The organism is Colwellia aquaemaris (genome assembly GCF_057548755.1).
The window spans coordinates 230,686-461,371 of the sequence record NZ_BAAJLV010000003.1; the positions used below are offsets into that span (position 1 = coordinate 230,686).

Below are 230,686 nucleotides of genomic sequence, written 5' to 3' on the forward strand. Positions count from 1 at the left end.
TTGGATGTGTCGACGGGATCGGTTGAAAAATCAATCATTGATGTTGAAAGCTATTCAGGTGTTGGCCGTGCAGGTGTCGACGGACGTCCAGCTGCTGCTCGCTCTTGGCAGATGACGTCAACAGGTGTTATGTATAGTGCTCACCCAACACTAGACGGTGTTGACTATACTGATGAAAACCTAATGCGCTTAGCTGGCCCACAAGCTTGGGGTGCGCCCATTATTGGTAGCGACGCGCAAGATGGTTTTATAAACCGACCAGAATTTGAAGAAGACTTAGACAGTGTTCGATTACAAGTAGAAGGCTTGTTGGAATACGGTATCGTGTCTGGTATTGAAGCTGGCGTACATTATTCTGATCGTACTAAAGAAAAAATTAACGAAGGTGACTACCTAACAGCTCCTGAATACCCTGGTGATGGCCCAATTCCTAATGTATTAGGTGTTGCTGACCTTGGCTTTATTGGCATTAATGGTGTTTTAGCATATGACAGTATTGGTTTGTATAATAGCGGTTACTATACCGCAACAGCAGCTTCTTTAGTACAAACAGATCGTTTAGGTGATACCTATACCGTTGAAGAAGAGCAATTATCTGCTTATGTTAAATTAAATTTAGAAGCTGAATTTGGTGATGTATTGATGAGCGGTAATATTGGCTTACAAGCGGTCAATATCGATCAAAAATCATCGGGTTACTCAGTGGTCGATAACGCAAGTGGTCGTGTTGATGCAACAGCTGTTACTGGTGGCGATTCATACACTGATATACTTCCAACATTAAATTTAAGTTTTGAGGTTGCAGAAAACCAGTTTATTCGTACGTCAATGGGCAAAGTGTTAAGTCGCCCTCGTATGGATGATATGAAGCCGAATAATCGTGTCACTTTTGCCTTTAATGATCAGCAAATTGGTAGTTCTGATGTTCAAAATGGCCCGTGGTCTGGAAGTTCAGGTAACCCAACACTTAAGCCGCTAGAGGCTAATCAGTTTGATTTAGCATATGAAAACTACTTTGCTGATGACGGTTATTTTGCTGCAACGTTTTTCTACAAAGATTTAAAAAACTGGCATAGAAGCGGAGACACAGTCACTGATTTATCAGAGTTTTATATTGAAGGTTATCATCAGTCGCAAGGTTGTTACATCAATGGTGTAATTTCACCCGATAACTTAGTTGATAATGATGATGCTTGTAGTAATGGTGGTGAACATATAGCGCCGGTTGCTTTTAATGGCTTAGTTGATTCAACTGCAGACGGTTTAGAAGGCTTTGTTCGAGGCTATGAATTGCAAGCGAGTGTGCCATTTAGGTTAATTCATGAAAATCTTGATGGTTTTGGTATTGCCGTTAGTGCAACATTCCTTGATGGTGAGTTAGAAGATGGAGAAAGAATTCCTGGCCTTTCAGAAGAAAGCTACTCATTAACCGCTTACTATGAGTACAAAGGTTTTGAATTCCGTATCGCTGGTACGAAACGAGATGAATTTTTAACGGAAACTCGTGGCTTAAGTCTAGCACTTGTTCCTGTGGAAGACTTAGGTTCAGAAATCTGGGATGCGCAAATTAGTTATGACTTTAAAGAGTCGGGTATTGCATCACTTGAAGGCTTACGTATTACACTACAAGCGCAAAACTTAACTGATGAAGATACCTTGCAAGCTGAAGCGAGTGATTCTCGTCAAATTAGGTCGTATCAATCGTTTGGTGCTAATTACTCGTTAGGGATTAACTACAAGTTTTAGTCATTGAACGATTTTAATTAGAAGTTTGTCACTTTAAAACCTGCTAGGCTGCTAGCAGGTTTTATTATTTTCAACGCTTAAAAAGTAATTGAATTAAACGAAAAGAGAATAAGATATGGCTAATGCGATTAAGAAAATTGTTGTTTTAGGTGGCGGCACTGCAGGTTGGATGTCGGCCGCATTAATTAAAAAGTTAATGGGCGCAAATATTGATGTTGAACTGGTTGAATCTGATGATATAGCTAGTGTTGGCGTTGGTGAAGCGACTATTCCGCCAATTCGTTTATTTAATAGTGCATTAGGAATTAATGAAGCTGAATTTTTACGAGAAACTAAAGCGACGATAAAGCTTGGTATAAAGTTTGAACATTGGAAAAATACTAAGGAAAGTTATTTTCACACTTTTGGCGCAGCAGGCAAAAGTTCACCATTTTGCCATTTTCATCATTATTTAAAACGCGCACAAGATGCGGGTTTAGATAATCACTTATGGGATTATGACCTGAATTACTTATGTGCCACACAAGGTAAGTTTGCGCAAATTAAATCTAAAGATCCTATTATTGATATTCCGTATGCATTTCATTTTGATGCCGGTTTATATGCACAGTTTTTAAGGCGATTTAGTGAAAGAATTGGCGTTATACGTACTGAAGGTACTGTAGCTAATGTGAAGCAATGTAATAGCTCAGGTGATGTTAGAAAGTTGGTTCTTGAAAATGGTAAAGAAATTACTGGCGATTTATTTATTGATTGCTCAGGTTTTCGTGGCTTACTTATTCAGCAAACACTTAATACTGGTTATGAGAACTGGGGGCATTGGCTACCTTGTGATCGTGCTATTGCTGTACCATCTAAAAGATTTGATGAAACCTTGCCTTACACGCGCTCGATTGCTCATGCAGGTGGATGGCAATGGCGCATACCTTTGCAACACCGTAATGGTAATGGTTTGGTTTATAGCAGCAAGCATTACAGTGACGAACAAGCAAAAGAACTATTATTAGAAAACATTGAATCAGAGCCTTTAGCAGAGCCTAAGGTAATAAAATTTACTACTGGCCGGCGACGTAAACAATGGCATAAAAATGTTATTGCAATAGGGCTGTCGAGTGGCTTTTTGGAGCCATTGGAGTCAACGAGTATTCACTTAATTCAGTCTGCAATTGTTCGTCTGATTCATATGTTTCCACAAAATGGTATTAGTGAAGCACAGGTAAATGAATACAATAAACAATCAAAAATAGAATTTGAACAAATTCGAGACTTTATCATTTTGCATTACCATGTTAACCAAAGAGATGATAGCCAGTTATGGCGCGATTTACGTGCGATGGAAGTACCGGAATCATTGAAGGAAAAAATTAAATTATTTAAAGAAAGTGGCAAAATCTTTCGTGAACAAAATGATTTATTTAATGAAGGTTCATGGTTGCAAGTCATGCTAGGGCAAGGCATAGAACCGCAAGATTATCATCCGATGGCCAATGAAATGCCAATTGAGCAACTTTATTCCATGCTGGAAAAAATTAGAAATATTAAGCTTGAGCCTTTATCTAAATTGCCGACTCATGACGATTATATTAATAATTTTTGTAGGTTGTAATATATGAGTAATAAGCCTTTACACATTGTGATTGTAGGTGGTGGTACTGCGGGTTGGATGGCCGCGAACTTATTGATAAAAAAATGGCAGAAAATTTCTATCCAAGTTACTTTGGTTGAGTCTCCTAATGTAGCAACAGTTGGCGTTGGTGAAGGCTCTACACCTACTTTGAAACGTTTTTTTGAATCAATCGATGTTGCGGAAAGTCAATGGATGCCGCAATGTAATGCGACTTATAAACTTAATATAAAGTTTAAAAACTGGAGTCCGAAATCGGGAATTACCGAGTATTCGCACCCATTTACAAGCCAAGTTGATGTATTCACTTCCCGTGCCTTTCATGTCAACTGTAGAACTCGTCGGCTCGGTTTAGATACCACTATCACGCCAGAAAAGTTTTTACTTAATGGCGTTTTATCAAGTGAGAATAAATCTCCAATTACACCAGAAAACTTTCCATTTAAAGTGGAGTATGGCTATCACTTTGATTCTCACCTATTAGGAGAGTTTCTTGCAAGTCATGCAATAAAACAGAATGTGAAGCATGTTAAAGCACATATATCACATGTTGAACAAAATGAAGATGGCACAATAAAAGCGTTATTAAACAAAGAAGGAGAGCGAATTTTTGGTGATTTTTTTATTGACTGTACAGGCTTTTCTTCATTTTTGATGGAAAAAACCTTGGGTAGAAAGTTTAAAAGCTTTGATGAAAATTTGTTTAATGATTCTGCTGTTGTTGTGCAAACCCCTGTTGAAAATAAATACGCAAAAGAAACTGTATCAACAGCACTTTCTAGCGGATGGTGCTGGAATATCCCACTACAAAATAGGCAAGGAAATGGTTATGTTTTTAGCTCTGACTTCATTACGAAAGACAAAGCTGAAATAGAACTTCGCCAGCACTTGAGTATTTTAGATCATGACATTGAGTGCCGTCATCTAAAAATGAGAGTAGGGCAGCTAGATAAACATTGGGATAAAAATTGTCTTGCAGTTGGACTTTCTCAAGGTTTCATTGAACCGCTAGAGGCTACAGCATTACATTTAGTACAAATTTCCATTGAACATTTTATTTATCAATATGAGTCTGGTGGTTTCAGCAATAAAAATATTGATAGCTATAATCAAAATATCAGCGAACGATTTGAGCGAGTACGTGATTATATTGTTGCACATTACAAACTTAATACTCGAGAAGATAGTGATTACTGGCAAGCAAATAGGAATAATAACGTATTATCTGATTCCTTAATACGATTGTTAGATACCTGGTATAAATGCGACGATTTATCTGAAGAAATAGTACGACAGAAATTAACTACGCACTTTGATACAACGTCATGGCATTGTCTATTTGCTGGATACGGCGTATTTCCGCCACTAAAACCAAATCAGCCTGGTAAAGGTGATTTATACTTAGAACAAAATATTGCACAATTTCTTCATGGTTGTAGTCTGAATTTTGATCGGTAGTTAATATTAAAATAATTGAACAGGACTAAAATTGAAAAACATATTAATTGGTAACTCAACAATAGAATCCTCACGCTTTGTTTACGGTTGTATGCGTATTGCTGGCAACAATACTTCTGATGATCGAAATAAAGGCAAGCGTGCGGTGATGACGGCTGTCGACGAAGGTTACAATCACTTTGATCACGCTGATATATATGGTGGTGGTGCATGTGAAAGTCTTTTTGGTGAAATTCTAAAAGAGCAACCGCATTTGCGTGAGCAACTTGTTATTACCTCGAAAGCCGGTATTCGGCCGCGAAATAACGAAATAGATCCTTACGCACCAACACGGTATGACTTTAGCCGTGATTATATTATCAAAAGCGTTGAAGGCTCATTACAGCGATTAAATACTGATCATCTTGATATGTTTCTATTGCACCGGCCTGATTATTTGTTTGATGCGAGTGAAGTAGCTGAAACATTTGCCTTGTTAAAAGCAAGTGGCAAAGTTAAGCATTTTGGTGTGAGTAACTTTAAGCCCTCGCAAGTTGACTTATTGCGTGCAGCGCTTTCTATGCCACTGTTAGTGAATCAAGTAGAGATTAACATTCATAATATCGATACCTTACTTGATGGTACGTTAGATCAATGTCAGCAACACGGCATAACGCCTATTGCTTGGTGTCCATTGGGTGGTGTGGCGTATTCTGCATGGGGTAATACCTTTTCAGTTGAAGATGAGCAACGAGTTGAAAATGAGTTAGCCAAGCAAAGTGAAAAGTATGGTTGTTCGCCATGGCAAGTTATTCTTGCATGGCTGTTGAGGCATCCTGCTAATATTTGCCCAATTGTTGGCTCAACAACGCCAGAGCGTATTATTGCTGCTAAGCAAGCTTTTAAATTGAACTATTCTCGTGAAGATTGGTATCGATTACTTGAAGCAAGAAATGGTCAAGCTGTACCTTAGTTTTTACTGTCTGGGATTTATTTATTATCGATAAACGATAATAAGTTGTTGTTTTTATTTTGTTGTATGTTAGTTTAATGTAAAACCACTACATTGAGCTAACATATAAATGTCTAAAATTTCTCGTTTAAGTCAGTACATTAGGTATATGATTTTTTTCCTTGCCTTTTTGCAAATACTTGCATTTGGCTTGGTTGCTACATTGGGTCAACCTACAGAGTTTGGACAAGAAGCTAGCGTTAATTTTGCCCTATTTAGTAGTGGATTTAGCATTGAATTTAATCATGCTTGGCAAGATATTGCGCAATACCTGAAAGCAGAGAATTTTAACACCACATTAATTTTAGGCTTACCTGAACTGTTACCTTACTTACTCATTTATTATTTTCTATTACGTTTATTTTCATATTACCAGCAGGGTGAAATCTTCACTACCAATACAATTTATTGTTTAAAAATGTTAGGCAAGACTTTGTGGTTTTGGGCTTGTTTAAAATTATTTTATCCAATAGTTGTGACACTCTTTATCCGATTCTTTGACTTTAGCGATGTACTACCTTTAGTTATTAATTTTGGCTCTACAGAATTAAAGTATTTGCTAATTGGCAGCATTATTTACGTTATCGCCTGGATTATGCAAGAAGGCGTTTTAATCAAAGAGCAACAAGAGTTGGTGATTTAATGGCTATTATAATTGAGCTGGATGTCATGTTAGCAAAGCGCAAAATGAAGTCGAATGATTTAGCTAAAATCATAGGTATAACGCCACAAAATTTATCAGTTCTTAAAAGCGGTCGAGCCAAAGCTATTCGCTTTTCAACACTTGATGCTATTTGTCAGGCATTAGCATGTGAACCAGGCGATATTCTTATTTATCAGCAAGACAGTTAGTCAGAAAACACTAGGTAAGTCACCATATTTAAAAAGGACAAAATATGAAGAACATCACACAGACCATTTCACTATTGCTACCTTTATGCTATTGCGGTGTTGCAACAGCAGATGAATTGTCGTTTATATCTGATAGTAACAAAGCGCAATTTCAGCCTTACTTTTCATTGGCTGTAATGAACAATAAAACTTTTGAATTAGCTGATATTCACATGCAAAAGCAAGACCTAACCACGGCGTTTGGAGTGGGTTTAGTTAAAACTACAGCTTTAGATGATGGCTGGTTATTAAGTCAAAGTATTGAGCTTAATTATGCCACTACGCAATTTTCGGGTAATTATTACGCCGACGAAAATTTTGCTATAAACGGCCGTTATCAAGAAATTGCTGTTTTTGGCATCATTAATGTTAAAAAGGTCGATATTTTTGAAAATGTTGCACCGTATGTTGAAGCGAGTATTGGGGTAATTAATGCGAATAGTCGATTTAACTCACCGTTTGAAGAACAAAATGATCGGCAATGGCAGCTAGGCTATAAATTATCTACTGGCTTGGCGTTTGATATTGGCGCTGGTAATAGTATTTCTTTTGGTGTTGGCTTTACCGACGATAGTGATATTTAGACCGCATGATAAACACTACAGGTAATGGCGCTATAAGACCTTTTATCGTCATGTCGGGCTTTGTTTTTTGATAAATAATATTTGCAGTATTCAATGAATTAATAAGCTAGGTTAAAACGATGCTGTTATGTTTTCAATGCCATGTAGTTAATTTAAAACTAGATAATAAGTTAAAAAACTTTATGTTAAGGGAATAAAAAATGAAATGTAAGATCATCATTTTAGTGTTGCTGTTAAATGTTGTGGCATGTAGTGCAAAGCTAACTGAAAAAGGCTTTATTGCTCAAGGAACAGCCGTTGTTCCCTATAGTACTGAACAATGGCAAATGTGGCAGCAGCAATATACATCATATAAATTAAGCGCTATTTCAATAACAATTAAGGAAATTGGCAACGAAGTTGTTAAACTCAATGGCATTTATTTTGACCAGCCAGATTCAAATGAACTGATTTATTTTCTGCAAGGAAACGGCATGACAGTTGAAAATTCTATGAAGTCGGTTATGCCATCTTTAGCAAAGTTAGACAAAGATCTTGTGATTTTTGATCGCCGAGGTAGTGGAGCGAGTAACGGTACAGCAGGTATTAGTAACTTAATAGCAGATGCCAACCGTCAGTATGATTACATTGCCCAGCAGTTATCTCCCGATAAAATTATTATTCATGGTTTTTCTTTAGGCAGTTTTATTGCCGGACAAGTTGCTAAAGATAAAGAACCAGATGCGTTAGTATTGCAAGGCTCAGCTACTAATGTAGATGAATGGATAGATACAAGAATGCCGTGGTACAGCAAACTTTTTGTTACTATTGAAGTTGAACCAGCGTTTTATCAAGTAGACAATAAATTGGTCGTAGAAGAAAGCTATAAAAACCCACTATTGATTATTGCGGGAGAAAAGGATTTGCAAGCGCCAGCAGTTCTTTCTCGTCGATTGTTTGCAGCGAGTCAATCTAAGCTTAAGCAGTTAATGGTTGTTGATGATGCTGGCCATGGCAATATGTTAAATAATAGTCAGGAGATTAGTCAGTATAGAAAGTTTTTAGCAAGTTTATAATGCCTTAGTATTGATGATAATAACGAGTGATTTGATTAATACGTATTGAATTGGAGGCAATTAGAAACAGCGAATTCGAGCTTTACTCAGATCACTCGACTAAAAATAGGCAAATTAACCATAGATTCTTTGTTGAAAAGCAATCAAAGCGAGCAATGTTGATACGTGTGATAGAAGCTCAATAGTGACTTTTGTACTGATAAACATTACTTTGTTCACCATATAGTTGCATGGTGCCAATAAAACTGAAGTTTATTTTTTTCAATAAATTATGAGAACTTTGGTTAGTGAGTGAAGTAACGGCCAACACAGTTTTTAGCGAGTGCGTTATAACTTCATTTTTTAATACGGCCTGTGCAGCTTCAACCGCATAACCTTTACCACAAAACTCGGGTAAAAAAGCGTAACCTAAGTCGGGATAATCTAGTTCAGGTCTTTTTAAAAGGCCACACATGCCTATTAGTTTATCATCTGATGTTTCAGCGCTAAATATATCGTTATTTTCTAACAATACGGCATATAAACCGTAGCCATAATTTTTATAGCTTGCCATTGGGCCATTTTTTAAATATTTTTTTGCGTCAGAGATAGTTCTAACTTGCTTATCAGTAATATTTTCTATAAAAGACTTTTCATTGAGCAGTCGAATAATAAACTCGACGTCATCAAAACTAAATGGTCGAATGCTTAACCTTGCGGTTTGACAAATTGGCGGCATTAAATTCCCTCTTTATTTAATTAAAAACAAAAGCTGGCTGGGTGTTAGTATTACCTTAACCAGCTTTTGTACTCGTTGCTTGTTAGCTCTAAATCAGTTTGTTACTGGCGCTGAGCTTACTTAATAACAAAAATATTGCTGGTGGCGTTAAGGTCAAGCACACCAATACAGCTATCACTTTCATCGGTTACCATCATACGGTCACCAACAGCCCAGAAGGTTTCAGTGTAAATTTCACCTTCGGCTAAGGTAGCGTAAACACTACTTAATAGTGGTTCACCGGTATTGTTATTGATCCAATATAGTTTCACAGGTGATGTTAGTGTATTCGCTACTTGTAAGTCTGGCGCATTACCCGATTCTCGCGAATATGGTACCGCTAAATCACAGCTACCAACTTCTGCCGTTGGCTCTGGGATCTCAACCGGTGGCGCTTCATCCATGGCATTTTCAACCATAGCTTCAGTAACTGTAAAGCTATTATTTTCATCATTTAATAGTGCAACCCCTAAACAGTTATCAGCGCCGTCGGTTAGCATAATGCGATGACCAATATCCCAATCGTCAGCGGTGTAGCTTTCATCTTTTGCTAAGGTAGCATACGAACTGCCTGATTTATCGCCTGAACTGCGGCTTAACCAGTAAACTTTTACTAGCTTGTCTGTTGGGTTAGTAATAGATAAATCAAGCGCTGGCTTAGCTGAGTCATAATAAGTTTCTGCAAGGCTACAGGTACCAATAGTGCCTTTTTCTGGCCAATGTGGTAAGTATGGCTCTGTCGCTGACACCAAAGGCAATTGCTCTGGTAATGTTACGGCACAACCGGTGCCTGCACAGGCACTAAAGTATAGATCTATAATATCTGAACCGATAAAGTCAGAGGAAACGGCAATATAATACTTACCTGATTCTGGCGTTGTTATTGTACAAGTTTCTTCATTGCTATCGTCGGTTATTGATTGACAAGTAAATTCGCTATCAATAGCAGGGTGCACTGCTGCACCTTTTTTAACCCATAAATCAACATTACCTGAGCCGCCATTGGTAGCAAATGATACTGACTCTAATCCTGCTGGTACGTCGACGGAAAATAACCAACCGCCTCGGCCGTTAATATGCTTGTAGTCGCCTAAAGGTAATACTTCTGCGCTATTATTATACTGCTCTGTTAACGTGGTTGTTGACCAAGTCTCAAACTCGCTTTGTGTGTCTGTAGCAATACTGGCAAGCAAAGTATCAAACTCTGTCCATTCACCGGCACGCATATGAATCAGCATTTGGTTAACTAATTCAGGGTGGCTTTCAATTAAAAACGCAACGGCTAATTGCCCCCAAGAATAGTAGTTAGCTTCTCCAGCAAAAATTTCTGCCAATGTATAAGGGTTTTCACTTTGCGCGGTTGTTACACGTGGGTACGGCTGCAAATAAAAAGTACTTAGGTACTCGGCAAGGCCTTCACTCCACCAGCCTAGGTTGCTTTTGTAACCACCTTCTTTATTGTATCGGCCATCTAAAGCATGGATGTATTCATGATTAAGTGAACGAATAACTGAGCGGCCTTCACTCCATTCTAAGGCGTCAAATGTCCAGATGTCTGAACTATGCCACCAGTTAGTTGGACTTGTTTCAAAGTAAATTCCGCTAGTATTGCTGGTATCGTATAAATGTTCAGCCCATGAGGCATGATTAGATAGGCTTTCAAATATATGAATGTTTGTTATTTCATTAAGATCATTTTCCACCGGCTGTTGAAATTCTGGTGTAATGTCAGAGCTTAGTACTTGATCGAATATACGTTTTGTTTTGCTGATCACCGCACAAGCTTCTTCAAGCTGTTCGTTGCTCATGTTTTGCGCACGAATTCGCACCGGTTCATCACATAACATATTACCGCTAAATAACTCGGTGGTGGCAAACATAGATGCATCTACAGCATCGCCGCCTTCATATGCGTCAATATATATGTGATAACGACCAGCTTTAGGTTTATCAATAATACAAGACTCATTGTAGTTTGAGCCATTATAAGAAACACAATCAAAGACACCATTTTCACCAGGGCTGGCGGCTTCTTCAAATTTTACGTAAACGTCGGGGTCGCCCAAATCTTTATTTTCTGTACCGCTAAAAAGGCTGACAACAAGTGTTTCTGCGTCTTCTGCAACATCAACATAGTAGGAAATACCTTGACCTTCGGTGGTGTTGATATGAGTTTTTACGACGCCGAGTTTCAACGCTTCAACATCAGCGCTGGTGAAATCTACTTCAGGTGTTGGCGTTACAACTGGCGGTGGTGGTACTTCTACTTCTTCAGTTTTTGAATTGCTACCGCCACAACCCGTTAGTGCAATAAGCACGGCACTGGCGAGTGTTAATTTAGTAAAAGACATTTTATTTCCCTCTAACTTTTTGATTTTATTTTTATGATTTTTTAATTTTGCGTTAATAAAACAGCGCAACATTTGACTTTTTGGCAATTAAAAAAACAGCATTTAATTAAAGCGGTAACATTTGTAACATAAGTTTTATTATATTGTAAATTGTATGCAATATAATATTTCGAGATAATATAATGTCTATTAGCAATAAACGAGAGAGTTTGTGCGGTAGCTGGCAATGTTCATAACGCACCTTGATGGTGAAACGTCTAGATAAAAAAAAGCCCATACTTAATTGTTAAGTATGGGCCTTACTAGCCAGAGAGATAGCCTAATAAAAATACTAAATGCTTACTTTTAGTTAACCTGTTGATAAATCGCGAAACTAAGAGCTGGCATTTCAATGTTGATATTGCTTTTATCGGTTTGTGAAGGTTTGCCTTCACCAGCAACTAAGCGATAATTTTCATCGTGTAATTTAATATTGGCGCTGGCTGTTTTATCACTGGTATTAAAAGCAACTAACATTTTCTCCTTTTTGCCATTGGCTGCATTAATTGTGCGAGTAACGGCAAAAATACTATTGTTGTCTGCTTGGAATACGGTTGCTTGTTCACCGCGGCGTAGGGCAGGATATTGATAAAAAATATCAGCGTATTGTGCGAAACTTTGATAAATAGGATGTGTGCTATCGAAGTTATCGTCAGCGGTCGTGGCGTCAGTTGCTAGTAAATCGTCGTCATTGTAGCTAGCAACAAGTGATGGCATCATATCTTGGCGAGATGCTTGATCACCGCCATCACCAACAAAGCCTTGCTCGTCACCATAATAAATAATTGGTACACCACGCATAAAGTAGATCATGGCGTGAGCAAGTAAATTGCGTTTGATTATTTGTGCTTCATTATAGTTAAAGTCGCTTTGTTTTAGCATATATGCAAAGCGGCCCATGTCATGATTACCGGTGAAGTTCATCAACTGATTGGCGTTACTGTCATGGTCGAGGTAATCAACATCATTAGCAAATAATTTCGCTAATGCTTTGGTACCTTTTTGATGTACTAAAACATCTGCTAAAGTACCTTGAAAAGCAAAGTCGAGTACCGATTGCATATTTCCGACAGTGGTATATTCACTTAGCTCTTTGCTGGTAAAACTATACACTTCACCAAACATAAAGAAGTTTTTAATACCTTCAGCTTGTGCATGTGTTACCAGCGCAGGTGCAAACTCGGCCCAAAATTCGGTATTAACATGCTTAACGGTGTCAATGCGAAAGCCATCAGGTTTAAACTCTGTGATCAGGTTTTTGAAGATATCAATCATACCTTTAACCACTTCTGGGTCATTGGTATTAATGTCGTCAAGGCCTGCAAAGTCACCACGTTTTGAACTTTCACCTTGCCAGAATGAATCACCTTGGTTGTGATAATATTTAGTATCGTTTAACCAGGCTGGGATTTTAAGTTGTTCCTGGCCTTTTGGAATAACGGTTGTGTATTTATCACCATTGGCTAATTGCTCTGCAGATTTGAAAGGACAGCCTTTATCTGTTTTTACTAGCCATTGTAGGCCGTCTTCACCGTGACATTCAGTGTACTTGATAACGTCGGCTGTGTGGTTGGTAATAATATCGAAGTAAATTTTTATGTTTTCTTTATGAGCACTGGCAATTAGCGCTTTTAAATCATCATTGCTGCCTAAGTGCGGGTCAATTTCAGTAAAGTCTAATACCCAGTAACCGTGATAACCAGAGCTGTCAGCTTGCATGGCTTGGTTACGTAAAATAGGGGTTAGCCAAATAGCTGAAATGCCCAGCTCTTTTAAATAAGGTAGCTTATCTTTTAAGCCTTGAATGTCACCGCCGTGGTACATACCTTTATTGGTTTTATCTAAACCACCGGCGGAAATAGGCTGAGTTTTTGAGCCTAAATCGTTATCGGTATTACCATTATGGAATCGGTCTGGCATTACAAAGTAAAATACTTCATCTTGCACATCACGTTCTAAATAATGTGGTAAATCAGCCGCTGTTTTGTAGGGCTTTTTAGCTGTACTTGTTTGTGTTGATTCAGTGTTAGACGCAACAACGTTTGCTTGTTGGTTATCATTGCTTTTTTCGGCACCACAACCAGCGAGCGTCAACGCTGCTGCTGATAGCAAAAGTGCGGATATTTTATTCTTTTTAAACATATTTTTATTATCCTATATTATCAAATTTGTTCTGGCTATTTACGTGGTCGAGCCGTGCGCATAGCTGCTGCTAAATCTGAAACTGAGTCGCTTTTATCGAAGTCTTCGATGCTTACTGGTAGTTTTTGTAACCAATTTGGATGTTCATCTATGGTGCCTGGAATATTAACTTGCTCGACAACCTCTAATGCATCTTCAAGTGGAATAAGTTGTATGTGGCTTGGTGCTTGTGCCATATATTTTTGTACGGCCAAAGACAATTCCCTGTTCATTTGGGCTGGCGCTTGATTTGGCGCCTTACTCATATCCATCACATTCAAGTCTTCTAAGGCAGCAACGAGTAATTGTCTGTCTTCAATACGACTATTGCGCTCGTTTTGCCCCATTTTCTCATTAGGGTACAAATTAAGTTCTTGGCGCCATTCTAAGTCTTTACCTGTCCACCAACCGGCAAGAGTAGGTAAGTCATGGGTAGATACCGTCACCATAGATTGTGCTGGGTATAATTCTGGACGCATGAAAAAGCCAGAGTCCCAACGTTCAAAAAATAGTACCTTGTATGATAACAAACCAGCACGGGCCATGATTTCGCCAAAACCGTCTGGTACTGTGCCTAAATCTTCACCGATAACAACACAATTGTTGCGGCGAGACTCTAGGGCAATAATGCGTAATATATCTTCTAATGGGAAAGTAATATAAACACCTTCATCGGCTTTCATACCAGGAGCAACCCAATATTGACGCATTAAACCGAGAATATGGTCAATACGTAAAGCACCAGCATATTGCATATTGCTGCGTAGCGCTTTTACTAGCGGTTGGTAACCTTGTTTTTGCAGTGCCACTGGGTTGATAGGCGTTAAGCCCCAGTCCTGACCTAAAGTATTCATGGCATCTGGTGGTGCACCTACGGCAGCGCCCGCAACATAAACATCTTTGTCTGACCAAACATCAACTCCTGAGCCATCACAGCCAACAGCTAAATCTAAATATAAGCCAACCGGCATGCCAAGCTCAGTTGCTTGCTTCGCAATGGATTTTAATTGACGATGAGCTAACCATTGTACAAAGCAGAAATAGTCAATACGTTCAGCATGTTGCTGTTGAAATTCTTTGACTTCGTTGCTTGCAGGAGATTGAAATTCTGCTGGCCAATTTGGCCAGCCGTAAGCATTAAAATCAGTTTTTCTAAAATGCTCATATAAGGCTTCAAAGGTTGCTAATTGTAATAAGTCATTACCTTGATTCTCTTTAAAGTCAGTAAATTCAGCCAATTCTATCGGTGCTGTTGACATGAAGTCTTTGAAAAGTATCTCTAAAAGGTCAAATTTAATATCTGCAACAGCAGGGTAGTCAATAAGCTCTGTTTGGCGCGCATAGGCAATTTTATTTTGCACTTCTTCACTGTTAAAACGCAATTGTGCTGCTTCACAGTGAGCAAAATTAGGTACTTGCTTAATATCAATGTAAAGAGTATTTAAAAAACAACGGCTTGTTGGTGAATACGGGCTACGGTGTGCTGGGTTATTTTGATATAACGGGTGCAATGGATTCAAGCCAATAGCAGCAGCTTGTTGGTGGGCTGATTTTTCAACAAGTTTTGCTAGGTCGCCAAAATCCCCCATACCTAAGTTGTCGTCACTTTTAAGTGAATATAGTTGTGCGGCGTAGCCCCACATTTTTTCACTTGCTGCTTCTTGCGGGCTATAGCAGGTTTGCGGTGCGTAAATTAACGGACATTGTGCGCTTGTTTTACCGTAATTTAATGTAAGTTGGTGATAGCCTTGCGCCAATGTTGGTAAGGTTAATACGTATTTAGTGTAGGTTTGACCATCAAATGTTGCTGAATCAAGGCTTACTAATGAGCTAACTGACACCTCGTTATCGAGGGTTTCACCTGATTCAAGCGTAATATGCCAATTAATAACCTTGTCTGAAGAAATAGCAAGGCTGACTATAATTTGGTGTTCGTCAGCTTCAAGTTTGGCGATGTGCGCAGGTGGTAACATGTTTAGCCAAGGCTTTTGTTCTAACTCGGTAATGCTGTTATTGATCGTTTCATCAGATGAAAGATCATATCCCATAGCGTTAAGTAATGAATGTCTCGCTTCATCTTTAGCATAAACCTGCTCACCAAAGGAGTTGGTATAGGTTGCGTGAAAGCCTACGAGTTCTGCAAGTTTCTCAATTAAATTCATTCTATATTTCTCTTTGCTTATTGCTACGCAGATTTGCGCTAGCATTACTAATTTTTAAATTGGTTGTTGATGACACTGGGTCAATATTTGGTAATTGTTCGGGAGCGAAAAAACTTAAAACAAGGCAACTATGTGCCGAGATGTTGATGGCCGACTCGGTAATGTTTTTTTGCTCAACAGGTTTTTCTTCTGCGGTATTGATAAGTTGTTGCCAATATCCTTGTAGCGCAGGTAGTTGGTAATTTATTTCGCAGGGGTGGGCGTTAAATATAATGAGTAAAGCATCGTCTTGTGCTACTTGTTCGCACAACTCAATTTCTTGTTCATCTGTTTGTGCCAACAGCATGGCAAAGCACTTTATTTCTCGGTCTTGCCAATCATGTGCTTGCATATATTCGCCGCGACAATTTAACCAGTCGATATCTTTTAAGCCGGTTTTTTTAGATACTTGCAGACCATGATGGTAGTGGCTGCGATTTAGTAAAGGGTGCTGTTTTCTGAGCTTGATCAGCTGTTGTACAAAAGTTAAGTGCATACTTTCGCTTGAGCTCTGCTCTTTTAATACAGCCCAATCTAACCAAGATATTTCGTTATCTTGACAGTATGCATTGTTATTGCCTTGTTGGCTGTTACCTATTTCGTCTCCAGCAAGTAACATAGGTGTGCCTTGTGCAATAAAAAGTGTGGTTAGCAGGTTACGTTTTTGACGAGCTCTTAGGCGGTTAATGGTGGCATTGTCTGATGCACCTTCATGACCGAAATTACAGCTGAAATTACTACCGTGACCATCTCGATTGTTCTCACCATTGGCCAAGTTATTTGGCGTTTGGTAACTGACCAGGTCTTGTAAGGTAAAGCCATCGTGCGAGGTGATAAAATTTACACTGGCACTTGGTCGTCTGCTGGCTTGTTCGAAAATATCACTTGAACCATGCAGGCGTGCGGCAAACTCTGGCACTATGCCTTCATCGCCACGCCAAAAGCGTCGGCAAGTATCACGAAATCTATCGTTCCACTCTAGCCAGCTTTTATCAAAACGGCCTAATTGATAACCGTCGTGACCAATATCCCAAGGCTCAGCAATGAGTTTGCTTTGGGCGAGGATTGGGTCTTGTTTTAAGGCGGTAAAAAATGCATTTTTGCCATTAAAATGTGGTTCTTCGCGGCCCAAAATTGTTGCTAAGTCGAAGCGAAATCCATCAACGCCCATTGTTTCAACCCAGTAACGTAAACTGTCTGTCACTAACTGTAATACGCGAGGATGAGCAATATTTAATGTATTGCCACAGCCTGAATAGTTTTCGTAAAAGCGTTTGTCTTGTGGCTGTAAACGATAATAACTTGCGTTGTCTATGCCTTTGAAACTCAGCGTTGGGCCAAGTTCATTGCCTTCAGCACTGTGGTTATAAACAACATCAAGGATGACTTCAATGCCATGTTGATGAAAATGTTCAACCATATCACGAAATTCAGTGATGTCATTTGATGCACAGTAACTTGCATGAGGAATAAAAAACGAGACACTGTTGTAACCCCAGTAATTGCTGAGTTTTTTTTGTTCAATAAATGCTTCATTTAAAAACTGATGAACGGGCATTAATTCTATACTGGTAACACCTAATGCCAACAAGTGTTCTGTTACGCACTGCTCTTTTAACGCAGAAAATGTTCCTTTAAATTGTACTGGGACATTCGGGTTTAGTGCAGTAAACCCTTTAACGTGCATTTCATAAATAATGCTGTCGCGTTGACGAACTTTAGGGTGTGACTGACAAGGCGATATTTGACTGTGGTCAATCACCACACATTTAGGCATATCGCAGGCGTTGTCTTGTGTGTCTATGGTTAAATCTAGTTGCGGGCATCGTTGCTCAACGCTTGTGGTTTGTTGCGAGTCTTGTAATTGTGAACTGGCGTCGTAAGCATAATGTAATGATGAATTTTTTACTTCACCATGTAGGGCTTTTGCATAGGGGTCGAGCAGGAGTTTTGCTGGATTAAAGCGATGACCGTTATGAGGCTCAAACGGGCCGTAAACGCGATATCCGTATAAGCTACCCGGGTTAATATTTTCAATAAAACCATGAAATACATCGTCGGTATATTCAGGTAAAACTATACGTTGAATTTCATTTTCACCTGTTTCGTCAAAAAGGCATAGCTCAACTTTCTCGGCATGTGCTGAAAAAATAGCGAAGTTTGTTCCCGCTTTATTGCCCAAATTGCTGGCAGGAATAAAGGTTGCTCCTAAAGGAAAACATCGACCCGATTTGACGTTAAAGAGGCTCACAGGATTAACAGACTCCTTGTAAGCTTAATATAACTGTTGCCATGGGAGGCACGGTTATATTGATGCGATGTGCTTGTCCTTGCCAAGGTATATTTTCACTTTCAATATCAGTGAAATTACCTTGGTTGGAACCAGCATAAATGGCTAAATCAGTATTAATAAGCTCTTTATAATAACCCGCAACAGGCACGCCAACGGCAAAGTTATGATGCACTTCGCTAGTGAAGTTACAAATCACAATTATAGGTTGTTGAGAATTTCCGCCGAAGCGAATAAAGCTATAAATGGACTGTTGAGCGTTTTCGTGATCTAACCAAGCAAAACCTTCTTGTTGGCAATCTTTTTCATAAAGTGCGGGTGTTGAGGTGTAAACGTTATTGAGGTCTTTAACCAAACGTTGCACGCCGCTGTGCCAATTAATGTCAAGTTGGTGCCAGTCGAGTGCTTGATCATGGTTCCATTCTCGTCCTTGGGCAAATTCACAGCCCATGAATAATAATTTTTTACCCGGATGGGCCCACATAAAGCCATAATATGCGCGTAGGTTTGCAAATTGTTGCCAAGCATCGCCAGGCATTCGCGCAATAAGTGAGCCTTTGCCGTGTACAACTTCGTCGTGACTTAGGGGTAAAACAAAGTTTTCATCAAAGGCGTAAACTAGGCCAAAGCTTAATTCGTTATGATGATGCTGGCGATGGATTGGATCTCGCTTCATGTATTCTAGACTGTCATTCATCCAGCCCATATTCCATTTGTAGCCAAATCCCAAACCTCCGTGCTCGGTTGGGCGAGATACGCCTGGCCAAGATGTAGACTCTTCGGCAACAGAAAAAGTCCCTGGGTAAAGTGAATAAAGTTCTTCGTTAAAGCGTTGTAAAAACTCTACTGCTTCTAAGTTTTCACGGCCACCATGTTTGTTAGGGATCCATTCACCTTCTTTACGGCTGTAATCTAAGTACAGCATAGAGGCAACAGCATCAACACGAATACCGTCAACGTGGTACGTGTCTAACCAGTGCAGGGCACTTGCGCGTAAAAAATTGGCAACTTCAACACGGCCATAATTATAAATTAGTGTATTCCAATCAGGGTGGTAGCCTTGGCGAGGGTCAGCATGTTCATATAAATGACTACCATCAAATTTTGCAAGACCATGGGCGTCACTTGGAAAATGCCCTGGCACCCAGTCAATGAGTAACCCTAGATTGGCTTGATGACATTGGTCGACAAAATATTGAAAGTCAGCCTGATCGCCAAAACGTGAGCTTGGAGAAAATAAACCTACTGGTTGATAACCCCATGAGCCATCAAACGGAAACTCACTAACCGGCATAAGCTGAATATGAGTAAAACCCATTTCCAAAGTATACGGAATTAATTTATCTGCTAAGGTGCGGTAATTTAAATATTGGTTATTTTCATCACGTTGCCATGAGCCTAAATGCACTTCGTAGATTGAAATTGCAGCATTGCGAGCATTGCGTTTTTTACGCTCTTTTAACCATTTCTCATCTTGCCAAGGATAAGGGGGTTCTGCGGCAATAATAGACGCTGTATCAGGTCGGTATTGAGCTTGTACACCAAAGGGGTCAGCCTTTGGTGGTAATAAGTTACCCGCATTGTCTTTGATTTCAAATTTGTATAAATTGCCGGCTTGTAGCTCGGGAATAAATAGTGTCCAGTAACCACTTTTTTCGCCATAATGCATCGTGTTTGTCATTGGGTGGCAGCGACCATCCCAGTGGTTAAAATCACCGACAACACTGACATGGCTGGCGTTTGGTGCCCACACGGCAAAACTACAGCCTGAGACTTTTCGGCCATGCAGGTTAGTTACATTCGTTAAATGAGCACCAAGTTTTTTATAGCTATTTTGATGATTTCCTTCACGCAATAAATGCAGATCAACAGCACCTAAAACTTGCTGTGATGAAAAGGCAAAAGCGTCATCATAAATAACGCTTTGTTGTTCCCCATTAATACTTTGATTAATACGTAGTTGATAATCAAAGTGTTTTTTTCTTCTTAACTTAAGTGCATATAGCCCATCGTCGGTTACTGGCTTTAGTTTGCCCAGCGACTTTTGTGATTTAGCATCGAGTATCTCAATGGTAAAGTCATCAGCCAAGGTTAAACCATTAGGTTTAAAAACCGTGATCACTAAGTAGCCTGTGTTGCAATCTGGTTGCAAACCCAATACCTGATGCGGTGCTGGATGACTAGCAGTTTGCAGACTGGATAGATCACGGTTGGTAATTGCCATTATTCTTCCTTAAATATTTGCTATTGCTTACTTGGCGTTAACTGCCAAATATTTTTTACGTAATCTTCAATAGAGCGATCAGAATTAAATTTACCCATTAGCGCGGTATTTAAAATAGCCATTTTCGCCCATTGCTTTTTGTTTTTATACGCGTTATCTAATGCCTGGTGAGCGTTAGAATAGGTTTGGAAGTCAGCAAGAACCTTGTATGGATCGCCACCCTCTAAGAAGCTACGTTTCACCGCAGATAATTCACCTGGGTTTCCTGGCGTAAAGTAGTCAGTGTCTAACCAATCTAAACAAGCGCGAATTTCGGCATTATTTTCATAGTATTCGTACGAGTTATAACCTTTTGCGTCTAAGGCTTTTACTTCATCAACGGTTAAGCCAAAGATAAAGATATTGTCGTTGCCAACTTCTTCGGCAATTTCAATGTTGGCTCCATCAAGCGTACCTATGGTAACTGCACCATTTAATGCCAATTTCATATTACCCGTACCTGAGGCTTCTTTGCCGGCCGTTGAAATTTGCTCGGAAACATCCGCGGCTGGAATAATCTTTTCCGCTAAACTGACGCGATAATTTGGTAAAAACACGACTTTTAGCTTGTCTTGAATGCGAACATCATTATTAATTTTGTCGGCAATTTTATTGGTTGCGTAGATGATCTCTTTAGCTAATTGATAACCAGGTGCTGCTTTTGCACCAAAAATAAAGACCCTAGGTTGCATGTCTAGTTCAGGGTTTGCTAACAATCTACGGTACAGGGCAATGATGTGTAACAAGTTTAAATGCTGGCGTTTGTATTCGTGTAAACGTTTAATTTGAACATCGAAAATTGCATCTGGGCTAACGGTAACGCCAGTAAGTGTTTTGATTTCTTTGGTTAAGGCTATTTTGTTTTCATGCTTAATAGCCATAAACTTTTGCTGAAATGCGCTATTGTCTGCAAATTTTTCCAGTTCACTTAAGCTGTTGAGATCTTTTGCCCAGTCACCGTCAATAGTTTTGTCGAGTAAATTCGCTAATAAAGGGTTACACGCTTTTAACCAGCGGCGCGGTGTTATACCGTTAGTAACATTGGTTAGTTTTTCAGGCCAAAGTTGATCAAACTCTGGGAATAAGTCTTTTTTAACTAAATCTGAATGAATTTGTGCAACGCCATTAACTTTATGCGATGCCACAACACAAAGATGAGCCATACGTACTTTTCTATCATGACCTTCTTCAATCAGAGATAAGCGAGCTCGCATATCGTCATTGTTTGGCCAAAGCGCATTTACTTGTTTATTTAAAAACTCTTCGTTAATGCGATATAAAATGGTTAAATGACGCGGTAGCACTCGTTCAAATAAGGATACTGACCATTTTTCTAAAGCTTCAGGCAATAGTGTATGGTTGGTATAAGCGAATACTTTTTGGCAAATTCCCCAGGCGTTATCCCAATCGATATTGTGAACGTCAATTAAGGTGCGCATTAGCTCTAAAATGGCAATTGTCGGGTGAGTGTCGTTTAACTGAATAGCAACTTTATCACAAAAACTTGGCCAGTTTTTGCTCTCGCTTATTAAGCCGTGTTGGCTTTCAAAACGGGCAATAATGTCTTGTACTGAACATGCACAGAAGAAGTATTGCTGTACAAAGCGTAGCTCTTTACCGGCGTCATGTTCATCATTTGGGTAAAGTACTTTTGATACGGTTTCGGCGGCAACTTGTTGTTGGTGTGCATTTAGGTAGTCACCATTGTTAAACTGTTGCCAGTCAAAAGCGCTGTCAGCACGACATTCCCATAAACGTAATGCATTGACGGTTTGTGAGTTGTAGCCAACAATTGGAACGTCCCAAGGTACCCCTTTTAGCATTTTTCCTGCATGCCAAACGGATTTAGTGGTGCCATCAGCTTGGGCAATTGCTTCAACATAACCATATAAAGGAATGGTTTGACTTGATTCCTGACGACAAACTTCCCATGGGCTGCCAAATTCGCGCCACATGTCTGGCGTTTCAATTTGCTGGCCATCGACAAAGCTTTGCTTAAATAAGCCATGTTGGTAATGAACGCCGTAACCCATAGCGTTGTAATCAAGTGTGGCTAAAGAGTCTAAGAAACAAGCAGCTAATCGTCCTAATCCGCCATTCCCTAAGGCTAAATCAGCACCTTCTTCACATAAGTCAGCAAGATCAAAGCCTAGTTTTTTTAGTGCTTTTTCGGTATTGGTATACAAGCCTAAATTATGTAAGTTGTTTGAAAGTAAACGTCCCATCAAATATTCAAGTGATAGGTAGTTTACTGATTTTACGCCACTTTTTTCTTGGTGTACTTTAGTACTTTGTAATTTTTCAATGATGATATCATTTAGTGCCAGCGAGGTTGCTCGCCAGTACGCTGGTTTTTGGTTAGCATGACTTTGCTCGCTGAGTGTAAATTGCAAGTGATGCTCAATACGTTGGCTAATATCAGCTACGGTAATTGATTGATTTTTTACTGCTGATTTTGCTTTAGTCGGTGCTTTTGTTTTGGTAACCATATAACTACAAACTCTTCTATCGGACATTCAAATGTCGGTAAATCTTCATTTTTTACTCAAGATAAAATGAAGGTACGGCATGTTTGTTCTTAATCCCTTATTGAGACAACATGTAATTGATGGAGCTACCATCGCGTTATAAATATGTTTTTTGTTTTCTTAGCCAGCAATCTATTTAATAGCGTGTGGCAAGAGAACGGTTAATTTAGTTGATGAATTAATTATGCCGATGTCTGCCATTAGAGCAATGAACTACATACGTATGCACAGCAGATATTTTTCATATTACACATGCATACGTATGTATTTTTATGCAAAATGAAGTGGAAAATTGTTTTTAGCGGTCAATTGGTATGTTGCTGGCAATTTTTGCTCTAGAAGGCTGATAAAACGGACGTGTTAAGTGTTTATGCTTGCAGTAATTCTTGACAAGTATTGCGACAGTGATTTGGTAAGAATTAGATGTTAAATCTTGGTATTTGCGCTGCAGCGCTAGCGATTACAGCTATTATTAAGTTGCATTATAAATGCATGCTAAAAGAGTAAAGTGGGTTAGGGCATCACCAATTAAATTATGTACTTAGCTCAAGCGCTCGGTTAAGATGAATTAAGAACTTTTACTTATGGGTTTGCTGTGAAATCAAAACAAACATCATTTGATATTGCTTATCGAGCTGGCGTGTCACAATCGACAGTTTCAAGAGCATTACGTAATAGTCCTTTGGTGAATGAAGAAACGCGTAAGCGCGTACAAGAAATTGCCAAAGAGCTTAATTATAAAGTAGATAAAAATGCTAGCAGTTTACGTACGCAACAAAGTGGTACTATTGCTTTGTTGTTATTTGAAGATCCAACCAACGATGACTCATTAATTAATCCATTTTTCTTATCTATGTTAGGCAGTATTACTCGTGCTAGCGCAAAGAAAGGTTATGATCTATTAGTTTCATTTCAGCAAATGAGTAACGACTGGCATGCCGATTTTGAAGATACCCGTAAAGCTGACGGTATTATTTTATTAGGCTATGGAGACTATACTGATTATGAGGAAAAGCTAGTACAACTGATCAAACAAGAAACACACTTTGTACGTTGGGGCGCTGACGTTAAAGGCTTATCTGTTGTTTCTGTTGGTTGTGACAATTTTCATGGCGGTTATCAAGTTACTGAGCATGTCATCAAGCAAGGGCGTAAAAACTTTGCTTTTTTAGGTGGCGTAACGAGTGGCTCACCTGAATTTTTAGATCGTTACAATGGCCATTGCCAAGCGCTTAATGATAATAATCTTACCGTTGATAAGCGGTTGCAAATTGATGCCATATCAACCGATGAGTCAGGTTATCAAGCAGCAAAGTCGTTAATTGCCACAGGTGCTAAGTTTGATGCAGTTTGTGCCGCCAGTGATTTAATTGCAATAGGTGCTATGCGAGCTTTGCAAGAAGCGGGCTTTAATGTTCCAGAAAATATTGCTGTAGTTGGCTTTGATGATATAGCTACTGCAAGTTTTACTTTCCCACCAATGACAACAGCAAAACAAGATACGGTTTTAGCGGGCGAGTTACTAGTTGATAAATTACTGCAACTAGTTAATGGCGAAGAAGCACAAACCCAGCTTATGCCTACAACATTGGTGGTGCGTAAGTCGTGTGGTAGTTAAGATAAGATAATTGTTATTGGTAATACCTCAAGAAAAAGGCTGTTAATTAACAGCTTTTTTTGTTTTTAAATATAAGGTTATTAGCTTGCTAGAGCAAAAATTACGGCAATTATCATTAATATCGCAAAGCTAACCCTAACTAACCTTGCTTGCTTTGGCTTAGCAAAAATGGGTCGCAAAATGCTACCAAACAACAACCAGATAATATCAACAAGGGCTGCAACCATTAGGCAGGCAAGTGCGGTTGCTAAATAGCTATAAACTGGTGTTGCCATAGGTAAGAGGAATTGCGAAAAAATAGCTAAAAATGCTGCATATGCTTTCGGGTTTAAGAGGTTTAAAATAAAACCATCTTTAAAATTTGGTGGGTTTATTGGTTTATTTACTTGATTGGTGGCTGCATTGGCAATTTTATAGGCAACAAACAGCATATAAGCTGCACCTAAAAGTTGGCAGATAAATTTTATCGCGGGAAATGTGCTGAATAAGTTTGCCAAACCTATGCTGGCACAAAGAATGGCGACTGAAAGCCCTGTAAGTATGCCGAGTAAAAAGGGCACGCCATTGCGAGTACCAAAGGTTGCCCCTGTTGCGGCTAGCGCCAAAGGAGCAGGGCCAGGAGAGCCCAATAATAATGCGGTTGTGCTGAGTAAGGTAAGCAAGGCCTCCGTCATAAATATTTCCTGTTAATCATTCTTTCGCGACAGCATAAATTCCGTATCAACTTACCCTTGGTAAAGCTTTTCAGTTGCTTGCTTTAAGCCTGCGTTTGGCAAGAATTGTTCAGAAATAGTCAAAATCGCGTGCAGATTATTTCGCAATTTATCTAATTCAAGATCGTCAGGTTTTAATGCCGTTTGTAGTAAATGCAAGGCCATGTCTGCGAGTAATAAGCGTTGCTTTTCAAGCCAGTCGTCATCGCCAGCTTTAGCCAAATTATTTAAGTAATTTGTTTCAACTATGCTGTGCAGCTGCCAGCTTGTATCAATAATGTTTTGTTTATCGTCGTTAGTCATTTTAATCACAGCGTGTTGTTGATGTTCTTGTTGTGGTTTTTTGCATGTTTTTATCGAAGCAAAGAAGAAGGCTCAAAATCTTTTATCGAGCACTCATCACACTTCTTGCAGTTTAGTTGATGGCCAAGCATCTTCTCTCGGCTTATTTTATTTAATACCCATGGGCGATTAATAAATGGTGGCTGATGACGAACATGCTGATTGTGACCGCATTGTAATTTTGCAACCCAATGGTTTTCTTCGTCAGTATCAAAACCGATAATTGCTTGTAACATATCTACGAAAAAAACTTCATTATTGTTGTTAAGCTTGCCAGTGCATGCCTTCGCATTCTGGGCGACTCAGCACAAAACCAAACTTCTTATATAGCTGAGGAACGTCGGCAAGTAAGGTTATATAGGCACCTTTTGGCGCTGTGTCATTTAAATAAGCCATGATACTGGTCATAATTTTGCTGCCTAAACCTTGCCCTTGAAATTTAGGATCAACTGCAACATCAACAACTTCAAAATTTAATGCCCCGTCACCAACAATCCGGCCCATAGCAACTACCGTATTGTCGATAACAATGTGCACGCCAAAAAGGCTATTGGGCAATGCTTTTTTAGCGGCCTCTCTAGGGCGAGGTGTTAACCCAGAAATTATTCTTAAACGTAGAAAGTCATCAAGGGGGGCAACATTATTAATAACTATTATTGCCATAGCGTTAATCCTCTATTTATTAATTAAAGTAGGGCAGCCGAAAGCACTAGAATCGATAACTTGCTTCGACACTGACACCACTAATGTTAATGTCGCTACCTAAGTTAATTACATCATAACCAACTTTTAATCCTAACCCCATGTCATACTGATGTTTCCAACCTATAGAGTATCCAAAATCAGAGCCATCATCACTAAAAACGGATTTATTGTCATCAATAATATCAAAATCATATTGCAAAGCGTTTAATTGCACATAGAAACTATTGCGTTTTGAAAACAAGTATTGTGCTTTAACGCTAAGCATAAAAGCGCTGTAATCGAGTTTTGAGTCTGTGAAAATATCAACAATGCTGGTAAATGAATTACTGTCACCATTTAAATAACCTGCACCAAAAGCAAAATATTCATTGATATGGTATTGGTAGGACAAGGTATAATGTGCGGTGGTAATATCATTTAACTCACGAGTATTGTCATTGTTTTCGGTATCGATGGCACTAAAATCAAATTGAGCACCAATTACATGGGGAGATTCTTCTGCAAATAATGAGCTTGAAGTTAATGAGCTTGAAGTTAATGAGATGGCAAGCAGAGAGAGTTTTAATAAACGAGTCATTATATTTCCTTATATTAAGTTAATATAATGTTAACTTGGTTTTCGGTTTGATGCTATGTTTTTGTATAGCTTGAATATTATCATTTAATTCAGGGCGATATTTTGTGCTAATAGCAGCCTGTTTTTCAGGTGTGCCACGGGTTGATTCAGGAAATATGCTAAGGCCAAACCTATGCATTTTAAAGGTTATATAAATTGGGTATTCATCTCATGTTGAAACGTTTGGGTTTGCTGAGCAGTTTGTGTTTAGCTGTTGGGTTGACTTTTCCGACAACAGCGGAAGAGCCTTTAAAAGAGCTAACACTGGCAACCACAACTTGGTGTCCTTATACCTGTTTTGACTCTGGCGATGTATCAGATGGTGAATTTGGTGTTGTAGGCCAGTATGTTGAAAAGTTGCTTTCTACACATAATATCAAGTTGAAGGCGAGTGTTTATCCTTGGTCGAGAGCCATTCATTTAGCAAATAGCAATAAAGTTGATGGTTTATTAACAGCAGCACACTCGGAAGCGCCAGCGCTAATTTTTAGCAGTAATGCAATTGCCAGTTACCAAATGTGCTTTTATACCTTAAAAACTAATCAATGGCAGTTTAAAGAAAGCTTAAATTTTGCTGGTAATAAATTAGCGGTTATTCAAGACTATTCATATGATAAGTTACTAGATACTTATATTGAAAATAATACAGATGTAATTGCTATTTTTGGCTCGGATGTAACTGAACGCTTGCTCCAACTATTATTTTCTAAGCGCGCAGATATTATCGTGGTAGACAAGCTAGTGCTGGCCTATATTAGTAAACATAATCATATTGATATTAGCCAAGTAAAAAATGCTGGTTGTCTGGCTGAAAATGATTTTTACTTAGCATTAACACCAACAAAAGGGCATCAGGCATTACTAAATAAGCTCGAAAGAGAGTTGGCTTTACCAGAAAATAAATCGTTTTATCAGGGGCTTATTAAAAAATTTTTATAGCCATTAAAATGTACGTTAATGGCTATATTGTTAGTGTGTCATTTTCTCAATTAGGATAAAAAATGGCGCAGTTAAAATTATGCTTCAACCGCGTTGGTGCTACTTTCGACCTCACTATCGCTATCTTTAACAAAATAAACCGACACAGCGCCTAATAACATGGAAGCACCAGCTAACATGATTATATAAATTGCTTGGTTGTCAAAAACACTGCTTAGTATCCAGCCAGCAAATAGACCTGATACAATTTGTGGCGCTGCGATAGTAAAATTAAAAATACCCATGTAGACGCCAGTTTTACTTGCAGGCAATGAACCTGCTAAAATCGCATAAGGCATTGCTAATATTGCTGCCCACGCCATACCAATACCTATCATAGGAATGAATAAGTCAACAGCGCCTTGTGGCACTTCAACGGTCGTAATCATCAAATTAACTACCGTCGGCTCTGAATTGGTAATAAAGTAAAAGCTCAAATAGCCAAGACCACCAGCCAATAAAGATAATGAATAGACCAATTTGCGGCCAAATTTATTGGCAAGTTTCGTTAGGAATAGTGAAAAGATAGCGGCAAATAAAGAATAACCAGCGAATAAAATACCAACCCAGTCACCTGCAGCACCTTTTGCCGCTGCAATGTGTTCAGGAATGCCGCCGACACTGTCAATAAAGTCAGGGTCGAACCACTTAGCGTCAATGCCCCAAACATTTTGTGCAATGGCTGGCATGGTGTACACCCACATAATAAATAAGGTAAACCAAGAGAAGAACTGCACAACTGCTAGTTTTTTCATGGTTTCAGGCATAGTGGTTAATAGCTGCCAAAATGCAGAGAGTTTTTCCGTTATCGTGGTAACTTGTGCTTGTTCTTTGGCGACGGCTTCTGCATCCATGCCTTTGTATGCATAGTAAAGTTCAGGCGGGTGCTCTTTGGTTCTAAACACTGTCCAAAGAACACAAATCATTAGTACTGATGCACCAATATAAAATGCCCAAGTGACTGACGGCGCGACTTTGCCAGCTTCTGCTGTATTTTCTAGACCTATAACGTTGGTTAAAACAAAAGGTAAAATAGAACCGATAACCGCACCAACATTTATTAAAAATGCTTGTATGGAGTAGCCAAGATTACGTTGATTCGACGGCACCATATCTGAAACAATGGCGCGAAAAGGTTGAAAAGCGACATTAAAGGCGGCATCCATTAACGCTAGCATTAATGCCCCAAATAACATAGGTGTGATTAACTCGGTAAATAATGGCGCGTTGGGCATTAATGACATACCAAAAGCTGCGACCACGGCACCCGCTAAAATATATGGACTGCGTCGACCAAAGCGATTCCAAGTACGGTCAGAGGCAGAGCCAACTAAAGGCTGAATAATTAGCCCCATAATTGGTGCAACAAGCCAAAAAAGTGACAAAGAGTGCAGATCTGCACCTAAATCAGATAAAATCCTACTAACATTAGCATTTTGTAATGCAAAACCAAATTGCACCCCCAAAAAGCCAAAACTTAATGTCCAAATTTGCCAGAAACTTAGCTGTGGTTTTGTGCTCATAAATACACTCTTATTGTTGTAATTTCTGCATTAATCACTGTGCTATTTGATACGTTTTTATCGTATAAGCGAACTAATGCCACGTAAATTATCTAGCATCTTAGCAATAGTCTTAACTATGCAACATGAGTTGCATACGTATTCACCGTGTTGTTATTTGCTTGTTTGATTTAAAACGCCGTGTCTTATACCTACACATTTGCAGTTTGTTCAAGCCACTGTTGTTCAGATATCGCATCAGATTCATTGTTAAGCCGTTCAATAAAGGTAATACCGTCAAGGTGATCAAGTTCATGCTGAAATATCCGCGCTACAAAACCGCTCAGGTTTTGCTGATATTCTTGGCCTAGCTCATCAAAGTAATTTACTGAAATGTCTGTGTATCTAGGTACAAGGGCGCGTTTATCTTTTACACTTAAACAGCCTTCCCAGCCTAAGGCTTGCTGATTATTAGTGGCAGTTATTTTTGGATTAATGACTACCGTTAACGGTAATAATGGCGCATTAGGATAACGCTCGCTAGGCGCAGAACACATTAAGAAAATACGTAAACTTTTCCCTACTTGTGGCGCAGCAATACCAACGCCGTTAGCGTTTTTCATTGTTATTTTTAGAGCCCTGATTAGTTGCTGTATTTCCTCAGCTTTTATATTTTCAACTGTCTGCGCAACTTGGTTTAATATCGGCGCACCACGTTGCACAATAGGTAATATATTCATGGCTTTGCCTCCTTTAGCGGCTGTTCAGTATTAATGTTCTCTAGCTTGGTGTTTTTTCGATAATAAAACCAACTCACAACAAATAATATAACAATGAAGGGTAAACTCGTTATAACAACAAAATGCCAACCAGCTTTGAAAAGTACCCAACCGGCCAGTAATGATGCCGTCGCTTGAAAGCCAAAAATGATAAAGTCATTAATGGCTTGAACTTTATGTCGCTCAGAGGGGCGGTAGCTTTGTGGTAGTAGTGATGTTCCGGTTAAAAACAGAAAGTTCCAACCGACACCGAGCAAAATAAGCGCCCACCAGTAATGCATAACCTGTTCGCCAGAAAAAGCGACTAAGGTCACTAAGGTGTAAATAATAGTACCTAATAGTAATAAGGCCTTTAGGCCGACTTTTTTGACCAGCCAAGCGGTAAATAGTGACGGAATAAACATCGCAGCAATGTGACTTTGTATGACCCATTTCGTATCACTTAAACTATGGCCGTGAATATGGTGCATACTTAGCGGCGTCGCGGTCATTAAATAACTCATTAACGCAAAACCAATCGCAGCGGCTAGAATGGCGATTATAAAAATAGGTTGTTTAACAATTTCAGTTAATGGCCGAGCGACACCTTGATTTTCGTTGTGTTGAATTTCTGGGTTTTTAAAGTTAGCCATAAGCACCATGGCCAGTACGAATAAGCCAGCAAGAAAGAGAAAAGAACCCGCATAACCATGGGGTGAGTTTATCCAGTCTTTCGCGGTTACCGCAATTTCTGGCCCTAAAAAGGCAGAAAAAATGCCGCTGAGCATTAATATTGATAACACTGTTGGTACGTCTTTGCTGTTGTTAACACTTTCAATAGCGGCAAAGCGAAGCTGTTGGATAAATGCAGTGCTAGCGCCAAAGAGTAAACTTGCGAGAACAAACACTTCAAAACTTGCGTTAAGTGCCGAAAACATTGCCAGAAGTGTGCCCAGCAAACCTATGCTAAATCCGGTATAGGTGGCAAATCGTCTACCTTTGGCTTTGGCTAAAAGTGCCGCGGGAATTGCTGCACTGGCTACACCCAGGATCATCACAGTTACCGGTAAAGTTACTAAAGCGGGATCAGCGCCCATACTGGTTGATAATATACCGCCAATAAAAACAATAACGGGCGAGGCTGCCATTACCAGTGGTTGTATTAAAAACAATAGCCATATATTGCTAGGCAGTTTAAACATCCGTTGTAAAACAACAAAGGTGCAGAGCAATAACGCAAGCGTTATAAAGATGTTTAATAGCATTAAATTCCCTTAGTAAGAAAGTTAAACTCGAAAGTGATGTTTAGTACTTTAATTGTTAACCATGATACTGAATTTTTACTGGTTTAGGTGAATTTAGAGACCCGAAAGATAAAGAAAATCTTTTTAATTAAAGATTATAAATTTTTAAATCCAGTGCTAAACTGCCACTCTTCAGTGTTAGGCCGTTAGCAACAACGAACTAAGTAATAAATTAAACAAGGTTGTTGATGATAAAAGCCTGGTTTAAGTTGATAACCGTTAAAAAGAGTTGTAATGAAATTTAGTCCATTAGTTCAAGAGCTTATTGATTCACTAAAATGTTTACCGGGTGTTGGTGCAAAATCAGCACAACGTATGGCATTTCATTTACTGGAAAGAAACCGCAAAGGTGGTAGTAAGCTATCTCAAACCTTAGCTAGAGCCATGGAAAATATTGGTCATTGCCAGCAATGTCGAAATTTTACCGAAGAAGCCTTATGCGATATCTGTCAAAGCCCGAAACGAAAAATAGCCACGCAACTTTGTATTGTTGAAACGCCCGCTGATGTTATTGCTATTGAGCAAACCGGTGAATTTCAAGGCCGTTATTTTGTTTTGATGGGGCATTTATCACCGCTTGATGGTATTGGCCCAGATGATCTCGGCCTAGATGTTTTAGAAAAGCAATTGGCGACAGGGCAGTTTAGCGAGGTTATTCTTGCCACCAATCCAACTGTTGAAGGTGAAGCAACAGCTCATTTTATTGCTGAGCTTAGTCAAAGTTGCGATGTGAATATCTCCCGTATCGCTCATGGCGTGCCAGTAGGTGGCGAATTAGAGTATGTTGACGGTAATACTTTGTCTCACGCACTGTCTGGGCGGAAGAACTATAACCTCTAAGCCCTGACGCAATAACTGCATTAACCATAGTGATAATGGCATTTTATAGCCATTTTGTTATGGTGATTGGATGAAAAAATAAGGAAATATAAGTTCGATGAATTTTTGGCAACAAAGTATTGTTTTTATTAGTATTCTTTTGCTCGTAAGCTGTAGTACCAAAAATCAGGTTACTCGAATTGAACAGCCGGATTCAGTAATTAACTATAAAAAAAATGCTGCTAAATCCTCGCGCTTTTCCAACCTTTATCCGGAAAAATACGATTATCCAGTTTCCTGTCAGGAAAACTGTTATCAAGCATCACCATTACTTGAATGTGAATCTCCCGCAGAAAATTGTCATTATATTGGTGAAAATTTGCCAATTAAGTTAAATACTGAACTCACTATTCGCTGGCTTGGTCACGCTAGTTTTTCCATTGTGAGCTCAAATGGTACTCGTCTTTTACTTGACCCAGTCAGTAAACAATTTGATTGGCCGGTTGATTTAGCGTTTAAGCTCGCCATAGGTTTTTATCGTAATGAACCACAATGGCTAAGCCATGATGAATTAACCAATGTAGACGCGGTTCTTTATTCTCATATTCATTATGATCATTTCAGTAAAAGCGATATTGAAACCCTAGGTAATAATACCGAATACTTTACCCCGCTGGGCTTTGGAGAACATTTTCCTGATGGTGGTTATCGTATAAATGAAATGTCATGGTATTCGAAAAAGACACTAGCAGATTTTCAATTAAATTTTGTGCCAGCACACCACTTTAGTAACCGCATTTGGGTGCCATTTTTATATGAAGACAATGACGCAACACTATGGGGCGGTTGGGTGATCGAGCATAAAGATAAAAAAATATTCTTTGCTGGTGATACCGGTTACTCAGAGCACTTTAAAAATATACAGCAACGCTACGGTGACATGGACGTGTGTTTATTACCCATCGCCTCATACTTTCACCCTGAAGATGGTGAATGGTATCGTTATGTTCACACCACTCCCGAAGATGCACTACTTGCCGCACAAGACTTAAATTGTAAAGTAATGATCCCTTGGGGCTATGGAAACAATAGTTGGAAAATGGGTGATCGCAGCTCGCACTCACCATTACTTCGACTATTAAATATGCACAAACAACTTAACTCAACAATCCCTCTGCATATTTTAAATGAAGGGGAAGAAGTGCGTTTTTAGCAAAAGCTAAGTGCTTTGATGCTGATAAATAAAAGTAGCGCATAAAAATTGCCGTTATTTAAGCTCAGTTTCTACAATAATAATTTCACCATCACCAATGTTCTTAACGTTATGTGTGGTGGCGGGTAAAAATAAGGTTTGTCCGTCGCTAGCTTGTAACTTTTTAGTCGCTTTTGTGCTGTCTTGAGGGATTAAGGCTAGTGTACCGCCTTTAACAAAATATACGACGCGATGAGCATAGCTATGAGTATGCATGCCTGATTCAGTACCTACTGGATAGGTTAAACGCACCACTTGTACTTGCTCATTTTCTAATACTATTTCTTTTTTTGGCTTTACCTCTGTGGCTAAAGCATGGTGAGTAAATGTTATGGTGGAAATAAATGTCAGCATGATTAAAGTAATTTTTTTCATACACGTGCCTTGTGTTAAGGGGTTCAAGTAAAGTTAACCTGCTACAAAGATGTAGCGATTTGGTTGTGGTTAGTTAAATTATTTTTTGCATATTTTAAAAGCAAAATACCACAACAAACAATAAAAGCAGTTAAATAAAGGGCGGCGTTATAATTACCAAAATATTCTATCAAGGCAACGCAATATAAGGGGGCTGTTACTTGCCCAACACCATAAGCCGCGGTAATCACTCCCATAGCAAACACGGGGTTTTTACCTGCTAGTTGGCCGCCAAAATTCATAAATAATGCAACTAAGCCAATAAAGGTACCGCCGTATAAAATACCACTAAGTAAATTTAAATAAATATTGGCTGAAAATATTGGAATTAGCATTGCGATAACTTGTAGCGCCATCGCCACCATCATAATATCAATACTGTTAAATTTATGTGCCAAGCGCATCCAAATAATACAAGATGGAATTCCCGCAATACCAACAGCCAACCATGCATAACCACCATAACCTGATAAACCAGGTAGCGAGTTAACAATGTCGGGTAAAAAGGTTGCCTGTACAACCATACCAACGCCTTCTGTGAAATAGGCAATTGCCAACACAATGATCAGCGGATTAAACAAAGAGCGTTCAAACTTGTGTTGAGTAGGGGGCTTAACTGGGTGTTTATCAAAAGTTAAAATATAGCCACAATAGCAAGACAATAAAGCGCCTACGCCAGCAAGAACAAACCACGCAGTTTGCCAACTTCCGGCATATTGAAAAACTAATCGCATCACTAAATCTGACACTAATATAGAAAAACCTAAGCCACTAAAATGTATGCCCATAGCTTTAGTTTTGTTGGTGTTTTGTAATTTTGACATAACAATAGCAGAGCCAACAACCAATGCCATGGCTGCGCCAAAACCAGCTAATAGTCGTGCAATAAACCACAGCGTATTGTTTTCAGAGTGAGCGAGGATTATTGAGGTGATAACACACAACACGAGGCCTAGTCGGAAAAACTTTACTTTGGCATGAATATTTTTAATAAAAATAGAAAATATTGAACCAGATAAATAACCAAGATAATTAACGGAGGCTAACAAGCCAGCAAAGGAAATATTAAGATAATCATCCAGCATTGCTGGTAATAGCGAGGTAAAAGCGAATCTAGCCACGCCCACTCCAACAATTAATGCACAAATTCCGGCAAGCAAGATAGCGGCATTGTTGTTTCTATCTAATAGCATTGTCATCCTTGTTCAACAGAAATTTGAAATCAGCGCTACTTTACGAGCCAAGCAAGGTGATAGCAAATCATTTACGGTTATAAATGATATCTAGCCAAGTGATATAAATGAGTTATTTGTGAAAAGAGCACTGAAAAAGTAAATTAAACGGTAAAATTTAAAGTTATTTGTGATTTTTTCTTGAAAATATTTTCGCTACCCCCACATGTTAACTATCGAGTGAGTAGTGATATTTATAACTCACCATAACCAAATGTTTTATGTTAGTTAAGTAGGAAGTTTTTCAGATGTCTGAGACACAAAAAGAAGTTCATGGTTTTCAAACCGAAGTAAAACAACTATTACAGTTGATGATTCATTCACTATATTCAAATAAAGAAATTTTCTTACGTGAGTTAGTGTCTAATGCTGCTGATGCATCAGATAAGTTACGCTTTAAAGCGTTATCAAATGCTGAACTTTTTGAAGGTGATGGCGAATTACGCGTACGTGTAAGTGCTGATAAAGAAGCAAATACCGTAACTATTTCTGACAACGGTATTGGTATGACACACGACCAAATCGTTGAGCACTTAGGTACTATTGCAAAATCTGGTACTGCTGAGTTTTTCTCACAACTTTCTGGCGACCAAGCGGCTGATTCACAATTAATTGGTCAATTCGGTGTTGGTTTCTACTCAGCATTTATTGTTGCTGACAAAGTGACTGTTCGTTCACGTGCCGCGGGTGTTGCAACATCTGAAGGTGTTGAGTGGACATCAGAAGGTGAAGGTGAATTCACCACGGCTAAAATTGAAAAAGCTGGCCGTGGTACTGATATCATCTTACATTTGAAAGAAGATGAAACTGAATTTGCTGATGACTGGCGTTTAAAGTCAATTGTGACTAAATACTCAGATCATATTTCTGTTTCTGTTGAAATGCTAACGCCAGAAGTTCCGGCTGTTGAAGCTGTTGCGGAAGTGAAAGATGATGAAGGTAATGTTACTACCCCTGCAATTGAAGCGCGTGATGCCGTACCCGCAAAATGGGAAGCTGTAAACAAAGCAACGGCGCTTTGGACACGTGAGAAAGCTGACGTTACTGAAGAAGAATACAAAGAATTCTATAAGCATGTATCTCATGACTTTGCTGATCCTATGCTTTGGGAGCATAATAAAGTTGAAGGTAAAACTGAATATACTTCATTGCTTTATATTCCATCTAAAGCGCCATTTGACATGTACAACCGTGAAAAGCAGCATGGCCTTAAATTATACGTACAACGTGTATTTATTATGGATGATGCTGAACAGTTCATGCCAACTTACTTACGTTTTGTCAAAGGTTTGCTCGACTCAAATGACCTACCATTAAACGTTTCTCGTGAAATTCTACAAGACAGTAAGATTACGCAAGCAATTCGTAAAGGTTGTACTAAACGTGTATTGAAGATGCTTGAGAAATTAGGCAAGAAAGACGCTGAACAATACCAATTATTCTGGAATGAATTTGGTCAAGTGTTAAAAGAAGGCCCAGCAGAAGACATGGGCAATAAAGAAGCCATTGCTAAGTTATTGCGTTTTGCCTCAACTCATGAAGACAATAGCATTCAAAGCGCTTCATTAGCACAATACATTGAACGCATGAAAGAAGGCCAAGATAAGATTTACTATGTTGTTGCTGACAGCTTTGAAGCGGCTAAAAACAGCCCGCATTTAGAAGTATTCCGCAAAAAAGGCATTGAAGTATTATTAATGTCTGACCGCATTGATGAGTGGTTAGTGAGCCATTTAACTGAGTTTGATGGCAAGCAATTACAGTCTGTGACGCGTGGCGGCTTAGACCTTGGTGATATGGATGATGCAGAAACGAAAGAAGCACAAGAAAAACTTGAGCAAGAATTCGACTCAGTGGTTACTCGCATTAAAACGGCTCTTGAAGGTAAAGCAAAAGACGTTAAAATTTCACAACGTTTAACGGATTCTCCAGCTTGTATTGTTGCCGATGAGCATGATATGAGTAGCCAAATGATGAAGTTAATGCAGTCTGTTGGTCAAGAAGTACCTGAGTCATTACCGATTTTCGAAATCAATGCTGAGCATGACTTAATTAAGCACGTTGCTGATGAACAAGACGATGAGCAGTTTAAGCAATGGTCAGAAGTATTGTTCGAACAAGCTATGTTAGCAGAGCGTGGCAGCTTGAAAGATCCTGCAACTTTTGTTGCTCGATTGAACAAACTTATGATGAGCTTAACTAAATAGTGACTTAGGTCATATTGTCGTTAGACTTTAGTCAAAAAAAGAGGCTTTTTAGCCTCTTTTTTGTTTTTTTGCACAGCTAGCTACTTGTTTGCAACCCTTTGAATATGTATAGTGTCAGCTTTTACGCAAAACCAATTCATTAATTAAATAGGGTTATACTAAATGCGCATTATTTTATTAGGTGCACCGGGTGCAGGTAAGGGTACTCAGGCACAATTTTTAATGGCTAAATTTGGCATTCCACAAATATCAACGGGTGACATGCTACGTGCTGCAATTAAAGCGGGAACTGAACTTGGTAAAAAAGCCAAAGAAGTAATGGACGCAGGTCAGCTCGTTTCTGATGAATTAATTATTGGTTTAGTTAAAGAACGTATTGCTCAAGACGACTGTAAAGCAGGCTTCTTACTTGATGGTTTTCCACGCACCATTCCTCAAGCTGATGCCATGAAAGAAAATGGTGTTGCCGTTGATAATGTTATTGAATTTGACGTTCCTGATGAAGTGATTGTTGAACGTATGGGCGGGCGCCGTGTTCATGCTGGCTCAGGTCGTGTTTATCATATTGTTTACAACCCACCTAAGGTTGAAGGTAAAGATGATGAAACAGGTGATGATTTGTCTATTCGTCCAGATGATGAAGAAGCAACAGTACGTAAGCGTCTAGGTATTTACCACGAACAAACTAAACCTTTGGTTGAATACTACCAAGCTGAAGCGAAAGCGGGCGCTTGTGCATACTTAACCATTGATGGTACGCAACCTGTAGAGCAAGTTAGTGCATTACTTAACGAAAAATTAGCATAAGTTAATTCGTTATCACAGTTTTAAATAAAAGCTCGCTTATGCGAGCTTTTTTATGTTCAGGCCTTTCTCAGGCATCCTGCCTTTCTAGGCATTAGTACATCCGTGTACGTCGAAGAACGGTATGACGCGATTGCATGGACGCAAGTCAGGCCTTTCTCAGGCATCCTGTATTTCAACGCTTTAGCGCATCTTGATAAACTTTCTGGTTAATAACTTTATTTCATATTTTGTGTCTGACCTATCTGCACTTCATTTTTACGTAAATGCCGCTGTTATTTACATTTTTGCCTAGGTATTATTTATAACAATAAGAAAAACAAATGATTATACACAATTTATAGTGAGGAAAAATGATGATGACATTGTCGATAACTGGGTTTTATGCCAGCCTGCTAGGCTTTTTATATATTGGCTTAGCCATCAATATTATTAGATTGCGAAAAAAGTTTAAAGTTGGCATTAATGATGGCGGCAATAAAGATTTAGCAAAAGCTATCAGAGTACACGGTAATTTCGCAGAATATGTGCCCGTTGCGTTGATTTTATTGGCTTGCTATGAATTAAATAATGCCTCTGTAATTATGTTGCACGCGTTAGGCGCTGCGTTACTTGCTGGTCGTGCTTTGCATGTTATAGGTTTAAGTAAAACTATTGGTATTTCAATGCAACGCCAAGTTGGTATGCTTGCGACATTTTTTGTTATTTTAATTTTAGCCATAGAAAACATACGCATGTTCGTTTTTGGTTAATATTTAACAACAAACATGAGTTGACTTTTGGGTATTGTGTTAATGGCAATGCCCAAAAGTTTACATTACTTATATTACCTTGTTTTTAACATGGCAATGTGTGGAATATCATCTTCTAAATACATTTCACTTACCCGCACAAAACCGTGCTGATTGTAGTATTTTTCTAAATGTTCTTGTGCTGATATTTTTAACTTTTCATCGGGAAATGCTTGTTCACATTCTGTTAATGCTTGCTGCATTAATTTATGTCCTAAACCAGTACCACGTGCGCAAGGCGCGATAACAACACGGCCAATACTAATATAGTCTTGATAAGTTAAACCGGTTGGTAAAATTCTAAGGTACGCTGTCATAACCTCATTTTGATAGCAAAACAAATGTAAGGTGTCAGCGTGACGGTCGTGATCGTCTAAATCAGGGTAGTAGCAAGTTTGTTCAACAACAAAAACATCAATACGCAATTTCAATAAATCGTAAAGTTCAGTGGTATTGAGGGCCGAGAACTTTTTGCATTGCCAGGCAATTTGAGCAGCATTACTAGTCATAATAAAAAGCATGAGAAAATAGGTAAAACTATTTTTTCATGCTTGTGCTGTTTTGTATAGTAATTAGCACTTTATGCTAATTTTTTTAAATAGCCGCTGTACTGTTTACGGCTTAAATATTCAACAATCTCTTGTTTATATTGGTTAATATTCAGTTCAGGGTATTCAAGATAAAGTACATTTTTTAGTGCATTTTGGTCGAGAAATAATAAATAAGCCAAAGGTAAATATTTCGGATTAAAGTTGTGCTGATATACCGTAGCCCTAACTTCTGAAGCAGAATAATACTGTTTATTACCGTAACGTTTTTCTAGTGCTGGTAATAATTTTTTACCGTATTTTTTTATCGAATAATATTTAAACATAAGCTAATCCTTAGCGTTGTTTACATGTCCTAAGTGAAGGCGCACATTATAATGCTGAGCACTTTTGTTCGTCAACTTTAAAATGCTGAAAGTGTTGCTACTACTGGCTTTCAAGGGAATTGTTGTACATTTTTTACGGGCAATGTCTTACAATTTTTATAACAGTTACCAGCTAAGTTGGTTACGTTTTTTGGTAAATGTCGGCTGTTCAAGGATTTTAGTGTCATTTGGTCGCCTAATCACGTTATTTATCGCGATTAATGATTTTTAATTTAGATTTGTCTTGGAAAAAGCCAGCTTGTTGATAAGCTCTTGAAATGGCCTTAGTTGAGCGGAGTTTAGCTAATCCTCTATTGATTGCATTAAAAGCAGCCTTGCCAAATGGGTGATTTTTACTGATGACAAAATGGCGACTATCATTGAGCTCAATGGCAATGCCTTTAACAGGAACTAAGTGAATTTTATCCATGGTAAAACTAAGATCTTTGCTTGAGTGAAACGGCATTAAGAGAAAATCTACCCACTGCAAATGAACCATTCTTGCCATACTTAACCATTCATCTTCACGTATAAGTTGCTTTAAAGGCAAGTTTTGCAGTGTTTGCCAGTCAGTTTTCCATTTAGGTGTTGATACTGCTGTCAATGTAGTTAGGTCATTTAGGCTATCAATAGCTAATACTTGCTTATTTTGGGCACTGGTATAAATGCCGGCAACGTATTCACCTTTTCTTATTACTGGCGCTGAAATATAGATATACTTGGCAAGCTCATTAGCGTCAGCTAGCCAGTAGGAGTCAAAACTTAGTAATAATTTTCCTTGCTGGAGCATTTTTGTATTTCGAAAATTTAATTTGCCAGGCATATATACAAATTTATGTTTAAATCCTCCTAAGATAAGTGCCTGTTGCACAATGATCATATCAACAACATCTCGGCGAATGGCGTTGCCGGAAAAGTTATTAATGTCAGCAATGTTTTTACCATCAATAAAAGCTAAGTAGTCTACGTATACATCGTCACGAATGTAGATAATTATTTCATCGGCTTTTGCGAAAGAAACCATATGAACAGTTAACAGGAAAATGAAGAATTTTATTTTTTGTTGGATAAGTTTTCGGAGCATGGCTACCTCATTTTTCAACTCGTCCTTGCAATCTATTAAGTTTAGCTGAATTATATTCTTTGAGGTTAAAAAGCTGGCGAATATGTTTATATAGACCAGCTTGATGGGGTAAGAGGAAAGTTACGGCTGTTGTTTCATGTGTCTACTTTGCAAAACCGCCATCACTTCACTGAGCTCAATATTTTTATCTTGTAGCAATACTAAGGTGTGGTAAAACAAATCGGCACATTCTCCTAATAAGTCTGCTTTAGTTTCAGCTACTGCCGCTAATGCGACTTCAACGCCTTCTTCTCCGACTTTTTGCGCAATTTTGGTGGTGCCGCGTGAAAAGAGGTGAGCAGTGTAGCTATCTTCTGGCGCATCATTCTTACGACTGGCAATTACTTGCTCAAGTTGGCTAAGAAAATTTTGTTGACTAAGTTTTTGCTCAGGAAAGCAAGACTCAGTGCCTAAATGACAAGTAGGACCTACAGGACGACAAGCAATCAACAAACTGTCTTGATCACAATCGGTCAGCACTTGGCTAACCTTTAAGTAATTGCCGCTGGTTTCGCCTTTACACCACAGCGCTTGTTTCGCGCGACTATAAAACGTCGCTAAGCCTGAGCTTAGTGTTTGCTGCAAAGCTTCAATGTTCATAAAGCCTTGCATTAACACCGCACCGGTATCTTGGTGTTGAATAATGGCGGGAATAAGGCCATTCATTTTGTTCCATGCCAATTGGCTGATGTTTTCATTGGTAATTAGCATAGTCGAATCTCTATTTGGTTATCTTTAAGGTTTTGTTTTAACTGGCTCATAGCGATAATGCCTTTGTGGAAAACGCTGGCTGCAAGTGCGCCGTCAACATCAGCTTGTTGAAAAACATCAACAAAGTGCGATATTTCACCGGCGCCGCCTGAGGCGATAAGTGGGACATTACACTGAGCACGCACTTGGCTAAGTTGCTTGATGTCGTATCCTTGGCGAACGCCATCTTGGTTCATGCAGTTAAGCACTATTTCACCAGCGCCTAGTTTTTGTACTTCTTGTATCCAATCAAGCGTGCGCCATTTGGTTTTTTGTGTGCGAGTTTCATCACCGGTAAATTGATAAACTTGATACTCTCCTTGGCCATTGTTCGTCTCTTGATTGAAAAAACTGTCAATGCCAACAACAATACATTGTTGGCCAAAAACATCGGCAAGGCGAGATATTAAACTTGGATCTCGCAAAGCAGGGGAGTTAATGGATATTTTGTCTGCGCCCATCATAAGAATCTGTTTAGCATCAGCTTCTGTTTTTATACCGCCAGCGACACAAAAAGGAATGTCGATAACTTGTGCAATACGACTTACCCAGCTTTTGTCGACTACACGGTCATCTGAACTTGCAGTAATATCATAAAATACTAATTCGTCAGCACCGGCTTCAGCATATTTTTGTGCTAGTGGTACTATGTCACCAATAATTTCGTGGTTACGAAACTGAACACCTTTAACCACTTTGCCGTCTCTAACATCGAGACAAGGAATGATACGTTTGGCTAACATAAAAATAGCTCCCTAATTTCTAATTTACCCAATTGCGTTGCATCGTTTTCTTTTACGACTTTTCCATCACGAACATCAAGACATGGGCTGATACCCTTAACAAAAAAAACTACGCGTTTGGCCAACATGCAATAGCCTCCTCAAGAGTAAATTTTCCTTCTAATAGTGAACGCCCTAAAATGACGCCATCAACACCGGTGGGGATCAGTGCTTTAATGTCGTCCAATGAACCAATGCCACCAGAAGCTTGCCATTTTATTTGCCGATATTGCTGACAAAGTTCGCTATACATTGCAACATTGCTACCGGTTAAGGTGCCATCTTTGCTGATGTCAGTGCACAGTACGTGAATTAAGCCGGCGGCAATATAATCATCTAATAATGACTCTAAATTTACACCGCTGTCTTTTATCCAGCCATGGGTTGGTAGGGTTTTATTGCCTGCGGCATCAATTTTCACATCAAGTGCTAATACAATACGTTCACCGCCAAATTCACTGAGCCAAGTACTTACTAAATTTGGCTCTTTAATGGCGAGTGAGCCAATAACCACACGGTCAGCACCTAAGTCGAGTAATTGCTGTACGTCTTCTTTACAACGTACTCCGCCGCCAACTTGAATGATCATACTGTCGTGATTAACTAAGGTTTTTAGTAGGCTTAATTGGCGTTTATCACTGTCTTTTGCACCGTCTAAGTCAACAAAGTGCATAACCGTAGCGCCAGCGCTAGCATAAGCATTTTGGCGATCTTTTGCTGTGTATTGATAGTTGGTTTTCTGTTGGTAATCACCTTGAAATAATCGTACGACTTCACCGTTGATTAAATCGATTGCTGGGATCATCATGGCTTACATCTCCAAGAAATTTTTAATAATTCTGCTGCCAAGCTCGCTTGAGCGTTCGGGATGAAATTGACAACCAATAAAATTGTCTTTGGCAATAGCAGCAGAAAATTCACTGCCATATTGACAGCGAGCAATGGTGTATTGAGATATAGGTGCAGCAAAACTATGCACAAAGTAGAAATAGTCGCCTGCTTTAATGCCCTTAAAAATGGCATGATTTTCAACACTTGTTAGGGTATTCCAGCCCATATGAGGCATACGCAAATTGTGTGCGTCTAGTGGGCGAATGTCTGTTGGAATTAAGCCTAAACATTGCACCGCCTCATGGCTATCAACGCCTTCAGCAGAGGTTTGCGCCATTAATTGCATGCCTAAGCAAAAACCTAATACCGGTTGCTTAAGTTGTTGTAGTGTCGTAACTAAACCTTTAGCGACAATATTTTCCATGGCATGACGCGCGCTGCCAACACCAGGTAAAATAACTTTATCTGCGGCTTTTATTTCCTCTATGTTATCGGAAATATTGATAGCAAAACCTAAGCGTTCAACGGCAAATTTTACCGAAGCAAGGTTAGCGCAGCCGGTATCAACAATCACAAAATTAGTCTGTTGCTTTGTTGTCATCTTACAAACACCCTTTCGAACTCGGTAAATCATCACCTGATATGGTAATGGCTTGGCGTAAGGCGCGGCCAAAAACTTTAAACAAGCTTTCTACTTGATGATGACAATTACCTTCGGTAGTAGAAAGGTGCAAGGTGATCGCCATCGCATCAGCCAATGAGCGGAAAAAATGCGACACCATCTGAGTCGACATTTGCCCCACATTATTGTCGGTAAATGTTGCATCAAACTCTAGCCAAGGCCGGCCTGATAAATCAATAGAACATTCCGCTCGGCATTCATCCATAGGCAGTACAAAGCCAAAACGACCAATGCCACGCTTGTCGCCAAGCGCCTGTTTTAATGCTTGTCCTAATGCTAATGCCGTGTCTTCCACGCTGTGGTGTTCGTCAATGTGGTAATCGCCATCAACATTTACATTCATGCTAAAGCCACCGTGAGTGGCGATTTGTTCAAGCATATGGTCGAAAAAACCTAAGCCAGTTTTGATATTAATATCGCCAACTTTATCTAAGTTTATTGTCACATTAATATCGGTTTCTTTGGTGGTGCGAACAACATTCGCTTGTCGAGACTGAGTGAGCAGTTGCTCAGCAATATCACTCCAATTTAATGATTGGCGATCATATTTAATGCCTTTTATACCCATATTCGCGGCAAGTTGAATATCTGTTTCACGGTCGCCGATAACATAAGAGTTGGCAAAATTAACTTTTCCTTGTTGCAGATAATCACTCACTAAACCTAATTTGGGTTTACGACAGCTGCAATTGTCAGCGTCAAAATGAGGGCAAAGCAGTACCTCATCAAAGCTAATACCTTGTGATGAAAACATCGCCATCATTTTATCGTGCGGTAAGTCGAAATCCGCTTGTGGGTAACTTGCGGTGCCTAAGCCGTCTTGATTTGACACCATCACCAAGCGAAAGCCTTTCTTTTGCAGGGCAATAAGCACAGGGATCACATTAGGCTCAAAAACTAATTTTTCTAGGCTATCAACTTGCTTATCAGTTACCGGCTCTTCAATCAGGGTGCCGTCTCGGTCGATAAATAAAATATTCTGCTGGCTCATACTAATTCTCTTTTATTTGCTGTTATGGCGTTCGTTATTACTTGTTTTAATTGTGATAATTCACTCTCGTTGCCGATACTTATTCGTAAGCAGTTTGCTAAACTTTGTTGTTTAGATTGGTCGCGAATTAAAATGTTGTGGGTAACAAGTTGGTCAAAAATAAAGTTTTTGCTGGCGTTATTTCCACAGCGAAATAAAACAAAATTGGCATCGCTGGCAAATACTTGCTGACACCAGCTTTGCTCTGCTAGCCAGCTCGTAAGTTCGCTGCGTAAGGTTTTTGTTTCTTGCACTCTTGCATTCATTTGCACTAAACCCGCCTCATCAAGCGCAGCACTGGCAATGTCTGCAACCGGCGCTGAAATCGGGTAAGGGGCAATAACCTTGCTCAACATGGAAATAATGTCTTGATTGGCTAACGTGAAGCCACAGCGTAAACCCGCTAAAGCAAACGCTTTTGATAAAGTGCGCAGTACCACTAATTGTGGGTAGTCTTTTAGCCAATCGACAACCGATTGTTCTGGGCTAAATTCAATATAGGCTTCATCGACCACAACAATGGCAGTATCGGAAAATAATGCTAGTGCGGCTTTAATTTCAGCTTGTGATAGTAAATTGCCAGTTGGGTTTCCGGGAGAACATAAAAACACTACTTTTGCTTGACCAACTTGAGCTTTTAACGCTTCAAGGTCAAGCGATAGCTCAGCCGTTAATGGTACTTTAATGGTATCAACGCCATGGTTTTCAGCACTGATGGCATACATGCCATAAGTGGGCGGACAAATTAATATTTTGTCTTGGTAGGCTTGGCAAAATGTTCTGATCAGTAATTCAATGCCTTCATCGGCACCGCGAGTCGCCAAGATATTATTTGCATTTATGTTATCCATGCTCGAGCCACAATAATCACGGTAAGCATTGATTAAGTTTTCCGGTTGAAAATCAGGGTAGCGATTAATATTATCGCTAATGACTTGATAGCGACCTGAGCCCGATGCTTCATTGGCATTTAACCAAATTTTACTGTCCATTTCGCCGTTACTTGAATGGAGTCGACGTGCCGACTGGTAAGGCACCATATCTAATAATTCTTTACGAGCAAGTTTGTTGGCAATGGTCATTTATGCTTCTCCCGTTTCATCAGCAGTTTGCTCTTCCAAGCGAATAGTTACCGCACGTTTGTGACCATCTAAGCCTTCAGCATCGGTAAGTTCACAAATACAATCGGCTAAATTACTCAAACCTTGGCGGGTAATTTCTTGCACGGTAAAGCGTCTTGAAAAGTCTGCTAATGACAAGCTGCTAACGACTTTAGAATAGCCATAAGTTGGTAGCACGTGGTTGGTGCCACTAGCATAATCACCAGCAGATTCCGGTGTATAAGCCCCGACAAAAATAGAGCCAGCATTGCGTAACTGTGTTAATAATGCTTGCGCGTTATCGGTTTGAATAATTAAGTGCTCTGGGCCATATTCATTCGATACTTCAACCGCTTGCGCTAAATCGTTAGTTAATATTAAACGGCTTTGTTTTAAGGCTTGCTTAGCGATATTTGCTCTTGAAAGCTCAGCTAATTGCGCGGTTAATGCTGACTGTACGTTAGTTATTAAGGTTTCACTGTCAGATAGCAGCATAACTTGGCTGTCAGGTCCGTGCTCTGCTTGTGACAATAAATCCGCGGCAACGTACCCAGCATTGGCATTTTTATCAGCGATAACTAGCACTTCCGATGGGCCAGCTGGCATATCAATAGCAAAGCCATTAACTTGTTGTGATAGTTGCTTTTTGGCTTCAGTAACATACTTATTACCTGGGCCAAATATTTTATTTACTGCTTTTATCGTTTGGGTACCATAAGCGAGTGCCCCACAAGCCTGTGCACCGCCAATATTATAAATTTCATCAATTTGACAAAGTGATGCCGCAACCAATATTTCATCGGCTAATTGACCATTTTTATCGGGTGGGCAAACTAGCACTTTTCGTGGGCATTTTGCCAATTGCGCCGGAACGCCTAACATCAGCACAGTTGATGGCAATGGTGCACTGCCTGCCGGAATATATAAACCAACACTGGCAATAGCTTCAGTTTTTAATGTACAGATCACCCCAGGTGTAGTTTCAACACGAACATCTTCAGTGCTTTGTGCTTGGTGAAAACGTTTTATATTTGCATAAGCACTTTCAATGGCGCTAAGTCGCTTGCTTGTTAAACGCGTTTTAGCCGCGTTAACCTGTGCTTGACTAACTTGTAGGCTTTCAAGTTTTACGCCGTCAAATTTCTCGGTTAAATCAAAGAGTGCGGCGTCACCATTTTTTCGTACATTGGTTAAAATATTTTCTACTTGTTGCGACAATAATGCACTTTCTGCAATGGCTGGGCGCGATAGTGCAAACTTGCGCTCAGCGTTGGATAAGTTCTGCCAATTGATTATTTCATTTTTCATATCATTCAACTTCTAATAATTTTCTTTAGTGGGTTATTGTTCAGTGCAAATGTTGTCGAGATAATTCGCACTGAATCTTTTCCTATCCCATCATTTTTTCAATTGGCATCACTAAAATAGAGTTACAACCTAAGGCATTAAGTTGCTCCATGGTTTCCCAAAAGAAGGTTTCAGTTGCAACAACATGCACGGCAACAATATCGTCTCGACCTGCTAATGGCAGTATGGTTGGTGTTTCTTTGCCCGGCATTAGCGCGCTAACTTGATTAATTTTTTCTTTCGGTGCGTGCAACATAATGTACTTACTTTCTTTGGCTTTCATTACTCCTTGAATACGTGGCAATAAGGTATCGAGAATGGCTTGTTTTTCCGGCGCCAAAGCATCAGCGGTTTGAATAAGTGAGGCTTTTGAGCGAAAAATTTCCTCAACTTCAACAAGACCATTGGCTTCTAGTGTTGCACCAGTAGAGACTAAGTCACATATGCCATCTGATAGGCCAACCCGAGGCGCCACTTCAACTGAGCCTTTTAGTAAGCAAAACTCAACATTTATGCCATTGGCTTTTGCGTAGCGGTTTAGTAACTGTGGGTAAGTGGTGGCAAATCTCAGGCCGTTGAGACTTTGCACTCCTTGATAGTCAAAGCCTTCTGGCATAGCGATGGATAATCGACAGCCACCAAAGTTTAAGCCTGAGGTGCGAATGTATAGTGATTTTTGCCCCATTAATTCGCGCTCCAACGCTGTTTCTTCTAAGGTGTTGTCGCCGACAATGCCTAAATCACATACGCCGTCCATCACCAAACCTGGAATATCACTGCTGCGTACTCGCATAATATCGATAGGCATATTAGTGACGTGGGCGAGTAAGCGGCGATCTGATACATTGAGTTTTAAGCCGCAGCGTTTTAATAAGGCTTGGGTGTCTTCACTTAAGCGACCTGATTTTTGCATTGCGATGCGTAAACGTGGTTCTGTTGTCATGTTCTTTCCTAGTAAATTTTAAATTCTGTCTTCATTTAGTCGCTTTTTATGTTGTTAAAATTGCTCAAAAAATATCATGTATATACAATTTCAAGGCCATAAAAATGCGAAAACCCCCGAGAGAGGTGAACTCTTTCGGGGGTTTAGAAATTAATTTTTATTTATCTTACACCGCTGAAAGGTTCATAGCCCCTCAGCGAATAAACCTGAGCAGCTAATCCGTATGATGGTGATGAAGATGGATGGCAATCAGGTTTAATATCATTTGTTGTCTACTCTATTAGTATTTCATTAATTTGCTGTAAGTTTAAAATGGCTTTGCTTAATGTATGTTAAACAAAAGCTCATAGATAAATTAAAGTAGATACTTTAATTTATGTTTTTACATTACGTTGATTTTATCACGAGAGCAAGTGTTTAATTTTGCATCGATATTATATTTTGAACTAAGTTAGTTTGCTTTCGATCTAAGAACTAGTATGCGGGATTATTAAAGCTTTCTTTTTGATTGTCGATAAAAGAAGCAAGACTATGCAATAATCTCAATGCATATTTTAAACTTACTCAATAGAGCGTTCTTAATAACGGGGGCAGGCATGGATATATTTACTACGGCATTAACACGTGTTGTTCCCGTGCCGATTAAACGTGCAAATTTAAAAGTGAAAGCGTTAGCTAAGGAAGCTGCCGCATCGGGAGTTTCAGATGATGTTCAAGGGTTAGAAGATCATGAGTATTATTATAAAAAACCGTCATACAGTGAAAGTGAGCAAGAGCAAGCGGTAGAGGCAAAACCTGATAGCATCATTGAACCTTCTCCTGTGCCTTCTGATAATACTGGTCAGAATATAGATATCTTTGATGATAATGATGTTGAGAGTAAAACCAGCAAAGATGACAAACCCCATTTAGATATTTTTGTTTAACATTTTTTAGCGAATTAATCGTTTTATCTCGCTAACTTTCCAAGCAGTTAAGCTTTATATTTCGATAAATATCAACTCGCATCTTAAAGCGGCTTGGGTATAATGAGCGCAAATTCCTTTATACCTTTTCTTAATGAGTGCTGTAGAACACGCGTTTTCACATCAAGGAGCCTTAGCTAAAGCGATTAATGGCTTTTCTCCTCGTCAAGCTCAACTTGATATGGCACTCGAAGTGGCTAAGGCTATCGAACAAAAAAGTTCGTTAGTGGTGGAGGCCGGAACAGGTACAGGCAAAACTTTTGCCTATTTAATTCCTGCATTGTTGGCGAATAAAGCCGATGCTGAACGTGATCAAGGGCAGAAAAAAATTATTGTCTCTACAGGGACAAAAAACCTACAAGAACAACTATTTCATAAAGACCTACCGCTAATTCGCAAAGCACTGGCCAGTAACGCACAAGTCGCGTTATTAAAGGGGCGGGCTAATTATCTTTGTCTATATCGCTTAGAACAATATCAGCAATCGCGAGGCCAGCTCGACGCACAAACTTTGGCAGATTTTGTTAAAGTTCGGGCCTGGGCTAATGGCACGCAAAGTGGTGATATTGGTGAAGTGGTTAATGTAACTGAAGGCTCGCCGGTTTTTCCGTTTGTGACCAGTACGGTTGATAATTGTTTGGCAAAAGATTGCCCAAATATTGATGATTGTTACTTAATCAAAGCTCGTGAAAAAGCCATTGATGCCGATTTAGTGGTGGTTAACCATCACTTGTTTTTTGCCGATATGGCTTTAAAAGATACCGGGTTTGGAGAGTTGATCCCAAAGGCTGACGTGATGATATTTGATGAAGCCCATCAAATTGCTGATATTGCCAGTGAATATTTTGGTGAAGCGTTTTCAACACGGCAATTACTCGACTTATGTACGGATGTTTTGCAGGTTTATCGCAGTGAATTAACTGATGTCAAACAGCTGGGTAGAGCAGCAGAGAAGCTATTGAAAACCAGTCAAGAATTTCGCTTATTATTTAACTATGATCCCGAGCGAGGAAACTGGCGAGAAAAACATCAGCAACAACGATTTTCACACGCCTTTGCCTTACTTAAAACTGATTTAGACTTTCTTTATCAAGTTATTAAGCTCTGCGTTTCTCGTAATGAAGCGATAGATAATTGTTTTGATCGTGCGGTTAACTTATTAACTCAGTATGAAATAATGGCCGATGTTGATGCCATGGGCATGAGTTTTTGGTACGAAACCACTCCTCGTCATGTAGTGTTGCATAAAACGCCATTATCGGTTGCCGATAAATTTGGCAACTATGTTAAAGAGTCGGGAGCGGGTTGGATTTTTACCTCAGCAACCTTGGCAGTTGATGGTGAATTTAAACATTTTTCACGTCACTTAGGCATAGAGAATTCTGCAAGTTTGTTATTGGATAGCCCGTTCGATTATGGCAAACAATCTCAACTGATAATCCCGCGTTATTTACCGGCTGCTAATGATAGAAATAGAGCGAAAGCGTTAAGTGAGTTAGCAAAACCATTAATTGCAGCCAGTGCGGGGGCATGTTTTATGCTGTTTACCAGCTACCGAGTGATGCATCAAGTGGCTGAATTATTGGCTGAAGAAATTGAAAACCCCTTGTTAGTACAAGGGCAAATGGGCAAACGCAAGTTACTGGAAGAGTTTGTTGAGCAGCGAGATGCGGTATTGCTTGCCACGGCAAGTTTTTGGGAAGGTGTTGATGTGCGTGGTGATAAACTTACCTGTGTCATTATCGACAAATTACCTTTTGCTTCGCCTGATGACCCGTTATTACAGGCACGCAGCGAAGACGTTAAGCGCCAAGGCAAAGACCCATTTGCGCAAATTCAATTACCGCAAGCCGTTATCGCGTTAAAACAGGGCGTTGGTCGGCTAATTCGTGATGTTAGTGACAATGGTGTACTGGTTATATGTGATGATAGGTTGGTTAATCGTCCTTATGGTGAAGTATTTTTGAAAAGCTTACCGGAAATGAAACGTAGCCGAGATATTGGTCAAGCTGCTGATTTTTTATCAAAACTAAGTTAATGCTGATATACCAAGATATTATTTATTAATTAGCATAATAATTAACACTTAATGTAAAGACTGCTCAAACATCAGTAAAAATAGTGATAAACTCGCCCGCAAGAAATAATACAAACTTTAAAAGGTTTTTTTGACGTGAATTTTTTGGCCATCGACGCCTCAACTGAAGCATGTTCAGTTGCGATAACATTTAATGATAAGCAGTTCAGTGAATATGAGCTCTGTCCTCAGTCCCACAGCTTACGTTTATTACCTATGGTTGACAGTGCATTAAAGCAAGCCAACTGCAAGTTAGCTGAGCTTGATGGTATTATTTTTGGACAAGGGCCGGGCAGCTTTACCGGTGTACGTATAGGCATTGGCGTAACACAAGGTTTAGCTTTTTCAGCACAACTACCAGCTCGTGGCGTTTCAACATTACAAGCCATGGCACAACAAGCGTATATCGATAAAGGCGAACGTCGCGTTATTGCGGCAATAGATGCCCGTATGTCGGAAGTTTATACTTGCTATTTTGAAGTCGATGACCAAGGCATAATGCAAGGTAGAACTGAAGAAACTGTTTTAAAACCTGAGTTAGTCGCACAATATTATAGTGAATTATCGACACCTGCCTATGGTGTTGGTACGGGCTGGGATGCGTATACAGAGTTAGCTGAATTGAAGTCAAACACGGGCTCACCTGAAATATTATTTCCAACGGCAAAGGCGATGTTAGCTATAGGCAAAGTTGACTTTGCTCAGTATAGTGTTGACGCAGAGCATGCTCAGCCTAAATATGTTCGCGATACTGTGTCATGGAAAAAACTTCCGGGCCGTGAATAACTATTTTGTTCTACGCTATTAAGTGAACATTAATAAATCTATTTTCAGTTTGAGTAAAATTTGTTAGATTAGCGGTTATGCAAGTAAATAATTCGTCAAATATAGCAAACAGCGCCAACTTAGCTGTTCGCGAAACTAATCGAGTATCAGCGCAAGAACAAGGTGTGCGCGCAGTTACGCGTGAAGAAAATCAAGCGCAGCGCTCTCAAACTGAAGCGAATGCGCAGCAACGTTTTGATGTTGACGAGCAAGCGATTGCCTTAATCGAGCGAGAGCAATTACAGCCTTTTAATAACCGCGAGCAACAATCTCAAAATACTAGCAGCAATAATAGTGGTTACGATGCGCCTTCGAATCAAAATCAATCGGCGGTAGCTGCCTACCAAAGGGTTGATTCAATTGCTCAGCGCGACAATATCCAACAAGTTTTCGGCGTCGATTTGTTTGCCTGATTTACCAAAAAATCATTTATCTGCAGCAATAAAGTTGAGTTTTCAAGCAAAATATCAATTTTGGTTGTTATTTGCCTTTGCACTTATCATCTTACAAATTCCCATTGTTTCAATTCCTTTTAAGTGGTTAGAAAGTTATTTTCATGAAATTAGTCATGGTTTAGCGGCGGTAATTACCGGTGGTACGATCGTACAAATACAGTTGTTTCCTAATGGGGCAGGTTTATGTACGACTCGTGGCGGTTCATCAATACTAATCAGCTTAATGGGATATGGTGGCGCAATTTTGTGGGGAGGATTATTATTTTCCTTGGCATCAATGCATAGAAATATCGCTCGAATTTTCTCGGTAATTTTACTTTGCTTGCTTAGTGCTAGCGTTGTTTTATGGGTTCGAGATTTATTAACCTTGTTGATTATTTTGGTGCTTATTGCTCTCGTCGCTGCGCAATTAAAGTATTCATCACATGAAATTTTGCAGAAACTATTGCAAGTTACTGGCTTGTTAGTGTTAATAAATAGCTTGATGAGCCCTTTATATCTGCTCGACGGACAAGCCCGAGGCGACGGTGCTGCTTTGGCGGATATTACCTTAATACCGGAAGTTGTCTGGGTTATTATTTGGTTTGTATCTGCACTTTTTATGACCTATCGACTGAGTAAAGTAAAATTCGCTCGTTAGTCGATAATAGAAGCTACTGCTCTTTGGACTTATTCAAACGCGCATTACTCAGTGTTGTTCATTTTTGTACATAGAATAACCTTGCAACAATTCTAATGCCTTGTTAAAAACAGGCTGAATTTGAACACAATTTATAATCTAAAGGTCAACAACTTTAAGATAAGGTCAATATATTGCTCTTAAATGATATTAAAGAAATTGAATTTACTCTCGGCCAGCAAAAAATTGCTGCTTTAACCAATAACAATAATGGTGCGCCAATACTATTGTGTTTACATGGTTGGTTAGATAATGCCGCAAGTTTTTTGCCTTTATTGCCATATCTTGGAGATTATCATGTAATTGCTATTGATTGGCCCGGACATGGCATGTCAAGCCACCGTAGTGCTGATGCTCATTATCACTTTATTGATTGGGTTTATGATTTAGTTCAACTATTTGACAAACAGCAGTGGTCAAATATAGATATTGTTGCCCATTCGATGGGCGGTATGGTGGCTTCAGCTTTTGCTGCGGCATTTCCAGAGCATGTGAAAACCCTTACTTTAATTGACTCTATTGGTTTTTTAACCTTAACAAGTGAAAAAACAACTGGGCAGCTGCGTCAAGGCATGCTCAGTCGATTATCACGCGGTGATAGCAAAAATCGTTTTCATCCAACACTTTCATCAGCTGTAACGGCCAGAACTATGGTTTCTGATTTAAACAAACAGTGTGCTGAATTAATTGTTAAGCGTGGTATCGTGCAAGTAGAACACGGGATTAAATGGCGTTCAGATGGCCGTTTAAGAGCTGTTTCACCATACCGTTTGACTATTGAACAAGCACAGCAATTAATTAGTGATGTTACAGTGCCTTCGCAACTGTTATATGGTGATAAAGGAATGGAAATGGTAAATTTAGGTCTAAAAACTTTTGCTGGTTTATTTGACTCGCTACTAACACATGAATTAGTTGGCGGCCATCATGTTCATATGGAGCAACCGAAAAAAACGGCACAATTAATTACAGATTTTACTAAGGCGCATTGATCATTGGCCTTGATTAAATCACTCTTAGCTTGAGAAAAATGTATATTGCAAAGTGCAACAGTCCCTTAATAACAAAAAGATAATAGTTACTTTTAGCTAGCTAAACTATACTGAATTCAATAATTCTGCAGTAAATTTAAACAAGTGTTTAAATTTACTGGATCGACCAGTGAAAATTTGATAAAACGTATCACTAAAATTAAAAATAAGAAATAAAAGAGGAAAGGCACTGTGGAAAAAATTTGGCTTGAAAAGAGTTATCCTCCCGGCGTTCCATATGAAATTGACCCAGATAAATATGCATCAATCGTTGATATGTTTCATAAGTACACTGAAAAGTATGCCGATAGAACTGCTTTTATCAATATGGGCGCGGAGATAAATTATCGTGAACTTGCTCAACAAGCCACTGCCTTTGCTGCATATTTACAAAATGATTTAGGGCTAGTTAAAGGTGATAAATTCGCTATTATGGTGCCGAATTGTTTGCAATATCCTATCGCGTTGTTTGGTGCCTTGTTGGCAGGTTTAACGGTTGTTAATGTCAATCCTTTATATACTGCCCGTGAACTAGAGCACCAATTAAAAGATTCGAATACTAAAGCGATTCTCATTATTCAAAACTTTGCCAGTATTTTAGAAAAAGTTATTGATAAAACGCCAGTTGAGAAGGTTATTTTAACCTCCCTTGGTGATCGTTTAGGTAAGGTAAAAGGCGCTATTGTTAACGGTGTGGTTAAATACGTTAAGAAAATGGTACCAGCTTTTACGCTTGCTAACGCAGAAAGCTTTAACAAAGCATTAGCCAAAGGCTATAAGTTGTCATTTAAAGCGGTTGAGCTTAAAGGTGATGATCTTGCATTTTTGCAATACACTGGCGGTACAACCGGTGTATCAAAGGGCGCCATGCTAACGCATCGCAATATGGTGTCAAATTTAGAGCAAGCTAAAGCTGCCATTAAGCCGCAATTAGAAGATGGTGCTGAACTAGTTGTGACGGCGTTACCGCTTTATCATATTTTTGCCTTAACCGCGAATTGCTTAACTTTTATCACTCTTGGCGGCACTAACTTATTGATCACTAACCCAAGAGATATGCCAGGTTTTGTAAAAGAATTAGCTAAGTATCCGTTTACGGCTATTACTGGTGTTAATACCTTATTTAATGGCTTATTGAACACTCCGGGTTTTAGCGAGCTTAGTTTTGCTAACTTAAAGTTATCGCTTGGTGGTGGTATGGCGGTGCAACGTCCTGTTGCTGAAAAGTGGGAAAGTGTTACCAAAACACGTTTACTTGAAGGCTATGGTTTAACGGAATGTGCGCCGTTAGTAACACTTTGTCCTTATAACCAAACACATTATAGTGGCAGTATCGGTTTGCCAGCATCATCAACAGATATTCGTATTGTTCGTGAAGATGGCAGTGAAGCCGATGTTGGTGAAGCAGGTGAAATGTGGGTGAAAGGGCCGCAAGTTATGAAGGGCTATTATAATCGTCAAGAAGCAACCGATGAGATATTAAAAGATGGTTGGTTGGCAACGGGCGATGTAGCTTGTATGGACGAAAATGGCTTTTTCAAGATTGTAGATCGCAAAAAGGATATGATTATAGTATCTGGCTTTAACGTTTTTCCAAATGAAATTGAAGAAGTTGTCGCTAGTAATGATGGCGTATTAGAAGCTGCGGCAATAGGTATTCCACACGATGTTTGTGGCGAGGTGGTGAAAATATTTGTTGTTCGTAAAGAGCCAAGCTTAACTGAGGAACAGCTTATTAAGCATTGTCGTGAAAACCTGACAAATTACAAAGTGCCAAAAATTGTTGAGTTTCGTGACGAACTGCCAAAAACCAATGTTGGTAAAATATTACGTCGAGAATTGCGTTAATTTTATTGTTATTTATGCTACGAAAAAGGCCAACATTTGTTGGCCTTTTTTATTAGATAGGAATGACTTAATACAATTACTGAGCGTTTAGTCGTTGTCCGTTCACCGCTTTACTATCATCTGCCATTAAGTAAACATAAAGTGGCATAATGTCTTTTGCTGTTGCAATGCTGTCTTTATCTTCTGCTGGGTAGGCGCTATTGCGCATATTGGTATTTGTCGCACCAGGGTTGATAGCATTAGTTCTTAATGATGTATTTTCATATTCATCGGCAATAACTTGCATCATACCTTCTGTGGCGAATTTAGAGACACTGTAAGCACCCCAATACGCTCGACCTTTATTGCCAACGCCAGAGGATGTAAAAATTAATGACGAATTTTCAGCTTTTAATAATGCCGGTAATAACGCCTGCGCCAATAAAAATTGCGCATTAACATTAACCTGCATAACGTCATTCCAAATTTGTTGGTGAATTTGGTTAAAAGGGGTTAACTCACCTAGCATAGAAGCATTGAGCAAGGCGCCATCTAGTTTACCAAATTGACCTTCAATGGTAGCCGTTAAATCAATATAGTTTTGCTTAGTTGCGCCTTTCATATCAAGCGGTACAATTGCTGGCTCTGGGTGTCCATTTGCCATAATTTCATCATAAACAGCTTCGAGTTTAGCTACGGTTTTTCCTAACAAAATGACAGTTGCACCTAATTCTGCATAGGTTAGTGCTGCTTGGCGACCTATGCCTGCGCCAGCGCCGGTAATAAGAATGGTTTTATTCGCTAAAATTTGTGGGGTAATCGAGTAGTCAAACATCTAAATTAATTGCTGATAGAATTTGATCATAATTCTACTACTTTCATGGCTATGCTGACGAGTGTTTTTGACCGCAAACTACATTTCATTAACAAAAACTAACAATAATTCAAAAAATCACTAGCACTTGATCTATTCTTGAGTTAAGTTTAACTGGTCTAACAAGTTGAATTAAATGCTAGGATAGCTATCAAAATCAACAGAACTATAGAAAAATAAAAACATATTCTTAAAATAGTTAAGTTTATAAAAATAAAAGACTAGTCCGTGGGGAGATAAAATGAATAAGCTAGTACTCGGTCTCGCAATTGCAAGCACATTAGGTTTAAGTGCTTGTGATGATGAAACCATAAAAGATGTTGAAAAAGAAGTTGTCGATAATGGCACTGCTGTTACACCCACAGCCCGTGTTAAGTTTGACCCAAGTGCTGGCGCTGCCGGTCTCTCTATTCCAAATGATCTAATTTTTTCCGGTACGGTTGACGGCACTTTAGAAATACCAGTTGATGACCCTTTAGATGGTTCAGACCCATTTGTTGCTATTAGTGCGCTTGACGGCTGGTCAATTTCTCAACCTTTTTCCTTAGCTATCGATTTTCCAGCAGGCACTTCATTAGACGCAACGAGTGTAGATCCGTCTGCTGTTCGTATTTTTGAAGCGGTAATGGGGGGAGACGCAAATGACAGCGACTGTACTTCTGTTACTCGTGGTTTAGCGTGTAAAATTGTTGGTGAGTTAACCTTTGGCCAAGATTTTGTAACACAAGCATCAGGTAATAACATTAGTGTTATTCCAATGCAGCCATTAAAGGCTGAAACAACATATATCATGGCAATGACAAATAGTTTGCGTGACAACAACGGCAAGGCCGTTGCTGGTTCATCAACTTATGAATTAGTACGTCAAGATATCAACACTTTACCACTGGGTAATGCATCTCAACTTGCCCTACAGGGGACTGTTAATAGCTATGAAGCAGCACTAGTTGCTGCCGGCGTTGACAGCGATACGATTATCTATAGTGCCGCGATGACAACGCAATCAACAACACGTGTACTTAGTACAGTTAAATCGTTACTAGCCGCGGGCGTGCCGCAAATGCTGGCTAATGCCCAGCAAGGTATTCCAACTATAGGCATTCAAGAAACCGGTCTGTCAGTGGCAAATGTTTTAGATGGTTTAATTCCTGCTGATTTAGTGCCATTATATTCTTCTGCTAACTATTTCCGTGGTTCAATTACCCTACCGTATTATTCTGGTATTCCATCGGAAGAAAATCTATTAGCTCCAACTAACACATGGTGGCGCGCCCGTTGTGATTCAGGCGCTACGTTAGCAGGTTTAGCTGCAACAAACCCAAGTGCAATTCCAGCTGGACCATTAGATGAAAATGACGGCTTTTGTATGAACTTTGGTTTACGTGATTTAAGCTCTGTTGTTGCAATTGATACTGAACGTAACTTAACTAAGTTTAACCCAATTCCAGCTACTACTGCCATGTTGCCAATTGATGTGCAAATGACAACACCTGATCTAGCATGGGCTAACCCGGTTCGTGCAAGTATGGGCTTACCGGCACTAGAAACACCAGAAAATGGCTGGCCAGTTGCAATATTGGTACACGGTATTACTTCGACTAAAGAGCAAATGCTACCAATTACAGGATTGTTGTCTGCATTTGGAATTGCAACAATTGCTATTGACCAGCCATTACATGGTAGCCGTGGTTTTGATATTGACCCTACAAGTCCTGGTGATGAAATTAATACTACTACAGTATCGACCTTGCACTATGTAAACCTAGCAAGTATGTTGACGATGCGTGATAACACACGTCAAAGTACCGCTGATTTACTAGGTTTACGTTTAGGTATTAACTTTTTAGGTGGTGTTGACGGAGACGGCAATCCAATTAAAGTCGATAGCTCTAAAGTTCACCTTTTAGGTCATTCATTAGGCGGCATTTACGGTATGAATACTGTTGGGTTAGCAAATACAAGTTTAGACCCTCAAGTTGACGGCTTATTCAAAATTGCCAGTACATCACTGGCTATGCCAGGTTTAATGTTGGCAAATTTTGGTATCGAGTCACCAGCATTTGAAGCGTTAGCTAAGTCTAATTTAACTTACTCTCTTAGTGAAGATTTTAAGGCGCTAGTTGATTCAATGCATCCTTTGGATGAAAATGGTCGCTCGACAGCAACGCAAGCTGAATTGGAAGCACTTTATGCGGCATTTTATGACGCTTTAGATGCAACACAAAAAGCGACTCTAGATGCGGGTTTTGCTCAGTTTACTTTTGCAGCACAAACCGTGACAGATTCAGGCGACCCAATTGCTTATGTGCAGGCATTAGCTGCGACTAACACGCCAACTCATTTAATTGAAGTGGTAGGTAATGGTGTTGATAACCTATCTGACCAAACTGTCACTAATACAGCTCCATTTACGCCTATGGGTGGTACTGAGCCAGCAATCGCGTTTTTAGGCCTGCAAGGTGTTAGTGAAGATACAAATGGCTCAGGTGCGGTTAGATTTGTGAATGGTCATCACAGCTCAATTCTTGATCCTCGCCCGAATGCTGCGTCTCCTGACCCTGAATTAAGCGGCCGAGCAACTCAGGAGATGCAAACTCAAGTCGCAACATTCTTTGCATCAATGGGACAGCTAATTAAAGTCACTGATGCGGCTGTTGTTAAACAATAGACGTTGATGTTGCTGTGTAATCTAAAGCCCTCATTTTGAGGGCTTTTTTTTACTTATAGAAAGCTTCTTAGATTACTTATCGCGATAAAAAAACTAATTGCTACTTTTATTTGCTGACTTGCCCCCCATATAGTTATCATTAAAGCAAAGAAAGCATCGAGCTAGTGTTATTAAGTCGATGTTAAAGTTATAGAAATATTTTTTCTTAGGAGAAACGTGTTGGAATTTTTGTATGAATACGGATTGTTTTTAGCTAAAGCCGTTACTTTTGTCGTTGCGGTTATTGCTATCATAGTCGCGATAGCGTCGTCTGCGATGAAGCAGGGTGGTAAAAAAGGCGAGTTAGAAATAACGGATTTATCTGAACAATATAAAGATGTAGAAGAAGATATTACACATCACTTGTTATCAAAAGAAGAGCTAAAAGAAAAAGAGAAGAAAGACAAGAAGGCAGGGAAAGAAAAAGCTAAAGCTGAGAAAGCAGCAGCTAAAAATGACTCTGCTGAAGAAAAAGAAGTTGAACCAAGGATATTCGTTATTGATTTTAATGGCAGTATTGATGCCAAAGAAGTCAGCTCTTTACGTGAAGAAATATCTGCTATTTTAACCGTTGCTAAACCAAGTGATGAAGTCTTTGTGCGATTAGAAAGTGGCGGTGGTATGGTGCATGGCTATGGTTTAGCATCTTCACAATTAGATCGTATTCGTCAGCGCAATATCCCATTAACAGCTTCTGTTGATAAAGTGGCAGCAAGTGGTGGCTACATGATGGCTTGTGTCGCTAATAAAATTATTTCAGCGCCATTTGCTATTATTGGCTCCATTGGCGTGATCGCGCAAGTACCAAACTTTAATAAGTTATTGAAGAAAAATGATGTTGATTTTGAGCAGTTTACTGCCGGAGAATTTAAACGTACCGTGACTATGTTCGGTGAAAATACTGATAAAGGTCGTGAAAAGTTTGTTGAAGAGCTAGAAGAAACACATGTTTTATTTAAAAACTTTGTAAATGAGCATCGTCCTGAGTTAGATATCGCTAAAGTAGCAACCGGTGAACATTGGTTCGGTACGAAAGCGAAAGAATTAGGCTTAGTTGATGAATTACAAACCAGTGATGATTATTTGCAAGCACGTTGTAAGTCTCACAAGTTAGTGCAAATTAAATATGCCACTAAAAAAGGCTTAGCTGAGAAGTTCTCAAAAGCGGCATCATTATCTTTTGACGCGATTATTAGCAAAGTTTGGCAAAATAATCGTATATTCCCAGGTTAACTCTACATAATGGCAGCATAGTTTCGGCTATGCTGCTACATTTTAAGGTTGCTAAATTGGAAAATGACTTTTGGCATAAGTGCTGGCAGCAAAACACCATCGGCTTTCATCAACCGCAAGTACACCCTTTTCTAACGAATCACTTTAAATCTAGAAGCTTGCCGAGCGATAATCATATATTTGTACCTCTGTGTGGAAAAACACTTGATATGGCTTATTTAGCGCGATTTATGCGTGTTACAGGCAATGAGTTAAGTGCTGTTGCCTGCCAAGACTTCTTTATTGAAAATAATATTAAATACGTTCAAAAAAATATTGATGTTTTTCAACAATACGCTTGCCCGCAGTTGACTTTATTTCAAGGAGATTACTTTCAGTTATCTGCAAATTTAGTTGGGCAAGTTGATTGGATATATGATCGTGCCGCTTTAATTGCGCTTCCGCCAACTATGCAACAGCAATATGTAAATCACTTAAAAAGCTTCTTTTCCCCTAATACGCGGTTATTTTTAATTACCCTAGAGTTTCCTATAGCGCAACTGTCTGGGCCGCCATTTGCAATTACAGGTGATGATGTGGCGCAACTATTTTCAGGTTTTAATATTGAATGTGTAGCAGATAATGTCTTACAAGATAAACAGTTTGCACAAAGAAGGTTTAATGTTGATTATCTAATTGAAAAGCTTTATATCATTAGCTTAGCTAATTAAGGTTGTGTATTTCAGGTTTTTAATTACAAAAAAGGTGCCATAAGGCACCTTGATTGTTGCGAGCATTAATTCTAGAGAAATTAATTTTTCGCTGAACTTTATTATTCAGCTAGTGATGCAGATTTTACGCTTGCATCTGTGCGTTTTTCAATTTTGCTATTGGTCATCGCTATTTGTGTGCGAGCCATTTTTTCAATTGGGCTGATTTCTACCGTATTTAACTTGATAGATTGTGCTAAATTAACCTTAGCAATGGCTACTAAGTCAATAGCGTTAGTTGGTTGAACTTTTACTAATTCTGTTGCTTGGCTGTTGTTAGCTACGAAAGCTAATGCAGCAATGGCTGCTATTTTTAAAATGTTGTTCATAAGTCACCTGTAATAAAACGTCAATAGTCCTTATAGATGTTTTGGGACCTTTCTTTTCACATACAAATAAGGGTTGGGAGCTTATTTGTTTTCTACCCGTTCATTACGGGGCAAAGATGAAGTCCTTCATCTATGGCGAGTATATTACGGTAATGCTGGTAACTTTTAAAATGACAATTTATAATGTTATTCATTAGAAAATCTAATCCGACTTAATATGTGGCAAAAATGATGATTTATGCATTTTGAAATTATTGTTTTTGAAATTTTATAGGTGTAACTTGGCTAACAGACTCCCACCATTAAACGCTTTGCGCGCTTTTGAAGCATCAGCTAGACAGTTGAGTTTTACTCGCGCAGCAGAAGAATTATTCGTCACTCAAGCGGCAATAAGCCACCAAATAAAAGCACTAGAAGATAATTTAGGCATAAAGTTATTTATGCGTAAGAATCGTGCTTTGTTATTAACAGAAGAAGGGCAGTCATACTATCTAGATATTAAAGATGTATTCAATTCCTTGCATGACGCAACAGAACGCCTGTTGGCACGTGGCGCTAAAGGGGCAATTACGGTAAGTTTACAGCCAAGTTTTGCTATTCAATGGCTAGTGCCGCGCCTTAATACCTTTAACTTGTTGCATCCTGACATTGATGTGCGGATAAAGGCGGTTGATCAACCTGAAAACTCGCTAACCGAAGATGTTGATGTAGCAGTTTATTATGGTCGAGGGCGTTGGAATGGTATTCATGCCGACCAATTACATACTGAATATTTAATTCCTGTTTGCTCACCGATTTTAATGTCTGGTAAAAAGCCATTACATAAAATTGAAGATCTTGAAAAACATACTCTTTTACATGACACCTCGCGTCGAGACTGGAAAAGGTGGTTTAAGCATGTTGGTGTTCGAGGCAGCAATGTTAATCATGGCCCGATATTTAGTCACTCGGCCATGGTTGTTCAAGCGGCGATTCATGGACAAGGTGTTGCGCTTGCTCATAGTGTCTTGGCAAAGCCTGATATAGATGCTGGTCGATTGGTATGTCCGTTTAATGACGTATTGGTTAGCAAAAACTCTTATTATATTGTTTGTCGTGAGCAACAGTTAGAGTTAGGAAAAATATCGGCTTTTCGTGAGTGGGTGTTGAAAACGGTAGCTGATGAACAAGCACTTTTAGATGAAGGGCAAATAGTGTAATGGGCAGTAGTAAAATATTAACTATTGATGAGGAAACCTTATTAGTTAGTCATCAATATGATTGTGTTGAAAATGCGAAAGCATTAGTTATTTTAGCCCACGGTGCCGGTGCTGATATGGATCATGATTACATAGTTGATCTTGTTAAATTAATGAATGCTCAGCAACTCAATGTAATACGATTTAATTTTCCATACATGGATAAGCGTAGGCTTGATGATAAGCGTAGGCCACCTGATAAAATGCCAAAGCTTATCGCATGTTACGAGTCGATATTAGCAAGCACTGATTGTTCTTTACCTACTTTTATTGCTGGTAAGTCTATGGGGGGACGAGTTGCTGCAACAATTGCCCGCGACAAAATGTTAATGACCACACATAACGTGAAAGGTGTTATTTGTGTGGGGTATCCATTTCACCCAGCGAAAAAGCCAGAAAATCTGCGCTTAATGCCATTACAAGAAACACAGCGGCCGGTATTGATATTACAAGGCGATCGTGATGCCTTGGGAAATAAAGACGAAATCAAAAGTTATAAAGTTTCTGAACTTTGCCAAGTATACTTCTTTACTGACGGTGATCATGACTTAAAGCCTAGAGTTAAATCTGGTTATACGCTTGCAGAGCATAAGCGCTTAGCTGTAACAAAAATGCAGGAGTTTATTAATGCCTACAGCTAAAATAATGACAGTATTGGCTTTATTTGTTGGTATCAGTGGTTGTTTTTCGGTATTATTCGGCGCTTGGTTGGCGCATGGCGGACAAGTATTGCCAATTGCGTTACAAGAGCGACTATCGACAGCACTTCAATATCAATTTATTCATACACTTGCATTAATGTTAACTATTTTATTGTATAAAGTTCATCGTCATCTAGTGTTAGTTTTTACGGCAATTTTTTATACTTTTGGCGTGCTGTTATTTAGTGGTAGTTTGTATATTAAAACTTTTTTCGATATGGCTGTGATCGGAAAATTTGCTCCAATTGGTGGGCTTTCATTTGCACTTGCTTGGTTATTATTAGGTTTTGCAAGTTCAAAAATGTTTCAACATAAGTTAGGTAAGTAATTAAAATGACTGCAATAGTTTTATATTGTCGCCCTGGATTTGAAAAAGAGTGTGGCGCAGAAATTCAAGAAAAAGCGGCATGGAACGAGGTGTATGGTTATTTACAGCTATCAAAAAATCAAGGTGTGGTGTATTTCCATTTAAATAATCCTGAAGAAGGTGAGGCATTAATGAATAAAATGCCTTTACGTCGTCTTATTTTTGCTCGCCAATGGTTTATGACGGTAACTGAAAAGATAGATCTTCCTGACTATAATCGTGTTGAGGCAATTTCTGAAGCATTAGGAACTGAATGGCAATATGCGGATTTACGCATGGAAACACCTGATACCAATGACGGCAAAGAGTTATCTAAATTTTGCCGAAAACTTGCCGTTCCATTACGTCAAGCCTTAAGAAAAAATAAGGTACTAACTGAAAAGGGTAATAAAGATGGTGCGATTCTGCACGCGTTATTCTTGTCTGGTAAAGAAGTTATTTTGGGCTTTTCTTTAGCACATAACACATCACAACATGTGATGGGAATTCCACGTTTGAAGTTCCCAAATGCATCGCCTAGCCGTTCAACTTTGAAATTAGATGAAGCATTTTTACATTTTATCCCAAGAGATGAGTGGGAAACTCGGCTAACTTCAGGAATGAACGCTGTTGATTTAGGTGCGGCGCCTGGTGGCTGGACTTACCAATTAGTTCGACGCGGCATGATGGTAACATCTATTGATAACGGCCCTATGGCCGAGTCATTAATGGAAACAGGCCAAGTTAAGCATCGTATGATGGATGGTTTTAAGTATGTGCCACAAAAACAAAATGTGTATTGGTTAGTGTGTGACATGATTGAGAAACCACAACGTGTTGCTAAATTAATGAGCGAGTGGTTATTAAAAGGGCAATGCCAAGAAGCAATATTTAACTTGAAGTTGCCAATGAAGGGGCGTTATCAGCAAGTTAATGAAGACTTACAAAGTATTAAAGACGCATTTTCTGAGCATAAAGTGAAATATGAAATGTATGCCAAACACTTATATTATGATCGTGAAGAAGTGACTGTTCATGCGCGATTGTTATCGCCAGCACCCTTAGCGCAGTAACAATAACCAAGGAATAATGCCATAAAATTAATATTAGGTTTTATGGCGTTTTATGTTTTAGCGTGAAAGTTTTACAATGGCTAAACCAAAGGCAATCACGCATAACATTAGCGAGCTTGGCTCTTGTACATTAATGGAATTAGCCTGCGCCTTTAAATTAACATTTTGAAAGGCTACTACTTCATTTGCACCGTTGAATTTAGCATTTAATGTAAGGGTTAATACTTTGCCATTGCCAACTAGTGGTGATGAGAAGTGCTGGAATTTATTGTTGAGTAAACGTGAATTTATTATTAGCGGATCATTAAGCGATACAAGGGTGTTGTTTTCTAGTTGATAATTTTCAGCACTATCCTCATCTGTTGAGCTTTCAAATATCTTGGTAAATGGATTTGCATCAATACTATATTGCCACCAGAATTGATCACTAGTTTCAAAATCACCCATGGCAGCTATGTCGGTTACAAATAATAACGACGTTAAATTGCTAATATCAATTTGCCAGCTTGCAGAGGCATAATTTGCTAGGTTATCAGGATTTACCGTATCAACAATGCCAAAGAAGTTTTTTTGATTTGAGCTGTTGATCACGCCTAAGCGATCAGAAGTATCTGCTAAACTATCGTCTAAAAAGCTTGTTGCAATGTTATTGCTCGTGCTTCTGTTATAAATCTGAAAGCCATCATCATAACTGGAAAATGTATTCTTGAAAGGGTTATGATAATTAACGCGTGATGATGTTGAAGGCGATAATAAATCTAAAGTAATTAACGATGCTGATACACAGCTTGTAACGCTATATATTGCGAATACAATTAAACTCTTAAAAGTAATACGTTTCATAGAAAAATCCCTTTAATTGATATAATTCTCAAAAACTGTTTGCAAGTTCAAGGTAATTAACTACAAATGAATACCACACCTAATTCCTTGGCGTTGTGTAATAACACATATCTCGTCAGCGAATATAGCGTTGAGAAAATTAAAGCAAGTATAGTCGTGCTTTTGGGATTTGCTAATAATTGTACTAAATTTATGCACTATAATGTGCATCATAATTTACTTAGCAATGGCAATAAAAAAGCCAAGCGATATGCTTGGCTTCATACGAAGTATTTTGTACCTTATAAGCGCTCTAATACCGCGTCGGTAAAGTCTGTAGTGCCGTGTGTACCACCTAAATCGCGTGTGGTACGGTCGCCCGATTCAATAACATCAGTAATTGCTTTACGAATGTTATTTGCTTTGTCGCCCATGCCTAAATATTCCAACATTTGAATAGCTGCAAGTATAACTGATGTTGGGTTTGCCAAGTTCTTACCAGCAATATCTGGTGCGCTGCCATGAACAGCTTCAAAGATAGCGCAGTCATTGCCAATATTGGCACCAGGTGCCATACCTAAACCACCGACTAAACCTGCACATAAATCAGATAGAATATCGCCGAATAGGTTAGTGGTAACAATAACGTCAAATTGCTCAGGATTCATAACTAACTGCATACAACAATTGTCAACAATCATTTCTGTTGACTCTATTTGTGGATAGCGCTCTGCTACTTCACGGGCAACTTTTAAAAATAGTCCTGAAGTAGACTTTAAGATATTTGCTTTGTGAACAGCAGTCACTTTTTTGCGGCCTTCTTTAATGGCGGTTTCATAAGCGAAAGTAACAATACGTTCTGCGCCTTCACGAGTGATTAAACTCATAGCTTCAGCTTGCTGGCCATCTTCTGATACGGTTTGCCCTAAACCAGAGTACATACCTTCGGTATTTTCACGAATAGTTATGATATCAATATCATCATAACGTGCTTTTGTCCCTTTAAATGAAAGTACCGGGCGAACATTAGCGTACAGTTGAAATTGTTTACGTAATGTAACATTAATAGAAGTAAACCCTTCACCTACTGGCGTTGTTAAAGGGCCTTTTAAGGTGATTTTATTCTTTTTGATTAGCTCTAATGTTGATTCAGGTACAAGATCACCATGATTTTCAAGTGCCGTTAAACCGGCATCGGCATATTCATATTCAAAATCACAACCAGCTTTATCTAGTACTTTAATCGTTGCATCAATAATGTCCGGACCGATACCATCGCCAGGGATCACCGTGATTGTTTGTTTAGCCATTGTTTAATTACCTTTTTGAATATTACTTTCTAAAATTGAGAAAATTTTGCTTTATAGATTAAATATACAGCAATGAAAGCCAAGTATATTTGATCTAAGCCTATTTTCAGGGTGTTAACTTCTATTGTGGAGGCAATTATAGCAACTAATCGGAGCAGTTAGGGAAATTTACCGTTAAACTTTAGTCTTAGGAAAATATATTTGCCGTGCAAGTTGCTAATTTATTGAAAAATTGGGCTTTATAATGAGGCAGCCAATATTCGTTCTAATTGGGGGAGTAAATTAAGGTGATGAAAAAGTAAACAGTGCAATAAACACAGTTTACTTTTTGTAACATAGAAAGGTTATAGCTCTTGAAATTGCTGGTAAGCTGTTTTACCTATCGCCGTTAATATGCCATTTGAAAACAGCAAGGCAGTGCATTCATCTTGTGTGGTAATTCCGTCAGATTTTACGTGCTGAGTTCTGTAAAAACTTACTTGATAACGTATGTTATCGACAATTTTTGCTTCTGTAATATCTGGGCTGCCTAATTGTTCTATGGCAGTATCAAAACTAAACTCCTCTAAAGCAAGTTTAGCAATAAATTGTCGGTTATAAGCTTCGCGATCCTCCCATTGCATTTTTGCAGGGCTGTCGTCATAGAAATTGACCACTAAACCTACGAAAACGCCATAGGCTGCTAATGCGAACAATATTCTGATAATGACTTTTTTATTCACGTTTTTTCCTTTAATCTTGATACAACAGAAATTACTTACTTCTGTTGATTAACTATAAATTATATTTTTATAGTTTGATGCGCTTTTATCGCATTTATTTGGGAGTTAGTCGTAATTGACTCAGATATGGCAAATGTTACCAGATTGTTATTTAACGGCAAGTGCATTTTCACACGGCAACCTAATATCTTTTAAGTTAAAGCCAAGCGGGATATCTAGCTTTAAGGTTAGCAGTTTACGGCTTAATGCTATCTGTTCTTGGTGTTTATTGAGTTTGTCTTTTACGCTGCTTCTTAAATCATCAGCACTTAAAACACCTTTAATTGAACCATATTGATTTAAAAGTTGTGACGCAGTTACTTGACCAATACCAGCAACACCCGGAATTTTGTTGGTACTGTCGCCAGTTAATGTCCATAGGTCCATTAATTTATCGGGCTTAACGTTAAATTTATTCATGACATATTCGTCATCTAAATATCGTCGATTAAAGTAGTCATACACTTTGATATTTGGGCTTAATAATGACAAGAAGCATTTGTCAGTTGAAACTATGGTGACATTTTGTCCGCGTAAGGCCACTTTAATCGCTAATGTGGCGATTAAGTCGTCGGCTTCATCTTCTTCAGAAACAAGAGAATCAACAAAGTGACGCATAAATGAGTCCTGAATATTTGGCAATTCGTTGGCCAAATGTTCAGGCATTTTTTTCCGGCCTTTTTTATAGTCAGGGTAAATGTCATAACGCCAACAAGGTGCTTGAGAGTCAAAAACAGCCAAGGCGTGGCTAGGTGTCAGTTGCTCAATAATCTTGCATAGGGCTTGCTCGCAAGCTTTAGCTGTATTGTATAAAACTTGTTTTTTGGTATTTTCGGCCAATTCATTGTTCATTAAAAATGGCCGCTCTTGTACTGCATATATACGCCGGATCAAATTTAATGCGTCAACTAAGACTAAGTGAACAGCCATATAACTTAACCTTCAATAACCTTATAACAAGGAATATACTCGCTACCTGGCAACTTCATCCGTTGTTGTTTAACAAAAGAGCCAAGTAAGGTATCCATGAGTGTCATCATTTTCTTGTCACCGCTAATTTCAAATGGCCCATGTTGACGAATCGCCTTGATACCATTTGCTTTGACATTCCCCGCAACAACACCAGAAAAGGCACGTCGTAAGTTTGCTGCTAATGAGGCAATATCTTGCTGGTAATGTAAGTTTAATGACGCCATATTTTCATGGTTTGGCTCAAATGGCTGTTGAAAGTCAGGTTCAATAACAAGCGACCAATTGAAATGATAGGAGTCACCGGTATGTTTGCGATGAGCAACAACTTCTTCCGTGGTAGACTTAAAGGTTTTAGCGACTAACTCTGGGTTGTCAACAATAATAGTATAAAGTGCTTGAGCTGACTCACCCAGGGTTGCAGCAATGAATTTATCTATTTGCCTAAAATATTCAGCGCTTTCACTTGGCCCTGTTAAAATAATCGGTAATTTTTGTGATTGGTTTTGTGGGTTTAGCATAATCCCTAAAATATATAGCAACTCTTCTGCTGTACCTGCGCCACCTGGAAAAATAATAATACCGTGTGACATACGAACAAAGGCTTCCAAGCGCTTTTCTATGTCTGGCATTATTACTAATTCATTTACTATCGGGTTAGGTGGCTCTGCGGCAATAATACTTGGCTCAGTTAAGCCAATGTAGCGTCCTGCAGTAATTCGTTGTTTAGCATGGCCAAAGGTTGCACCTTTCATTGGGCCTTTCATTGCACCAGGACCACAGCCAGTACAAATATTAAAACCACGTAAGCCCAGCTGATAACCAACCTCTTTAGTATATTTGTATTCGGTATTATTAATTGAATGGCCACCCCAGCAGGTGATTAAATTGGGTGAGCTATCGGGAATAATTGCATTGGCATTACGCAATATATCAAAAGTTATATCTGTCGCACTGTCTTTGCATTCTAATTTATCGTCATAGCGGTTATTAATAAATAAAATATCACGTAGAACAGCAGATAAATGTTCTTGAATACCTTTAATGATGCTGCCATCAACAAAGGCATGCTCTGGAGGGTTGTTTAAAGCTAGCTTTACGCCGCGCTCTCGACGAAGTACTTGAATTTGAAAGTCTAAAAACTGCTGGTAAATGTCTTCCGCGTTATCGGTATGGCTGCCGGCATTTAATACAGCTAACGAACAATTTCGATAAAGATTATATAATTTACTTGTTGCAGATTGTTGTAAATGATCGACTTCAGCTTGCGATAATAAGTTCATATTACCAACAGGATTTATTTGGGTATGCATAGCTCGACCTCCTCGATAATTATTTTTATCCGTAAATAACTCTATTTTTTCCGCTTTTCTTGGCCTGATATAAAGCGTCATCGGCACGTTCAAATGCTGAATGGACGTTGTCGTCTTGCTGAACTAATGAGACTCCAATTGATAAGGTGATGCTGACGCGATTATTCTTAAAGGTAAACGGTAGGCTTGCTACTTTTTTACGCAATATGTTGAGTTTGTTGACAACAGTGACTTTATCCATATCACTAAATACTAGTACAAACTCTTCACCGCCATAGCGGCCAATAAAAGCGTCATCGCCGATAATTTTCTTTAATGTATTTGCGATAACTTGCAGTGTTTTATCACCTGCAGTGTGACCATAAGTATCATTAATGCGTTTGAAGTCATCTAAGTCAACGACCGAAATAGCTAGATTAAATTTCTTATGGTGAAACCTTACAATTTCTTTGGCAAAATGTTCGTCAAATGCTGCTCGGTTACCGAGTTTTGTTAAAGCATCTTGTAAACTTTTCGCTTGCTGTTCTTGGATACGTTTCTCAAAGCTCTGACTTTGTAATTCAAGCTGCTGAACCTGTGAAGACATTTGGGTTAATTTCTTCTCAAGCTTTTTACGTTGTTCTTCTTCTAACTTAGTTTTCTTCTCAAGTGTTTTGGCAATATTAAGTAATTTATCGTTAACGTCAACTTTCATATCAGTTAACGAGTTAGCATCTTTAATGCCGACACTCATTTCATTGATTTTGTCGTGTAACTCTTTATTAATTTTATCGTGCTTGGCATTTGAGGTTGAATTAATTTCAATTGTAGAACTTACCGATGCTTGCACTGTTGCTAACGTTTCACTAAGCGTTGATAAAAATATTTTAGCTGTACTGCGCTCTTGCTTTACATCTTCAATAATAAGATCAAATACATTTAGACATTTAGTCATTAATAATTGATTAGAAATTTTATCGTTTAAACTCGCTTTTATTTTTTTTATATCAGGTTTGTGTTTTTCAGATACCAGCAAAGAGTTAAGAATTGAACTAAAACGCTCTAATAATTCTTTAGGTACGCGTTGTTCAGCAACATTTTGTGTACTTTCATCAGATGCAATATCTACTTTATTTATTTTATCGACTGAAATTGCCGAATTTACATTCAGTAAACCAACACTTGATGCTTTATCTTTGGCTTTTAATGCTATGTCGTAAAAAGTAATAAATTCGCTCATAAGCGGTACATACTGGACGAGTGAGTCCCTGCTTTCTTTTGTACTACTGATGAGCTTTTTAAGTTGCTGTTGTGTTGCTTTTGGTAAATTTTCAGCTTTTTGTAAACTAGTGCTAGATGCTTGTAATTGTGCCTGCATTTTTGCAAGGTTTTTGTCATTCTGTACAGAGTGTTGTTGCAACAAGGCAGAAATGGTTTTGATTTCTTTTTCTAAGTCAGCAAAACTTGTTGATTTTTTTAGAGACGATCGCAGGTTAGCGAGTTTATTATCAAGTAATTTATCAATGCCTTTACAAGCTTGTGAAAGTTTACCAATAAAATTGGTTAATAACGCAGACTGAGCACTAAATTCTTCTTCTAATTCACTGCGAGCACTAATAGCGGTATCAAGCTTTGATTTCAAGTGGCTGATTTTTTTTTCCGCAATATTACTTTCGCCCATAAAAAATTCTTCCCTAAAAAGGTCTTTAATTGAAATGCGATAGATTTTCTAAATCAAAATAAGGTTTTAGCACAAATATTAAAACCAGATATCTATACGCTAATAATAAACATAACCGCATAAAAAGCCAGCAGAAGTCGCTAAACTTGTGCTGGTTGCTGAAAATCTGTGCAGTTATTTTCTGCTATTGGCGAATTGTTCGTAAATTTGGCGCTTTTAATGACGATGAAGAGCGAAATGGGTTAATGTCTAAACCACCTCGCCTTGTGTAACGTGCATATACGGTTAATTCATTTACTTGACAGTATTTTTGAATATCGCAATAAATTCGTTCAACACATTGCTCATGAAATTCATTATGTTGGCGAAATGAAACTAAGTAGCGCAGTAAACTTTCATGGCATATTTTTTTACCGTGATAATCAATATAAACACTGGCCCAATCAGGTTGGTTGGTAATTAAACAGTTCGATTTTAGTAAGTGACAAACCAGTTGCTCTGAAACAGATGATTCGCTTGTGTTTTCAACTGTGGTAAGTATTTCTGGGTTTAACGAGAACGCATCTACTTCTATATCTAAATCATCAATACAAATTGCAGTGCTACTTTTTATTGCTAGTGCAGGGCATTCATCGACAGGGTATAGTGTAACAGAGGCATTCGCGCAGGCTACTGCCGATAAATCGTTTACGAGTGTTGACTCGACACTTTGCCAAGAAGCGAATTTTGTTTGGTTAAAACTATTTAAATATAATTTAAATGATTTGGATTCGATTATATTGGTACTAGTACAAGGAAATCGAAATTCAGCGACAGCAACAATGGGCTTTCCTTTACTGTTTAACCATGATAATTCATATCCGTACCAAACATCTTCACCATTAAAAGGTAAATTGTTAGCCGTTAGCGATAAGCTATCTCTATTTAAGCTCCTAGGTACCCCTTGAAGCAAATCTGCGTTATATTGGCTAATATAATCTGTTGTTTTTCCGAGCGTTAGATTGCTTAATTCTTTTGCGTTTTGATAAGTGCTCATGGCTTTAGCTAGTATCTTCTTTGGTTGCGACAGTAGAAATCTGTATTTTCTTTATTTTATAGGAATTCGTGTTTAGATGAAAATATCAAATGAAAAACTTGCTGAACAAATTTGGCATTTCTCCCAGAAATATCTACAAGCTTACCAAGATAAATTTCAACATTTACCAATTTTAGAACAAGATAAGAATTGGTTATCACCATGCGAGCAAGGTATCCATCAAGAAAACTATTCACTATGGGCGCCAATAAAAATAACAGACGACTTAAATTTTGAAAATGTTGAATCAGCACTCGAGCTGACATTACATGATGATATTAAGACGTACTTTACCAGTATATTTTGTGACTCATTAGATGCAAGCTGTGATGAAGGGGATTTATCGTTGTTATTCGCCTGGAATAGCGATGATTTTTCGCGCTTGCAAGAAAATATTATTGGCCATATATTGATGAAGAGTAAGCTAAAACAGAAGTTAACCGTATTTATTGCTGTTACAGATAATGAAGATCATATTATCTCTGTTGACAACAATTCAGGTGAAGTTTGGGTAGAAAAGGTGGGTTGCGAGCCACACAAAAAGTTAGCCGACTCAATCGCTGAATTTATATTACAGCTTTCGCCAAAACTGCCTCCAAACGAAGCCTATGAATAATTAGGGTGTTTTGCTTTATTTAGTTTAACTCGCTAAATAAAGCAACTTCATTACTTTTCATTCAATAGTTGCTTTAATAACGTTTTAACTTCCTGTAACTCTTGCTGTAAGGGTAATAATGCTTGTGATATCAAGGTTTTTAATTCTTCATTAGTTGAAGGTAAATCAGTATTTTCTGCGACTACATTTTCCTCCTCGTGGCTTGAAGTAAAGTTTGGATCGTGCTGCCAAGTTTTTAATACTGCAATAATGGTTGGTAGTGGTGTAGGTTGCCTTAATTTACTTTTTATTAAAGCAACGCTTGGCACTTTTCCTTGATTGGCTAATTGATTGGCAATGATGGATATTTCATCAGATATCGTCATAAAGGTTAACTCAAATGTTAAAGTTGCAATATTTTAGCGAAAAATACTAACCAAGTCTCGCCTTATTTTAAATGATTTTGACTTATTTTATTTTAATTCAATGGGTTAGCGAGTTGGTTTGGCATTTGCTATTACTTTTAGTAAAAATAATCCTTTTTTATACTGAGAGAAAAATAAAATGAAAAAATCATTATTAGCTTTAGTAGTTGTCGCACCACTTTCAATGGCTTTAACAGGCTGTGTTATTGCGGTTGGCGGTGAAGATGGTCACTCAATTAGTTCAAACTTTGAAGACAGAGAATATGAAAATAGAAAAAAAATTGCACGTATTCAGTTAAACAGTGCATTTTCGGACGTGTCGCGTGAAATGGGCGTTGCAGATTTTAATGAAACTTATTTAGATGATGGTAAAACCATTAATATTGTATACTACCGTACCCATCGTTTGCATAAAGATGGCTTAACAACTAAAGATGAATGTACAAAATTAGTTTTTACAAACAACGTATTAACTTCGATAGAACAAGGCCGTTAATTTAGTATTATTTGCTAATAATTAAAAAAAGGGCAATACCTTAATGCTTTGGTATTGCCCTTTTTACCTCCCCTGAACTGCTCTAAATTCTATTAACCATGATTAATGACGCTTCTTTTGGTGACTTCGATTCGAACCCGCACTGCTTCTGGGTTTGTGTGTAACTTTAGTCACTGAGCGTTTATTACTATGTTGATAACCTCTGTGTTGGCTTGGTTTGTTTTTTACATAATGTTTCTGGTGTTGGTTTTTGCTATAACCGCTATTGTTTTTCTGCTTATGTGCCGTTGATACGTATTTAGTGGTTTGCTTACTTTTATATACTGTTTTGCTGCGGTTGTTGGCTCCTTCACTATTACGTTGATTGTAGGTTGGTTTTTGTACTTTCGTATTACGCCATTTAGGGTCTTGATAAGGCTGCGTTTTATTTAATGAATTTTTAGTTCTAGCGTGTTTGTCAATTTTTACTGCTTGATTAACTTTCAATTGACGCTTAACGTTTTTATGCACTGCACTTGAGTGTTTTACTGCTCGCTTATTTTGTTTAGCAGTATGTACTTGCTTGGAACGTACAATTTTATGTTTTTGTACACTTGGCGTATAACTGCGATATTTTTGCTGTATATTATTGGTTCTATAAGCGACCCCTTTTCTATGGCGAGGGTTGTGTTGCCATTTTTTTCCTTGGTAACTTGTTGAAACACGACTTTTACTGTGCTGTTTGTAATAGCGCGACTTATGATGATGAACCACGACATGATGGTTGTGCCAATGAACACTGCCAAAAAATAACCCTAATGTAAGGTGGACAGGGTTATGCCAATAATACGGACCATGATGATAAGCGTAGTGACTTGGTGAGTGCCAGTAAACTGGTGGATAGTGTGACCAACGCCAGTGACCATAAACAATACGAGTATCATAATAGGGAACATATATAACTTCTGGTTGCGCTGGTTTAATAATTATCGTTTTGGTTTCACGAACTACGTTGACATTGTTCATATTGTCTAAATTTCCAGCGCGATCTGCTTGCTGCCTTAATGACTGAATACTTGCCAGTACTTGTGCTTGATCTTGTAAAAAAGCATCACCTAAGTTGCGCATCCAATGTAAATCACTACTTAGCTTTTTCAGGATATTAGGAAACGGCAATAAGGCTTTAACGCTGGCATCCCAATCTTTTTTTTCTGCTGCATCAGCACGAGCTTGAATCGTTAACTTGTCGTTTTTCTCTAACCAACGTTCTGCATCTACTACTTCAATTGGGTATGTTGCAGCAATAAGAATATGGCTTAGTAGAGAATCAGGGTAAAGTGCAATGGGCGCTAACATTTGTTCTAGCTCAGCTTCAGTAAAGTTAGTAATGTTTACAACTGGTTCGACGCTGGTATTTGAAGAGCTTTCAATTGCTAAACTCTGCGATGCCGTGAACGACAATATGAAAGCACTTGTAATTGAAACAATTACTTTAGTCATATTAGATTTTAATTTAGAGACTTGCATTTAATCACTCCTTATTACGACCAAATTGAAAGGTAAAATAAATATCGATAACGTTGTGTCAATTGATATTCAATTACTTTCCAAGGTATGGGGCTAATAATAAAGCGTGTAAACTGAACCTTACCTGAACAAGAGATTAGTTTTAATTGTTGAACTTTACAAAATGTTATCGAGGGAAGTTGATGGTGAATTTAGCGCCAGATAATTTGCTCGATAAGGCGATGATTATTTCGCCTTGGTAACTATCGACTAAATCTCGAACAATAGCTAAGCCAATGCCGTGCCCATGTTGATATGTATCAGCGCGAGTGCCTCGTTCCAATATATCTTTACGTAGAGACTCTTCAATGCCACAGCCATCGTCTTCAATAACGAAAGTTAACTGCTTGCCTTTATTTAGTACCTGCAACGAAACATGGTGACTTGCCGCTTTACAAGCGTTATCAAGTATATTCCCTAGTATCTCAAGTAAATCTGATTCATCGCCTCGAAAAACGCTATTCGTCGCGATATCAAGGTTGAAGTTAATATTTTTATCTTGATATATTTTACTTAAACTTGTCAGCAATTTTTCAGCAATGGGCGCAACTTGAGTACCTAAATACCAAGACGATTGGCCGGCACTTTGCGCTTTTCTAAGCTGGTGTTCAACCATGGCGTTAATAATTGTTAGTTGCTCTAATGTTAATTGCGAAAGCTGTGGTTGGCTTTGGATCACAGCTAATGGTGTTTTTAAACTATGAGCAAGATCGGATAGGGCATTTCGATAGCGTTGACGCTGCTTTTGTTCGGCATTTAATAATAAATTCAATTGTTCGGTTACTTGAGTCAATTCGGTAGGGTAGGTTTCGACTAAACGTTCACTTTTGCCTTGCTCAACATGCTGAAGCTCTGAACGTAATACTTTTAATGGTTTCAGTGTCCACATAGACCATAAATATTGAAACATAAGGAGAATTGTCATTAAGCCGGCTAAGCCTAATAGTAATTTATGATGAAACTCTGTCATCATATTCGCTAAATCACCTTGTTGTTTTATGATGTGCAGTGTCATGGGGTATGGCTGTTTTTCACTGCCATAACTTACACTTAAGCTATAGACGTAGTGAGCAGTGTCGTCTATTTGCGTTTGGTAAAATACGCTTTGTCCTAAGCTAGGCTGTTTGAACTGCTTAGGCTGCCATTTTGATAATAATGACTGTGAACTCCAAAGTTTCTCAGCTGTCGAAGACTGTATTGGCGTATTTTTAGATGATATTTTGTTGGTGTTGTTTGGCAAATTATCATTGACGGGCAATGAAGTTAAAACAGCATATAGGCCTGATTGGCTGACATTAAACTGGGTTTCTAATAATTGCTCAGGCATAAGAAGTTGATTATTTTCAACTTCTACAATGGCTAGAATTGAAAAAGAATAGGCAGAAAGTTCATTGTTAATACCTGCGATCATATGTTTTTCATAAGCATTGCTAATGATCAAGCCAACAAGCGGTAAGAGCACAAAAATCATCAAAAGGGCACTAAATAGCACTCTATTTTTTAGGGAATTAAATGTTTTCTTAAATGGCGCTAGCAATGAAACTTACTCAAAATATTAGTCAAACTTCTTCAATACGTAACCCTGGCCGCGTAAAGTTTCAATAAACTTCAATTGATTTTCAGGATCAAGTTTTTTACGTAAACGTCTGATAAACACTTCAATCACGTTTGAATCTAAATCAAAGTCTTGGTCGTATATGTGCTCTGTTAGTACCGTTTTGGACTTTACTTCGCCTAAATGATGCATCAAGTACTCAAATAATTTGTACTCATAGCTACTGAGCGATACTGGTTGGCCACTAACATGAACCTGCATACTTGAGGTATTGATTGAAAAAGGGCCGTTTTCTATTACAGGACTTGCTTGACCCACACTGCGTCTGATCAAAGCATTTAGCCTAGCGAGCAATTCTTCAATATGAAAGGGTTTGGTAAGGTAGTCGTCAGCACCAGCGTCCAGCCCCGATACTTTATCTTGCCAACTTCCCCTTGCGGTAAGTATTAAAATTGGAAAATCGAAATTTTGCTCTCTCAGCGCTTTAATGATGCTAACACCGTCAAGTTTGGGTAAGCCTAAATCAACAATTGCGGCGTCATAAGGATATTCTTGCCCTTGAAATAAGCCTGATTCACCATCACTTGCTACATCAACACTGTATTTAGCCGTTGTTAGATGGTCTTTGATTTGCTGTTGCAAGTTTTCGTCGTCTTCGATCAATAATATGCGCATGCACTAGTTTCCTGATACTCGGCCAGATCTGGCATCTACGTTAACAGAAATTACATGACCATTTTTTTTAAGTAATTTCACACGATAACTAGGATTATTCTTTGAACCGCTATTATTTACTTTTAACACTTTGCCACCATATTTACTTTTAACTATTCGAGCGGCTTGTTGAGCACTAATGGGCTTTGACTGTTTAGACTTTGCATATTTGCTAGGCACAATTCTTAATGTATCACTAGTTGACTCAAGCGAAGCTAATGACGGAGCTGTCGTGAGTAAACTTATGACACTTATTATAAGTAATTGTTTTTTCATTGTTGCACCTGATAAAACGATATTATTACCCAGTGTAAAATATTGGCTAAGGTAATCCAAGTCAGCACTAATTTAAAATAACAAAGCTGAACCCTGACTGAACATCATTTAAGTTTAAATCTATCAAAAAACTCTCTATTTTGTTCAGCTAATGTTCATGCTAACTGCGCTTAAATGATCATATTCCAGAAAAAGAGATGAAAGATATGATTAATAAAAACTTTAAATTTGGCGCAGTAATTATGTTGTTTATAGCTAGCCCATTAGCTTTAGCACAAACATCAAACTTAGGTGATGAAACAGAAGCAAAAGTAAGCCGCTCGTATGCGGAGTATAAACAAGCACTTTCCGATAATGGTGCAAAATCAACCGCTGAAATAAAACAAGTTGAAGCAACAAAGAGAACATTAAAATATCAGGGAATGACGAGAGATACAGTTAAAAATAGCCGAGAAAAAGCGGCAAATGCAGCTATGTTAGTAAAAAATAAGCAAGCAAATATAACGAATAAGACAAACTTTCATCATAGTTTTTCTATTTACAATGCCTATAGTGAATTATTAACAGATATAGATGCCGATGGTTATTACCAAACTTTTAGTGTTAGCTTTGATGCTGATATTTTATCACCTAATATTAATGAGCAAGCAATTGTTTATGCCGACTTGTATTTGAGTCGCAATGGCGGCCCTTGGCTATTATATTTCTCTACCGATAATTTTGTAATTAATGGCGAGAGCACCGAGGATGAGTTTGAAGTTATTACTAATTTAGAATCTGGTTATGTTCCAGATAATTACGATGTACTAATTGACCTTTATGAAGTTGGTTACAGTGATGTTGTTGCTACTTATAGTTCGGACGATACAAATGCACTTTATGCGTTACCATTAGAAAGTAGCGATTACGACCCTGAATATATTGAAGTAGAGCAATTCCATGAACACGGTGGTAGTTTAGGGCTCGTTGGCTTATCGCTACTTTTACTTAGTGTAAGCCGTCGTAAGTAAATTAGTCGATTTACATTGCCAATACTATTTATATAACACTTGTTAGTTTTTATTTTGTGCGCTTCGGGCACAAGATAAAAGCTAACCTGTTAGGCGAAATAACGTAGAAAATTAAAGAAATTAGCGCCTTTTTGTTGATAGATGACTACTGTTATCGAGAATATATTTGACCTGATTTCTACAATGCTGATATGGTGAAGCGATAAAAATAATAAAAAGTCGAATCATTTATGAGGGAATTTAGATGTCATCAGCAGTCATTGACGAAACAAGTGTCGATATAAAAGCCAGCTATTTATCAGCAGAAGACTTGCGATTAGCAGCGTCGTTATTGTACCAAGCTTATCATGATGATCCTGTCTTTTTAGAAATTTTCTCCGCTGAAAAAAACGACTATGAGCAACGGCTACGGGCATCAATCCGTGAAGAACTAAATGCATTTTGGCATGCAAAACAACCGATGATTGGCCTTTATTTAGGTGAAACTATGGTCGGGGTGGCATGTTTAAATAACCCTGAAGAGGGAGTTGGCTCAGAGCGCTTTTGGCATTGGCGCTTGAAGATGTTACTGGGTGCAGGCTACTTTAGCACTAAGCAAATGATTGAAAAAGAAAAGGTAGTGCTTGCTGCGGTACCATTAGAAAAGTTTCATATGTTGTCTTTTATTGCGATTCACCCTTTGCATCAACACCATGGCTTTGGCCATTATTTAATGGCAGCGGTAAATAGCATTTTGACTGAACATAAAGATAGTCAAGGTGTTGCGGTTTATGCAACTAGCAAAAAATACAAAGCATTTTTTAATGATGTTAATTATCAATTTATAAAAGAAGTGGAAGTTGGCAATGTTTCAGGTTCGTTGATGGTTTATTATCGTGAGAAAGAAAATATTTAAACTAATGTAAGTAAAAGTACAGTAAAAATAAGGGAGCAAGTGCTCCCTTATTTATTTGTTGTATTTAAAGGCGTTATTTTCAAAGTGGAAAGTCTGTATATTTTAGTATCCCGCTATTGTTAGTATAGTTTTATTCATTTTTTCAACTAAGTGTTTGATAGCCTTCATTTTCGAATGTTTGTTTGGGTTTGCTAAAGGATGTAACAATAAATGCATGATTACTGTGCGACTGAATCTGACAATTCGATGTAGGAGATGTCTCACATTGCTGTAGGATATAATGTTTGTTTTCAGTGATAATTTATTACGTTTTTTTGTAACTGATTGATTTTTAATTGATTACATAAAATAACGTAATATTTCATTTTGATTACAATAAATTTATTTGAAAAAAGTAACTTTGAAAAATTAGTGGTTGTTCTAATATTACAACTGTCAGGACGACATGGGATTTACCCAACTGGTAGTTCTCTACCAAAAGGACGCTTAGTATAGCGAAGAGATAGGATATCTCGCAAGGATAGATGGAAAGTTGTCACGGAATAAATCGTCAGGAAGATGAAATAAGGACAACAGATGTAACTTGGATAGTTACTGTTAAGGATAACAAGGACAGCAAATGATTTGCTAGGATATGCTAAGGATAGCTATTTATGGATGAAGCGGGATCATATTTATTATGCAGGATGCATAAAAGCTAGTTTAAGAAATGCGGTTCATTGAACCGCATTTTTTTGCTTAAAATTCAGTGACATTTCGTCGAGTTTTAATTTTCTTGTTATCGTTAATTTCTATTCCGCTAGTATTTCGGCATAGAAATCTTTCTTACCTAATGTTGCTTGGCTGCCTTTTAAAGAGAAATTGTAACCACAAAGCGAAAATCGTCCTTTCATCGCAAGACTCTTAACTAAAGTTTTGGTGTCTAAAGGTGAGAAATAAGCAAAATATTCATCGCCATTTTCTACCGTCACTTTATTACTTCTTATTGATTCACCTTTATGAAAAGTAATTTTTTGACAATTTGCATCACCAACGGCTGTTGCTATATCCCATAACTTATTTTCATTTGTTGAGTCGGCTTGCCAGTTAATGACAAGGCCGTTATGTGCAGAAACTAATAAATCAAAGTTATCAGGTAACGTAATACGATGCGTTAATTGCAGAGTATTATTTTTAGCTTGCGACATCTTTGGCTGAATTGGCTCACTAACAGCTGTGGAGTCTGTAAATATATATGAAATAGCAATGGCCACTATTAATAATGTTGCAATAGCTGACAAGGTTAATTGGGCATTCCTATTGCTAAATAGTATTAGCCTAATTGACTCTCCTAAGTCATTCTCTGTCTTTGATATATGAGTTGCAGCATTATTGCCAGATGTATGCTGATGGCTATTTGGATAATCGTTAGATGAAATTTCAGCGCTCATTGTTGGCTCGATCCGTTGAGCTTTTGTGGTTGCGCTTCTCGCGTTTGATTGATATTCAGCTAGGCTCACTGGCCCATTGTAACCAAATATATATTGCCTTTGCTTTTTACTTGGGTAGGTAAGTAGCAATAAGCATAATAGTAAAGGTAATAACAGTAACCAATATATACTGCTATGGCCGATAAAAATAATAATGAGTCCTGTTGCTAAAAATGTGCCTGCTGGTGCGAAAAGCCAATTTCGATAGAGTTGCGCGTCACGCAGACGCCGCTGAGTGGTTGCTAACATTAGTGCTAATAAAGTTAACAACCCAAAGATTGCTAACAATGGATTATTGATAAAGCTTTCATTAATAATGATAAAACAAATGAGGCTTAAAAAACTTATTGAAATAAAACGAATACGATTGTCAAAACCATGCCAGCAAAATAATGACTTTATAAATTGCACAAAACCTCCGGTGATGATCTAGAAAATACTGGGATAAAATCTAGAAAATAGTGCTGAAAAGAATCAAGGTAAGGGTACCTAATTTTCTATCAGATGTCAGTGTTGTTGAGAGGTTTGATTGTTAATTCCTGTTACTTCGCAGGCTTAATTTTAGCTAGTTGCTAAATGTAAATAAAAAGTCAAAAGTTGTAATTGTGCCGATTCTTTGTAAGAGATGTCTGCAACTGGCATCTGATATTATAGCTTTTTTATCATCGTCAATTTTTTATTTCTCTCTATATTTTTGTTTTATATGTATTTTTGTTTGTTTTTATCTTTGGCGGAAGTTTTTGTCACGAAAAAAATGAAATTAGATACTATTTTACAATCAGTAAAAATCTATACTTAATCATGTCAAGGAGGCAAGCGGTTAAGGAAAATCGTTAAGATACAAACATGGAAAGTATTGTATCTAACTTGTCAAAGGATAGACTACAAATACGGACGTTAGATTATTAAATCAAGGTAAATAAGGATGTTGTGCTGGATGCATAAGTTATTCACGGACTGAACTGACCAATACGGAAGATTAGCTAAGGAATAGCAAGCCAAGGAATTGGTTAATAATCAAAAAGAAAAAGCGACATTGTTGTCGCTTTTTCTTTGTCTGAAATTTAATAAGTTATAATTTTCGCCTAACTACACTCTGTATGCGGGTGTATCTATATTATCTAGTTTATAGCCGCGTAAGGTCATAGTGCCATGATATTTTGACTCACCATCACCACTAAACTCTAAATCAAACTGGCTTATCCAGTGAGGGCCATAACGTTTTGAAAATCTAAACTTGCTTGAAAGACGAGCAATTGCTAAAAATTGTAAATTTTCTTGTTTGCAATACTTATTAGCGTGTGAGCGGGCGTACTCTGAAACACGACGCAAGTATACGAAGTACCAAAATATTAAAGCAACAAACAGTAAGTAATAAATATTTTCCACGAGTTCCCTTATTGCTGAAACAGTTTTCCGATAGCCGTTGCCAAGGAATTGCTTCTATTAGGTGAGCGAATTGCCTGCAATAGTAATGGGCGCATGCTTGGAATTGCAACTAAATCTTTAAAAATATCCATAAATAACGTTAAATCATCGCTCTTTACTAAGTGTTCTAAATAGTTAAAAAGCACAGATTCATTTGCTAGCGCAGGCCATAAACGCCCAGCAATAATAATTAGGATTTCTTCACTTAGCGTTTCATTTTTAATTAAGCCAACAATAAACTTTTCACTAAATGGATGCTCAGTACTTGATGCCAAAGCACGCAAAATCGACAAGGCGAGGGCATTGTTGCCTTCTTTATTAGCTTGTTGATAAAGAGTAACAATTTTTTCAATTAATTCTGCTGATAAGGTTACGTTTTCTAACGCTAAACATAACGGTGATAATACTTGCTCTGGCAGATGTTTAATTGCGTTAATTAGTAGGTCTTCATTATTATTTTCAGCTAATCGAACTGCAAAATCCGACAAGCCTTGTACGCCAATATCTTGCCATGCTTGCCAGTTAGTATTACCTGATAAGTATTGTAATGCCGGTTGGTAGAATTTACTGGCATCTTGTTTTAGTGCAACAGAGACAATACTATTTATCGCGGCTAGTTTATATTGCGCGGGCGTAAAGTGATATGGATTCTTTTTAAGTAAAGCTTCTTGCTGTTCTGTCGGATTTACTGATAAGTCGCCACCAAGTGCTTCAATTATAATGGCAATAAAATGGTTGCGAGCGCCTTGGTTTAACAAACCTCGTTCATCAAGTGGCAATTTAACAAACCATAAATATGGTGTAGTTGACTGTTTCTGCCAAAATGCGATGGCTAAAAAGGCATGTCCTTGTGAGGGATAAGGGTACGGCAACTGGGCAGACTCAATTTTTTCAAATTGCGCTTTAGATATCTTATCAACACGCCTTCCCATGTCGTAAATACGGTATTGAGAGTTGGATAAGCTAAGTAACTCTGATATTGAAGAAATGGTGCCTGTTGTATTGCTCATAGTAAAAAACGGTCGCTATAAATTAAGGAGACAAGTTGTTATAGCGCGCCATTATAGAGATAATAGTCTTTTAACTCCACCGCTAATCTAGCAAATCGGGCACATGTTATGACTGACGAATATCAGGTCTCACAATTACTTTTATTATTAGATAAACTTCAAGCTGAACTTAAAGCGTTAGGGCTTTGGAGTAATGAAATACCCAGTGCAGATGCACTTGAAAGTACAGAGCCTTTTTGTTGCGATACACTCACTTTTACGCAATGGCTGCAATTTGTTTTTATTCCTCGTTTGCATTCGATGGTATTTCATAAGCAACAACTACCAAAAAATATTCTGGTTAGTCCGATCGCAGAAGAAAGCTTTCAATGCCAAAGTCAGTTAGCAATTATTGATATTATTGCGGATATAGATGAGTTACTTAGTGGGGTAGAAGTAGGCCGACCTTGGCAGAAAAAGATCATGGGTAGTGCAAAATAATATGATAGTTGAGAACGCCGGCGATGTGATTTTAGAAAAACCTATTTTAAAAATCTTATATCAAGATGAATACCTTGTAGCGATTGTTAAACCTGCTGGCTTGTTTGTTCACCGTAGCTTTATGGATAAAGATGAAGTTTATTTTGCGCTGCAATTAATTCGTGATCAAATTGGTCAATACGTTTATCCATTACACCGTTTGGATAGGCCAACTTCTGGTGTTTTGTTATTTGCTTTAACGCAAGATGTTGCTCGCATCATGGGGCAAAAATTTACAGATAGAGAAATCGAAAAAACCTATTACGCATTAACTCGAGGTCATTTATTAGGTGAAGCACTTATTGATTATGCATTAAAAGAAAAGCTAGATGATTTAGGTGATAAAAATGTCAACCGAGATAAAGAGCCGCAAAGCGCACAAACTTACTATCGGTCAATCGCGACAGCAACATTGCCTGTGCCTTTAGGAAGGTATCCGAGCGTTCGTTATTCTCTAATTAAATGTCAGCCCCGTACAGGACGCCGTCATCAAATTCGACGACATTTAGCACATTTACGCTATCCTATCATTGGCGATATAAATTATGGCGATAATAAGCAAAATCCTTTTTTTGCTCAGCAATTTGGCTTTAAACGATTGATGTTAATAGCAAAAGAGTTAGCTTTTATTCACCCTGTCACTGAGCAGAAAATAATAATTAGTGCAGAGTTCGATAGCCAGTGGCAACAGGTTTTTAATAAACTAGGCTGGCAAGAGAAGTTGTAATATAGTTTTTGAGAGCTTAATTGATAATTTTTATTTAGGGCCACTAATACGAACAGAGTTAAAGTCTTGTGCTATTAAGTTACTGTATGGAGTTGTGGTTCTATTTCGACTGCTTTGCTCTTCTTTTGCTCCTCTAATTTCTACTGCATTAACGAAATATGGATTTTGATAATTTTCACGTTGCTCGGCGAATGCCAACATCATTTGTTGATCTTGCGTCATTGGACGATTAAGCAGGCTTAGCATTAGTTGATGATCAGAGGTTAATGGTTTTTTCTCGACAGCAATCTTTGAGGTAGAGCTACAGGCTGATAAGAAAGTAACTAAAGTAACTAAAGTAACAACAAGGATCAAAGGTAGTGTTTTCATAATGCTAATAGTGTCTAAAATAACTTAATAAACACTATCGCAAGGGGTGTGCCAACTAAAAAATTGACACATTGATTTGGACTATTGAAATAGACCAATATTGATTATGTTTTTAATTATAAAGAGAATTTTAGCTAGAAAAAAATCACTTAATAGGTACGATTTTCGTTACAGAAGTATAATTTTGTTAGCGAGAAAATGTTAATAAAATTTGCGGAATAAAGCGTCAAAAAATCAACGTTGGCTGTTTTTTCATAAATTTACCGATGTAGATATTAAAATATTACACCGGCAATTTACTCTTAAGTTATTACGGGCAAATGCTATTCTTCAGAAACTGAACGAAGCAGGGCGTTGATGCCTACTTTAGCGCGCGTTTTTGCATCGACTTTTTTCACTATAATCGCAGCATATAGGCTATAACCGCCGCATTTTGATGGTAAGTTGCCAGGTACCACAACAGAGCCTGCGGGTACACGGCCATAATGAGTTTCACCGGTTTCACGATCAAAAATACGTGTGCTTTGCCCGATATAAACGCCCATTGAAATTACCGCACCTTCTTCAACGACAACACCTTCAACAATTTCTGAGCGCGCGCCAATAAAACAGTTATCTTCTATAATGGTTGGCCCTGCTTGTAATGGCTCTAGTACACCACCAATGCCAACACCACCAGACAGGTGTACGTTTTTACCAATTTGTGCACATGAGCCAACGGTTGCCCAACCATCAACCATACAACCTTCATCAACATAAGCGCCAATATTAACGAAACTAGGCATTACCACAACGTTTTTGCCGATATAAGTACCCGTGCGTACAGAGGCTCCCGGTACAACTCTTACTCCATCGGCTTCAAAATCTGCCTGGCTGTAATCGCTATATTTCATCGGCACTTTATCGAAAAACTTACTTTCTGCACCGTCAATAACTTCGTTATCCCAAATTCGAAATGAAAGTAGTACCGCTTTTTTTAACCATTGATGTACCACCCATTCACCGGCGATTTTTTCAGCCACACGTGCACTACCATTATTTAAAGCTGCTAAAGCGTCGAGTACGGCTTGTTTAATTTCAGGTGTTACACTTGCTGGTGTAATATTCATGCGCTGTTCAAACGCTTGTTCAATAACTGATTGTAATTCTGACATGTGAGCTTTCCTAATGGTTCTTGGCTTATTTATTGTGGACTATCGGCGTAAAGCATAACTTCTAATGCTCGCTCTTGCTCTTTAGTTAGCGCCTGATTGTCACTATTTGAAATGGTGAAGACGTCTTCAGCTTTTTCACCAAAAGTGGTTATTTTGGCTGAATGTAGTTGTAACTTATTTTTCTGAAAAACCGCTGCAATATTCGCAAGTAGACCAGGGTGGTCAAGTGCAACAATTTCTACCATAGTGCTATTTTTTGTGGTGCTTTCAATAAAGCTAACTTGTGTTTTTACTTTAAATTGTTTAAAGCGTTTTGCCAATGGTTTTGCTTTAATACGACTTTTTTCTGATGCTAAATTAGCGCCTAGAGATCGTGCTAATGCATCAGCACGTGCGCTGTCATTAATTGCACGATTATGGTTATCAAGTACGACAAATGTATTGGCAGTGTAACCGGTTTTGCTTGTAGTTACTTTAGCGTCATGTATTGAGAGCTTTTTCGCACCCAATAGCGAAACCATATTAAAGAAGATGTACGGCTTGTCTTTGGTATAAACAAAAACTTCTGTACCACCACGATAGGGTTTAGGGCTGATCAATACTAGCGGCTTGTTTTTGTCATGTGGAACTATATGCCGAAAATGCCAAGCAATTTGCTCTGGGGCGTAACGCAAAAAGTAATCCGCTTTAAACTCTTTCCACAGTTGTTGTAACTGCTCATGGTCGATATCTTGCTGTTGTAAAATCTCTAAAGCTAATTGTTGGTTCTCTCGTATTTTTGCCCGTAAATCAACCGGTTTTTCTAGGCCACGTCTAAAGGCGCGTTTGGTGCTAAAATACAAATCTTCTAGTAAATTGGCTTTCCAGCTGTTCCAAAGGCTTTCATTGGTTGCCCGCATATCGGCGACGGTTAAACAATATAAATAGTCGAGATGGGCTTCATCTCGAACAATTTCGGCAAAGGTTTTAATGACTTCAGGATCAGATATGTCGCGGCGCTGTGCGGTTACAGACATTAATAAATGCTGCTCAACCAGCCATGAAATCATACGGCCATCATGGTCGTTAAGGTTATGTAACTTAGCGAAATCTAATGCATCAACAGCGCCTAATTTTGCATGATCACCACCGCGACCTTTAGCGATATCGTGAAATATCCCGGCAAAATATAACAATTCAGGTTTACGTACGCGTTGCACAATTTTACTACATAAAGGGTATTCTTCGTTGTGCTCAGGTTGGCTAAAGCGATAAAGATTTTTCAGTAATCGAAAGCTATGCTCATCTACAGAATATGCATGAAATAAATCAAATTGCATTTGGCCAACAATATTACGCCATTGCGGTAAATACGCACCAATAATTGAATGACGATGCATTAACGTAAAGGCCAGCCCTAGGCCCTTTGGGTGTTTTACTAATTCAACAAATATTTCGCGACAGCGAGCGTAATCTATCATGCCAGAAACTAAGCGTCTGCGGGCATTTCGCATTAAACGTAATGTTTCAGGATGTAAGTCGGTAATTTCATCGTGTTGCGCGATTAGCAGAAATAATTCCATTATCATAGTTGAACGCGTAAATACGCGTTTGTTACGGGCTTTAATTTGCCCGTTAATAACAACGAAATCATCATTTAATACGATTTCAGTGCTTACTTTATTTTTGTTTAAAATGGCGTATTCAAAGTGCTGCAATAGCATTCTATTAAGCTCTGAAATACGGGAAATAATGCGGAAGAAACGTTTCATCATACGTTCTATGGCCAGTTTACCACCATCACCAAAGCCCATAAGTTCAGCAACATCCGCTTGATAATCAAATAGCAATCTATTTTCATTACGGCCAGCAATAAAGTGCAGAGCACAGCGCATTCGCCACAAGTAATCCTGACATTCTAACAATTCGAAAAATTCATTTTTAGTTAGGTATTTATGCTCCACAAGTTGTTCTAACGTATCGGCCTTAAAATGACGCTTTGCCACCCAGCCTATGGTTTGAATATCGCGCAGACCACCAGGATTTGCTTTTAAATTTGGCTCTAACGTATATGAGGCGCCATGGTATTGTTGGTGGCGCTTATGCTGCTCATTTTGTTTTGCTAGAAAGAATTTTTCTGAGGTCCAAAAAACATCTTCATTTAACAAAGGTTGTAATTGTGCAACTAATGCATCGTTACCACAAATTTGTCGCATTTCCATTAAATTTGTCGCTATGGTGACATCATCTACAGCTTGTTTTAAACACTCTTTAATGCTGCGAACGCTGTGGCCAATGTCGAGCTTTACATCCCAAAGTTGGGTAATAAATGCTGAAATGCTTTCAGCAAGTTCATTTTCTACCTCGTCTTGAGTCAATAACAAAATATCAACATCAGAGTATGGGTGCAGTTCACGGCGACCATAGCCGCCAACGGCAACCAAACTAATTTGGTACTCGTCAAGGTGATGCTGGCACCAAAGCTTGGTAAGTATTAAGTCAACATAATAGGCTCTAGCAGCGACAAGTGAGGTGATTTCATTAATAGGAAACTCTTCTTTTAGCCATTGTAGAAAGTCACGGCTTAATAAACAAAGTTCTTGGCTAGAGATAGCAGGGGCGCTGATCGCTAATGGTTGGCTAAAATTTTCAGGAATAATGTGGGTTGTGTTCAAAGATAAACTCTCTTATTTGCATTTGAAAGGGGTTGTACTTGTCACAAACCCCACATTTTTAATGATTACATATTTTATATGATAATAATTAGTTATGTAGCATTCTTGGTATGGTATCGTCTTTACGTAAGGTAAGTACTTCACAGCCGGTTTTGGTTACTACCACAGTATGCTCCCACTGTGCTGACTTTTTGCCATCAAGTGTGTATACCGTCCAATTGTCTTCTTTATCAAGTAATGTATTGGCACGCCCTAAGTTGATCATTGGCTCAACCGTAAAACACATGCCTTCTTGCATTTTTTCTTTATCGTTATTTTTATAATGAACAATTTGTGGTTCTTCATGAAATTCTTTACCGATGCCATGACCACAATATTCTTTTACGATTGAGTAGCGACCTGATTTTTTTATAAATTTTTGAATCGCTGTGCCTATTTCGCCAAAGGTATTACCCGGTTTTACTTTTTTTAGGCCTAAATATAACGCTTCTTGTGTAATTCGACATAAACGATTGTCTTCAGCTGTTGTTTCGCCAATTAAAAACATTTTACTGGTATCGCCGTGGTAACCATCTTTAATCACTGTAATATCGATATTAATAATATCACCATCGTTCAGAGGTACATCATTGGGAATTCCGTGACAAACAACATGGTTAACAGATGTACATATAGACTTTGGAAAACCGTGGTAGTTTAATGGGGCTGAAATGGCATTTTGAACTTTTTCTGTATATTCGGCACAAAGTGTATTCAATTCATCTGTTGTTACACCGGCTTTTACATGGGGCTCAATCATTTCTAATACTTCTGCAGCAAGTTTTCCTGCAATTCTCATTTTTTCAATTTCTTGCTGATTTTTAATCGTAATTGTCATAAAGCCTCAAAGTACCTGTATTTTAATGTCGCTAAAAGCAAACTTATCACTATTTAATAGGTAAATTTAGTCGTAAGTCTTAGCGTAAATAATTATTGTTGGTGATTTTACATGTTTTTTGAATTTTTCCCAATCGTAATACTAAAGATAGCGGGGAGAATTTAGATAACTAGGAAGGTTAATTTGAACTGCAAAGCATAAACAAAAAGGCCGTACTGCTAGGTAAAGCCTGTTTGATACAACTTATCTTTTTCTGAAATGTGTGATGATAGTTATTTGACTAGGATAAATTTTCAAGTTCTAGTTTTACGGCATCAACAATTGCACTTGGCTTTTCTAAGTATAGGTTGTGGTTTAATAAAACTAAATTGTCATTATGCGCTAATAGCAAAGCGGGAATGGCTTGTGTACCAATGAATTCCTGAATTTCAATGATATCATGAATGGCAAATTCAGCATCTTTAGTTAGCTTATTCGCTTGCAAGCTCTTTGCAGGAGGCGAAAGTTTAAGTTCTTCAATAACATCAATAACGCTTTCTTTATCGAGTAATTCGTTTCCCAGCACAAAATGTTGGTGTTGCAGTTTTCTCAACAATTCAAAAGCAGATTTTGCTGACTTGTTTTGTACCCAAGACATTAAATTAGCAACTAGTGTTGAGTCTTTCGGGTAATTTAATGTGTCTTTATAATTAGCGCCAAATTTTACCTTACTGTATTCGCCAACAGCGGTAATAGTGGTTGGTGACACTTTATTTTCACCGTCGTAATAGCTGATATGCATAGCTCTGAATGTGATGGCCGGAAAAGCAGTAAGGATTTTTTCCACCAATGTTGTCGATGCATAGCTCCAAGGGCAATGACTATCGTAAATAAAGAAAAGTTCAGCATTTGATGTTTGTGATGACATGAGGTGATTTTATTTAATAAAAATTTGCGTTAATTTTAACGTGCTCGTTTAAATTATCCTACCCCTGATTCGATAATTTCGTTTTAAACATCTAAATAAGTCGGTAATACTGGCTAAATATCTCTCTTTATGGTATAAAATGCGCCGCTAAATAATTTGTCAAATGCTATGCATGATTTTTCAAAGGTATTTAGCATAAACTGATGTTGAATTAACATTAATTAATTCAACATATTAAAACTAAACTCACATACATCTAGCAAAGGTATACCGGGGTGCTCAGCGAAGTTGCTTTTCAAGCAAAACGCAAAAAGGGTCGTGTATATTGGATGTATGAACGCTTAACCCCATAAAGGAAAAAACATGCCAAACGTTTCTATGCGCGATATGCTTAAAGCCGGTGTTCACTTCGGTCATAAAACCCGTTACTGGAACCCAAAAATGAAATCATACATTTTTGGCTCTCGCGATAAAGTTCATATCATTAACCTTGAGCAAACTGTACCAATGTTTAACGAAGCACTTGCTGTATTAAGCAATGTTTCTTCAAAGAAAGGTAAAGTTTTATTCGTAGGTACTAAACGCGCAGCAAGCGATGCTGTAAAAGATGCAGCAATTAAATGTGATCAATTCTACGTAAATCACCGCTGGTTAGGTGGTATGTTGACTAACTGGAAAACAGTTCGTCAATCAATCAAACGTCTTAAAGATCTTGAAGCTCAAAGCTCAGACGGTACTTTTGAAGCGCTTACTAAAAAAGAAGCGTTAATGCGTACTCGTGAAATGGAAAAACTTGAGAAAAGCCTTGGTGGTATTAAAAACATGGGTGGTTTACCTGACGTTTTATTCATCATTGATGCTGATCACGAGCATATTTCTATTAAAGAAGCTAACAACTTAGGCATTCCAGTAATTTCTGTAGTTGATACAAACTCAAATCCAGATGGCGTTGACTACATCGTTCCAGGTAACGATGATGCGATTCGCGCGGTGACACTATACTTAGATTCAGCTGCTAACGCTGTGATTGAAGGTCGTGAGCAAAACATCGCAGTACAAGCTGAAAAAGACGGTTTTGTTGAAGCTGAATAATTTCAGTATTTAATACGTTTTATTTTGCTATTGCCACAACAGTATTTGCGTTGTGGCAATTACTGATATTTTTATATATTGAGGAATAAACTCATGGCAATTACTGCTGCACAAGTTAAAGAATTACGTGAACGCACAGCTGCGGGCATGATGGATTGTAAAAAAGCTTTACAAGAAGCTAACGGCGACATGGAACTTGCAATTGAAAACATGCGTAAGTCTGGCCAAGCTAAAGCTGCTAAAAAAGCAGGTAACATCGCTGCTGAAGGTCAAATCATCATTAAAGATGGCGCATTAGTTGAAGTTAACTGTCAAACTGACTTCGTAGCAAAAGATGACAACTTCTTAGCGTTTGCTAACAAAGTTGCTGATGTTGCTGCAGCTGAAAAGCTTGCTATCGAAGACTTACAAGCTAAGTTTGAAGAAGAGCGTATTGCACTAGTAACTAAAATCGGTGAAAACATCAATGTTCGTCGTGTAGCTTATGTAGAAGGTACTACGTTAGCTTCTTACAAGCACGGTGCTACTATTGGTGTTGTTGTTGCCGGTGAAGGTGATGCAGAAGCACTTAAGCACATTGCAATGCACGTTGCTGCAAGCAAGCCAGAATTCTTAACTCCTGAAGATGTTCCAGCTGATGTTGTTGCTAATGAAAAGCGCATCCAAATCGAAATGGCGATGAACGAAGGCAAGCCTGAAGAAATCGCTGAGAAGATGGTTACCGGTCGTATGAAGAAATTTACTGGTGAAGTTTCTTTAACTGGTCAAGCATTTATCATGGAACCTAAGAAAACTGTTGGTGCTATCTTACAAGAGAAAGGTATCACAGTTACTAACTTCGTACGTTTAGAAGTTGGTGAAGGTATCGAGAAGAAAGAAGAAGATTTTGCTGCTGAAGTAGAAGCACAAATCGCTGCAGCTAAAGGCTAATTCATTTGATGAATTATTGCTCTATGCAACTTTCTTAAAAAAAGCGCCTAAATGGCGCTTTTTTTATAGTTCTCAGTTTACTAAAGCTGACGATACGACAAAACATTTGATGTGATGAGCCAGTATCATGCTACATAGGTGTTAATCTTAAAATATGTACGCACTATCATAGACTTTTTTCATATTAGGCTTTCGATACGGTGCTAAACGTATTAAAATAGTGGCGGTCGATCAGACCTTGGCTATTTTAATTAAAAAATTCTGAAGGAATGTTTATTACATGAGCATCAATCCCAAACCAACTTATCGTCGAATCCTTTTAAAGCTTAGTGGTGAAGCCCTAATGGGTGAGGAAGGCTTTGGCATAGATCCAAAAATATTGGATCGTATGGCGCAAGAAATAAAAGAATTAATAGAAATGGGCATTCAAGTCGGCCTTGTTATTGGTGGTGGTAACTTATTTCGTGGTAAAGGCTTAGCTGATGCTGGCATGAACCGAGTTGTAGGTGACCAAATGGGCATGTTAGCTACGGTTATGAATGGTTTAGCGATGCGTGATGCGTTACATAGAGCTTTTGTAAACACTCGCTTAATGTCAGCAATTGACTTGGCTGGTGTATGTGACCGTTACAACTGGGCTGAAGCGATCAGCTTACTAAAATCAGGCCGTGTTGTGATTTTTAGTGCCGGAACAGGTAACCCGTTTTTTACCACTGATTCAGCTGCGTGTTTACGTGGTATAGAAATTGAGGCGGATGTCGTCTTAAAGGCAACGAAAGTAGATGGAATTTATTCTGAAGATCCCGTTGCAAACCCTGATGCAACTTTATATAGCCATTTAACTTATCAAGAAGTATTAGAAAAAGAATTACAAGTGATGGACTTGGCTGCATTTACATTGGCACGTGACCATAGCATGCCACTACGTGTATTTAACATGAATAAGCCTGGTGCATTGAAATCAGTTATTATGGGTGGTGAAGAAGGTACAACTATCGACCACGCTGAAAATTTAGATTAATTATTGCAGGAATATAACAGTGATAGACGAAATAAAGCAAGATGCTAAAGAAAGAATGGCCAAGAGTATTGAGTCATTAAAAATAAGTTTAAATAAAGTACGTACTGGTCGTGCTCATCGTTCATTATTAGACAACATTGTTGTGGAATATTATGGTATGGACACGCCATTAAACCAGGTTGGTAATATTACTGTGCCTGATGCGAGAACTTTGGCCATTACCGTGTTTGATAAGGGCATGATTGGCGCAGTAGAAAAGGCTATTTTAAAGTCAGACTTAGGCTTAAACCCATCATCACAAGGTACATTAATTCGTATTCCTTTACCGGCATTAACAGAGGAACGACGTAAAGATCTTGTGAAAGTTGTACGAGGTGAAGCTGAAGGTGGTAAAGTTGCTATTCGTAATATTCGTCGAGATGCAAATTCTGATATTAAATCGTTAAATAAAGAAAAAGAAATCAGTGATGATGAAATGCATCAAGCGGAAGATGAAGTGCAAAAAATTACTGATTCATTTATTAAGCAAGTTGATGAAGTTTTGAGCGGTAAAGAAACGGAATTAATGGAAATTTAATATTTTCATTGCTTAATCAATGACGCCGTAGATAATGACTACGGCGTTTTTGCATATATAGATTAATAACTCGCACTTTTAAAAGAATTAAGCACAATGGAGATTATGTGAGTACTACGGATTTAGAAGCTAAACCTGTGTTAGATGAAATGGTGAAAATACCTCAACATGTTGCGATAATTATGGATGGCAATGGTCGTTGGGCTCAGTTACGCGGTAAAAAGCGAGTCGCTGGTCATAAATCAGGGGTAGAATCTGTAAGGTCTTCTGTTTCAACCGCTGCACGTTACGGCGTTAAAGCACTAACTTTGTTTGCCTTTAGTAGTGAAAACTGGCAACGACCAGAGCAAGAAGTTAGTGTGTTGATGGATTTATTTATGTTCGTATTAACCAGGGAAGTTAAGCGATTACATAAAAATGACATTAAGTTTCGTGTCATAGGCGATGTCAGTAAATTTTCGTCCAAGTTACAGAAAATGATTAAAGACTCTGAAGCATTAACGGCAAATAATTCCGGTATGGTGCTATCTATTGCTGCTAACTATGGTGGTCGTTGGGATATTACCCATGCTGCAAAACAATTGGCTGAGAAAGTCGTCCTAGAAAAAATTAGTGTTGATGATATTACAGAAGAGTCACTAAATGAGCAGACAAGTTTAGCTGAACTACCAGAGCTTGATTTATTGATTCGAACTGGTGGTGACTTTCGCATAAGCAACTTTCTGTTATGGCAGGCCGCCTATGCAGAATTTTATTTTACTGATGTTCTATGGCCTGACTTTAATGAAGAAGAATTTATTAAAGCGATAACCATGTTTGATTTACGTGAACGTCGCTTTGGTCAAACTGGTGAGCAAGTAACTAATAATTAAAATAAATATTACTGTAATTTAAGGAATCCCGTTTGTTAATACAACGTATAATAACCGCTTTATTACTTGCCCCAGCTGCGATTTGGGCAATTTTCTATTTATCGCTGACAAATTTTGCTGCTGTTATTTTGGTGGTTATGGCTATAGGTGCCTGGGAGTGGGGACCGTTGATGGGCTTTGCGAATAAGCGTCGCCGGCTAGCTTTTGTTGCTGTGTCTGTGTCTCTGATAGCTGCTTTATGGTATATGTTGCCGATTGAGCAATTATGGCAAGAGCCTAAATTATTATTGAACCAAGTAAATAGTGTGTTATGGCTTGCTGTAGCTTGGTGGTTGTTATCTGCTGCGTTAACCTTTTTATATCCACGTTGTAGTGGCTTTTGGTCGAGTCATCGTTCAGTGAGAGGTTTGTTTGGTTGGCTAACATTAGTGCCAACTTGGCTTGCGTTTATGGTATTAAGAAGTAGTGAATACGCAAGTGATAGTTATCATGGCGCGCAATTATTGATGATCCTATTTTTGATGGTTTGGAGTGCCGATATTGGTGCATATTTTGTTGGTAAATCAATCGGTAAACGGAAATTAATGCCAAATGTTAGCCCAGGTAAAACACTTGAAGGGTTTGTTGGAGGTGTGTTTTTTGCCTGTGTTATGGTTTTGATAGCAGGGTACTTCATTGGTTGGAATATGGAACAGTTTAAAATTGTTATTCCGGTAACTATACTAATAACGACGATTTCAGTATTGGGTGACTTAAATGAAAGTATGTTTAAGCGTCAAGCTGGCGTAAAAGATAGTGGCTCAATCTTACCAGGCCATGGTGGTGTACTTGATCGTATAGACAGTTTAACCGCAACTGCGCCAATTTATGCATTATGTTATGCGTATTTCGGTTGGTAATATTAATGCAAAAACAAAAATTATGTATATTGGGATCTACAGGCTCAATTGGCAAGAGCACGCTTGAGGTTGTTCGCTTACATTCTGAAAAGTTCGATGTTGTTAGCCTATCAGCTAATGCAAGTGTTGAATTAATGCTAGCGCAGTGTATAGAATTCAAGCCCAAAACTGTAGTGATGGTATCTAAAGGTCATGCTGATGCCTTGAGTAAAAAACTGTTAGAAAACCAGCTCAACACAATTACCGTGTTATCTGGGACTACAGCGTTAGAAAATATCGCAAGCAGTGACGATAATGATACTGTAATGGCTGCCATTGTTGGCGCTTCTGGTTTATTACCAACATTAGCTGCAGTGAATGCTGGCAAAAAAGTACTATTAGCCAATAAAGAAGCACTAGTTACCTCTGGCGCGATTTTTATTGAGGCAGTTAAACGCTCAGGCGCTCAATTATTGCCCATTGACAGTGAACATAACGCTATTTTCCAATGTTTACCGCAGCGTTCACAACTGCAACCGGGTCATTGTAATTTAGATAATGATGGTGTTAGTAAAATATTACTAACTGGCTCAGGCGGGCCTTTTAGAACTTGGCAAAATGAACAATTAGAGGCTGTTACCCCTGAACAGGCCTGTGCCCATCCAAACTGGGATATGGGCAGAAAAATTTCAGTAGATTCAGCAACTATGATGAACAAAGGTTTAGAGTTCATTGAAGCGAAATGGCTGTTTAATGTCGAACCAGAAGATATTCAGGTTGTATTGCATCCTCAAAGCACTATTCATTCTATGGTGCAATATAAAGATGGCTCAGTGTTAGCACAAATGGGTAACCCAGATATGCGAACACCAATAGCTCATGCACTGAGCTTCCCTGAACGGATTGACTCAGGTGTTGCACCTTTAGATTTTTTTACAACTCAGTCTTTTGAGTTTCAAGATGTTGATTTTATTAAGTACCCAAATTTAAAGTTGGCAATAAAAGCCTGCAAACAAGGGCAAGGGGCATGCACGGCATTAAATGCAGCAAATGAAGTTGCGGTTGAAGCATTTTTAAACAAAAGCATTAAATTTACTGATATTGCAAAAATAAATGAAACTTCTGTGAATAAATTTGTCTCAGAAAAGGTGGTAACAATTGAAGATGTTGTTGCGTTAGATAAAAAGGCTCGAGATTTTGCTCAAACCTTGATAATAAAAAATGAAACCTTAAGGCATGAGTAAAGTGGCAGTATGTTAGACGTTTTATGGAATTTAGCATCATTTATCATAGCTCTTGGCGTGTTAATAACCGTCCATGAGTATGGACACTTTTGGGTTGCACGTAAAAATGGTGTAGAAGTTGAACGCTTTTCTGTAGGTTTCGGTAAAGTTTTGTGGCGTACACATGATAAATACGGCACTGAATTTGTGATAGCAATGATACCGTTAGGTGGCTACGTTAAAATGCTTGATAGTCGAGTAGATGACGTTAGTGCCGACAAAGTCGATCGCACATTTAATAGTAAGTCTGTTTATCAGCGCATTGCTATTATAGCCGCTGGACCGTTTGCTAATTTTGCCTTCGCAATTGTTGCTTTTTATCTTATGTTTTTGATTGGTGTACCAAGTGTTAAACCTATCATTGGCAGTTTCGAACCTAATTCGATAGCTGAACAAGCAGCGCTACCTAAAAATAGCGAAATAGTAGCTATTAATGAGCAAGGAACGGCAGATTGGCAGGACGTAAACTTAGCGTTAGTTAGTGCGATAGGTGATGAACAAATTACTATTGAGCTGAAGTCTAACGATAGTGTTTCCACGAAGAATTACCAATTAGATACAAAAAGGTGGAATTTTTCACCAGATAAAGAATCGGCAATTACCAGCTTAGGTATTAAACCTTTCCGTGCGCCAGTACAAGCAAAAATAGCGATTGTAGGGAAAGATACGCCGGCTAGTAGAGCGGGATTAAAAGTTGCAGATGAGCTAATTAGTATTGCAGGACAAAGTATAAATGGCAGCTGGTCGGTATTTTCTGAGCAAATTAAATTGTATCCAGACAAAACGATCACTTTGATGGTATTAAGGGATGGCTCATTAGTTGAATTACAAGTTACGCCTGAAGCAAAACAAAGTAATGGTAATTCCATTGGCTTTTTAGGTATTCAGCCTGTATCTGAACCTTATCCAAAAGAATATTTATTTGAACAGTCTTATGGCCCAATCGCTGCAATAGGGCAGAGTGTTAATAAAACCTGGAACTTGGTGGTATTAAGTTTCGATATGATTGGGAAATTGATTACCGGCGATGTTTCAGTTAAAAACTTAAGTGGCCCCATTTCAATTGCACAAGGAGCGGGTAATAGTGCCGGCTACGGTTTTGTCTATTTTTTAGGTTTTTTAGCCTTGATTAGCATCAACTTAGGTATTATTAATCTTTTACCTTTACCTGTGTTGGATGGTGGACACTTATTTTACTATTTTATAGAGCTTTTTACCGGCAAACCGGTACCAGAAAAAATACAAGAAATAGGTTTTAAATTTGGTACTATAGCACTATTAAGCTTGATGAGTATCGCCATATTTAACGACTTATCGCGATTATAACTAGAAGAAGTATACAAAGTTAATATTATATGATTATTAAAAAACTTGCCCTGGCGGTATTATTAGGTAGTTTGGGAACATCGGTACAAGCAGCTGAAGATTTCCAAGTAGAAGATATTGAAGTTAAAGGTTTACAACGTGTAGCGTTAGGCGCAGCGTTAACACATATTCCTTTTAATGTTGGTGATAGCTTAAATGAATTTCGTATATCTCAATCAATTAAAGCTTTGTATAAATCTGGACATTTTAGTGATGTAGCGGTATCTCGAGACGGCAATACCGTTATTTATCGTGTTCGTGAAAGAGCAACGATTAGTGCTATTACTTTTGATGGGAATAAAGATTTAAAAGAAGAGCAATTAACAGAAAGCCTTGATGGTAGTGATATTCGTGTAGGTGAAACACTGGATATGACAGTGATTGCTGGCATAGAGACAGGTTTAGAAGACTTTTATCATAGCGTTGGTAAATATAATGCTGACGTAAAGGCAGAAGTTACTCATTTACCTCGTAATCGTGTCAATATTAACCTTGTTTTTAATGAAGGTGATGCCGCAGCTATTGAGCAAATTAATATTGTTGGTAATGAGAAGTTTTCCGATGCTGAATTACTTGAGCGGATTGAACTAACTTATGATTCCCCTTGGTGGGACTTTATGGCGCAAGATCGCTACCAAAAGCAAACTTTGCAAGGTGATATGGAAACCATAAAAAGCTATTACCTTGACCGTGGTTATTTGCAGTATAAGGTTGATTCTACACAAGTATCCATGACGCCAGATAAAAAAGCGGTATATATTTCATTAAATGTTACTGAGGGTGATGTTTATACGGTAAGTGAAGTTGACTTTATTGGCGATATGGCAGGTTTTGAAGAAACAATTCGTGCTATTACGCCTATAAAAACCGAAGAGCTTTATAATGGTGCTTTAGTTACTTATTCTGAAGAGCTTATTAGTAAGTTTCTAGGGCGTTACGGCTATGCCTATCCAAAGGTAGTGACGATTCCAGAGATTAATGAAGAAGATAAAACGGTTAAGTTGGTTTTATCTGTCGACCCTGGTAAACGTGTCTATGTAAATCGTATTAATTTTAAAGGTAACCATGTTACGGCGGAGCATGTTTTACGCCGTGAAATGCGACAAATGGAGGGGGCTTGGTTATCAAACAACTTAGTTGAAGGCTCTAAAGCTTGGTTACAACGTCTTCCGTATATGGAAACTGTTGAATTTGAAACCAATCAGCTACCTGGTGAAGATGATTTGGTTGATATTGACTTTGAAGTTAAAGAGCAACCTTCTGGTTCATTTACAGCAGGTATAGGGTATGGTTCAACAACACAGTTAAGTTTAAATGCCGGTATTCAACAAAATAACTTTTTAGGCACGGGTAATCGTTTAGGTTTTAGCATTAATACTTCAAGCTATTCCAAAAGTGCCAATATTTCTTACACCGATCCTTATTTTACCGTCGATGGTGTGTCACTTGGCGGCAATATATTTTATCAAGAATTTGATGCTGGGAATGCGAATTTGGTTGAATACAATAATAAAACCTATGGGGTCGGTATGAACTTAGGTTTTCCAATCAATGAGTACGTTCGTTTGAATTTTGGTATAGGTTATAAAAGTAACGGTATTACCCGTTTGCAAACCTATGAGCAGATTCAGAATTTTTATGATTTGTATTCTGACCCTAATGATCCTGATGGTAGTTTAACTTTTGATAGCTTTGATTTAACTGCGGCGATTTCACGGTCAACATTAAATAGAGGAACATTTCCAACGGATGGCTCGCAGCAGAGTTTATCCTATAAAATGACGACACCAAACTCTGATGTTAATTATTTTAAAGTTAATTTGGATACGAAATGGTATTTTCCATTAACGCGGGATCAACGTTGGACGGTATTAGCTAAATTCCAGCTAGGGTATGGCAATGGCTATGGTACTATTGAAGGGCATGATCAAGTTCTACCATTTTGGGAGAATTTTAGAGCCGGAGGTTCAGGAACTCTTAGAGGCTTTGAGTCTAATACAGTTGGTCCTCGTGCGATTTATCGCTATTCAACACAAATACCAGGTACTCCAGACTCGATAGGTGGAGAAAATGGTTGCTGTTTAGGGCCAGACCATGACACTATTGTGGCATCAAAACGCTCTGTTGGCGGCAATGCCATTGCACTTGCTGGGCTTGAACTTATCGTACCAACACCATTTTTAGATGAAGGTTATAGTAATAGTATCCGTTCTAGCTTTTTTATCGACGCGGGCAATGTTTGGGATACAGAGTTTAGGTTGAGCGATTATCAAGACTTGGCACCAGCAGAGTTTGAAAAAATTGCTGATTATTCCGATGTAGGTCGTTATCGCGCTTCTGCTGGTTTGTCTGTGCAATGGTTATCACCAATGGGCCCGATGATTTTTAGCTTCGCTAAGACTTTAAAAGAAGAAGAGGGTGATGATACTGAATTCTTCAGCTTTAATATTGGCCAAACATTTTAGTAAAAGAAGAATATTGCTCTTTATATTAGGGAAAAAGAAAGCCTTTTTTGTTTTAGGCTTGAACCAAACAACATGAGACGGTATAACTACCGCATAATAAAATAAAAGTATAAATATTAGAAAATATTTTAGGAGTAAAAATTGAAAAATTTGATCAAATCTATCGCGATGACTACAGCAGCATCAAGCTTATTTTTAGCAAGCTCTGCAATGGCGGCAGATCAAAAGATTGCAGTGGTAAACTTCCAGGAAGTAATGGGGAAAATCCCTCAAACTGCCACAGTAATGAAAAGCTTAGAAGAAGAATTTAAAGATGCTAAAGCGGTGCTAGCGCAATTAGAGCAAGACATTAAATATAACCAAGAGAAGAAAAAGCGTGATGGTTCATTAATGAGCGCAAAAGAAATTGAAGATCTTGATGCTAAAATTGGTACTCTATTTCAAGAATACCAAACTAAAGGCAAAGAGTTTCAGCAAAAGACTGGTGCACGTAAAAATGAAGAAACTAATAAAATTATCGCACTAGTTCGTCAAGCTATCGACAATATCGCTGCAAAAGGCGATTACGATTTAGTTCTTGAGCAAAGTGCAGTAGTTTACGCTAAGCCTGATAGCACAATTACAGACAAAGTAGTTGAGCAAGTGAGTAAACTTAAATAGCAATTTTCCTTTGTTAATTGAGTTATTTTTCTCTATATCTCAATCTAATAATAAAACAATATTCCGAATCACTCTGGTTCGGAATATTGCGTTTAGCCCTCCGATGGTAAACGCTTGCCTTTCAATCTATGCTGTATAGTGTGTCAAAAAAAGAAGTAAAATATATATGAGCTATAACCTTTCAGATATTGCGAATAAAATAGGTGGTAAAGTACATGGTGATGGTCAATGTCAAATTGATAGCATTGCTACACTAGGCTCTGCAACGTCAGGGCAAATCGCGTTTTTAGCCAACAGTAAATACAGTGCCCAATTAGAAACCACAAATGCTAGTGCCGTTATTATATCAGCTAAGGAAATAGATAAATGCCAAACTAATGCCATAGTTATGGATAATCCATATATGGGGTATGCATTGGTTGCACAATTCCTTGATACTACACCGAAACCTGCAAGGTTGATTCATCCTTCCGCTATTATAGATAAAAGTGCCATACTTGGAGAGCACGTAACAATAGGAGCCAACGCTGTTATTGAAGCTGGTGTTGTTATTGCAAATAATGTCAGCATCGGCGCTGGTAGTTTCATTGGTCTTTCGACAAAAATTGGTGAGAACTCTATTATTTGGTCAAATGTTAGTATTTATCACAATGTTGAAATTGGTCAAAATTGTGCGATTCATGCAAATACAGTAGTTGGCGCTGACGGTTTTGGCTATGCCAATAACAAAGGTCAATGGGTAAAAATTCCTCAGTTAGGTACGGTAGTAATCGGAGACAACGTCGAAATTGGTGCAAGCACGACCATTGACCGTGGCGCGTTAGAAGATACTATTATTAAAAATGGGGTCATTTTAGATAACCAAATACAGATTGCTCATAATGTTGAAATCGGCGAAAATACAGCTATTGCGGCATGTAGTGTTATTGCTGGTAGCACTACAATAGGAAAGAATTGTGTTATCGCCGGCCTAGTCGGTGTGAATGGCCACATTGAAATTGGCGATGGATGTGTTTTCACTGGCATGACGATGGTGACTAAGTCGCTAGATAAACCAGGGGTTTATTCGTCAGGTATGCCTTGTCAGCCAAATAAAGAATGGCATAAAAACAACGCTAGAATTAGAAAGCTTGAGTCACTCAACAAACGTGTGGCGGGCATTGAAAAAGAAATAACAAACAGTAAAGGCGAATAATAAACTTTTATTGTTCTGAAAATTAAGGAATAAATCTTGGAAGCACAAAAAAACATAATAGATGTTGAAGAAATAAAGTCATTAATCCCGCATCGTTATCCATTTCTTTTAGTGGACCGTGTACTTGATTACACGCCAGGTAAATCTATTCACGCCATCAAAAATGTTACGGTTAATGAGCCAGCGTTTATGGGACACTTTCCAGGTTATTCAATATTTCCTGGGGTTTTAATTCTTGAAGCTCTGGCACAAGCAAGTGGTATATTAGGCTTTAAATCAGTAGAAGATAAAAATGATGGCGAGTTATTCCTATTTGCTTCAATTGACAATGCCAAGTTTAAAAGGCCTGTTCATCCAGGTGATACTATGCACTTGCATCTTGAATTTGTAAAAGAGCGCCGTGGTATGTGGAAGTTTTATGGTGAAGCAAAAGTTGACGGCAAAGTTGTTTGCTCTGCTGACTTAATGTGTGCAAGAAGAGCGTTATAGTATGACTAGTTCCCTTATTCATCCACAAGCCATAATTGAAGACGGTGCCATTATTGGCAAAAATGTAAACATTGGCCCATGGACACATGTAGCGGCAAATGTTGTTATTGGTGATGACTGTGAAATAAGTTCGCATGTTGTTATCAACGGCCCAACCAAGATTGGTCGAGGTAACCGTATTTTTCAATTTGCTTCTATTGGTGAAGATTGCCAAGATCTTAAATATGCCGGAGAGCCAACGGAACTGGTGATTGGGGATAATAATATTTTTCGCGAAAACTGTACGGTACATCGTGGCACAATTCAAGATAATAGCTTAACGCAAATTGGTAGTAATAATTTGTTTATGGCTTATACCCATATAGCCCATGATTGTATGGTGGGTGATAACTGTATCATGGCCAACGGCGCCTCAATAGCAGGGCACGTTCACGTAGGCAATCATGCCATTCTTGGTGGTATGTCAGGGGTACATCAATTTTGTCATATTGGTGATCATAGTTTTGTTGCCGCAAATTCACTTGTACTAAAAGATATTCCTCCTTACGTTATGGCTTCGGGCCAGCCAGCAAAACCTTTTGGGCTAAATAGCGAAGGCTTAAAGCGTCGAGGTTTTGATAAAAGTACAATTTTAGAGATTAAACGTGCTTATAAGTCGGTTTATCGTCAAGGTCTTACTGTAGAAGAAGCAGTTGAAAAAATTTCTGCTACAAAAGAAGTACAGCCAGAATTAAGCCTATTTACAGATTTTATTCAAAAATCTAGTCGCGGCATTATTCGTTAATACTATGACTCAAAACCTAGCTTCTAATTTAATTGCCGATAAAGAAATCTTGGCAGAAACAAGTTTGATAGATGCTCCGGTCTTCGGCATTGTTGTTGGCGAGCATTCTGGTGATACATTAGGCGCTGGCCTAATGCAGCAGTTGCAGCTTAGTTATCCTAATGCAAAGTTTGTTGGCATTGGGGGGCCTAAGATGCAGGCACTTGGCTTTGATAGTTTATTTGAAATGGACGAATTATCAGTGATGGGCGTATTTGAAGTGTTGGGAAGACTGCGTAGGCTATTGCATATTCGTAAGTCATTAACTCAATATTTTATCGACAATAAGCCAAATGTTTTTATTGGTATTGATGCGCCTGATTTTAACATTACTTTAGAAGCAAAGTTAAAAGCCCAAGCGATTAAAACCGTACATTATGTCAGCCCATCTGTTTGGGCTTGGCGAGAAAAACGTGTTTTTAAAATAGCCAAGGCAACCAACATGGTATTGTCTTTATTACCATTTGAGAAAGCTTTTTACGATAAGCACCAAATCCCATGTACATTTGTTGGCCACTCATTGGCGGATGATATTCCTATGGTTTCCGATAAGCTTACTGCCCGGCAAGAGCTTAGCTTATCTCAATCAGAAAAAATTCTTGCACTTATGCCAGGTAGTCGCGGTGGAGAATTATCCCGTCTTGTAGAGCCATTTTTAGCTACGGCTAAACAGCTACTTGCTAAGGATAAGGATTTAGTTTTTGTTGTGCCTATGATCAGTGAGAAACGGGCAGAGCAATTTACAGAACTGCATAATAAAATTGCCCCAGAATTACCTGTAAAAGTTATAATTGGCAAAACCCAACAAGTCATGGCGGCTAGTGATTGTTTATTAACGGCCTCTGGCACAGTAACGCTTGAAGCTGCGCTTATCAAACGCCCAATGGTGATTTGTTATAAATTTAACCCTTTGACTTACCATATGTTTAAAGGTTTTGTGAAGTTAAAGTGGTTCTCGTTGCCGAATTTACTGGCCAATAAAACATTAGTGCCTGAATTGTTGCAAGGGCAGGTTACCGTTGAAAATATTCTTCCGTTAGTGGAAGAACGCTTGTATCAAGATCAGGCTGAGTTAGATGCTGCTTTTACGACTATTCACCAAACACTTAAACAAAATGCTAGTAAACAAGCGGCAAGTGCCGTAATTGATTTATTATGATGGTGATGACAAATAATTATGCCTGCTGCTAAGAAAATATTTGAACCGTTTGAATACCCGGTTGCTTATTGTATTGCTGGTGTCGATGAAGTTGGGCGTGGGCCTTTGGTGGGCGACGTTGTTACTGCTGCTGTGATTTTAGATCCTGAACATCCCATCGAAGGATTAATGGATTCTAAAAAACTTTCAGATAAAAAAAGACAACGACTATCTGATGAAATCAAGCAACATGCTATTGCTTGGTCAGTAGGACGTGCAAGCCCTGAAGAAATTGATACCTTAAACATTTTACACGCCACTATGTTGGCGATGCAACGTGCGGTACTTGGCTTAAATGTTGAACCTGATTATGTGCTAGTTGATGGCAACCGCTGCCCAACGTTTGTTGGTGAAAACGGTAGTATTGCTTGTGAAAGCGTAGTAAAAGGGGATGCACGTGTTGCAGAAATTAGCGCTGCGTCTATTTTGGCCAAAGTAGCTCGTGATGATGAAATGATAGCTTTAGATAAGTTACATCCTGAATATGGTTTTGCACAGCATAAAGGCTATCCTACCAAAGCGCATTTAGAGAAAATTATAGAACATGGCGTACTCGATAATTATCGTCGCAGCTTTAAGCCAGTAGCAAATGTAATTGCTAATTCAGCCGTCAATTATAAAAACAATTAGAGTGATTAATGTCTGAGACAGTCCCCGCAAATGTAGAACATGAATCGAGCGATAAAAATACTGCACCTGCACCTAAATTTATCCATTTGAGGGTTCATAGTGACTTCTCAATGTGTGATGGCCTAAATAAAGTAAAACCTATTGTTGCAAAAGCCGCTGATTTAAATATGCCAGCACTGGCGCTCACCGATCAAACAAACCTATGTGGCTTAGTTAAATACTATCATGCAACACATGGTGCCGGTATCAAACCGATAATAGGGTGTGACTTTTGGGTTAAAAGTGATGAGCTAGAAAATGAATTATTCCGGTTAGTTGTTTTAGCAACAGATAATACCGGTTATAAAAACCTAACCGAGTTGATTTCAAAAGCTTATTTGCGTGGTCATATTCAAGGCCGGGCAGTAATAGATAAAATGTGGCTGGCTGAATATGCCAAAGGTCTTATTTTACTTTCTGGTGGCCGCGAAGGAGATGTTGGTAAAGCGTTATTAAAGGGTAATAACAAATTTGTTGAGCAAATGCTTAACTTTTATCAACAATACTTTCCCAATTGTTACTATTTAGAATTGATACGAACAGGGCGTGGTGATGAAGAAAATTACTTGCACCTTGCTGTTGATTTAGCTGGCCGTTACGACTTACCTGTTGTTGCAACCAACGAGGTTATGTTCTTAAACCCTGAAGATTTTGATGCCCACGAAATTCGGGTTGCCATTCATGATGGTTTTACTTTAGACGATAAACGCCGTCCGAAAAAATATAGTAAAGAACAGTATCTACGTAGTGAAGAAGAAATGTTGCAACTCTTTGCTGATATTCCAGAAGCACTAGAGAACTCCGTTGAAATAGCCAAACGCTGTAATGTTACCGTAACATTAGGTGAATACGTTCTGCCTGACTTTCCAACCGAAGGCTTAACAATAGAAGATTATTTGGTAAAAGTATCTGAAGAAGGCTTACAAGAGCGCTTAGAGTTTTTATTTGATAAAGATGCTCCAGACTTTGCAGAGAAGCGCAAACCTTATGATGAACGTTTAGCTGTTGAGTTAGAAGTTATCAATAACATGGGGTTTCCGGGCTACTTCCTGATCGTAATGGAGTTCATTCAATGGAGTAAAGATAATAATATTCCTGTCGGCCCTGGCCGTGGTTCGGGTGCCGGCTCTTTGGTGGCCTATGCTCAAAAAATTACCGATCTTGACCCACTCGAATACGATTTGCTGTTTGAACGTTTCTTAAACCCAGAACGTGTATCTATGCCAGATTTTGATGTCGACTTCTGTATGGATAGGCGAGATGAAGTTATTGAACATACAGCCGAACTCTATGGCCGTGATGCCGTTTCGCAAATTATTACCTTTGGTACTATGGCGGCGAAAGCGGTAATTCGAGATGTTGGCCGTGTATTGGGTCACCCGTATGGCTTTGTTGATCGAATTTCTAAGTTAATTCCACCAACACCTGGAATGACGTTGGCCAAGGCGTTTGAAGAAGAGCCAAAACTTCCTGAAGTATACGCGCAAGACAGCGAGGTTAAAGACCTTATTGATATGTGTCGTATTTTAGAAGGCACGACACGTAACGCTGGTAAACATGCTGGTGGTGTTGTTATATCTCCAACAACCATTACCGATTTTGCGCCGCTTTATTGTGATGAAGAAGGTAACAACCCAGTTACCCAATTTGATAAAAATGATGTTGAAGATGCCGGTCTCGTTAAGTTTGACTTCCTTGGTTTACGTACCTTAACTATTTTACAGTGGGCCATCGAAATGGCCGATGAAAAGCTGCTTAAAGAAGGTAAAGAGCCGATAAACATTGCCGCTATTGATCTTGAAGATAAAGCGAGTTTTAGCTTGTTATTGAAGTCAGAGACTACAGCTGTATTCCAGCTTGAGTCTAGCGGCATGAAGTCATTGATTGCTAAGCTAAAACCGGATTGTTTTGAAGATATTATCGCACTAGTAGCCTTATTCCGCCCAGGACCGTTACAGTCAGGCATGGTTGATAACTTTATCGAGCGTAAACATGGTCGTGAAGCAATTAGTTACCCTGATGAAACATGGCAACACATTGACTTAAAACCAATTCTTGAACCAACCTACGGCATTATTTTGTATCAAGAGCAAGTGATGCAAATTGCCCAGGTACTTGCTGGTTATTCGCTTGGTGGCGCTGATATGCTACGGCGGGCCATGGGTAAGAAAAAACCCGAAGAAATGGCCAAACAACGTGCTGGTTTTGAAGCAGGCGCGGTAAAACGTGGAGTCGATGGCGAACTCGCGATGAAAATTTTTGACTTGGTTGAGAAATTTGCCGGTTATGGTTTTAACAAATCGCATTCAGCAGCTTATGCCTTAGTTTCTTATCAAACCTTGTGGATGAAAACCCACTTTCCAGCGCCATTTATGGCAGCGGTAATGTCGGCGGATATGGACAATACCGAGAAAATTGTTACCTTGGTTGATGAGTGTGAAAACATGGGCATTGACTTGCTACCGCCTGATGTTAACAGTGGTCAATATAAGTTTACCGTTAATGACGATAACCAAATTGTCTATGGTATTGGTGCGGTTAAAGGGGTTGGTGAAGGACCGATTGAAGCCATTATTTCCGCCCGAGAAACGGGTGGAGAATTTGTCGATTTATTTGATTTTTGTGCTCGTGTTGATTTAAAGAAAACCAATAAACGTATTCTAGAAAAGCTAGTTAAATCCGGGGCAATGGACGCACTTGGCCCAAGGGATGACTCAGGTCCGCATCGTGCAGCCTTATTCGAATCTTTACCTGAAGCTATCAAAGCAGCGGAACAACATGCAAAAGCAGAAGCTCTGGGACAAGATGATTTATTTGGTTTAATTAATGAAGAACCCGAAGATAATCGCCAAGCCTTTAAAGATGTGGCGAAATGGCCAGAAGAGCAATGGCTTGATGGTGAGAAAGAAACCCTAGGCTTGTATTTAACTGGTCATCCTATAAATCGCTACTTAAGTGAAATTAAACGCTATGCCACCGGCCGACTAGTAAGTTTACAACCAACCAATAAAGATAAAACCACGGTAGCAGTTGGTTTAGTGCTAGGGGTTAGAGTACTTGTTAATAAACGTGGTCGTCGATGGGCATTGGTTACTTTAGATGATAAAAGTGCCCGTATGGATATTCGTTTATTTCCAGATGATTATGATAGATTTGCAGAATTGCTTGTATCTGATGCTATTTTAGTTTGTAGTGGACAGGTCAGCTTTGATGATTACTCTGGTGGTATTACAATGACCGCCCGGGATATTATGACAATTGCAGATGCGCGCGAGAACTATGTCACCTCGCTTGATTTGCAAGTTGACAGAAATAAACTATCAAGTAACTTTATTGAACAGTTTACGGAAATATTAACCCCGTACAAAGAAGGTATTTGCCCAGTTCGTGTGTTTTATCAAAGAGATGAGGCACAAGGTATGTTAGAATTGGGAGTACAATGGCGGGTATCGCCAAGCGACATGCTATTATACGATTTGAAAACCCTATTGGGTGATGAGCAAGTCGAGTTAAAGTTTAAATAAGTAGTGCTCATAAAGATCGGTACTCAGAGACAACATAGGTAAAAATAATCATATGTCATTAAATTTTTTAGATTTTGAGCTGCCAATTGCAGAACTTGAAGCAAAAATTGAAGAATTACAGTTGGTCAATAATGGTCAAGAACTCGATCTTGATTTAGAAGAACAAATAAACCAACTTCGAGAGAAAAATACTGAACTAACCAAGAAAATATTTTCTGGTTTAGACCCATGGCAAACGGCACGTGTGGCGCGTCATCCACAACGTCCATATACGTTAGATTACTTACCACGTATTTTTACTGAATTTGATGAGTTAGCTGGTGATCGTGCATATGCTGATGATAGTGCCATTGTTGGTGGTACAGCACGTTTAGATGGCCGCCCAGTGATGGTCATTGGGCACCAAAAAGGCCGTTCGACGACTGAAAAAGTAAAGCGAAACTTTGGTATGCCACGTCCAGAAGGTTACCGTAAAGCGTTACGTTTAATGAAAATGGCTGAACGTTTTAACATGCCTATTATTACCTTTATTGATACACCGGGTGCTTATCCAGGTATTGGTGCAGAAGAACGTGGCCAAAGTGAAGCAATTGCGACTAACTTAAAAGTGATGGCGCGTTTGAATGTACCAATTATTTGTACGGTTATTGGTGAAGGTGGCTCTGGTGGCGCACTAGCCATTGGTGTTGGTGATAAAGTGAATATGTTGGAATATTCAACTTATTCTGTTATTTCTCCAGAAGGTTGTGCATCAATTTTGTGGAAAACGGCAGAAAAAGCGTCAACAGCTGCTGAAGCTATGGGCATTACCGCAAAGCGCATTAAAGAATTAGAGCTGATTGATAATGTTGTTGAAGAGCCATTAGGCGGTGCGCATCGCGATATGGATCAGATGGCGGCACTGTTAAAACAAGCAATAAAGACTGATTTAGCTAAGCTTGATGAATTGTCTAAAGAAGACCTTATTGAAAAACGTTACGATAAATTGATGTCGTTCGGCTACTGTTAATCAACTAAGAAAAGCGACCAAATTATTGGTCGCTTTTTATTTTTATCTATTAATATGGCAATAACTTTGCGTTTGTGAATATTATCGAATCTGCGCTTCTAGCGTTTTTTAGTAAAACAGGCAATGCCAATATTGTGGTGGCTTATAGTGGTGGCGTAGACTCGCAAGTGCTGCTTGCCGCTTTATCGAACTTAAAACAGCAAAAAAAATTAAGCAACTCGATAAAAGTTTGTCATGTTAATCATGGTCTGAGTGCTAATGCACAATTATGGCAAGATTTTGCAACGCAGCAATGTCAGCAATTTTCATTACCACTTTCTATTCATCAATTAGCATTACAAAAGCAACCGCAGAAAAGCCTTGAAGCAATTGCGCGTGATGCTCGATATCAATGCTTAATTGCTTCAAGCAAAGAACCGGCACTGATAGTTACCGGCCATCATTTAGATGATCAGGCTGAGACTTTTTTGTTGGCATTAAAACGTGGTGCGGGCTTGAAAGGTTTATCGGCGATGGCGTCAAGTACTAAACTAGCACAGCACACCCTAGTGCGACCACTTTTAGATATTTCACGCGCCGAAATTATTCAGTATGCACAGCAACAAAACCTAACTTGGATTGAAGATGAATCAAATCAAGACCAAATATTTGATCGTAATTTTCTTCGTCACACAGTATTGCCCGAGTTTACTGCGCGATGGCCGAGTTTTAATACTACCTTAAGTCGTAGTGTTAAACATTGCCAAGATGCGCAAACCTTATTAGATGAAATTGCAGAAGAAGATTACCTCAACGTTTGTTTTAGCGATAAAGTACTGGCAATAGAGTCTTTGCTTAACTTAAGTACGCAACGTTTTAACAATGTGCTACGTTATTTTTTAGCTAAGCATGATAAATTGATGCCAAGTAGTGCTCAGTTGTCTCAAGTAGCTCAGCAGTTATCAGCGCAAGAAGGGAAGAATCCAGCAGTTAAAATTGATAATTATTATTTACGTCGCTATCAGCAAAATTTATATTTAACGGATGACTTTGCTGATGTTAGCAATTGGCGGATACAGCTTGAATTAACTAATAATGAGTTAATTGAACTGCCAGACAATATTGGCAATATTCAAACGTTATTCATTGAAAGTATTGAACAAGCGGGTATCGACATTGAGGGACAGCATTTAGCAGGCGATCATCAAGTCATTGGTATTGATGCGCCACAGCCGGGGCAGGTAGTGAGTATTCGTTTTAGCCATGATAATCCTAAGTGTTTACCGCATTATCGTGATAAATCACGGGCGTTAAAAAAAGTGTTACAAGAAGCCAAAATACCGACTTGGCAACGTCAACGTATCCCATTGGTATATTACGGCGAAACCTTAGTGGCAGCGCTGGGCTTGTTTGTTTGTAAGAGTCATCTGCCACAACAAGGTAGCAATAAATTACAGCTAATCTGGCTTGATAAGAATTAATCGGGTTAGAATGGTAGTATTATCTGGCTTAAAAACAAAATAACAATAATCTCAATATTATAACAATCGGAGTTCATATGAATTTAGTGCTAAAGCTTATTGCTGGCATAGTATCAGGCATTCTCATTGGCCTATTCGCCCCTGACTTTATAGTACAATTAACCTTTACAATTCAAACCTTTGTTGGGCAGTTAATTAAGTTTACTATTCCTTTAATTATTTTATTTTATATTGCTAGCGGTATTGCATCACTACCGCAAGGCTCAGGTGCCTTATTGGGAAAAACAGTTGGTTTAGCGTACGGTTCAACCATAGTTGCCGGTATTATTGCTTTTCTTGTAGCAAGTACAGTATTACCAGGTTTGATTTCAGGCAACGCATTGGAAGCTGCAACTGAAGGTGAAAAACTTAAAGGCTTTTTAGATATAAGTATTCCACCATTGTTTGATGTAATGACCGCCTTAGCACTTGCATTTATCTTTGGTATTGGCATCAGTGCAATTAATGCAACCTCATTACGTACTAATTTAAATGAAGCACGTGACGTTATTGAAATGCTATTAAGCAAGATAATTATTCCGGCACTACCGTTTTATATTGCCGGTGTTTTCGCTGAAATGACTGTTGATGGTACGGTTTTCTCAACACTACAAACTTTTGGATTAGTCTTGGTGCTTGCCTTGATTATGCATTGGCTTTGGATCACTATTTTATATGTGGCTACGGCGATGGCAATGAAAAAGTCGCCAGCTGTGTTACTAAAAAATATGCTACCAGCTTATTTTACCGCCTTAGGAACTATGTCGAGTGCGGCGACTATCCCTGTTTCTTTACGTGCCACTAAAGCTAATAACGTAAGTGACGGAGTTGCTAACTTTACTGTACCACTTTGTGCCTCAATTCATTTAAGCGGTTCAACTATTACTATAGTTACCTGTGCAACGGCGGTAATGTTGTTAACACCTGAGCTTGCCTTACCTGGTTTAGGCGGCATGATGGGCTTTATTTTAATGCTTGGTGTTACTATGATTGCCGCGCCCGGTGCGCCTGGTGGTGCTGTAATGTCAGCCCTTGGTTTACTAGCAAGTATGCTTGGGTTTACTGATGCCGCTTTAGCATTGATGATCGCCTTATATTTAGCACAAGATAGTTTTGGTACAGCCTGTAATGTTACAGGCGATGGCGCAATTGCTATTTGGGTTGATAAGTTTGCCGGCGAAGACAGCGCTTTAACAACCAACGAACAAGTGAAAGAGTAGCTTAGTCAAACTTGCCAACAAGCTCAAAAAGGTGGCAATGCCACCTTTTTTGATCTCAGCCATTATTATTTACGAATTGGTCTACCATCACTGCAACAACCTAGGCATAATAGCGGCAAAATTTTTGTGGGTATTAAATTATGGTTACAGAGCAAGCTTTAAAACAACGCAGCAACACTAGCTGTGAATTTTGTGCATCAACAGATAGCTTAAGTGTTTACCCGGTGCCCCCAACAAGCGATTTAAGTGCACAACAAAGTGTTTATTTATGTGCTCATTGTTTAGGACAAGTTGAAGGCAATATTGAACTAGATATAAATCACCTTCGTTGTTTAAATGATGCTATGTGGAACCAAGAGCCCGCTGTACAAGTGATGGCATATCGCATGTTGCATAAGCTTTCGGCGGAAAGTTGGGCTCAAGATGCACTAGATATGATTTACTTAGAAGATGAGGTTAAAACTTGGGCTGAGCAGGGGATTGCGGCTGCTGAGCGAGAAGGGCCAACACGTGATAGTAATGGCGCGGAATTGCATGATGGTGATAATGTCACTTTAATAAAAGACTTAAAAGTAAAAGGTGCGAACTTTACTGCCAAACAAGGCACTATGGTACGTGGTATCAGCTTAACGGATAATCCTGAACATATTGAAGGCAAGGTCAATGGTACACGTATTGTTTTAGTGGCAGCATATTTGAAAAAGGCCTAGTTTTAAATTTGTAACAGCTTTAAGTCAATTTCTGCTTGCTTAAAAGTAACTATAAAACACTGAGTAAAATTAAATTTATTCAGTGCTTTTTATATTACTAAGTTTAAAGCCAGCGCCTAACTTGTCGTTGGTACTTTAAATATTCTTCGCCAAATAATTGGCTTAGCATGCGCTCTTCAGGAATAATTTGATATTTAGTGATATAGCCAACGAATATTACGCATACACCAAAGGTTAAAAAGTTTTGTAAGTGAAAAGCAAATGCAACCAAGGCAAGTAGCATGGCCAAATACATAGGGTTTCGTGAAAAATGATATATACCTGTGTTAACGACTTTTGATGATGATTCGGGTTTACTCGGGTTTACGGTTGTTTGATGTTTTCGAAAGCTATAAACAGCCATAACGCCAATAATCACAGCTAAAGCAGTTAGCAACGAGACTAAGCTGAACGAGTGACTCATTATATAGTTAAAATTTGGCAGAAGTTGTTGAATGGCTTTCATTAATAGCATGGCGATTATGACCTGAACGACAGGGATTATTTTTAACTCCATCACACTTCCTTAGTTTTCTAGATAAACTTTGTTTTTGAATTTTAATATGTTGAAAAATAACGCTTAATTTAGCAAGTTTTATTGCGCATTTATAGCGTTTAAAAATTAAAAAACACTTGTTGTTCTATTGCTAAATGACCACGAGTGACTAGTATCCCCCGTGATCATTTAGATGTTACGGATTATTTATCTTGTTTGCTATGGCTTAGAAATTAATACTCCATTGATTTAAGGTACCAGTATCTTGTTGGTAATTATCAACTATTGATAATTGCCACTGTCCCTGCGCTAAGCCTGACGCTGATACCGTGTACGTTTCGTTGACGTTGTCAGCACTATCGTTACCTGATTTTGCTTTTAGTAAATATGTGCTGCCATCAGGTGCTGTTAATTGCAAACTGATATCCCCACGGTAGGTATGAGTAATATCAACAGCAATACTTATTTGTCCGGCATTACCTGAGCGTTGAACATCTATATTGCTAGTGATTGCTGAATTGTCTGGAATAGCAACCACAGTGTTATTGTTAAAACTACTTTGCTCTACGCCACCAGAAAATGATTGGTTGTTGTTTAAACTGCCTGATGTTTTTACACTAGGGCTTTGCCACGTAAAGTCACTATACTTGTTGCCTGTGCCCGACAATTGTAGTGAATAGCCAACTTGTGTATTGGAAGTCTCTGATACGCCAATATCTATTGATGTTAGCCCCTTCGCAGGGCCGTCAGTTGCCGTTAATTTACCTTCATAGCTAAGAAATTGTCGTACTTGATTATTACCGTCAACTAAGGCTAAGCCGTCAGCACTACCATTTTGAAGGCCAGAAAAAGTAACATTTAGCGTGCCGTAACCGTTAGACTGGTTTGGTACAGCACCCGTTAAGCTGATAGTTTTATAGGCAGTACCGTTGGTACCATTGTATGCAACTAGCTGCCATCCGCTTAGGTCAATACCTGCAACACCCGCTAGTTCAACTGCTTCATTTATATCACTACCATTGTTGTCGTAGTGCAGCTCGTTTATCCAAACGTCGGTGTTACCACCTGTTGGAGGTGTAACACCCGTACCAGTACAAATATTTTCAAAAACACAAGCAACATATTCTGGACGATCAACAAATGGGTTACGATTACCTTGTTGGGCAAAAACCGCGTTATTATGCCTTGTTTCATATGCATCCACTGGGTCATTTTTATGCCACTGCAGTAACACAGATTTTAAGCCCATATATGCAACGGCAACATTTTCGCCTGTTTTTGAGCCAGCAATTAAATTACGATCATCGGTAAGGATTAGATCTGGCTCATTGACACCTGTTACGCCATGCGTGCCACCTTCATAGCGAACCGCTAAATACATAAGTGCTCGTGCAACATCTCCTTGGCGACCGTTCCAAGTTTGCCATGAACCAGTATGACCTGAACCATTGGTCAAGTTATGTTCTCCAGCGCCACCACCACGAGTATTGTTATACTCAGTCGTCTTTTCAGTGCATTCATTTGCGCAATTTGCGTACGGTTTATTGCTACGGCTAGAGTTATAATTGCTGTTTGCGATAAAAAGGTGATGGGCATCAGTGTAAGGGTAATTACTCGCGCCATCTTTTGGAAAACCGTACGACTTTGGCCAGCTATGCTCACGATTGTAGTTGTTATTGCCACCACCTGCTTTGGTATATGAAGCATTTTTATAGATATCAATTACATTGTTGCTGTTGTTTGGGTCTTGGTCTGCAGCCTCCAATATATCCCATGTGTCAGTTGCTGATGATGTATAAGGAAAGCGTTGGTGATCATCTATTATTTCATGCAAACTTTGCTTTAAAGACGCTGCACTAGTGGTATCTACTGAGTCATAGTAATTCTGGGGCTCATTAGCCTGTACTGAATTTATGCTTGCCGTAAGGTACAGTGATATCGCCAAGGTATACCGAGATACTTTGGTTAGTCGTTGGTGTTTCATTATCTTTCTCACTTGTTATTGTTATATTTTCCACAAGAAAATTAGATAAAAAAATAGGCATGAATTTTCATTCTGCCTATTCCTTAAGCGCTAATTGTCTAATTGGTCAACAAAATATTAGCAAGATTTTGTTACAATTTCATTAAAAAGTTAAAATTTTGTTAATGTGGTTTTTTGCTTGCTTAACTAACTGAGAATCTTATAAAAGTAGCGCCCCAGAATAGGGGCTTTGACTAAATCAATTTTTAGCTGCTTATGGCTTAATCGACATGAACGCTATTAATTGTTATCAGTTTAATCGCTCATCAATTTATATGTTGACAATGTCATTGTTTCTCGGCAAGGTGAATAAAAAATAAGTTAATAAATTTGTAGAGTTTTTAATGCTTCTCAATCCGCAAAATATGTTCAATAAACGCGTTAACCAGCTGACTATTAATGTCAATTGCTGGCTAGTGCTTTTGATGATTTCGCTGGGTAAAAAGTAAAGTAAATTTTTCACTTAAAACCGCAGCTATATCGACTGCGGTTTTCTTTTCTTATAAAACTTCCAGTCGTCTTTCTCGGCAATTTAAGTGCAATCATCTTGGTATGTTTTGTTAATTTAATGGTAATTGTTAAAAAAGGAGAGAAGAAATGCCAATTTCAGTGGCCTATTTAGCGGTTGTGATCATTTGGTCTACAACGCCGTTAGGAATTGTGTGGAGTAGTGAGTCGGTCAATCCAACTTTAGCAGTATTGATGCGTATGTTAATTGCATTACTGCCAGGACTGATAATTCTAAAATTGGCAAAAATACAATTACCTTGGTCACTGGCTGCTAAAAAAATATATGCATATTCTAGCGTTGGTATTTTTGGCGGTATGCTTTTTTCTTACCTAGCTGCGGCATATTTATCTTCTGGGTTAATGTCATTAATTTTTGGTTTGTCGCCGATTCTTTCTGGGTTACTTGCACAGAAAATTTTGTCAGAAGATAGCTTTAGCACAGCAAAGAAGCTGGCGTTATCTGTTGCTGTTACAGGGCTATTTGTGGTTTGTTTTGATAGCATATCGTTAAATCAACACAGTCTTATTGGCTTATTTTATATTCTGCTAGCGGTATTTTTCTTTAGTATTAGCGGCGTATTGGTTAAAAGTGTGGCAATTGATATTCATCCTTTGGCAACAACTGTTGGTGCGTTATGTTTTAGTGTGCCGCTTTTTGGCATAGTTTGGCTAATATTTGATGGCAGCCTACCTTACCAAGAGTGGCAAATGCGCTCAATCTGGGCCATTGTCTATTTAGGTATATTTGGCTCGTTGGTAGGTTTTCTTGCTTACTTTTTTATTTTGCAAAAACTAAGGCCTAGCACCGTCGCTTTGATCACTATGTTAACACCGATTTTTGCCTTGTATTTAGGTGCGGTGTTAAATAATGAGTTGGTGAGTTTAAATTTAGTTTTTGGTGCGCTTTTAGTTATGACAGGCTTAGCGATTTATCAGTGGGCGGGTAAGTTAACATTACCGGTAAAAGATTCAGTTGACAGTATTTAAAGTACAAAGCGCCAGCTACTGAGGTTAGTGGCGCTTTATCTGTTACTTTTGTATTACTTTTGGTTTTGAATATAGTCGTTAACCATAGCTTCTAGTACATTCAATGGCACAGCACCATTGGTCAGTACGACATCATGAAACTCACGAATATCAAATTTGTCACCTAATTGTTGTTTTGCTTTTGCACGTAACTCAACAATTTTCAACATACCAATTTTATATGCGGTTGCTTGTGATGGCATAACAACGTGACGTTCAACCATTTTTATCGCGTCAGACTTAGCATTAGGTGTGTTATTTACATAATATTCAATGCCTTGCTCACGATTCCATTTTTTAGTGTGGATACCCGTATCAACAACAAGTCGACAAGCGCGCCATAACTCCATGGCTAAACGACCAAAATCTGAGTATGGGTCTTGATAAAAGCCAATTTCTTTTGGGATCATCTCTGAATATAATCCCCAACCTTCGCTATAAGCTGTGTAACCGCCAAATTTTCTAAATTTTGGAATACCTTCAAGCTCTTGCTTAAGCGCAATTTGCATATGGTGACCAGGAATGCCTTCATGGTAGGCAAGTGCTTCCATTTGATAAGTAGGCATTGCCTCCATATCGTACAGGTTGGCGTAGTAAATGCCAGGTCTTGAACCGTCTGGTGCTGGTTGTTGATAAAATGCTTTACCGGCCGACTTCTCTCTAAAGGCTTCTACTTTCTTAACTTTTAAATCAGCTTTTGGCTTAGTAATAAAGAGCTGATCTAATTCGCCCTTCATGGTGTTAATTAGTGCTGTTGCTTCTGTTAAGTAGCGCGTGCGTCCGGCTTCATCGCCAGCATAGTAAAACTGTTTGTCATGACGCATAAATTGGAAAAATTCATTTAGTGAGCCTTTAAAGCCTACTTTCGTCATGATCACGCGCATTTCGTCATGAATACGTTTTACTTCATTTAAGCCAATTTGGTGTATTTCTTCAGCACTTAAGTCTGTTGTTGTAGTGCGCTGTAAGGCATTGTTGTAAAAGTCTTCACCGTGTGGGAATTTCCAAGCACCGTCTTTATTGTCGGCCTTTTTCTCAAGAGCCGTTAAGTAGCTGATTAATTGTTGGTAACCGGCTTTAAATTCATGGCTAAGGGCAGAAACTAACTCATTAATTAGTGCTGATTTTTCTGTCTTAGAAATATCTAATTTATTAACTTTATCGGTAAAGTCTGCATAGAGGGTGCTATCTGCCCCTTTATCAAATGGTGCGCCAATTAGTAGGTTTTTTGAATCTCGAATGACATGTTCAAAAACAAATTTAGGGGCAATAATGCCTTTATTTTCTCTAATTTTAAGTTGCTCTGTAAGTTGTTCCAATAACTTTTTCGCGTTCTTTACTCGGGCAATATAGTCACGAGCTTGTTTCACATCTTTAATGCTGTGCTGATTTATCAAAAGTGATGGTATTTGTGAGTGAATACCAAACATTTGGTTGACAGGGTAGTTGTGGTGACGCCACTTGTAATCAGCAATTTGTTGCTCAAGTTTTTGTGTTAATAGTTGATAACTTAACTTGGTCTGTTTATCTAAATTGTTAACGTCAATTACTTGAATTCGCTTTAGTGCAGCTTTTGCGAATGCGAGCTCTTTAGCGCTATTTTCTTCTGAAAGGTTTTGCCATTTATCGTAATCTGTTTTTATACCAAGGTAGGTTTGACGAACAGGGTTGCGGTTAACGCCTTCCATAAAAATAGTGTCGAACAGTTCATTGGCAGCTTTTGATGCCTCAACAGTGCTAACTTGAGAGATAGCCGCTGATGCAGTATTTGCTGAATTTGTTGCGTTATTGTTAGATTGTTGTGCACAACTTATCGAAACAGCAGCTGAAATAGCTGCAACTAATAGTGTTTTTTTAAAGAGCATAGCGTCTTCCTAGTATGTTGAATAAGTTATTGTGTCGCTTTTTTAATATAGTGATCAAGCATTCAACGTTCAGTTGCACAATTATTGCGATAACCACCAGTCGTAACTTTTCCTCACTTAGATTAAGATGATGCTGATAAAGTTAATACGAGCAATACAGTAAAAATGTTAAAAGAAAATAAAGCAAAAATTTCCTTTAGACAGGCCAGTAAAGAAGATCGAGGTTTTTTGTTAGCCTTACGTAAAGCGTCGATGAACGAACATCTGATAGCGGCGGGTATCATGTTAAATGATCAGCAGCATTTACAACGTATTGACGAGTATTTTTCAGACTCTCACTTAATTCTTCACGATAATAAGATGATCGGACTACTTAAACTTGGCTTGTTCTCTGATCGTATTCATATTCGCCAATTTCAGCTATTGCCAGAATTTCATGGTTTAGGTATAGGTAGTTTAATTTTAACTATGGTGAAGCGAAAAGCGATTGAAAAGCAAGTTTCTATTACCTTGAATGTATTATTAAACAACCCAGCAAAACAGCTTTATTTACGACATGATTTTACGGTTAGTGGCGTTAATGAGCTTGAGTATAGTATGCGCTGGCAACGACCAGCTTGAATGTGAGCTTACTCTTATTATTGTAGATAAAATCCGCTGTTACTTGCCTTGGTGTGACTAAATAACAGCGAGTTTTATTATTGGTTAATAACTACCTAAAATAGCCTTGCTAGTATATTTTGCCTAGTGCTCGCACTTTTTCTTTATCAATCCGTGTTGGGGTAACATCACCATCAACTATTGATTGGGTGGCAGTGGCCAGAGATTCGATAACTTTGTGCATTGAGTTTAAGTCTAAGCTTGCTAGGTCGTCAGACACCTGATGATAGTGTTGGTCTTTATCAAGTTGTGTACTACTAAAACTATGTGCAGGCACACCTAAACGTGCCAATGTTGCATTGTCTGAACGATAAAATAAGCCTTGTTCTGGATAGGGATCTTTATATATTTGCGTATTTTTTGCAGCGAGTTTTTCGTTTAATAGCGCTCCTAAATTAGAGCGTTCCATGCCTGTCATCCAAACGGTTCCCGCGCCGAACTTTGATGGTTTGCCGATCATTTCAATGTTTATCATTGCAATAACATCGTCAGGATTTAACTGCTGTGAAAAATATTTTGAACCAAAACCGCCAATTTCTTCTGCGGTAAATGCACTAAACATTAACGTACGCTTGTTATTACCTTTTTTGGCATAGTACTGTGCTAAATTGATAACTGCTGTTGTGCCGGAGGCGTCATCATCAGCGCCATTATATATTTGCTTACCATCAGGTGTTGTGCCTAGGTGGTCATAATGGGAGGAATATAATACAATTTCTTTTTCACTTTCAGTGCCAGGTAATACTCCAACCACATTAGTTAATGATTGCTGAGTAATATTGGCACTGGCTTCAACATTATAGTGGCTAAGGTCAGAGTCATCCGCTAATACCATGACGATAGCGCCATTGTCTTCAAGTAAAAGTTTTGTTAATCCTCGTTTAAAATAACCTTGGTAGCCTTTAAAAAGTTTACTATGAGCGCTATCGATCACAACAAGGTGTTGACCACCTATTTGATTTAATTCTCTCAGTTTCGCTCTCATATCATCGTCTTTGCCGATAATGTGAGTTTTAGCTGTATTCGTTTGCCATTTCAATTTTGCAACTGTGGTTGCCATTGCAAGGTTTTCGCTGCTTATACTTTTGCCATTTATTGATACAGATAACGATTGTGGTTGAATTTGATAAACCGTAAATGTCTGTAAAAAGCTATTGTTTGAGTTATCGCTTTTTAGTGGTGTTAAGCCGATGTCGGCAAATCGCTTGGCGATATAATTTGCTGCTTTGTCAATTTCTGGGCTAAAACTAGCACGACCGTTTAGCTCATCGCTTGCTAGGTAAGTGATATCTTCAATTACTTGTTTTGCGGGAATTAATTCAGCAAAACTTGAAAATGAGCAACTCATTGCGATTGCTACTGCTAAGGTTTTAAATTTAACTTTTGCATTACTTATTTTTGAATATGTCATTTTGATTACATGCGCCGTGTTATTATTATGTACCCAAGCCACTTGCTGAACCCAGTATCTTCAGATTGTTTGGGTATAGGTATGCTAGTTACTATTAAAAATTTAAATCAAAAATTCAATAGCTTGGTAAAGTTTTGTTACAGGTAAATAGGCTATTTTAGTTTACTAAGTTCGATCAATAAGGTTTCTTCATCACAGTTTAACCACAGTTGACCATCTTGAATACTGACTTGAAATTCCATTGAACGTTGCGCTAATTTTGCTAATGCCTGTGTAGTTTCTTCGCTAAAGCACTCAATTGTTAGCTTATCAAATTGATTCAGCTTATTTTCAACTTGTTGCCACCAAGTATTAACACTTGTGCCATAGCAATAAAGTTTAACTTGCTTGGCACGATTACAGGCTTTTTTCAGCCGTTTTTCCTCTATTTGCCCAAGCTCTATCCAAAGCTCAATTTCTTCACTGTAATTTATTTGCCAAATAGCAGCTTCATCTTCATCACTAACGCCTTTACCGAATTGTAAGTTTTCATTGGCATTTAGGATAAAGGCAATGAGTCTGATCATCATACGTCGATCGGTTTCAGATGGATGCTGGGCAATAGTCAACTGCAGTGTGTCATAGTAATTCCGATCCATATCTGATAGGTGAATGGTTGCTTTATTGATAGTTGATTTTAATGCCATGAGTTTTAATAGAAATTAGAGTAATTAATTCAGCATATTACCGTTTATTATCTTTCGGTGATAGCAACTTATTTCGGTTAAGTATTTTTACTTCTATATTTCTAGTGAATACTTGGCATAACATGGATTAATTTATGTGATGTTTGCATCAGTGTTAAACTGCACAACATTCTTTCATTTGGAACTGCAATTATGACTATTCAATCATTTATCCCACCACAGCGCACTTTAATGGGACCTGGGCCATCAGATGTAAGCCAACGGGTTTTATCGGCTTTAGCAAGGCCAACTGTCGGGCATTTAGACCCGTCGTTTATTGGTATGATGGACGAAGTAAAACAGTTATTGCAGTACGCGTTTAAAACCTCGAATGCTAACACTATGGCCATATCGGCACCAGGCTCTGCGGGTATGGAAGCGTGTTTTGTGAATTTGGTGACATCTAAAGACACCGTTGTAGTTTGTCGTAATGGCGTGTTCGGCGCACGTATGATTGAAAATGTTACCCGTATTGGCGCAAATTTAATTATTGTTGATTCGCCATGGGGAAGAGCCGTTGATCCGCAACAACTTGAAGATGCATTGCAAAATAATCCACAAGCTAACTTTGTTGCTTTCGTGCATGCTGAAACGTCAACGGGGGCGTGTTCTGATGCTAAGACTTTATGTGAAATTGCCAAACGTCACCAATGTTTGACTATTGTTGATGCCGTGACGTCGTTAGGTGGCGTAGAGCTGCGTGTTGATGAGTGGGGAATCGACGCTATTTATTCCGGCAGCCAAAAATGTTTGTCATGTGTGCCAGGTATATCTCCAATCAGTTTTAGTGACCAAGCGAGTGAAGTTATTACTAATAGGTCGACACCTGTGCCAAGTTGGTTTTTAGACCAATCATTGGTTATGGGCTATTGGTCAGGTGAGGGCAAGCGCGCTTATCATCACACTGCGCCGGTAAATTCATTGTATGCGTTACATGAATCTTTGCTAATGTTGCAGCAAGAAGGCATAGAAAATTCGTGGGCTCGCCATAAATTACAACATGATAAATTAGCCCAAGGGTTAACTAATTTAGGGTTAGACTTTATTGTGCCTGCCGATGAACGTTTACCACAATTGAACTCTGTTTATATTCCAAAAGGTATTGAAGATGCCAAAGTACGTCAGTACCTTTTACAAGAATACAACTTGGAAATTGGTGCTGGTCTAGGTCAATTCGCAGGCCAAGCATGGCGTATTGGTCTAATGGGCTTTGGCGCGAGAAGTGAAAATGTAGCGCTATGCCTTAGTGCCTTAACTGATGCCTTAGCTCGTTTTAGATAATCCACATTAGTGGCGATGAAACCAATACCTGCCTGCATAGCTTGGTCGTTAAATTTATATTCGACTTGTAAATCTAGCAAACTTTGCATTGTTTGCTAGACTTTAGCCGTTCATATGCGAGTTATGTGGTACCCGGTATTAAATAATAAGTGGTAATAAGTGGTAATAAGTAGCCATTGCCAAACTTTGGCGTTTTAGCTTATGAATTATTTCAGGTGAATTTGCTCTGCATAGTATTCACTATGAGGGTTCATAATGTGTAAAATCAACTTTACTAACATATTCAAAAGTTTAATATTTTCTCTAATCATTTTCAGTACTTTTACTCAAGGTGCTGAAACTAAGTCTAACCTTGCAGATATTTGGATAATGATACCAAATGAAGGTCAATCTGCTAAATTTGAATCAGCGTTTAAAGCGCATTTAAAATTTCGCCAAAAGCAGCAAGACCCGCGTATTTGGAAAACATACACGCCAGTGGTGGGGCGAGATATCAGTTTCTATGTTGTTCGTAGCTGCTGCTTAAGTTGGAAGGATTTAGACAGCTATCAGCAATGGTCTGAACAAGCAAAAGTCCTTGCTCATTGGAATAAGAATGTTGCGCCTTTTGTTCGTCGCTATGAGCATTATTTTAGTGAGCTAGATTTTGCCAATAGTCATTGGCCTGAGTCAAATGAGGGCATGAAATATTTTGCGGTTACTGAATATCGGGTAAAAATGGGTAAAAGAGCGAGTTTAGCCGAAGGGAAAAAAATGCTCAGTGAGTATGCAAAAGCCATGAAATGGCCTTACCATTGGTCGTGGAGTGATCAAATAGGTGGCAAGGAAAGCTTAAGCTTAGTTATCCCGTATAATAATTATGCTGATATGGCGCCGCCGGAAGAAAGCTTTTATCAAGCCATTGTTAAACACCTTAAAGATGAAGATAAAGTTAAGGCGATTTTTAAGCAGTGGAGTGGTAATTTTAAATCGACAGACTATACCATTTATCGCATTCGTCCTGACTTATCGATGAACTAGCGTTACGTACTGGCATGAGCGACATCAAGGTAATCGTTACGAGTTTTTTAATGCATTACCTTTTTGTCATGTTTTTAATCACAAAATGTCATGTGCTATAAATGCTTAAAGCATTGTAATGACAAATCTGCTTGGCCAACCATTGTGACTATTCGATAGTTTTTCTATAAAATTATCATGAGATTAGTTAACATTGCCAACTATTGATTAATAGGCAATACAAATGCCGTTGTTATTTCCCCATTTATGAATTTTCTATTTGTTATATTTTTAAGTGCATTTTTACTATTCCAAGTTCAACCATTAATTGCTAAACAAATTTTACCGCAGTTTGGCGGTGGGGCGGCGGTATGGACAGCTTGTATGCTGTTTTTCCAAGCATTGCTGTTTATTGGTTATCTTTATACTCACATGTTAACAAAACTTCATAGTGTGAAAGTTCAAGCCTATATTCATATTGTTATTATTGCTTGTTGTTGGCTATTTTTGCCGATCAGCTTGGTTGATATCGGGCTTTCTGAAGAAAAATTAACACGTTCGCCTTTAGCCGGAATTGTTATCTTGCTTGCTGCAAGTGTTGGTTTACCTTATTTTTTATTGGCAACGACCGGCCCGCTACTGCAAAGATGGCTGAGTATCATTAAATTAAAAGCTTTGCCTTACAAGCTGTATTCATTATCGAATGCGGGTTCTTTATTGGCATTGTTAAGTTTCCCGTTTGTTTTTGAACCTATATTAACGGTAAGCCAACAGTCAAGTTATTGGTCAGTATTATTTGTGGCGATGAGTTTGTTTTTACTAGCACTTTGTGTGCATATTGCAAAACAAAACTTAACCATGAAAATGCATAGTTCTTTAATTGATAAAACACAAAGAAGCGATGAGTCATCTTTTTTAAAGGCAATATTGTGGTTATTTTTAGCGGCTGTAGGTGTTATTTTATTAATTTCAACCACCAATGCTATGACTCAAAACTTACCTCCTGTACCGTTTTTGTGGATCATGCCACTTTGTCTTTATTTGTTAAGTTTTATCATTTGTTTTCATAGCCCTCATTGGTATGTTCGCTGGTATTGCTTTGCGTTTTTCGCTATTGCTGGTGTTGTTGGTTTGCTGATGTACTTTATTGGCTCTCAATTTGGCATTGTTTCTCAAATATTTATTTATGCCGCCATTATGTTCAGTGGCTGCATGATATGCCATGGTGAATTAGCTAAGTTACAGCCAAAAGTAGAGAAATTAACATATTATTATTTAATGATTGCACTGGGCGGTTTTCTTGGTAGTGCATTTGTTACCTTTATAGCGCAACAAGTGTTTCAACAATTTAGTGAGTATCCGTTAGGTATTATTGCCGTTTTTGTTTTAATGGCTTGTAGTGTGCAAGCAGACACTGAGCGAAAAAGTGGTTTGATGATGGCGAACGTTGGCACAGCATTAGTTTTGGCGATTAGTTTCTATTATTTAAATCAGGCATTTATTAAAACTAACGTGTATAGCGAACGCAATTTTTACGGCATTATAAGTGTTAAAGATGTCAATATTGATGGCAAAATGGAGCGACGCTTAATTGATGGTACCACATCTCATGGTACCCAAAGTTTAGAAGCTGGCGCTAGTTTAACGCCTTTAAGTTATTATCGAAAAAATACCGGCGTTGGTGTTGCGCTTGCTGTGTTACAAAAAAAGGGCGAGCTAAATGGCATTCATGTTGGCGTTGTTGGTTTAGGTGCTGGAACATTAGCCGCATATGGTGATAAAAATGATAAATTTCATTTTTATGAACTAAATCCTGCGGTTATACGTGCCGCCAATCATTATTTTAGCTATCTTTCGAAATCTAAGGCGGCTATTAGTATTAGCCAAGGAGATGCGAGAGTTACACTTAATCGGCAGTTAGCAAAGGTTGGTAGTCAGCAGTTTGATTTGCTAGTTATTGATGCGTTTGCCGGCGATGCCGTTCCTCAGCATTTGTTAACACAGGAAGCGTTTGAACTTTATTTTCAACATCTTAAACCGGGCGGTATTTTGGCTTTTCATGTTTCAAATAGCCATTTAGATTTGGCTCGTTTAGTTAATGATACCGCAGCTAGTTTAGGAAAGTTTTCTCGTTACTTTTTTACTAAGGCAAGCAGCGAATACCAAAATGACGCTCAGTGGTTATTATTGTCAAATGATCAGGTCAGTTTAAATCAGAGTTTATTTCAATTGTATTCGAGCCAAGATTTATTGCAAAAGACGCCAGATGGTCAGGAGGTTATTTGGACGGATGATCACAGCAATTTACTTTCTGTATTAAAATAGGCTGATTTAAAACCCCCTTTCGTTTTACGGCTAAATATTGATTATTTAGCCGTAATTGTTCTAACTACCAACTTCCGGTATTTTCCATGCTTGCCCATGGCTCTTGAGGTGCTAAGCGTTCACCTTTTTGCAATAGCTCTATAGAAACGTTGTCTGGTGACTTAACAAATGCCATATGGCCACAACGTGGAGGACGATTAATAATAACCCCGGCAGACATTAGCTTTTCACAGGTTTGATAAATGTCATCCACTTCAAACGCTAAGTGCCCAAAGTTGCGACCAATACTATAGTCTTCCTCTGAATCCCAGTTGTAGGTTAATTCAATTTCCGCAGCACCAACTTCGGTTGCTAAAAATATTAAGGTGAATTTACCTTCTGGTACGTCAACTCGGCGTGTTTCAATTAAGCCTAATTTTTCTACATAAAAGTCTAATGATTGTTCTACGTTTTTTACGCGAACCATAGTGTGTAAAAATTTCATTCGTGCAGGATCCAAATCATTTTTAAATTTTTCTAAGTTTAACTGTTACTTAGCTTATAGAGAAGCTAATTGCGATAAGTTAATGACTTAAATTTAGGCTAATTCATTTTGCCGGTATTGATTAGGCGTAAAGCCCGTTTGTAATTTAAAAGAGCGAGTAAATGGTCCAATTGATGCAAAGCCGCTTTCTAAGGCGACAACAAGTACCGACCATTTTTGTTTTTCGGGGTCACAAAGCAGTCTTTTAGCATGAGTTATGCGTAAGTCGTTAACATATTGATTAAAGTTACGCGCGTTGAAATTGTTCTTAAGCACTTTACTAATTTTATATTCAGAAACTTCAAGTTCACGGGCAATATCCGCCACTTTTAAGTTTGCTTTTAAATACAAAGACTGTCTGTGCAGTAATGCTTCAACTTTTTCTGCGAGTACTTGATCAAGCTCAGGTATTTCAGGCTCTTCAGGAGTATTTTGTTCGCTGTTTGTACTTATAATGTTTTTCACTTGCTTTTTTACTGTTTTAAAGCGCCAAAGCATTAATACTTGTGTGTTTATTAATACAAAGAAAATAATGACTGCAGTTATCAATTCTTTTGCGGCAAGGTTTTCAATAAATATCCCCTGCGATAATTTACTAAATGCAACGGCAAAGCCAAAAGTCGCTAAAAATAATAAACGCTGGGCTTTACCTTTTTTATTATCAGTGTTGTAACCGCGGCATCCCTCCCAAAAGGAGAGCATAATAACAGTCGATGATAATAAAACCGTTAATTCACTAACGATATATGGAATGATGCTGCTATTTTCTAGCGTAAAAAATGCACTGTTATTAATAAATAAGTAGCCTTGGTTTATCATGATTAGCAGTGCAATTGCGATGGCAATAGTAATATGAGGCGGTGAAATGGCGTTTTTTTCTCTAAACAAGCTACGCGAAAGTAACCAATAACCATTGCAAGTAGCGCAAGCTGCCATACCTATCAAATACTGGTAGGCGCCAATACTATCCCCGGAAATTTTTTTTGTCGCCATTAAGGCAATAGAGCCACAAAATAAAGCAAATATAATGTGAGCTAATTGCTTATCACGTACTAAAAGCTGAGCAATTAATAACATTAAACTGATAACAAGCAAGACAGAATATATATTTGTTAGGTCCATTTGTATTTACCAGTTTAGTTATAGTATAGAAAAATCTTACCAATCGAGAGGTTCTTGTTCAATACACATTTTATTAGTAAATATTTCTAAAAAATGTATGCCGAATTTTAAATTCGGTGCGATTTATGTTCTTTGCGCATGCAAAATTTAGCTTAATTAATAAGTAAACATATAAAGGTTAAGTATGCAGGTTTTGATGGATAAGGTCGGACAACCTCTGGTATCAGCAGAGAAAACGTTAAGTAATATTGTTAAGTTTTGGGTAGGAATTGTACTGCTAGGACAATGGTTTTTTGCGGCATATATTTTAAGTATTTATGCGGCGCCAACATTATTTGGCGTGACTGAATTAACCTATTCTTTATCGCCAGGGCAAGCGGCAAAAGCAGAAAGTAACACGGCAGTGTTTATATTTTTTGCCCATGTTCTGCCAGCGGCTTTGATGGCAATGTGCGGTTTATTTCAACTTTTCCCGATAATACGAAAAAAATATCCGAAATTTCATCGATACAATGGCCGGTTGTTTATGGTGCTAGGTTTATCTGGCGCATTGACCGGCCTGTATTTAACTTGGGGCGCAGGGTTTAGGTTTAGTGATTTAGGTAGCTTAGGTGTAACGTTTAACGGTATTTTAATTCCTATCGCCATCTATTTTGCTTGGAAAGCGGCAATCGAGAAGCAGTTTTCGATTCACCAACGTTTTGCAATACACAGTTTTATTTTAATTAATGGTGTGTGGTCATTTAGGCTGTATTTAATGGGATGGTTTGTCATAAACCAAGGAGCGAATGGCAATACCCGTAGCATTGACGGTCCGGCTGATATAGCGCTATCTTTTGCCTGTTATTTGCTGCCGATGGCCATTGCAGAAATAATTTTTTGGGCGCAGCGAAATAAAAATAATAATATTAAATGGTTTGCTGCAGTTTTTGCTGCAATGGGCGCGATAATAACTACTATAGGTGTTTTTGCTGCAGGCACTATGATGTGGCTACCAAGAATTAAGCAAGCATTCGCGGGCTTTTTATAGCCAATGTTTTTTTAAATAATGATTACTCGGCGGCCAGTTAATTTTCTAGCCGCTTGTTATGATTGTTTTTTAAACACAACTTTTGTTTTTCTAATCGAGAATATTTAACCTGAACTCGGGTTAAGAGATAATCTAGTTTATTGAGATGTATAAGATAAATTATTGCATTTGCCTCTAGCTTGATAGTTTTAGTTAATTCAAGGCCGATTCACGCGTCAATAGCTAGCCTATTGGAAGTGAATTAAACGCAGAAGTAAGTAGAAATAGCTGTTAGAGCAATATTAATTAAGCCGAGCTCAGGTTATTTAGACTAATGATTTAAAAAGGAGCCAAAATGAAAACAATTAATTATTTAGTTTATATATTATTTATATGTTCTATCAGCACATTGGCAATGGCTAGCGATGAAGGCATGTCAGGAACGTTAATCGTGGTAAATAAAAAGGCTGACACGGTTAATTTCATTGATCTTAAGAGCCGTAAAATCAAATTCACACGTGCAACGGGTAAAGGGCCTCATGAATTAGCAATAAGCGCGGATGGACGTTTGGCGGTAGTTACAGATTACATTGGTGGTAATAGCTTAACTGTTTTTGATGTGCAACAAGCAAAGAAGATTAAAACCATTGATTTATCTAATTACCCTCGACCTCATGGCGTATTGTTTTTAAAAGATCAACGAAGGGTTGCTGTATCTTCTGAAGTTTCGGATAGTGTAGTCATTGTTGATATCATATCTGGCCGGATTGATAAGGCAATTGATACCAAACAAAAAGGCTCCCATATGGTGGCGTTGCCAGAATCTAGCGAACGAGTATATACCACTAATATGGGCTCAAATACCGTATCTGAATTAGATGTACAGTCAGGGACTTTGCTTCGAAAAATTTCAACACCTAAAATACCTGAGGCGATTACGGTAAATAAAGCTGGGTCAGAGCTATGGGTGGGGAGCAATGATGACGGCTTGCTCACTGTATTTAATTTAAATAATGTTGGCGTAATTAAGCAATGGAGTGGCTTTAGTTTTCCTTATCGAATACTACTGACAAACGATGAACAATATGCGGTGATCCCAGACTACAAGCGTAATACACTTGACATAATTGATGCGAGAAATAAGAAAAAATTGCAGCAAATAGTGTTTGATAGCGGAACAGGGCCTAAAGGGGTGATTTATCACCCAAATGATAGAACTTTGTTTATGTCAGCTTACGGTAAAGATAAGGTGCTTGTTATTGACATAATGTCAGGTAAAACATTGTTTGAGCTGCCCACAGGGAGTGGCCCCGACGGCATAGGATATTCACCACTAGTACTACCATAAAGTCGTCGAATAATTTTTGAGGTTGTTAATTTAAAAAGTTGGCGTAAACGGCGTGAAAGATTTAGACTTCCTCATCTTTATTTAAAAGTAACTCATCGATTAAAGTTTCATCATGGAGCAAAAATGAAATTATTGAAAAATGTGACGCTTAGTGCGTTGTTGTGTGTAATGAGTATGCCATTAGTTGCTAAAGAGCCAATAATAACAAAGCAACAAAAAGAAACAGCTCAACAGTTAATGGAAACAGCACTTAAAAGCGAACTTGGTTTCAGTATTGTAGAATCATTGACCACAGAAATTGGCCCTCGACTTGGTGGCTCAGAGGCGGAAAAGCGCGCACGTGACTGGGGGGTAAATTTAGGCAAAGAGTTAGGTTTTGATAAAGCCACAATTGAAGAGTTTACTATGCCATTTTGGGATAGAGGCCATCTACATATCGCTTTAACGTCACCTTATAATCAAGAATTATATGGTTCAGCGTTAGGTGGTGGTGCGCCAAGCGAAAAAGAAATTAATGCGCCTATTGTTTATTTTAGAGATATTCATGCGCTAACATCGGTTGAAGATGGCACGCTAAAAGGCAAAGTTGCCTTTGTAGATGGCGAACCTATGGTTAAAAGTCAAACGGGGGCAGGTTATGGTCCATCAAACCAAAAACGCAGAATTGGCTGGAAACATGCTGAGCGTGGCGGCGCAAGTGCGTTAATCATTCGTTCCGTAGGCTCAGATTCTCATCGCTTCCCGCACACGGGTATGATGAGTAAAAACGGTGATAAATGGGCAAATATTCCAGTTATTGCTATCTCAAACCCAGATGCTGACCACTTACGTCGCTTACATAACTTAGATAAGCCTCTTTCTATTTCGCTACATTCAGGCTCTGATTGGAAAGGTGAAGTTACTAGCGGTAATGTTGTATTAGATATTATCGGCAGTGAAAAGCCTGAAGAAATTGTTCTTATTGGCGGCCACTTAGATAGCTGGGATTTAGGCACAGGAGCAGTTGATGATGGCGCTGGTATTGCGATAACAACAGCTGCCGCAAAATTAATTGCCAACTTACCTAAACGTCCAAAACGTACTATTCGTGTTGTTATGTTTGGTGCTGAAGAGGTGGGATTATTAGGTGCTTTTGCTTATGCTAAGCAACACGAGAAAAATCTCCATAACCATGTTCTTGCTACAGAGTCTGACTTTGGTGCGCGAAATATCTGGCGCCTCGCTTCTAACGTTAACCCAGAAGCGACAAAGTTAGTAGATGAAATTGCTAAAATCATCGCGCCTTTAGGCATTGTTCGTGGTGGCTCAGACGTTAAAGGCGGTGGACCTGATATTATTCCTATTGCCAATAAAGGCGTTCCTACTATTCGCTTAAATCAAGAAGGTACTGATTATTTCGACTTGCATCACACACCAGACGATACATTAGATAAGATCAACCCTGATGAATTAGCACAAAATGTCGCGGCATATGCAGCAACAATTTTCCTATTTGCTGATTCGAATGTGGATTTAAAAGCGAAACCATAGATTGTTGCAAATACAGAAGTATTAAAAAGGAGGCTATTTCGCCTCCTTTTTAATATCAATTTCAGTCGATTTAGTTAGACTTTGTATTAGGTGCTGATAAAAGCCAGCTGAATTCTTATGTTATGAAATACGGGTAATATTGTTGAAATAATTTTACTATCGAAATAGTCTTTCCATCTTAAGCTGCCCAATGTAAATTTAAGATACTCAGTCTTATCTTTAAATTCACACAAGTTTTCAATATTACCGACATCATAGCGTGGTTGACGGGCAACACAGATATAACAGCCATGTAAAATAGGCCAGTGGTGAACGCCAAATTTAAACTTTCTTGCTACAATTTTACGTAGTTTTTGCTCAACCTTAATCGCATTTTAACTCATGACTAAACTCATGTGATCGGAAGCTCGGTTGATATGAGTGTTACCACTTTTGGATGCTAGCTCTAAAAAAACAGAAGATAGCTGCTGCCAAGGTTTAATTAATATAATCAAAATCTTTTTTCACAATAGTAAACTATGTTTAATAATAGAGCAGTGTTTGAAGCTAAATTGAAAACAACTTGAGACAGTAAATGATGAAAATCAATACCGACAGGCTGAATGCTTTTTATCAAGTTGCACTTGATAAAAGCTTTTGTAAAGCGGCAGATACGCTCTGTATTACGCAATCTGCACTATCTCAACGTGTGCTTAAAATTGAACAAGAAGTTGGTAGTAAGCTACTGATACGTGGCAATGACGGTATTGGTTTAACAGAGCAGGGGAAACTACTGTTTGAATATGCCAATGAACAACAGGCAAGAGAGCAAGATGTTTTAAACAATATTTCAGGCCGTAGTGCTATTGCTAATGGTATTGTCCGTATTGGTGCTTTTAGCTCTGTAATGCGCTCTGTGATCATGCCGTCGCTTATTCCTCTGATAAATTCACCACACCAGTTAAAAGCTGAGTTTTATTCTAAGGAGTTGAGAGAGTTATTACCTCTGTTGATGTCAGGAGAGGTTGATTTTATTGTCACAGATGAAGTGCTGGAAGAGCCATTGATTGAATCTATTGTTCTTGGTGCTGAAACACTAGTGCATATTCGTAATAAAACCCTTTGGCACCAAGTTATTCCTCCCTGCTTTTTGGATCATGACGTGCATGATATGACCACTTTTAATTTTTTCTCGGCACAAGGTCATTCAGATTTTGAATTTGACCGAAACTTTTATGACGATGTTTATGGCATTTTAGACGGTGTAAGACTTGGCTTTGGTGAGGCGATTATTTCCCAGCACATGATAAAAGAAGATGACCGTATAGAAGTGGTTCCACATGAACAGGAAATTCAAAGCCCAGTTGTACTTTGCTATATTAAAAACCGCTACCTTTCCACATTACAAAAGCAAATCATTGTGCATTTACAGCAAAATGTTCCTAGCTATTTATAAAAATCCACTAATTTTAAAAAGCTTTTAAATAAAAACTCTTGATAAAAACTCCTAAGTTATTGTTTTCAAATTTTTAAAGTTTAATTAATACCCTAATTAAAATTATTAATTTTACTGCGGTTATTTTCATCGATACGCTGCTTAGCAATGGATACATTAAATCAAATGTGAAGTACCAGTGTAATAACTAACAGTGTATTAAATGATTTTAAAATGGAGTCGATGAAATGAAAAAGCTTGTTATTTCTCTGTACGGAATTTTTGCGTATCTTATAGGTTTATCAGGGCTTACCGCCTTTATTCTTTTTATGGGGGGATGGCATTTTTTACCCATTCACATTAACGCTAATGTTGCACTTGGTAGTACGATGCAAGCCGTTATGATTAATATATTCATTTTAACCTTATTTGGCTTGCACCACAGTATTGCAGCAAGAGCTTCATTCAAAGAAAAGTTAACTCGGTATATTCCCGCAGAATTAGAACGTAGTACTTATGTGCTTGTATCAGGCATTTTTATGTACGTTTTATGTTTTTATTGGCAACCTGTAGCAGGTGCAGTTTGGCACATTGACAATGCCGTCATCACAATTTTACTAAAAATTATTCATGTTGCTGGTTGGCTTGTTATGGTTGCCGCCACCTTTGAAATTGACCATTTTCATTTAATGGGCTTAAAACAAAGCTTAACTACAGATGTCGCTGAAGGAAAAAAACTAAAAGAGAATTTTTTATATAGTGTCGTTAGGCACCCCATTCAAACTGGTGTACTAATGGGTGTTTGGTCAACTGCCTACATGAGTATGACCCAGTTCATAATGTCGGTTGGTTTAACTTTCTACATCGTTGTTGGTTTGTATTTTGAAGAAAAATCGCTTATTTCACATTTTGGAGATACCTATCTTGATTACAAGAAAAGGGTACCTGGCGTGATTCCATTTTGGCCAACGCATTAAGTAATCAACGAGTTAGCTGACGTAGATAAATGGAGTGTAGAACATGAAAAAGCCAAGTATAAAAACGATATGTAGAATGGTTACTTTTTGCTGTTTATTGGTCGTGAATTCCAATAGTTATGCATCATTAATTTTTCAATTTGATAATGCCGAGGTTGCTGAAGTTGATTTTGTCGGTATTGAGGTTTCAGATCTCTATTTATCATTTGGGCCAGACACATTAGACATTGGCGATGCATTTGACTTATTGGTTGGGTCAACGTATGGCAGCAGTGATCTAGCTTATGCAGCAGGTTTTAGTTTTAATATTGATGGCATTGAAGGTTTTGGTTTAGGAAATATTGTCAGTTTTACCCCGCAAACAGAGCAATTTTTCATTACGTTTGTTAGGCAGGCTGGCTCCTTTAATGTGAGTGGGGTTACCGCACATTTTAATAATAACGGCCAAGGGGCAAATTTTTATGGCGTTGCCCAACGCCCCGAAAACTCTGTAGATGTATCTGAGCCTGCATCGTTATTGCTATTACTGTTAGCACTAGGATTTTTCTGGTCTGCAGTTATAGTTAATACTTATCACAATGCTTAATCGCTATTTCAAAACCACTTGTGCCTTCGTTTTATAAAGCGTCAGCACTTCGTAATAAGGCATCAAAAAAAGCTAGCGCTGCTTTGCCTGTTTTACTCCCTTTGGGCAATGTAATATGCAAAGGCACTTGGTATTTTTCATTATGTTCGATGTTGAGTATTTTTAGCTGTTTATATTTCTTATGCTGTAAAACATGTGCTGGTAAACGACAAAAACCTAGTTCATGTTCAATTGCTTTAATGGCATGATCGAAGTTATCTACTGTGATTCTTTGATTCGACTTTAACCAACCAACATTTTTTGTGTCAGTATTTGACTGTTTCCCGCCTAAATCTCGGATCACGATTTGGCAGTAATTTACTAAATCGGAAGTGCAAACACTTTCTAATTTCGCTAAAGCGTGATTGATATGTACTACAGGTATCATTGTTGTAGCGGAGAATACTTGTGCTGGATAATTGGTTATAGGTAGCGTGATTATGGCAATATCTGCTTGCTCATTTGTAACCATCTGCGTTGTTTTTGACAGAGAAGTTTCAACAACTTGAATAGACGTCGTTGAATTGCTGGCTAAAAACTCTTTCATTGGTTCATATAGTAAAGCTGGATCACAAAGGTGATCCATCGAAATGGTTATTTCAGACTCAACGCCTTGTGCGAGTTGCTGGCTAATTTGCTCTAAATCTTTAGCTTGTTCAATCATACTTGTCGCTCTTCGTAGTAGAGACTTAGCATGATGAGTTAATACTGCTCTACGCCCGTTTATTTCCAGTAGCTTCACATCTAATTGTGTTTCCAATTTTTTAATGGCGTAAATTAAGGTTGTATGGCTTTTATTGAGTGACATTGCCGCTGCTTGGATGCTACCAGCATTATCCACTTCTTGTAATGTAATCCATTGTTCAAGAGTACTTTTTAATCGCATATTACAACCTGTCAGTTTTTTGCACATGTATGTGCAGTATTATGAACTTTATTGTGCATTTGTTGTAGTGAATAATGATTCCAACAGCAATTATCACGCATAATGCGTAACGAGTGGAGAGTACACTATGAAACTATTACAAGTTGATTTTGAATACCAAGGACCAATGGGAGAGGAGATGTCTAGCGCCTTAGTTGGATTAGCGGAGTCGATTAATAAAGAAGAGGGGCTTATTTGGAAAATTTGGACGGAAAGTGAGTCTGATAAGCTTGGTGGTGGGGTTTATCTTTTTGAAAACGAAAAGAGCGCTCAAAAATATTTAGAAATGCACGCTAATCGATTAAAAGCAATGGGAGTTAAAGAGGTGAGAGGGATAATTTTTGATGTAAACATACCATTAACTAAAATTAATCAAGGACCCGTATTTCAGGAAGGTAACTCAAATGACTAATAAGACATTTTTAACGATACACAGTGTTATTTACGCAGCTTTTGCATTGGTACTGTTTTTTTTACCAACATTAGTTTGGCCTATGTATGGCGTAGAAATAAATGACAAATATGCATATTTCCTATCTCAGCACACAAGCATATTTCTAGGAGGGTTAGGCGCTATCAGTTTCTTTTTCAGAAATGTAAAAGACAAAGAAGCCGTAATTCAGCTGCTAAAAGCGTTAATTTCCACGAACTTGCTTGGCGTTATTATAACTGTATATGCCGGAGTTACAGGCATTTTTGTTGGTTTTGGTTGGAGCGACCCAATATTCTTTGCCGTACTAACAGTTTTAAGTTTTTTACAATTAAAAAATTGTAATACTCAATAAACGTGCATGAGGTGAATTTATTAATTCACCTCTTTAACTTAAGTGATGGTTCGCTAATCGTTCAAAGTCGTCGCATTTTTATTCGGTTTTATCTTTATACTCACACAAGCCTGCAATTATACACCAACTATATTTGGCTTTATTGTGCAGTACAGGTAGCACGGCTATGAAGAATTAGCCATTGATGCCTGCCAGATTATGAATTCTTTCAGTATAACGCTTATAAATTTTGCATTACTTCTGCATTAATTTTTCTGATAAAACTCGTTTGGATTAATAGCCGTAGATATGTGAGTTTGTTGTTCGTTTAGATATTTACTACTGAATTTTCATTAATAAATTTTTGAATTGACTGATGAGTTCATTATTGAGGTTATTTTTCCTATGAACCATAAAAATTGGCCGTTTAATTTGTACTGGCGCATCAATTTCAAAAAGCTCGCCTGAAACTAAGCTTTCCGTTATAAGTTCTGTCGGCAAATAAGCAAAGCCTCCTTTTGATAAAATTACTTCAAGCGCAATCATTGCAGTTGAAGTTTTAAAACTGGGAATAACTTTATGGTATAGAGCGTGTTCCTTTAGAAATGTAATGCCCCAGTCCACAAATATGTAATCTTCAACATTTTTATCAAAGCTTTTACGATTTCCTACTAAAGATAAATCGAAATGACCGATCAACTCATTGGTAAACTCGTCATCTTTAATTGGGTCCATAAGTAAGCCAATATCTAAACCTCTATCATCTAACTTTCTTTGAATTGCTTCTCTAACCGATATTTCAGTGCTTAGCGATATATTTTCAAATAATTCAATTGCATCATGAATTCTATTACTAAAAAACGCATCCCAAACATTTGGCGTTGCTGCAATGTTAAACGATATCTTTTGCTGATTGGCAATTGATATTGCCAACTTCGATTGCTCCATCTGGCTTACCAGAAGGAGGGCATGTGAAAGCAGCGCTTCTCCAGAAGGGGTTAATCTTAGGTTATTTTTTTCACGAATAATTAACTGAGTGCTGTAAAACTCTTCTAATTGTTTAATTCGAGCACTAACAGCTGCCTGCGTTATGTATAAAGTTTCGGCCGCTCTACCAAAGTGCTTGTTCTCGGCTACCGCTATAAAGGTTTTAAAAACTCTAATGTCCATGCTAACACCTAAATTAAATCATCGAGGGTAATGTAAATAATAATTATCGATGCGACAAATAATATTTGTTTTTCAAATAGTAATTTTTTTCGTAAATTCGTTGAAAATGAAATTAAGGTGTAAAATTATGAGAAAAATAGCCCTTATGTTTTCTGTATTGGCAGCGACTAATGCTCTTGCTAATCAACTTGAAATTGAAGAGCTTTCTACTCCCACAATAGCGTTAGTGACGACAATTCACGATTACTGCCTTGAACAACAATCAGATCAAGAAGACGCTAATATAGCAAGTATTATACTTGAATGTGTCAATACAGATTTGGAAATCTCTACTTATAAAACGTTTAAAACCTATTCAGAACTTACTTCGTTCATTTCTCAAGGGAAAGGAGCATAACAATGAAAACTTCTATTAGAGTCGGACAGCATTTATTTTACGGTGATAATTCTTTTCCACACGGTATCTCTCGTAGTGGCCATTTTAATAAACGAGAATCGGAAGAGCTTGCTACATATGGAAAGACATTTGAAGGTTTGAGTGATGGAAGCTTATCACCAATAAATGACGAAGAAGCACAATTTGTAAAGGCAATGAATACTCCTGGTGAAAGCGACCTGTACTCAGTTAACTTATGGAAAAGATATCTTGCAGTGATTGAAAAAAGCCGTGTTCATCATGGGTTTTCTATGAGCAATGGTAAAGTAAGAGAACCCAGTGGTAACGAGCGCTCTTTTGCTTAGTAGAATGCAGCGCAAAGGGTTGCTATTTATAAATATTTTTTAACTTGACGACAATTATTTTTTAGCGGTCAAGAAAACAAGTTTTCTGTATGCTTCGCCCAATTATAGTGATACTAAAAAAATGTATCTTCTACTCGAGCAAAGCCAATGAAAATTTGTTTTATTATGTACCCTTGGGATCGTATAGAGCCTGAAACTGACTCTACCTTAAGACTGATACATGAATGTGTAAAGCGTGGTCACACAGTCGCGCTTTCAACCGTTAATAATTTAACCATTCGAGATAGCGTCGCGAGCGCTTTTTGTGACGTATTTACTAAAAATACAAAATATTCAGATAACATACCTAGCTTTTATAAAACTGCTGACTTTAAACGCGCTCAGCTTCCTCTAGCGGGTTTTGATGCGGTCATTATGAGAGCTAATCCTCCGCTTGATACCTTGGCATTGAACTTCTTAGATTCTGTACGTGGTGATACTTTCATCATGAATGATCTCGATGGCTTACGCGTAGCTAATAACAAGGTTTACACGGCATCTTTTCAAGATACCGAAAGTGAGTTTATACCTGCGACTCATGTTTCAAAAAATCGAGATTATTTAGAGCGAATTTTTGACGAATCAGAAAGCGACAAAATGATATTGAAACCGCTCGATGGTTATGGCGGTAGAGGTGTTATTGTTCTAGAGAAAAGTGCACGTCAAAGCTTTAGATCACTACTTGATTTCTACATCGGTGGTGATGAGCATGGCAAAGGCAGTAACTATGTGATTTTGCAAGATTACGTGCATGGTGCCGAAGAAGGTGATGTGCGTATTTTGATGCTAAATGGTGAACCAATAGGCGCAATGAAGCGCATTCCAGCGTCTAATGATGTCCGCTCTAATGTTCATGCGGGTGGCAATGTTGTAAAGCATAAACTTACCGCACAAGAGAAAAAACTATGTAAATACATTGGTCCTAAACTAGTTCGTGATGGCCTTTATTTTACGGGTATCGATGTCATCGGCGGTAAACTGATTGAAGTTAATGTGTTAAGCCCCGGCGGTATTGTTAGAATTAATAAGTTAAATAGAACTAAGCTTCAAGCTCACGTAATTGATTTTGTTGAAAGTGTCGTGCAAGCCAAAGAATTTGTGATGAATCGCAAGACTGAATTTAGAAAGGTTATTGAAGATGCTAACGCTATCTGAGAAAGAGTGTATTCAACGCATTAAAAAGCGGGAGTGTTTCCATGCTGAAATTAATGACGGTTCATTTATTATCAAAATTGATGAATATACACCATTAATATGTGCTGCGATTCATAACGGGCACCAATTGCGTGCAGAGTTGGAGAAATCGTTCTTGCTCTCGAAACAGGAGCGGTTTTACGAAGAGGATCCTTATACAGACGAGTTGATATCATCATTCCCAATTCAACTTATCGGCAATGATTCTCGTTTTGAATACGACTTAAATCGGGCGAGAACGCTTTCCACCTATTTCAAAACAGCGTGGGACAAGCAAGTTTGGCAAAAGCCACTAACACAAAAACAGCGTGCGGCCAGCCATGCTAAGCATGAATCATTCTATAATGTTCTTGAGACAATTGTAGCTGTAATTGAAAAACAATTTGGCAATGCGATTGTTTTTGATATTCATTCATATAATTACAAGCGAATCGAACAAAATACGCCAACCTTTAACATAGGAGCTGGACAAATTGATGTTGAGCGTTGGGGTAAAGTTATCAGTCAATTCGAGCGTCAGCTAAACAAAATTGAATTGCCAAATATTGATGTCAGAGCCGCAACTGATGAAGTATTTCATGGCAGAGGGTACTTAATTTCCCATATCAATGCTCATTTTGACAATACGCTTGTCCTTCCTACGGAAGTAAAAAAAGTGTTTATGGACGAAACTTCTGGACAAGTATACCCGCTGGTACTCGATAACCTTAAATCTGGCCTTAAAGATGCAATTAGTGAAACGGCAGCATTTTTCATGCGTCGCTATACCAAGAAAACCCGTACCCAAAAAGCGGACATTCTTTCTTCAAATATTAGCCCAGAAGTCATCGAATTAGATAAAAAGCTGTTTTCACTGTGTAAAAGTGTTGAAACGCTTAATTTTATTAACCCGATTAATTTATCTAGTCAGAAGAATCGTTTCCTAAAAAGAAACAGTTACTTAGCACCTAACTTTAACTACAAGCAGTTAAACTTAAATCCATATAAGTTTCGAGAGAACCTTTATAAGTTACCGGTTGACGATATTTTTGATGCTGGTATTGCACAGTTATATCGCCATGTTATCGATAATTTGGCGAGCAAGATTGACTTATTAACGTCGATCGGCACAGGTGACTTTGTTTATAATTCTCTTAAATATTATGGAGAGCCTAGCCATACCGATATTGCAAATGCTCGTTTTATTCTGCATTTAAATTGTGAAGAGTTTCCTGAATCTGATGTCTACCTTAACGCAGATGAGGCTATTGACTACTTCCGTTTTCAAGCAAACGAATGGGGCCTTAAGTGTAAGATAGAAAAATCGGCAAAAATTGTTGCCAAAGCTATGGTGAACAATGAGAAAGCATTACTGCTCATAAATAAGGAAGCGAAATTTACCGAAAAAGAATTACATGCTTTTGCCTATCACGAACTTGGTATCCATATGCTGACCACTATAAATGCCAAAAAACATCCATTAAAGGTGTTTAGCTTGGGTTTAACGGGAAACACTCACACACAAGAAGGCCTTGCTCTTTATAGTGAATATTGCTCTGGTAGTTTAACAATTCAACGTTTAAGAATTATCGCTTTAAGGGTTATTGCTGTGCAATATATGCTTGAGCACAATGACTTTGTTAAAACTTACCATGCCTTGATGAACGAGTTTTCACTGGATAAAGAATTCGCTTTTACACTAACGACTCGTGTATATCGTGGCGGTGGTTTTACAAAAGATTATTTATACTTAAAGGGGTTTAAAGACGTTTTAAATGTCGCGAAAGAGCAGTCTGTTGATAACTTGCTTGTTGGAAAAGCCGGTTTATTAGATTTTGATGTAGTTTCTGAAATGGTCGAACGTGGTATGTTAGAAAAACCAGTTTCACTATTTGATACATCTTACACAACCTCTGGCGATAAAGTGCTCGACTTTATTGTTAATTCGATCAAGTAATACCTAAAATTATTTGAGGGATATGCGTCAATGACCGCTATTGGTAGTATAGCGGTCTTAATTATTTGTCTTATCTTGAAACTTACAAAAATCTTTGATAATACATGAACCACGTTTAGGTTTACGAGCGACACAGGTTAACGGCCATAAAGAATTAGCCAGTGGTGCACATCGACTTTAAATTCTGCGGGCACTACTTTTAAAAGTTTTTGCTCAACTTCTACTACATTTTCTCCATGGCAAACTTAATAAGGTTTGAAACGCGATCGATGTGAGGGTCGACGGCTATAGTTGGCCAGCCAAAAGATAATGAAGCTAGATGATAACTTTGTATAATAAGAATGGAATTTATTTATATTATTTGTGTCCATACATTTTTTCAAAATCAGGTATTTTGGTTTCCCATACAGGTACTTTTTCTCCAACCAGTTCTTTAAGCGTTTTTATAAAAAGTTTAGTTTTCAAAGGAGCATTTCGATGAGGATAAACGGCATAAAACGTACCATAATCTGCTAAGTTAAGATGTGTCATGATGGGTATTAGTTTACCGTCTATTATTTCATTCTCTATCATTTGAGCAGTAATAACTGCCAGCATATTTCCGGCTAGTGCGGTATTAATAAGCATTTCAACTTCGTTAACCTTATAAGCTGGTGTTAATTGAAAATGAGCTTCTTTTCCTAAGTTATCTAAATACTTAAACTTGTCAATGAGCAGCCCTTGTGAAGAATATATAACGGCAGGCAAGCTTTCTAATTTAGGAACTGTCTTGGGGGTTCCATATTTTTTTAAAAATTTAGGTGATGCAACTACCAATAATCGATTTCTGGCTATTGGTTTTGCAATAAGGTTTGACGCTTTCGGCTCTCCTATACGAAACCCTATATCAAAGCCTTCCCCAATAAAATCAACCAAACGATCTTCAAGTAGTAATTCTATTCGAATGTCAGGGTATAAAGCTTGAAATTTAAGTATCGCCTGTTGTACATATTGGCGACCAAATAACGTAGAGCTGGAAATTTTTAGCTCTCCTCTTGGTTCACTATGATAGTTTTCTGCTAAGCGTCTTGAGTTATTCAGTAAATCTCTCAATTGCCTTGCTTGGTTAACCATTTCACTCCCTGCAACGGTTAACGAAAGTGAGCGAGTTGTTCTGTTAAGTAATTGAACTCCTAGCTCATCTTCAAGCTTAACTATTTGCTTAGATATGGCTGAACGGTTGACGTTTCTATGCTCCGATACTTTAGCAAAGCTACCTAATTCAGAGACTTCAAGTAATAGTAGTAGCCGACTTGCAAGATCCATAATTTCACTAATTGGTTCCAATAAGGGAACATTGTAGTTCATTTTTGTCTGTTTTTGGATGTCAAAAAGGATATTAAATTAGCTTCATGAACTTGTCGTGAACAATATCGATTTACGAATTCTTAAGCAAAGAGGCATTGACTATGAATAAACTCATCATCACAAAAGAAGCAGGTATCGCAACTGTTTTAATTAAAAACCCGCCTGTTAATATTTTAACTATTGATTTAATTAATGAATTGAACCAGTTTATTTTGTCGTTAAAAGATGAACGTGAAATTAAAGCCGTTGTATTTAAGTCATTTCATGACGCATTTTTTATTGCTCATCTCGATCTTAATGTTATAAATGGAACTCAGGGAGGGCAAGCTGCGTCAATAGAATTTAATCACATGATTGCAAATATTAAAGCAATGAAGCAGCTTTCAATTGCTATTGTTGACGGTGTTGCTCGTGGTGGAGGCAATGAATTTGTAATGGCATGTGATTTGGCTTACGGCACTGAAAACTCAGCGTTCGCTCAGCCAGAATTATATATAAATATACCTACGGGCGGCCAAGGTGCTGTACAATTTGCTCGCCGATTAGGTAAAGGGAAGGCTCTACAAGCTTTATTAACAGGCGCAGATTTTACAGCTCAACAAGCTGAGCAATTAAACATTATCACTCAATATGTTCCCAAAATTGAGATGAATGAGTTTCTGCAACAGTTATTATTAACGGTTAGTGGTTGGGAAGTACGCGATATCGTAATGTACAAAGAGATCATTACTGCTTCGATTATAGATGAAGATGTTGGCAGTGAATTAGAGTTGAGGTACTTTTTAGAGCGAGCAAAAGAAGAAAAAACTCAAACTATTATCGCAGCCTTTTTAAAACATGGCGGTCAATCAGAGCGTGAAGCAAATGATATTCAAGGGATTTTTGTTGATACAGCCAAAGAGTTATCAAAGTAAGCAATAGGTAATAAAGTTGTGACAATTCCTCTAAGGCAATTGTCACAACTACTACTAAGTTATTAACTTCGAATAATCCAATTATTTTTGAATGTCTTTGGGTCGCTCAAAGCTAACTTCAATTATTCAGTCTTATCTTTAAACTCACACAAATCTTCAATAATACAAGCGCCACAGCGTGGTTTACGAGCCACACAGGTATAACGGCCATGTAAAATAAGCCAATGGTGAACATCCACTTTAAATTCTGCGGGCACCACTTTTAAAAGTTTTTGTTCAACTTCTACCACGTTTTTCCCCATGGCAAACTTAGTGCGGTTTGAAACGCGATCGATGTGAGTGTCTACCGCTATTGTCGGCCAGCCAAAGGCGGTATTAAGTACGACATTGGCCGTTTTTCTACCGACACCGGGTAATGCTTCAAGTGCGGCTCTGTCTTCAGGTACTTGGCCGTCATGTAGGTCGATTAACATTTGACAAGTTTTTAAGGTGTTAACTGCTTTAGTGTTAAATAGGCCAATGGTTTTTATATATGATTTTAATCCGTCTAAACCTAAATCTAAAATAGCCTGTGGCGTGTTCGCAACCGGGTAAAGCTTATCAGTTGCTTTGTTGACACTAACATCCGTTGCTTGCGCTGACAATAGAACTGCGATCAACAATTCAAATGGGCTTGAGAAGTTAAGCTCTGTGGTCGGGTTTGGATTGTTATCCCGTAATCGGGTTAATATTTCTAATCTTTTTTCTTTATTCATTATTTTTATTTAGATTATTTTACTATTTAATGGCTATTAGTTTTCAAAATTCACTCGAACACGCTCAATTGCTTGCTCTAACTTTTTAGGTTTTGCTTGTGCAATTTTATTATCGATTGCATTTTTACCGGCAATTAAAAAGCCCATAGCAATAAACGCACCTGGTGGTAAAATTGCTAACAAAAACTGGCTATCAAGCTGGTATACTTCAACTTTCAATGTTGTTGCCCATTCACCTAACAGTAAGTTGGCGTCATCAAATAAGGTGCCTTGGCCTAATACTTCGCGTATTCCACCGAGTAAAACTAGCACAGCTAAAAAGCCAAGTCCCATCATTAAGCCGTCAAAACTGGCTTGTTTAATTGGGTTCTTTGATGCATAAGCTTCAGCGCGGCCAATAATGGCACAGTTCGTTACGATTAATGGCAAGAATATACCTAAGGATTGGTATAAGTCGTAAGTGAATGCATTCATTAACAATTGTACGCAAGTAACGAAGGCGGCAATGATCAAAACAAAAATGGGAATGCGAATTTCTTTTGGAACCCATTGGCGAATTGCAGATACAGTAGCATTAGAGCAAATTAGAACAAATAATGTTGCGATACCTAAACCTAAGGCATTCACTACTGTTGAAGTAACAGCCAATAACGGACAAAGACCAAGTAATTGTACAAGGCCAGGGTTATTCTTCCATAGCCCTTGCCAAGCGAGTTCTTTGTATTCAGCATTAATTTTCATTATTTAGCCTCACAATTACTTTCAGTGGAAAATATAACTTCTTGATTTTCAATAAAGTAATCAACTGTTTTTTTCACAGTTTTTACAACTGCTCGTGGTGTGATAGTAGCGCCGGTAAATTGGTCAAACATGCCACCGTCTTTAGCCACCGCCCAACGACTGTCATTTTCCTCTAATACTTTTTTACCAGAGAATGTCGTAATCCAATCACTTTTTTTAATTTCGATTTTATCGCCTAAACCAGGGGTTTCTTTGTGTAATAGGGTGCGAACGCCGCTAACACTGCCATCGGTATTAACGGCGATAAGCAGCTCAATATTGCCATTGTAGCCATCTGGTGCTATGGCTTTAATCGCTGCCGCTACGGGGACGTTATTCATTCTTGCACGATAAATAACGTCCGTGATTAAGTCGCTATTTCTGTCGTGTGGCGCATTGATACAATCACGAAACATTTCATTGTCATGATTTTTCTCATCAATGGTTTCGTTAAGTTGCTTTATGAGTTGTTGTTGAGCTTGCTGTGCAATTCTATCTTTAGTTAACACATTAACTAAGCCAACTGCTGCAGTGCATGCAACAGCAAATAGAGCGAGAACTTTGGCATTTTTATTCATTGCAGGAGTAATATTTGACATTATTTTTTTGCTCCTACGTTATGACCATAAGTGCGTGGGCGCGTGTATTGGTCAATTAATGGTGCTGCCATATTACAAAGCAGTACAGCAAATGCTACGGCATCTGGGTAACCGCCAAATTTTCGAATAATATAAACTAATAGGCCTGCAAGGGCTCCAAATACTAATCGCCCCTTGACACTGGTTGCCCCGGAAACCGGGTCAGTTAAAATGAAAAATGCCCCTAGCATAGTTGCACCAGTAAACCAGTGAAACATAGTAGAAGCGCTACTGTCTGGGCTAATAATAAATGCGATAAAGCTGCAAATGAATAAGCTTGCTAAAAAGCTTAATGGTGTGGTCCAATGAATGGCTTTTTTCGCCAATAAGAAGAGGCCGCCAAGTAAAAAACCTGCATTCATCCATTCCCAACCAATACCAAAATGTTGGCCTATAACGGTTGATTGCATGCTTTCTACAACGGTAAGTCCAAGCGTAATATTGGTTTTTACCGTATCGAGTGGTGTTGCCATAGTTACACCATCAATATGGGTACGAATTTGCTCTACCGAGTAACCTTCTGCTGTATAACCGGAAAAAATTAATGATAAGGTATCGCTAAATTGAAGGTCAATGGCTAGTAATGGCAGTGGTGGTTGCCATTGTGTCATTTGTACTGGAAACGATATTAGCAACATAACGTAGGCCGCCATCGCAGGATTAAATGGGTTATGACCCAAGCCACCGTATAATTGTTTAACAACTATAATGGCAAATAAACTGCCTATAATCGTAATCCACCATGGGGCCAGTGCCGGTAAACTAATACCGAGTAATACGGCGGTTAGTATTGCGCTGCCATCAAATAACTGTGGGCGTATTTTTTTTTCTCTAAGAGATAATATGGCAAACTCTGCAACTAAAGCGGTAATTATTGCCATTGATATATGAATTAAATTACCCCAACCAAAGAAATACCATTGTGCAAAAATGCCAGGAATTGTCGCGTAAATGACCATTCGCATCAGTTTTGATGTTTCACTTTGTTGATGGTTATGTGGGGAACTTGCTATCCAAAATGCCATAGTGATCAATTACTCTGAAGTTTGTGGTTTGTTTGATTGAGCTGCTAGCTTTTTAGCCTTTGCCTTGGCAACAGCTGCTGCAATACGTGCTTTTTTATCATTGCTAGCAGAAGTGTTGTCATTGGCGAGGTTATCATCTAGTTTACTACTTGACGCTGCTAGTTTTTTTGCTTTCGCTTTTGCGACAGCCGCAGCAATTTTAGCTTTTCTGGTATCGTCAGCATTTTGCTGCTCAGGCATTGGCTTTTCATTTTTTGCAGATGAGGTCTCGGTAGTTGACGATTGTTTATTCACATTAGCTTTAGTGTTGCTATCTGGTTCAATCATCGTTTGAGTTTTATCGTCAGCACTTGCCGTTTTTTCTGCTTGACGTTTTGCCAGTGCTTTTGCTTTAGCCTTTGCAACAGCACTGGCAACTTTGGCTTTCTTTGCATCTTCTGCAGTAGTAACATTAGAGCTAGCTTGAGTGTTTTTGTTAGAAACTGTAGCTATTTCTACTGTGTTGTTTTCAGGTGATAGGGTATCTGTCTTTTGTAATTTTTTGGCTTTTGCTTTAGCAATAGCCGCAGCTACTTTCGCTTTTTTATCATTAGTAGCGCTAGTTTCTTGAATTGCTGCCGGTAAGATAGCTGGCTCAGCCTTTGTGTTATTTGTTGCTGATTTTTCTGCTGCTTGCTTGGCGAGTTTTTTCGCTTTTGCACGTGCGATAGCATTGGCAACTTGGCTTTTTTGATCGCTAACTTGTTCACTATTCACGACTGCTTGTGGAGCATCTTTGATGTTGTTATTTTCTTGAGCTTTTTTCGCTTTTACACGGGCAAGTGCAGCAGCAACAGCAGATTTCTCTGTTTTCGCTTCAGCTGTGCCTGAATTCATTCGAGCTTTGCGCGCCTCTGCTGCTCTTTTATGTTTTTCTGCTCGCGCAATTTTTTCACGTTCAAGGCGTTCTTTACGAGCTTCAAACCTAACTTTAGCTTTTTCAGCTTTAATATCGAGTAACTTTTGTTGGCGAATTTCGGCTTTTGCAATTCGATAATAATGTACCAGCGGAATTTGACTCGGACATACATAAGCACAAGCACCACATTCAATGCAGTCAAATAGATTAAGCTTAGCCAGTTGTTGTTGGTCTTTCGCTTTTGCGCTCCATTGTAGTTCTTGTGGGAGGAGCTGTGCTGGGCAAACATCAGCGCATTGGCCACAGCGAATACATTCAACTTCTTTGCTACCGGTAGAGTAGGGTGATGCAATTTCTGCTTCACTTGGCGCTAAAATACAATTGGTCGATTTAACTACAGGTATTTGGTCGCTTGACAGGCTAAAGCCCATCATAGGGCCACCCATAATTAAATGCTTATGTTGAGAGTTTTTATAGCCACAATTTTCTGTGAGAAAGCCGACCGGGGTACCAATTAATGCCCAGGTATTTTGTGGCTTTTCTAGAGCTTGACCACTAACGGTTACCACGCGCTTGATTAAAGGCGTGTCATTGATAACAGCATCGGCAATGGCAAAACAAGTTGCAACATTTTGCATTACTATACCAAGTGAGCTTGGTAAAACGCCGCTCGGTACTTCTTGGCCTGTTAATATTTTTATTAGCTGTTTTTCACCGCCACTCGGGTATTTAGTTGGTATAACACAAACATGAATATGAGCAATATTCTCAGTGGCTTTTTTCAGTGTAGCAATTGCTTGCGGTTTGTTGTCCTCAATGCCAATTAAGATATTTTTAGGCGCGAGTAGATGATCAAGAATTTTAATGCCATCGAGTACAGTTGGGCTATGTTCTTGGATTAATAAATCGTCAGCGGTTATGTAAGGTTCACATTCTGCAGCATTAATAATAAGAAATTCAATTTTTGCTAATGTGCCAACTTTTACTTGTGTCGGAAAACCCGCACCACCCATGCCAGCAATACCCGCATTTGCAATTTTTTCTAATATTTGCCCTTTACTCAACAGTTGGTAATCAGGGCAAATATTACGCTCACACCAGGTATCTTCGCCGTCGGGAGAAAGTACAATACAAGTTTCACTTAGTCCAGATGGGTGAGGAATAATCGACGGTTTAATGGCCGTAATGGTGCCACTTGTTGGCGCGTGAACAGGCAATTGCATTGGGCTGTCGCTGCTACTTAACGCTTGGCCTTTAAGAACTTTGTCACCAATTGCTACCTCTAGGTTACCCGCTTGTCCTATATGTTGACGTATAGGAATAATAAGTTGCTGAGGAATTCGCGCGCTGGCTATAGGTTTAGTAGACGTGAGAAACTTTTGCTCAGGTGGGTGAATACCACCATGAAATTGTGAAAAGTGACCTTTTTGAATACGTTCAATTATAGATTCCACTACAGCCTCATTAATCTATTTCTACGACGGGAATCGTGTTTAAGTCCCATTGCCAATTTTGAGTTGTTGTGGCCACTGGGATCATTTCAATACAGTCGACTGGGCAAGGGGCAACACATAAGTCACATCCCGTGCATTCGTCTGCAATTATGGTATGCATTTGTTTAGTTGTACCTATGATGGCGTCAACCGGACAAGCTTGAATGCACTTGGTACAACCGATACAGTCTTCTTCAATAATAAAAGCGACTTTGGGTGTGGTATCTGCTTCATGGTTTTCATCCATAGGTTGTACCTCAACCCCCATTAAGTCGGCAATTTTCTTAATGGTATCTTCGCCGCCAGGCGCACATTTGTTGATTGCTTCACCGTTTGCAACCGCTTCAGCATAAGGCTTACAACCTGGGTATCCACATTGGCCACATTGTGTTTGCGGCAACAAGGCATCAAGCTGTTCGGCAAGAGGATCTCCTTCGACTTTAAATCGAACAGAGGCAAAACCAAGTAATGCGCCAAAAAACGCTGCAATTACACCAACAACTATTATTGCAATTAATGTACTCATTAAAATTTAACCAAACCCGTAAAGCCCATAAAGGCCAATGACATTAAACCTGCTGTTATCATGGCAATGGCAGAGCCTTTAAAAGGTGCAGGTACATCGGCATTAGCAAGCTTTTCTCGCATGGCAGAGAACATAATTAACACTAATGAAAAACCGGCGGCAGCGCCAAAGCCATAAATGATAGATTCGAAAAAGTTATGTTGCTCGTACATATTAAGTAATGCAACGCCGAGCACGGCACAGTTTGTGGTGATAAGCGGTAAAAATATCCCTAATAAACGATAAAGGTTGGCGCTGGTTTTATGAACCACCATTTCGGTAAACTGAACCACGACAGCAATGACTAAAATAAAAGTCATTGTATTTAGGTACTCTAAATTTAATGGCACTAGAATATAGCTGTTTACAATGTAACTTAATAATGATGCCAAAGTCATGACAAAGGTTGTTGCGAACGACATGCCGATGGCGGTTTCTGTGCGTGAAGAAACCCCCATAAATGGGCACAGTCCAAGAAACTTTACTAATACAAAGTTATTTACTAATACTGTGCCAACTAACAGCAGTAGGTAATCAGTCATTTGATAATTATTTTACCGTGAAAATTCACGCTATTATCCGTGTTTATCAATGAATAAACAACATACGAAGCGTAAGGTTATTAATTTTTTATTTTGCTCCATTTGAACATGCTCAAAAATCAAGCAAAAACGTTAGTTTTCACGCTAAAATAGTTGATGTTTATTGATGTTTATTGATGTGTTAGTAGGTGATTTCGACCTAGTGCTATTACTAGGTCGAATAAGTTACTATAAATTAAAGAGCTGACAAGCTTTTTGGTTTGCCGATATAGAAACCTTGGCAACCATCAATGAAAAGCTTTTCTAGCATAAACTTCTCTTCTTGGCTTTCAACGCTTTCCGCCAAAACACTGATGCTCAATCTGTGTGCTAAATCGACCATTAAACGCAAAAAGTATTGATTGTTTTTGTCTTCATCAATATCGCGGGTATAGGTACTGTCCATTTTAATGAAGTCGGGTTTTAAATCTCTAAAGAATTTAAATGATGTTAAGCCAACACCAAATCGTTCTACGGTTATTCTAGCACCAACGCGATGCACCATATCGATAAAGTTTTTACTGGTTTTGATATTTTGCTGTAAACCATATTCGGTAATTTCAAAAACTAATTTTGATGCAATTGCAGCGTCACGTAGTAAGCGTCGCTCTAACCAAATTAAAAAATGTCCGTCATTAATTGACCGAGCACTAACGTTAATACCGAAAAAGTGATCTTGCATGTTTTTATCTGCAATCTCTTTAATTGCCGCTTCGATTATCATACGGTCAACGGCGACGATTTTATCAAGTTTTTCTGCCATGGCAAAAAATGATGCCGTTGGCAGTACATCATCGCTGCTATTGAGAAAACGTGCTAACACTTCCCCGTAAACACGGCTATTTGGACTGCTTGGCTTGATAGGCTGAACCAATAGCCTGATTCGCTGGTTTTCTATAACACTGTCTATCTCTTGTCGCCAGTTTTGATTGCCATAGCTAGCACTACTGTTTTCCAAAATACTGCTATCGGTTTGTGCAAACCAGGCATTAACTTGTTGTGTTTGAGCAACGCTGATTCCTGTGTCGGCTAGGGCGAGCAATTCGCCAAGTGGCTTATCATTGTCGAAATAAACAAGGCCAGTGTAACCAACAGAGTCTAAATCAGATGCTTGTTGGTATTCGTTGAATTTTCCGGTTAAATCATTCGCAAAATTTTCCGCACTTTTTAAGGTGATATTAGGAATAAGAGTGGCGAAATCAGAGCTGTTCAAACGGAAAACTTGTGCCCCTTTATAGCGGCTAATGGCATGCTTCATTATGTCAGCAACATCACGGATATAGCTATCGCCTTCATGATAACCATGAATTTGATTTATGGTTTGTAATTCTGAGCACCGAGTAATAGATAAAACGCCAAAGTCTGAACGGCTATCAGCATTTTCAAAAAACTGAATAAAACGATTTCTATTTTCTAATTTTGTAACGGGTTCAATATACGCGTCTTTTTCGAGTAAGGTTGTTTCAGAAATTTTACTAGCAATTAAATTCTTTAATTCTGTTAAATGTTGTTGAATTTCAGGTAGGTCAATTTCATCATCTTGAGCCTTATCTGTATTTTCTTTACCGGTAATTATTGTGGCCAAATCACCTTTAATTTGCTGATTAATTTTTCCTGCCAGTCGGCGATAGCGTGCAATACTAAATGATGCAGCAATAACGATAAAGATTACCGACAGTAAAAATACCGCAAGCACGACCTTGATAAGTAATGATAGGTTACTATCTGCCGATAATTGATAGCGAATGGTTAAGCCACTTTTTGGCAGTTTTACTTGATTAATAGGTGCTAAAATAAATTCAACTAGCGGAGCACTTTTTTGTTGTTTGTTGACAATAATTGCGCCATCTCTATTGCCGATATTGATAAAATGATAAGGGTTTAAGCTGATTAGTAGATTTGCTAGTTCTTCGCTATTAACAGCAGAGCTTTCGCGGTCGTAAGACTGTAATACCTGAATATGTTGTTTTTGATTTTCAGATACTTGCATTGCTAATAAAATAGCACCTGCTATACCTACAACGGTACTAAATGCTAAAGCAAAGAGAAAATTTCTTAACAGCAGTTGTGTATACGTATACATATTTTTCCAAAAAGCCGAAATATGGCGTAAAAGTTGAATTAATCAATGGTCGTTAAAAGAAAAAGGTAAATTTTCTTCGACAATTATATCAATTTACTAACTATCTGATAATGCCGCAATAATTATTATAGTAATGTTAGGTAAATTTATATTTTTCTTTTTTAAATCACTAGGTAACTTTCTGTTTAGCTAGGTAAGTTGCAGGGAAAATTAACTTGCTATGACTAAGACAACGCTATATAATTCGCCACGCTTAAATATAGCAATATTTCACTGAGTAGTTAGTTTAACTTAATATAGTTAATTAACTAAAATATTGTTGTAAAAAGTCAAGGTTTACTTGGCTTACATCGTGGGTTCAGTGAAATAAGCCCCGCGTAATGGGGCTTTTTTGTATCTTGAGAACATAAAAAGGTGCAATGACAGCAAGGTAAATCGCTGGGCTTTATGCCCTTTTTTTGTTTCTGGACTCGTCCAATTTGGAGAAAATTGATTGGCTAAATTTGAACACAAACTAACTGACATGTTACGTCCTGCCGTAGAAGAAACAGGCAAGGAACTATTAGGCGTTGAATTTATCAGCGCAGGTAATCACTCAGTTTTAAGAATTTTTATCGATCATGAAAATGGTATCGATGTTGATGACTGCGCTGAAGTTAGTCATCAAGTAGGGGCTATTCTCGACGTAGAAGACCCAATTAGCAGTGAATACAATTTAGAGGTTTCGTCACCTGGGCTTGATCGTCCACTTTTTGATAAATCGCACTTTGCCGCGGTTGTTGACGAAACAATAGAAGTAAAACTTTCGATGCCATTAAATGGTCGTCGCAAATTTAAAGGTAAGTTAGTTGCCATTGAAAATGACAGCTTAATTGTAATGGTTGATAACGAAGAATATGAACTTGTTATCAGTAATGTAGACAAGGCTCACCTTGTTTATAACCATAATAAATAATTTTAAAATAATGAGAAAGGCTAACTAGCATGAGTAAGGAAATATTACTGGTCGTAGATGCTGTTTCTAATGAGAAGGCATTACCACGAGAAAGCATTTTTGAAGCAATGGAAACCGCTTTAGAAACTGCAACGAAAAAGAAATATGAAGGTGAAATTTTAGTTCGTGTATGTATTGACCGCGCAAGTGGTGAGTTTGACACATTCCGTCGTTGGTTAGTCATCGATGAAAGCGAAACACCGATGGAAAATCCATACGCTGAAATTAGCTTGGCAGCAGCACAGTATGAAAACCCAGAGTTAAACATTGGCGATTTTGTCGAAGAGCAAATTGAGTCAGTTAAATTTGACCGTGTTACAACACAAACTGCTAAACAAGTAATTGTACAAAAAATTCGTGAAGCAGAGCGAGGCTTAATTGTTGACGCTTACCAAGAGCAAGTTGGCGAAATTATTACTGGTGTTGTGAAAAAAGCTAGCCGCGATAGTGTAATTTTAGACTTAGGTAACAATGCTGAAGCGATTGTGTATCGTGATGATATGCTACCCCGTGAAAGTTTCCGTCCGGGTGATCGTGTACGTGGCTTACTTTATGAAATTAAGCCAGAAGCACGCGGTGCCCAATTATTTGTTAGTCGTACTAAGCCTGACATGTTAATTGAATTATTTCGCGTTGAAGTGCCAGAAATCGGTGAAGAAATGCTTGAGATCAAAGGAGCGGCTCGCGACCCTGGCTCTCGCGCGAAAATTTCTGTAAAAAGTAACGATAAGCGTATTGACCCAGTTGGTGCTTGTGTTGGTATGCGTGGTTCACGTGTTCAAGCCGTATCAGGTGAACTTGGCGGTGAACGTGTAGATATCGTTTTATACGACGACAATCCAGCACAATACGTTATCAATGCAATGGCGCCAGCTGAAGTTGCTTCTATCATTGTTGATGAAGACAAAAACACTATGGACATTGCGGTTGAAGAAGGTAATTTAGCGATGGCTATTGGTCGTAGTGGCCAAAACGTTCGTTTAGCAAGCCAGTTAACTGGCTGGGAACTTAACGTAATGACTGTTGCTGACATGAATGAGAAGCATCAAGCTGAAAACGACAAGGTATTAACACTGTTTACTGAGAAGTTAGACCTTGATGAAGATTTTGCTTTGATGCTAGTTGAAGAAGGATTTACTTCGTTAGAAGAAATTGCCTACGTACCTGTTGCTGAAATGCTTGAAATAGACGGCATGGATGAAGAAATTGTTGAAGAGTTACGAGATCGTGCTAAAGCGGCAATTACTACACAAGCATTAGCAAGTGAAGAAACACTTGAAGGCGCGGAGCCAGCAGAAGATTTATTAGCTCTTGAAGGCTTAGATCGTCATTTAGCGTTCGTATTAGCGAGTCGTGGTATTTCAACATTAGAAGACCTTGCTGAGCAAGGCGTTGACGAAATATCAGACATTGAAGAATTAGATGAAACCAAAGCGGGCGAGCTAATTATGGCTGCACGTAACATTTGTTGGTTTAACGAAGAATAAGACACCGGGAGAATTATATAGATGGCAAACGTAACGGTAGAAGAACTTGCCAAAGAAATCGGTACACCGGTGGATCGCTTAGTAAGCCAATTGGCTGACTCAGGCGTGAAAAAATCGGCAACTGATTCTGTTTCGCAAGAAGAAAAAGAAACCCTGCTTGAACATTTGAAAAAGCAACACGGTGATGACTCAACAGCTAGCCCTAGCAAAATGACGCTTAGCCGTAAGAAAAAATCAACACTAGTGCTGGGACACGGTAGCAAAGCAAAATCGGTACAAGTAGAAGTACGTAAAAAACGTACTTATGTAAAACGTAGCGATTTAGAAGAGCAGCAACAAGCAGAAGCAGAAGCAAAAGCTGCTGAAGAAGCGCGTATAAAAGCCGAAGCTGAAGCAAAAGCAAAAGCTGAAGCAGAGGCAAAAGAAGCTGAGAATGCTCGTGCAGCAGCTGCAGCAAAAGCAGAAGCTGAAGCCGAAGCGGCGGCAAAAGCAAAGGCCGAAGCTGAAGCAAAAGCTAAACAAGCAGCTGTCGCTAAAGCGAAAAGCATTGAAGAATCAGCAGCTAAACCTGCGCCAGCACCAGCTGAAACAGAAGAAGCTAAGAAATTACGCTTACAACAAGAAGCTGAATTAGCTGCTAAAGCTGAAGAAGAAGCACGCTTATCGGCTGAAAAAGCGCGTAAATTGGCTGAAGAAAATGAAGCCCGTTGGAAAGCACAAGAAGCTGAGCGTAAAGCGAAAGAAAAAGAAGTAGTACACTTAACTTCTTCTAAATACGCACAAGAAGCGGAAGATAAGAGTGACTCCGCTGATGAAGGTGGACGTCGTCGTCGTAAGAAAAAGCCAGCTGGCCAAGATAAAAACCGTGGCGGTAGAAGCGGCAAAGGTAAAGGTAAATTAAGTTTATCGGCACCACAAAGTTTAAAACATGGTTTCCAAAAACCAGTTGAAGCTAAAATGTCAGAAGTTCGCATTGGCGAAACAATTTCTGTTGCTGAATTGGCAAATAAAATGTCGGTTAAAGGTGCTGAAGTTGTTAAAGTCATGTTTAAGATGGGCGCTATGGCGACTATCAACCAAGTTATTGACCAAGAAACTGCGGCATTAGTTGCTGAAGAAATGGGTCGTGAAGTGGTATTAGTGAAAGAAAACGCTTTGGAAGAAGCCGTACTTTCTGACCGTGGCGATGCAGGTGATGCTATAACGCGTGCGCCAGTAGTGACTATTATGGGTCACGTTGACCATGGTAAAACATCATTGCTAGACCACATTCGTGAAGCAAAAGTTGCTGATGGCGAAGCCGGTGGTATTACCCAGCATATCGGTGCTTATCACGTAGAAACGGGTCATGGTATGATCACTTTCTTAGATACTCCAGGTCACGCTGCATTTACGGCAATGCGTTCTCGTGGTGCAAAAGCAACTGATATCGTTATTATCGTTGTTGCTGCTGATGATGGCGTTATGCCACAAACAATTGAAGCGATTCAACATGCAAAAGCATCAGACGCGCCAATTATTATCGCTGTAAACAAAATGGATAAAGAGACGGCAGATCCTGATCGAGTGAAGACTGAATTGTCACAACACGATGTTATCCCTGAAGATTGGGGTGGTGACGTACAGTTCTGTCATGTTTCAGCTAAAACAGGTTTAGGCATCGACGAACTACTAGATTCAATTTTATTACAATCTGAAGTATTAGAATTAACTGCCGTTGTAGATAAAATGGCTAACGGTGTTGTGGTTGAGTCTAAATTGGATAAAGGCCGAGGCCCTGTGGCAACGGTACTAGTTCAAGAAGGTACTTTAAACCAAGGTGATATCGTTCTTTGTGGTTTAGAATACGGTCGTGTTCGTGCAATGCGTGATGAAAATGGTCGTGCAATTAAGTCAGCGGGTCCTTCAATTCCAGTTGAAATTTTAGGTCTAAGTGGTGTACCACAATCAGGTGATGAAGCGACTGTCGTTAAAGATGAGAAGAAAGCACGTGAAGTTGCGTTATATCGTCAAGGTAAATTCCGTGATGTGAAACTTGCTCGTCAGCAAAAATCGAAACTTGAAAACATGTTCTCTAACATGGCTGAAGGCGATATTTCTGAAGTTAACGTAGTACTTAAATCTGATGTACAAGGTTCACTTGAAGCAATTTCAGACTCACTTGTGAAACTTTCAACAGATGAAGTTAAAGTTAAAATTATCGGCTCTGGTGTCGGTGGTATTACAGAAACTGATGCAACACTTGCTGCTGCGTCAAATGCGATTGTAGTTGGCTTTAACGTTCGTGCGGACGCCGCTGCTCGTAAAGTAATTGAATCTGAGAAAATTGATTTACGTTACTACAGCGTTATTTACGCCTTGATTGACGAAGTGAAACAAGCCATGAGTGGTATGCTTGCACCTGAGTTCAAGCAAGAAATTATTGGTTTAGCACAAGTTCGTGACGTATTTAAGTCGCCGAAAATTGGTGCGATTGCGGGTTGTATGGTTACAGAAGGCATTATCAAACGTTCTGCTCCTATTCGTGTACTACGTGAAAACGTGGTTATTTACGAAGGTGAGCTAGAGTCGTTACGTCGCTTTAAAGACGATGTACAAGAAGTTCGCAACGGTACTGAGTGTGGTATCGGTGTTAAGAACTACAATGATGTACGTGTTGGTGACCAAATTGAAGTATTTGAGACGGTAGAAGTTAAACGCTCACTGTAACTTTATATTTTTGCTAGCAACTTTAATAACGGCATCGGAAGTACTCATTGACATGCGTCAACTGCGTGCTTCCTTTTTGTTCTAAAAGTCGCTAACTTCAATTTAAAGCAACAGAAATTTGGAATAATATTGAGAAATGGAGGCTTAGCCTCCGTTTTTGTTAGGAGTTTATAATGGCTAGAGAATTTGCTCGAACCGATCGAGTCGCCCAAGAAATTCAAAAAGAAATCGCGATGATTATTCAACGCGAAGTTAAAGACCCTCGTTTAGGTATGGTAACGGTAAATGCAGTAGAAATTACCCGTGACTTAGCCTACGCCAAAATATTTGTGACCTTTTTTACTTTAGAAGGTCAAAATATTGATCATTCATTAGAAGTACTAAATGAAGCAGCAAGCTACATTCGTACCTTATTAGCTAAACGAATTAAAGCGCGTATTATGCCGGAACTAAGGTTTGTTTATGACAAATCTATGGTCGAAGGTGTGCGTATGGGGAATTTGGTGGATAAAGCAATCGCGGCAGATGAGAAAAATCATCAAGGCGATAATGATAAAGAACTAAAGAGCGAATAACAATGGCGAAGAAAAGAAAAGGCCGCCCAATAAACGGTGTTTTGCTGCTCGATAAGCCTTATGACATGTCGTCAAATACTGCCTTACAAAAAGTGAAGCGCATTTACTTTGCTCAAAAAGCTGGGCATACGGGAGCGTTGGACCCATTAGCGACAGGTATGCTGCCAGTATGTTTAGGCGAAGGGACTAAGTTTTCTCAATTCTTGCTTGATACGGATAAAACTTATCAAGTTACGGCTAAGTTAGGTATTCGTACTACTACCAGTGATGTTGATGGTGAAGTTGTTTCTGAAAAAGTAGTGAATGTTACCGAGCAACAATTAGCAAAGGCGTTAGATAGCTTTCGCGGTACCACACAGCAAGTTCCGTCAATGTATTCGGCACTGAAATATCAAGGACAGCCTTTATATAAGTATGCGCGAGAAGGCATAGAGGTGCCAAGAGAATCACGTGATATCACCGTTTATAATTTAGAGTTGTTACGCTTTGAAGGTGATGAAGTAGATTTAGATATTCATGTTTCAAAAGGTACTTATATTCGCACAATCATTGATGATTTAGGTGAGTTACTTGGTTGTGGTGCACATGTTGCGAAATTACACCGTAGTGCTGTTGGCAATTACCCGACTGATCGTATGGTTACTTTAGAACAGTTAGAGGCATTACTTGAAAAGGCGCAAAGTGAAGATGTTGCTCCATCAATTTATTTAGATCCATTATTACTACCTATGACTACCGCTTGTGACGGAATACCTGAGGTATTTGTTGATGATATGTCGGCAAACTTTTTACGTCACGGTAACCCAGTACAATGTTCTGGTGCGCCGAGTGAAGGTTTAGTGCAAGTTTTTATTGGTGATAATGTAGAAACGGGTGAGTTTATTGGTGTTGGTCAAATTGACGATGACGGTTTAGTAGCACCAAAACGAATTACTGTATTATAAAAAAGGAGCAACAAATGCTCCTATATAATATTAAGATTTACATACACGTTTAGGTAATTTACTACCCATTACTTTTATTGATGTACATGATTTTTTCTTTTCTACGTCTGCCGACCCATCGTTTGCTGATTTAGTAGAAGCACAACCGGAAAATAATATTGTAAATGTTAACAAAATTATAGTTTTTCTCACTATTATTCCTTTAGTTAGTATATCGAGCGGCAATTCTAATTATTTGCTATTGATATGTCCAATTGAATTTTTAAATTATTGTTAATATGTTTTTAAAAAATTGTAAATTAGCGTGTTTGGGTTTTGTATATAATTAGTAATTCCAGCAAAACAAAATATAAGTTAATGTTGCAATTACAATCGTAGTTGCTAGAATACGCGCTCTTTAGAACGTCTTGCTGATTTAGTGTTCGGCTCGACGCGATTTTTAAAACACTAAAATTAAGGTAAATATTATGTCTTTAAACGCTGCTGAAAAAGCTGCTATTGTTGCAGAATACGCACAATCTGAAGGTGACACTGGTTCTCCAGAAGTACAAGTTGCTTTGTTAACTACACAAATCAACCACTTACAAGGTCACTTTAAAGAGCACATCCATGATCACCACTCTCGTCGTGGTTTATTACGCATGGTAAGCCAACGTCGTAAATTACTTGATTACTTAAAAGGCAAAAACGTTGAACGTTACACGTCTTTAATCGGTAAATTAGGTTTACGTCGCTAAGACAAGCTTTACTGTTAAAGTAAGCAAAGAATTTTCAAAGGAGCCATAGGCTCCTTTTTTTATGCTTGAATGTTAAGGCATAAAAAGTTCAGAAAGCGCAGATGGCAGCAGCTTATATCTAGGTTGTATAGCACTAAAACTTATAATGGAATTCGATGTTGACGTTATTGTTATGCTATATCAAAGAAAAATCGTGCTAATAGACTAAAATCTCCTTAATTAATGACGAGGAAATTTTTATGACATCTATCCCTGAATTTATGACCACAAAACATCGCGAATGTGATGAGTTTTTTATCGCTGCTGAAAATGCTGTTTCTGATAATAACTGGTCATTGGCAAAGCAAGCTTTTACTCAGTTTTCTGAAGAACTAGAGTTACATTTACAAGCGGAAGAAAATATTCTATTTCCAGAGTTTGAGCAAGCAACAGGGATCACTCAAGGGCCAACACAAGTGATGCGCGGTGAACATCAGCAAATGCGAGCATTAGTTGCGGAATTACTGCAAGCATTAACAAGTGAGAGTAAAGATAGTTATATTGGCGCGTCTGAAACATTAATGGTGCTAATGCAACAGCATAATATGAAAGAAGAAATGATGTTATATCCGATGACGCAACAACGTGTACCAGAGCCGGAAGCACTACTTGCTAGCGTTGAAGAACATTGTAAAGCACTAAAAAATGGCTAGTAAACCAAGATGATAATAATAGAAGTAAGTGTTACTGCATTGGCTCCACCTGAGCCAATGCAAGTTATATTATCTGCGTTAGCCAAGTTACCAAATAACGGTATACTTAAGGTATTTCATAGTCGGGAGCCATTTCCTCTATATGAACGCTTGGTAGCCAATGGTTGGTTATATCACAGCGAAAAAATAGCTGAAGACAGTGTTATTATTCATATTGCTCATCAACAAAATAGCCAAAAATTTACAGACTTTATTGTTCAAAGTTCCTCTAAGTACACATGAATTTAGCAAGTTTATCATTTAGTGCCTTACCAGCGATTAGCGTACCGTTTCGCTACTTTGTCAGTGCCGTTGTGTTTATGATCTTAACGTCAGTGCTGATATTATTCTTTGGGGAGTCACTATGGTTAAGTCGCTGGCAACCTCAAATGCTCGCCATTACGCATTTATTTACATTAGGCTTTATTTCTATGGTAATGATGGGGGCTATATATCAATTTTTACCAGTAGTCGGTGGGGTTGGCATTCGAAACGCTTCAAAGGTAGCTACAATTTCTCATGCCTTACATACATTCGGAACATTGGCACTTGCGCTACACTTTTTAATTCCTAATCAATTCCTTCAAGTTACAGCCATGTTGGCGCTAGGTGTAGGTTTTACATATTACATTTTTTCAGTTGCACGAGTTTTAACGCAAAAACTTAGTCAAGGAAATACCATTATTGGTATTAGATTGGCGGTATTGGCATTGGTGGTGGTGGTTTTGTTGGGATTGTTGTTACTTATGCAAACGAGTAGCTATGTTGGCCGTGAGTTTAGCTTTATTGCTAATAAAAATTATACTGATATTCATGCATTAATAGGTGGTATTGGTTGGGCAGGTATACTCATTTTTGCTGTTAGTTTACAAATTATCCCAATGTTTCACGTTACGCCTAACTTTCCCAAATTGTTGGCAAAGTATATGTCTGTATTACTGGCAGTGTTGCTTTTTTCATTATTTTTATTTCTTCCAAGCAGCTTAGCGGGGAGTTTTATTATTGCGTGCTTGCTTGTGCTAGTTAGTAGTTTTAATTTAGTTGTACTAAAGCTGTTAACGCAAAGAAAACGTAAGGTCAGTGACACCAGTGTGCAGCTTTGGCAGTTTGCTGCAGCTAGTTTTCTGGTGCTTACCATTTTATATCTAATCCCCGAATCAATTATTGATTCAGTGTTTCTTGGTAAAAAATCGTTATTGTTAGGCGCAATTTTTATTTATTTATATTTGCTCAGTATTATTGAAGCAATGCTTTTAAAGATCACCCCATTTTTAACTTACACTCATCTGCAAAACTTATGTATGAGCAACTTTTCAGCGATGGCACATCTACCACATATGCATGAGTTATTGCTGAAAAAGCATGGTCGATGGTTATTTTACTCGCATTTACTGTCGAGCATCGCGCTTATTATTACCATAGCTTATAGCAGCTTATATTGGCTGTTTGGCATGGCAATGCTGATCGAATTTTCAGGCTTGCTTGCACTGATTTTGCGTAGTTTGTATTTGTTTAAGCAATGTAAGAACAAAATAGTAGTTGATAATGTCGCGTAGCATAGCACTACCTTGAGATAATCCAGCTATTTGCTGGATTTTAACGCTAACGCTGAACAATTACGCATTGACGCTAGTAAAAACCTATTCGTTAAGTATAATGTGCGTGCAAAATTTATAATTGCAAAAAACTAATCAATCAAACTGTATAATTTTTTGTTCTACTTAGTGCGTTACTTATGTTAACGCCTTAATATTTAAAATAAATATTTAAGCATATAGCTAAGTGAATAAATAATTGTACAGATTGATTAAAATCTAAAATATTTAAGGAACTTATTATATGTTCAAACCAGTTACTAAAACCTTTGAGTTTGGTCAACATACCGTAACGCTTGAAACCGGTGTTATTGCTCGCCAAGCATCATGCGCTGTAATGGCTAGCATGGACGACACGTCAGTACTTGTTTCTGTTGTTGGTAAAAAAGAAGTGAAAGAAGGTCAAGACTTCTTTCCATTAACAGTTAACTACCAAGAGCGTACTTACGCTGCTGGTAAAATTCCAGGTGGTTTCTTTAAGCGTGAAGGTCGTCCATCTGAAGAAGAAACACTAATTGCGCGTTTAATTGACCGTCCAATTCGTCCATTATTCCCTGAAGGGTTTAATAACGAAGTGCAGGTTATTATTACTGTTGTTTCTGCTAATCCAGAAATCAACCCTGATATCATCTCATTATTGGGTACATCTGCAGCATTAGCTATTTCAGGTATGCCATTTAATGGTCCTGTTGGTGCTGCACGCGTTGGTTATACTGACGGCAAATACATTCTTAACCCGTTACAATCTGAACTTGAAACATCACAACTAGACTTAGTTGTATCAGGTACTGATTCAGCGGTATTAATGGTTGAATCAGAAGCTGACGTACTTTCGGAAGAAGTAATGTTAGGCGCTGTAGTATATGGTCACGAACAAATGCAAACGGCTATTACTGCAATTAACGAAATGGCTGCTGAAGTAAACAACCCTAAATGGGAATGGCAAGCACCAGTTAAAAATGCTGAGCTAATTGCTAAAATTGCTGAGCTTTCTGAAGCACAAGTAAATGAAGCTTACCAAATTACTGAAAAAGCAGCGCGTTATGAAAAAGTTGCTGAAATCCGTAATGCTGTTGTTGAGCAATTACTTGAAGCTGATGCTGAACTTAACGTGCAAGAAGCAAAAGATTTATTCCACGATTTAGAAAAATCAGTTGTTCGTGGTCGTATCACTCAAGGTTCGCCACGTATTGATGGTCGTGACCCAGAAATGATCCGTGCATTAGACGTAATGACAGGTGTATTACCACGTACTCACGGCTCTGCGGTATTTACCCGTGGTGAAACACAAGCACTAGTAACAGCAACGCTAGGTACACAACGTGATGCACAACGCCTTGATACTATCATGGGCGAGAAAACTGACAACTTTATGTTGCACTATAACTTCCCTCCATACTGTGTTGGTGAAACTGGTTTTGTTGGTTCTCCAAAGCGTCGTGAAATCGGCCATGGTCGTTTAGCAAAACGCGGTATGTTAGCGGTTATGCCTACAGCTGAAGAGTTCCCGTATGCTGTTCGTGTTGTTTCTGAAATTACTGAATCAAACGGTTCATCGTCAATGGCATCAGTTTGTGGTACTTCACTAGCATTGATGGATGCAGGTGTACCAATTAAAGCATCTGTTGCGGGTATTGCTATGGGTCTAGTTAAAGAAGGCGAAAACTTCGTTGTTCTTTCAGATATCTTAGGTGATGAAGATCATTTAGGCGACATGGACTTTAAAGTTGCAGGTACAACCGGCGGTATTACTGCTCTTCAAATGGATATCAAGATTGAAGGTATCACACAAGAAATCATGCAAATTGCGTTAAACCAAGCAAAAGCTGCTCGTACACATATCTTAAGTGTAATGGATGAAGCAATTGAAGGACACCGTGAAGAGATTTCTGAATTTGCTCCGCGTATTCACACTATGAAAGTTTCACAAGATAAAATCCGTGACATTATAGGTAAAGGTGGCGCGACAATTCGTCAATTAACGGAAGAAACTGGTACTACTATTGAAATTGAAGATGATGGTACAGTTAAAATTGCGGCAACTGACGGCGAGCAGGCGAAAGATGCCATTGCTCGTATTACAGCCCTAACAGCAGAAATTGAAGTAGGTACAATTTACACAGGTAAAGTTGTTCGTATTGTTGACTTTGGTGCGTTTGTAAACGTATTACCAGGTAAAGATGGCTTAGTTCACATCTCTCAAATTTCTGAAGAGCGTGTAAATGCAGTAAGCGACGTGCTAAAGGAAGGTCAAGAAGTTACTGTTAAGGTACTTGAAGTTGACCGTCAAGGCCGCGTACGTTTAAGTATGAAAGAAGCGGTAGAGAAACCAGCTGAATCAGCTCCAGAAGCAGATGCTGCTGAGTAAGTGGTTATTAAAATAACGTCTATATAATTTCGATAAACTTAATTACATAGATCTGTTGATAAAAAGGGAGCTTATTAGCTCCCTTTTTTATATACTCGAAAAGTTAAAAATTGACTAAAGGTTATGTATTTCGTGCGTTTACTTAATAATAAATTTATTTCCAGAAAACAATTTTCAAAAGTGACTCTTTCAAAAGCTATTTTTTCCAAAATATTATTTATTTCTGGCTTGGTATTAGCACAAGGCTGTAGCAGTACTGTTAATGAAACAAGCCCCTCGGTTATTGGTCAGCTTATTATTGCTGAGCCAAATGCGATTAGTTATAAAAGTGAAATTGCGTTAGCACGACTAAGTCAAGTTTTACAACGTGCTGAAATAAGTGATGGCCAACGTGCTGAACTATTTTATCAACGTGGCGTCGAATATGACAAAGTAGGGCTGCGAGCTTTAGCACGTTTTGATTTTAACCAAGCTATTAACTTGAAACCAGACATGGTAGATGCCTATAACTTTTTAGGTATTCATTTCACACAGTTACAAGAATTTAACCAAGCTTATGATGCGTTTGATTCAGCGATAGAATTAGCTCCAGATCACGAATATGCTTATTTAAATCGTGGTATTGCATTATATTATGGTGGCCGTCCAAGTTTGGCTGCCGATGACTTTAAAATGTTTCGTCAATACCAACAAAACGATCCTTACCGTGTGTTATGGCAATACTTAGCAGATGTAGAAACTGATAAAGTGAAAGCGGAGCAAAACTTGTTAGCTTATGCACAATTAATTGATGAAAATGTGTGGGCTAAAAATGTTATTAACTTATATTTAGGCAATATCAGCCAGTCAGAGTTTATTCATCGTTTAGCAGATAAAGTCAGTTCTAATAAGGCACTGACCGAACGTTTATGTGAAGCTTACTTTTATTTGGGGAAGTACAGTCAAATGAAAGGTGATGTTAATTCTGCGATTAACTTTTTCAAACTAGCCTTAAGTACCAATGTTTACGAATTTGTAGAACATAGATATGCAAAGTTAGAAATTGACTTAATGCGACAAGCAATGCAACAAACAAAAGCACCTTAGAGTCGTTTACTCGTGAGATTTGGCTTTAAAATAACGCTAATGAGCTTAGTAATATTATTACTAAGCTCATTTTTTTTTGTTAACTACCTTCATAAGTCCATTTCACAAGCAACGATTTCAGAGCAAGAGTTAGCGTTAATAGATAGCATAGAATTTTATATTAAAAATGAACAACGCCTTAGTACCTTATTAGAAACTAACAACCGCGGCGCTTGGGTACATTTGGCTAAGATATATGCGCAGAGCAATGGCGATGTTGCTTTTCAACTAGCGAATTATTATTTTGAAAATCAACAGAAAAATAGTGCTGTACTTTGGTTTAAAGCGGCTATTCGCCTACAAAACAAGCGCGCCCATATTGCTTTAGCCAATTATTACTTTCATTCCCAACAGTATAAAAAAGCAAAAGAGTTACTATTGCCGATAATAATTGAAGAAAGGGCATTAATTTTATTATATAAACTTGCTTTAAAACTTGACGATATCGACTTTATTACACAATATGAATCTACGCTTGCCGCGTTTAATGAACCCGCTTTTTACCATGAACTAGTGTCCTATTCTGTCTTTAATTGGCATAGTGAAAAAATTAGTAAGTCTTGTGATATTGATGTACAACTGTTCGCGACAAGTTTGTCAACGCTTAGGCATGCCAAGTATTTAATTGAGCAATTCCAGCAAACGGCTCTTTCCCAAACAATTTGCTTATATCCTCCTAAGTATATAGCTGCTGGCGATATTGAGTGTCAGCATGATGCTGATGAAATGATTAAATGCAATGCTAGCGTCTGGGGCAATCGCAGTGATATTATTAGTCGATATATTGGTGTAGTTGTCGAGCAAGGTGGTGCTAATGTTGACAATGGTATTATGTATCTTGATCAACAAGATGATGTGAATGTTCTTAGCCATGAGTTGTCACATTTTTTAGGTTTTATTGATGAGTACCCGTTACCAGTACAACATCAAAAGTGTCAACAAACGCAAGAAAGTGCCTTTGCACATAATATTGTTACGCTTACTGAGTATTATCGTGGTGCGAGAAGCGAAATTAGAAATAGCATACTTTCCCAGTTGCCGTGGGCAAGTTTAATTAAAACCACTACACCAATTTTGTCGAAGGTGAAAGATGGCTGGCAGCTGGGTACACCGAAGAAGTATAGAAATGACATTGGCGTATTTCCTGCCAAAAGCTGTCAAAAAAATTCTCATGTTCAGGCTTTTAAACCATATGCTGGTAGAACAAAGTTGGAGTATTTTGAATTACCATTTCCGCAGGCGTATATAGATATGTTAAAGCACGCTCCAAAGCGTTATTTGATGCCAAGTTATCATTATAATGTCAGCCGAGACCTTGTCAGAGAAGGAAAGATTGAGCAGGCCAGAGATGTTTTGCGATCAGTTATGTTTGATTGAAGAGCATTAAAAAGCACAGCTAACTAATGTAGCTGTGCTTTTGTTAATGTTGTTTAATTACTGTGGAATTATTTTCCTTAAATAGTTTTTTTTCTTCTACATTATTTATATGTGTAGCAGAATTAATATATGTTTGTTGCTGAACTATAGTATTGTTTCTAACTTTGGCAATAGGCCACATGGTATTGTTGTTAAATGTTGTTAATTCTTGCTCTAACGACATTTTGTTATTTTTAGGAGAATTTACTCTTGTCGTTCGAATAAACCATGAAAATAGTGACATACAGCTGCCTCCTTGTTTTACTCTTACTAAGTTATAGCGCAATTTTACCGTTTTTGCTGCTTTTAGCATGACAAATTTTGCAAAACTGTGCGCATTTTTACGGTGATATAGAGAACTAAGCTGATAAGTTAAGATATAATAATGACAATTAAATGAACTTCTTATTGCATTAATTTTAAATGATAGACTGTATGAGCGCTTTTTCTGCCACTGACTTTCGTCAACAATTCCCAATTTTAAATCAATTCATTAATGATAAGCCGTTGGTTTATTTTGATAATGCCGCCAGTACGCAAAAGCCAAAGGCGGTTATTGATAGTCATCAGCATTATTATCATACTTGCAATGCCAACGTTCATCGCGCGTCACATGCGTTAAGTGCAAAGGCCACATCCGCATATGAATCTTCTCGTGAGTTAGTAAAACGTTTTATTAATGCCAAGTCGCATAAAGAGATTATATGGACAAAGGGCACGACGGAAAGTATTAATTTAGTAGCTCAATCTTGGGGACGATCAAATTTAAAACCCGGTGATGAAATTGTTTTAAGCTATGCGGAACACCATGCCAACATAGTACCTTGGCAAATTGTTGCAGAGCAAACCGGCGCAAAAATTAAAGTACTAGCACTTACTGAGCAAGGGCGAATAGATATATCCAAGCTAGCTGATGTCATAGGTACAAAAACTCGTATAGTGTGTTGTTCTCATATTTCAAATGTTTTGGGTCGAGTAAACCCTGTTAGTGACGTCATAAAATATGCAAAAAAGTTTCAAGCATTAACCTTAATTGATGGCGCACAAGCGATAGCGCACTTACCTGTTGATGTGCAAATGCTCGACTGTGATTTTTACGTATTTTCTGCTCATAAAATGTATGGGCCAACGGGCGTTGGTGTTCTCTATGGTAAGGCTCAGACATTGCTTGATATGTCACCATATCAAGCGGGTGGTGAAATGATCAAACAGGTAAGTTTTACCAAAACGACATTTAATGATTTGCCGCATAAATTTGAAGCCGGAACGCCGAATATTGCTGGTGTAATTGCTTTTGGCGCGGCTATCGAATTTATCGAAAACTGTCAGCTCAGCCAACTTGCTTGCTATGAACAAGAACTTTTACAGTATTGTTATCAACATTTATCGCAAATTCCTGGCTTAAGTTTTATCGTTGATGGCCAACCTGAGATTCCTGTTTTTAGTTTTACTTTGCTAGGACATCATAACCATGACGTTGCAACAGCACTTGATAGTTTAGGCATTGCTGTAAGAAGTGGCCACCATTGCGCTATGCCATTAATGCAATACTTAAATATTAATGGTTGTATTCGCTTGTCGTTAGCGGCCTATAATAGCTATGAAGAAATAGACAAAGTTGTACACGCCTTAGTTAGTATTAGCCAACAGCGGGCTAGCGTTGCTCCGGCATTGGCAGAACTTGCGATAGCAAATAAAATGCAAGCTCCAAAACCTGACAGAAAAGAAAAGCAGTCTGCTTTGCATATTGATGATATTTTAATATTATTTCAACAGGCTAAAGGGTGGGATAGCAAACATCGTCAGATCATGTTACTCGGGAAAAATCAGACTCGTTTACCTGAAAACATGAAGAATGAACAATCACTGATATCTGGCTGTGAAAGTAAAGCTTGGCTTAATCATCAAAAGGCTACTAATGGAGCTTTTCAGTTTCAAGGTGATAGTGACGCTAAAGTTATTCGTGGTTTGATTGCAATTGTTTTAGCTGCAGTTAATGACAAAAACGGTGCTCAAATACTAGCGTTTGATATGCAAAATTACTTTACAAAGCTTGGTTTATTGCAGCACTTAAGTCCTTCTCGAGGTAATGGTTTAAATGCTATCGTAAAGAAAATTCACTCAATAGTTTCAGACAATTAAAGCAACTATTTAATAGCTCGCTTAAGGTATTTATCTATTGCTTTGCCAACTGCAAAGAATGCAAAGCATGCCGTTACATGGGTTGCTGCGCCAAAACCGCCACTACAGTCGAGACGCATGGCGCCATCAGTTGCTTGTTTGGCATGGCAAACATTGCCGTCGTTATCAGGATAACGTAGTTGTTCACTGGAAAATATTGCATCAATTGAAAACTTTCGTTTAACGTTACGAGAAAAGTTATATTCGCGGCGTAATTGATTGCGCACTTTTGCTAAAAGTGGATCCTGAAAGGTTTGGCTTAAATCAGCAATGGCAATTTTACTTGGGTCTATTTGACCACCTGCACCGCCAATGGTGATCATTGGTAGTTTATTACGTTTACAATGAGCAATTATTGCACACTTCACCTGCACTGAATCAATAGCATCAATTACGTAGTCAATCGAACTTGGCAATAATGATTGAACGTTTTCTAGTGTCACAAAATCTTCAATAACATTAACTTGGCATTCAGGGTTGATCTGCTTAATTCTATCCGCCATTACATCAACCTTACTTAAGCCAACGGTCTCTGTTAGTGCATGTATTTGTCGATTTATATTGGTGACGCATAAATCATCTAAATCAATTAAGGTTAGCTGACCAACACCATTGCGGGCAAATGCTTCGGCAACCCAAGAGCCAACGCCACCAATGCCTATTACACAAAAGTGTGCTTGTTGCAGTGCATTAGCACCATTGTTGCCGTATAAGCGAGATATACCGCCAAACCTTAATTGATAATCAGACATAAATTTAAAAAACCGTTAGCTAAAAATGCGCAGCGCATTATAGCAGGGTAAATCATTAAACATTAAGAGTGTAAGCAGCATATTCCGCGATAAATTAAGCATTTTTTCTTATCAAATAACTGCTCATGATTATTTATCGCTTCTTCATATTTATTTAGTTTATTTTCAATATTAAAACTTATGATGCCCAAAAATAAAAAACCAAGCGGTAAATATACAAAACTGGTGATTATTTCAGCATTTGTTAGCCAAGGAAGTACTGCGAGTGTAAATATTGAGAGGAAAAGCAGCAATAAATGTAATGCTTTTATCGATTTGATCAAAGTTTTCATAAAATAAATTCCTGTTTATTTCGTATTAATTGCTAGAAAAACAAGTTTAACGCTTGTAGTCGAGAATTAGGGGTGGCATATTTGACATTATTACTGGTAATTGTGACATCGTTTTAAGGTCTTTTATAATGAAAATTGCAGTTTTAGCGTCTAACCAATGTGTTATTTCTGGTGTTTACGGTTTAGTCGATGTGTTTTTTGCTGCAGAATATTGCCGGCAACAACGTTATATAGAACAAAGAGAAAGTGAAATTGAATGTAACATCGTTACTATGAATAATAAGCCGGTTACGGGCTATAACGGCATCGCCATTGCACCTACCGCAGAAATTAAAGCGAATGAGTACCCTGATATTATCATTGTATCGTCATCGGTACGTGCGGTGATCGACTGTTGCGCTGATGACGTTATGATTGATAATTTACCAATGGTAAAACAATGGCTTATTGAGTGCCAGCAACAGGGGACTACCATAGCTAGTTATTGTACCGGTAGTTTCATTTTAGCATCTTGCGGCTTATTAAATGGTAAAGTTGCAACCACACATTGGCGCAGTGCCGATCTTTTTAGGCGACTGTTTCCGTCAATTCGTTTAGATTGCGATCGCATGTTAATTGATAACGATAATGTAATTTGCTCTGGCGGCTCTATGTCTTATATCGATTTAGCACTGTATTTAGTCGATAAATATGCCGGTAAAGATATTGCTTCAGATTGTGCAAAGCTTATTGTTTTTGACCCGGTTAGGCAGAAACAATCGCCTTATGCATCGTTTCAAGCACAGAAAACCCACGACGACCAGCAGATATTAAAGGCACAAGAGTGGATAGAATCACACTTTAGTAATGAAATATTAATTGACGAACTGGCGGAACATGTTGGCTTAGGCGCTAGAACCTTTAAACGGCGCTTTAAACAAGCAACGGATGAAACGCCATTAAGTTATTTACAACGTATAAGAGTTGAGCACGCAAAACAGCGTTTAGAAAAAACTACCGAGCCAATAAATCAAATAATATGGTCAATTGGCTATGAAGATATTAGTAGCTTTAGGCAGCTGTTTAAACGTTTTACTGGCGTAACACCAAAAAGTTATCGACAAAAGTTTGCTTAAAATACTAGCGAGCAAAAGCTATGCCGATGGCAGGTTAACAACAAAGCGTGTTTGCTGTTCGTCTATAATTTGAAAGTAAATCTCGCCGTGTTGTACTTCCGTCATTAATTTTGCTGAATAGGTACCAAGCCCAGTACCACTATGATGGTTCGAGCTACTGTACTTATCAAATAGTTTTTCTCGAATGTCTTTGGGAATAACGCCTTGATTAACCACTTGAAAACTTACAAAGTTATTTTCATGCGTTAGCGCGAGAGTTATTTGTTGGTCAGCTTGCGACGCCTCAACAGCATTTTTAATCAAGTTATTAAAAATTGATAAGCATAACAATGCTTCACCGTTCACTTGAATCTCTTGTTCAAAGCCTTGAAATTTAAATTTAAGAGACTTTTCATCGGCGAGTACGGTTACTGCATTAACTGCATCTTTTATCATTTGATTAATATTGACGCTCTGCGGAGAAAGCTGGTAAATGCCTTGCTCGATTTTATATAAATTCAATGAATTGTTGATCATGTCAACAACGTTGTTAACCGCACTGTTTATTGATTTTGCAGCAGATTTATCTTGCAGTCGAAAGGTTTCAAATAAAATGTTATTTAGTGGGCCTTTAAGATCATGATGGGTAATTTTTTCAATGTCTTCACGTAATTTTGCATTTTCTTTTAGTGTCACCACTTGCTGCGCAAGTGCGGCCTTTTGTTGCTGTAAACGAATATGTGTTGCAACACGTGCGCGCAGTAAATCACCGTTTAGCGGCTTGGTAATATAATCAACAGCACCTAGGTCAAAGCCATATTTAATATCGGCGACTTCAGATTTTGCACTGAGAAATATCACCGGAATGCTTGCCGTAAGTGGCTGTTTTTTTAAGCTAGCACAGACTTGATAACCGTCCATGTTGGGCATCATAATATCTAATAAAATCAGCTCAATAGTATGTTTGCCTGCATTTATAATTTTTAATGCGTGTTCACCTGATTTTGCTGCAATAACGCGATAATGCTGACGCAAATTTCCTGCGGCAACATCAATATTGCTACTTTCATCATCGACGACCAAAATGCTTGGCTTTGCGGGCTCAGGCTTTGCCATTTTATTTGCAGTAGGAGAGCTTTTATCTTGCGTATTCTCGGCTACTGAAAAGGCGGCAAGTTGCGTTAAGCTAAATAGTGCCTCAATGACCTGTTGCTGCTTAAATGGCTTATATATCGTTATTTGGTTAGTTACTGATAAAGGTATAGTGTTTTTGTCAGCACTACTTTGCTGTGATAGTACCAACAAAGGTAAGTTATCAACAGAGAGCAAGCTTTGCAGTTGTTGATGAATTTCAATAGCGGTTGTATCGGCATAACTGTCTGAACATATTAATAAACTTATTGGAGAAAATTCACAAAACTCGATAGCGTCTTCAATACTTTCAACGCAAGCTATCCTGGTTTTTGGTAGTCCGCGAGAAAGCAATATTTTAGCCATTGCTTCACGGACTAAACGGCTTTCATCAATAATTAAAATAGGTTCAGACACAAGTATAATATCGCCAATTTGTTCGATTGAATTTTAGGTTAAGAATATAGTGATTGTAACAGCAATGTACAGAGATTTATTTATCTTATAAAAGAATTAGATAACAAAAAAGCAACCCGTAGGTTGCTTTTAAATTATGAACGATAAATAGAAAAACTATCTTTCGTTTAATGGTGTAAATTCGCGATCGATTTCACCGGTGTATTTTTGACGAGGACGACCAATTTTTTGACCTGGTTGACCTAACATTTCATCCCAGTGTGCAATCCAGCCAACAGTACGTGACATGGCAAAAATTACTGTGAACATATTGGTTGGAATACCAATTGCTTTTAAGATAATACCTGAGTAGAAATCTACGTTCGGGTACAGTTTCTTCTCAATAAAGTAAGGGTCTTCAAGTGCTACTTTCTCAAGCGCCATGGCAACGTCAAGTAGCGGATCTTTAATGCCTAATTCGCTTAAAACTTCATGACAAGTTTCACGCATTACCGTTGCGCGAGGGTCGAAGTTTTTGTAAACGCGGTGACCAAAACCCATTAAGCGGAACGGGTCAGACTTGTCTTTCGCTTTCGCTACAAACTCATCAACGCGATCTAATGAACCAATTTCTTCAAGCATAGTTAAACAAGCTTCGTTAGCACCACCGTGCGCAGGGCCCCAAAGTGAAGCAACACCCGCTGCAATACATGCATATGGGTTTGCACCTGATGAACCTGCTAAACGTACTGTAGACGTTGAAGCGTTTTGTTCGTGGTCAGCATGAAGTGTGAAAATACGGTCCATTGCACGAGCAATAGTCGGGCTTACAACGTATTCTTCTGCAGGTACAGAGAACATCATGTGTAAAAAGTTTTCCGCATAGGTTAAATCATTACGTGGGTAAACGAATGGTTGACCAATACTGTATTTGTAGGCCATTGCAGCGATTGTTGGCATTTTTGCGATTAGGCGGTGAGCACTACGCATACGCTGGTCGGCTTCATTAATATCTAAGTCACTGTGATAGAAAGATGATAATGCACCAACAACACCACATAACATCGCCATTGGATGAGCATCTGGTAAGAAACCTTGGAAAAAATGAACTAGTTTTTCATGAACCATAGTATGGTTAGTGATGATGCTAGTGAATTCGTCATATTGGGCTTTAGTCGGCGCTGTACCATTTAATAAAATATAACAAACTTCTAAGTAGTCAGCTTGCTTAGCAAGGCTATCGATAGGGTAACCACGGTGTTGTAGCACACCTTTGTCACCGTCGATAAAGGTAATTTCAGACTCACATGAGGCTGTTGCTAAAAAACCCGGGTCATATGTGAAGTAGCCTGCGCCGCCTAATGTACGTATATCTATTACCTCGTTACCTGCACTACCTTTTAAAATTGGCAAGTCGGCAACTACATTACCGTCGATACTAAGAGAGGCTTTTGATTCAGCCATATGTGTCATCCCCATTAAAATTTATTTATCTTGAAATTGTCAAAACCAAATGTTTAGTCAATTTTTGTGAATATTAAACTGCAGCTATTCTACTTCAGATCCCCCCCCAAAAGTCAATTCGTTTGTGAGTTACTTAGACTAAAGTCAAATGTCGGGAAAGTTTTTTGTTGCGTATGGTTAATATTTAGTCGAAAGCCTTGAAACTAGGCTAAAACTTGTCAGGAAGAAAATTGTAATTAATGATTTTCATCTATATAATCAAGCCGATCTGAATTCTGTTTTTGCATTCGTATGTTAAGTGTAAAAATATAATTCAAATCGGAGGGGGGTTATCTAGCATAATTATGGTTTAGATAACGTAAAAATAAGTTGAAGGCTCCAAGAGCTCCTTAGGCAACAATCGTGAAAAAACAACGTCCTGTAAACCTAGATTTGTCAACAATCAAAATGCATGCAGCAGCTAACGCTTCTATATTGCACCGTATCTCTGGTGTGATCATGGTATTCGCTATTGGTATTTTATTGTGGACGCTTTCTTTATCTCTATCTTCTGCTGAAGGTTTCGCCCAAGTAGAAACACTACTTAGTGGTGTATTTTTCAAAATAATTATCCTGGGTACGCTTTCTGCGCTTATCTACCATTTACTTGGCGGTATCCGTCACTTATTTATGGATTTAGGCCATTTTGAAGAGCTAGCGTCGGGTAATGCTACGGCAAAACTTATTATCGCACTTTGGTTGGTGCTTACTGTAGTAGTAGGAGTTCGATTATGGTAAACAATGCAGCAACAGTAGGCCGTAGTGGCGTACATGACTTTATTCTTCTTCGTGCAAGTGCCATTATTTTAGCACTGTATACCTTATTTTTAGTTGGTTTTTTTGTTACCACTCCTGATGTAACATTTGAAATCTGGCGCGCATTCTTTGCAGGTATTTGCACTAAAATATTTACCATTTTAGCTATTATAGCTTTACTAATTCATGCTTGGATTGGTGTTTGGCAGGTACTGTCTGATTACATTAAACCAGCGTTTTTGCGCGGTGGTTTACAATTTTTCTTTTCTGTTTTGTTGCTAGTATATTTCGCAACAGGCCTACTAACTGTGTGGGGTGTGTAAGTGAGCGTTCCAATTCGTGAATTTGACGCCATTGTAATTGGCGCCGGTGGTGCAGGTATGCGTGCCGCTTTAGCTATTTCTGAATCAGGCAAATCTTGTGCTTTGATTTCAAAAGTTTTCCCTACTCGTTCTCATACGGTTTCAGCGCAAGGTGGTATCACTGTAGCGTTGGGTAACGCCCATGAAGATCATTGGGAACAACATATGTACGATACCGTTAAAGGTTCTGATTATATCGGTGACCAAGACGCAATCGAATACATGTGTAAAACAGGTCCAGAGTCTATTATTGAACTTGAGAACATGGGTTTACCATTCTCTCGTACCGAACAAGGTAAAATTTACCAACGTCCATTCGGCGGCCAATCTAAAAACTTTGGTGGCGAGCAAGCTGCGCGTACTGCAGCTGCAGCTGACCGTACAGGTCATGCCTTATTACACTGCTTATACCAACAAAACGTTAAGAACAAAACTAACGTTTACTCAGAATGGTATGCGCTAGATTTAGTTAAGAACAGTGACGGCGCTGTTGTTGGTACTACGGCTATTTGTATCGAAACAGGTGAAGTGGTTTACTTTAAAGCACGTGCAACTGTTCTGGCTACAGGTGGTGCTGGTCGTATCTTCGCATCTACAACTAACGCTCATATTAATACTGGTGACGGTGTTGGTATGTCGCTTCGTGCTGGCGTACAAATGCAAGATATGGAAATGTGGCAATTCCACCCAACAGGTATTGCTGGTGCGGGTGTATTGGTTACTGAAGGTTGTCGTGGTGAGGGTGGTTATCTACTCAATAAAGACGGCGAACGCTTTATGGAACGCTACGCACCAAATGCTAAAGATTTAGCAGGTCGTGACGTTGTTGCTCGTTCAATGATGACAGAAATCCGTGAAGGTCGTGGTTGTGACCATCCTCAATACGGTCCACACATTAAATTGAAGTTAGATCACTTAGGCCGTGAAACGCTGATGCAACGTCTACCAGGTGTTTGTGACTTATCTGAAACTTTTGCTCATGTGCATCCTGCAGAAGAGCCAATTCCGGTTATTCCAACCTGTCATTATCAAATGGGTGGTGTACCTTGTAATGTTAATGGTCAAGCTATCAGCTTCAATCCTGAAACTGGTGAAGATACCATTATTGAAGGCTTATTCGCTGTAGGTGAAATTGCCAACGTATCAGTACATGGTGCCAACCGCTTAGGTGGTAACTCGTTACTTGATTTAGTGGTATTTGGACGTGCCGCAGGTAACTTCTTAGGTACTTACTTGAACGAAACTCAATCAGCTAAAGACGCTTCTGATTCTGATTTAGATGCAGCATTAGCGCGCTTTAATCGCTGGGAGTCGTCAACAACGGGTGAAGATCCGGTACAAATTCGTAAAGACCTGCAACAGTGTATGCAACTTAACTTCTCGGTATTCCGTGAAGGTGAAGCCATGGCTGAAGGTATGAAAGAATTAACTGAAATTCGTGAACGTCTACAAAATGCCAAGTTAGATGATAAGTCTACTGAGTTTAATACCCAGCGTATTGAATGTTTAGAGCTTGATAACTTGATGGAAACAGCGTTCTGTTCTGCAAAAGCGGCAAACTTTCGAACTGAATCACGTGGCGCACATGCTCGTCAAGATTTCCAAGACCGTGATGATGAAAACTGGTTATGTCACTCAATTTACTCACCTGACACTGAAGAAATGTCTAAGCGTAATGTAAATATGGCACCTGTTCACCGTGAAGCTTTCCCACCGAAAGCAAGAACTTATTAGGAGCGTTGTAATGAAACAAATTTTCTCTATTTACCGTTACAACCCTGATGTTGATAACAAGCCTTACATGAAAGATTATGAGCTGGAAATCCCAGAAGGCTCAGATATGATGGTACTTGATGCCTTGATTCTATTAAAAGAACAAGACTCAACATTATCATTCCGTCGTTCATGTCGTGAAGGCGTATGTGGCTCTGACGGTTTGAACATGAACGGTAAAAATGGTTTAGCTTGTATTACGCCATTATCTGCTGTTAAAGCAAATAAAATCGTATTACGCCCATTACCTGGTTTACCGGTTGTACGTGATTTAATTATTGATATGACACAGTTCTATAATCAATATGAAAAAATCCGTCCATACCTAATTAATGACGGTAAAGAACAGCCAGCACGTGAACATTTACAATCAATTGAAGACCGAGAAAAACTAGACGGTCTTTACGAATGTATTTTATGTGCATGTTGTTCAACATCTTGTCCTTCTTTCTGGTGGAACCCTGATAAATTCATCGGTCCTGCTGGTTTGTTACATGCTTATCGTTTTCTTATCGATAGCCGTGACACAGCAACAGAAGAGCGTTTAGATGATTTACAAGATGCCTACAGCGTATTTCGCTGTCACGGTATCATGAACTGTGTTGATGTTTGTCCGAAAGGATTAAACCCAACTAAAGCCATTGGCCATATTAAGTCAATGTTGCTGACAAGAGCGGTTTAATATAAGACAGCAGGGTATTTATCTTGTTACACAAATACTCTGCTATTTTTATTAGACAATTTGTTTTTATTGCTTTTATCCCATAAAGGAACAGGCAATGCCCGAAGGTGCTATGAAGGCTTGGATAGAGTCTTCCCATTTAAGTGGTGCAAACGCTGCTTATATTGAAGAATTATACGAATCTTATCTGGATAACTCGCAATCTGTTTCAGCAGAGTGGCGAGATATTTTCCAACAACTTCCAAAAATTGAAGGTGCTGACGTTGAATATCGGCATTCTGAAATCCGTAACGAATTTAAAGAGCTAGCTCAACAAACTCATAAAACTGTGGTTGTTTCTGGTGGTTCTGATGCTAAACAAGTTAAAGTTTTACAGCTTATTAACGCCTTTCGTTTTCGCGGACATCAAAATGCTAACCTTGACCCTCTAGGGTTATGGCAACGTGATAAAGTGCGTGATTTGCAATTATCTCACCATGAACTCTCGGAAAACGATTTTGATCGTGAGTTTAAAGTAGGTTCTTTGGCGATTGGCCAAGATACTATGAAACTTGGCGAGTTATATAAAGCGTTGAAAACTACATATTGTGGTTCAATTGGCGCGGAATATATGCATATTACCTCTACTGATGAAAAGCGTTGGTTACAACAACGACTAGAGTCAGTGCAATCGCAAGCGGTACTTAGCGTTGAAGAAAAAGAAGAAATCTTTAAAGGCTTAGTTGCAGCAGATGGCCTTGAAAAGTATCTCGGTGCTAAATTTCCAGGTGCAAAACGCTTTTCATTGGAAGGTGGCGACGCATTAGTACCTATGCTAAAACAACTTATTACTCGTGCTGGCTCGCAAGGCGCTAAAGAAGTTGTTATGGGTATGGCTCACCGTGGACGTTTAAACGTACTTGTTAACGTTATGGGCAAGAATCCGTCAAAACTATTTGATGAATTTGGCGGTAAACACGATGATGTAGTATCTTCTGGTGACGTTAAATATCACCAAGGTTACTCTTCAGACTTTGTAACACCAGGTGGTAATGTTCATTTAGCATTGGCCTTTAACCCGTCGCATTTAGAAATCGTTAACCCCGTTGTTATCGGCTCTGTGCGCGCCAGACAAGATCGTCGTGATTGTGACCAAGGTGATTTAGTATTACCAATTACCATTCATGGTGATTCAGCAATTGCCGGTCAAGGTGTGGTACAAGAAACCTTTAATATGTCACAAGCACGTGCATTTAAAGTTGGCGGTACTATTCGCATTGTGGTGAACAACCAAGTAGGCTTTACTACTTCAAATCCGCAAGATACTCGCAGTGGTGAGTACTGTACTGAAATTGCCAAAATGGTTTCAGCGCCAATTCTTCATGTTAACGGTGATGATCCTGAAGCGGTTATTTTGGCAACGCAAATTGCCTTAGATTACCGAAATGAATTTAAGCGTGATGTTGTTATCGATTTAGTTTGTTATCGACGCCACGGGCATAACGAAGCTGATGAGCCAAGCGCTACACAGCCTCTGATGTACAAAAAAGTTAAAAAACATCCAACCCCTCGTCAACTTTACGCAGATAAGTTGAATGCTGAAGGTTCTTTAAGTAAAGCAAGAACGGATGAATTAACGGCTTATTACCGTAAATTACTCGATGAAGGGCAATGCACGGTCGAGCAATGGCGCCCAATGACAGAACATTCTGTTGATTGGTCTCCGTATTTAGGCCATGACTGGGATGACGATTACCAGAAAGAAATTTCTGTAGATAAGCTAAAAGAGCTTGCTGCTAAAGTCGCTGAAATCCCTGCTGACCATAATGTCCATAATCGTGTGAAAAAGATTTACGATGACCGCTTAAAAATGGCCAGCGGTGAAAAATTACTCGATTGGGGTATGGCGGAAAACTTAGCATATGCATCTATTGTTGATTTAGGTAAGCGCGTGCGTATTACCGGTCAAGATGCTGGCCGTGGTACTTTCTTCCATCGCCATGCCGTATTACATGGTCAAGATGATGGCAGCCAACATTTACCGCTACAAAACATTCGTGAAGGCCAAGGTCCATTTGATGTTCATGACTCTGTACTTTCTGAAGTATCGGTATTAGCATTTGAATATGGCTATACTACAGCTGAACCATCAGGCTTAACCATTTGGGAAGCGCAATTTGGCGACTTTGCTAACTGTGCACAAGTGGTATTTGACCAATTCATCAGTTCGGGTGAGCAAAAGTGGGGCCGCCTGTGTGGTTTAACTATGTTGTTACCACACGGTTATGAAGGTCAAGGTCCTGAACATTCATCGGCTCGATTAGAACGCTTCTTGCAACTTTGTGCTGATCACAATATGCAAGTTTGTGTACCGTCAACACCAGCGCAAGTATTTAATATGTTGCGCCGTCAAGTGGTTCGTCCTATGCGTCGTCCATTAGTGGTGATGTCACCTAAATCATTATTACGTCACCCATTAGCGGTTTCTTCATTAGAAGAAATGTCGACCGGTGTTTTCCATAATGTTATTGGTGAAATTGATGATATCGATGCCAAAGGTGTTGAACGTGTAGTGTTCTGTAGTGGTAAGGTTTACTACGAGCTACTTGAGCAACGTCGTAAGAATGAGCAAACCAATGTCGCTATCATTCGTATTGAACAATTATACCCATTCCCAGAAGAAGAGCTAAAAGCTGAAATTGAAAAATACAGCCATGTTAAGCAATTCGTTTGGTGTCAGGAAGAACCGCAAAACCAAGGTGCTTGGTACTGTTCACAGCATCACTTTAGAGCGGCAATCCCTGAAGGTACTTATTTGACATATGCCGGCCGTAAGGCTTCTGCAGCACCAGCTGTGGGTTATATGTCAGTACATGTTAAAGAGCAACAGGCGCTAGTTCATGACGCGCTTAATGTAGAATAGACCCTCTTTTTTATAAAGAGATTAATTAAGAGTGTGTAAGGAATAAAATAAATGACAACCGAAATTAAGGTTCCCGTTTTACCTGAATCAGTTGCAGATGCAACAGTAGCAACTTGGCATGTACAAGTAGGCGATAAAGTATCTCGTGATCAAGTATTAGTTGATATCGAAACTGACAAAGTGGTACTTGAAGTACCAGCAACATCAGACGGTGTTATCACTGAAATTAGCCAAGCTGAAGGCGCAACAGTATTAGGTGAACAAGTTATCGCCATTTTAGCTGAAGGTGATGCAGCTGCGGCCAACGAAAGTGCTGCTCCTGCCGCTGCGCCAGCTGCAACAAGTGGTGCTAGTAAAGTTATTGATATCGTTGTACCTGTTTTACCTGAGTCAGTTGCTGACGCTACAGTAGCTACTTGGCATGTTGCTGAAGGTGATACAGTTTCTGTTGACCAAAACTTGGTTGATATCGAAACCGATAAAGTTGTACTAGAAGTTGTTGCTCAAGACAATGGTGTAATTGGTAAAATTATTCATGCTGAAGGCGATACCGTTTTAGGCGAGCAAAAAATTGGTGAATTAAATGCTGGCGCTTCTGCCGCAGCAGCACCAGCAGCTTCTGCTGAAGAAGCCATTAGTTCAGATGAACTAGCAAGTCCATCAGTGCGTCGTTTAATGACAGAAAAAGGCTTAACTGCTGCCGATGTTACTGGCACAGGTAAAGGCGGTCGTATCTCGAAAGAAGACGTTGAAGCAGCTGCTAACAAGCCAAAAGCGGCTCCTACACCAGCAGCGCCGGCTCCAACTGCACAAGCATCTGCTGCATTAGGCGAGCGTACGCAAAAACGTGTTCCAATGACACGTTTACGTAAAACAATTGCCACACGTTTACTTGAAGCGAAGAACTCTACGGCCATGTTAACAACGTTTAACGAAGTTAACATGAAGCCAATTATGGATCTTCGTAAGCAATACAAAGACGTGTTTGAGAAAACTCACGATACCCGTTTAGGCTTTATGTCTTTCTACGTGAAAGCGGTAACTGAAGCACTTAAACGCTACCCAGCAGTAAATGCTTCAATTGACGGCGATGATATTGTATATCACAACTTTTTTGATGTATCGATTGCAGTATCTACGCCACGTGGCTTAGTAACACCAGTATTACGCGATGCTGACCAATTAAGCATGGCTGGTATTGAAAACGGCATTCGCGACCTAGCAATTAAAGGTCGTGACGGCAAATTAACCATGGACGAAATGCAAGGTGGTAACTTTACTATCACTAACGGCGGCGTTTTTGGTTCATTAATTTCAACGCCAATTCTTAACTTACCTCAAGCGGGTATTTTAGGTATGCACAAAATCCAAGACCGCCCAATGGCAGTTGACGGAAAAGTTGAAATTTTACCTATGATGTACTTAGCACTTTCTTATGATCATCGTTTAATCGATGGTAAAGAATCAGTAGGCTTCTTAGTAACAATTAAAGAATTGTTAGAAGATCCAACACGTTTATTGCTAAACATATAGTTAACATCTAATAGGCTTTATTAATTAAAACCTTTTGTTTGATTTAGACTATAGTATTAGGCTCTAAGGACTAGGTTCCTTAGAGCTTTTATACTATAATCGATCGACTTTTTTCGATGGTAGTAATTTACTTCAAAATTATTGCCATTTTCATCTACAGATAAATGGAAAAACACCATGAATTTGCATGAGTATCAAGCGAAAAAATTATTCGCTGAATATGGTTTACCAGTTTCTGAAGGTTTCGCTTGCGATACCCCTCAAGAAGCTGCAGAAGCTGCTGATAAAATCGGCGGTGATATGTGGGTTGTTAAAACTCAAGTTCACGCTGGTGGCCGCGGTAAGGCTGGCGGTGTTAAGCTAGTTAAAACGAAAGAAGAAATCAAAGAATTTGCACAAAACTGGTTAGGTAAAAACCTAGTTACTTATCAAACAGATGAGAACGGACAACCAGTTTCTAAAATCTTAGTAGAAAGCTGTACAGACATCGCTAACGAATTATACCTTGGCGCTGTTGTTGACCGTGGTACACGTAAAGTTGTATTCATGGCATCTACTGAAGGTGGTGTTGAAATCGAGAAAGTTGCTGAAGAAACGCCTGAGTTAATTCACAAAGCTGAAATTGATCCACTTGTAGGCCCACAAGCTTACCAAGCACGTGAACTTGGCTTCAAATTGGGTTTAAACCCAGTACAAATGAAGCAATTTGTTAAGATCTTCATGGGTCTGGCAAAAATGTTCAACGATTTTGATTTCGCATTATTAGAAATCAACCCACTTGTTATTACTGACGCTGGCAACTTACATTGTTTAGACGGCAAAATTGGTGTTGATGGTAACGCTTTATACCGCCAACCTAAAATCCGCGAAATGCACGATCCATCTCAAGAAGATGAGCGCGAAGCGCACGCTGCACAGTGGGAACTTAACTACGTTGCATTAGACGGAAACGTTGGTTGTATGGTTAACGGTGCTGGCCTTGCAATGGGTACCATGGATATCGTTAACTTACACGGCGGCAAGCCAGCTAACTTCCTAGATGTTGGTGGCGGTGCTACTAAAGAACGTGTTGCAGAAGCATTCAAAATTATCCTTTCTGATGACAACGTATCTGCAGTATTAGTTAACATTTTCGGTGGTATCGTTCGTTGTGACATGATCGCTGAAGGTATTATCGCTGCTGTTAAAGAAGTAGGCGTTGAAGTTCCAGTAGTTGTACGTTTAGAAGGTACTAACGCTGAAGCTGGTCGTGAAGTATTAGCAAGCTCTGATGTTAACATCATCGCTGCTGAATCATTAACTGACGCAGCACTTAAAGTTGTTGCAGCTGCGGAGGGCAAATAATGTCTGTATTAATTAACAAAGATACTAAAGTTATCTGTCAAGGTTTCACTGGTGGTCAAGGTACATTCCACTCAGAACAAGCACTTGAATACGGTACGCAAATGGTTGGTGGTGTATCACCAGGCAAAGGTGGTCAAACTCACCTTGGTTTACCAGTATTTAACACAGTACGTGAAGCCGTAGAAGCAACTGGCGCAACTGCAACAGTTATCTACGTTCCTGCACCGTTTTGTAAAGACGCTATTTTAGAAGCTATCGATGCTGGCATCGAACTTATCGTAACTATCACTGAAGGTATCCCAACTTTAGACATGGTTGACGTTAAAGTTAAGCTTGAGCAAACTGGCGTTCGTATGATTGGTCCTAACTGTCCAGGTGTTATCACTCCGGGCGAAACTAAGATCGGTATTATGCCAGGTCACATCCACTTACCAGGTAAAGTTGGTATCGTTTCACGTTCTGGTACGCTTACGTACGAAGCCGTGAAACAAACAACAGATGCTGGTTTTGGTCAATCTACTTGTGTAGGTATTGGTGGTGACCCTATCCCAGGTACTAACTTCATCGACGTATTGGAAATGTTCCAAAACGATCCACAAACTGAAGCAATCGTAATGATTGGTGAAATTGGTGGTACAGCTGAAGAAGAAGCGGCGGAATATATCAAAGCTAACGTTACTAAGCCTGTAGTATCTTACATTGCTGGTGTTACTGCACCAGAAGGTAAGCGTATGGGTCACGCTGGCGCAATTATCGCTGGTGGTAAAGGTACAGCTGATGAGAAATTCGCAGCATTAGAAGCGGCTGGTGTTAAAACTGTTCGTTCTTTAGCTGAGATTGGCTCTGCACTTAAAGAGAAAACGGGTTGGTAAGCGAGTAGCTTACAGCTTGTAATTCTTAATAAAAACCCGCTTCTAGCGGGTTTTTTTATTATTTCTATTTATTTTCTGTCTATCATAAAAGCGCTCTTTCTTAATTCCTATTACGCTTGAAACACTCATTCGATTTAAGGAATAAATAAACATAACCATTTCAATAATCATTTCAATTGAATAAATTACCAAAACAGTTTCAAAAAATAATGCAATTTTATTTTGGTCGTTTACCAGCTCGAGGAAAAAGCTGCCTGTTAAAGCTAATACTAAACCCATTAACGGGTATGCGACATCAGCAGGAATTTCTTCTATTGGAAACTTATTGCCTCCATTTCTTTTTATAAAGTCTTTTAAGCCATTTGGAAGTACAAAAATAAGTGCAAAAACACCTATTGCAAAACCGAGTAAATCGGGTACCGCACCTACAATATACTCCCCCGGGTCATATGATGTATTTTTTGTCCAATAAACAATTAAACTTATAATAACGGATATTATTAGGGAATTTATCCATGCTGGAAAAACCCGTTTCTTCCAAAGGCTATATGGTGCTACGCTTCTAGTATATAGAGGGTTCCCTTTATAAGCATAAGCGTTTAGAACTTTGAAATACTTACCTAAAATAGGAACTTTTAGCAAAACTTTATAAACTTTATATATACTAGACATTTATTTTTAGCCCTTTGTTTTATCATCTGCTTGATTTATTGACGCATGAATATCTGCAAAATATTGATCTTCAGATATATTTTTCCCTCTATTTATAGGGATTTTTACTGGAAAGTTGTGTAGGGCAAATGAGCTGTATTTCTCAATAACTGGATCCCAGTATTTACCTTTAGCATCACCAAATTTCGTTGACAATTTTAATATAGATTTAGCTATTTTAGGCAAACCTGTCATATAACCTTTTGGAGCTGAAATAAAGTTGGCGTTTAATCTGTTAACACCATGCTCCCTTAGCTCTCCTTCTAATATATTTTCGTCCAAAAATTCTTCGATATCATCGGGATTTGAAAATGTAATCGAAGAATTGATACTTTTGAATTTTGGTGCATCAAGCAGTATTTTTAACTCCGTACCATCTTTTAATGAAAAACATTCAATATGGTGATTAGCTGAAATCTTATCTAGCTCTAATGAAATAAGTTCGTTGAAGCAATTTTCTAAAATAGACGGCGCTGGTATGCGATTTTCATAGTCACTTATAGCTAATATGTGTTTTTTAAAATCAAAAACAAAATGAAAATTATATGCTTTACTCGTTACTAAACCTCTTTCTCCGCTAAATTCAACATCAGAGTTTGTGTAAAAATCCTTTAACGAGGTAACTTGATCGAATTTTCTAAAAAAACCTTGTGCATAACCGTCTTTAATCTCAATTTTTACAGGGGCAAAATAAAAATCATTTTTAAGTTTTACAGCCATATTTCCTATCGTTTTGTTACTCATGTTTTTATGAGTAGCTTCTGATAAATGAGTGAAAATTGACTCGTAACCTTGTTCACCTATAAAACCATATTTTTCTGAATCTGGTAATGCTTGGACATTAAAATAATAAAATACTGCCATATTAGTTCCATTAATAAATTTTATTTAATACATGTATTTATACATTAATGGCTTTGGATAATAAAGCAGTAAATGGACGCAGTGGAACCAATAGCTGGAGTATTTAATTTATTGATTTAAGTTTTTTTGTTTGGTTCTATATGCAATTTAATCAGTCTTGATGGCGACGACAGCCAAAGGATTAAATTAAACGGATATTTATGGTAAATTTATCGGCTTGAAATTTGTTTACTGGTTTGGTGTCGGGGTGCCGACGACACCCAAAGAGGGTTAAACGCCGAACCCTCTCTGGACTCACCCGGCGCTGCTGCATTAAACGTTTTTCCTCCATGACGGCCAATATTTTTCGACGTACCAGCGCTGATGGCACGTCCGTGTTCCAACAGCGCTTTCACTGGCATCCATGCCAGTGATACGTGAATATTGGCCATCATTCCGGCGTTTAATGAAGCAGACTTGGTGTTTGCTTCTACCTTTCGTAATTCTCTAAATGGTAATTGTGTTAGCTGTTACGTCAACGATCTCTAAATTCCCATCTCAGCATTGAAATGTTAATTTTTAATAGCCGTTAATCGATGACAGCCACGGATGGCTGGAACTGACGTCGCGCAGGGACGAGCATTCGTCAGGTATCGATAATGGCAAAAATTACTATTTCAGTTTTAGCTGAGCAGGGCACAGTGGGGGATGCAAGGGGGAGATCTGTGTCTATTTCCCCCTTGCGTGTAGTCGGCACCCCGACGCCAAGCTGTTCAATACGCTCCAAGCAATTATGCTTAATAATTAATTATATTGTCGTAGTGGCGACGACACCCAAAAAAAGAATAGGGTTAAACGCACTATGTTGAAGTAAAGCTCTCCGGTCTCCACGGCGCTGCTAAAAAATGTTTTTCTTCATAAATAATCAATATTCGAGCAAACGTTCAGAACGCACATCCATGTGCTACTTCACTTGGCTGACATCCTGTCAGCAATAGATGATATTGATGATTTCTTTAGACATTTTCCCAAAGCAGACTTGGTGTTTGTTTCTATCTTTCGTAATTCTCCAAGTGTTTTATTTAAAAGCAACCAAGAGTACAACGAGCTTTAAATTCCCGTCTCAGCGTTGAAATGTTAATTTTTATCAGCAGTTAATCGATGACAGCCATGGATGGCTGGAACTGACGTCGCGCAGGGACGAGCATTCGTCAGGTATCGATAATGGCAAAAATTACTATTTCAGTTTTAGCTGAGCACGGCACAGTGGGGGATGCAAGGGGGAGATCTGTGTCTATTTCCCCCTTGCGTGTAGTCGGCACCCCGACGCCAAACTGTTCAATACACTCCAAACCTTTAAGTTTAATAGCAGATGTAATATTAGAGCTGTTGTTGTTCTGGATAATAGATAAGTAGAATTCAAACGCTACACAGATGGATAAATAAAGTTTTAGCTGAGCAGGGCTCTATGGTGAGTTCAGTGGCCGAGTATAATATGCACAGCGTGCAACACGCTTCTGGGATATCGTCGGCTCGGTAATTGTTCCCTGTATTGCTCTATTTCCTGCATTCATGCAATCGACTGAGGCACCGTACAGTCAAGTAAACTCCAATCGCACATTACTTTACTTTTGCTTCTAAATCATGGGCTTTCGATTTAATGGGAAAAACTATATAGTTGCTTGATTAAGCATTGAGTTATTTCTTAAATCGATACCTAAAAGCAATTAATTATATAAAGTAAAAAGGATTTAAAATGAAAAATATAATTTTAATAACCCTCTCAGTTTTTCTTTTTGGCTGTCAGACAATCCACCATTCGTTACCTAAAGGTTATAGCGGGACAACTGCAACGATTATTGATAGCTATCAACGCTTTGATAGAAGTAAAGCCGCCGTTTTTTATGTTGATCAAATTACTGATAAGAATGTATACAATGCGCAAAGAGCCACATTTAGTGCTTCTCAAAATCAAGGTTCGACTTTGGTACTTGCTGGCTGGTCTCGAAAAGTAGCAACCCCTTCGGTAAAAGTTAAATTAAAAGGGGCTTTGCAATATGCTGCGCCTATAAACCAAATATTTGATAATTCGGATTTAATTTCGGTTGAAGGTATTGTGACTTTTTTCCCTGAAGCGCATAAAGAGTATATTGTTAGAGGGGAGCTTGCCAATGATACTTCCTCTGTTTGGATTTCCGATCAATTTGGCAATGTAGTTTCAGATGTTGTTGTAGTAAAAAAAGTAGCAGATCAGCTTAAAACTGAGCTAGTGAAAAGCAATGAAAAAAATATCGGTAGCTTTGGCGATAGTCGTCAAGACATCTTTAACAATCTTGTTGGTGGAGAAACAGACAAAATAGTTAAGGCAAAACTAGGTACTCCTAATGATGTTGAAATATATGAGGGAAACTCCTTAACATTTAAAAAACCTCATATCACTTATATTTATGAAGGATTGGGTAAAATCCAGTTTTCTGCTGCAAATGTTAACGCCGAAATTGTGCCACGTTTTATTATAAAAGTTAGCCCTGAACTTGTTAATGTAGCAGATAAGTTTTCATTGGAAAAACAGCTCATGTTGGTAAGTGGTACTGAGCTTCAGCAGCTTGCCAAAAAAGTCTATTTAGAGAGTAACTTGAATCAAGATACACTTGATTTAGTAGAAAAAAAAGCGTGGTTAGAGCGAAGTTCTGAAAACGCATATACAGCTGATGGGGTTGCTTGGCTTTGTAAAGTCTTAGGGAAAAGTAAAAATCCTAGATATCGACATTTATTATCTCAGCTTCAACAAAAGCAATTTAGCCGCAAAATTAGACGTCATTCAAAGGCTAGTTTAAAGTTATTGTCGATGGACGAAACTGAGCAATTTATGCCTGAAGAATAATTGCTTAAGTAAGAAGAATTAACAGTTCACCCTAGGCTTATTATGAGTAAAGGGTGAACTGTTATTAAATCTATGCTGCAAAATTACAATGAGCGGTAACTTCCCACTACTTTAGCAAAAGTCGACATTAGCAGAAGAGAGAAATTTAATCTCTATCAGTTATGATTGTGCTTTTAACCACTTAGCAATATCGTTGCCCAACGTATTTACCGTATGATTTAATACTGAGCAAGAGCCCTTAAATCCGCCTAAAAAGCCTCCGCCTGAGTTTCTGGTTTTGTTTGTTCTCGCAATCACTTTACCATTGTTGGTTAAACGTGCACTAACACTAGCTTGTTTTCTATGACCAAGGAAAGCATTCCCGCCGCTATAAACATTGTCGATGGAAATATTGATTACTTTGCCCTCTGTTGGCAATTTTGAATCAACTTGAACAACATTTAAATTATATTTTTGTGCGTATTTAATAATTGAATTTGAAAAATTAGTGCCTAATTGGTGACATTCATTTTTTACATTGTCTGCAATATTATTCTCTTTCTTAAACGGTACAGTTTTTAAAATGAAGTATGTATTTTTATTATTTTGAGCATTGACTGAGTTAGTGACAGTTTCTACTGTGTTTGCTTCTACGGCATTTGTTGTTTGTGAAGTATTAGTCGATTTGCAAGCTGATAAAGTGGCTAGTATTGCGACTAATGTTAACATTTTATTCATTGAACTATTCCCTTAATATATAATTTTATCAGTTAATAATATCAGTATTATTAGGCCTTTATAAGCATTTTTACTATTAAAGTTGGCGACTATTTATTATCATTGATAAACATAATTGACTATGTGTGTAAATAAAAATAAGAAGGGAAAAATGAAAAAATTAATTTTATTGGCTGGCTTTGTTTTCATTCAGGGCTGTGCTCCAACATCCTATATTGTTAAAACACCAACACCATCGAATATTGCTTATATTGATGCCGACAATGTAGCAAGCAAAAAGCTTGTTGTTAATGATAGTCGAGCGGAAGATGAAAAAGTATTTAGTACAGGTGTACTGAGTGCAGAGCTAAAAATGGGCGCCAATCCTATTGAACCAATAGGTTACTTGAAGAAAAATACCGAACTAGAATTATTAGCTCGTGGTATTCCAGTAAGTATTGAGTCAAGCGAAGCTTTAGATATTGATGTTCAAAAACTCTATATGAAAAATCATAGGTTGAATGGCTTCTCGCCATTTGTAACATTTACTTATTTAAAAGCAGACATAGTTAATGGTGATGTTAAAACTCCGGTGGGAATTTTTATACGTAGAGGTAAAGTACCCGTATGGAGTTTTGATGAGGTTATCGAGCCTACTTTGAATGAGCCATTAAGTTTATTGATAAAAGAGCTATCTGCTAAAGTTAATGCGGCTGTGTATAAACAGTCAATTTCAGATGCTGAGGTAGAAGTTCTAATTACAAAATTAAAAAGCAAGGCTAAGAAGGGATCATCGTATTTAGATGTGTACCAGTTAGGCTTTGGTAACAATCCGTCAGCTATACCATTTTTGAAAGAATTAACTTCTTCGGACGATGAGTATAAACGCCAAGCGGCAATCTCTTCACTTGGAATTCTTAAAGCGGTTGATGAATTAGAATTGCTGAAATCTTTATATGCCAATGGCAATTCATGGTCTGATAAAGCAATGTCATTAAAGGCTATAGGTGATTTAGGAACGAAAGAAGCACTAGATTTCTTAAAAGAGGAACAACAGGCACTTATAAAAGATGGTAAAAAATATTGGGTTAATGATTTAATAACCTTATATTTATAAGTATAACCAATTAAAAAACCGCTTTTAGCGGTTTTTTAGTTTTTGATGGAACCTATTGATATTTAACGTGTTACAACAAGCTTTAATGTATTAATGATAGCCATTTTTTTACTTTCAATTGTGGCAATAACATTTTTCTTGAATTGTAGTTAGTCCCGGTAAAAACAAAGATTAATTGATTCTTTGGTGAGATAAATAAATATTGGCCACCATTACCCCACGCGAATATTAGTTCAGCCTTCTTAGTTATATTATTTAGCGTTTTTTTAGGCGGCAATAACCACCACCAATAGCCATATTCATAAGGTCTTTCATAAACCTTAGTGTGTGAAGAGGTCATCTTATCAAGCCAGTAACTTGGCAGAATTTGCTGTTCGTTATATTTCCCATTGTTTAAAATAAGTTGACCTATTTTAGCTAAGTCACGTGCTGTCATAAATATATGGCCACCAGTATCAACAACTCCATAAGGTGTTTTGCTCCATTTATAGTTTGAAATATTGAGTTTGGAAAAAAGATATTGTTTTGACCAGCTTTCAAAATCATTGTTGAGAGTTTGGTTTAGCAGATGACCAACTAAAACTGCACCACCGGTGCAGTAAGAAAAATGCTTTCCTGGGGTATGGCTAAACGGTAAATCGATGAAAAACTTCGCCCAATTAGCGCTTAAATACATTTTATCTTCATTGCCGAGTGATGCAGGTACCCAATCATCACAAGCAAGGCCAGTGCGCATGGTAAGTAAATCGCTAAATGTGATTTGCTTAAGATGAGTATTGTTAGCAGCTATGTTATTGATATAAGGTGTGATATTTTCAGTAGTTTTGGGAAATAAACCTTGTTCAATTGCTATGCCGACTAGTATTGCCGTTAATGATTTTGTGACTGAACGCAAATCGTGAGTGTCGTTGGCATTGTAGTTTGGTGCGTAATGTTCAAAAAGACGTAGATTATTTTTATAGACTAAAAAGCTAGTGACGCCTTCTTCCTTACCTTGGCTTACGCTAGTGGCGTATTGTTTCAAACGACTTTCTATTTTTGTGAAATCTGAACCTAAGCTGTAGCAGCTGATAAGGTATACCAATAAGAGATATTTCATCGTAATCCTAGACTTTTACTAGTTTAGTAACTAATGAATAACAAAAGGTTTAAATTACTTGATGTTCTATGGTGTGCTTTAGAGTTTTCAGGTGTATTTGTTAATGTTATTTTAAGAACGTTAAGTTTTGTTGGTGCTAAATATGGTTTGTATAAATTTTTCTATTAGAGTGTTTTGGGTGTTTTTTATTGTACTGCTTACCAGCTGTGGTGGTGGAGGTAGTAGTAAACAAAACAATATTGAGACTCCCACTTCAAACACGCCTAGTAGCACGGCAACCATTGAGGAGGTATTAAATAGTGCAGTTAATAGAGGAATTGATGGTATTTTTGTTTATGTTGATCAAACTTCTAAACATGAAGCAAGCTACAGTGCAGGTTTACAAGATAAAACCGAGAACGTGCCAGCGAGCACATCAGCTTTGTTTAAAATTGCGAGTATCAGCAAATTATTTATTGCCGTCAGTGCGAGTAAGATAATTGTTCAAGAGCAATTGTCTTTGAATGACACTTTATCAACTTGGTTACCTGAGTGGGCAGACAGAATAGAAAATTCAAATATCATTACAATTAAACAGTTAATTCAGCATAGAAGCGGTATCGCTGACTTTGACAGTCAGGTGGGGTTTAGTTGGCAACATGCTCATAGGGACATTGACGCTACATTAGCCTACGCGTTAGATAAACCAGCGGATTTTGCCCCAGACAGTAAATATGAATATTCAAATACCAATTATTTATTGTTAGCTAAAGTATTGGATAAAGCGCTAGGTTATAGCCATCAAATATTTATTAAGGAAAATATACTTATTCCGCTGGCTATGCACGATACGTATTTGGAATTGGCTGAAATAGACATGCCGTTGTTAGCGAAAGGCTATTGGGAAAATGTAGAACGTTCGAGGCAAGATTATGTTATTCCTGGTGGTTCAATGATTTCGACAGTTAAAGATATTGCCATCTTCATTAGGGCACTCAATACAGGTACCTTGCTTACGCCCGAAGAAAAACGTATTTATGCCTCGGTTTATTGGTTTAATCATTCAGGCTGGTTACCTGGCTATCAAAGTATTGCCAATTATCACAGTGACATCGATGCAGTTGTTATTCAATTTATTAACACAACAGGCGACGGTTCAGAAAATACGGCGACTTGGTCATACCAACAAATAGTGAAGTTATTAGGTAATTAAGCAGGAAATTACTGTTGCTAGTTAAGGTAAAGTTGGCCAATGGCAGTATTTATAGAAAATATGCTTGTCCTAGGTAACATATACAAAATGTAGTCATCTTACAAATTCTCACGTTCAGCATACATTTCATCCACAAAAGCCATAAAGAATCGAACGTAACAAGTCTTTATGATTCCCTCATCAACAAATTGAACATTACGCATAGGGAATTACATTATGAAAAAATCACTACTTATTACTGCTTTACTATTGTCTTCGTCAACGGTTTATGCAGAGACTAAATATCCGGAAAATCCAGTATTACGACCACTAACATTAACTGATGGCACAGTAGCCATTGGCGGTGCTATTGCATGGGTAGAAGAAGACGACGATGACCGAGCTGAACTGAACTTAAACGCAGCATACGGCCTAACAGATGATTTAACACTAGGCTTTGGTGGTATTAATTATCGCGTACTAGAACGTAAAAATAACGGCAAAGGTTTAGAGTTAGCCATTGGTTTAGGTTTTAGAGGCTATCAAGAATCGAATGTAAATGGTGACTCTGTCGCCTACGGTACTGACTTAAACGGAAAATATGTTTTTGATAAAGATATCGCGATGACTTTCTCTTTAGGCTATGTAAAATGGGATGAAGAGAAACTGAAAAATAAAGATGAATTTCGCTATTCTATTGGCCTGCAAAAGAACTTAGCAAGAGATTGGACGGCGAGTGTTAACTACACCTATCGAGATTTGAAAGACTTTACTCAAGATGATGCCCACGAAGCAAGTATTGGTGTTAATTATGCGTACAGTAAGAGCACCGATATAGGTGCATTTGTTGGTTATTCAAACTTTGATGCGCAAGAAAATGGCTATAATTTAGATGATAACTTTGACCGTGCTGCCGGTGTTTATGCGACATATCGTTTTTAACTTGTATTACAACGACAGAAATTAAAGTAAGTTTACTGCTTTGATTATTTGAATTCTCGCTGGTATTTCGATTGTTGATTGAACAGAATAGATATATTGAAAAGTTATTATTTTGGACATAAATTGAGATGACCAGCGAAATTATTTACGTTTGCAGAACAATTTCTAACCATAAGTAAATTGAATTTTTAAATTAGTTATTTAGGTATTTCTTTTTTTGAACAAATATTGTTCAAAGTTTGTGGCGCCAATACTCTTAGAAAAATAGTAGCCTTGCCCATAGTCGCAGCCTATATCAGCCAATAATGTTGCTTGCTCTAATGTCTCTATGCCTTCGGCAATAACTCGCAATTTTAACTTGTGTGCTAATACTATGATTGCCTCGCATAGCGCGATATCATCTTCATTATCTGACAGGTTTTTAACAAAAGAGCGATCAATTTTTACATAATCAACATTGAGCTTTTTCAAATAGGCTAACGAAGAGTAGCCGGTACCGAAGTCATCTATTGCTATTTGCATTCCTTTATTTCGAAATAAGGCTAACACTTCGTCAGCGCCTTTGTTTAAATCCATTATGGTACCTTCGGTAAGTTCGATAATAATACCGTTACCAGATACGTTTAGTTTTTCTAATTGGCGACACCAATCTTTTAAATTACTATTAAAATTTCTTAGCTGTATCGGTGAGGTATTAATAGATATTTGAAAGTCATCGCCAAATAATTCACGCCAAATTTTTAATTGGTGGCTAACCTGATAAAACACCCAATCGCCAATGTCACAAATCATACCATTTTCTTCTGCTGCAGCGATAAATTGGCTGGTGTCTATAATACCTTTTTCAGGATGAGTCCAACGAATTAACGCCTCAGCACTGCGACATCGTCCGTTTGATAAATCAATGATAGGTTGAAATGTTAAATGAAAGTCTTCTCTATCTATTGATGCACGTAATTCACTATTCATCCAGCTGCGCGCATTAATATTTGCTTGAATAGACTGATTGAACAAATGATACCGCTTGCGTCCTAAGCTTTTGGCGACATACATAGCTTGATCCGCATATTTGAGTAATAGTTCGCTGCTATTGGCATCTTTTGGGTAAAATGCGATACCAACACTCGCTGAAATATAGCTTTTAATGAGTCCAGAGGTGAATGGCTTTGAGAGTTGTTCAATAATTTGTTTTGCAGCGCGAGTTGTATGCTCAAGGTTTTCGATACCCTCCATAACTATGGTAAATTCATCTCCCCCCATACGTGCAACAACATCGGTATTTCGTACACAGCTTTTAATACGATTTGCGGCTTCGATTAGGACTTTATCACCAGAAGCATGGCCGAATTTATCATTAACATCTTTAAAGTGGTCAAGGTCGAGACAGAGTATGGCAACGTTTTGCTTTGTTCGTTGAGATTTTTGAATACTTTCAGTTAGTCGGCTATTCAACATACAACGGTTTGCTAAGCCAGTTAGGCTATCAAAATTGGCTTGTCGCCAAATAAGTTGCTGATCAGCCTTTCGTTTGGTTATATCTCGAACAATTGCAATCATATAATCATTGCCATTTTGGCTAACATAATTAACGCAAATTTCTGCGGGGTAGGTTGAGCCGTCTTTTCGTTTGTGTTTGCCCTCAATTACCATACCACCAGATTCTTGAACCATTACTACATGCCTTTGCCAGGAAAAGTTGTCTGGTAAAATTGCTTCAATATCAATAACACCAAGTTCTCGAATTTCGTTATAGCTATAGCCCAAATTTATACAGGCGGTATTATTTGCGTCTAAAAATTTTGCTGTATCTGGGTCAATAACAAAAATGGCGTCACTAGAGTGGTCAATTAAAGTTCTAAAGAGCTTTCGAGTATTTTCAATTTTTTTGCTTTCGGTTAAGTCAACAATTTGGGCAATAAAGCGTTTTACCTTTCCATAATCATCAGGTTGAGCAACCATAGTAAGCATGCCGTAAATTACATGGCCTGATTTAGTAATATAGCGCTTTTCAATAGTGATTGGTGTAAAGGGATCTGTTTGCAGTTTGTGCCGAATTTCAGCATTGATTTGACTTTCCTCAGGATGAGAAATAATAATATCTTTGCGATAAATTTCTTGTTCTGTATAGCCTAGCAAGTCAAGTAGTGCGGGGTTTACATACTCAAAACTACCATCGATTCGTGACAACACCATAGCGACAGGAGTGACGTCAAATATTTTTTTTACATTATCATCTAAAGCATTATTACTAGCGCTGATATCCAAGTGATTTCCTTTTTGGCCTGCACAATAACAACTGAACTAAAAATTTATTTTGGCTTTTATATTTTAGCATATGGCATGTGAACCTTAGTCATGACACGCTATTTTCATTTCAGTATAGTTAAATTCATCATTAACACATAATTAAAGATATAGTGGCTTTAGTTATGTGTTGTTAATTTTACGAAATTAATGCCGGTAAGAGTCGCTAACAGGCAAAGGTGGTAATATTTTATAGCAAAGAGGGCAGAAAATTGTTGGCTATGGTTAGAAAAAGCGCAAAGTGCGCTTATTTCTCTTGATGATGTCTGGTCAAACCAAATCCCATTGCGCTATAATCGCTGTTTTGAAAATAACCGTGTAATCTTCATGAAGTTCCCCGGACGCCGTCAGCATAAACATTATTTCCCTGTAGATAATAAAAACCCGTTAACGAATCAAGTAAACTGTGATCCACAAACTGTTAAAAATTATATTGTTGGTATCGACCAAGTGCTGGTTGATATTGAAGCAAAGGTTGATCAAGCCTTTTTAGATGAGTTTGATCTACAACGGGGCATGTCGCAGGTGATTTCTGACGAAGTTACTGAACGCTTGTATCAGCGCTTAAAAGATGAGTCTTTGGTTAATTATGAATTTGCTGGTGGCACTATAGGTAATACGGTTCATAACTATTCTGTATTGGCTGATGATCGCTCCGTTTTGTTAGGGGTAATGTCGAAAGACATTCATGTTGGCGACTATGCCTATCGTTTTATTAGTAACACTTCTTCTCGTGTTGACTTAAATTACCTACAACCGGTTGATGGTCCGATTGGTCGCTGTTTTACGCTAATTGATAATACCGGCGAACGTACGTTTGGTATCAATGCCGGTTTAATTAACCGGTTACACCCAGACTCGATAGATGAGTCATTGATTGCTGGCGCATCCGCGTTAGTTATTAGTTCATACCTGATGCGCACGCAAGAAGGTGATACCATGACTGAAGCGGCGATTAAAGCTGTTGAATGTGCGAATGCTGCAGGTGTTCCCGTTGTGCTTACCTTAGGTACTAAGTTTTTAATTGAAGAAGAGCCACAGTTTTGGCGAGATTTCGTTAAAAAGCACGTCAACATATTAACTATGAATGAAGAAGAAGCATTAGCAATAACTGGCATTGAAGATCCGTTAGAAGCTGCTGATAAATGCTTAGACTGGGTTGATATGGTGATCTGCACAGCCGGCAAAGAAGGTTTGTATATGGCGGGTTACGTTGATGAAGAGTTTAAACGTGAAAGTGAATACCCGTTGATTTCGGGCTATATCAGTGATTTTAATCGTTATGAATATTCTCGACCTATGTTGCTAAAAGAGTGTAATAAGCCAATGCGTATTTATACTCATTCTGCGCCATACATGGGAGGCCCTGAAAGTATTAAGAATACCAATGGTGCCGGAGATGCGGCGCTTGCTGCGATATTGCACGATTTAAGTGCTAATGTTTATCATAAAAATACCATGGCCAATTCTAGCAAGCATAATCAGCCAGCATTAACCTATTCATCGTTATCGCAAATGAGTAAATATGCCAACAGAGCCAGCTATGAAGTTCTGGTGCAACATTCACCTCGTTTATCACGAGGCTTACCTGAGCGTGAAGATAGCTTAGATCAAGCTTATTGGGCGCAATAAATCGCACTGATAATATTTTAAAGAATCCGCTCGCGGCGTTATATGGCTTTACATGACAACACTAACTACACATAAATCATCACAAAGACGACTTCTTATTGCACTTGCTATAACCAGTGTTTTTATGTTGATTCAAATTGTTGGTGCGTTTTATGCCAATTCACTTGCCGTTTACGCCGATGCTGGGCATTTGTTTGTGCATAATAGCTCTTTATTCATTGCGCTTATTGCCTCTACGTTGGCCATTAAGTTTGGCCAAACCTTTAGTGATGGTTATCGCCGTTTAGAGCTTTCCGGTGGATTAATTAATGGCGTACTTTATTTATTAATTAGTTGCTGGATTTTACTGCAAGGTGCCGACCGGTTATTAGGGCATGAGCATCATGACGAACATGAAATTAATACCTTCGTGATGTCGTCAATTGCGTCACTAGGCTTTCTATTTCATACCGCCTCAGCATTTATACTTTATAAAGGCCGCAAAGACAGTGTTAATGTTTACGCGGTGTTTTTGCACACCTTTTTTGATTTACTATCAACCATAGTCACTTTTGTCACTAGTATTGTAATACATGCCACAGGATGGACAATTTTTGATTCATTATCGAGTATTCTTATTTCAATATTCGTACTCTTTACCGGCTCTAAATTACTCTACAAGTGTATTAAAGGATTGTTCTTTAATGGCGTTAGATTACCTGCGTTAAAGAAAATCGAATCAGCTTTGGCTAAAGTAGAGCACATCGACAATATTCATAACTTAATTGTTAAAAGCGATAATGGTGAAGTGATTGTCGGTGCGCATATTGTACTAAAACATAAATGCACATTAGAAAAACATGATGAAATTTGCCGCTTTCAAGTTGAAAAAGTACTGAAAGAACAATTTAACGTCGAGCAAAGTGTTCTACAAATAGAAACCGGTGGCTGTACACACCCGTAATTACAACTATTTATACTAATACTTAACTGTGCAACATAAGCACATTATTATTTATACCTTTTACCAAGATGTTTATAGATTGCTATTGCTGCTTAGAATTTACGCCCAGCAATGCTATTCATTTCTTTGTCACTATCTCGTCATCTTTCTTTCAAATTTCTGTCACAACATTTGATTAATTTATGCGTAAACACCTTAAATGAGTCCTTATGATGAATAATAAATATTGGCAAATTGAAGATTTTGAAGAGTTTGAAGAGCAAATTGATAATCAAAAAAAGAAAGTGAATAAACAAGGTAAGCGAAAATGGCGTGAAATTGAAGCCTATAAAGACCGTAAAAGAGAGCAAAAAGAACTGGCGTCTTATGACTGTTACTCGATGATGTAAATATAGTAAAGACAGTAACAGAGATTGTCCTTGCCGTTAGTGTGATGATCTCTGTGTTAAGTCCTTATAATTTAGCCTAAATATCGTATTTATCGCCCAACCGAATGGATATTGAATTGTTGTCGGCTCCGAGTAACAGTGCAAAGCTACTAATTCCCATTAATTAGTCAAATGGTACTCGTAAACTCGTTGCTCCATAACTATAAAAAACCAGAAAAGCATATTGTCGCTCTATCATAACTAATATCGAGTATTGGCGATTACGAAAATATCCCGTCAATCTAACGGCAAAGATAAATTTCTACCATTCATTTTGATTTTGTTATATAAATCTTGCCACTATTTAGAAAACTATTTTTATTTATGCGCACAACAACATTATTGCTGCTTGGAGCATTTGTTTATCTACCAATATTTTCTGTTATTGCTGGCGATATCAGTGAGTTGATAAGTAAAGAGGAGTTTTTACAATATAAGGACGTTGGTGAATTTATAGATGGCGCACCGAAAGTAACCATTACTGTGCCAGTCGAGCAGAATGATATTGAAAAATATGGTCAGGGGGTGGTGAAAACACTAACTGGCTCAGACTGTGATCGTGATGGCAAAATGGATGATAACCCAACCTGTAATGCCGTTTATTATAAACTGTGGTTAAAATATCGCTTGGGAAAAAGCAAAAGTTAAAATATTGCCGGTAAAAATGATGAATAAAATTATCACTTTCACTATGATGATAGTTGTTACTGTATTGATTTTTAATCATAAATCGTCAAATGCCGATGCCTTAAAAGCTTTTACCAGTGATGGCTGTAGTGCCTTTCCTGATGGCACCTTTGAACAAAAGGAGCTTTGGTTATCTTGTTGTATTCAGCACGATCTCGACTATTGGCAGGGAGGCACTTATCAGCAAAGACTTGCTTCTGATCAAGCATTGCAAAGTTGTGTGGCTAAAGTAGGACAGCCAGAAATAGCAGCATTAATGCTTGCAGGAGTGCGTGTTGGCGGTACGCCGTACTTACCAACGAAATTTCGCTGGGGCTATGGTTGGTCATACCCGCGCTGGTATGGTGAACTTTCTGAACAAGAGCAACAACAAGTGCAAGCATTAACGCCCAACCTAGCACAGATAACGATACAGTAAGCTTTCTTTCTAGTACTATTTGCTTTTTCAGTATGACATTTAGGTCTAAGTAAAGTTCTTTATTTATTAGTGCCTTGTAAATATTTTTTAACATTTTCTGTTTGTAATTATTAGTTGTTTAAACGATATTAAGTGTGCCTTATTCGCTACTTTAAAAACCTAATATGTTACTTAAAAACGTTCTCTGCGCTTCCTTACCATTACTCTTTACTTTAACTATTGCTAAAAATAATGCTTTTGCACAGCCAGTCAATACACTTGATGCCAATGAAGAAAAAATTGTGCAACGAGTGCAAGCGGATTTACCGTTGGCATTGCAAGAAATTGAACAAGCGGTAAACATTAATAGCGGTTCAATGAACTTGGCTGGCGTCAAGCAAGTAGGGCAACTGGCGGAGCAACAACTGTCGGTTTTAGGTTTTGATGTGAAATGGCTTGATGGCCGTGCCTTTAATCGTGCAGGACATATTGTTGCAACACATAAAAGTCCAAACGCCGATGCCGTTAAAATTTTAATGATCGGTCATCTAGATACCGTTTTTGCCAAGCATGATGACTTTCAAAAGTTTAAACGCATCAGTGAAAAACAAGCTTCTGGCCCTGGTGTTGCTGATATGAAAGGCGGCAATACTATTATCATTTCTGCGCTAAGAGTATTAAAAACACTGGGCTTACTCGACAATGTTAGTATTCAAGTGATTTTAACCGGTGATGAAGAAAGTAGCGGTAGACCATTAAGTTTATCAAAGAAAGCGATTGTTGATGGTGCGATATGGGCTGATGTTGCGTTAGGTTTTGAAAATGGCGATAACAATATCGCAACTGGCATGGCAGCACGCCGAGGCTATGTAGGTTGGAGCTTAAATGTTTCTGGCAAGCCAGCGCATTCTTCACGCATATTTTCTGAACACGCAGGTTTTGGTGCTATTTATGAAACCGCCAGAATTTTAGAAGCATTTCGCATAGAGTTAGCAAATGAAAAGGACTTAACTTTTAATCCAGGACTCATTGTTGGCGGTACAAAAGTTGAGGTTGATAAAGCAAAATCAACAGGCGAGGCATTTGGTAAAAGTAATGTCATCGCGCAGCAAGTAACGGTAAGAGGCGATTTACGTGCTTTGTCAAACGCCCAAGCCGCTCATGCTCAGCAAGTTATGCTAAAAATTGTCTCAAACAACTTAAACCAAACTGACGCAACCTTAGTATTTGAAGAAGGCTACCCACCTATGGCATTGACTGACGGCAATAAACGTTTGCTATCGTTATACAGTCAAATTAGTCAAGACCTTGGTTATAACGAGATTGGTATAGCAAACCCGAGAAATGCTGGTGCAGCAGATATCTCATTTGCCGCTGATCACGTTGCTATGTCATTAGATGGTTTGGGCTTAATGGGCAGTGGCGCTCACACAAAAAATGAAGTTGCCGACTTAACCAGTTTACCTAAGAACATTGAGAAAGCGGCATTGTTAATTTACCGTTTATCGAATAAAGCTATCGCTATTTATTAACTGCAATATTTTACTAGAAGTAACTGCACAGAAAAGGGAATAAGATGAATTGTAAGGTTATTCAGTTTAAAGATGCGACATTAGAAGATCTTGACAACATTGCCGCATTGCATGCTAAAAGTTGGCAGGAGAATTATCATCCGGTACTGTCTAAGGATTACCTAAAAGATAAAGTGTTTACCGAGCGCACCGCTGTTTGGAAAAAGCGATTAACTGAGCCAAAGAGCAATCAACAGGTCATTATCGCTAAAGTTGATGGTAAGTTCGCTGGCTTTATTTCTGTTTTCGGTGCTAATCATCAAGAATACGGCACAATTATCGATAACCTGCATATTGATTCTACCTTCAAAGGCTGTGGAGTTGGCACTCAATTATTGAATGCAGCCGCAGAGTGGGCAAATCAATACTACCAGAGTACGCCACTTTATTTAGAAGTACTGGCTTGTAATACAAATGCCATGGGATTTTACGCGTCATTGGGCGGCCAAAATATCGCCACAGGGTTTTGGCAGACACCGTGTAATAACCAAGCGAAAGAGTATATTTTTAGCTGGCCGTCGGCCGAAGCTTTATGTCGCTCTGCAACATGTAAGTTACGCGCTTAAGCTTGCTTTTTTCTAGCCGCTATAAAGTGTTAAAGGGATCAATATGAAATATTTTTTAAGTTTGTTTATGGTTATTTTATTGCTGGCTTGTAGTAGTAATGATCGCGATTCCATCCGAGTTAAAGTCGATATTAGCAGCGATGATAGCAATAGCTATTTAACAGAACAAAAATGGCGGCACGGTAGTAAAGACTGTAAAAGTAATACTGAGCCAGCAATAGAGGTTTTTCGTTATCAAGCGTCGAGCTATATTTTACGACAAAATAAGTGTCAGCATTTCGAAGCGCCATTTATCTATTTGTTATTTGGAGAAAATAAGGCGTTGTTATTTGATACCGGCGCTATTGAAAGTGCCGTTGAATTTCCTTTGTACCAAAAAGTTAATCAGCTGATGCAACAATATCAAGCTGAAGCGGGCGTTAGTGAACTTGAACTATTGGTGCTGCATTCTCATGGACATAGCGACCATTATGCAGGCGATAGTCAGTTTTTAAACCAAGAGAATGTTTCACTGGTATTACCGACAGAAAAAGCCCTGACGAAATTCCTTACCGCTAATCGTAATAACGCGACAGAAGAAATATCAGTCGAGTTAGGAAAACGTAAAATTATCATATTGCCAACCCCAGGACACCAAGAAGAAGCAATAACACTTTACGACCCTCAAACCCAGTGGTTGTTAACTGGTGATAGTTTTTACCCAGGGGTAGTTTATGTTAAACATTGGCAAGATTACCGAACAAGTATTCAAACACTAAGTGAATTTAGTGAGCGAAATAAAATTAGTGCAGTGTTAGGGGCGCATATTGAAATGAAATCAATGGCCGGCGAACACTATGAAATTGGCACGACATTTCAACCAAATGAAGCGCCTTTGCCCCTAAGGGTTGAGCTATTGCAGGCGTTAGGCAAGCAGCTAGCGCAACACCCAGAGCCAACTAAGTTAATTTTTGATGATTTTATTATTGTGCCTATGAATGGGCTGCAGCAATCGTTAAGCGATTTTGGCCGTTTTATAACACAGTAATTATTTTGTTATTTTTATGACAAAAAAGCACAATGATAAGATCTTAGTATTATAGTTTTCGTCTACACTTTATTACGTTAAGGGGCAATTATCTTTAAATTCTCCCTTCTGATAATAATGACATCATAAAGGAAAACGCTATGTACTCTATTAGCCACCGTGTTGGTATAAAAGCCTCAGCTGAAGATGTTTATCACGCGCTTACCACGAATGAAGGAATAATGACTTGGTGGACCAATGATGTTGCTGGTGCTGGTGATGTTGGTGCCATAATTCAGTTTCGTTTTAATGGCGGAGGCCCTGATTTTAAAGTTACGGAGTTAATAAAAAATAAGTTAGTTCGTTGGCAGCATAGCGGTGATATGCCGCAAGCGTGGCAAGCGACAGAAATTTGCTTCGACATTCAACCACAGGCAGAGCAAACATTTGTTAATTTTAGTCATTCAAATTGGCAAGAATCATCAGACTTTATGGCGCATTGCAGTACAAAATGGGCCGTTTTTTTATTAAGCCTTAAAGACGCGTTAGAGATTGGGAAAGGTCGAGCATTTCCTCATGATATACATATTGATCATTCGTAATTGAATAAAGATTGTCAATGAGCTAGCTAAAAGACAAATCTAGATACTTGTTAAGCTTCTCATTCGTTAGGCGCTGCGGTGTTAGTTGCTCTACAATTTCTAAAGCTTGATAAACTTTACTTAATCCAACTTTGTCATTTAGTGGTATTTTCTCAAAGGTTGGTGCGTCAATCGTCTCTTTTAATAAGCTTAGTGTATTTGCAAGTTTATCTTTGAAGTCATCTTTTTGCTTTGCTTCCTCAACATGGGTAATTATTTCTTTTGCTCCCTCTAGGGCTTTAATTAGTGCATTTAACGCCTCACTTTGTTGTTCATCTGAACTTTCGCTATCGTGGCTTTCATTATTTTCGTCTGATTGTAGACGCTTAAGTAGATCATCAAGAAAACCGGTTAGGCTTATCGTCGTGTTTTCAATTTCATTTACTTGGTTTTCAGTTTTGCTGGTTGAATTGGTTAATTTCGCATATTCATTTTGTGAGATCAGCCCTAATTGATAAGCGCGCTCTTTTAGTGTTTCAACGTCGTTAAAGTTAAGCTCCGCACCATTGAAAAATTCACTACTGATGGCGTTAATTTTTTGGGCTCGGCTTGAAAGATACAAACTATTTTGGCTTTTACTGTTTTCTGGCAATTTATCAACATCTTGTGCTTTATAATTTTCAATTATGTTGTCAACTTCTGAGCTTTGTGCTGACGATGAAGCACTATTTAAGCTTGTGTTTAAGATTGAGCCGTAGTTGTTTATATTGTTAAGCATTTTGATAATTCAAAAATTTGACATGCTTGCCTATATACAAAATACAGGCCAACGCTCTTGGTTAAATTTTATATTTTGGCAAATGCTTTTCACCGATAATACTCGTTATGAAGGTTTGTGATATTCAATTGTGACATAATATCTCTATGGCCGAGTGCCTTGGTAAATCTAGCATTATATTCAACTAGTTATTTAGCAACATAGTGTATCTAGTCGCTGTAATTAAATTCGACGTTATTTTCAATTTCAAACTATTTAGAGTAGGTGATCGTAGTGGAAAACAAGTTAAGCAATATCTTAAGCACTCTCATGCATGATGCGGTATTTTTTGGGCCACAAGGTTTTTTGTTGATGACCTCAGCATCAACATTTTCCCAAGCGCAACATGGTTTTGGGCAAGATGAAGAGGGGAATGACATATCTGGCTCTAACGTTGGTGATTGGCAATCATCTTGGCAAGTTATTGCCAGAGACACAGAATTAGGCGACCCATATTTTGTTGATATATATGACCAAGACTTTCCTGTTTATACGGCTTTTTTAGGAGAGTCAGGTTGGGAGAGTGAACAGGTAAGTACTACATTGATGGGTTTTATAGACTGCATGCACTTATTACAAAGCCAAGGGGAGCAAACGCAAGCAAAGTTTTTTCCTGATGAAGAAACGCTTGTTGATGAAACTAAGTTGGCGCAGTTACAGCAGCAATTAACTGATATGTCAGCGGTTGCGGGGTATTGGCAATATTTCTTTCGCTGTTATCTCGATTGGCTACAAGAAGATTAGTAGCAGTATTACAACACTTATTAATTGGCGAAATGAGCACCGCTTGCCTCTAGGCAAAAGCAAATGTTTTCACTTTATTTATGATGACCTAAATATTACGCGGCACGAGGCATATTGTTTTGATATTGCTTGTACACTAACCATAAAACAGCTGAGAATAGCCAAGGAATAATTAACAAGGTTATTCCCACGAGTGGATGTGCTAAATATCGTCTAATTGGCAGCGACGACATTTGGGAGCTACTAGGCAGTTTTTGTACTTGCAATGGATTGTCAACTCTGCATTTGAATTTAGATATTTCCCGCTATTTGTAAAGTAAATTAATTTTTAATGTTAGCGAAACAGCAACTATGACTGATATATATTTGTCGATATCGCGTAACCTTAACTGATAATTACAGTTAGAAAAATAAAGGACTATAAATAATGAATATTTGGTTAATTACTGGTGGTTTACTTACTACTTTAGCGGCTTTACTGCATATTGGTTGTATTTATTTTGGCGCAACTTGGTATCGCTTTTTTGGGGCTGGTGAGCAAATGGCAATAATGGCAGAGCAAGGCAGCTGGCAGCCAACGATAATTACCAGCGGTATTGTTGCCGTACTAATTGTTTGGGCGTTGTATGCTTTCTCTGCAGCAGGTGTAATTATCACTTTGCCTTTTACTCGAATATTAATAGTTCTAATTTCAACTCTTTACTTTTTAAGAGCGATTGCTGGCTTTTTTCTTATATTTAATCCTTTGGGACGAACACCTGATTTTTGGCTGTGGAGTTCGAGTATTTGCTTAGTGATAGCTTTGGTACATATCTGGGGGATAAAACAAAGTTGGTCTGCGCTTTAAAAGTAAAACATTGTATTTTTGTGTGTGATTTTTAAGCAATTAGTTCTGATGTCGGGTAAATGTCGGCGAGAATTCGTACCTGACAGTTTATAAAGTGATAAATAATTTTGGTTTGTAAGTGCAAAGGTATAAGAAGTCATGATTTTAAAGCAACTACGTTTGAGTCGTCAGTTATCGCAAGAGCAATTAGCACAAATGTCAGGGCTAAATGTTAGAACAATACAACGTATAGAGAGCGGTAAGAATGCTAGTGTAGAGTCTTTAAAATGTTTAGCTTCGGCACTTAATGTTGATATTGCAGCTTTAAATCAGGAGAAGTTTAACGTGGACAAACAATCAGACAATTGGCAGAAACTGCCTTGGTTACTCAAATTTTGGTTTGTATTTAACTTTTTACAAACTCGGCCTACGCGTAATTCTGCCGTTAGAATTGAAATAATTACACATGCTAGCGGTTTTATATTTTGTAGCTTAGGCATCGTTAGTGAGCCGGCCTTAGTAGGAGGTTTAATGTTGTTAGCAATGGCATATTTGTTCATGTTATTAAAATATCAGGGTGACAAATATGGCATTTCGTACGATGCAGCATAGCTAATAGCGTTATATTTATTAAGTTTACCATTTTGCTGTAAAAGCTCATTGGGCTAAAGGGGCATAATTATGACCTTTTGGCCTATTTCCGTTCAAAATTTCTCACACTTTCTTGAATAAAAAGTTATAGCAAGTGACTGTAACAGCACACAATAGCAAGATTAGTTGCTATGCTCCATTCTTGAACTATGAGATTAACTCCCTAAATATAAAGACTTTATTGGATTTTTTTTAATTCTTTTTCGAGAAAGCTCATTACTGGTTTGACCACTGGTCGGATGTGTGTGTATACTCATTAACACTTATGCAGCAATGCAAAAAATTATTATTAGAAGTGTTAGGAGTTATACATGCTGAGTTATAAAGCGCCGGTTGCAGATATTAAATTCTTATTTGAAGATGTGTTTGACTATTACGGACATTACAAAAAGCACCCTGAATTTGAAGAGGCTACGCCTGACTTAGTTGATGCGATTATTGAAGAATGTGCAAAATTCAGTGAGAACGAACTGCTACCACTTAATCAAAGCGGTGATCAAGAAGGTTGTACCTTTGACAATGGCACGGTGACTACACCGAAAGGCTTTAAAGGTGCATATCAACAATTTGTTGAAGGTGGCTGGCCTAGTTTGTCTCACCCAGTTGAGCACGGTGGCCAAGGCTTGCCGTCATCATTAGGTATGGTGGTGTCTGAGCTGATGGGCACTGCAAACTGGTCTTGGGCAATGTATCCTGGCTTGAGCCACGGTGCGATGAATACTATTCACACTCACGGTACAGATGAGCAAAAAGAATTATACCTTACTCGCTTAATTGAAGGTTCATGGACCGGTACCATGTGTTTAACTGAGCCGCAATGTGGTACTGACTTAGGGCAAGTTAAAACTAAAGCTGAGCCAAACGGTGACGGTACTTATAATATTAGCGGTACTAAGATTTTTATTTCTGCAGGTGAACATGACTTAACTGACAACATTGTACATATAGTTTTGGCTCGACTGCCAGGTGCTCCCGAAGGAACTAAAGGTATTTCGTTGTTTATCGTACCGAAAATGCAAACAGATGAGCAAGGCAATATAACTGAGTTTAATAATGTTTCTTGTGGTTCAATTGAACATAAAATGGGCATCAAAGCTTCAGTAACTGCGGTGCTGAACTTCGACAATGCTAAAGGTGTACTTATTGGCCCAGAAAATAAAGGTTTAGAATGTATGTTTACCTTTATGAATACTGCCCGAGTAGGTACTGCTCTACAAGGCGTTTGTGCTGCAGAGCTTGCTTATCAAAACTCGTTGGCCTATGCGAAAGAACGTTTGTCTATGCGCTCGTTATCAGGCACTAAGCATCCAGATAAAGTGGCTGATCCGATTATTTGCCACCCTGATGTTCGTAAAATGCTGATGACGCAAAAAGCTATCAGTGAAGGTGGCCGTGCCATGATTTATTATACGGCGAAACTCGTTGATGAAATTGAAAATGCCAAATCAGAAGAAGAGCGTAAAAAATCGGATTTTAGCTTAGGCTTTATAACGCCTATTTTAAAAGCATTTTTAACTGAACTAGGCTCAGAAAGTGCTAACCATGGTTTACAAATATTTGGTGGTCATGGTTTTATTAAAGAGTGGGGCATGGAGCAAATTGTACGTGATACCCGTATTTCGACACTTTATGAAGGTACCACAGGTATTCAAGCACTAGATTTACTAGGCCGTAAGATATTGATGACACGTGGTAAGTCGTTGAATGTTTTTGCTAAAGAGATACTGATTTACTGTAAAGATAAGAGTATGCTGTCAGGCAATCCACATAAGCGACAAATGAATAAGTTTATTTGGCCATTAAGTAAAACTGTCGCAAAATGGCAGCAATATACTATTCGTTTAGGGCTTAAAGCGAAGAAAGACCGTGATGTCGTTGGCTCTGCGTCCGTTGATTTCTTAATGTATTCTGGTTATGTAGTGATGGCATATTTCTGGGCGCAAATGGCACAAGCCGCTTATGAAAAATTAGCAACAGATGTTGAAAATCGTGATTTTTATCGCGCGAAAATTAAAACCGCCGAGTTCTATTTTGAGCGTTTATTACCTCGTACCAAGTCATTGGCAACCACTATGATGGCTGATCCTAAAACATTAATGCAACTTGATGAAGAGTTACTTTCTTTTTTATAAACACCTTATAAAATGATAGTAATTAGCTAAAACATATAAAAGCCGTACTTTAATAAGTACGGTTTTTTTTATTCTTACAGCAGCATTTTCAGGAATAAAGGATGAAAGACTTAGTGCAAAAATGGTTTGATATTTGGCAATCGGGAGATTTTCATGACTTACCCATCAGTGATGATTTTATCCATCAAAGCCCGTTTGGCACAATATCAAGCAAACAAGCATATTTAACCTTAGTGGAAGCTAATAAAGATAAATTTTTAGGTTATCAGTTTATTGTTTATGACATGATAAGCGCAGGCAGTACTGTATGTGTTCGTTACACCGCTGTTCAAGGTGATTTTCGCCTCGATGTAAGTGAATGGCATTACATAAAAGCGAGCTTAATTGAAAAGTAATTGCCTATTATCATATTGGTGAAATCCACCCAGATAGAGAGCTAAGCTAATAGAACACACTTGTTATTGCGAGTTTATCGTTAAATATGCTTAAGTAGTACCAGCTAGGTTAGGGCGTGATGACCTTTGTGGTATGATTTTTGTTGGAATTAAAGGTGATTTAATCAATACACCCCAGTTAAAATGGTGATGTGAATTGTTTTAATACTTGCTTAATATCTTCAGCCGCTGTATGCGGTAAAGGCTCTTTGAAAGCGTCAATGTTTTCGGCTAACTGGGCGAGGTTTGTTGCGCCAATAATTGTCGAGGTTACCCCATTAATTTGATCACACCATTTCAAGGCTAATTGTGCTGGCGATAAATTATGTCGTGTTGCAATATCAAGATAAGCTTTTACCGCAGCATTTGCCTGTTCGGTGTCTCGAAACAACCCATGTCGTTGCATTAAGGTAAAGCGACTGCCCGCTGGACGTTGGCCATTTAGATATTTTCCTGTTAGTAACCCCGTTGCTAATGGTGACCAAGGTAAATAGGCAACATCTTCATGAACACAGTTTTCAATCAAATAAGGCCAATCTTTTGTGTGCAATAAGTTAAACTCATTTTGAATCGAAACCATTCGCGGTAAGTTATGTTCTTTACTTAAACGTAAATATTGATTAATGCCCCATGGTGTATCGTCAGATAAACCACAGTAGCGAATTTTACCTGCTTTAATACAAGTATTGAGTCCTTGTAAAATATCTAACAGCTCTTCAGTTTGTTGCTCAGCATTCACTGAGGTGTAATTGTTAGAGTTTGGCCAGTGATTGCCAAAATGAGGTGATTGACGATTTGGCCAATGTAATTGGTATAGGTCGATATAATCAGTTTGTAGTCGTTTTAAGGAGTTTTCAACAGCTGCAATTACTGTTGTTCCAGATATTTTACTACCGCCACGAATATAAGAAAGTCCAGGGCCAGCAATCTTAGATGCTAAAACAATGTTTTTACGTCGTGACGGATTAGCACTGAGCCAATTACCTATGATAGTTTCAGTTTGTCCATAGGTATCGGCTGATGGTGGTACCGCGTACATTTCCGCAGTATCGATGAAGTTAATTCCCTGCATTTGTGCATAATCAATTTGATGATCAGCATCAGCTTGATTATTCTGTAGTCCCCAAGTCATACTGCCTAAACATATACGCGACACTTCTAGTGAACTACTACCTAATCGTTCATACTTCATATAATCACCTTGCTATGTAAATATTTTAAAACAATAAACTAAGCCTATGTTTTAACGTATCCAACGGAGAAACTTAAATTTCATTTTTCCATAAGGAGCAAACCTAACCGGTAAATCCTTAATGAAAGGTCTTGCTAATACAGATTTTAAGTGACTGAAGTTATCAAAACCTGCTTTGCCACTATATTGGCCCATACCACTTGGCCCTATGCCTCCAAAGGGTAATTCTGGTACCGCATTAAACATAATAACGTCATTTATACATTGGCTACCTGAGCTAATTTCATTAACCCAAGTTTGGCATTGCTGGTTATCTTTACTGAATATGTATGACGATAATGGCTTATCGCGTTCTTTCACAAAGCGCTTTGCAGCTTCAAAATTATCGATAGTGATAATGGGTAGTATTGCACCGAAAATTTCATCGCGCATAAGTGAGGAGTCTAAAGGTGGGTCAACAATGATTGTAGGCTCAATATAGCGTTCTAAAATGTCAAAGTTGCCACCGACATCTACTGTTAGCCCTGATAAATACTGGCTAATACGCTCAGTATGACGTTCATTGACGACTTTTCCATAACTTGCACTTTGCTTTGGATCTTTGCCAAACATCTTTTCTATTTGCGCCTTCAGCGCGTCTACCAGTGGTTTAACCATATCAGCAGAGGTAAGAATATAATCAGGTGCAATACAGGTTTGCCCGGCATTCATCCATTTGCCCCAAGCAATACGTTGTGCTGTTATTGTTAAATCGGCGCTGCTATCGACATAAACCGGACTTTTGCCACCTAGTTCTAAGGTTACAGGGGTTAAGTGCTTAGCAGCGGCAGACATAACAATACGAGCAACTTGGCCATTGCCTGTATACATAATATGGTCAAACGGTAAGGCAAGTAGGGCAGTAGTTTCCTCAACCGCACCTTCAACAACAGAAACAGCCTGACGGTCTAAATATTGTGGGATGAGTTTGGCAATAAGTTTTGAAGTTGCTGGAGCAAGTTCTGATGGTTTAACAATTGCACAATTACCAGCAGCAATAACGGCAACTAATGGTGCAAGTATTAACTGCATGGGATAGTTCCATGCACCAATAATAAGTACTGTACCTTGAGGCTCTGGTTGGATATATGAACGGCCGGGTTGCGCGACAATTGGTGTCGCAACGCGACGCTTTTTTGCCCAACTTTTTAGTCGTTTGCAAACATGATCAACATCACCGGTAACATAGGAAACTTCAGTAACCCAAGCTTCTTGCGCAGGTTTACCTAAATCGCTAGCAAGTGCGTCGAGAAAATCTTGCTCATTTTCATTGACTAAGCGCTTAATTTGTTGAAGTTGGTGTTTACGCCATTCTAAATCATGTGTTTTATGACTAGAGAAGTATTGTTGATGTGTTGAAAATTGCTCGCTAAAATCCACTAATTTGACTCGCTAGGTTAGATGGTCGGATGACTTAATCTAACCCATTTGTTAAGCGAGTACAAAATTTTAATTACTAGGGCTTTATTCTCAATACTATTGCTAGTAACTGACTGATAGTTTTATAAATATGCTCGTTAATCTCAGACGAAGTTGGCAATAAGCTACGGTAAGTTAGTTGCTGAATTTGGCTTAAAAGTACTTGTGCGCTTACTTCAATGTCATCTTGAGCGAAATATTGACATAACTGTCGACAAGGATGTAACTGTGCTTCATAAAGTTGTTGAGCTACAGCCGTAAGTGAGTTGGTTACTTGTATTTCACTAAATAATTGTTGCTCAACAATTAATTGTTGCTGGTTTGCATTAGCATTATTGAGCACCATATCGGTTAACTGCTGTGCCAGCTGGGCTCTTAATGCAACCCGAATACTAACTTTGCGTAATTCAGCTTTACTGTAGGCATCAACAAGCTCAATTATTGGTTGCCATAAATTGCCAACTTCATTGATGATATTGCTAGCATTTAACTCGAATGCTTGCTGCACTAACTCTTGAATGTCTTTAAAATAATAAGTGGTTAAAGACAACTGAATATCGGCATGAGATGCTATTGCTCTATGTGTTGCGCCTTTGATCCCATGTGTTGCCAAAATAGCAATGGCAGATTCCAAAATAAGGTGCTTGGTACGTTCGCCTTTACTGCGTCTTTTTTTTGTACTTTGTTCGTTGGTTACTAACATTTATTTTCAATTCTCACAGAGGGGGGCTGTTAATATTTAATTTATTATTATTATGATAACGGTTTTAATCGAGGCTAACTTATAGTGTTTTTAAAGCACTTACAAACTTCCTCGTAAACTGTTTTGTTACAAACAAGAAACAATGTTAGCAAAACTTTCCAATAAGTATAAGAGGGTAGACCCTTATCAAAGATAAATTGTCTTTAAAAACTGCCAATAACGCATAAAAAAACCTCTTATTCCGGATAGAATAAGAGGTTTCATATGCTGATTTTTTGTTAATTATTAACCCGCCTTTAGGTAATCAGAATCAAAGTCATCAACATTGATTGCAGCCTTTCTTGCAATTTCAGTGGCAATTAATAAATCAGCTTCATCCTGATTAATAATATTGGCCGACAGTCCTTTTTCTGCAACAATATCAAGACTATAAAACGGTAGTTTTTCACCTAATTCACGGCAAACTTTGTCAAATATTGGTTCGCAAGCAATAATATCATCAAGAGTTTGCTCTAGTTGCCCCAGTACGTTTTCAGGCTCACGTGTAATATATTGTCCTTCGCCTAAACGATTGCGACTATCATTTGGTGACTGCATCAACTTAGCAACTTTATGATCGGTAATATCTGAAGGTTTCTTTAAATTACAACCTAACGGTAAAATAACAGCCTTTAAAACATTTGCGACTAGCTTATTCGGAAAGTTGCTAATAAGTTCACTGATCGCTTGCTGAATATTGTACAAACTGTCTTCAACGGCCCATTGTACTAATGGGAAGTCGGCACTTTGTCGGCCTTCATCGTTATAACGCTTAAGAGTTGCCGAAGCTAAATAAAGATAGCTTAAAATATCACCTAGTCTTGCAGAAATTCGTTCACGGCGTTTTAAGTCACCTCCTAAGGTCAACATAGCAACATCAGACAACATGGCTAAGTTTGAGCTAAAGCGAGTCATTAATTGGTAGTAGCGTCTTGTGCCGTCACTATATGGAGCGTTAAGTGCGTAACTGCCAGTGAAAGAAAACCATACACTACGGCAAATGTTGCTAATAGCAAAGCCGATATGACCAAATAGAGCGTGGTCAAAGTCGTTTAATGCTTGTTGCTCATCTTCGTTTCCTGCCGCTGAAAGTTCAGCTAAAACGTAAGGATGACAGCGAATAGCACCTTGACCATAAATGATCATACTACGAGTAAGAATGTTGGCACCTTCCACAGTAATTGCAACGGGTGCTCCTTGATAACCGCGAGCAAGATAGTTACTAGGGCCCATGCAAATGCCTTTACCCCCATGAATGTCCATGGCATCAGCAACACAATTGCGCATTTTTTCCGTTAAGTGGTACTTAGAAATTGCTGAAATAACACTCGGCTTTTCACCCATATCAATAGCACCTGTCGACATAGTCGTTACAGCATCCATTAAATAGGCATTACCGCCAATCCTAGCAAGTGCTTCTTCTACGCCTTCCATCTTACCAATTGAAATTTTAAATTGTCGACGAATTCGGCTGTAGGCTCCTGTTGCGAGTGCTAGCGATTTAATGCCACCAGCACTATTCGACGGCAAGGTAATCGCACGACCAACCGATAAGCATTCCACTAACATGCGCCAGCCTTGACCAGCCATTTCTGGGCCACCAATAATAAAGTCTAACGGTACGAATACTTCATTACCTTGTGTTGGACCATTTTGAAATGGCACATTCAATGGGAAATGACGACGTCCGGTGATCACACCTTCAATATCTGTTGGAATTAAGGCACAAGTAATACCTAAGTCTTCTTGCTCACCTAATAAATGATCAGGGTCTTTTAATTTAAAGGCTAAACCAAGCACCGTAGCAATTGGTGCTAACGTGATATAGCGTTTATTCCAGGTAAGTTTCATGCCTAGCACTTCTTCACCATTAAACTCACCACGACATACCACACCAAAGTCTGGAATAGCGCCGGCATCTGAGCCAGCTTCTGGGCTAGTTAATGCAAAACATGGGATTTCTTCGCCTTTAACTAAGCGGGGTAAATAGTAGTCTTGTTGTTCTTTCGTGCCATAGTGTTGTAGTAACTCGCCTGGGCCTAAAGAGTTTGGTACACCAACGGTTGAAGATAATACTGTACTAACACTCGACAGTTTTTGAAGTACACGTGATTGCGCATAAGCACAAAATTCTAAGCCGCCATACTGTTTTTTGATGATCATGGCGAAGAATTTATTGTCTTTTAAATACTGCCAAACCTCGGGTGATAAATCAGCAAGCTCGTGGGTTGTTTGCCAGTCGTCAGTCATACGACAAACTTCTTCAACAGGGCCATCTAAAAATGCTTGCTCTTCAGCACTTAGACGAGGTTTTGGATAGTTATGGAGTTTTTTCCAATCAGGTGTGCCACGAAAAAGTTCAGCCTCAAACCAGGTTGTACCGGCGTCAATTGCTTCTTGTTCGGTCTTTGACATTTCTGGCATAATACCTTTAAACATTGTAAGTAAAGGCTTAGTGATATATTGCTTACGAATGTCGGCGACGTTGAGCGGAATAGCAATTACAATAAATAGCAACCATGAGAAAAAAGAGATTGCATTAAAAATTGTGCCGACGACCATAAGCACAGTAAAAGCTAGGGTAAATGAAGTGAGTGAAGCCCTTGAATAGGCCATAAAACCGCTGAGCGCGATGGCAAGTAATGCCCAAGTTAAGTAGTCCACAAATTTTCCTTAATGTTGTTGCTTATTTAGGCCAAACGCCTTGAGGTCTGACCAGATTGATTCTTTAAGCTTAATGGCTATAGAGAATAAATTCAAATTATTTGTTAATACGAGGTAGCTGAGCGTTAAGGTTACCGGATGGAGTTTAGTTAATGTGTGAATTATTAGCCATGAGCGCTAATGTACCAACTGATATTTGTTTTAGTTTTAGTGGCCTGATGCAACGTGGTGGCAATACCGGGCCACATAAAGATGGTTGGGGCATTACATTTTATGAAGGCAAGGGCTGTCGTAGTTTTAAAGACCCATTACCGAGTGCAGAATCACCTATTGCGAAACTCGTAACAGATTATCCTATTAAAAGTGAAACTGTGGTTTGTCATATTAGGCAAGCTAATTCAGGTGAAATATCACTAGTTAATACTCACCCATTTATTCGCCCTATGTGGGGAAAAAATTGGACTTATGCACATAACGGCCAATTGGCAAACTATAAAAGCGAATTAATGATTAAATATCATATACCTGTTGGTGAAACTGACAGTGAGCATGCTTTTTGTTGGTTACTTGAGCAATTATTGCTTGAATTTGATGGCAAAGAGCCGCAAGCAGACGTACTGTTTGATTTTATTATTGAAAAATGTCGCGAAATTAATAAGTTAGGCGTTTTTAATTTACTATTAACCGATGGCGATAATCTATTTGTTTATTGTGCTAACAACTTACATTGGTTAACACGACGGGCGCCATTTGGTAAAGCGAGTTTAATTGATGCGGAAATGGTGGTTAATTTTGAACAAGAAACCACCGAAAACGATATTGTTACCGTTATTGCCACTCAACCGTTAACTGATGATGAAACCTGGCAAAAAATGCAAGCAGGGCAAGGGTTACTATTTAGTAAAGGGTTATTGATCTGTGAAAGTACGATAAATGAATAAAAGTAAATAAAGTGGTTAGTTTAACCACTTTATTTTAAATTACCGTGCGCTATTTACTGGTTGTGTCATTCGATTTTACAAAGTCAACCGATTCCAGTTGCGCTTCAAATTGCTCAACATCACCTTTAATTTGATAAAGTTTTACTAACAGGTAATCAAGCTCTGGGGCAAACCAAGCGTAGGTAATACGTTTTTTCTCAACCACTTCTCGCTTAAATTTTACGGTTTTGACTAAACCGTAAGGTAACATGATTTCTTCTTCACCATCATATTGATAAACATAATTTTTCAGTGAGCCAGATGATTTGATAACAGGGTAAACAAATTGCTTTTGTTCAGGTTTGCTGATCAAATTAAGGCGATGTTGCAAATGATAACTTAATGAGTCTTGAATATTTTCAGGAAAGTCTACGTTTTTTGTTTTATTTTTCTTTTTATCTGTAGCTGTGTTATTGGCAGTGTCGTAACTCCACTCATAATACTTATCTCGACCTGTTCCTTCGCGTTTATAAACATAGTTGATTGGCGTTACTTTAGTGTTGTTAAGTTTTACTGTAGAAGTTTCTTCACGGGTATCAGAAAATATTAACCATTCAATATCCGTATGATAGCTATATTGTGCCATTCCACTGTCTAAGTATTGTAATTCACGTGACGCTTTACCAACGGCTTTACCGCTGCGTAAAATTGTATAGTTGGCTTTGAATGCTGGCACCATTACCTTATTTTCATGATCTGCTGTCTCTGCAGAAGATGTGGAGCTAAACAATGTTAGGCTAGACAATAACAAAGCGGCATAAGGTAATGGTTTTAACATATAAGTTCTCTAAAAATTAATTCTATTCTTCGCTAGCATACCCTGAAGCAGGTAAAACAACACCATCAAATAATGCCTTCTCACCATCCATGGTCACGCGTTTATTGCAACACCAATTAACCACAAGCGGATAAATTCTATGCTCTTGTTGGTGCACACGTTGCGCAAGATCAGCTGCGGTATCTTCAGGAAATACAGGCACCTTTGCTTGTAAGACCACTGGACCGCCATCAAGTTCCTCTGTGACAAAATGAACACTGACACCGTGCTCAGTATCGCCAGCGTCAATAGCACGTTGGTGCGTATGCAAACCTTGATATTTAGGTAGTAAAGAAGGGTGGATGTTGATTAATCGGCCTTGATAAGTTTGCACAAACTTAGGCGTTAAAATTCGCATAAAGCCAGCAAGCACAATGAGATCAGGCTGATATTCATTAATCTGGGTAATCAAAGCGCTATCGTAATCTTCACGACTGTTAAAGTCTTTGTGAGAGACTACCGCAGTGGCAATATTTGCTTCTTGTGCGCGGGTTAATCCATAAGCGTCAGCTTTATTTGAAACAACGGCGACCACATCGCCACCGTAGTTTTCTAACTTACAGGCATCAATGATTGCCTGTAAGTTAGTGCCGCTGCCGGAAATGAGTACTACAATTCGGCTTCGCATGAAAAATTAACCTTTATTAATAATAACTTGTTCTTGGCCAGCTTCTAGATCAGCAATTGCTCCAATATGCCAAGCGTTTTCACCATTAGCGGTTAATATTTCAAGGCTCTGCTCAACAGCGCCTGCAGGAATTACTATGATCATGCCAACACCACAGTTGAAGGTACGGTACATTTCGTGTTCTGTAATGTTACCGTTTTCTTGTAACCAGTTGAATATTTCTGGCCACTGCCAGCTATTACCGTCAATAATTGCTTGGGCACTTTCTGGTAATACGCGTGGAATGTTTTCCCAAAAGCCACCACCCGTAATATGTGATAATGCGTGTACGTCAACGTGCTTAAGCAACTCTAGTACAGACTTAACATATATTTTTGTTGGTTCAATTAAATGATCACCAATTGATTTACCATTTAATAACTCGTTTGTGTCCGTGTTGTTAACTTCTAATACTTTACGAATTAAAGAGAAGCCGTTTGAATGAGCGCCTGATGAAGCTAAGGCAATCAATTGATCACCAGCGGCAACTTTAGTTCCGTCAATAACACGAGACTTTTCAGCAACACCTACGCAAAAACCAGCGATGTCGTAATCACCTTTATGGTACATGCCTGGCATTTCCGCAGTTTCACCACCAACTAAAGCACAACCGGAAAGTACACAACCATCGGCAATACCAGAAACAACTGCAGAAGCTACGTCAACATCTAGTTTGTCTGTTGCATAGTAATCAAGGAAGAATAAAGGTTCAGCGCCTTGTACGATGAGGTCGTTAACACACATAGCAACTAAGTCGATACCTACGGTGTCATGCTTTTTCAAATCGATAGCTAAACGTAGTTTAGTACCTACGCCATCTGTACCTGCTACGAGTACAGGTTCTTTATAACCCGTAGGAAGTTGGCAGATAGAGCCAAAACCACCTAGCCCCCCCATAACCTCTGGACGAGTAGTGCGCTTAACTGCACCTTTAATATTTTCAACTAGGGCATTACCTGCATCTATATCAACGCCAGCATCTTTATAACTTAAAGACTGTTTTTCTTCGCTCACGGGGAACCTCAATTATTTAGTTAAGTAGCTTGTGAATATAATAATGGCGCACATTCTACCAGCGCAAAGACGCGCTGAAAATCTTTAAAAGAAATTATTTTTTATAAGTGATAAAAATCAGTAACATTATGATAAGATCTTTATTATGAAACACTTGTTAATGCCATATATGCTCAGAAATTGTCTGATTTTCTTATTTTTTATACTGTCGTTTAGCGTTAATGCTATCGAAGTAGAAAACTTATACAGTGCAAAAGTTGTTGTGAGTTCACAATCAGCTGCTGATCGGGTTCGTGCGCTAAAAAATGCCCTTGAAGGGGTTATTACAAAAGTTGGTGGCAAGAAAATTGAACATCCTTTGGTGTCGCAAGCAATAAAGAATTACAACGGTTATGTAAATCAGTATCAGTATATTCGAAGTAATGAAACGACCTATTTAAATGTTTCTTTTAATGAAACGAAAATAAATAACTTATTTAAACAAAGTGATTTAGCTATTTGGGGGCGTTTACGCCCACAGGTAATGGTTTGGGTTATTGAAGAAAACGGCTTAGAGCGGAATTTACTTTCGGCGACATCGACTTCGACTATTCCAAGTGCAATTGACGACTTTTCCCAGTTACGTGGTTTACCACTTGTTATGCCGATTATGGATTTAACCGATTTATCAGCATTAACAACCACAGATGTTTGGGGGCGTTTTGCACAACCCGTAGCTCAAGCATCAGCTCGTTACTTAGCTGAAGCGATTGTTGTTATAAGAATTTCAAATAACAGCCTAGTTGTTGAACAGGAAGAATTAGATTGTCAGCCTCTTTGTCAAGCTCAGCCAATAGTATTGGATTGGAGTTTAATGGCGGATGCGCAAGATGAGTACTCACAAATATTTAGTCAGCAATATCAAGGTGATGATGTACTCGTTATGTTAAATACGGCGCTTTCAGAAATTACCGATGTTATTTATCAGCAATATGCGTTATCGACGTCAAATAGTAATGAATTTTTAATCGATGTTGCAAATATTGATAACTTAGTTGATTTAATCGCAGTATCAGACTTTTTAGCTGAATTATCGGCGGTTGAATCAGTACAGCTTATCAGCGCACAGGGCAGTAATCGACGGTTTAAATTGTCACTTATTGGTTCTCAACAAGCGTTACTTGCATCACTTAAGTTAAGTGAAGAACTTAATCAATATATAGATCCGCTTGCGGGGCCTGCACAAAAGAATGAAGTGGCAGTTTTCTTTTGGGGGCAGAAGTGAAAAAAATCTCTCAACTGACCTTGTCAGTGCAATTGCCAGATGATGAAACGTTTGCAAGTTTTCAAAGTGAAAGTAATCAATTAGTTGTTCAGCAACTTAAGCATTATTTAGAGCAGATAGCTGAGCCTCATAAAAAAGTAAATAGTTTATATTTATTTGGTTTAGCCGGTGTTGGTAAAAGTCATTTATTACACGCAAGTTGTGTTTATGCTGACAAACTCGGCGTTACTAGTTTATGTCTGTCATTTTCTGAATTAACGCAATTATCTGTTGATGTACTTGAAGGTCTAGAAAATATTGACTTGGTTTGTCTTGATAATATCCAATTAATTGCTGGTAATAAAAAGTGGCAGCAAGCTGTATTTGATTTATATAATCGTATGGTTGAACAAAATAAGTGTTTAATTATTACTGGCGATCAAAGTGTTGCCAAGCTAAATATCACCTTGCCCGATTTAGTATCTCGATTAAGTTGGGGCTTAACAGAGCAACTTAAACCTTTAACTGATAAAGAAAAGTCTTTCGCATTGCAATATAGAGCACAACAACGTGGCTTATTTATCAGTGATGATGTTGCGAGCTTTTTAATTAATCGCTTATCGCGTGACATGACCAGTTTACTGGCGGCATTAGAGCAGTTAGATCAGGCATCAATAAGGGAACAGCGACGTATCACCATTCCCTTCGTTAAAGATGTGCTTTTTGCTTAATTAAAGCGTATTTATTTACCTACTTTTGTCGGTAATGGCTTTTCATAATACATAGTGCCATTTGCCGCTTGGCGATAATAAACGCCTTTATTTAATGGCGACTCGCTGGCATCTTTATTTAGTCGATTACCAGTGGTTGGGCTTATAGCAAGGTTCTCAGCCCAAGTTTTTCCTGGCTGCATTGCTATTGGCAAGGCTAAATTATTAATCGTAGCACTAATATTGGTAAATTCAGGTAATATTCTTCGCGTAACATATTCAACTCGAGGTTTTATATTATTGTCGCCAATTCGTCCACGTTGTCCCCAGGTTACTATATATTCCTCATCTGCACTTTGCGGTTGATTGGTTACTGATATATCGCGATCAACATCGTAGCGAACTTTCATCATCAACTCGTCAAATAGCATGGCGTAATCTTCACGTTTACTCGAATAATTATAAAAATGTGGTGAATGCTCTGGGCTAAAAAAGCCAGCAACATCACTTGGGCTATAGTTCATCTCCGTCGCGGTTGCTGTTTCACCTAGGTAGCGAACTTGTGCCAATCGGTACATTTCTGCACCGTTAAGGGGGAGGGCTGTTGCAAGCAGGTCTGACTGAATACCCGTATCTTCAATTATTTTGTTTACCGCCTCTAAAATTGGCGCATTGCGATCTAGGCTGGCCCAGGAGGATTTTGGAAAATAGTCATTGGCATGGGCAAGTTCATGGTACATAAGTGCCGCCAAGGCATTAACACCATCGCTAGCATCACGTGTTATGCGGACATTTTCTGGGTAGTAAAAGCTGGCATAGTTATTATTTTTTACATAACGCCAAGGCATAACAAAATTTAAACTGTCGCCAAATGATGCTCTAAAATCAGGGGCTTGGTTAATTGTATCTCGTTCATCTGGAGTCAACCATAAATTGTTTGGATCTAGATGTATAGCACCTGTTACTGCCCAATAATAAGAAGGGCGAACATCATATGAAATCACAATAGCGGTAGTGGCTCTTAATAGGTTTTTAAAGTCACCATGAGTATCATTGTTTTGTAGAAATTCTCTAAAACGTTGTCCCATCCATTGATGGGATACAACGACGCGGTCCATAATATCATCAACAGTTGGCGTTGTAGTGTCATGTGCAATCAAAGGCAGTTCATTTAAAGGGCAAGTGCTACGAAAATCTATGCTGTTACTATAAACACATTTTACTAATACATCTGCATATGGAGAGTTAGCATTAAACGGAAATGTAGTGGCTAACCGAGAATCATATGCGGTGTTACTATCTGTACTAATTGCAAGTGCATCTTCGATTAATATACCAACAGTATCTTGATACGTATTACTGCCATCAGAGGCGCTAACAATAAATTCTAAGAAACTATCTTTACTCACCTCTGGGGCGGTAAAAAATACTGCCTCTTTACCTGTTGTAGTCTCATTAAAAGTAACATTTGGGCCCGAAACTTGTTGCCATTGAATTGAGTCTGTTGTGATATTGGCGTTTTCAATTGAAGCTCTAAGGGAAACGCTATTACCTTCTAAAACAGCATGTCCAAGCCTTGCAGATATTTGGTTATTTTCGTTACTTACATTAACCGTATGTGTTAATTGCTCCTGACTGCCGTTGCGCGTAAAACTTACCTGAAAACTATAATCGCCCGCTGCAGTAGGTGTAAAGGCAATACCTTTCGAGTTTTTAGCATGAAAAGTTACATTAGTACCGGCTGTTTGTTGCCAAGAGATATTACTAAGGTTGTCATTAGGGTAATAAAGAAATAAGTCGACGGGTTGGGCAATTTTTATTGCTTCATCAAATGCAATAATCCCAGTATCTGTAACGTCAGGTACGAAGTCGTTGGTAGTTGTGTTGCTATTGGAGTTACTTCCTCCTCCACAAGCTTGAAGTAGAATTATTGTAGATATATAGAAACCGTTGCGAAGGTAATGAGTCGAATTCATTTAAGCCTCTTAGTATTTGTATTTCACTTAATAAATAGACCTGAAAATACTTGATAAAGTTCATAAAAATGAAAATTAGCATGTATAGTGTAATATCGATATTATTTTTAACGAATTTTTGTTTAAGAGTAAAGGCGAGAAAAAATTAAGTTAGTGTAAATACTACAAATTAAAGGTTTCTATTTAATGAGAAAATTAGAAGCTAGCAACTAAGGTGTGATTAACAGCTACTAGCTTTTATAAAGGATTATTATTCTTTCTTTTTACGAATGCTTAAGCCTAATTCTTGACCGCGGTACTTTGCATAATAACTGCCTGCAACAAACATGATAGTGGCAAAAATAAGCTCTAATAGTGCCCAATGTTTTTCATTCGCAGAAACCCATAAAGTCGTTAAACTGTGCAGAAAATAAATCATGACTACAAAGTTAGACCAAGCGTATGTGTATGGGTTACCTTGTATTAAACCCTTCATTGGAAAGAGCAAGGGTACTGTAAACATCACTAAGGTCAATGGCACAGATAAAGCGCTATCATCCGTAATAAAAATTAACCACAATGGCATAAAAATAAGTAACGAAAAATAGCCAAATAAGGCAATATTTTTTAGCTGTGCGGTTGAAAATCTTCGAGTGTTTTTCATTAGTATTATGACTTTTGCTCAAATAAAGCCAGAACGTTTTCTGGTGGTCGACCAATAATGGCTTTGTTGCCTTTAGTGACGATAGGGCGCTCAAGCAGTTTTGGTGTTGAAGCTATTGCCGATAATAACTTAGTATCGTCTGCGTCTGCTAGGTTTTGTTCCTTATACTCAGCCTCTTTTACACGCATCATTGCTCTTGGCGATAAACTTAACTGTGCAGATAACTGAGATAGCTCATCAACATTAAGTGGTGTTTTTAAATATTCGACAATAGTTACGTCTTGATTGTTTTCTTCTATTAAGGCCAAGGTTTGTCGGCTTTTTGAACAGCGAGGGTTATGGTAAATTGTTAACATGTTATTCTCTTACGTAATAGTTATGTATTGCTAAGTTAGTGATGTTTATAAACGCTTAAGTTTTTCTTGTTGCGCCTGCAACTGCAATATGCGGCCTTTCATTCGTTTTTTCAACAGTGGATTTTCTTCAACAAAATTATACCCAGTTTGTAGTTCATCAATGGCTTTTGGGTATACACCTAATAAGGCAAAAACTTCTGCTTTAGTTGCATGCATTAAGGCTTTTTTATCTTGTTTTCGATAAACATCGGTTAGTAAATCGTTGGCGATGAAATTACCAGGATTTAGGGTTAAAAAGTCTTGTAATACCACCTCAGCTTTAGCATATTTTTTAGCTTCTTGTAATGCATTCGCATAATTGAGCGCTACAACTTGATTGTTCGGCATTAATAAGTTGAGTTCAGCTAATATTGTAATCGCTTTATCAAATGCCTTAACTGCTATATAAGCATCTGTTAGCGCATCAACATAAAATAGGTTTTTATTATCTTGTTCTAATAAAAACTCTAACTGCTCAATGGCTATTTGATAGTCTTTATTTTCATAATGAGCAAGGGCTAATCCGTATTTGGCTGCTTCTGCTATTGCATATCGGTTCTTTTTAATATTTTCGCTAAAGTAGGTAATATTGGTAATAGCATCACTTTCATATCTTGCTTTAATGCGTGCTTTTGCTAATTCAAACTGTAAGCTTGGAGCTAATGGTCGTGGAGACAAGCTTTGTGCTCTTAATCTAGCATCAGAAATTCGTGACTCTGGCAGTGGGTGAGTTAACAGCATTGCAGGAGGCTTAGATTTATATCGGTATTTTTCCGCCATAGTCGCAAAGAAGTCTGGCGCGCCTTGAGGATTAAAACCACTATTTGCTAATAGCATAATGCCAACACGGTCAGCTTCTTTTTCATTGCCCCGAGTGTAATTTATACCGGCTTGTTGAGATGCTGCCATAGTGGTACTTAGTGCAGCTAGCCCAACACTCGGGTTAACTAAGGTTAACAGCACGCTAGAAATCATACCTGCCATAGTTAATGGTTGAGACTTGTTTTGTGCTTCGAGTCGCCTTGCTAAATGTCGTTGAGTAACGTGCGATATTTCATGAGCAACTACTGAGGCAAGCTCACTTTCCGTTTTTGCAGTGGTTATTAGGCCACTGTGTATTGCAATATGACCACCAAAGAATGCAAATGCATTCAGTTCTTTATTTCGAATAACAAAAAACTCAAAACTGTAATTAACATCTTTGGCATTGCGTACCATGCGATTACCTAGATCATTAATATATTCTGTTAATACAGGATCGTTTAATACTGGTTGTGATGCACGAATTTGGCGCATCATTTCGCCGCCTATTTGCCGTTCTTTCTCGATTGACAGTACACTAAATCCGGCCGAGCCTATTTCAGGCAATTTGTTTCGGTCACTTTCTGTGCCTAATGCAAATACATTGCCTAACAATAATGTAGATAAAGCACATGACAGCGCGAGAGGTTTCAAATTGAACAAAATTAATTTTCCATATCGTCAGAATTAGGTGCAGGCTCTGATGGTTGAGAATTTGAATGTTTGCGATATATCTCTTTGCAAAATTCAGCAATTGAGTAACCTTTTACTTCAACAATATCAAAAGACCGTTCAATTAGTGAAATGAGCTCATCAACACGTGTGTTTGCATAACGTACTAGGGCATAGTCTGCTTGATCACCTTTTTGAAAGGTGTAGACAATAAAAGGGGTTAATGAGTTCAATCTAAATAACATTTGCATGGTTTCCGGTATCCATTTGATAAACGGACACGCCGGGTTATTTATTTGGGTTTCAAGTAATCGCTCTTGGTTTACCATTGGAAAACAATGTAACTCATAGTTACGTTCGTCAATATGGTGCAACAAGGCTAATTGCGGTTTATGAGTATTAGTGCTAGCGTAATGTTGCTGCCTAGCTACAATATTTGGGTTCCAATTACTTTGGTCAAGCAATTGTTTAAATGCACTATCAAAACCGTGAGTGAGAATACCATCTATGTCGCCAATTGTTGTTGCGGCTAATTGGTATATTACCGGTACTTCCCCCCAAGTTAACTTTTTTTTATAGGCGTTAATTTCTTTTAAACTTGGGTTGTTTGATAGTTCGCTCATTCAGTCTCTTTATTGTTTCATCTATAGTTTTTAGTAATTAGTATAAAAGAATTGCGCTATAGCATTGTAATCAATTGTCGCAAATTAGATAATTAAACTAAAGTACTGTGCATATTTTTATTTATGTTATACGAATACGATGCCACGCAAGATAAATGTCCAGTTCCACTGGTAAATTTACGCTTGTTACTAAAAAAAATGACTTCTCACGACAGCTGTTTGATACGTATATGTGATAGTGGTTCTAAAAAAGATATTCCTAAATTGTTAATAAAACAAGGGTTTTATTTTGAGCTGCGTAACGTTAATGAAAAAATTGTTGAATTATTAATTAAACTGGAAAAATAAAATTATGGTTACACTGTTTAGCGACTGGTACAAAAGGAATTTTTCAGACCCCAATGCTGTAACCTTAATGGTTATTTTAATTTGTGCATTTTTGTTTGTGTACTTTTTTAGTAATTTATTAATGCCTGTGTTTGTTGCGGTTGGCATTGCATTTTTACTGGATTTACCTGTCAATAAATTAAATCAACTTGGCTTATCTCGTTCGTTGTCGGTTGTTACGGTTGTTTCTGCTTTTGTTGGCTTTTCTTTATTAGGCATTTTGGGGTTAATGCCAGTTATCTGGCAGCAAAGTAGTAATTTATTTCAAGAAGTTCCACAAATGGTAGGGCAAGGACACACATATTTATTAACTCTACCTGAAAAATACCCAACCTTGGTAAATGCTGAGCAAATTGGCAATCTAATAACATTAGTTAATGATAAGTTTATAGAGTGGGGACAGGTAGCGCTACAGGCTTCACTCAATTCAATTTCTGACGTAGTCGCTTTACTTATTTATTTAATTCTTGTGCCATTAATGGTGTTTTTCTTTTTAAAAGATAAAGATTCTTTATTTGATAGCTTTCGTCAATTTTTACCTAATGACCGCCGTATGGCGAAACAAGTGGGTAATGAGATGAACCAACAAATAATGAACTACATTCGTGGCAAATTAATTGAAATAATCATAATAGGTGCGGCTTCTACCATAGCTTTTATTGCTTTAGGGTTAAATTATCCGGTACTACTTGGAGTTTTGGTTGGCTTATCTGTATTAGTTCCCTATGTTGGCGCGACAATTGTCACTTTTCCGGTAATGTTGGTGGCGTTATTTCAGTTTGGTACCACAGCTGAATTTGGCTATGTGATGCTTGCTTACGGCATTATTCAG

At 38.4% G+C, this 230,686-nt stretch carries 210 protein-coding genes and 1 pseudogene (2 of these 211 running past the window's edge); 118 read left to right on the top strand and 93 right to left on the bottom strand.

The genetic code is table 11. The annotated features are described in order from the left end of the window. From AC27HL_RS10520 to AC27HL_RS10555, 8 genes are all read left to right on the top strand, one after another. Positions 1–1,746: the 3' portion of a TonB-dependent receptor gene (locus AC27HL_RS10520; RefSeq protein WP_487080942.1), read on the top strand. It extends 1,152 nt beyond the left edge of the window; 1,746 of the gene's 2,898 nt are visible here — the last part of the coding sequence; the start codon falls outside the window, past its left edge; it ends in the stop codon at positions 1,744–1,746. 115 nt (positions 1,747–1,861) lie between these two features. Further along, the gene (locus AC27HL_RS10525; RefSeq protein WP_487080943.1) at positions 1,862–3,352 is read left to right on the top strand and encodes a tryptophan halogenase family protein; all 1,491 of its coding nucleotides are present in this window, start codon (positions 1,862–1,864) and stop codon (positions 3,350–3,352) included. A 3-nt stretch (positions 3,353–3,355) separates the two neighbouring features. Next, the gene (locus tag AC27HL_RS10530) at positions 3,356–4,828 is read left to right on the top strand and encodes a tryptophan halogenase family protein (RefSeq protein WP_487080944.1); all 1,473 of its coding nucleotides are present in this window, start codon (positions 3,356–3,358) and stop codon (positions 4,826–4,828) included. A gap of 31 nt (positions 4,829–4,859) precedes the next feature. Continuing rightward, positions 4,860–5,780 (top strand): aldo/keto reductase, encoded by a 921-nt coding sequence (locus AC27HL_RS10535; RefSeq protein ID WP_487080945.1) that lies wholly within the window; start codon positions 4,860–4,862, stop codon positions 5,778–5,780. Between the two features lie 109 nt (positions 5,781–5,889). After that, complete coding sequence (locus tag AC27HL_RS10540; RefSeq protein WP_487080946.1) at positions 5,890–6,462, top strand: DUF2975 domain-containing protein; 573 nt, start codon at positions 5,890–5,892, stop codon at positions 6,460–6,462. Beyond that, on the top strand, positions 6,462–6,671 hold the full coding sequence (locus tag AC27HL_RS10545) for a helix-turn-helix domain-containing protein (protein ID WP_487080947.1): 210 nt from the start codon (positions 6,462–6,464) through the stop codon (positions 6,669–6,671). Before AC27HL_RS10540 ends, AC27HL_RS10545 begins: the two co-directional genes overlap by 1 nt. Before the next feature lie 44 nt (positions 6,672–6,715). Continuing rightward, positions 6,716–7,294, top strand: coding sequence for a hypothetical protein (locus AC27HL_RS10550; RefSeq protein ID WP_487080948.1), 579 nt, complete (start codon positions 6,716–6,718; stop codon positions 7,292–7,294). A 200-nt stretch (positions 7,295–7,494) separates the two neighbouring features. Further along, positions 7,495–8,349: an alpha/beta hydrolase gene (locus AC27HL_RS10555; RefSeq protein ID WP_487080949.1), complete on the top strand. Its 855-nt coding sequence runs from the start codon at positions 7,495–7,497 to the stop codon at positions 8,347–8,349. A 178-nt stretch (positions 8,350–8,527) separates the two neighbouring features. Here AC27HL_RS10555 and AC27HL_RS10560 read toward each other — a convergent pair whose 3' ends face one another. From AC27HL_RS10560 to AC27HL_RS10590, 7 genes are all read right to left on the bottom strand, one after another. Then, positions 8,528–9,067: a GNAT family N-acetyltransferase gene (locus tag AC27HL_RS10560; RefSeq protein ID WP_487080950.1), complete on the bottom strand. Its 540-nt coding sequence runs from the start codon at positions 9,065–9,067 to the stop codon at positions 8,528–8,530. A 116-nt stretch (positions 9,068–9,183) separates the two neighbouring features. Beyond that, on the bottom strand, positions 9,184–11,457 hold the full coding sequence (locus AC27HL_RS10565; protein WP_487080951.1) for a collagenase: 2,274 nt from the start codon (positions 11,455–11,457) through the stop codon (positions 9,184–9,186). A 345-nt stretch (positions 11,458–11,802) separates the two neighbouring features. Then, positions 11,803–13,638, bottom strand: coding sequence for an alpha-amylase family glycosyl hydrolase (locus AC27HL_RS10570; protein ID WP_487080952.1), 1,836 nt, complete (start codon positions 13,636–13,638; stop codon positions 11,803–11,805). A gap of 35 nt (positions 13,639–13,673) precedes the next feature. Beyond that, positions 13,674–15,839 (bottom strand): 4-alpha-glucanotransferase, encoded by a 2,166-nt coding sequence (malQ, locus tag AC27HL_RS10575; protein WP_487080953.1) that lies wholly within the window; start codon positions 15,837–15,839, stop codon positions 13,674–13,676. 1 nt (position 15,840) lies between these two features. Continuing rightward, positions 15,841–18,129, bottom strand: a complete 2,289-nt coding sequence (glgX, locus tag AC27HL_RS10580) for a glycogen debranching protein GlgX (RefSeq protein WP_487080954.1) — start codon at positions 18,127–18,129, stop codon at positions 15,841–15,843. Positions 18,130–18,133: 4 nt separating this feature from the next. Beyond that, positions 18,134–20,392, bottom strand: coding sequence for a 1,4-alpha-glucan branching protein GlgB (gene glgB / locus AC27HL_RS10585; RefSeq protein WP_487080955.1), 2,259 nt, complete (start codon positions 20,390–20,392; stop codon positions 18,134–18,136). Between the two features lie 20 nt (positions 20,393–20,412). Further along, a complete protein-coding gene (locus AC27HL_RS10590) occupies positions 20,413–22,920 on the bottom strand; it encodes a glycogen/starch/alpha-glucan phosphorylase (RefSeq protein WP_487080956.1) in 2,508 nt (835 codons plus the stop codon). A gap of 634 nt (positions 22,921–23,554) precedes the next feature. Between AC27HL_RS10590 and AC27HL_RS10595 the strand changes: the two genes are divergently transcribed. Next, positions 23,555–24,577 carry a LacI family DNA-binding transcriptional regulator gene (locus tag AC27HL_RS10595; RefSeq protein WP_487080957.1) on the top strand — a complete coding sequence of 341 codons (1,023 nt, stop codon included), beginning with the start codon at positions 23,555–23,557 and terminating at the stop codon, positions 24,575–24,577. Positions 24,578–24,657: 80 nt separating this feature from the next. On the opposite strand, the gene AC27HL_RS10600 is transcribed toward AC27HL_RS10595, so the two are convergent. The 5 genes from AC27HL_RS10600 to AC27HL_RS10620 are packed head-to-tail and all read right to left on the bottom strand — an operon-like array spanning position 24,658 to position 26,914. Then, on the bottom strand, positions 24,658–25,251 hold the full coding sequence (locus AC27HL_RS10600) for a LysE family translocator (protein ID WP_487080958.1): 594 nt from the start codon (positions 25,249–25,251) through the stop codon (positions 24,658–24,660). A gap of 51 nt (positions 25,252–25,302) precedes the next feature. Then, complete coding sequence (locus AC27HL_RS10605) at positions 25,303–25,593, bottom strand: hypothetical protein (protein ID WP_487080959.1); 291 nt, start codon at positions 25,591–25,593, stop codon at positions 25,303–25,305. Positions 25,594–25,643: 50 nt separating this feature from the next. Beyond that, complete coding sequence (locus AC27HL_RS10610) at positions 25,644–25,868, bottom strand: DUF3565 domain-containing protein (RefSeq protein WP_487080960.1); 225 nt, start codon at positions 25,866–25,868, stop codon at positions 25,644–25,646. A 28-nt stretch (positions 25,869–25,896) separates the two neighbouring features. Further along, a complete protein-coding gene (locus AC27HL_RS10615; protein WP_487080961.1) occupies positions 25,897–26,295 on the bottom strand; it encodes a GNAT family N-acetyltransferase in 399 nt (132 codons plus the stop codon). Between the two features lie 46 nt (positions 26,296–26,341). Next, entirely contained in the window at positions 26,342–26,914 is a 573-nt protein-coding gene (locus AC27HL_RS10620; protein ID WP_487080962.1) for an outer membrane beta-barrel protein, read from the bottom strand. Between the two features lie 210 nt (positions 26,915–27,124). Between AC27HL_RS10620 and AC27HL_RS10625 the strand changes: the two genes are divergently transcribed. Beyond that, positions 27,125–27,892 (top strand): substrate-binding periplasmic protein, encoded by a 768-nt coding sequence (locus tag AC27HL_RS10625; protein ID WP_487080963.1) that lies wholly within the window; start codon positions 27,125–27,127, stop codon positions 27,890–27,892. A 77-nt stretch (positions 27,893–27,969) separates the two neighbouring features. Here the strand turns inward: AC27HL_RS10625 and AC27HL_RS10630 are convergent, their stop codons facing one another. The 3 genes from AC27HL_RS10630 to AC27HL_RS10640 form a co-directional block, all read right to left on the bottom strand. Then, positions 27,970–29,454 (bottom strand): MFS transporter, encoded by a 1,485-nt coding sequence (locus AC27HL_RS10630; protein ID WP_487080964.1) that lies wholly within the window; start codon positions 29,452–29,454, stop codon positions 27,970–27,972. 191 nt (positions 29,455–29,645) lie between these two features. Further along, complete coding sequence (gene def / locus AC27HL_RS10635; protein ID WP_487080965.1) at positions 29,646–30,173, bottom strand: peptide deformylase; 528 nt, start codon at positions 30,171–30,173, stop codon at positions 29,646–29,648. Next, the gene (locus AC27HL_RS10640) at positions 30,170–31,456 is read right to left on the bottom strand and encodes an MFS transporter (RefSeq protein WP_487080966.1); all 1,287 of its coding nucleotides are present in this window, start codon (positions 31,454–31,456) and stop codon (positions 30,170–30,172) included. The genes def and AC27HL_RS10640 overlap by 4 nt, the downstream gene beginning before the upstream one ends. A 273-nt stretch (positions 31,457–31,729) precedes the next feature. Here AC27HL_RS10640 and recR point away from each other — a divergent pair, with 273 nt between their 5' ends. Beyond that, positions 31,730–32,335 carry a recombination mediator RecR gene (recR, locus tag AC27HL_RS10645; protein WP_487080967.1) on the top strand — a complete coding sequence of 202 codons (606 nt, stop codon included), beginning with the start codon at positions 31,730–31,732 and terminating at the stop codon, positions 32,333–32,335. Between the two features lie 97 nt (positions 32,336–32,432). Next, a complete protein-coding gene (locus AC27HL_RS10650) occupies positions 32,433–33,527 on the top strand; it encodes an MBL fold metallo-hydrolase (protein WP_487080968.1) in 1,095 nt (364 codons plus the stop codon). Positions 33,528–33,581: 54 nt separating this feature from the next. Here the strand turns inward: AC27HL_RS10650 and AC27HL_RS10655 are convergent, their stop codons facing one another. Beyond that, positions 33,582–33,941: a cupin domain-containing protein gene (locus AC27HL_RS10655; protein WP_487080969.1), complete on the bottom strand. Its 360-nt coding sequence runs from the start codon at positions 33,939–33,941 to the stop codon at positions 33,582–33,584. Positions 33,942–33,982: 41 nt separating this feature from the next. Next, on the bottom strand, positions 33,983–35,173 hold the full coding sequence (locus AC27HL_RS10660) for a YbfB/YjiJ family MFS transporter (protein WP_487080970.1): 1,191 nt from the start codon (positions 35,171–35,173) through the stop codon (positions 33,983–33,985). Between the two features lie 287 nt (positions 35,174–35,460). Here AC27HL_RS10660 and htpG point away from each other — a divergent pair, with 287 nt between their 5' ends. From htpG to AC27HL_RS10675, 3 genes are all read left to right on the top strand, one after another. Next, the gene (gene htpG / locus AC27HL_RS10665; RefSeq protein WP_487080971.1) at positions 35,461–37,419 is read left to right on the top strand and encodes a molecular chaperone HtpG; all 1,959 of its coding nucleotides are present in this window, start codon (positions 35,461–35,463) and stop codon (positions 37,417–37,419) included. Positions 37,420–37,581: 162 nt separating this feature from the next. Then, positions 37,582–38,226: an adenylate kinase gene (gene adk, locus AC27HL_RS10670; RefSeq protein ID WP_487080972.1), complete on the top strand. Its 645-nt coding sequence runs from the start codon at positions 37,582–37,584 to the stop codon at positions 38,224–38,226. A gap of 353 nt (positions 38,227–38,579) precedes the next feature. After that, positions 38,580–38,975: an MAPEG family protein gene (locus AC27HL_RS10675; protein WP_487080973.1), complete on the top strand. Its 396-nt coding sequence runs from the start codon at positions 38,580–38,582 to the stop codon at positions 38,973–38,975. A gap of 74 nt (positions 38,976–39,049) precedes the next feature. Here the strand turns inward: AC27HL_RS10675 and AC27HL_RS10680 are convergent, their stop codons facing one another. The 11 genes from AC27HL_RS10680 to hisG form a co-directional block, all read right to left on the bottom strand. Beyond that, positions 39,050–39,523: a GNAT family N-acetyltransferase gene (locus AC27HL_RS10680; protein ID WP_487080974.1), complete on the bottom strand. Its 474-nt coding sequence runs from the start codon at positions 39,521–39,523 to the stop codon at positions 39,050–39,052. 71 nt (positions 39,524–39,594) lie between these two features. Beyond that, a complete protein-coding gene (locus tag AC27HL_RS10685) occupies positions 39,595–39,888 on the bottom strand; it encodes a DUF6559 family protein (RefSeq protein ID WP_487080975.1) in 294 nt (97 codons plus the stop codon). 244 nt (positions 39,889–40,132) lie between these two features. Continuing rightward, positions 40,133–41,011, bottom strand: coding sequence for a hypothetical protein (locus AC27HL_RS10690; protein ID WP_487080976.1), 879 nt, complete (start codon positions 41,009–41,011; stop codon positions 40,133–40,135). Between the two features lie 120 nt (positions 41,012–41,131). Further along, positions 41,132–41,761, bottom strand: coding sequence for a bifunctional phosphoribosyl-AMP cyclohydrolase/phosphoribosyl-ATP diphosphatase HisIE (hisIE, locus tag AC27HL_RS10695; RefSeq protein WP_487080977.1), 630 nt, complete (start codon positions 41,759–41,761; stop codon positions 41,132–41,134). Beyond that, positions 41,755–42,543: an imidazole glycerol phosphate synthase subunit HisF gene (gene hisF / locus AC27HL_RS10700; protein ID WP_487080978.1), complete on the bottom strand. Its 789-nt coding sequence runs from the start codon at positions 42,541–42,543 to the stop codon at positions 41,755–41,757. The genes hisIE and hisF overlap by 7 nt, the downstream gene beginning before the upstream one ends. A gap of 109 nt (positions 42,544–42,652) precedes the next feature. Continuing rightward, positions 42,653–43,390, bottom strand: a complete 738-nt coding sequence (hisA, locus tag AC27HL_RS10705) for a 1-(5-phosphoribosyl)-5-[(5-phosphoribosylamino)methylideneamino]imidazole-4-carboxamide isomerase (protein WP_487080979.1) — start codon at positions 43,388–43,390, stop codon at positions 42,653–42,655. Between the two features lie 3 nt (positions 43,391–43,393). Beyond that, entirely contained in the window at positions 43,394–44,014 is a 621-nt protein-coding gene (hisH, locus tag AC27HL_RS10710) for an imidazole glycerol phosphate synthase subunit HisH (RefSeq protein ID WP_487080980.1), read from the bottom strand. Between the two features lies 1 nt (position 44,015). Further along, positions 44,016–45,086: a bifunctional histidinol-phosphatase/imidazoleglycerol-phosphate dehydratase HisB gene (gene hisB / locus AC27HL_RS10715; RefSeq protein ID WP_487080981.1), complete on the bottom strand. Its 1,071-nt coding sequence runs from the start codon at positions 45,084–45,086 to the stop codon at positions 44,016–44,018. After that, complete coding sequence (gene hisC / locus AC27HL_RS10720; protein ID WP_487080982.1) at positions 45,083–46,207, bottom strand: histidinol-phosphate transaminase; 1,125 nt, start codon at positions 46,205–46,207, stop codon at positions 45,083–45,085. The genes hisB and hisC overlap by 4 nt, the downstream gene beginning before the upstream one ends. Continuing rightward, positions 46,208–47,533, bottom strand: coding sequence for a histidinol dehydrogenase (gene hisD, locus AC27HL_RS10725; protein ID WP_487080983.1), 1,326 nt, complete (start codon positions 47,531–47,533; stop codon positions 46,208–46,210). It lies immediately after the preceding gene. 82 nt (positions 47,534–47,615) lie between these two features. Then, positions 47,616–48,515 carry an ATP phosphoribosyltransferase gene (hisG, locus tag AC27HL_RS10730; RefSeq protein ID WP_487080984.1) on the bottom strand — a complete coding sequence of 300 codons (900 nt, stop codon included), beginning with the start codon at positions 48,513–48,515 and terminating at the stop codon, positions 47,616–47,618. Between the two features lie 596 nt (positions 48,516–49,111). Between hisG and AC27HL_RS10735 the strand changes: the two genes are divergently transcribed. From AC27HL_RS10735 to fadD, 7 genes are all read left to right on the top strand, one after another. Continuing rightward, complete coding sequence (locus AC27HL_RS10735) at positions 49,112–49,441, top strand: hypothetical protein (RefSeq protein ID WP_487080985.1); 330 nt, start codon at positions 49,112–49,114, stop codon at positions 49,439–49,441. 133 nt (positions 49,442–49,574) lie between these two features. Continuing rightward, positions 49,575–51,518, top strand: coding sequence for a DNA repair helicase YoaA (yoaA, locus tag AC27HL_RS10740; RefSeq protein ID WP_487080986.1), 1,944 nt, complete (start codon positions 49,575–49,577; stop codon positions 51,516–51,518). A 135-nt stretch (positions 51,519–51,653) separates the two neighbouring features. After that, positions 51,654–52,343, top strand: a complete 690-nt coding sequence (gene tsaB / locus AC27HL_RS10745) for a tRNA (adenosine(37)-N6)-threonylcarbamoyltransferase complex dimerization subunit type 1 TsaB (protein WP_487080987.1) — start codon at positions 51,654–51,656, stop codon at positions 52,341–52,343. Between the two features lie 77 nt (positions 52,344–52,420). After that, a complete protein-coding gene (locus AC27HL_RS10750; protein WP_487080988.1) occupies positions 52,421–52,795 on the top strand; it encodes a hypothetical protein in 375 nt (124 codons plus the stop codon). After that, positions 52,788–53,477: a M50 family metallopeptidase gene (locus AC27HL_RS10755; protein ID WP_487080989.1), complete on the top strand. Its 690-nt coding sequence runs from the start codon at positions 52,788–52,790 to the stop codon at positions 53,475–53,477. Before AC27HL_RS10750 ends, AC27HL_RS10755 begins: the two co-directional genes overlap by 8 nt. A 173-nt stretch (positions 53,478–53,650) precedes the next feature. Further along, entirely contained in the window at positions 53,651–54,508 is an 858-nt protein-coding gene (locus tag AC27HL_RS10760; RefSeq protein WP_487080990.1) for an alpha/beta fold hydrolase, read from the top strand. Between the two features lie 231 nt (positions 54,509–54,739). Further along, positions 54,740–56,395: a long-chain-fatty-acid--CoA ligase FadD gene (fadD, locus tag AC27HL_RS10765; protein ID WP_487080991.1), complete on the top strand. Its 1,656-nt coding sequence runs from the start codon at positions 54,740–54,742 to the stop codon at positions 56,393–56,395. A 76-nt stretch (positions 56,396–56,471) separates the two neighbouring features. Here the strand turns inward: fadD and AC27HL_RS10770 are convergent, their stop codons facing one another. Continuing rightward, on the bottom strand, positions 56,472–57,209 hold the full coding sequence (locus tag AC27HL_RS10770; RefSeq protein ID WP_487080992.1) for a YciK family oxidoreductase: 738 nt from the start codon (positions 57,207–57,209) through the stop codon (positions 56,472–56,474). A 280-nt stretch (positions 57,210–57,489) separates the two neighbouring features. On the opposite strand from AC27HL_RS10770, the gene AC27HL_RS10775 reads away from it, so the two are divergent. The 3 genes from AC27HL_RS10775 to tmpT all read left to right on the top strand — a co-directional run bounded on the left by AC27HL_RS10775 (position 57,490) and on the right by tmpT (position 61,898). Beyond that, complete coding sequence (locus tag AC27HL_RS10775) at positions 57,490–59,916, top strand: VolA/Pla-1 family phospholipase (protein ID WP_487080993.1); 2,427 nt, start codon at positions 57,490–57,492, stop codon at positions 59,914–59,916. 219 nt (positions 59,917–60,135) lie between these two features. Continuing rightward, positions 60,136–61,188: a protease SohB gene (gene sohB, locus AC27HL_RS10780; RefSeq protein ID WP_487081218.1), complete on the top strand. Its 1,053-nt coding sequence runs from the start codon at positions 60,136–60,138 to the stop codon at positions 61,186–61,188. A 56-nt stretch (positions 61,189–61,244) separates the two neighbouring features. Continuing rightward, on the top strand, positions 61,245–61,898 hold the full coding sequence (tmpT, locus tag AC27HL_RS10785) for a thiopurine S-methyltransferase (RefSeq protein ID WP_487080994.1): 654 nt from the start codon (positions 61,245–61,247) through the stop codon (positions 61,896–61,898). Positions 61,899–61,999: 101 nt separating this feature from the next. On the opposite strand, the gene AC27HL_RS10790 is transcribed toward tmpT, so the two are convergent. Then, a complete protein-coding gene (locus AC27HL_RS10790) occupies positions 62,000–62,266 on the bottom strand; it encodes a hypothetical protein (protein WP_487080995.1) in 267 nt (88 codons plus the stop codon). A gap of 281 nt (positions 62,267–62,547) precedes the next feature. On the opposite strand from AC27HL_RS10790, the gene AC27HL_RS10795 reads away from it, so the two are divergent. The 4 genes from AC27HL_RS10795 to rlmM are packed head-to-tail and all read left to right on the top strand — an operon-like array spanning position 62,548 to position 65,624. Then, entirely contained in the window at positions 62,548–63,465 is a 918-nt protein-coding gene (locus AC27HL_RS10795; RefSeq protein WP_487080996.1) for a transcriptional regulator GcvA, read from the top strand. Beyond that, entirely contained in the window at positions 63,465–64,145 is a 681-nt protein-coding gene (locus tag AC27HL_RS10800; RefSeq protein ID WP_487080997.1) for an alpha/beta family hydrolase, read from the top strand. Before AC27HL_RS10795 ends, AC27HL_RS10800 begins: the two co-directional genes overlap by 1 nt. After that, complete coding sequence (locus tag AC27HL_RS10805) at positions 64,132–64,533, top strand: DUF423 domain-containing protein (RefSeq protein WP_487080998.1); 402 nt, start codon at positions 64,132–64,134, stop codon at positions 64,531–64,533. The genes AC27HL_RS10800 and AC27HL_RS10805 overlap by 14 nt, the downstream gene beginning before the upstream one ends. A gap of 5 nt (positions 64,534–64,538) precedes the next feature. Then, positions 64,539–65,624 carry a 23S rRNA (cytidine(2498)-2'-O)-methyltransferase RlmM gene (gene rlmM, locus AC27HL_RS10810; protein ID WP_487080999.1) on the top strand — a complete coding sequence of 362 codons (1,086 nt, stop codon included), beginning with the start codon at positions 64,539–64,541 and terminating at the stop codon, positions 65,622–65,624. A 57-nt stretch (positions 65,625–65,681) separates the two neighbouring features. Here rlmM and AC27HL_RS10815 read toward each other — a convergent pair whose 3' ends face one another. The 7 genes from AC27HL_RS10815 to queF all read right to left on the bottom strand — a co-directional run bounded on the left by AC27HL_RS10815 (position 65,682) and on the right by queF (position 73,495). After that, entirely contained in the window at positions 65,682–66,467 is a 786-nt protein-coding gene (locus tag AC27HL_RS10815; RefSeq protein WP_487081000.1) for a hypothetical protein, read from the bottom strand. Positions 66,468–66,748: 281 nt separating this feature from the next. Beyond that, a complete protein-coding gene (locus AC27HL_RS10820; RefSeq protein WP_487081001.1) occupies positions 66,749–67,756 on the bottom strand; it encodes an isocitrate dehydrogenase in 1,008 nt (335 codons plus the stop codon). Between the two features lie 344 nt (positions 67,757–68,100). Then, positions 68,101–68,478 (bottom strand): DUF3192 domain-containing protein, encoded by a 378-nt coding sequence (locus AC27HL_RS10825; protein WP_487081002.1) that lies wholly within the window; start codon positions 68,476–68,478, stop codon positions 68,101–68,103. Positions 68,479–68,625: 147 nt separating this feature from the next. Beyond that, complete coding sequence (gene xni / locus AC27HL_RS10830) at positions 68,626–69,447, bottom strand: flap endonuclease Xni (RefSeq protein ID WP_487081003.1); 822 nt, start codon at positions 69,445–69,447, stop codon at positions 68,626–68,628. Positions 69,448–69,452: 5 nt separating this feature from the next. Next, positions 69,453–70,799, bottom strand: a complete 1,347-nt coding sequence (ppnN, locus tag AC27HL_RS10835) for a nucleotide 5'-monophosphate nucleosidase PpnN (RefSeq protein WP_487081004.1) — start codon at positions 70,797–70,799, stop codon at positions 69,453–69,455. A gap of 25 nt (positions 70,800–70,824) precedes the next feature. Then, the gene (locus AC27HL_RS10840) at positions 70,825–72,459 is read right to left on the bottom strand and encodes a GGDEF domain-containing protein (RefSeq protein WP_487081005.1); all 1,635 of its coding nucleotides are present in this window, start codon (positions 72,457–72,459) and stop codon (positions 70,825–70,827) included. A 184-nt stretch (positions 72,460–72,643) separates the two neighbouring features. Further along, positions 72,644–73,495 (bottom strand): NADPH-dependent 7-cyano-7-deazaguanine reductase QueF, encoded by an 852-nt coding sequence (gene queF / locus AC27HL_RS10845; protein ID WP_487081006.1) that lies wholly within the window; start codon positions 73,493–73,495, stop codon positions 72,644–72,646. A 76-nt stretch (positions 73,496–73,571) separates the two neighbouring features. On the opposite strand from queF, the gene syd reads away from it, so the two are divergent. Beyond that, positions 73,572–74,150 carry a SecY-interacting protein gene (gene syd, locus AC27HL_RS10850; RefSeq protein WP_487081007.1) on the top strand — a complete coding sequence of 193 codons (579 nt, stop codon included), beginning with the start codon at positions 73,572–73,574 and terminating at the stop codon, positions 74,148–74,150. A gap of 50 nt (positions 74,151–74,200) precedes the next feature. On the opposite strand, the gene AC27HL_RS10855 is transcribed toward syd, so the two are convergent. After that, positions 74,201–74,515: a hypothetical protein gene (locus AC27HL_RS10855; RefSeq protein ID WP_487081008.1), complete on the bottom strand. Its 315-nt coding sequence runs from the start codon at positions 74,513–74,515 to the stop codon at positions 74,201–74,203. Positions 74,516–74,693: 178 nt separating this feature from the next. Here AC27HL_RS10855 and AC27HL_RS10860 point away from each other — a divergent pair, with 178 nt between their 5' ends. Beyond that, positions 74,694–75,050, top strand: a complete 357-nt coding sequence (locus AC27HL_RS10860) for a DUF3192 domain-containing protein (protein WP_487081009.1) — start codon at positions 74,694–74,696, stop codon at positions 75,048–75,050. Positions 75,051–75,152: 102 nt separating this feature from the next. On the opposite strand, the gene AC27HL_RS10865 is transcribed toward AC27HL_RS10860, so the two are convergent. The 4 genes from AC27HL_RS10865 to AC27HL_RS10880 form a co-directional block, all read right to left on the bottom strand. After that, positions 75,153–76,556 (bottom strand): DUF3300 domain-containing protein, encoded by a 1,404-nt coding sequence (locus AC27HL_RS10865; protein ID WP_487081010.1) that lies wholly within the window; start codon positions 76,554–76,556, stop codon positions 75,153–75,155. A gap of 166 nt (positions 76,557–76,722) precedes the next feature. Then, complete coding sequence (locus tag AC27HL_RS10870) at positions 76,723–78,066, bottom strand: ATP-binding protein (RefSeq protein ID WP_487081011.1); 1,344 nt, start codon at positions 78,064–78,066, stop codon at positions 76,723–76,725. Between the two features lie 84 nt (positions 78,067–78,150). Further along, complete coding sequence (locus AC27HL_RS10875; RefSeq protein ID WP_487081012.1) at positions 78,151–78,825, bottom strand: response regulator transcription factor; 675 nt, start codon at positions 78,823–78,825, stop codon at positions 78,151–78,153. 3 nt (positions 78,826–78,828) lie between these two features. Further along, complete coding sequence (locus tag AC27HL_RS10880) at positions 78,829–79,140, bottom strand: PepSY domain-containing protein (protein WP_487081013.1); 312 nt, start codon at positions 79,138–79,140, stop codon at positions 78,829–78,831. 197 nt (positions 79,141–79,337) lie between these two features. Here AC27HL_RS10880 and AC27HL_RS10885 point away from each other — a divergent pair, with 197 nt between their 5' ends. Then, the gene (locus AC27HL_RS10885; RefSeq protein WP_487081014.1) at positions 79,338–80,150 is read left to right on the top strand and encodes a choice-of-anchor H family protein; all 813 of its coding nucleotides are present in this window, start codon (positions 79,338–79,340) and stop codon (positions 80,148–80,150) included. Positions 80,151–80,394: 244 nt separating this feature from the next. Then, the gene (locus AC27HL_RS10890) at positions 80,395–81,045 is read left to right on the top strand and encodes a GNAT family N-acetyltransferase (RefSeq protein WP_487081015.1); all 651 of its coding nucleotides are present in this window, start codon (positions 80,395–80,397) and stop codon (positions 81,043–81,045) included. A 791-nt stretch (positions 81,046–81,836) separates the two neighbouring features. Here the strand turns inward: AC27HL_RS10890 and AC27HL_RS10895 are convergent. From AC27HL_RS10895 to AC27HL_RS10905, 3 genes are all read right to left on the bottom strand, one after another. Further along, complete coding sequence (locus tag AC27HL_RS10895) at positions 81,837–82,925, bottom strand: hypothetical protein (RefSeq protein ID WP_487081016.1); 1,089 nt, start codon at positions 82,923–82,925, stop codon at positions 81,837–81,839. A gap of 678 nt (positions 82,926–83,603) precedes the next feature. After that, positions 83,604–83,903: a DUF3301 domain-containing protein gene (locus tag AC27HL_RS10900; protein ID WP_487081017.1), complete on the bottom strand. Its 300-nt coding sequence runs from the start codon at positions 83,901–83,903 to the stop codon at positions 83,604–83,606. A gap of 8 nt (positions 83,904–83,911) precedes the next feature. After that, positions 83,912–84,952: a DUF3549 family protein gene (locus AC27HL_RS10905; RefSeq protein ID WP_487081018.1), complete on the bottom strand. Its 1,041-nt coding sequence runs from the start codon at positions 84,950–84,952 to the stop codon at positions 83,912–83,914. Positions 84,953–85,060: 108 nt separating this feature from the next. On the opposite strand from AC27HL_RS10905, the gene AC27HL_RS10910 reads away from it, so the two are divergent. Together AC27HL_RS10910 and truC are read left to right on the top strand one after the other, a co-directional pair. Then, positions 85,061–85,432: a YqcC family protein gene (locus AC27HL_RS10910; RefSeq protein WP_487081019.1), complete on the top strand. Its 372-nt coding sequence runs from the start codon at positions 85,061–85,063 to the stop codon at positions 85,430–85,432. 1 nt (position 85,433) lies between these two features. Then, on the top strand, positions 85,434–86,198 hold the full coding sequence (gene truC / locus AC27HL_RS10915; RefSeq protein ID WP_487081020.1) for a tRNA pseudouridine(65) synthase TruC: 765 nt from the start codon (positions 85,434–85,436) through the stop codon (positions 86,196–86,198). 30 nt (positions 86,199–86,228) lie between these two features. On the opposite strand, the gene AC27HL_RS10920 is transcribed toward truC, so the two are convergent. From AC27HL_RS10920 to AC27HL_RS10940, 5 genes are all read right to left on the bottom strand, one after another. Further along, entirely contained in the window at positions 86,229–86,567 is a 339-nt protein-coding gene (locus AC27HL_RS10920; protein WP_487081021.1) for a hypothetical protein, read from the bottom strand. Positions 86,568–86,890: 323 nt separating this feature from the next. Beyond that, positions 86,891–87,721: a 2,3,4,5-tetrahydropyridine-2,6-dicarboxylate N-succinyltransferase gene (dapD, locus tag AC27HL_RS10925; RefSeq protein WP_487081022.1), complete on the bottom strand. Its 831-nt coding sequence runs from the start codon at positions 87,719–87,721 to the stop codon at positions 86,891–86,893. Between the two features lie 29 nt (positions 87,722–87,750). After that, the gene (gene glnD / locus AC27HL_RS10930) at positions 87,751–90,375 is read right to left on the bottom strand and encodes a [protein-PII] uridylyltransferase (protein WP_487081023.1); all 2,625 of its coding nucleotides are present in this window, start codon (positions 90,373–90,375) and stop codon (positions 87,751–87,753) included. 88 nt (positions 90,376–90,463) lie between these two features. Then, positions 90,464–91,252, bottom strand: a complete 789-nt coding sequence (gene map / locus AC27HL_RS10935) for a type I methionyl aminopeptidase (protein WP_487081024.1) — start codon at positions 91,250–91,252, stop codon at positions 90,464–90,466. A gap of 280 nt (positions 91,253–91,532) precedes the next feature. Further along, positions 91,533–92,159, bottom strand: coding sequence for a hypothetical protein (locus tag AC27HL_RS10940; RefSeq protein WP_487081025.1), 627 nt, complete (start codon positions 92,157–92,159; stop codon positions 91,533–91,535). A 363-nt stretch (positions 92,160–92,522) separates the two neighbouring features. On the opposite strand from AC27HL_RS10940, the gene rpsB reads away from it, so the two are divergent. The 20 genes from rpsB to AC27HL_RS11040 all read left to right on the top strand — a co-directional run bounded on the left by rpsB (position 92,523) and on the right by AC27HL_RS11040 (position 115,638). Next, on the top strand, positions 92,523–93,251 hold the full coding sequence (gene rpsB / locus AC27HL_RS10945; protein ID WP_487081026.1) for a 30S ribosomal protein S2: 729 nt from the start codon (positions 92,523–92,525) through the stop codon (positions 93,249–93,251). A 93-nt stretch (positions 93,252–93,344) separates the two neighbouring features. Further along, positions 93,345–94,181 (top strand): translation elongation factor Ts, encoded by an 837-nt coding sequence (tsf, locus tag AC27HL_RS10950; protein WP_487081027.1) that lies wholly within the window; start codon positions 93,345–93,347, stop codon positions 94,179–94,181. Between the two features lie 280 nt (positions 94,182–94,461). Beyond that, positions 94,462–95,202 carry a UMP kinase gene (gene pyrH, locus AC27HL_RS10955; protein ID WP_487081028.1) on the top strand — a complete coding sequence of 247 codons (741 nt, stop codon included), beginning with the start codon at positions 94,462–94,464 and terminating at the stop codon, positions 95,200–95,202. Positions 95,203–95,221: 19 nt separating this feature from the next. Beyond that, positions 95,222–95,779, top strand: coding sequence for a ribosome recycling factor (gene frr / locus AC27HL_RS10960; protein ID WP_487081029.1), 558 nt, complete (start codon positions 95,222–95,224; stop codon positions 95,777–95,779). A 149-nt stretch (positions 95,780–95,928) separates the two neighbouring features. After that, positions 95,929–96,651, top strand: a complete 723-nt coding sequence (uppS, locus tag AC27HL_RS10965) for a polyprenyl diphosphate synthase (protein WP_487081219.1) — start codon at positions 95,929–95,931, stop codon at positions 96,649–96,651. Positions 96,652–96,683: 32 nt separating this feature from the next. Next, on the top strand, positions 96,684–97,550 hold the full coding sequence (locus tag AC27HL_RS10970) for a phosphatidate cytidylyltransferase (RefSeq protein WP_487081030.1): 867 nt from the start codon (positions 96,684–96,686) through the stop codon (positions 97,548–97,550). A gap of 5 nt (positions 97,551–97,555) precedes the next feature. Continuing rightward, entirely contained in the window at positions 97,556–98,773 is a 1,218-nt protein-coding gene (gene ispC, locus AC27HL_RS10975) for a 1-deoxy-D-xylulose-5-phosphate reductoisomerase (protein ID WP_487081031.1), read from the top strand. A 9-nt stretch (positions 98,774–98,782) separates the two neighbouring features. Continuing rightward, complete coding sequence (gene rseP, locus AC27HL_RS10980; RefSeq protein ID WP_487081032.1) at positions 98,783–100,138, top strand: sigma E protease regulator RseP; 1,356 nt, start codon at positions 98,783–98,785, stop codon at positions 100,136–100,138. 29 nt (positions 100,139–100,167) lie between these two features. Further along, the gene (bamA, locus tag AC27HL_RS10985; protein WP_487081033.1) at positions 100,168–102,642 is read left to right on the top strand and encodes an outer membrane protein assembly factor BamA; all 2,475 of its coding nucleotides are present in this window, start codon (positions 100,168–100,170) and stop codon (positions 102,640–102,642) included. 141 nt (positions 102,643–102,783) lie between these two features. After that, entirely contained in the window at positions 102,784–103,302 is a 519-nt protein-coding gene (locus AC27HL_RS10990; RefSeq protein WP_487081034.1) for an OmpH/Skp family outer membrane protein, read from the top strand. A 166-nt stretch (positions 103,303–103,468) separates the two neighbouring features. Continuing rightward, the gene (gene lpxD, locus AC27HL_RS10995) at positions 103,469–104,497 is read left to right on the top strand and encodes a UDP-3-O-(3-hydroxymyristoyl)glucosamine N-acyltransferase (RefSeq protein WP_487081035.1); all 1,029 of its coding nucleotides are present in this window, start codon (positions 103,469–103,471) and stop codon (positions 104,495–104,497) included. Between the two features lie 36 nt (positions 104,498–104,533). After that, positions 104,534–104,986 (top strand): 3-hydroxyacyl-ACP dehydratase FabZ, encoded by a 453-nt coding sequence (gene fabZ / locus AC27HL_RS11000; RefSeq protein WP_487081036.1) that lies wholly within the window; start codon positions 104,534–104,536, stop codon positions 104,984–104,986. Between the two features lies 1 nt (position 104,987). After that, positions 104,988–105,770 carry an acyl-ACP--UDP-N-acetylglucosamine O-acyltransferase gene (gene lpxA, locus AC27HL_RS11005; protein WP_487081037.1) on the top strand — a complete coding sequence of 261 codons (783 nt, stop codon included), beginning with the start codon at positions 104,988–104,990 and terminating at the stop codon, positions 105,768–105,770. A 4-nt stretch (positions 105,771–105,774) separates the two neighbouring features. After that, entirely contained in the window at positions 105,775–106,968 is a 1,194-nt protein-coding gene (lpxB, locus tag AC27HL_RS11010; RefSeq protein ID WP_487081038.1) for a lipid-A-disaccharide synthase, read from the top strand. Between the two features lie 18 nt (positions 106,969–106,986). Next, positions 106,987–107,637 carry a ribonuclease HII gene (gene rnhB, locus AC27HL_RS11015; protein ID WP_487081039.1) on the top strand — a complete coding sequence of 217 codons (651 nt, stop codon included), beginning with the start codon at positions 106,987–106,989 and terminating at the stop codon, positions 107,635–107,637. A gap of 110 nt (positions 107,638–107,747) precedes the next feature. After that, positions 107,748–111,200, top strand: a complete 3,453-nt coding sequence (gene dnaE / locus AC27HL_RS11020) for a DNA polymerase III subunit alpha (protein WP_487081220.1) — start codon at positions 107,748–107,750, stop codon at positions 111,198–111,200. A 52-nt stretch (positions 111,201–111,252) separates the two neighbouring features. Further along, a complete protein-coding gene (accA, locus tag AC27HL_RS11025) occupies positions 111,253–112,209 on the top strand; it encodes an acetyl-CoA carboxylase carboxyl transferase subunit alpha (protein WP_487081040.1) in 957 nt (318 codons plus the stop codon). A gap of 74 nt (positions 112,210–112,283) precedes the next feature. Further along, entirely contained in the window at positions 112,284–113,669 is a 1,386-nt protein-coding gene (gene tilS / locus AC27HL_RS11030; RefSeq protein ID WP_487081041.1) for a tRNA lysidine(34) synthetase TilS, read from the top strand. A 77-nt stretch (positions 113,670–113,746) separates the two neighbouring features. Next, positions 113,747–114,928: a dicarboxylate/amino acid:cation symporter gene (locus AC27HL_RS11035; RefSeq protein ID WP_487081042.1), complete on the top strand. Its 1,182-nt coding sequence runs from the start codon at positions 113,747–113,749 to the stop codon at positions 114,926–114,928. 140 nt (positions 114,929–115,068) lie between these two features. Beyond that, positions 115,069–115,638 carry a PhnA domain-containing protein gene (locus AC27HL_RS11040; protein WP_487081043.1) on the top strand — a complete coding sequence of 190 codons (570 nt, stop codon included), beginning with the start codon at positions 115,069–115,071 and terminating at the stop codon, positions 115,636–115,638. Between the two features lie 103 nt (positions 115,639–115,741). Here AC27HL_RS11040 and AC27HL_RS11045 read toward each other — a convergent pair whose 3' ends face one another. Together AC27HL_RS11045 and AC27HL_RS11050 are read right to left on the bottom strand one after the other, a co-directional pair. Further along, entirely contained in the window at positions 115,742–116,194 is a 453-nt protein-coding gene (locus AC27HL_RS11045; protein WP_487081044.1) for a methyltransferase family protein, read from the bottom strand. A gap of 205 nt (positions 116,195–116,399) precedes the next feature. After that, on the bottom strand, positions 116,400–118,157 hold the full coding sequence (locus AC27HL_RS11050; RefSeq protein WP_487081045.1) for an endonuclease: 1,758 nt from the start codon (positions 118,155–118,157) through the stop codon (positions 116,400–116,402). A gap of 636 nt (positions 118,158–118,793) precedes the next feature. On the opposite strand from AC27HL_RS11050, the gene AC27HL_RS11055 reads away from it, so the two are divergent. Further along, on the top strand, positions 118,794–119,693 hold the full coding sequence (locus AC27HL_RS11055; RefSeq protein ID WP_487081046.1) for a DMT family transporter: 900 nt from the start codon (positions 118,794–118,796) through the stop codon (positions 119,691–119,693). 53 nt (positions 119,694–119,746) lie between these two features. Here AC27HL_RS11055 and AC27HL_RS11060 read toward each other — a convergent pair whose 3' ends face one another. Continuing rightward, a complete protein-coding gene (locus AC27HL_RS11060; RefSeq protein WP_487081047.1) occupies positions 119,747–121,597 on the bottom strand; it encodes a DUF885 domain-containing protein in 1,851 nt (616 codons plus the stop codon). A gap of 165 nt (positions 121,598–121,762) precedes the next feature. Between AC27HL_RS11060 and AC27HL_RS11065 the strand changes: the two genes are divergently transcribed. Then, positions 121,763–122,218 carry a GNAT family N-acetyltransferase gene (locus AC27HL_RS11065; RefSeq protein WP_487081048.1) on the top strand — a complete coding sequence of 152 codons (456 nt, stop codon included), beginning with the start codon at positions 121,763–121,765 and terminating at the stop codon, positions 122,216–122,218. A 109-nt stretch (positions 122,219–122,327) separates the two neighbouring features. Here the strand turns inward: AC27HL_RS11065 and AC27HL_RS11070 are convergent, their stop codons facing one another. Both AC27HL_RS11070 and AC27HL_RS11075 read right to left on the bottom strand, forming a co-directional pair. Further along, positions 122,328–123,668 carry a M28 family metallopeptidase gene (locus AC27HL_RS11070; protein ID WP_487081049.1) on the bottom strand — a complete coding sequence of 447 codons (1,341 nt, stop codon included), beginning with the start codon at positions 123,666–123,668 and terminating at the stop codon, positions 122,328–122,330. A gap of 152 nt (positions 123,669–123,820) precedes the next feature. Further along, positions 123,821–124,354, bottom strand: a complete 534-nt coding sequence (locus tag AC27HL_RS11075; RefSeq protein WP_487081050.1) for a YaeQ family protein — start codon at positions 124,352–124,354, stop codon at positions 123,821–123,823. Positions 124,355–124,546: 192 nt separating this feature from the next. Here AC27HL_RS11075 and AC27HL_RS11080 point away from each other — a divergent pair, with 192 nt between their 5' ends. The 3 genes from AC27HL_RS11080 (at position 124,547) to AC27HL_RS11090 (ending at position 128,998) form a co-directional block, all read left to right on the top strand. Then, positions 124,547–125,674 (top strand): pyridoxal-phosphate-dependent aminotransferase family protein, encoded by a 1,128-nt coding sequence (locus tag AC27HL_RS11080; protein WP_487081051.1) that lies wholly within the window; start codon positions 124,547–124,549, stop codon positions 125,672–125,674. A 255-nt stretch (positions 125,675–125,929) separates the two neighbouring features. Then, positions 125,930–126,694, top strand: coding sequence for a hypothetical protein (locus AC27HL_RS11085; protein WP_487081052.1), 765 nt, complete (start codon positions 125,930–125,932; stop codon positions 126,692–126,694). Between the two features lie 246 nt (positions 126,695–126,940). Further along, positions 126,941–128,998 (top strand): spermidine synthase, encoded by a 2,058-nt coding sequence (locus tag AC27HL_RS11090; RefSeq protein ID WP_487081053.1) that lies wholly within the window; start codon positions 126,941–126,943, stop codon positions 128,996–128,998. A gap of 64 nt (positions 128,999–129,062) precedes the next feature. On the opposite strand, the gene AC27HL_RS11095 is transcribed toward AC27HL_RS11090, so the two are convergent. After that, positions 129,063–129,482 (bottom strand): VOC family protein, encoded by a 420-nt coding sequence (locus tag AC27HL_RS11095; RefSeq protein WP_487081054.1) that lies wholly within the window; start codon positions 129,480–129,482, stop codon positions 129,063–129,065. Between the two features lie 93 nt (positions 129,483–129,575). After that, on the bottom strand, positions 129,576–130,643 hold the full coding sequence (locus AC27HL_RS11100; RefSeq protein ID WP_487081055.1) for a helix-turn-helix transcriptional regulator: 1,068 nt from the start codon (positions 130,641–130,643) through the stop codon (positions 129,576–129,578). A gap of 196 nt (positions 130,644–130,839) precedes the next feature. Between AC27HL_RS11100 and AC27HL_RS11105 the strand changes: the two genes are divergently transcribed. From AC27HL_RS11105 to AC27HL_RS11130, 6 genes are all read left to right on the top strand, one after another. Next, entirely contained in the window at positions 130,840–131,673 is an 834-nt protein-coding gene (locus AC27HL_RS11105; RefSeq protein WP_487081056.1) for a DUF2306 domain-containing protein, read from the top strand. 334 nt (positions 131,674–132,007) lie between these two features. Then, positions 132,008–133,000 (top strand): YncE family protein, encoded by a 993-nt coding sequence (locus tag AC27HL_RS11110; RefSeq protein WP_487081057.1) that lies wholly within the window; start codon positions 132,008–132,010, stop codon positions 132,998–133,000. Between the two features lie 168 nt (positions 133,001–133,168). Beyond that, positions 133,169–134,530: a M20/M25/M40 family metallo-hydrolase gene (locus tag AC27HL_RS11115; protein ID WP_487081221.1), complete on the top strand. Its 1,362-nt coding sequence runs from the start codon at positions 133,169–133,171 to the stop codon at positions 134,528–134,530. A gap of 574 nt (positions 134,531–135,104) precedes the next feature. Next, positions 135,105–135,965 carry a LysR family transcriptional regulator gene (locus AC27HL_RS11120; RefSeq protein WP_487081058.1) on the top strand — a complete coding sequence of 287 codons (861 nt, stop codon included), beginning with the start codon at positions 135,105–135,107 and terminating at the stop codon, positions 135,963–135,965. 227 nt (positions 135,966–136,192) lie between these two features. Further along, positions 136,193–136,921, top strand: coding sequence for a methyltransferase family protein (locus tag AC27HL_RS11125; RefSeq protein WP_487081059.1), 729 nt, complete (start codon positions 136,193–136,195; stop codon positions 136,919–136,921). A gap of 43 nt (positions 136,922–136,964) precedes the next feature. Beyond that, a complete protein-coding gene (locus AC27HL_RS11130; protein WP_487081060.1) occupies positions 136,965–137,507 on the top strand; it encodes a hypothetical protein in 543 nt (180 codons plus the stop codon). Between the two features lie 31 nt (positions 137,508–137,538). Here AC27HL_RS11130 and AC27HL_RS11135 read toward each other — a convergent pair whose 3' ends face one another. Continuing rightward, complete coding sequence (locus tag AC27HL_RS11135) at positions 137,539–138,432, bottom strand: LysR family transcriptional regulator (protein ID WP_487081061.1); 894 nt, start codon at positions 138,430–138,432, stop codon at positions 137,539–137,541. Between the two features lie 127 nt (positions 138,433–138,559). Here AC27HL_RS11135 and AC27HL_RS11140 point away from each other — a divergent pair, with 127 nt between their 5' ends. Beyond that, positions 138,560–138,883, top strand: a complete 324-nt coding sequence (locus AC27HL_RS11140; protein ID WP_487081062.1) for a monooxygenase — start codon at positions 138,560–138,562, stop codon at positions 138,881–138,883. Next, positions 138,876–139,256: a hypothetical protein gene (locus AC27HL_RS11145; protein ID WP_487081063.1), complete on the top strand. Its 381-nt coding sequence runs from the start codon at positions 138,876–138,878 to the stop codon at positions 139,254–139,256. Before AC27HL_RS11140 ends, AC27HL_RS11145 begins: the two co-directional genes overlap by 8 nt. Before the next feature lie 318 nt (positions 139,257–139,574). Here AC27HL_RS11145 and AC27HL_RS11150 read toward each other — a convergent pair whose 3' ends face one another. Then, the gene (locus AC27HL_RS11150; RefSeq protein WP_487081064.1) at positions 139,575–140,405 is read right to left on the bottom strand and encodes a LysR family transcriptional regulator; all 831 of its coding nucleotides are present in this window, start codon (positions 140,403–140,405) and stop codon (positions 139,575–139,577) included. A gap of 127 nt (positions 140,406–140,532) precedes the next feature. Between AC27HL_RS11150 and AC27HL_RS11155 the strand changes: the two genes are divergently transcribed. From AC27HL_RS11155 to AC27HL_RS11170, 4 genes are all read left to right on the top strand, one after another. Beyond that, complete coding sequence (locus AC27HL_RS11155) at positions 140,533–140,802, top strand: hypothetical protein (RefSeq protein ID WP_487081065.1); 270 nt, start codon at positions 140,533–140,535, stop codon at positions 140,800–140,802. Positions 140,803–140,804: 2 nt separating this feature from the next. Further along, the gene (gene maoP, locus AC27HL_RS11160; protein WP_487081066.1) at positions 140,805–141,146 is read left to right on the top strand and encodes a DUF413 domain-containing protein; all 342 of its coding nucleotides are present in this window, start codon (positions 140,805–140,807) and stop codon (positions 141,144–141,146) included. Between the two features lie 147 nt (positions 141,147–141,293). Beyond that, on the top strand, positions 141,294–142,340 hold the full coding sequence (gene gshB / locus AC27HL_RS11165; RefSeq protein ID WP_487081067.1) for a glutathione synthase: 1,047 nt from the start codon (positions 141,294–141,296) through the stop codon (positions 142,338–142,340). After that, positions 142,324–144,315, top strand: a complete 1,992-nt coding sequence (locus AC27HL_RS11170; protein WP_487081068.1) for a flavohemoglobin expression-modulating QEGLA motif protein — start codon at positions 142,324–142,326, stop codon at positions 144,313–144,315. The genes gshB and AC27HL_RS11170 overlap by 17 nt, the downstream gene beginning before the upstream one ends. Before the next feature lie 57 nt (positions 144,316–144,372). Here AC27HL_RS11170 and AC27HL_RS11175 read toward each other — a convergent pair. Both AC27HL_RS11175 and AC27HL_RS11180 read right to left on the bottom strand, forming a co-directional pair. Further along, positions 144,373–144,622 (bottom strand): annotated as a pseudogene (locus AC27HL_RS11175) (endonuclease III); the annotation flags it as partial. A gap of 50 nt (positions 144,623–144,672) precedes the next feature. Continuing rightward, positions 144,673–145,620, bottom strand: a complete 948-nt coding sequence (locus tag AC27HL_RS11180) for a LysR family transcriptional regulator (RefSeq protein ID WP_487081222.1) — start codon at positions 145,618–145,620, stop codon at positions 144,673–144,675. Between the two features lie 143 nt (positions 145,621–145,763). Between AC27HL_RS11180 and AC27HL_RS11185 the strand changes: the two genes are divergently transcribed. Beyond that, positions 145,764–146,576, top strand: coding sequence for an enoyl-CoA hydratase/isomerase family protein (locus AC27HL_RS11185; RefSeq protein ID WP_487081069.1), 813 nt, complete (start codon positions 145,764–145,766; stop codon positions 146,574–146,576). 122 nt (positions 146,577–146,698) lie between these two features. Here AC27HL_RS11185 and nth read toward each other — a convergent pair whose 3' ends face one another. The 8 genes from nth to AC27HL_RS11225 all read right to left on the bottom strand — a co-directional run bounded on the left by nth (position 146,699) and on the right by AC27HL_RS11225 (position 155,394). Next, complete coding sequence (nth, locus tag AC27HL_RS11190) at positions 146,699–147,331, bottom strand: endonuclease III (protein WP_487081070.1); 633 nt, start codon at positions 147,329–147,331, stop codon at positions 146,699–146,701. A 36-nt stretch (positions 147,332–147,367) separates the two neighbouring features. Further along, a complete protein-coding gene (locus AC27HL_RS11195; protein WP_487081071.1) occupies positions 147,368–148,072 on the bottom strand; it encodes an electron transport complex subunit E in 705 nt (234 codons plus the stop codon). Further along, complete coding sequence (rsxG, locus tag AC27HL_RS11200) at positions 148,072–148,710, bottom strand: electron transport complex subunit RsxG (protein WP_487081072.1); 639 nt, start codon at positions 148,708–148,710, stop codon at positions 148,072–148,074. Before rsxG ends, AC27HL_RS11195 begins: the two co-directional genes overlap by 1 nt. Next, positions 148,710–149,774 carry an electron transport complex subunit RsxD gene (rsxD, locus tag AC27HL_RS11205; protein WP_487081073.1) on the bottom strand — a complete coding sequence of 355 codons (1,065 nt, stop codon included), beginning with the start codon at positions 149,772–149,774 and terminating at the stop codon, positions 148,710–148,712. The genes rsxG and rsxD overlap by 1 nt, the downstream gene beginning before the upstream one ends. A gap of 9 nt (positions 149,775–149,783) precedes the next feature. Beyond that, positions 149,784–152,126, bottom strand: coding sequence for an electron transport complex subunit RsxC (gene rsxC, locus AC27HL_RS11210; protein WP_487081074.1), 2,343 nt, complete (start codon positions 152,124–152,126; stop codon positions 149,784–149,786). A gap of 10 nt (positions 152,127–152,136) precedes the next feature. Then, complete coding sequence (gene rsxB / locus AC27HL_RS11215; protein WP_487081075.1) at positions 152,137–152,691, bottom strand: electron transport complex subunit RsxB; 555 nt, start codon at positions 152,689–152,691, stop codon at positions 152,137–152,139. Beyond that, complete coding sequence (rsxA, locus tag AC27HL_RS11220; protein ID WP_487081076.1) at positions 152,691–153,272, bottom strand: electron transport complex subunit RsxA; 582 nt, start codon at positions 153,270–153,272, stop codon at positions 152,691–152,693. The genes rsxB and rsxA overlap by 1 nt, the downstream gene beginning before the upstream one ends. 235 nt (positions 153,273–153,507) lie before the next feature. Next, positions 153,508–155,394 carry an EAL domain-containing protein gene (locus tag AC27HL_RS11225; RefSeq protein WP_487081077.1) on the bottom strand — a complete coding sequence of 629 codons (1,887 nt, stop codon included), beginning with the start codon at positions 155,392–155,394 and terminating at the stop codon, positions 153,508–153,510. Positions 155,395–155,887: 493 nt separating this feature from the next. On the opposite strand from AC27HL_RS11225, the gene rimP reads away from it, so the two are divergent. The 12 genes from rimP to AC27HL_RS11285 all read left to right on the top strand — a co-directional run bounded on the left by rimP (position 155,888) and on the right by AC27HL_RS11285 (position 170,036). After that, positions 155,888–156,349: a ribosome maturation factor RimP gene (gene rimP / locus AC27HL_RS11230; protein WP_487081078.1), complete on the top strand. Its 462-nt coding sequence runs from the start codon at positions 155,888–155,890 to the stop codon at positions 156,347–156,349. 29 nt (positions 156,350–156,378) lie between these two features. Beyond that, positions 156,379–157,875, top strand: coding sequence for a transcription termination factor NusA (gene nusA, locus AC27HL_RS11235; RefSeq protein ID WP_487081079.1), 1,497 nt, complete (start codon positions 156,379–156,381; stop codon positions 157,873–157,875). 21 nt (positions 157,876–157,896) lie between these two features. Next, positions 157,897–160,584, top strand: a complete 2,688-nt coding sequence (gene infB, locus AC27HL_RS11240) for a translation initiation factor IF-2 (protein WP_487081080.1) — start codon at positions 157,897–157,899, stop codon at positions 160,582–160,584. Positions 160,585–160,757: 173 nt separating this feature from the next. After that, on the top strand, positions 160,758–161,159 hold the full coding sequence (gene rbfA, locus AC27HL_RS11245) for a 30S ribosome-binding factor RbfA (protein ID WP_487081081.1): 402 nt from the start codon (positions 160,758–160,760) through the stop codon (positions 161,157–161,159). Between the two features lie 2 nt (positions 161,160–161,161). Beyond that, positions 161,162–162,103: a tRNA pseudouridine(55) synthase TruB gene (truB, locus tag AC27HL_RS11250; protein WP_487081082.1), complete on the top strand. Its 942-nt coding sequence runs from the start codon at positions 161,162–161,164 to the stop codon at positions 162,101–162,103. Positions 162,104–162,570: 467 nt separating this feature from the next. Beyond that, positions 162,571–162,840 (top strand): 30S ribosomal protein S15, encoded by a 270-nt coding sequence (gene rpsO / locus AC27HL_RS11255; RefSeq protein ID WP_487081083.1) that lies wholly within the window; start codon positions 162,571–162,573, stop codon positions 162,838–162,840. Between the two features lie 239 nt (positions 162,841–163,079). Beyond that, the gene (locus AC27HL_RS11260) at positions 163,080–163,532 is read left to right on the top strand and encodes a hemerythrin domain-containing protein (protein ID WP_487081084.1); all 453 of its coding nucleotides are present in this window, start codon (positions 163,080–163,082) and stop codon (positions 163,530–163,532) included. A 9-nt stretch (positions 163,533–163,541) separates the two neighbouring features. Continuing rightward, complete coding sequence (locus AC27HL_RS11265; protein ID WP_487081085.1) at positions 163,542–163,814, top strand: DUF2249 domain-containing protein; 273 nt, start codon at positions 163,542–163,544, stop codon at positions 163,812–163,814. Continuing rightward, positions 163,811–165,127 carry a hypothetical protein gene (locus AC27HL_RS11270; RefSeq protein ID WP_487081086.1) on the top strand — a complete coding sequence of 439 codons (1,317 nt, stop codon included), beginning with the start codon at positions 163,811–163,813 and terminating at the stop codon, positions 165,125–165,127. The genes AC27HL_RS11265 and AC27HL_RS11270 overlap by 4 nt, the downstream gene beginning before the upstream one ends. Before the next feature lie 283 nt (positions 165,128–165,410). Next, positions 165,411–167,534: a polyribonucleotide nucleotidyltransferase gene (pnp, locus tag AC27HL_RS11275; RefSeq protein WP_487081087.1), complete on the top strand. Its 2,124-nt coding sequence runs from the start codon at positions 165,411–165,413 to the stop codon at positions 167,532–167,534. Positions 167,535–167,666: 132 nt separating this feature from the next. Continuing rightward, positions 167,667–168,620 (top strand): lipoprotein NlpI, encoded by a 954-nt coding sequence (gene nlpI, locus AC27HL_RS11280; RefSeq protein ID WP_487081088.1) that lies wholly within the window; start codon positions 167,667–167,669, stop codon positions 168,618–168,620. A 39-nt stretch (positions 168,621–168,659) separates the two neighbouring features. Next, positions 168,660–170,036 (top strand): tetratricopeptide repeat protein, encoded by a 1,377-nt coding sequence (locus tag AC27HL_RS11285; RefSeq protein WP_487081089.1) that lies wholly within the window; start codon positions 168,660–168,662, stop codon positions 170,034–170,036. A gap of 43 nt (positions 170,037–170,079) precedes the next feature. Here the strand turns inward: AC27HL_RS11285 and AC27HL_RS11290 are convergent, their stop codons facing one another. Next, a complete protein-coding gene (locus tag AC27HL_RS11290) occupies positions 170,080–170,388 on the bottom strand; it encodes a hypothetical protein (protein ID WP_487081090.1) in 309 nt (102 codons plus the stop codon). A gap of 122 nt (positions 170,389–170,510) precedes the next feature. Here AC27HL_RS11290 and AC27HL_RS11295 point away from each other — a divergent pair, with 122 nt between their 5' ends. Beyond that, positions 170,511–172,217, top strand: coding sequence for a SufS family cysteine desulfurase (locus AC27HL_RS11295; RefSeq protein WP_487081091.1), 1,707 nt, complete (start codon positions 170,511–170,513; stop codon positions 172,215–172,217). 5 nt (positions 172,218–172,222) lie between these two features. Here AC27HL_RS11295 and tcdA read toward each other — a convergent pair whose 3' ends face one another. After that, entirely contained in the window at positions 172,223–173,008 is a 786-nt protein-coding gene (gene tcdA / locus AC27HL_RS11300) for a tRNA cyclic N6-threonylcarbamoyladenosine(37) synthase TcdA (RefSeq protein ID WP_487081092.1), read from the bottom strand. A 62-nt stretch (positions 173,009–173,070) separates the two neighbouring features. Next, a complete protein-coding gene (locus AC27HL_RS11305) occupies positions 173,071–173,340 on the bottom strand; it encodes a hypothetical protein (protein ID WP_487081093.1) in 270 nt (89 codons plus the stop codon). 128 nt (positions 173,341–173,468) lie between these two features. Between AC27HL_RS11305 and AC27HL_RS11310 the strand changes: the two genes are divergently transcribed. Next, positions 173,469–174,455 carry a GlxA family transcriptional regulator gene (locus AC27HL_RS11310; protein WP_487081094.1) on the top strand — a complete coding sequence of 329 codons (987 nt, stop codon included), beginning with the start codon at positions 173,469–173,471 and terminating at the stop codon, positions 174,453–174,455. An 18-nt stretch (positions 174,456–174,473) separates the two neighbouring features. Here AC27HL_RS11310 and AC27HL_RS11315 read toward each other — a convergent pair whose 3' ends face one another. After that, positions 174,474–175,982 carry an ATP-binding response regulator gene (locus AC27HL_RS11315; protein WP_487081095.1) on the bottom strand — a complete coding sequence of 503 codons (1,509 nt, stop codon included), beginning with the start codon at positions 175,980–175,982 and terminating at the stop codon, positions 174,474–174,476. A gap of 156 nt (positions 175,983–176,138) precedes the next feature. Next, positions 176,139–177,425 (bottom strand): citrate synthase, encoded by a 1,287-nt coding sequence (locus AC27HL_RS11320; RefSeq protein ID WP_487081096.1) that lies wholly within the window; start codon positions 177,423–177,425, stop codon positions 176,139–176,141. A gap of 402 nt (positions 177,426–177,827) precedes the next feature. Between AC27HL_RS11320 and sdhC the strand changes: the two genes are divergently transcribed. The 8 genes from sdhC (at position 177,828) to sucD (ending at position 187,688) form a co-directional block, all read left to right on the top strand. Continuing rightward, positions 177,828–178,202: a succinate dehydrogenase, cytochrome b556 subunit gene (sdhC, locus tag AC27HL_RS11325; RefSeq protein WP_487081097.1), complete on the top strand. Its 375-nt coding sequence runs from the start codon at positions 177,828–177,830 to the stop codon at positions 178,200–178,202. After that, positions 178,196–178,543, top strand: coding sequence for a succinate dehydrogenase, hydrophobic membrane anchor protein (gene sdhD, locus AC27HL_RS11330; RefSeq protein ID WP_487081098.1), 348 nt, complete (start codon positions 178,196–178,198; stop codon positions 178,541–178,543). Before sdhC ends, sdhD begins: the two co-directional genes overlap by 7 nt. Further along, positions 178,544–180,316 carry a succinate dehydrogenase flavoprotein subunit gene (sdhA, locus tag AC27HL_RS11335; RefSeq protein WP_487081099.1) on the top strand — a complete coding sequence of 591 codons (1,773 nt, stop codon included), beginning with the start codon at positions 178,544–178,546 and terminating at the stop codon, positions 180,314–180,316. 10 nt (positions 180,317–180,326) lie between these two features. Further along, complete coding sequence (locus AC27HL_RS11340; protein WP_487081100.1) at positions 180,327–181,037, top strand: succinate dehydrogenase iron-sulfur subunit; 711 nt, start codon at positions 180,327–180,329, stop codon at positions 181,035–181,037. Positions 181,038–181,134: 97 nt separating this feature from the next. Beyond that, positions 181,135–183,939: a 2-oxoglutarate dehydrogenase E1 component gene (locus tag AC27HL_RS11345; protein ID WP_487081101.1), complete on the top strand. Its 2,805-nt coding sequence runs from the start codon at positions 181,135–181,137 to the stop codon at positions 183,937–183,939. A gap of 51 nt (positions 183,940–183,990) precedes the next feature. Next, on the top strand, positions 183,991–185,472 hold the full coding sequence (odhB, locus tag AC27HL_RS11350; RefSeq protein ID WP_487081102.1) for a 2-oxoglutarate dehydrogenase complex dihydrolipoyllysine-residue succinyltransferase: 1,482 nt from the start codon (positions 183,991–183,993) through the stop codon (positions 185,470–185,472). A 177-nt stretch (positions 185,473–185,649) separates the two neighbouring features. Next, positions 185,650–186,816, top strand: coding sequence for an ADP-forming succinate--CoA ligase subunit beta (sucC, locus tag AC27HL_RS11355; RefSeq protein ID WP_487081103.1), 1,167 nt, complete (start codon positions 185,650–185,652; stop codon positions 186,814–186,816). Continuing rightward, on the top strand, positions 186,816–187,688 hold the full coding sequence (gene sucD, locus AC27HL_RS11360; RefSeq protein WP_487081104.1) for a succinate--CoA ligase subunit alpha: 873 nt from the start codon (positions 186,816–186,818) through the stop codon (positions 187,686–187,688). Before sucC ends, sucD begins: the two co-directional genes overlap by 1 nt. Positions 187,689–187,730: 42 nt before the next feature. On the opposite strand, the gene AC27HL_RS11365 is transcribed toward sucD, so the two are convergent. The 3 genes from AC27HL_RS11365 to AC27HL_RS11375 form a co-directional block, all read right to left on the bottom strand. Next, positions 187,731–188,360 (bottom strand): hypothetical protein, encoded by a 630-nt coding sequence (locus tag AC27HL_RS11365; RefSeq protein WP_487081105.1) that lies wholly within the window; start codon positions 188,358–188,360, stop codon positions 187,731–187,733. A 6-nt stretch (positions 188,361–188,366) separates the two neighbouring features. Then, positions 188,367–189,263 (bottom strand): DUF4747 family protein, encoded by an 897-nt coding sequence (locus tag AC27HL_RS11370; RefSeq protein ID WP_487081106.1) that lies wholly within the window; start codon positions 189,261–189,263, stop codon positions 188,367–188,369. A gap of 209 nt (positions 189,264–189,472) precedes the next feature. Further along, the gene (locus tag AC27HL_RS11375) at positions 189,473–189,646 is read right to left on the bottom strand and encodes a hypothetical protein (RefSeq protein WP_487081107.1); all 174 of its coding nucleotides are present in this window, start codon (positions 189,644–189,646) and stop codon (positions 189,473–189,475) included. A gap of 1,352 nt (positions 189,647–190,998) precedes the next feature. On the opposite strand from AC27HL_RS11375, the gene AC27HL_RS11380 reads away from it, so the two are divergent. Next, complete coding sequence (locus tag AC27HL_RS11380) at positions 190,999–192,126, top strand: hypothetical protein (protein WP_487081108.1); 1,128 nt, start codon at positions 190,999–191,001, stop codon at positions 192,124–192,126. A gap of 159 nt (positions 192,127–192,285) precedes the next feature. Here AC27HL_RS11380 and AC27HL_RS11385 read toward each other — a convergent pair whose 3' ends face one another. Then, positions 192,286–192,843, bottom strand: a complete 558-nt coding sequence (locus AC27HL_RS11385) for a hypothetical protein (protein ID WP_487081109.1) — start codon at positions 192,841–192,843, stop codon at positions 192,286–192,288. A gap of 151 nt (positions 192,844–192,994) precedes the next feature. On the opposite strand from AC27HL_RS11385, the gene AC27HL_RS11390 reads away from it, so the two are divergent. After that, complete coding sequence (locus AC27HL_RS11390) at positions 192,995–193,939, top strand: HEAT repeat domain-containing protein (protein ID WP_487081110.1); 945 nt, start codon at positions 192,995–192,997, stop codon at positions 193,937–193,939. An 82-nt stretch (positions 193,940–194,021) separates the two neighbouring features. On the opposite strand, the gene AC27HL_RS11395 is transcribed toward AC27HL_RS11390, so the two are convergent. Next, on the bottom strand, positions 194,022–195,038 hold the full coding sequence (locus AC27HL_RS11395; protein ID WP_487081111.1) for a serine hydrolase domain-containing protein: 1,017 nt from the start codon (positions 195,036–195,038) through the stop codon (positions 194,022–194,024). Between the two features lie 142 nt (positions 195,039–195,180). On the opposite strand from AC27HL_RS11395, the gene AC27HL_RS11400 reads away from it, so the two are divergent. After that, positions 195,181–196,230: a serine hydrolase domain-containing protein gene (locus AC27HL_RS11400; RefSeq protein WP_487081112.1), complete on the top strand. Its 1,050-nt coding sequence runs from the start codon at positions 195,181–195,183 to the stop codon at positions 196,228–196,230. Positions 196,231–196,446: 216 nt separating this feature from the next. Next, positions 196,447–197,151: a porin gene (locus AC27HL_RS11405; RefSeq protein WP_487081113.1), complete on the top strand. Its 705-nt coding sequence runs from the start codon at positions 196,447–196,449 to the stop codon at positions 197,149–197,151. 201 nt (positions 197,152–197,352) lie between these two features. Here AC27HL_RS11405 and AC27HL_RS11410 read toward each other — a convergent pair whose 3' ends face one another. Beyond that, entirely contained in the window at positions 197,353–199,416 is a 2,064-nt protein-coding gene (locus AC27HL_RS11410; protein ID WP_487081114.1) for a putative bifunctional diguanylate cyclase/phosphodiesterase, read from the bottom strand. A 366-nt stretch (positions 199,417–199,782) separates the two neighbouring features. Here AC27HL_RS11410 and AC27HL_RS11415 point away from each other — a divergent pair, with 366 nt between their 5' ends. The 9 genes from AC27HL_RS11415 to AC27HL_RS11455 all read left to right on the top strand — a co-directional run bounded on the left by AC27HL_RS11415 (position 199,783) and on the right by AC27HL_RS11455 (position 207,287). Continuing rightward, complete coding sequence (locus AC27HL_RS11415; RefSeq protein WP_487081115.1) at positions 199,783–201,087, top strand: inosine/guanosine kinase; 1,305 nt, start codon at positions 199,783–199,785, stop codon at positions 201,085–201,087. Between the two features lie 52 nt (positions 201,088–201,139). Next, positions 201,140–202,030: a cation diffusion facilitator family transporter gene (locus AC27HL_RS11420; RefSeq protein WP_487081116.1), complete on the top strand. Its 891-nt coding sequence runs from the start codon at positions 201,140–201,142 to the stop codon at positions 202,028–202,030. A gap of 209 nt (positions 202,031–202,239) precedes the next feature. Next, entirely contained in the window at positions 202,240–202,419 is a 180-nt protein-coding gene (locus AC27HL_RS11425) for a DUF3545 family protein (protein ID WP_487081117.1), read from the top strand. Between the two features lie 363 nt (positions 202,420–202,782). Next, the gene (locus AC27HL_RS11430) at positions 202,783–203,106 is read left to right on the top strand and encodes a hypothetical protein (RefSeq protein WP_487081118.1); all 324 of its coding nucleotides are present in this window, start codon (positions 202,783–202,785) and stop codon (positions 203,104–203,106) included. 16 nt (positions 203,107–203,122) lie between these two features. After that, complete coding sequence (locus tag AC27HL_RS11435; protein ID WP_487081119.1) at positions 203,123–203,563, top strand: hypothetical protein; 441 nt, start codon at positions 203,123–203,125, stop codon at positions 203,561–203,563. Positions 203,564–203,727: 164 nt separating this feature from the next. Then, complete coding sequence (locus AC27HL_RS11440) at positions 203,728–205,074, top strand: M20/M25/M40 family metallo-hydrolase (protein ID WP_487081120.1); 1,347 nt, start codon at positions 203,728–203,730, stop codon at positions 205,072–205,074. Between the two features lie 44 nt (positions 205,075–205,118). After that, on the top strand, positions 205,119–205,679 hold the full coding sequence (locus AC27HL_RS11445) for a GNAT family N-acetyltransferase (protein WP_487081121.1): 561 nt from the start codon (positions 205,119–205,121) through the stop codon (positions 205,677–205,679). Between the two features lie 43 nt (positions 205,680–205,722). Continuing rightward, positions 205,723–206,706, top strand: coding sequence for an MBL fold metallo-hydrolase (locus tag AC27HL_RS11450; protein ID WP_487081122.1), 984 nt, complete (start codon positions 205,723–205,725; stop codon positions 206,704–206,706). A 140-nt stretch (positions 206,707–206,846) separates the two neighbouring features. Continuing rightward, positions 206,847–207,287: an SRPBCC family protein gene (locus tag AC27HL_RS11455; protein ID WP_487081123.1), complete on the top strand. Its 441-nt coding sequence runs from the start codon at positions 206,847–206,849 to the stop codon at positions 207,285–207,287. 22 nt (positions 207,288–207,309) lie between these two features. Here the strand turns inward: AC27HL_RS11455 and AC27HL_RS11460 are convergent, their stop codons facing one another. After that, complete coding sequence (locus tag AC27HL_RS11460) at positions 207,310–208,044, bottom strand: hypothetical protein (protein WP_487081124.1); 735 nt, start codon at positions 208,042–208,044, stop codon at positions 207,310–207,312. Positions 208,045–208,317: 273 nt separating this feature from the next. On the opposite strand from AC27HL_RS11460, the gene AC27HL_RS11465 reads away from it, so the two are divergent. The 5 genes from AC27HL_RS11465 to AC27HL_RS11485 all read left to right on the top strand — a co-directional run bounded on the left by AC27HL_RS11465 (position 208,318) and on the right by AC27HL_RS11485 (position 212,831). Then, on the top strand, positions 208,318–208,827 hold the full coding sequence (locus AC27HL_RS11465) for a hypothetical protein (protein WP_487081125.1): 510 nt from the start codon (positions 208,318–208,320) through the stop codon (positions 208,825–208,827). A gap of 427 nt (positions 208,828–209,254) precedes the next feature. Next, positions 209,255–209,674: a hypothetical protein gene (locus AC27HL_RS11470; RefSeq protein WP_487081126.1), complete on the top strand. Its 420-nt coding sequence runs from the start codon at positions 209,255–209,257 to the stop codon at positions 209,672–209,674. A 138-nt stretch (positions 209,675–209,812) separates the two neighbouring features. Beyond that, positions 209,813–210,265, top strand: coding sequence for a helix-turn-helix domain-containing protein (locus AC27HL_RS11475; protein ID WP_487081127.1), 453 nt, complete (start codon positions 209,813–209,815; stop codon positions 210,263–210,265). A gap of 350 nt (positions 210,266–210,615) precedes the next feature. Further along, positions 210,616–212,436 carry an acyl-CoA dehydrogenase C-terminal domain-containing protein gene (locus AC27HL_RS11480; protein WP_487081128.1) on the top strand — a complete coding sequence of 607 codons (1,821 nt, stop codon included), beginning with the start codon at positions 210,616–210,618 and terminating at the stop codon, positions 212,434–212,436. A 101-nt stretch (positions 212,437–212,537) separates the two neighbouring features. Then, positions 212,538–212,831: a nuclear transport factor 2 family protein gene (locus AC27HL_RS11485; protein ID WP_487081129.1), complete on the top strand. Its 294-nt coding sequence runs from the start codon at positions 212,538–212,540 to the stop codon at positions 212,829–212,831. A gap of 178 nt (positions 212,832–213,009) precedes the next feature. On the opposite strand, the gene AC27HL_RS11490 is transcribed toward AC27HL_RS11485, so the two are convergent. The 4 genes from AC27HL_RS11490 to fadE all read right to left on the bottom strand — a co-directional run bounded on the left by AC27HL_RS11490 (position 213,010) and on the right by fadE (position 218,926). Next, positions 213,010–214,062, bottom strand: coding sequence for an aldo/keto reductase (locus AC27HL_RS11490; protein WP_487081130.1), 1,053 nt, complete (start codon positions 214,060–214,062; stop codon positions 213,010–213,012). A 51-nt stretch (positions 214,063–214,113) separates the two neighbouring features. After that, complete coding sequence (locus tag AC27HL_RS11495; protein ID WP_487081131.1) at positions 214,114–215,481, bottom strand: aldehyde dehydrogenase family protein; 1,368 nt, start codon at positions 215,479–215,481, stop codon at positions 214,114–214,116. 76 nt (positions 215,482–215,557) lie between these two features. After that, complete coding sequence (locus AC27HL_RS11500; protein WP_487081132.1) at positions 215,558–216,223, bottom strand: TetR/AcrR family transcriptional regulator; 666 nt, start codon at positions 216,221–216,223, stop codon at positions 215,558–215,560. 285 nt (positions 216,224–216,508) lie between these two features. Further along, positions 216,509–218,926: an acyl-CoA dehydrogenase FadE gene (fadE, locus tag AC27HL_RS11505; RefSeq protein WP_487081133.1), complete on the bottom strand. Its 2,418-nt coding sequence runs from the start codon at positions 218,924–218,926 to the stop codon at positions 216,509–216,511. A gap of 152 nt (positions 218,927–219,078) precedes the next feature. Here fadE and AC27HL_RS11510 point away from each other — a divergent pair, with 152 nt between their 5' ends. Then, positions 219,079–219,867, top strand: coding sequence for a class II glutamine amidotransferase (locus AC27HL_RS11510; RefSeq protein WP_487081134.1), 789 nt, complete (start codon positions 219,079–219,081; stop codon positions 219,865–219,867). 49 nt (positions 219,868–219,916) lie between these two features. On the opposite strand, the gene AC27HL_RS11515 is transcribed toward AC27HL_RS11510, so the two are convergent. The 3 genes from AC27HL_RS11515 to purM are packed head-to-tail and all read right to left on the bottom strand — an operon-like array spanning position 219,917 to position 222,404. Beyond that, on the bottom strand, positions 219,917–220,684 hold the full coding sequence (locus AC27HL_RS11515; protein ID WP_487081135.1) for a DUF3108 domain-containing protein: 768 nt from the start codon (positions 220,682–220,684) through the stop codon (positions 219,917–219,919). 22 nt (positions 220,685–220,706) lie between these two features. Then, on the bottom strand, positions 220,707–221,351 hold the full coding sequence (gene purN, locus AC27HL_RS11520; protein ID WP_487081136.1) for a phosphoribosylglycinamide formyltransferase: 645 nt from the start codon (positions 221,349–221,351) through the stop codon (positions 220,707–220,709). A 6-nt stretch (positions 221,352–221,357) separates the two neighbouring features. Continuing rightward, complete coding sequence (gene purM, locus AC27HL_RS11525; protein ID WP_487081137.1) at positions 221,358–222,404, bottom strand: phosphoribosylformylglycinamidine cyclo-ligase; 1,047 nt, start codon at positions 222,402–222,404, stop codon at positions 221,358–221,360. Positions 222,405–222,549: 145 nt separating this feature from the next. On the opposite strand from purM, the gene AC27HL_RS11530 reads away from it, so the two are divergent. Both AC27HL_RS11530 and hda read left to right on the top strand, forming a co-directional pair. Further along, positions 222,550–223,668 carry a DUF2066 domain-containing protein gene (locus AC27HL_RS11530; RefSeq protein ID WP_487081138.1) on the top strand — a complete coding sequence of 373 codons (1,119 nt, stop codon included), beginning with the start codon at positions 222,550–222,552 and terminating at the stop codon, positions 223,666–223,668. Continuing rightward, on the top strand, positions 223,665–224,378 hold the full coding sequence (gene hda, locus AC27HL_RS11535) for a DnaA regulatory inactivator Hda (RefSeq protein ID WP_487081139.1): 714 nt from the start codon (positions 223,665–223,667) through the stop codon (positions 224,376–224,378). The genes AC27HL_RS11530 and hda overlap by 4 nt, the downstream gene beginning before the upstream one ends. Positions 224,379–224,389: 11 nt before the next feature. On the opposite strand, the gene AC27HL_RS11540 is transcribed toward hda, so the two are convergent. The 5 genes from AC27HL_RS11540 to AC27HL_RS11560 all read right to left on the bottom strand — a co-directional run bounded on the left by AC27HL_RS11540 (position 224,390) and on the right by AC27HL_RS11560 (position 229,467). Beyond that, a complete protein-coding gene (locus tag AC27HL_RS11540) occupies positions 224,390–226,333 on the bottom strand; it encodes a hypothetical protein (RefSeq protein ID WP_487081140.1) in 1,944 nt (647 codons plus the stop codon). 250 nt (positions 226,334–226,583) lie between these two features. Continuing rightward, a complete protein-coding gene (locus tag AC27HL_RS11545) occupies positions 226,584–226,976 on the bottom strand; it encodes a DUF2069 domain-containing protein (protein ID WP_487081141.1) in 393 nt (130 codons plus the stop codon). 5 nt (positions 226,977–226,981) lie between these two features. Continuing rightward, positions 226,982–227,332, bottom strand: a complete 351-nt coding sequence (gene arsC, locus AC27HL_RS11550) for an arsenate reductase (glutaredoxin) (protein ID WP_487081142.1) — start codon at positions 227,330–227,332, stop codon at positions 226,982–226,984. 45 nt (positions 227,333–227,377) lie between these two features. Beyond that, positions 227,378–228,835: a beta-barrel assembly-enhancing protease gene (bepA, locus tag AC27HL_RS11555; RefSeq protein WP_487081143.1), complete on the bottom strand. Its 1,458-nt coding sequence runs from the start codon at positions 228,833–228,835 to the stop codon at positions 227,378–227,380. A gap of 2 nt (positions 228,836–228,837) precedes the next feature. Beyond that, on the bottom strand, positions 228,838–229,467 hold the full coding sequence (locus AC27HL_RS11560; RefSeq protein WP_487081144.1) for a hypothetical protein: 630 nt from the start codon (positions 229,465–229,467) through the stop codon (positions 228,838–228,840). 123 nt (positions 229,468–229,590) lie between these two features. Here AC27HL_RS11560 and AC27HL_RS11565 point away from each other — a divergent pair, with 123 nt between their 5' ends. Together AC27HL_RS11565 and AC27HL_RS11570 are read left to right on the top strand one after the other, a co-directional pair. Next, a complete protein-coding gene (locus AC27HL_RS11565; RefSeq protein WP_487081145.1) occupies positions 229,591–229,815 on the top strand; it encodes a sulfurtransferase TusA family protein in 225 nt (74 codons plus the stop codon). A 4-nt stretch (positions 229,816–229,819) separates the two neighbouring features. After that, positions 229,820–230,686 carry the 5' portion of an AI-2E family transporter gene (locus tag AC27HL_RS11570; RefSeq protein WP_487081146.1) on the top strand. 207 nt of this gene lie beyond the right edge of the window, so only the first 867 of its 1,074 coding nucleotides appear in the window; the start codon lies at positions 229,820–229,822; the stop codon falls past the right edge of the window.

Bases quoted from the DNA above. Each gene is read 5' to 3' on its own strand.
- queF (WP_487081006.1), bottom strand. From the start codon at position 73,495: ATGAGCACTTATCAAAACGCAAAAGAATTAAGCAATCTAACGCTCGGA.
- AC27HL_RS10550 (WP_487080948.1), top strand. From the start codon at position 6,716: ATGAAGAACATCACACAGACCATTTCACTATTGCTACCTTTATGCTAT.
- hisIE (WP_487080977.1), bottom strand. From the start codon at position 41,761: ATGCTAATTACCAATGAAAACATCAGCCAATTGGCATGGAACAAAATG.
- AC27HL_RS10735 (WP_487080985.1), top strand. From the start codon at position 49,112: ATGGATATATTTACTACGGCATTAACACGTGTTGTTCCCGTGCCGATT.
- htpG (WP_487080971.1), top strand. From the start codon at position 35,461: ATGTCTGAGACACAAAAAGAAGTTCATGGTTTTCAAACCGAAGTAAAA.
- AC27HL_RS11320 (WP_487081096.1), bottom strand. From the start codon at position 177,425: ATGGCTGAATCAAAAGCCTCTCTTAGTATCGACGGTAATGTAGTTGCC.
- AC27HL_RS11150 (WP_487081064.1), bottom strand. From the start codon at position 140,405: ATGGACATTAGAGTTTTTAAAACCTTTATAGCGGTAGCCGAGAACAAG.
- AC27HL_RS11265 (WP_487081085.1), top strand. From the start codon at position 163,542: ATGATAATAATAGAAGTAAGTGTTACTGCATTGGCTCCACCTGAGCCA.
- AC27HL_RS11130 (WP_487081060.1), top strand. From the start codon at position 136,965: ATGAAAAAGCCAAGTATAAAAACGATATGTAGAATGGTTACTTTTTGC.
- AC27HL_RS10525 (WP_487080943.1), top strand. From the start codon at position 1,862: ATGGCTAATGCGATTAAGAAAATTGTTGTTTTAGGTGGCGGCACTGCA.
- hisH (WP_487080980.1), bottom strand. From the start codon at position 44,014: ATGACAACAAAGCAACAGACTAATTTTGTGATTGTTGATACCGGCTGC.
- yoaA (WP_487080986.1), top strand. From the start codon at position 49,575: ATGAGTGCTGTAGAACACGCGTTTTCACATCAAGGAGCCTTAGCTAAA.
- AC27HL_RS11415 (WP_487081115.1), top strand. From the start codon at position 199,783: ATGAAGTTCCCCGGACGCCGTCAGCATAAACATTATTTCCCTGTAGAT.
- AC27HL_RS11310 (WP_487081094.1), top strand. From the start codon at position 173,469: ATGAAAATTGCAGTTTTAGCGTCTAACCAATGTGTTATTTCTGGTGTT.
- AC27HL_RS11185 (WP_487081069.1), top strand. From the start codon at position 145,764: ATGAATAAACTCATCATCACAAAAGAAGCAGGTATCGCAACTGTTTTA.
- AC27HL_RS11285 (WP_487081089.1), top strand. From the start codon at position 168,660: ATGAGCTTAGTAATATTATTACTAAGCTCATTTTTTTTTGTTAACTAC.
- AC27HL_RS11100 (WP_487081055.1), bottom strand. From the start codon at position 130,643: ATGGACCTAACAAATATATATTCTGTCTTGCTTGTTATCAGTTTAATG.
- AC27HL_RS10770 (WP_487080992.1), bottom strand. From the start codon at position 57,209: ATGTTTGACTACTCGATTACCCCACAAATTTTAGCGAATAAAACCATT.
- AC27HL_RS10860 (WP_487081009.1), top strand. From the start codon at position 74,694: ATGAAAAAATCATTATTAGCTTTAGTAGTTGTCGCACCACTTTCAATG.
- AC27HL_RS11390 (WP_487081110.1), top strand. From the start codon at position 192,995: ATGAAAAAATTAATTTTATTGGCTGGCTTTGTTTTCATTCAGGGCTGT.
- AC27HL_RS10540 (WP_487080946.1), top strand. From the start codon at position 5,890: ATGTCTAAAATTTCTCGTTTAAGTCAGTACATTAGGTATATGATTTTT.
- hisF (WP_487080978.1), bottom strand. From the start codon at position 42,543: ATGTTAGCCAAACGTATCATTCCTTGTCTCGATGTTAGAGACGGCAAA.
- AC27HL_RS10905 (WP_487081018.1), bottom strand. From the start codon at position 84,952: ATGAGCAATACAACAGGCACCATTTCTTCAATATCAGAGTTACTTAGC.
- AC27HL_RS11105 (WP_487081056.1), top strand. From the start codon at position 130,840: ATGGATAAGGTCGGACAACCTCTGGTATCAGCAGAGAAAACGTTAAGT.
- AC27HL_RS11560 (WP_487081144.1), bottom strand. From the start codon at position 229,467: ATGAGCGAACTATCAAACAACCCAAGTTTAAAAGAAATTAACGCCTAT.
- AC27HL_RS10680 (WP_487080974.1), bottom strand. From the start codon at position 39,523: ATGACTAGTAATGCTGCTCAAATTGCCTGGCAATGCAAAAAGTTCTCG.
- AC27HL_RS11170 (WP_487081068.1), top strand. From the start codon at position 142,324: ATGCTAACGCTATCTGAGAAAGAGTGTATTCAACGCATTAAAAAGCGG.
- pnp (WP_487081087.1), top strand. From the start codon at position 165,411: ATGTTCAAACCAGTTACTAAAACCTTTGAGTTTGGTCAACATACCGTA.
- AC27HL_RS10650 (WP_487080968.1), top strand. From the start codon at position 32,433: ATGAATTTTTGGCAACAAAGTATTGTTTTTATTAGTATTCTTTTGCTC.
- AC27HL_RS11120 (WP_487081058.1), top strand. From the start codon at position 135,105: ATGATGAAAATCAATACCGACAGGCTGAATGCTTTTTATCAAGTTGCA.
- AC27HL_RS11050 (WP_487081045.1), bottom strand. From the start codon at position 118,157: ATGAAACACCAACGACTAACCAAAGTATCTCGGTATACCTTGGCGATA.
- AC27HL_RS10920 (WP_487081021.1), bottom strand. From the start codon at position 86,567: ATGAAAACACTACCTTTGATCCTTGTTGTTACTTTAGTTACTTTAGTT.
- AC27HL_RS10605 (WP_487080959.1), bottom strand. From the start codon at position 25,593: ATGACTAACGACGATAAACAAAACATTATTGATACAAGCTGGCAGCTG.
- AC27HL_RS11295 (WP_487081091.1), top strand. From the start codon at position 170,511: ATGAGCGCTTTTTCTGCCACTGACTTTCGTCAACAATTCCCAATTTTA.
- map (WP_487081024.1), bottom strand. From the start codon at position 91,252: ATGACAATTACGATTAAAAATCAGCAAGAAATTGAAAAAATGAGAATT.
- AC27HL_RS11435 (WP_487081119.1), top strand. From the start codon at position 203,123: ATGATGAATAAAATTATCACTTTCACTATGATGATAGTTGTTACTGTA.
- sucD (WP_487081104.1), top strand. From the start codon at position 186,816: ATGTCTGTATTAATTAACAAAGATACTAAAGTTATCTGTCAAGGTTTC.
- AC27HL_RS11115 (WP_487081221.1), top strand. From the start codon at position 133,169: ATGAGTATGCCATTAGTTGCTAAAGAGCCAATAATAACAAAGCAACAA.
- AC27HL_RS11085 (WP_487081052.1), top strand. From the start codon at position 125,930: ATGTGTAAAATCAACTTTACTAACATATTCAAAAGTTTAATATTTTCT.
- AC27HL_RS10775 (WP_487080993.1), top strand. From the start codon at position 57,490: ATGAATAAGCTAGTACTCGGTCTCGCAATTGCAAGCACATTAGGTTTA.
- AC27HL_RS11135 (WP_487081061.1), bottom strand. From the start codon at position 138,432: ATGCGATTAAAAAGTACTCTTGAACAATGGATTACATTACAAGAAGTG.
- AC27HL_RS11140 (WP_487081062.1), top strand. From the start codon at position 138,560: ATGAAACTATTACAAGTTGATTTTGAATACCAAGGACCAATGGGAGAG.
- sucC (WP_487081103.1), top strand. From the start codon at position 185,650: ATGAATTTGCATGAGTATCAAGCGAAAAAATTATTCGCTGAATATGGT.
- AC27HL_RS10570 (WP_487080952.1), bottom strand. From the start codon at position 13,638: ATGTTTAAAAAGAATAAAATATCCGCACTTTTGCTATCAGCAGCAGCG.
- rpsO (WP_487081083.1), top strand. From the start codon at position 162,571: ATGTCTTTAAACGCTGCTGAAAAAGCTGCTATTGTTGCAGAATACGCA.
- truC (WP_487081020.1), top strand. From the start codon at position 85,434: ATGATAGTTGAGAACGCCGGCGATGTGATTTTAGAAAAACCTATTTTA.
- AC27HL_RS10560 (WP_487080950.1), bottom strand. From the start codon at position 9,067: ATGCCGCCAATTTGTCAAACCGCAAGGTTAAGCATTCGACCATTTAGT.
- AC27HL_RS11490 (WP_487081130.1), bottom strand. From the start codon at position 214,062: ATGAAGTATGAACGATTAGGTAGTAGTTCACTAGAAGTGTCGCGTATA.
- AC27HL_RS11530 (WP_487081138.1), top strand. From the start codon at position 222,550: ATGAAACACTTGTTAATGCCATATATGCTCAGAAATTGTCTGATTTTC.
- hisD (WP_487080983.1), bottom strand. From the start codon at position 47,533: ATGAAAAATGAAATAATCAATTGGCAGAACTTATCCAACGCTGAGCGC.
- AC27HL_RS11180 (WP_487081222.1), bottom strand. From the start codon at position 145,620: ATGGATCTTGCAAGTCGGCTACTACTATTACTTGAAGTCTCTGAATTA.
- tsf (WP_487081027.1), top strand. From the start codon at position 93,345: ATGGCAATTACTGCTGCACAAGTTAAAGAATTACGTGAACGCACAGCT.
- truB (WP_487081082.1), top strand. From the start codon at position 161,162: ATGGCGAAGAAAAGAAAAGGCCGCCCAATAAACGGTGTTTTGCTGCTC.
- AC27HL_RS10630 (WP_487080964.1), bottom strand. From the start codon at position 29,454: ATGAGCACAAAACCACAGCTAAGTTTCTGGCAAATTTGGACATTAAGT.
- AC27HL_RS11040 (WP_487081043.1), top strand. From the start codon at position 115,069: ATGGTTACAGAGCAAGCTTTAAAACAACGCAGCAACACTAGCTGTGAA.
- AC27HL_RS10590 (WP_487080956.1), bottom strand. From the start codon at position 22,920: ATGGTTACCAAAACAAAAGCACCGACTAAAGCAAAATCAGCAGTAAAA.
- AC27HL_RS10685 (WP_487080975.1), bottom strand. From the start codon at position 39,888: ATGTTTAAATATTATTCGATAAAAAAATACGGTAAAAAATTATTACCA.
- AC27HL_RS11485 (WP_487081129.1), top strand. From the start codon at position 212,538: ATGAAAGACTTAGTGCAAAAATGGTTTGATATTTGGCAATCGGGAGAT.
- dapD (WP_487081022.1), bottom strand. From the start codon at position 87,721: ATGTCAGAATTACAATCAGTTATTGAACAAGCGTTTGAACAGCGCATG.
- AC27HL_RS11080 (WP_487081051.1), top strand. From the start codon at position 124,547: ATGACTATTCAATCATTTATCCCACCACAGCGCACTTTAATGGGACCT.
- AC27HL_RS11475 (WP_487081127.1), top strand. From the start codon at position 209,813: ATGATTTTAAAGCAACTACGTTTGAGTCGTCAGTTATCGCAAGAGCAA.
- gshB (WP_487081067.1), top strand. From the start codon at position 141,294: ATGAAAATTTGTTTTATTATGTACCCTTGGGATCGTATAGAGCCTGAA.
- pyrH (WP_487081028.1), top strand. From the start codon at position 94,462: ATGAGCATCAATCCCAAACCAACTTATCGTCGAATCCTTTTAAAGCTT.
- syd (WP_487081007.1), top strand. From the start codon at position 73,572: ATGAAAATATCAAATGAAAAACTTGCTGAACAAATTTGGCATTTCTCC.
- AC27HL_RS10855 (WP_487081008.1), bottom strand. From the start codon at position 74,515: ATGACGATATCTGATGAAATATCCATCATTGCCAATCAATTAGCCAAT.
- AC27HL_RS10625 (WP_487080963.1), top strand. From the start codon at position 27,125: ATGTTGAAACGTTTGGGTTTGCTGAGCAGTTTGTGTTTAGCTGTTGGG.
- AC27HL_RS11380 (WP_487081108.1), top strand. From the start codon at position 190,999: ATGAAAAATATAATTTTAATAACCCTCTCAGTTTTTCTTTTTGGCTGT.
- AC27HL_RS10675 (WP_487080973.1), top strand. From the start codon at position 38,580: ATGATGACATTGTCGATAACTGGGTTTTATGCCAGCCTGCTAGGCTTT.
- hisA (WP_487080979.1), bottom strand. From the start codon at position 43,390: ATGATGATCCCAGCAATCGATTTAATCAACGGTGAAGTCGTACGATTA.
- AC27HL_RS10910 (WP_487081019.1), top strand. From the start codon at position 85,061: ATGACTGACGAATATCAGGTCTCACAATTACTTTTATTATTAGATAAA.
- AC27HL_RS11125 (WP_487081059.1), top strand. From the start codon at position 136,193: ATGAAAAAGCTTGTTATTTCTCTGTACGGAATTTTTGCGTATCTTATA.
- AC27HL_RS10620 (WP_487080962.1), bottom strand. From the start codon at position 26,914: ATGACTCGTTTATTAAAACTCTCTCTGCTTGCCATCTCATTAACTTCA.
- AC27HL_RS11110 (WP_487081057.1), top strand. From the start codon at position 132,008: ATGAAAACAATTAATTATTTAGTTTATATATTATTTATATGTTCTATC.
- AC27HL_RS11095 (WP_487081054.1), bottom strand. From the start codon at position 129,482: ATGAAATTTTTACACACTATGGTTCGCGTAAAAAACGTAGAACAATCA.
- ppnN (WP_487081004.1), bottom strand. From the start codon at position 70,799: ATGCATACCCAAATAAATCCTGTTGGTAATATGAACTTATTATCGCAA.
- AC27HL_RS11145 (WP_487081063.1), top strand. From the start codon at position 138,876: ATGACTAATAAGACATTTTTAACGATACACAGTGTTATTTACGCAGCT.
- AC27HL_RS10820 (WP_487081001.1), bottom strand. From the start codon at position 67,756: ATGGCTAAACAAACAATCACGGTGATCCCTGGCGATGGTATCGGTCCG.
- AC27HL_RS11440 (WP_487081120.1), top strand. From the start codon at position 203,728: ATGTTACTTAAAAACGTTCTCTGCGCTTCCTTACCATTACTCTTTACT.
- AC27HL_RS11345 (WP_487081101.1), top strand. From the start codon at position 181,135: ATGCCCGAAGGTGCTATGAAGGCTTGGATAGAGTCTTCCCATTTAAGT.
- AC27HL_RS11470 (WP_487081126.1), top strand. From the start codon at position 209,255: ATGAATATTTGGTTAATTACTGGTGGTTTACTTACTACTTTAGCGGCT.
- hisC (WP_487080982.1), bottom strand. From the start codon at position 46,207: ATGACCATTGCCAACAAACTTGCTCGTAAAGAATTATTAGATATGGTG.
- glgB (WP_487080955.1), bottom strand. From the start codon at position 20,392: ATGGCAATTACCAACCGTGATCTATCCAGTCTGCAAACTGCTAGTCAT.
- AC27HL_RS11565 (WP_487081145.1), top strand. From the start codon at position 229,591: ATGTTATACGAATACGATGCCACGCAAGATAAATGTCCAGTTCCACTG.
- AC27HL_RS10870 (WP_487081011.1), bottom strand. From the start codon at position 78,066: ATGATTTTTGTGCTCTTACCGCTTGTTGGCTTGATCATTAGCAATGCT.
- dnaE (WP_487081220.1), top strand. From the start codon at position 107,748: ATGTGTGATGGCCTAAATAAAGTAAAACCTATTGTTGCAAAAGCCGCT.
- hisG (WP_487080984.1), bottom strand. From the start codon at position 48,515: ATGACAACAGAACCACGTTTACGCATCGCAATGCAAAAATCAGGTCGC.
- AC27HL_RS11420 (WP_487081116.1), top strand. From the start codon at position 201,140: ATGACAACACTAACTACACATAAATCATCACAAAGACGACTTCTTATT.
- malQ (WP_487080953.1), bottom strand. From the start codon at position 15,839: ATGAATTTAATTGAGAAACTTGCAGAACTCGTAGGCTTTCACGCAACC.
- AC27HL_RS10660 (WP_487080970.1), bottom strand. From the start codon at position 35,173: ATGCTATTAGATAGAAACAACAATGCCGCTATCTTGCTTGCCGGAATT.
- AC27HL_RS11430 (WP_487081118.1), top strand. From the start codon at position 202,783: ATGCGCACAACAACATTATTGCTGCTTGGAGCATTTGTTTATCTACCA.
- arsC (WP_487081142.1), bottom strand. From the start codon at position 227,332: ATGTTAACAATTTACCATAACCCTCGCTGTTCAAAAAGCCGACAAACC.
- lpxB (WP_487081038.1), top strand. From the start codon at position 105,775: ATGACTCAAAACCTAGCTTCTAATTTAATTGCCGATAAAGAAATCTTG.
- AC27HL_RS11500 (WP_487081132.1), bottom strand. From the start codon at position 216,223: ATGTTAGTAACCAACGAACAAAGTACAAAAAAAAGACGCAGTAAAGGC.
- def (WP_487080965.1), bottom strand. From the start codon at position 30,173: ATGAATATATTACCTATTGTGCAACGTGGTGCGCCGATATTAAACCAA.
- AC27HL_RS11055 (WP_487081046.1), top strand. From the start codon at position 118,794: ATGCCAATTTCAGTGGCCTATTTAGCGGTTGTGATCATTTGGTCTACA.
- ispC (WP_487081031.1), top strand. From the start codon at position 97,556: ATGCAAAAACAAAAATTATGTATATTGGGATCTACAGGCTCAATTGGC.
- AC27HL_RS11045 (WP_487081044.1), bottom strand. From the start codon at position 116,194: ATGGAGTTAAAAATAATCCCTGTCGTTCAGGTCATAATCGCCATGCTA.
- AC27HL_RS10600 (WP_487080958.1), bottom strand. From the start codon at position 25,251: ATGACGGAGGCCTTGCTTACCTTACTCAGCACAACCGCATTATTATTG.
- bamA (WP_487081033.1), top strand. From the start codon at position 100,168: ATGATTATTAAAAAACTTGCCCTGGCGGTATTATTAGGTAGTTTGGGA.
- accA (WP_487081040.1), top strand. From the start codon at position 111,253: ATGTCATTAAATTTTTTAGATTTTGAGCTGCCAATTGCAGAACTTGAA.
- nth (WP_487081070.1), bottom strand. From the start codon at position 147,331: ATGAATAAAGAAAAAAGATTAGAAATATTAACCCGATTACGGGATAAC.
- infB (WP_487081080.1), top strand. From the start codon at position 157,897: ATGGCAAACGTAACGGTAGAAGAACTTGCCAAAGAAATCGGTACACCG.
- rpsB (WP_487081026.1), top strand. From the start codon at position 92,523: ATGCCAAACGTTTCTATGCGCGATATGCTTAAAGCCGGTGTTCACTTC.
- AC27HL_RS11070 (WP_487081049.1), bottom strand. From the start codon at position 123,668: ATGACATATTCAAAAATAAGTAATGCAAAAGTTAAATTTAAAACCTTA.
- AC27HL_RS11155 (WP_487081065.1), top strand. From the start codon at position 140,533: ATGAGAAAAATAGCCCTTATGTTTTCTGTATTGGCAGCGACTAATGCT.
- AC27HL_RS11305 (WP_487081093.1), bottom strand. From the start codon at position 173,340: ATGAAAACTTTGATCAAATCGATAAAAGCATTACATTTATTGCTGCTT.
- AC27HL_RS11455 (WP_487081123.1), top strand. From the start codon at position 206,847: ATGTACTCTATTAGCCACCGTGTTGGTATAAAAGCCTCAGCTGAAGAT.
- AC27HL_RS10565 (WP_487080951.1), bottom strand. From the start codon at position 11,457: ATGTCTTTTACTAAATTAACACTCGCCAGTGCCGTGCTTATTGCACTA.
- AC27HL_RS11515 (WP_487081135.1), bottom strand. From the start codon at position 220,684: ATGTTAAAACCATTACCTTATGCCGCTTTGTTATTGTCTAGCCTAACA.
- AC27HL_RS11260 (WP_487081084.1), top strand. From the start codon at position 163,080: ATGACATCTATCCCTGAATTTATGACCACAAAACATCGCGAATGTGAT.
- rsxG (WP_487081072.1), bottom strand. From the start codon at position 148,710: ATGTCAAATATTACTCCTGCAATGAATAAAAATGCCAAAGTTCTCGCT.
- AC27HL_RS11090 (WP_487081053.1), top strand. From the start codon at position 126,941: ATGAATTTTCTATTTGTTATATTTTTAAGTGCATTTTTACTATTCCAA.
- AC27HL_RS11270 (WP_487081086.1), top strand. From the start codon at position 163,811: ATGAATTTAGCAAGTTTATCATTTAGTGCCTTACCAGCGATTAGCGTA.
- AC27HL_RS10885 (WP_487081014.1), top strand. From the start codon at position 79,338: ATGAAAGATATGATTAATAAAAACTTTAAATTTGGCGCAGTAATTATG.
- AC27HL_RS11545 (WP_487081141.1), bottom strand. From the start codon at position 226,976: ATGAAAAACACTCGAAGATTTTCAACCGCACAGCTAAAAAATATTGCC.
- AC27HL_RS11385 (WP_487081109.1), bottom strand. From the start codon at position 192,843: ATGAATAAAATGTTAACATTAGTCGCAATACTAGCCACTTTATCAGCT.
- AC27HL_RS11225 (WP_487081077.1), bottom strand. From the start codon at position 155,394: ATGTATACGTATACACAACTGCTGTTAAGAAATTTTCTCTTTGCTTTA.
- AC27HL_RS11445 (WP_487081121.1), top strand. From the start codon at position 205,119: ATGAATTGTAAGGTTATTCAGTTTAAAGATGCGACATTAGAAGATCTT.
- tcdA (WP_487081092.1), bottom strand. From the start codon at position 173,008: ATGTCTGATTATCAATTAAGGTTTGGCGGTATATCTCGCTTATACGGC.
- AC27HL_RS10805 (WP_487080998.1), top strand. From the start codon at position 64,132: ATGCCTACAGCTAAAATAATGACAGTATTGGCTTTATTTGTTGGTATC.
- AC27HL_RS11340 (WP_487081100.1), top strand. From the start codon at position 180,327: ATGAAACAAATTTTCTCTATTTACCGTTACAACCCTGATGTTGATAAC.
- AC27HL_RS11510 (WP_487081134.1), top strand. From the start codon at position 219,079: ATGTGTGAATTATTAGCCATGAGCGCTAATGTACCAACTGATATTTGT.
- AC27HL_RS10940 (WP_487081025.1), bottom strand. From the start codon at position 92,159: ATGTCATCACAAACATCAAATGCTGAACTTTTCTTTATTTACGATAGT.
- hisB (WP_487080981.1), bottom strand. From the start codon at position 45,086: ATGAGCCAGCAGAATATTTTATTTATCGACCGAGACGGCACCCTGATT.
- AC27HL_RS11405 (WP_487081113.1), top strand. From the start codon at position 196,447: ATGAAAAAATCACTACTTATTACTGCTTTACTATTGTCTTCGTCAACG.
- AC27HL_RS11425 (WP_487081117.1), top strand. From the start codon at position 202,240: ATGATGAATAATAAATATTGGCAAATTGAAGATTTTGAAGAGTTTGAA.
- AC27HL_RS11450 (WP_487081122.1), top strand. From the start codon at position 205,723: ATGAAATATTTTTTAAGTTTGTTTATGGTTATTTTATTGCTGGCTTGT.
- AC27HL_RS10640 (WP_487080966.1), bottom strand. From the start codon at position 31,456: ATGCTATTAAACATCTTTATAACGCTTGCGTTATTGCTCTGCACCTTT.
- AC27HL_RS11195 (WP_487081071.1), bottom strand. From the start codon at position 148,072: ATGAAAATTAATGCTGAATACAAAGAACTCGCTTGGCAAGGGCTATGG.
- maoP (WP_487081066.1), top strand. From the start codon at position 140,805: ATGAAAACTTCTATTAGAGTCGGACAGCATTTATTTTACGGTGATAAT.
- AC27HL_RS10790 (WP_487080995.1), bottom strand. From the start codon at position 62,266: ATGAACAACATTTTAAAAATAGCAGCCATTGCTGCATTAGCTTTCGTA.
- uppS (WP_487081219.1), top strand. From the start codon at position 95,929: ATGGTGAAAATACCTCAACATGTTGCGATAATTATGGATGGCAATGGT.
- AC27HL_RS11370 (WP_487081106.1), bottom strand. From the start codon at position 189,263: ATGGCAGTATTTTATTATTTTAATGTCCAAGCATTACCAGATTCAGAA.
- AC27HL_RS10840 (WP_487081005.1), bottom strand. From the start codon at position 72,459: ATGGGCGAAAGTAATATTGCGGAAAAAAAAATCAGCCACTTGAAATCA.
- AC27HL_RS10875 (WP_487081012.1), bottom strand. From the start codon at position 78,825: ATGCGCATATTATTGATCGAAGACGACGAAAACTTGCAACAGCAAATC.
- AC27HL_RS10800 (WP_487080997.1), top strand. From the start codon at position 63,465: ATGGGCAGTAGTAAAATATTAACTATTGATGAGGAAACCTTATTAGTT.
- rsxB (WP_487081075.1), bottom strand. From the start codon at position 152,691: ATGAGTACATTAATTGCAATAATAGTTGTTGGTGTAATTGCAGCGTTT.
- AC27HL_RS11395 (WP_487081111.1), bottom strand. From the start codon at position 195,038: ATGAAATATCTCTTATTGGTATACCTTATCAGCTGCTACAGCTTAGGT.
- rsxD (WP_487081073.1), bottom strand. From the start codon at position 149,774: ATGGCATTTTGGATAGCAAGTTCCCCACATAACCATCAACAAAGTGAA.
- adk (WP_487080972.1), top strand. From the start codon at position 37,582: ATGCGCATTATTTTATTAGGTGCACCGGGTGCAGGTAAGGGTACTCAG.
- rlmM (WP_487080999.1), top strand. From the start codon at position 64,539: ATGACTGCAATAGTTTTATATTGTCGCCCTGGATTTGAAAAAGAGTGT.
- AC27HL_RS11290 (WP_487081090.1), bottom strand. From the start codon at position 170,388: ATGCTAAAAGCAGCAAAAACGGTAAAATTGCGCTATAACTTAGTAAGA.
- AC27HL_RS11540 (WP_487081140.1), bottom strand. From the start codon at position 226,333: ATGAATTCGACTCATTACCTTCGCAACGGTTTCTATATATCTACAATA.
- rsxA (WP_487081076.1), bottom strand. From the start codon at position 153,272: ATGACTGATTACCTACTGCTGTTAGTTGGCACAGTATTAGTAAATAAC.
- AC27HL_RS11075 (WP_487081050.1), bottom strand. From the start codon at position 124,354: ATGGCATTAAAATCAACTATCAATAAAGCAACCATTCACCTATCAGAT.
- AC27HL_RS10615 (WP_487080961.1), bottom strand. From the start codon at position 26,295: ATGGCAATAATAGTTATTAATAATGTTGCCCCCCTTGATGACTTTCTA.
- AC27HL_RS10865 (WP_487081010.1), bottom strand. From the start codon at position 76,556: ATGCAAGTCTCTAAATTAAAATCTAATATGACTAAAGTAATTGTTTCA.
- AC27HL_RS10545 (WP_487080947.1), top strand. From the start codon at position 6,462: ATGGCTATTATAATTGAGCTGGATGTCATGTTAGCAAAGCGCAAAATG.
- AC27HL_RS11365 (WP_487081105.1), bottom strand. From the start codon at position 188,360: ATGTCTAGTATATATAAAGTTTATAAAGTTTTGCTAAAAGTTCCTATT.
- lpxA (WP_487081037.1), top strand. From the start codon at position 104,988: ATGACTAGTTCCCTTATTCATCCACAAGCCATAATTGAAGACGGTGCC.
- sdhD (WP_487081098.1), top strand. From the start codon at position 178,196: ATGGTAAACAATGCAGCAACAGTAGGCCGTAGTGGCGTACATGACTTT.
- recR (WP_487080967.1), top strand. From the start codon at position 31,730: ATGAAATTTAGTCCATTAGTTCAAGAGCTTATTGATTCACTAAAATGT.
- purN (WP_487081136.1), bottom strand. From the start codon at position 221,351: ATGCGAAGCCGAATTGTAGTACTCATTTCCGGCAGCGGCACTAACTTA.
- AC27HL_RS10555 (WP_487080949.1), top strand. From the start codon at position 7,495: ATGAAATGTAAGATCATCATTTTAGTGTTGCTGTTAAATGTTGTGGCA.
- odhB (WP_487081102.1), top strand. From the start codon at position 183,991: ATGACAACCGAAATTAAGGTTCCCGTTTTACCTGAATCAGTTGCAGAT.
- rseP (WP_487081032.1), top strand. From the start codon at position 98,783: ATGTTAGACGTTTTATGGAATTTAGCATCATTTATCATAGCTCTTGGC.
- AC27HL_RS10690 (WP_487080976.1), bottom strand. From the start codon at position 41,011: ATGCTCCGAAAACTTATCCAACAAAAAATAAAATTCTTCATTTTCCTG.
- AC27HL_RS10610 (WP_487080960.1), bottom strand. From the start codon at position 25,868: ATGTTACAAGCAATTATCGGTTTTGATACTGACGAAGAAAACCATTGG.
- AC27HL_RS10655 (WP_487080969.1), bottom strand. From the start codon at position 33,941: ATGAAAAAAATTACTTTAATCATGCTGACATTTATTTCCACCATAACA.
- AC27HL_RS10890 (WP_487081015.1), top strand. From the start codon at position 80,395: ATGTCATCAGCAGTCATTGACGAAACAAGTGTCGATATAAAAGCCAGC.
- nusA (WP_487081079.1), top strand. From the start codon at position 156,379: ATGAGTAAGGAAATATTACTGGTCGTAGATGCTGTTTCTAATGAGAAG.
- AC27HL_RS10530 (WP_487080944.1), top strand. From the start codon at position 3,356: ATGAGTAATAAGCCTTTACACATTGTGATTGTAGGTGGTGGTACTGCG.
- xni (WP_487081003.1), bottom strand. From the start codon at position 69,447: ATGGCTGTTCACTTAGTCTTAGTTGACGCATTAAATTTGATCCGGCGT.
- AC27HL_RS10880 (WP_487081013.1), bottom strand. From the start codon at position 79,140: ATGAAAAAACAATTACTTATAATAAGTGTCATAAGTTTACTCACGACA.
- AC27HL_RS11400 (WP_487081112.1), top strand. From the start codon at position 195,181: ATGGTTTGTATAAATTTTTCTATTAGAGTGTTTTGGGTGTTTTTTATT.
- AC27HL_RS10750 (WP_487080988.1), top strand. From the start codon at position 52,421: ATGCAAGTAAATAATTCGTCAAATATAGCAAACAGCGCCAACTTAGCT.
- AC27HL_RS11460 (WP_487081124.1), bottom strand. From the start codon at position 208,044: ATGCTTAACAATATAAACAACTACGGCTCAATCTTAAACACAAGCTTA.
- rnhB (WP_487081039.1), top strand. From the start codon at position 106,987: ATGCCTGCTGCTAAGAAAATATTTGAACCGTTTGAATACCCGGTTGCT.
- AC27HL_RS11035 (WP_487081042.1), top strand. From the start codon at position 113,747: ATGAATTTAGTGCTAAAGCTTATTGCTGGCATAGTATCAGGCATTCTC.
- rbfA (WP_487081081.1), top strand. From the start codon at position 160,758: ATGGCTAGAGAATTTGCTCGAACCGATCGAGTCGCCCAAGAAATTCAA.
- AC27HL_RS11060 (WP_487081047.1), bottom strand. From the start codon at position 121,597: ATGCTCTTTAAAAAAACACTATTAGTTGCAGCTATTTCAGCTGCTGTT.
- AC27HL_RS11480 (WP_487081128.1), top strand. From the start codon at position 210,616: ATGCTGAGTTATAAAGCGCCGGTTGCAGATATTAAATTCTTATTTGAA.
- lpxD (WP_487081035.1), top strand. From the start codon at position 103,469: ATGAGCTATAACCTTTCAGATATTGCGAATAAAATAGGTGGTAAAGTA.
- AC27HL_RS10815 (WP_487081000.1), bottom strand. From the start codon at position 66,467: ATGAAACGTATTACTTTTAAGAGTTTAATTGTATTCGCAATATATAGC.
- AC27HL_RS11065 (WP_487081048.1), top strand. From the start codon at position 121,763: ATGTTAAAAGAAAATAAAGCAAAAATTTCCTTTAGACAGGCCAGTAAA.